Consider the following 230,686-nt stretch of genomic DNA (forward strand, 5'->3'; position numbering starts at 1 on the left):
CCCGAAGAAAAACACAGAAACAGCCATAGGCAAGCCTTCCAGCTACAAACTTTTTCCAAACGAACCCTCGGGATACTGCACTTCCATCAAACATAAACCCTGCGGCGGCACCGCAAAATCCGCCAGCGTACAATCCCTGCTTTCTATCGCAACCCTGAACTCATCCAGCGAAATCCGCTCCCGGCCCACACGCAGCATCGTCCCCACCATCCCGCGGACCATCCCGCGAAGAAAACGGTTCGCACTCACGTTATAGACTATACGCTCGCCCTCCTGCTTCCATACAGACTCACGGATCGTGCAATTGAACGTTTTCACCTGGGTATTCCGCTTCGAAAACGTAGTAAAATCACGGTATTCCATCAATACCGCCGCCGCTTCCTGCAACAAATCCATGTTCAGCCGATATGGGAAGAAATAGCCACGATCGCGCAGGAACGGGTCTTTCGAAGTATATAACGTGTATTCGTAAGAACGCCCCGTGGCCGCAAAGCGGCTGTGGAGCTCGTCCCCCACCGGGTACACCCCTTTCACCACGATATCCGGCGGCAAAATCGCGTTCATCTTATATACGAACTGCGGATGGAGCGGCTGCTCCATATCGAAATGCAGGAAATTCTGCCGGGCATGCACACCCGCATCCGTACGGCTGGAACCCGTTGTTTCCACCCGCTCGCGCATGAGCACGCTGATGCCGTGGTCGATTTCCGACTGCACCGTCAAGGTGTTTTCCTGCACCTGGAACCCGCTGAAACGGGCGCCCATATAAGCAACTTCGATAAAATACCTGGCCATGATGCGCGAAAGTAGGCATTTTTAAAACGACAAATGGTGAACGGACGCATCCATTCACCATTTGACATTCGCTTTTTTATCGTTACCGTTTCAGCATCGCCTTGAAACGATTCTTGTAGTAATTATCGCTCAGCAGATCGGACAATTTGGAGAAATTGTCGGAATCGTACGTCCGCGCATAAGCCGCATCCATCAGCTGGTAGCGGTTTTCGTCGGACGAGATGAGCTGTGCGAGCGCCCTCACCTGCTCGGTACTTACGCAGGTGTTGCGGGTGCCTTTCCGGAAGGCATCGACCATGTCCGCGTCCGTTTTCCGGCTGTTCATCGTGCGCAGCAGTTTGCGGAAGGCCTCTGTTTCCAGGACTTTCGGGCAATCACTGTTCACCATTTTCAGATCGGATTTCTTATCCTTCGATTCCGGCGCAGCATCGTGCCAGCCTACGTTTGCGAGGCTGTCGCGCGAGAGGGCTTCCCGGTCGGCGGCTTCACGGGCCGCTTTCTTTTGCTGGCGGCGGGCTTCGCGGGCGTCTTTCGCGCTGGTTTCCTCCTCCTCAGCAGGTACCGATTTCGGTTCCGGCGCAGTGGCGGCGGGCGTAGCAGCAGGCGTAGCAGCGGGCGCTTCACCGAAATCTATGAATTCCGGCTCGGAGCCTTCTTTCTTCTTTTTCGCTTTTTTCGGCTTTTCTTCCGGCGCTTTTTCTTCTACCGGCTGTTCTTTGGGTGCTTCTTTGGGCGACTCTTTCGCGGATTCTCCGGTGGCGGCGGCCTCTGCTTCCTTAAGGGCTTCGTCGGCCGCGGCGCGTTTTTCCTCTTCCATTACGGTGCCGAGCAATTCCTTTTCTTCTTCGGTCAGGGGGTCGCGCTGGCCCTTTTTCCGCTTTTTGGCTGGCTTTTCGGGCTCGGCAGCAGGGGCCGATACGTCTACAGGTGCTTCAGTAGCGGCGGCTGGCTTGGGTTTGGGGAGATTCATCTCAGCGGGACGATCATCCGTCACAACCTTATCCAACGATTCAGCAAAGCTGTTTTTCTTTTTCGGATCGGCCTTCGGAGCGGTTTGCGCAACAACGGGGGTTGTATCGGCGGGCATTTCCGCCTTCGGGGCCGGAGTTTCTTCCACGGGCTGTTCTCCGGCGGCCTTTTCTTCCGCTTTCTTTTTCGCCAAAGCGGCCTCAACATCGGCCTGCACGTTATTGATCAGCTCCTTCTGTTCGGGCGTTGCGCTATCGCTGGAAATGCGGGTTACGGCCACGGCCTCCGATTCAGCGGGCTTTTCGGCGGGTTGAGCGCCGCCGGCACCGGCAGATTTGAGGGAAGCGAAGGTTTGAAGGTCGTACAGCGCCCATTCCTGGTCGCCGCTATTTTTAAGCAGGTATCCGTAATCGCGGTTACCGGCGAGGCGGATGGTGAATTGCTGTTCGGGGGCTTCTCCTTTGGGGAAACCGATGGTTACCGGCACTTTGCCGGCTTCCATTTTGGGAAGGATCACGTACCCTTTCACGGACGAGCTGAGCAGCTTCCCGTCGAGTTTGACGTAGAAAGGCTGCTGCTTTTCGTGCTGTATATATACAAAATACGACGCATCCTGCGCGGCCAGGCCCGTTGCGATGAACAGGCAGCACGCCAGATACAACAGTTTTAGTTTGATTGATTGCATAATGATGACTGATACAAATATTATTCCAGCACGATGAGCACTTCGCCTTTTTCGACGGCCTTCCGCTCAGTGACCCTGATCTCTTTCACCACCGCGTCTGCAGTGGATTTGAATACATTTTCCATCTTCATGGCCTCCAGGATGAGTACCGGATCGCCTTTTTTGATGGTTTGCCCCGGCTCCACGAGTATTTTCAGCACCATGCCGGGCATAGGCGCCTTGATATCATTCACCTTCCTGGCGGCAGCCTGGGTAAGCCCCATGGATGCCAGGAGGCGGTCCATCGGCCCTTCGAGCCCCACTTCGTATACGGATTGGCCGATGCGAAGGGTGACGGTTTTCTCCGACCGGTCCGTCCCCACTACTTCGGCAACGAAGCTCTTCCCGTCTACCAGCAAGCTAAACCCACCTGAAGGCAGGTGCTCGGCAGACCAGGATACGGGCTTCCCGTCGCACTCCGGCCCGCCATCGGCGCCGGAAAGATTTATTTCATACGGCTTGCGGCCGTTTACGGTAGCTTTGATCATATAAATAACATGTCCTATCTGTACAAAAATAACAATTTTAACCGCTTGCGTCGTTTTTGGGCCATTTGTTTAAATTTGACCCCTGCCCTCCCCGAGGGCGCTTATTTTTGAACAAATCGTTTTGCATGTATTTACCAACTAAGAACATTCCGGCTCTCCTGATGGCCGGGGTAGCCATGCTGGGCATCTACGCTCCTGCTTTCGCGCAAAGCGCGGCGGAAAAAGAGGATCCTCAGCTCAGCATCTACCGGGCGTCCCCCACCAAAATCAACAATGTAGTCCACACGAAACTCGACGTACGTTTCGACTACGCCAAGCGCCACCTGATCGGCAAGGCCTGGCTGACCCTTAAACCCCACTTTTACCCGACCGACAGCCTGACACTGGATGCCAAAGGTATGGACATCCGCTCCGTAACCCTCGTTCAGCCGGCAGGCGCATCCGTCGCGAAATTCCCTTCCGACGGGCTTCTCAAAACCGCGCGCAGCACGCCGCTTCAGTATGTATACGACGGAAAGGAGATCCGCGTCAAACTGAACAAAACATACAGCAGCAACGATTCCTATATTGTTTATATCGATTACACCGCCAAGCCCGACGAACTGAAAGTCGAAGGCAGCGAGGCGATCACCGACGCCAAGGGGCTTTATTTCATCAACCCCGACGGCACCGAGCCCAACAAACCCACGCAGATCTGGACACAGGGCGAAACCGAAGCCTCTTCCGCGTGGTTCCCCACCATCGACAAAACCAACCAGCGCACCACTTCGGAGATTTCCATGACGGTCGACAAAAAGTACGTCACCCTCTCCAACGGTAAACTGGTAAGCCAGAAGCCCAACGCCAACGGTACCCGCACTGACACCTGGCGCATGGAGCTTCCTCACGCCCCTTACCTCTTCATGATGGCGGTAGGCGACTTCGCCGTTATAAAAGACAGCTGGCGCGGGAAAGAGGTGAACTACTACGTGGAAAAGGAATACGCTCCCCACGCCAAGGCTATTTTCGGCAACACGCCCGAAATGATGACCTTCTTCTCGAAACTCGTAGGGTACGACTATCCCTGGGTGAAATACAGCCAGGTGGTAGTGCGCGACTATGTGTCCGGCGCCATGGAGAACACCACGGCTACCGTTCACGGCGATTTCGTGCAGAAAACCGACCGCGAACTGCTGGACGATGACGATCGCCTCGGCGAATCCGTGATCGCGCACGAGCTGTTCCACCACTGGTTCGGCGACCTCGCCACCTGCGAATCATGGAGCAACCTCACCATGAACGAATCTTTTGCCGACTACAGCGAATACCTCTGGTTCGAGCACAAATTCGGCAAAGACGCGGCAGATGAACACGGGTATGCGGCCATGCATAATTACATGGAATCCGCACAATACCGTGGCGACCGTCACCTCGTTCGCTTCCATTATCACAGCCAGGAAGACATGTTCGACGCCGTTACTTACCAGAAAGGCGGTCGCATCCTCCATATGCTGCGCAATTACATGGGCGACGACGCATTCTTCAAAGCGATGGGCCTTTACCTGAAGACCAACGCTTTCAAGGCAACAGAAGCCCATCACTTCCGCCTCGCAGCGGAAGAGGTGACCGGGCAGGACCTCAACTGGTTCTTTAACCAGTGGTATTTCGGCCAGGGTTACCCCACGCTCGATATCTCCTACGACTACAGCAAGCCCGGCTCTGCGGGCGTAACCATCGAGCAGAAAGGCGAGAAGATCTTCGACCTGCCCATCGCGATCGACGTATACGAAGGCGGTAAGAAGACACGGCATAACGTGCGCATCACCGAAAAAACGAGCAATTTCAGCTTCCCGGTGAGTGGCAAACCTGATTTCGTGAATGTGGACGGCGACAAAATCCTCATTCTCGAGAAGACCGACCGCCGCAATCTGGCTACATACGTGTTCCAGTATAAAAACGCTACTACCTACCGCGACCGCCGCGAAGCGATCGAAGAGTGCCTGAAACAACAGACCGGCAACGCAGACGCACGCGCCATCGTTATAGCCGCCCTGCGCGATAAATACGAAGGCCTGCGTGCCCTCACCATTTCCGGCCTGAAGATGGACAACAACGACGTAAAAACCGCTGCCATCCCGGTACTGACCGATCTCGCGAAAAACGATCCCGCAGCTCCGGTCCGCGCCGCTTCGCTGAAGCAGCTCAGCAAACTGAAGGACCCGCAATACGCTACCCTCTTCGAAAACGCGCTGAAAGACCGCTCCTACCTCGTGGAAGGCGCCGGCCTCGTGGGCCTCGCCGATCTCGACGTAAAGAAAGCCTACGCCCTTGCCAAAACCATGGAAAAGTCCGCCCGCGGCGGACTGGGCACTGCTATCGCGAACGTGTACGCACAGAACGGCAGCGAGGCAGACGTGCCCTACTTCGCAACCAATCTCGCGAACAGCACCGGCCAGGACAAGATCGGCGCAGCCATCCTGTACCTTGGCATCCTCGGCCAGATCGACAATACCGCCCTTGTCAACAAAGGCGTGACCGATGTGTACGATGCCATCACGCAATTCAACAACAGCTGGGTGAACAACTACATCATCAACCTGATGCAGCCGCTCGCCAAGAAAAAACAGGAAAAGGCCGCCGCCGCTACTACCGGCGAGCTTCGCAACGAGCTCAGCAAGCAGGCGACCCACATCCTGCAGACCGTTCAGAAAATAAAAGAACAGACGAAGGAAGAGTAATGACGGTAGCCAACGGGCGTTCCCCGATTGGACGCCGTTGTACCGCTCATTCCTATTCCAATATCCTTTTCAGCAGCTCTCCCACCGCGGGGAGCTGCTTTTTTTATGGTATTTATAAACCGGCTTTGCTATCTTCAGGGGAATAAATTCCACTGTCCATGCTATCGCCCTTATTGCTCGTCGTACTGTCCATTCTCCTATTGATCGCACTGATCATGTGGGTCAAGCTCGATACTTTCATCTCTTTTATCATCGTCAGCATTTTCCTCGCGCTGGCTTGCGGGCTCAACGGGCCTGCCATCGGGAAGTCGATCACCGGCGGTATCGGCTCCACGCTGGGCTCGCTGGTTACCATCCTGGGATTCGGCGCCATGCTGGGCAAACTGGTGGCCGACAGCGGCGCGGCGCAGCGGATTACCTCCTCGATGGTCCGGATTTTCGGTATCCGGCATATCCAGTGGGGCATGGCGCTGGCAGGGCTGCTGGTGGGCATCCCCATGTTTTATACGGCGGGCTTCGTGATCGTGGTGCCGCTGATCTTTGCCACGGGGCTTTCCACACGGCTGCCGCTGCTCTACATCGGCATCCCCATGATCTCGGCGCTTTCTACCGCGCACGGCTTTTTGCCACCGCATCCTTCTCCCACGGCGATCAGCCAGCAACTGGGGGCCGACCTGGGCAAAACCCTCGTGTACGGCCTGATCATCGCCATACCAACCATCGCGATTGCCGGCCCCCTTTTCGGCAGGACCCTCCGTAAAATGGAGGTAACGCCCGAACAGGGACTGATCCAGATCGAGCAGCGGCCGGACGATGCGCTTCCAGGCCTTGGCATCAGTCTTTTTACAGCGCTGCTCCCCCTCATCCTTCTCACCATTACCACGGCGATGGATCCTTTCCTGGCGGCGAACAGTGTGCTTCGCCCGGCGGTGTCGCTCATCGGCGATCCGAATATCGCGATGCTGCTTTCCCTGCTGGCGGCTATTTATTTACTGGGCCTCCGGCGCGGCACGCCCATGAAAGCGCTCATGAAATCGCTTGAGACTGCGTTCAAGGATGTGGCGCCGATCATGCTCATCATTGCGGGCAGCGGGGTTTTCATGCAGGTAATCAAGGATGGCGGCATCAATACTTACATCGGGCAGTCGATGCAAGGGATTTCCGTATCCCCGCTGGTGCTGGGTTGGCTCATTGCCGCGGCGATCCGCGTTTGCGTAGGATCGGCTACGGTGGCGGGCCTGACCACCGTCGGCATTCTCCTCCCCATTATACAGCAACAGCAGGTGCATCCGGAGCTGATGGTGCTTTCCATCGGGGCGGGCAGCCTCATGTTCAGCCACGTGAACGATGGCGGGTTCTGGCTCTTCAAGGAATATTTCAACCTGACCCTCAAACAAACCTTCGCCACCTGGTCGGTCATGGAAACGATCGTGTCTGTGTGCGGGCTCATCGGTGTGCTGGTTTTGCAACAATTCCTGTAAGCCCCGGGAAGGCTGCAAGTATAAGCAGGAAATGCTTTGCCATATTGTTCAGTTTTTATTGCAGGTATAGATACCTCCGAAAAATGGATAAAAATGAATGATATCGGTCATTCCGCGTAGCCGGAAGATTGCGTAATTTCCATTGGGCTAAAATCACAAGCTGATAATTCAGCAAGATGTGAATGGTTTAACCGGTTAAAATACTATTCATCTTAAAACAATAGTCATAGCTGCAAAGGCGTGTTCCGATGGGGACGCGCAAATGATTGAGGATGCCTCCTATTTAGGTTACCCATAAGATGCAACGGCGTATTCCTCCTTAGGGACGCGCAAATGATTGAAGACGCCACCGGCTTAGGTTACGCATAAGATGCAACGGCGTACTACCATGGGAGACGCGCAAAAGATTGAGGATACCTTCGGCACAGGTAACCCATAGTCACCACACGGAACCCCATAAAAGTTCCGTCGGAAGTTAATCTTGAAACGCGAAACCAATATAAAATTCCAGGGCCCGGCCCCGGCATTTTGCCAAAACTGCAACTAAACCATGGCTCGCTAGCAGACAATTCTGCAAATACTGCAAATGTTTCTATTGGAATTGCAAAAAATATTCGTTTAACTTTAAACAAATTTCGTGATGACCGCAGCCGACAACTTCGCCGCACTGGGCCTCGTGCTTCCGCCGCCACCCGCGCCCAAAGGGGTTTACAGGCCCCTGCTGATCGTCGATAAGTTCGTTTACGTTTCCGGCCACGGGCCCGTATTGCCCGACGGCTCGCTCCTTCGCGGCAAAGCCGGCCTGGAACTGAACGCAGACGGCGCCAAGCTCGCCGCGCAGCAAGTAGGCCTCACCATCCTCTCCACCCTGGTTTCCCAACTCGGCTCCCTGAACCGTATCAAAAGGGTAATCAAAATACTGGGGATGGTCAACGCCACCCCGGAATTCAGCACCCATCCGCATGTGCTCAACGGCTGCAGCGAACTGTTCGCCAAAATCTGGGGACCGGAAAACGGCGTAGGCGTGAGAAGCGCCGTGGGCATGGGCTCACTGCCGGATAACATCACCGTCGAGATCGAAGCTATTTTTGAATTATCAGACTGAACCATTCATGCAAACTGACGCACAGCCACCCGTCGCGCTTCCGGGAAGCCTCCCCTCGCCCGCGCTCCTCGTTTTTCCCGATCGCATCGCCGAAAACATCGACCGCATGATCGCCATGGCTGGCGGCCCGGAAAAGCTCATGCCGCATGTCAAGACCCACAAAATGGGCCCCGTTGTCCGCATGCAGCTGGAAAAAGGTATCCGCCGCTTCAAATGCGCCACCATTGCCGAAGCCCGCATGCTGGCAGAAGCCGGCGCTCCCGATATCCTGCTCGCCTATCAGCTCAACGCCCCCATGGCAAAGGCTTTCGTCGACCTCCAGCGCCAATTCCCCGCTTCCCGCTTCGCTTCGCTGGCAGATAACATCGCATCCGCCCGGCTGATGAACGACCTTCACGCAGCTTTCGGCTCAAAAGCCCGCCTGTACATAGATATAGACGACGGCATGCACCGCACCGGCATCTCCCCCGAAAAAGCGGCCGACCTCTGGCGCGGCATGCTGCAACTCGGGAACATAGACCCCGCGGGCCTGCACGTCTACGACGGCCACATCCGCAACCCCGACCTCGCCGAACGTACCCGGGAATGCGACGCCGCCTTCCAACCCGTGGAACGCCTCGCCGCAGACATCCAGCCACCGGAAATCATCGCCGGCGGAACGCCCACCTTCCCCGTTCACGCACGCCGGGGAACCGTCGTTTGCAGCCCCGGCACCTGCCTGCTGTGGGACGAAGGGTATGGTACCGGCTTGCCCGACCAGCCATTCCTCGTAGCGGCCCAGCTGCTCACCCGCGTCATTTCGAAACCACAGGAAGGCTTCGTGACGCTGGACCTGGGGCACAAAGCCGTTTCCGCCGAAAACCCCATCACCCGCCGCGTTTTCTTCCATCAACTGAAGGAATATGAAGTGATATCCCAAAGCGAAGAGCACCTGGTCGTGAAAACGCCCGAAGCCGCCACGCTGCAGGTGGGCGACGTACTTTACGGAACGCCCTGGCACATATGCCCCACCGTGGCGCTGTACAACGAAGCGATCGTGATCGAAAACGGGAACCATTCCGATACCTGGACGATCGCGCGGGGAAGGTTAATATAACTATGAATCATTCAACCAGAATATATCTATGCAATCAATGATCTTTGACGCGCACCTGGACCTGAGCATGAACGCCATGGAGTGGAACCGCGACCTTACCAAATCCGTGCAGGCCATTCGTGACCGGGAGAAAGGCCTTACCGATAAACCCGACCGCGAGCGCGGCACCGTGTCCCTTCCCGAAATGCGCAAAGGCCGCGTGGGACTTTGCGTGGCTACGCAGATCGCACGGTACGTGGGGCTCGATAATCCCCTGCCCGGCTGGCATTCGCAGGAACAGGCCTGGGCGCAGACGCAGGGCCAACTGGCCTGGTACCAGACGATGGTGAAACGGGGCGAGATGAAACAGATCACCAATGCTGACGAGCTTTCCGACCATCTCAAACTTTGGGAAACGGCGGAAGACACCAGCTCCCTGCCCGTCGGGTTCATCCTCAGTCTCGAAGGCGCCGATTCGTTCTATGAACTGGCCTGCGTCGAAAAAGCCTGGGCTTACGGACTCCGCGCCATCGGCCCTGCGCACTACGGCCCCGGCGTGTACGCCTACGGCACCGATTCCACCGGTGGCCTCGGCACCAAAGGCCGCGCGCTCCTCAAGGAAATGGACCGCCTCGGCTTCATCCTCGACGCAACCCACTTGTGCGACGAAAGCTTTTCCGAAGCCATGGACCTCTATACCGGCCCGGTTTGGGCCAGCCATCATAACAGTCGCGCCCTGGTGCCGCACAACCGCCAGTTCAGCGACGAACAATTCTCCCTGCTGATCCAGCGGGGCGCCGTGATCGGCACGGCATTCGACGCCTGGATGCTCATCCCCGGCTGGGAACGCGGCAAAAGCACGCCCGAAAACACCGGTGTTTCGCTGGAGCACGTGGCCAATCACATCGATCATATCTGTCAACTCGCAGGCAATTCCCAACATGCCGCCATCGGCTCCGACCTCGACGGAGCATTCGGCACCGAGCAATCGCCGGGCGACCTCGGCACGATCGCCGGATTGCAGAAAGTACCTGACATCCTCCGTCAGCGCGGCTATAAGAGTAACGACATCGACAATATCATGTACAAAAACTGGATCCGTTTTTTGCTGGATGCCTGGAAATAAATTGCATCTTACTCCTGAAAGGTTACTTACAACAGTACCTTTCAGGAGTCGAAATACATAACATTTTCACTTAATACGGAAACTAAAAATCAACCCAGCCTTCGGTAAATTTCAATTTTAACATACATTTAATTTAATCCTATGAATTAAAAATCAATCACTTGACTTTTATAAATCAAAGAAAATCTGAATTGATATTTGTTTGTAGGAACTTCTGTTTGTAGCAAGTAACATTGCATGTAAAGCAAATTCTATGAATGGAAATAAATCCAAACAAAAGATATTAATTGAATTATATAACGAGTTCAAAGAAGGGGAAAGAAAAACACAGAGAGGTTATGAGGTTACCGAATTGGGCAGGAGCATTAAAAACAATGAGCTTCACGAGAGGACCAATATAAGCCTGCAAAATGTGAACAAGTATTGTGATTCATTGGTTCATGACGAGTTCATTCGATTGTATTCACATGATCCTGATTCCAGCACAAAATGGTATCTAATAACGGAAAAAGGCATTGCTGCGATCTCCGACAAGCACTTTCAAAAAGAGGATAACAACTTTTTATTTGGCCGGGTAAAAGATTCGGCTTTAGTGGTAATTGCTCTTGCAAGCTTGGTTTTAAACTACGTGCTTTTTCAAACCAATCGAAATACGCAAACCATCTTCCAATATCAACTAAAAAAATTGGAAGAACGAATTGACAAATTTGAGCAAAAAGTACCCCGTTAAACATCCTCCTCATAGATAGCAAAAAAGGGCCGATAAAAATCAGCCCTTTTCTTTGGGGTTTTGTTCCTGTTTTTCGAGAAACCGGTGTGTCTTTTAACGGCCTCATGCCGTATGCGTTTTCTTGCCGGCCGGCAGTGGATGCGCTGCCGGGCCGCCGTTGTGTCACTCACTTGAGCGGCGGGGTGGCTATCATCGCCGCTCTTTTTCGGATGCTTTCCAGTTTATCATTCGTCACACGGCCAGTTTCACCGATCCGGAACCGGATTTGTTGTAGCCTCCGGTCGTCTTCTATTATTAATAAGTCAGTTCGATCTGCCCGCGAATTTCGCCGCCGGGGTGGGCCGCCGTATGGATGTTCACGTACCATTTCCCGGCGAGGAGGTCTTCTTCCTTCTGGGTGGTCCCGTTCAGAGTGAAGCTGGTGGAGAAGTTGCCGCTTTCCGTTTTCGGGATGATGGTGGTGAAATTTTCCAGAACGCCGGCGTTTACGCCTTTATCGGCAGGGCCGTGAATGTGCGACAGGGTTACTGGTCCACTGAGGCCTTGCCAGCGCACGGTGATGTTGAGCATTTTGGAATCGCGGTTGTAGGTGATGTCGAAACTGCCGGTAGCCGTTGTGGTGACGGCCGGAAATTCCTGAGCGCCGGTCATGGCGGTGTTTTTCGCGGAATAGATGTTATTGTTGTTGTCTTTGTCCTTTTTGCAGGAAACCGCCGGCAGGCAGCACACCAGAATCAGGCCTAAAGCCCAGGCTCGCATGTTTTTCATATCGGTTTTTTGATGAATACGGAGCGCCGGGGCAAAGGGTTGCCTGCATCATTATTTCACTTTCCGCAAGGTTGTTTGTGTCGGGGGATTTTCTATTTTTTCACCACTTTCCCTTCGCGGTTGCTCCAGCGCCAGGGCGTTCCTCCCAGCGGGATGCCGCCCAGCCAGGCATTGGATACCGGCGCAAAGGCCAGGTAGTCCTGCTCACCGCGAAGCACTTCACGGCCGAGGTCCGTCAGCCGCACCATTTCGCTGTCGTGCTGCACCACGCCCGCGTCTGCCATACGCTGCAGGGTGGCGCGCAACTGGAAGTCCCCGAACCCGAAAATCTTCTTTTCGTCCCAAAAAATGGAGAAGAGCGCGCGTTCGGAGAGCGGCGCCAGGGTGATTTGTTCCATAAAGAACCTTTCAATGCTATTGAGCCCGTTCTCTTCCGACGGGAGCCTTTGCAGGTGGGCCAGCAGGGCGCCGCCGAGGAACGGCAGGTTGGGGGCCGACTGGGTGGTGAGGGCTGCTATGGCGAGGGGATCGTTGCCGGTATAGGCCTCCCAGGCCGAGGATGCCAGCTGCCAGTCGCCCGCTTCGAGGTACCTGCGGCTTTCGAAAAGGGGTGGAAAGTGTTCCGGTTTCAGCATGCCAAGCCCCCGGAAATCGGGCACCTCGGGGTGACTGCCCGGTTGTACCACGCTGACGCGGGGCATGGGCGTATTCAGGCGAAGGAGGTAATTGATAAGGAAGATCAGGTTCACCTGGCAGAACAGGTCGAATTCGGACCACAGTACGATCTCTTCGAACTGGGAGGCCTGCTGGAGTATTTTGCGGGTGTTGCCGATGTCTGAAATGTATGCTTCCCGGTTTATGCCGTACACATCGTGCAGGTAAGCGCCCCTTTTCTCGAAAAACAGGCCGAGGTCACAGCCTGCGGGGGTCTTGCCTTCGCTGAGCATTTCGCGCCAAACGAGGGGGCGGCCGGGTACGCCGCTTTTTTCGAATATTTCCAGGGTTGCGTCGCCGTTCAGGATGTGGAGTAACATAAAAAAACGGATTTTCAGTCAGGTAGCGAATGTAACGATTTCTTCCGCAATGCGCTGACTGAAAATCCGTTGCAGGGAACGGTACGGTTGTTACCAGCTGCCGCTGGCGCCACCTCCGCCTCCGGAGCCGCCGCCAAAGCCGCCGAAACCTCCACCGCCGAAGCCACCGCCTCCGCCGCCGCCCCATCCGCCGCCACGGCTGCCTCCACCGAGGCTGCTGCCGATCATGCCGCCGAGGATACCGCCGAAGATACTGTCGCCGCGCCGGCTGATCACCCGTCCGCCACCGCCGCCTCCGCCGCGGGAGCCGAAAATGACGATCAGGATAATAATAAGGATGATGAGGCCGAAAATGCCGCCGCCTCCGCCGCCGTCTTTCGAGCTGCGGGGAACGCCGGTATATTCACCGGCCGCTGCGGCGATGATTTTGTCGGTCGCTTCATCGAGCCCCTGGTAATAATGTCCCTGTTGGAACGTGGGCTTGATAATTTTATTAATGATCCCGAAGGCGACTGCGTCGGGGATCGAGCCTTCCATGCCGTAGCCGGTTTCTATGCGGATCTTGCGATCGTCCATAGCGGCGAGGATGAGAATGCCATTGTTTTTTTTGCCACCGATCCCCCATTCGCGGAGGATTTTCAGGCCGTATTCGGAGATATCGTAATCGCCGGTGGTTTTGATGATGACGATGGCGATCTGGGTGGAAGTGCTATCGTCGTATGCCACGAGTTTCCTTTCCAGCTCGTTGACTTCCGATTGCACGAGGATGCCTGCGAAATCGTTGACGAGCCGGGGTGGTACGGGTTTGGCGGGGATGTTCTGGGCAAAGGCGCCCAGTCCGAACCAAACCAGTCCCATGGCGAGGAACCAGCGAAAGAATGTCTTGTTTGTTAGCTTGTGCATCATTTACCTGGTCTACTTTCCAAAAACAATATCGTCCGGCAGTTCGTTGGCGTCGCCGGATTCGTAGGGGAAGTGCTGCAGGAGCGATTCCCCGATTTCCTTCACGCAAACTTCGATGCCTTCTACGATGCGCTGGCCTGAAAAGTGGTGGCGGAGGATGTCGGCTTCGTGTTTCCAGAAGTCGTCGCCCACTTTATCATGAATGCCCTGATCGCCGAGGATAGCGAACTGGTGATCGCGGAGGGCGATGTAGAGGAGGACGCCGTTGCGTTGTTTAGTTTTTTCCATACCGAGGGAGAGGAATGCTTCGCGGGCGCGGTCCATGGGGTCCACATACTCGCAATGGCTTTCCACGAACAGGCGGATTTCGCCGGAGGTGAGCCTTTCGGCGTGGCGGATGGCCTGAACGAGGCGGGATTTCTCGTCTTCGGTAAAGAATTCTTTTTCCTGAAGGGGAACAGTTTCATTGGGAAACGTATGTTGGGCATCCTGTAAAAGACGGCCGGGGGCAGTGTTTCGCTGCCCCCGGGCCGCCTTCTGCGGAGGCGTTTGGATTAGAATTGCACTTTAGGCGCCTTGTCGGAGCCTTCGGCCGCCTTGAAGTAACCTTTCTCCTTGAACCCGCCGATGCCGGCGATGACGTTGCTGGGGAAGGTGCGGATGCTGCTGTTGAAGTCGTTAACAGCGGTATTGAAGTCGTTCCTGGCTACCGCGATCCGGTTTTCCGTGCCTTCGAGCTGGGCCATGAGGGTTTGGAACTGTTCGGTGGTGCGGAGTTGAGGGTATTGTTCAACCGTAACGAGCAAACGGCTGAGCGCGCCGCCCAGTTCGCTTTGCGCCTGCTGGAATTTCGCGATGTTCTCGGGGGTGAGATCGTCTGCGTTTACCTGAACGGAAGACGCTTTGGAGCGGGCTTCGATCACTTTGGTAAGGGTTTCCTGTTCGAAATTGGCGGAGCCTTTCACGGTGCTTACCAGGTTATCGATCAGATCGGCCCGGCGCTGGTACTGGGTTTCTACGTTACCCCAGGCCTTTTTCACCGTTTCGTCGCTCTTTACCATTCCATTGTACTTGCTGCAACCAAAAAAGCCCAGCAATACCAGGAGAATGATCACAATGATTCCAGTTTTCATATTGATTCTATTTTTAATGAAAATAACGGGTATGCTCAAACCTACAAACAATAACGGAAAGCACAAAAATAGGTTTGATCTTGAAAGCGGTTACCAGCCAACTTCCAGCGGTTACCAATCCATTAACGGCGGTCGTCAGAAAGTTGAAAACGGGATACCAAAAAATATCTATGTTTGGATCGGATTTCCCGCCCACACCGCCAAACGGGGGCGGCCGCGGGAAACGCCCGGGAATGCCGATCCTTTCACAGTTTTGACACCCACGTAACATTTCATTGTTCGCTAACTCGCTTATTTTTATTAACTTACTTAAAGTCTACTGCGTACATAATGAGTGCACAACATATTCACATCCTCTATATAGATGATGAGATTCACAATCTGAATGCTTTTAAAGCCTCTTTCAGAAGAATTTATACGGTGCAGACCGCAGAATCAGCCGAAGAGGCTTACAAGTTGCTGGAAGACCACGAGTTTCACATTATCATTTCGGACCAGAGAATGCCCAAAATGACGGGGATCGAATTTTTCGAATCCATTCTCAACAAATACCCCGAGCCCATCCGGGTCTTGCTCACGGGGTACGCGGATATCAATGCCGTGATCGACGCGATCAACAAGGGACAGGTATATAAATACTTCTCCAAGCCCTGGAACGAGGACGAGCTTCGCCACAACATCGAGAAGGCATATGAAGTGTACGCCCTCCGTAAAGAGAACCGGGAATTGACGGAGAAACTCCTGAGCGTCAACGAGCAACTCGAGTTTTTGCTGCGGCAAAAGCTCATTTCCTGAGAAAGCAAACCGTTCGTTATACTCCAAGAAGGAAGGGTACGCCCTTCCTTTTTTTATGCCCTTTCCGCCCGGAAGCAATGCCGAACAGCCTTTCAGCCGCACAAGGGAGTGACACAACGGCGGCCCGGCCAGCGGGCCCCAGACCGGCCGGCCATCATTTTTCGTCCTCCGGAAACGGGCCGAGTGCCAAATTCCACTAAATTGCGTCCATTGTGAACGTTTAATAGCTCAAAAATGCAAGTTTGGAAAGATTACCAGGCCCAGCACAAAGACCGTTTCCTGAACGAGTTGCTGGAACTGTTGAGGATCCCCTCCGTCAGCGCGGACTCCCGCCACAATGAAGACACGAAAAACTGCGCCGAAGCGGTAAAGCAAAGGCTGGTGGAAGCAGGTGCTGACAAAGTGGAGGTGTGCCCGACTGCCGGTCATCCGATTGTTTACGGCGAAAAGATCATCGACCCGAAACTCCCTACCGTACTCGTTTACGGCCACTACGACGTGCAGCCGCCCGACCCGCTGAACCTGTGGGACAGCCCGCCGTTCGAGCCCGTGATCAAAGACGGCAAGATTTTCGCGCGCGGATCGGCAGACGATAAAGGCCAGTTTTACATGCATGTGAAGGCGTTCGAGACCATGTTCAACACCAATACCCTCCCCTGCAACGTGAAATTCATGATCGAAGGCGAGGAGGAAGTGGGCTCCGGCAACCTCGGCAAATTCCTTTCTGAAAATAAAGACCGCCTGAAAGCGGACGTGGTACTGATTTCCGACACGGCCATGATCAGCCTCGACACGCCTTCCCTGGACACGGGGCTTCGTGGCCTGGCGTACATGGAAGTGGAAGTGACCGGCCCGAACCGCGACCTTCACTCCGGCGTATACGGCGGCGCGGTGGCCAACCCGGCTACCATCCTGGCGAAAATGATCGCTTCGCTGCACGACGAAAACAACCACATCACTATCCCTGGTTTTTACGACGGCGTGGTGGAACTGACCGACGAAGAGCGCAAAGCCCTCAACAGCGCGCCTTTCGACGAGGCAGACTATAAAAAGGACCTGGGCGTGGACGAGCTCTGGGGCGAGAAAGGCTATTCTACTTTCGAGCGCACCGGCACCCGGCCTACCTGCGAAGTGAACGGTATCTGGGGCGGTTACACCGGCGAAGGCGCCAAAACCGTATTGCCTTCCCAGGCGTTCGCGAAGATTTCCATGCGCCTGGTGCCCGGCCAGGACTGGGAAAAGATCTCCGACCTGTTTGCCAAACACTTCGTGGCCATCGCTCCGAAGTCCGTTAGAGTGAAGGTAACGCCCCACCATGGCGGCGCTCCCTACGTTACGCCCACGGATTCCATCGCTTTCAAAGCGGCGAGCGAGGCCATCAACGCCACTTTCGGCAAGCAGCCCATCCCCGTTCGCGGCGGCGGCTCCATTCCCATCGTGGCCCTGTTCGAGAAGATCCTCGGGCTGAAAACGGTGCTCATGGGCTTCGGGCTCGACAGCGACAACCTGCACTCCCCCAACGAGAAGTACGGGCTCGACAACTATTATAAAGGCATCGAAACCATCCCTTATTTCCACAAGTATTTTGCGGAACTGAGCGGTAAATAATGACCGTTTTTAACGGAAAAGCCCGGCTGGTACGACCAGGCCGGGCTTTTTTATTATGGTATTAATACCTTCTTACTTTCTAACCGCCGCGATGCCGGGGAGCACCTTGCCTTCGAAGAATTCGAGCATGGCGCCGCCGCCGGTGGATACGTAGCTTACTTTGTCGGCCAGGCCGAACTGGTTGACCGCCGCTACGGAGTCGCCGCCGCCTACGAGGGTGAACGCGCCGTTTTCGGTCGCTTTCACGATGGCTTCTGCCACGGCTTTGGTGCCGCCCTGGAAGGCGGGCATTTCGAACACGCCCATGGGCCCGTTCCAGAGGATGGTTTTGCTGGCAGCGATCACTTCGCTGAATTTCGCGATGGATTTTTTGCCGATATCGAGGCCCATCCAGCCGGCGGGGATATTGTCGTTGGAGACTTCCTGGGTGTTGGCGTCTGCCGCAAACTTGTCTGCCGCGATGGAATCTTCGGGGATGAGGAGTTGTACGCCGAGGGATTTTGCTTTGGCGAGCAGTTCGTTGGCGAGGTCGAGTTTATCGTTTTCCACGAGGGAGTTGCCGATTTCCTTGCCCTGGGCTTTGAGGAAAGTGTATGCCATGCCGCCGCCGATGATGATGTTATTGGCTTTGGACATGAGGTTCTCGATGATGAGGATTTTGTCGGACACCTTGGCGCCGCCGAGGATGGCGGTGAAGGGTTTTTCCGCGCTGTGGAGCACTTTTTCGGCGCTGGCGGTTTCGGCTTCCATGAGGAGGCCGAACATTTTCTTCTCTTTCGGGAAGAATTCGGCGATCACGGCCGTGGAGGCGTGGGCGCGGTGGGCGGTACCGAATGCGTCGTTCACGTACACATCGCCCAGTTTGGCCAGTTTTTCGGCAAAACCCTTGTCGCCTTTCTCTTCTTCCTTGTGGAAACGGAGGTTTTCGAGGAGGAGGACTTCACCCATCTGGAGGTTATCCGCGGCTTTTTCGGCGGCTTCGCCGATGCAGTCTTCCGCGAATTTCACGGTAGCGCCATCGAGCAGTTTGATGAGGTGGTTTACCAGGTGGCGGAGGGAATATTTATCGGTGGGGCCGTCTTTCGGGCGGCCGAGGTGGCTCATGAGGATGACGGCGCCGCCGTCTGCGAGGATTTTCTTGACGGTGGGCGCGGCGGCCTGCATGCGGGTGTCGTCCGTGATTTCGAGCTTATCGTTGAGGGGCACGTTGAAATCCACGCGCACTACGGCTTTCTGGCCTTTGAAATTATGCTGGGAGAATTGGCTCATTGTTGGGTGAGTTTTAGGAAAGTAAGACAAAAAACCCTCCGCACGGCTGGGTTTCAGCTGGATGCGGAGGGTTGGCGATATGATCGGCGGGCTTGATTATTTGGAGATCAGGCCTGCGAAGTGCTTCACGGTGCGTACGAGCTGGGAAACGTAGGACATTTCGTTATCGTACCAGGAAACGGTTTTCACCATTTGAACGTCGCCCTGCGTCATCACTTTGGTCTGTGTTGCGTCGAACAGGGATCCGAAGTGGATGCCGATGATGTCGGAGCTTACGATTTCGTCTTCGGTGTAGCCGAAAGATTCGTTAGCGGCGGCTTTCATGGCTGCGTTCACTTCTTCTGCCGTTACCTTTTTGGAGAGGATGGTGGTCAGTTCGGTGAGGGATCCGGTGATGGTGGGAACGCGTTGGGCGTTACCGTCCAGTTTACCCTTCAGCTCGGGCAGTACGAGGCCGATGGCTTTAGCGGCGCCGGTGCTGTTGGGCACGATGTTGGCGGCTGCGGCGCGGGCGCGGCGGAGGTCGCCTTTCGGGTGCGGAGCGTCGAGGGTGTTCTGGTCGTTGGTGTAGGCGTGGATGGTGGTCATGAGGCCGGTAACGATGCCGAATTTATCGTTCATTACTTTTGCCATGGGGGCGAGACAGTTGGTGGTGCAGGAAGCGCAGGAGATAACTGTTTCGGAGCCATCCAGGATATCGTGGTTTACGTTGAATACAACGGTTTTGAGGTCGCCGGTGGCGGGGGCGGAGATAACCACGCGTTTAGCGCCGGCGGTGATGTGCGCTTCGGCTTTGGCTTTGTCGGTGAAGAAGCCGGTGCACTCGATTACCACGTCGATATCGTGGTTTTTCCAGGGAATCTGGGAGGGATCTTTCTGGGCATATATCTTCACTTCCTCGCCGTTTACAACGATAGCGTTGTCGGTGTGCTTCACGTCCTGTCCAAATCTACCTTGTGCAGAGTCATATTTCAGCAAATGTGCCAAAACCGCGGGGCTGGTCAGGTCGTTAATCGCTACCACGTCGATGCCGGGCATGTTGTAAATCTGGCGGAAGACCAGGCGGCCGATGCGACCGAAACCATTAATACCAATTTTAAGAGAAGTTCCCATTTTACACTGTAGTTTGTAGATGAAAAATTGAGTAGCGAAATTACAAGGTTAGCGGGGATTAATCAATAACTATTTACTTAACTGAAATTTTTTTTGGAAATTTCGAAATGGATATTACCTTTGCAATCCCAAACGGGAAATGCCGCGTTGGTCAATCGGCTAAGACGCCTCCCTTTCACGGAGGAATGACGGGTTCGACTCCCGTACGCGGTACGAAATCTTAAACGGGCTGTTCTTTACGAACAGCCCGTTTTGTTTTGGGGTAAGCTTCAAAACCCCAGATTTATCCAATAGCGATCTAGGCTACACTATTAGTTTTTCCTATATTTATTACGTTAACCAGCCAATTTGGCTGCATTTTTAACCCTGACAACTGCTATTTATGAAACCCATTTTAGTTATGACAATTGTCTGTGTATCCTTCTTTTTGAAAACCAATATTACTAATGCACAATCCAATTGTGATGATGTAAAAAAAGAGAACGAATACCTGAAAAAAGCATTGCATATCTCAACCCCCACAAAAACCGTCACCACAGCCAACATAGATTTCAATATCATAAAACTGGAAGGGAATACAAAAGATCAGTCCGTTACACTACACATGACATTTGTAAATCACAATGCAAATGAAGCTATCCAGTATTATGAAATCAGGGCGATCGACGTAGAAGGCAATGAGTATAAGGGGGAAAACCGTTCCATAGGAAGTTCAGGTAGCAGGAATACACTGTACACCGATACACCGGTCAAATCCACTGTTACTTTCCACAAAGTATTGCCATCCGTGAAAATGATGAAGTTGATACATATCGAATTTCTGTATGAAAAACCTTCAAACGTGGAAATTGAATTTAAGGACTTGCCCATCACCTGGAAATAATCTCCGCAAACTCCCGATCACGGTACAAAATCTTAAACGGGCTGTTCTTTACGAGCAGCCCGTTTTGTTTTTTATATCTTCCTCCCCACCCAACTTCTTCACCCTCTTCCAAAATTCCAGCATCTCTTCACATTGTTTGGGTAATTCCAATTCTTTAATTCATCATTCTCTTTCGCAAGCATGGCTTTAAAGGTTAAAATCGATTTGGAAAATCATTATAAGATTAATGATGTCAGTAAGGATTTAAGTTCTTTTACGTTTTCAAGCCAACTCAAAGACATTACTTAATTTTAAGGTTATGAATAAGAAACTAATCCGGGAAATAGCCGCCTTGAAGAAAAAAGCCAAAGAAAATAGTGGCCGGATAGAAAAATTCAAAATTGCCCAGCCGCATACTTCCTCTTTGCATGCAGTGATTAAAACACGCGAGCAGGCAGATACTTTTATGGCAATTTTGAAGAGCCTCTGATTTCTCATTTTTTTCCCTTCAACTCCCACTTCCGTTTCAACGTCTGCAATACTTCCGCATTCCTTTCGCATCGCCTCTCCCAGGCAGAAAGATAAAGGCACGATCCCTCGTGCCCCTATCCCCTGAACCCAGCAGTAAACTCCCTACCGCAACGTCTTCATCAACGCGGAAATGCGCTCCTGTCCGAATCCCGCGCCCTGCGCCTTTCGGAACATCTGCTGCGCGAACCCGGCAAACCCGCCGTCGATTTTGTTCTCGGCCGACAGCCGCACCATCAGCTCGAACGTCCCGGCGCAAATATCGATCGAACTTTGCGGCTCGGCATAGCGCTGCTCCTGGATATCGTCGCCGGTATCCTTGATCATCTGCCCGAGCACCGGCGAAATATCCCGCACCATCTGGCCAAGGTCCGCCACCGACATACCTTCCGACTCCATGATCCCAGCGCCGTTCAAAAATCCGATCATCATCCCGAACATGCTCGACAACGCAGCGAGGTCCCAGGCGGAAGCAGCACCCGGCGCCTCACCCATGTATTTCAGTCCGCCACCGAGGATCCGCAACGCAGGCTCCGCGTGCTTCCAGGCCGCCGAGCTGCCCGACAAAAAGATCGGCGTTTCCGCCGCGCCCATTTGCGAAGGTGTAGCCAGTATAGCGCCATCCAGGTATGCAGCACCCCGCTCCGTGAACGACGCCGCCATGGAACGGGCGTCCTGCGGCGTGCCGGTACTGAGCTGGACAACCGTTTTCCCCTCCAGCGATACACCCGTCAATACCTGTTCCGTTGCAGGATAATCGAGCAGACAAATCAATATGATATCGCTGTCCGCGACCGCGCGATGAATATCCGCGGTAAAAGTAGCGCCGGCTTCCACCAGTTTACCCGCCTTCGCCTCCGAACGGTTCCAAACGGTTACGTGTTTTCCCTGCTCCAGGAGCAAACGCGCCAATACGCTTCCCATAGCGCCTAATCCGATCATTAATATCTTTTCTTTCATCTTGTTTTCTTTTTAAATGTTGAATATGGCTGGATCGCAAGAAAGGCAGCGCCGCGGGTCCGCCAGCCCTTCTTCGCTTTCACAACACAAAGAAACGGCAAGCGGAAACGGCTGACAATACGGGAAAGAATAGTCAGGTAGGGATAATTTTATCCCTGTCCGCCGAAACCCTTAATTTCGGGGATGTAAAACCCAGGCGATATGTATGAGAAAAAGATCCCGAAAGATTTCAGTTGCGGCATGGCCGTTTTGATGGAAATTATCGGAGGAAAGTGGAAATCTTATTTATTGTTTCTCATCAGCAATGGCATCCGGCGGCCGAGTGAGCTGCACCGGCAGATCCCGACTGCAACGGCACGGGTGTTGAATCTGCAATTAAAGGAGCTGGAGTTTCATGGCATTATCCAAAAGGAGATTTACCCGGAACTTCCACCGCGCTCGGAATATTCGCTCACAGCCCTGGGACAGTCGCTCATGCCCGTCATTAACGCCATGGACGCCTGGGGAAGCGGGCATGTCGGGGAGTTCCGGCTATTGATGGAGCGCAAAAGCGGATCGTTATTTCCATCCGGGGAGTAACAAACGCCGAATGCACTTTCTTCACAACTTTATCTTCAACCCCAATTCCCGCTTCATCGTCAACAATGCTTCCGCATTCCCTTTCGCATCGTCTACCGGGTGATGCGTGTGCTTCGTCTGGCGAAGGTGCTTGAAGTTTTTGAACATATCTTTCTCCATGCCCTTATACAAACTTCCGAGGTTTTGCGAACTGTGGCCAAAGGGATTGGAACCGGTAAAATGGTGAAAATACCAGCAGACGAACATCCAGTCGAAACCGTTATTGTCGCTGATGAAAACGGGCCTGTCCTTACAGTTCGCCCTCAACCAATCCGCGAAGGATTCCATGACGGCCCTCGGATCATCGAATCCAAGGGTTTCTTCCCGGGTATGGCCGGAAACCGCCAATGCTTCGGGATTGTACTTTTCTGAAACCGGCCTTAACCTGCCGTAAAACGTGGTGTCGAGCCATTCGTTCACCAACACCGCCCCGAAAGAAATCATGGAAAAGTCGCCAGGTATAGGGCCGTCGGTTTCCACATCAACCATGATGTATGCCATGTGATCAGTTTATCATGGAAGATATATTTTTTATCGCCCAGGGAATTTCAAGGCTATTCCCCGCCATAACCAGCATAAAAAAAACGCCCGGACCTCTCAGCCCGGGCGCCCCTATCAAGTCCTAAAAATCATCAATCTTTCAAAATCCACATCACCCCGTTGGTATTGTCGCCACCGGGAAACTGACGCTTCACAGCATCGTCCATATTCGTGTTGTTGTAGGTCAGCTCGTTGGACGGGTACAGCCAGCGCACGGGAAACGCAGTGCTGGGCGTGTTCAGGTTGGAGTTGGCATTGAGCTTGAAGACCGGGTACCCCGTTCTCCGGTTCTCGAACCAGGCATTGTAATTCGCGCCCTGCAGGAACCCGGCGATGTATTTCTGCGTGATGATCTGTTGGAGCTGCTGCGCCGTAGACCCGGTGAGCGCGTTGGTTGTGATATAATTCTGGATATATCCGGCGTCGATTTTCATGTTGTGGTGATAGTCGATGTTATCGGGCGTGTAATCTGCCGTAAACCGCATCGCCTCGCCGATACCCGCAGCGTAATACGTTTGGGCGGGCGAATTGGCGATCCATCCGCGGAGCGCGGCTTCCGCCAATACGAACTGCTGGTCCCAATACCCGAACACGCTCACCGGCTCCGCATTCACCAACTGCACATAGCGGTTGTTCAGGTCGGCGTAGTCTTTAGACACACGCTTGTCTTGCAGCACCGGGAAAGGATCGGACGGCTCCGCTCCGGGATAGGCGTCCCATTCGGAAGGGAGCTTCCCTGCGGCGATCTGCACGGGCGAAGGTTTCGCGAAATAGAAAAGACGGCGGTCGCCGAGGGCTTTCAGCGGATCGAGGAAAGTGGACGTGAGCATCGTGTAGTTCGATTTCACGAAAGAGTTCCCCGAACCGGCCGGCACGTCTGACCAGGGATAGTTCTGCCCCTGCGTATTGTTGTAAGCCAGCGCGAAGTTGTCGTTGTAATTGCGCATCAGCGGACGGTTGTTCACGATGTCCTGGAAACGCTGGATTACCTTGAGGTCCGTATCCGCCGTTTTGCGATACAGTTGCATGAGCACATGCAATTCAAATCCGTTCACCACCCGGCGCCAGTTGTCGACCTTACCGTTGAAGATAGGATCGCCGTCGAAGTTGGAACCGCGGGACAGCAGCGCGTTGGCACTGTCAAGCTCGCGGAGGATGCCCAGGAAAACGGTTTTCTGGTTGTCGTACTTCGGTTGTACCACACCGTCGGATTCTCCTTTAATGGCGTCGGTATACGGAATATCGCCTACCTGCATGGTGGTTTGGTAAAACTGCCAGGCGCGGATGAACGCCGCAAGGCCGGAATACGAATTCCGCTGTGCGTCGTCCAGCGCAGCAGCCACCATGGGCGACACGTTGCGCAATACCGCCAGCCGCTCGAAGCTGGCCCGGTTGAGGCGGTTGAACTGGAAGTTTTCCTGGTTCTCGCCCCAGGTGATGTATTTGCCCAGCATATAAGGCTGCATAAATCCCTTGGTAGAGGCAATAGTACTGCGCGTAACGCTGAGGAGCATGCTGGTGGCCAGCATACCGGAGTTTACCTTGTCGGTCTTATCCGGGTTGGTGTTGATCTTTTCGAAGTTGGAACAGCCCGCCAGAACGGTTGCTCCCAGTATGATCGTATAAAGTTGCTTTTGTTTCATGTGTCGATGTTTTGATGGATGAATGACCCGATCAGAAATTTACCCGCAGGTTCATGCCCAGCATCCGCGCCGAAGGCGAATTCAGGTTTTCCGTGTCAACGTCCGGATCGGAGAAGCGGAATTTGGTGAACAGGAACAGGTTCTGCGCGGTTACCGCTACGGAAGCGTTGCGGATACCGTAACGGTGCAGGAACCCGGAAGGAAGGCGGTAACCCAGCGACATCTCCCGCACTTTCACGAAAGATTTCTTCTGTACGCCATAATCGCCGGCCCTGAATTTCTGGGTGTAGTCCTGGTAGGAAACGGCCACGTCGTTCGGCGCATATTTACGCGTATCGGTGAGGATGTTGCCATAGTTGTCGTACGTCACATCGCCCGACACTACTTTCACGCCCTGGCCCACGTAGTTCGTTTTGTTGTTCACCACTTCATCGTACCGCCAGTTATTATCCGTATCGGGATGGGTGCCGGTATCGAACATCTTGTCGTTCACGTAATTGTACATCACGCCTCCGATACGCCCGTCCACATTCAAGCCCACCGTAAAATCGCCGATGCGGAAGGTGTTGATGAGGCCGAAGCTGAACTTGGGATCGGTGTACCCGTAATTCATGTCATAATCGCTCAGCACGGGCATCCCGCTATTGTGGATCACGTTGCCCTGCGGATCGCGGAGCCAGTAATTGTCGAGATAAACGTCTTTCCGTTTACCAGCGGCAGCCCAGGGGTTCTTCGGAGAATAGATACTATCCAGCGAGGCATAATACCTGTGATTCACCGTATAGTTGATGGTGGATTGCCATTCGAAATTCGCTCTTTTGATCACGCTGCCGGAAACGGTGATCTCGAATCCTTTGCGCAGTTCGTTTTCGTTGAAGTTGATGATGGTGGAAGTGAACCCGGAAGATTGCGGGATCTGGGGATTGAATTTCCGGTTATAAAACAGTTTGTTGAAAAAGGCGATGTCCACATTCAGGCGGTTGCGCCAAAAATAGGCGGCGGTACCGATTTCCCAGGTCCGGATGGAAGTCGGCAGCACGCTGAGCGGCAGCAGATTGCTGGGATAATTGGCCGAGTTCAGATTGTTCCAGGCCTGCGGCGTGGTGGAATACAACCGGTTGATCTCGTAAACGTCCGCGGGCGTTTTATAGTTCGCCCAAGATCCGCGGATTTTCCACATATCCGTGAACTTCGGCATGTTGAACAGTTCAGACAGCACTACGCTCGAGCCGATGGAAGGATAAAAATAATCGCGGTGCTCCTTCGGTTGCGCCGAGTTCCAGTCGTTACGCCCTGTTGCTTCCACGAACACGGCATTCTTCCAGCCGAACGCTGCCCGGCCGTACAAGCTGTTTACCTGGCGCGCGCCATGCATCTGCGTAATCGCCGCCGGGCCTACCGATCCTGCGATGGAAAAATAGCGGGGAGACGACAGCCCGTTGCGCGTTGCGGCGGAAACGGTATCGTTCGTATAATAATAGATCGTTCCGCCGGCCATGAGGTCGATCGTGAAATCTTTCACTTTCTTTTTATAGGAAAGCATGATATCGTCGTTCATGCTCCAGCCTTTCGAGGCGATGTTGCGGTAATACCCTTTCGCATCCCAGCCACCGCGGGTGGAGAAAATGTTGGCGGTGGGGTTCTGATAAGTTTCTTCGTTGCTGTAGTTATCAAATCCGATCCGCACCAGCAGGTTCAGGTCTGGCGTGAAGCGGTAATTGGCAGTCAGGCTGGCGTTGACGGTATTCTGTTGGATACCGTTGAGTTTTTCGTTGGCGATGAGGTAAGGGTTATCGTACCAGTTGGTGTACATCCAGTTCTGGGTTTTATTGGGCACTTTCCAGTAATCCTTGTACTGGCGGATGTCATATTCCGGGCCGGTCCACATGGTGAGCTGGTAAATATATCCCTGGTTGCCGTATCCCGAGCCCCAGACCTGCGGCGCCATCCTTTTGCTGATGCCGGTATGCGCCTCGAGGGTAAATTTATCGGTCGCTTTCAGTTCGCCTCCCATGGTGAAGTTGAACATGTTCGCGCGGGCGTTGGGGAATTGTCCTTTATTATATATATGATTGAGCGATGCCCGGAAGCTGCCGTTCTGCCCGCTTTGCGACACGCTGATATTATTATTGGTCACAACGCCCGTTTCCATGAAGTTTTGCAGGTTGTTTTTCCCGATGGAGCGGAGCGGACGGTTGTCTTCGAACTGTTTGGTTTCGGGGTTCCAGTCTGTGGCGGTGTTGCCGATATCGAGCTTGGGGCCCCAAACGTAGTCGTTATCGATTTGTCCGTTTTGACCGCGGCCGTAGGAGCCCTGCACTTTCGGGATGGCAAGGAATCCGGTTTGCAGCATGGTGTTGCTGTTGACGGAAACGGAGAGCCCTCCGCCGGAGGCTTTCTTCGTGGTAATGAGGATCACACCGCCAGACGCGCGCGAGCCGTAGAGCGAAGAAGCCGTGGGCCCCTTCAGCACGTCGATGCTTTCGATATCGTCAGACGGTACGTCGCGGAGGGTGAGGTTGCCGTACGGCACGCCGTCTACCACCAGCAGGGCGCCTTCGCCCCGCAGTTCGATCGTCGGTTTGGCGAAAAATTCGGTGGAGTTTTTCACGACAAGGCCAGACACCTGGCCGGTCAGTGAAGTGGCCATATCCACGCCTTTCACCGTCTGCAAGGCTTCACCTTTTACTTTTTGCACGGCGTAGCCGAGGGCTTTTTCCGAGCGCCGGATCCCCAGGGCCGTTACCACCAGCTGGTCCAGCGCGATGGCAGACACATGCAGTGTGATGCGGACGTTCTCTTCCGCACCCACGGTATATTCCTGCGGATTATACCCCACGAGTGAAAACACGAGCACATCGCCGGCTTTGAGGCCGGCTAAAGTGAACGCGCCGTTGCCGTCGGTGATCGTTCCGCGGGAAGCGCCTTTCAACCTTACCACCACACCCGGCATGGGCGCGCCGGTGGAGTCGGCCACGGAGCCGCGGAGGGTGATTTCCTGCGCGGTGAGGCTGCCGGATTGGGTAACAGCGCTTTGGGCGGGCGTTTCGGCCCGTACCACGTACAGTTTGCCGCCGATCTTCCGGCAAACGAGGCCCAGCGGGGCGATGTAGCGGTTCAGCTCGGCTTCGATGTTGTCTTTGCGGAACCCGGTTTTATCGGGCGAAGCGATTTTCTTTCCCTTAAGTAAAGTGGCGTTGTAGTTGAACCTGACATCGAACCGGTGTTCCATGTCGTTCATAACGGAAATGAGCGAAACCTGTTCCGGGGTGGCTGTTTCGCGCCCCGGTTGCGCGCTCGTGACGGGGAGATTGCATAGCAATAGTGCAACCATGATCAGCCCGGAGCTGATGGTTTTGATTCTGTTCATAGCGAGGATGTGTTAGTTTTGGCTGAAACGCTATTGTTTGTTCACATGTAGTCGTCTGTTCCCGATACTGATTTTGATAGAGAATGTTTGTTCCAGCGTAAGGATCGATTGCTGCAGGTCGCTGGTAGACAGGTAGCCGGTAAAGACGAGATTTTCCGTCTCCGGCCCGTCGAACGTAACGGCATAACCGAATTGTGCCTGCAGGAAGCCCATCACTTCTTTGAGCGGGCGTTCGCGGAAAGGTAACAGTTCGTTTTTCCAGGACGTGTGCATGAGCGTGTCCGCCTGTTGGGTAGATACCTGATGCGCTTTTGCGTCGTACACCGCCATTTCGCCCGGTTGCAGGATCACTGCTTTCCCGCCGTCTCCCACCTTCACCTTACCCGTATTGAGCACCACTTCCGTGGCCTGTTCACCGGATTTTACGTTGAAGGAAGTGCCCAGCACGGTGATATCCAGCTGCTGGCGGGTGTGGACGATAAAGGGTTTGGACGCATGGCCGGCGATGGTGAAGAACGCCTCCCCTTCCAGCCAGGCCTCGCGGTTGGCGCCGCCGCGGAACGTGAGGCGGGCGTTGCGGTTGAGGCTGACTTCGGAGCCGTCTTCGAGCCGGATGACCTGTACCGATCGCGCATTGTTGACATAGAGCTGGCTGTCGGCGGACCGGTCCCACAGCAGCCAGGTACTTAATCCAACAACGGGCAGCAATACTGCAGCGGCTTTCCACCACCCGATCCTGCGGACGCGCGCCGGCGCGGCGGGGCTGGCTTCAGACAGGATGCGCATCCTGATCTGTTCTCCGGCATCCTCCGGCATTCGCGGCCAGTTTCCGGTCAGCGGGAGCTCATCGGCCAGCGGCAGGGCTTCCGGGAGGGGCGATCCCTCCAGGTAATCCAGCAGCTCCTTCCGCTCATCGGGCGTGGAGGTGCCATCCGCCAGTTTGACGAACAATTGCCTGATCCTTTGCTGTTTGTCCTCCATCACAAGTAATACGATCGAAAAATGGGGAAAGACGATCCCCGTCGAAAAAAATTTTAACCCTGCTGCGCGGCGTATACCGCGGCGAGCAACATGGCGATGTCCGCATTCCGTAAAAGGTAAACCCGGACGAAACGGGACGCCTTCACGAGCTGATCGCGGACGGTGTTGATGGAAATGCCCAGCCTGTCGGCGATCTCCTTGTTACTGTACCCGTCTACCTTGCTCATGGTGTAAATCAGCTGGCGCTGGGCAGGTAGCCGGGATACGGCATTGTGTTTGAGCGTTTCGAGCTGTTTGGAATACAGCAGATGATCGGAGGAAGCCGTCCCTTCTTCGAACGCGTGCATGAAATATTGCCGGAATGCCTGCTGATGCACGGCTTTCTTCAGATAGTCGAGCACATAGTTCCGGGCGGAACGGAAGAGATAGGACTTAATGGAACGGGCGGGGTCCAGGGCTTCGGCGCGCAGCCAAAGATGCATGAACACCTCCTGCACAGCATCCAGCGCCACGTCCTGCGAACCGCAGAGTTTCAGAACGTAACCATATAGTTGGTGGCGGTACCGGTCGTACAGCACATTAAAAGCAGCGGCATCACCCAACCGAACCTGGCCGCACAACGCTTCATCTGTTGCTTCCAACATCGCGAATTAGATTTGATACAAAATAAGAAAAACTTTAACAGACTAAAATCGTCTTTCCGCCGGCCGGTCATTATTTTTTCATAATCCACTGAAAACAAATCAATTACCGAAGAAACAACTGCCGGTGGTTTTCATTTATCCTTTTGATTATCAGTATTATATATACCTTTCGATTGTGGGCCCGCAATCATCGTTTCCTTGGGGAAACTACTGTTGGTTGTCGAAAAACAACGGATAGTGGCGGTTTCACAACCAAATGTGGTGGCTTTAATTTGATCCGGAAAAGGGAAGGGATCAATTTTGTGGCGTCACTAAAAACCGACATCGTTATGCTAAATTCCAGAACCATCGGCAACAAAATCGCCGAAGCCCGCAAGAAACTGAATATCTCCCAGGCCCAGCTGGCGCAATCCCTGTTTATCAGTTCGCAGGCAGTGGGGAAATGGGAGCGTGGAGAATCCATGCCGGATATCGTTACGTTCAACCGCCTCGCGGAAATATTGCAGGTAGACCTGAACTACTTTTCGGATGGCTTCCCTTCCACCGAAAAATCGGAAACGATCTTCACGGCCTTCCCGCCCGCGGCGCAAACGGCGGCGCCACCAGATAAAAAACCGGTCTGGGACATGTCTGGCGGCAGTTGGGTGGACGCGGATTTCTCCGGGCTGAAAAACCTCCACGAAAAATTCAGCGGCTCCAATCTCCAACGCTGCAAATTCATCGGCTCAGACATGCAAGGCCTGCTGCTGAAAGGCAATATGATCGAGGGGTGTGATTTTTCGGGGTCGGACATGAACGGCAGCCAGCTCGAAAAATCGTACGTCACCCACGATAAATTTACCGACTGCTCCCTCCGCAACGCCAAATTCACCTGGAGTCACTTCAAGGACTGTGATTTTACCGGTTCCGACCTGTCTCGCGCGGAATTCGAACACAGCAGCGTACACAAAAGCAGTCTGGCGGGCGCTATTGTACAGGGTACGGTTTTCCGCGAATCGGATTTTTCGGAAGTGATTTTCGAAGGAACGGTGGAAGACGGGTATTTCGACAATTGTGCGTTTTCCAAAGTTACTTTTCAGAACACACGGCTGATCAACACCTTTTTCAAATGCAGCACCCGGAGCCTGAAGCACCTGAAATTCGTCAATTGCCAGGCCGACCGGCTGACGATGGAAATGCTGAAAAGCGGGAAGGCGGATGTGAGCGGGATTACGTTGATACCCTCTTAAACACAGCACCCGCAAGCCTTTGGGCCGCTCTTCCACGGGCAGCCCTTTTGGCGTTGGGAATTATTCCTTCGCCGCCATCTCCCCGCGGTGCAAATGCCTGGACAGCACCTCCTGCGCCCGGGCGGGCTTCCCGGCCTTGAGCCAGCGCACGATTTCGCGGTGCTCGCGGTCGGTTTCTTCGTAATCGTCCATTTGTGAAGCCTGTGGCCCGCGCTTCAGGTGGAACAGCGGAATGTTGCTGAGCTCGTACAACAACCTGAGCTTCGAGTTGCGGGAAATGCCGATGAGCGTTTCGTGGAAACGGATATCCGCCTCACAGGCGCCCGACCAATACCCATTGGCCACCATGGCGCTGAAATCTTCACAAAGCACTTCCAGGCTGGCGATGTCTTCGGCCGTAAGCCGGCTCCCCGCGAGGCGGAGGGCGCCGATCTCCAGCAGTTCCCGCACTTCACGGACTTCCCGCAACCGGTCTTCCGTCATCGATTTCACGAAATATCCACCCCTGGCGCCCTTCTCCAGCAAACCCTCGCCCAGCAAACGGTTCAGCGCCTCGCGTACCGATACGCGGCTCACCTCCGCCCGCGCCGCCCAATCATCTTCCTTGAGCCGCGATCCGGGGATCACCTGGTTCGCGAGGATTTTGCTTCGCAGCACTTCATATACTTTCCCCGATTGAGATTCGGCTTTCATACTTTTGGATTATTCTACGTCTTTCGCGTGGTAAGCCCTGGTTGGGGTCACGCGGTATTTCCCTGCACCGGCGGTAAAGTGAACGGTATTGTTACCGGCCACCACATCCATATTGACGTCCATTCCACCGCCTTCCTGCCGGATATTCCAGAATCCCGGCTTCAGGCCGGCGAGCACCACCTGCCATTGCGCACCAGCTGGAACTTCCAAAGTGAAAGGTTTTTCCACATCGGCGGCGCCTGCGCTCATGCATACCACCCTGTCGGCAACGATCAATTGATACATACCGTCTTTTTCCGCAAACTGAACGGGCAGCGGTTTTGCGTCGCCTTCGGCCATCTGGAAAACGGTGAGGAAGCGGTCGCGGGATTGCGATGCAGCGGGCGACACCAACATGCGGAAAGCACTGGCTTCCGGCTTGGTGGATTTCACTTCGAAACGGTTACCGAAAGTACTGTTGGCATCGGGGCCGCCGAGCACATCCAGCTTACGGTCTGCCGCAGCGGGGAGGAGCATTTGCACGTGGGTTTTGCCTTCGGCGCCGTTCAGCGCGTTGTGCAATACCCAGGTATCGCCATCGGTCTGCGGCTGGTGCAGCGTATTGATCTGCCAGTATTTTTTGAACGAAGGATCGGCCGTGCTCATATCATCGGTCAGGATGATGACGGCGGGCACGTCTTCGCGGAAGAGGTTCAGGAACAGGAACCCGCGGGCGTACTGCGCGATCTTCGAGGAATACGCCCCGGTAAGATCGGCTTTGAAATAGCTGAAGGCGGGCTTTTGCGCGGAGGGCCCAAACGCGGCAGACATCACTTTCCCGTTATCGAACCAGGGATCGGTGGTGGTTTCTTCCGGCGATTGCGGGAACCGCTGGTTGAAGCGCGCGCCGCCGTCCTGCAGCTTTGTGCGGAAACGGAGTTTTTCCTGCGGGTCCATGGCCAGCATCATGCTATGCGCGATCGATCTTTTATTGAAATTGAAATCGTACGGTGTTCCGTAGGAAAGGTACAAACCGATATCGCCCACCTGGATGCCGTGATGATAAATCTGCAGCGCACCGGCGTCTGCATGCTGGTGATTGGCGAAATGGTAACCACCGCCTTTGATTTCTGCGATCACATCGTTGCTTTCGGGTTTGTTGTTCCATCCCGTCCGCGCCACCACGCCACCGAGCACTTTCCCGAAATCCTTCGTCAGCGGGAGTTTCGTCAAATCATGGTCCGCTTTCAATGCGGGATCGTTCACCAGCAGGAACAAAACCGGGTTGTCAGGCAAACCGCCCTGCCGCTGGAACTCCGCTTTCAACAGGGGGTCGTTGGCGTAGGCATAACCGAGCAACATGGCCATGGGCTGCTTCCAGTACAGGGGCGCGTTGCCGCCGCCTTTCACGGAAAACATATCGCCATCGCGGAGCATGTATCCGTCGGGCAGGCGCATGTAGAGCCAATAGTACGGGAGATGTTTGATGTTGTCGTCGAATACGGGGTGGCCCGTCATCCGATAAAACAGCCAAACGGCGTGCATTTCCCACATGAGGCGGTATGCGCCGTAATCCACGCCCTGGTTGTGGCGCGGCGATTCGTACTCGAATTTGCGCATGGGCACCAGTTCTTCGAGCACGGTGTAGGAAGTGTATTTATAGGGAAGGGGATCTTCGTCGTACAGGGCGATAGACATGGCCAGCAGGTCGCGGCTGATCTGGGCCTCGTTGCCATGGCCGTTGATGATGCTATCCATGAACGGCGGCCATCCGATTTCCATGTCGCGCGCGAGGCGGAGCATGTGGAAGCGGAGGTTTTCCAGTTCGGATTTGCCCAACAGGTCGAAACACCAGTCGTACACCAGTGCGGTCACATAAATCGACCGGCCGATCTCGCGGGTGATGTCGCCATAGGTCACGTTCCCGAATTCGAGGACAGACAGGTAATCCTGCATGAGTTTCGCTGCTTCGCGGCCCACGGCTTTATCGCCGGTCATGAGGTAATAGAAGGCTTTCGTTTCCACTGCTTTCTCCACATCTTCCCGGTAAAAAATCTCTTCCTGCGGATCGAATTCGAACGGGAAGGGAGAAATGGCGGCGGCACGTACTTTTTCCCACGCGGCTTTGTTTTCGCCCTGGGTGAGGCGCTCTTTGATGACGGGCAGCTGTTGCGCCGTTGTCCAGATGCGCGGATGCCCGGCGGGCGGTGTGATGCGGGGCTCGTAGCGTTGTGCTTTCTCCGGGATGGCGGGATCGTTGGCGTTTTTCCATTCGATCCAGGCGAGGCGCACGCCGTCGGGCAGCCAGATTTTTATGGATTGTTCGCCAGCTTCCATCTCGAATTTCCCGGAAACCTGGCGGTTGCCGTGGTAGGCGTCGAACAAAATGCGCTTTGTGGGCCGGTGGCTTCCGATCTGTATTTTGACGTGGGCGGCTATTGCCGGCGCGCCTTCCAGTTCGGGAACGGCGAAGGTCGACAGTTCGTACCACCCTTTCGCCGGGATTTTTACGTTGAAGGTGAGGGTTGCCGGGCCGGAGGGGTCTGCCTTCACGCCACTCTTCAATCCCACTACCTTTCCGTTTTCGCCGGCATTCACTACCACGGCCGATTTTCCGTTCAGTTTCGCCAGGCGGGCGGGCAGACGGTTCACGTACTTATCCCCCACTACCGCCGGGTACTGCTGGGCAAACACGGTCACCGAAACGAAGCTCAGCAAGGCCCAGATCATCCAGCCAGATTTCACTTTCATATTCATAAACTATTCCATCTCATGATCATTGATAAAAACCGGATTCCCCGGAGCTTTCGCCCCCGGGGAACCGGTACAAACTACAGCGGTATCTTAGTACCCGGGATTCTTCGCCATATTCGGATTGGCCGCCAGTTCCGTTTCGGGAATGGGCTGCACTCTCCTGAAGTCGGTCGTTTTTACTTCCACGTAAGCCGAATGCGCTTTCGCGCCCATGTCGGGCCGGTTAAAGGTAGCATTCTGGCGGTAGAGGTCAAACAGCCGCAACCCTTCGAAAGCCAGCTCCTTCCGGCGCTCCACGATCACCGCATTCACCAGCGCGGCGCCGGTCAACGTATAGGCCACCTGGTCGGGGTCGCGGTTTTGCGCAACCATGTTCAGGTATTTCTGTCCTTCGGTGTTGTTATTGAGCCGCGCTTCCGATTCGGCGAGGATGAGCAGCACTTCCGCATAACGGAGCAGCTTGATCTCGTCGCGGTCGGTATTGGTGACGTTCTGGTATTTGTTCACGTAATGAACAGTCTGCGTGCTGCGCGCACCGTCCACGATGAGGCTGCGGCGGCGGTCGGTGGCGGAATAGAGATCGTACAGCTCATCGGTAGCCAGCATGTCGCCGAGGCTTTTGGAGGAATAGATCGCGTCCAGCCCTTCCACGCCCGCATTGGCGGTGGCGTTGTTGTTCAGTTCGAAAAGTGTTTCCTGCTTATCCGTCCGCGCTGCGTTCGACGCCCAGAAAGCCGTGAAAGCCGCTTCTGTGGCTGCGAGCGAATACCCACCTTCATCCACCACTTTTTTAGCCGCATCGCGGGCTTTGGCGTATTCGCCCATATAGAGGTAAGCGCGGGCCTGGAGGGCTTTTGCGGCGTATTTGGACAGGAAGTTCGTATTGTAAGGGTGCACATTCATGCCGGTGGCAGGCATGAGGTCGAACGCCTTGTCGAGATCGGAAACGATCTGTGCATAGACTTCCTTCACCTTGTTGCGTGCGGGTTTGATGAGCGATCCGCCGACGCTGGTAGGCAATATCACCACCGGAACGCCGTCTGCCTCGGGGTTTTCCGCGTAAGGTTTGGCGAAGAGGTTCACGAGATAGAAATAGTTCAGCGCCCTCAACGCATAAGCCTCGCCCAGCATGTGGTTCACGTTATTGGTGGCGGCCAGGTCGGCATAAATGACGCGGTTCGCCTGTTGAATGACGTAATAGGCCGACGACCATATATTGGCCGCTTCGGCGGAAGAGCCCACGAACGTATAGTTGTTCATGGGGATCAGCCGGCCGGAATTGGAGCTGGACAGGTACACGTTGTCTGCCAGCAGATCGCCGAACAGGGGCACGTTCCGGCCGAAATACAAGGAACCGGTCATGTTGCGGTACGCGCCGTTCATGGCTTCCAGCATGCTGCCTTCGGAGATGATGGCGTTGCCGACCGACACGCTGGTGGAGGGCTCTTCGTCCAGGAAGTTCTTCCCGCAAGACGCTGCCGTGAAGCTGGCGGCAGTCAGTATGGCGATATATGCATGTCTTTTCTTCATGTGTCTGGTTTTTTAAAGGCCCACGTTAATGCCGATGGTGAACGTTTTGTACTGGAACATATCCTGCGAGTCGAGCCCGCTGTAGGACACTTCCGGATCGAAGGGTAGGCGCTTGTCGAACGTTTTGGTGAAGAGGTTGGTAGCCCTTCCGTACAGCGCCAGTTTGGAAACGCCCAGTCTTTTCACGAATGCCAGGTTGTTGAAATCATATCCCAGCTGGATGTTTTTCAAGCGGATATGATCGCCTTTGTACAAGCGGTAAGTGCTCACCGTGAGGTCGGACTTCGTCGTGAACTTCGGCACATCGGTGATCTGGCCCGGCGTGGTCCAGCGGTTGTCGTAAATGTACTGGTACTTGTTATTGATGTAATAGTTGCCCAGCGTGAAGTAAACGTCCTGCGCACTGAGGATGGAATAACCCAAAGCATAACTGAAGTCTACGCCCAGCGAAACGCCCTTGTACGTGAACATGTTATTGAAGCCGCCGGTCGCTTTGGGGACAGACATCCGGTCCAGCGGGATCATTTTCGCATCGCCCGGTTTGTTGGTAGTGGCGGAATGGGACTCGTCGGTATAAAACAGCGGATCGCCGGTTTGCGGGTCTACACCGGCATATTCCCGCATGTAGAACGTATTGAAGTTGTAGCCTTCCTTCAGGTAGAAGTTACCGTTCTGCACGGGCGTATTGGCCGGCAGTTTGGTGATTTCGTTCCGGTTGAAAGCGGCGTTGAAATTACTGTTCCAGGTGAAGTCTTTGCTGCGGATGATATCTCCACGGAGCATGAATTCCCAGCCTTTGTTGGCCATGGCGCCCACGTTCTGTAATACGGACGGGAAGCCGGTGGTGAGGAAGTAGGCACGCTGCGGATGAGCCCGTCGATATTATTATAATAGTAATCCACCGACAGCATGAACCGGTTCTTCGCGAACCCGAAATCGGCGCCCACATCGAACTTGCGGGAAGTTTCCCAGGTAAGGTCGATGTTGCCGATCACGTTGTATGCCTGCCCGATGACGCCTGCGTAGGAAGATCCCAGGCCATAGCTCACTTGCGGCAGCCATTGGTAATTGCCGAGGCTCGCGTTGCCGGTGGTACCGTAAGAAGAACGGAGCTTCAGCGCGGAGAAGATGCCTTGCTTTTCGAAAAACGCCTCTTCATGGAGGTTCCAGGTGCCGCCTACCGACCAGAACGTCGCGAAACGGTTGTTGGACGCGAAGCGGGAAGAACCATCGCGGCGGAGCGACGCATTCAGCGCGTATTTATTCTGATAGTTCACGCTGGCGTTACCGTACGTGGATACGAAAGAATAATTGCTGTAATCGCCATACACGCTTTGCGGCGTTCCAGCGTTGCCCAGGGCCGTCAGCCCGGAGTGCGACGACGGGAAGCCGATCCCGTCCGCCGACATTTTATATTCCTTCGAACGCTGCGCTTCGTAGCCCACGGAAGCCGTGGCGTAAAAATCTTTGGCCGCGTCGATGTCGTACCGGTAATCGAGCTGGTTGCGGGTGAGCCAGTTGAAGAAACGGGAGTAATAATTGCGGCTGCGGCCTTTCAGCGTGCCACCACCATCGCCCATCACGGGGTTGAGGTAGGTGGTTTCTTCCAGCGTATTGTAATCGGCGCTCACGTAGGAGGTGAAAAACAGCTTGTCCCAGATATTGTACCGCAGCTTGGCGTTACCGAGCGTTTTGAACATGGACAGGAAGCGTTTGTCGTTCTCCGTTGTCCACAGCGGGTTGTAAATCCCCGGGAAGTTGGTATTGCCGGAAGTGGAATTATTGATGGAACCGTCGTCGTTATACGCAAGCTGGAACGGCCGGAGGCCGCGTGCGGCCCAGATGGGGTTCGACGAGAAGTTGGTGGTGGTGGGCGTGTTCTGCCCGATGTTCGAGATATTGAGGCCCAGCGACAGTTGCAGGCGTTTGTTGATCTGGTGGTCGAGATTCACGAGCCCCGAGATCCGTTTCAGGTCGGCGCCGATGGTGGTGGCTTCCTGCCCGAAATATCCTGCCGACGCGAAGAATTTCGTTTTTTCGCCGCCGCCATTGAGGCTGACATTGTATTGTTGCTGTTTGCCGGTGCGGGTGATGAGGTCGTACCAATCGTTGCTTTTGCCGCTATTGAGGCCGTAGCTGTTGGCGAGGTCTTCGATCTGCGCGGGCGTGCTGCCGCCGTTGGCGAGTGCTTCGCGGAACATGATCGCGTATTGTTCTGCGTTCAGCATTTTCCCGGCTTTCGGCAAAGGAATTTCGCTGGAAACGCCGCCTTCCGCATCAACCCTTACCTGCGTTTTCCCCGATTTACCGCGTTTGGTGGTAATGAGGATCACGCCGGCTGCGCCGCGGGAGCCGTACACAGCCGTGGCGGCTGCGTCTTTCAGCACGTCGATGCGATCGATATCGTTCTGGTTGAGGCCGGCGAGGGCGTTGGAAGTGGTGGAATAGGAAGTGAGCTGGCCGGAGTTCACGATCATCCCGTCGATAACGATGAGCGGGTTATTGCTCAGTTGCAGGGAGCTGACGCCGCGGATGCGGATGTCCATATTGGCGCCGGGCTGGCCGCTGGTGATGGGGGCCGTAAGACCGGCCACCTGGCCCTGGAGCGACTGTGCGAAGTTGGCGAAGGGTTTGTTTTCGAGGGAGCTGCCGTTGACGGTGTTGATGGAACCGGTGGAGGTAGCGGAGGTGAAATTCCGGTAACCGTCGGTGATCACTACTTCGCCGAGGGTTTTAATGTCTTTTTCCAGTTTGATGTTGATGACGGATTGGTTGGCCGGCACCTGGCGGGTTACGTAACCTACCATTTTAAAGGTAAGGGTGGCGCCTTCGGGCACGTCTTTGAGTGTGTAGAAGCCGTTTCCGTCGGTAATCACGGCTTTAGAGGTGCCGGTGATGGCGACTACAACGCCCGGCATGGGGGCGCCTTCGTCGTCGGTAACGTTACCGGAAATCTGGCTGAGAATGATGCGTTCGCTGGCGGTAACCAATACGGGCCTTGCGTTGGCCGTGCCCGGCAAAACGCCTGCGCTCATCACCGCGATGCAAAGCGCTGTGGCCTTTACCGCCGCCGATTTGCGGACGGCCGACAACCGTGCATTTTTCCCGATATGAATTGTACGATCCATACTTCAGTGAAATAGAAGATTAAAGAATTGAATAATTACCGTTGTGCTCCTGAGTAAAAAGCCATATCGGGCATACGGAGAAATATGCCGCGGCGGTGCTTCATGTCTGCATGTATCGTCATAGGCAAAATGTGCAAAACCAACCTTTGGCCGGCGATAAAAAATACACCCCTCTCCGACCCGACGGCCGGAATGATCGCTGTATTAAAATGGAAAAAATGAGATGCGTATCCGTCTCCCCGATGACGCCTCTGGTGGAATTTGCGCTTACTTTGGTTGAATGACTATGTAAACAAATGTAGTGCTTTTATGTAAACATTTATCCCTTTCAGCAGTTTTCTTTCAAAAAATATTTGGATGATGGTAATTTATTGTTTCTCAATTGTATTAAACGAATGTAGGGTTTATTTGTATACAATAATGGAATTAATCGGTAAACGTAGCGTAAGAATCTTTGCCTGGAACGCGGGCATTCCTTCGGGAATCCTGCGGGTAAAACAAGGGGATTTTATGAGTATAAATAAGGAGCCAACAGTAGATTAAAGGCTTTGCGGATCGTTTAAAAAGATAGCAGACCTCCATCGGTGCGCAATTAATAGGAACTGACCATTACTTATTGATCTGTAAATGTGGCGCAAGAATCTTTGCTTGAAATGCGGACATTCCTTCGGAAATCCTGCGGGAAAAACGAGGGTATTTCATGGGTATAAAATGGAACTAACAATAAATCGCAGGCTTTGCGGATCGCTTAAAAAGATAGCAGGCTTCCATCAGGCACGCAAATAAAAAAGGGACTGACCATTTTTTTAGTCAGCCCCAATATAAATATGTAATCGATCCTTCCGTTTTCCTGATTCATCATCAGGATATCCGTTTTTCAGCTATTTGATGGGTGGAATTCGCAGCACCTCCGCCCTATCTGGCAAATAGCCAATCCTTCCCCAAACACATTAAATAATCAATCTTTTTCTTTCTTCATATCCCGCAACAACCCGCGCACCACCAGCGCCAAAACCCCTATCACCACAACGATCCCTAACCATATCCACCAACGCGAAGTGAAAACGCTTGCAGCTGCCGGCACCGGCTGCGGACGATCGATCGTAACGGGCGCTTCAGGCACCAGGTCCCGGCCAGCCTGCTCATGATACGCAAACCTGAAAAACTCGGCATCGTATTTCGGCGCACGCATACCAGCCGCACCGCCACGCAAAGTATAATTCCCGGGCTCGAGTTTCGTGATCAGCATATACGCATCCTGCCAGATCCCGGCGCTTCCCGGCACCAACGGAAGATTATCCCCGTTCTCCACTTTCAGTACCAGGCTATCGAACACCGTATTGGGCCCCATTTCGATGACGTTCACCGAATCTTCGGAGTACAGCACCGCTGTAGTGAGCAAATGCTCCGCGCCGTTCTCGATCGACAGCAATTGCACATCCCTCCGATACATCGCCGGCTGCGATATGGGGATCGTCACTTCCCGCACCGGCAAAGCGGCCGGCAGTGTTAGGAGGAAACGGTCGGTACGACGGTCTTTCCCATCCATCAACACCAGCTCCACATCCGCCGCTTTTATTTTTTCCTCCACCAGTTGCGGCTTGTTCCTGAAGCCGACGCAATTGAAATGCAGCGGCGCGCTGGCGGAATCGTTGATCACCAGTTTGAAATACCGGTAACCGGAAACCGGCATGCCGATCGTTTGTTCCACGATCGTTTCCTTGCCTTTTACAGGAATGGCGGTAGCGGGCGACAACAGGAACTCCGGACGAATGGCATACCATTGCACACCGTCGTTGCTTCCCGTCAGCACCGCCGTTTTCTCCACATCGGTATTGGAATACCGCAGGCCGAACGATTTAAGCGACATCTGCGGTTTGGGCTCGAATACGATCACCGTTTCCTTTCCGGGCACGGATTCCAGCTTCGGTGTGGCATAAGCGATGAAATTGCCTTCCGAGATCACGCGGTATTTGCGTTCCAGCAAATAAGGCACCTCACCCGCATCACCAAAAATCCGGATGTCCCATTCTCCGCCACGAAAGGCTTTGGCACTGAGGGCCGGCGTTATCGGAATACGGTAAAAAAAGAAGCTGTCTACCTTCGGCAGTTTCGCTTCCCAGGTAAATCTGGCGCTGTCCTGCGCGGAGGCGCTCATCGCGCAGCCAAGCAGGAACAGGTTAATCCGGCAACTTTTCTTCAACAGGTTGATCATCTGTCAGGATTATTTTCTTTAACCGCTGATACATGAACGATATCAGCAACAATAATATACCCAGCGAAATAAACGCCGCGATTTTTCCGCCTTCGCCCAATCCGCGAAGGTCGAACGCAAAGAGCTTCACGAGCGTAATTCCGAATACGGTGATGGCCACGATCCGCAAGTCGCGGGATTTGCGGCGCAGACCGATGAACATCAGCACAAAAGCGAACAATCCCCACAGCAGCGCATATCCCGTTCCATGCACCGTTCCCAGGGTAGCGGCGGCCGACACCGGTGCGCGAAGCACCACCACGAGATGGTCCAGCTCCGCACTCAGCAGGTACAACGCCATGAACGACAGGAACCAGTTGAACCCGGTTTCCAGCTGGGGAATGCGGAATTGCGGGATGGTTTTCTTCATTTCCACCAGCAGCCACACCAGCAATCCGGTCTGTAAATAATGGAACAAGAAAACCCACATCGGGGTTTCGCCGGCGAGCACTTCCGTTCTTACCCGGATCACGGACAAATTGAAGTAGCCCAGCATGGCGAGTGCCGCGAAGAGCGAAAGGAACATCAGTACCACCGCCCCTTTATCGTTCCGCCGGCGTGTCAGCAGCAAAAGCACAGACAGGTAGCCGAAATTGAAGCAACCGGTGGCCAACGCGGTAAGCGAAGGCTGATGGCTGTTTACCTGGTGCACGATCTCGAGAAGGAAAACAACATATATCAATATCACGAGAATCGTTTGCAACACGCGCGAGACGCCGCCTGCGCTCATTACAGGGAACAGGGGAACGGAAGGCTCGTCCTGCGCCACCTGCCTGCGCAGCAGGTACACCGCCGCGATGGCGGCGATCCCCGTCACGAAGGCTTTATTGATCACCGGCCGCAACTCGGGCCCCGGGAAATACAGTTGCGACCAATCCATCATCAAACTGATCAGCATCAACACCAGCACCGCCATAGACGCGTACTTCATCTGCACGATCCCCGATTTCCGGAACAGCCAGAAAATCAATACCGATTCCGCCGCCCAGAAAAGGGTGATATAATTTCCGTTCAGCTGCACCGGCGCAGCGAGGCTCATGAACGTAAGCACCAAACCGATGAGCAGGTACACCATCGTTCGGTCTGCCTTGCTGTTGCGGAAGAGGAAATATGCGAACACACAGTTGAAAACGGCCATCAGCGCGGTGAACAGCCCCTGCCAATCCTGCCAGCCGCATTTCTCCATGAACAACATGCCCGCGCTGTAATAAAACAATGTGTTACTGAGCAATATCCCGATCTCCAGCGCGCGGAAACGCGTACCGTTGCGCACGTTGTTGATCACGTTCATGAGGAAGAACACCACATAAAACGCCGTCGCGAAAACGAAAGCCGTCCGCACGTCGCCGAGGACGATCCTGTCGCCCTCCAGCGCACCGGAACCCATCCATCCCCCGAAAATCAACCAGGTGAGGGCGTAGCAGATAATATTGACGAGGTTCCATTTTTTGAAATACGCCAATACCAGCATCCCGACGTTCAGGATAAGCATCCAGGAGAAGAAGGCGATGAGGTTGGCATGACCGGTAGACACCATGAACGGCGCCCCGAACCCACCGAGGATCGCCAGCACCGCCAGCTCTTTCCGGTCGTAGGAAATGGAAAGGAACACCGTAAACGCCGTGATGGCCACCGTAAGCAGGAAAGCCGTCGTTTGCCCCACCAGCGCATATTGATGGAACGCAATGGCCACGGTAAAATATAATACCGCCACGCCGCCGCCGACCAGTACGGAACTGAATGCAGCAAACGATTTCCGCATGCGGTGCGCCAATCCGATGAGCGCCGCGCCGCATAAGAACCCGATGAACGTCCGGCCGATTTCGTTGATCCAGTTTTTATCGATAGCGAACTTGAGGAAAAACCCGATCCCGATCACCAGCACCGCGATCCCGATTTTGTTGAACAGGTTCTCGCCGATGAATTTCTCGATGTCGGGATTCTTTTCCATAAACTTCTCCCAGAACGAGGGTTGCGGCTCCGGCTCCACATATATTGCTTCCGGCCCGCGTTTCATTTCCGCCGCCTGGAAAGCCGCGCGCATTTCTTCCTTTTCTTCGGGTTCGGGCACCTCTTCCACGAACTGCGGTACCGGGGGCTCCTGGTGCAGGGGAACGGGCGCTGGCAGCGCAACGGGCTCCGGCGCAATTGGCGCCTCGACCACCGTCCCAGAATCGGGGGAAATTTCCGGGGAAGCCGGGCGCCCGGGGGCCGGGGATATTTCCCGCTTTTCCAGCTCCTTGCTCAGCTTATCCAACCGGTACAATATTTCCGACATCCTTTCGGCATTCCGGTTCTGGGCCATCACCACCAACACCAACAAAACGATCAGCAACAGGATAACAAGTGTAATTGACATAGGAATTGGGGATTATAGCGGTAAATATAAGAAAAGCCGCCCCAAATGGAGCGGCCTTTCATTATAGGACAACAGGAATCACCGGAGTTTGGTAGCCTCTTCCCCTTCAATATCCACCAACTGCGACTCGGTCGTCAGTTTGGTATTGATCTGGATCCTCGCTTTCATCCAGCGGCCCAGGGCAGGACTATACTCCCCGCCCAGCTTGATGAACACGCCCGCCACATAGCTCACGCTCAGGGTATTGGTGCCGGAGCGGAAGAAAGGTTGCGATGCCAGGGAAATAGGATTGATCACGTCGTACCAGTCGGTATTGGTGATGCGGTACCCGATCTGGTTGGCGCCTTCGGAAAGGATCTGGCCGTTCTGGCCCACCATCACCACATCCACCGGCCGCGATTCCTTCGTGACCACCGTTCCTTCGAACACCGCCATACCGGAAGCGTTGCCGCTGTTGGCCAGCAGGTTGCCCGTTTTCTGGCCGAAGTCGTCGCCCGCCGTACTGCCGTAGTTGAAAGAACGGATCCATTTGGCGTTGCTGATGCTCGTAGAACCGGTACCGTTAATGAGCTTGGTGGAACAGCCCACGTAAAAGAACTCGCCCTTGCTGACGGTACCCGATGTCAGGTTGAACTTGTACGTCCGCAGGCCGCCTGTAGCCCACCCGTTTTGCGGGATGCCCGTAGGCGTGGAGGCGCCGGCGTTATTGGTCGTCACCAGCGAATATTTCGTTACGGCAAAGTCGATATCGCGGGTAGCCATCAGCTGGATGTACTCGTAGTTATTGTCCGTACTCCCCGCAGGATCGGCCAGGAACCCGGTGATGACGATCGGCGCGATCTCCACGGTGGAGCTCAGCGTCGTGATATCATCGGCCTTGCGGACGCGCAGCTCCGGCACAAAATCCCCGCCTGTTCCCGGTTTCATCCAGATGAGGCTGCGGAAATTAGCCAGCACGGGCATTTGCACATTCGCCAGGTCCGATTCCGGATCGGTCAGCAAAGGAATATCCCCGAACCCGTCGTTCAGCAATTTATTCCCGGAAAGCACATCCCCCGGGCCCGGCAGCGGATCGAACCCACCTTTCACGATCATGCACAGCGTGCTTTGGTACACTTCGGGATTCGCGATGATCTTGTTGGTCGTTACCCGGTTGATGGGCAGCGGATTATTTTTGGAGATCACCTGTATCCCCGCGGCACTCACGCCCGCGAGCTGGAAAATCCCATCGCGCTTGGTGAGCGTTGCCCCGGAAACGGGAATGACCACCGAATCACCGGCTTCGTATTGCGCGGCCGCGGCGCCAACCGGGATGGCGATACCGCGCTGCGCCAGGCGACTGGAATCCTGCACTACCAGCATGCCATCGGGCATATTGCCGGCACGGTGGTCAGACACAACGAGGCACCGGAGCGAATGGGCGCCGAACATATTTTCGGCATTCAATTGAAGGTCTTGCCCCTTGTACATAGCCCGGATATCATAAATAGCGATGTAGGGACTGAGTTTCGCGCCGGGATAGGTGTCGTCTTTCACACATCCCCAGAAACCGGCCGCGATCAGCATCATCGTATATAAAGCGATTTTTTTCATGTTGCGTTTTTTAGTACTGTATCAGCATTACGGTTTCTGCCACCAAACTTCCGTCGAAATAACGTCTGATCCCTGGCGGGAAACGGCCTGTTTGTAATTGGTCGGGTTGGTGGATTGAACATACACCGGGTAGTTCATCCGCGCCGGCATAACGCCGTTGTTGCGCAGGCCGGGGCCTTTCGGGAGAACGGGGTGCCCGGTGCGGCGGTACTCGAACCATTGCTGCATGTCCATGAGGAACATCGCATAATATTTCTGGATGTGGATGGCTTCCATCTTTTCATCTTCCGATCCGCTATCGTTCCAGTGCAGGTCGGCTTTGTCGATATAGTCTGTTACCTCGTCCCACGCCGGGATCCATTGTTTGATGGTGTATTTGATGCCTCTTGTATAATAGGCTTCCGCGCTGCCGGCGATCCATCCTTTCACCACCGCTTCCGCCAGCATGAACTGTACTTCCGCGGCGTTGAGCATCTGCCCGGTAAGGGCGTCTGTCTGCAGATTAAACAGCGTAGTGGTGGTTTGCGAGTAGAAATACGACCTGCGGACGGGCGCCTGGCCCATCTGGTAACCGCTCGGCACGCCGCTGTAACCGCCCTGGTAGGGCGCGATGCGCCAGCGGTTCACGCTGTTGTTGCCCTTGGAAGGGTCGATGAGCGGATTGTTCCAGTTCACGAGGTTGTTGATGAAAAACTCCCCGACGCCAGGCCCCCTGAAATCCTGCTCGCGCACACCCAGGAACGGAGACACCAGCGGCCCGGCGCCCGTCCACCGGAGGATGGCCGACTGTTCGGTGGTATCGATGATCGGGTAGCTCGATTTCTTCGTTTCCGCTACTTCCTTGAATTTGGCGATGGCCACATCCGCCACTTCCGCTTTCCCGGAAATGCGCATCAGCAGCCGCAGGTAGAGCGAGTTGCCGAAGCGGCGCCATTTGGTGATATCGCCGTTGAACACGGGATCGCTGTTGGCATTGATACCGTAAGTGGTATTGTTGAGATACACGTTGGCGGTATCCAGCTTGTTGAAAATATCGAAATAGATATCCTTCTGCGTATCGAACGGCGGCTCGAAAACCGCGGAATCGCGGGCGAGGTTGGATTTGAAATAGGGAATATCGCCGTAGGTATCGGTCAGCATGGAAAACACCCAGGCCTGGCAGATCAGCGAAATGCCAATGTAGGAGCGGTTGTACGACTTGGGATCGCGGGCCACTTTCTCCATGTCCTTGAAGTTGGTCAGTTCCGAGTACCAGGCATTATACAGGTAATCTGCCCAGGTGGCGCGGAAATCGTAGCGGAACACCTTGCCGTCGGATTCGGAAATATCCACAGTCACCTGCATCAGTTCGTTATTGAAATTCCGGTTGCGGATCATATTGGCCGACAGCGTATTCACCAGCGCCGGCGCCATGAGCGCGTGCGCCGTAGCCACCTTCGTTTCGTTCGGGTTCGTATTGATTTCGGTAAAGTCTTTGGTGCACGACTGCGTCGCCATTCCGAAAAGCACCAATGCACCGATTATTGTGTGTTTCATCTTCTGCATGTTGAAAAATTTAGAAGCCAATGACCAGGTTTACACCGAAGGTTCTGGTAGACGGGAATTGCCCCACTTCAAAACCCTGCACGATATCCGTACCGCTCAGCGTTCCGAATTCGGGATCGAACGCCGGCCAGTCCGACCAGATCGCCAGGTTACGGCCATACACACCCACCGTAGCTTTCTGCATGCGCAGTCTTTTGGTAAGGCTGCCGGGCAGCGAATAATCGAGGCGCGCTTCGCGGAACTTGATGAAATCGGTGCTGAAGGTGCTGCCTTCGGCGTTATCCTGACCGTAATGCGAGCGGTAATATTCGTCGATGTCGGTAGCGATCACGTCGTTCGGCCGGAACTTTCCGTCAGCCATCTGGATCACGCCGTTACCGATGATGCCGTTGTAGCGCCCGGGCAAGGTGTTCTTCGTTTTTCCCTGTTCGGCCAGTTTGTAATGCGTGAGCGAATGTGCCACGGCGCCCCACTGCCCGTCGAACAGCAGGTGCAGGCGGAACTGTCCGTACGAGAACTCGTTCGTCCAGCCCAATTTCCATTTCGGAATGGTATTGCCGAGATAGATCACTTCTTCCGTCAGCTTGGCCCAGCCAGTTTTATCGTCGTAAATGATCTGTCCGTCGGGAGAACGCTGGTAGCCACGGCCGTACACCGCGCCCATGCTGCCGCCGGGCTTGGCCACGATCTGACCGCCGCCAACTGGGCCGGTCACGAGCACCACCGAACTATCGTCCAGCTCGCGGATGGTATTGGTATTGGAAGAATACACCACGCTGGTGCTCCAGGAGAATTTACCGCGTTTGTAAGGCGTTCCGTTCAGCGCCACTTCTATCCCTTTATTATTTACCCGTCCGGCATTGATCATCGCGCGCGACCAACCGGTAGAACGGTCGATGATGCGGGACAGGATCTGGTCTTTGGTGAATCCGGAATACATCGCCAGATCGAGGCCCAGCCGGCCTTTGAACATCTTCATGGCCACACCGCCTTCATAGGTGATGGTGCGCAGCGGGCGAAGATCGGAATTGGCGAGGATGGAAGGGTTCCGCAAACCGCCGGCGTACAGGCTGCCCGCGGAAGGATAGGTGAATTCGGTGAGGTAAGGCGTGGTACCGCCGCTGCCAACGCTCGCGAGCGAGAACCGCAGCTTGGCGAAATCGATCGCTTTCGGCAGATCGATCACTTCATTGGCCACGAAGCTCAGGTTCACGGACGGGTAGAAGAAACCGGAATTGGCGATACGGCTCTGCGTGGCCAGCACGCTGTTCCAGTCTTGCCGCCCCGTGATGTCGGCGAACAGGAAGTTTTTATACGACGCGGAAATCAATCCATAGAGGGAATTGATCTGGTACGAAGTACGGAAAGGCATGGTAACGAGGGGGCCGAGATTGTTGGCCAGGGAATACACGCCGGGGTACGCCAGCGAATCCGCCCGCACCTCGTCGCGGATGTACCGGTTGCGCAACGCAGCACCGCCGGCCGTGACATTCAGCTCGAAATCGCGCCCCACTTTGGTGTTGTAGCGCAACAGGAAATCGGAGTTGAACTCCTGCGACATGATGTTCTGCGTCCGGAAACTGCCGTACGGGAATTTGGCGCCCGCATCGTAAGGTCGTTGCTGGGAGCGGTCTTCGTACCCGAAGTCCATCGCCGTGCGCACCTGCAGGCTGAGCTTTTTGGTAATGTTATACGTGGCCGACACGTTGCCGGTAATGCCGTGGCGGTTGGATTTGTTGAGATATTCGTACGCCACCGCGTAAGGGTTGCTGGGGAACGAACTGAAAGGGAACATGATCTTCAGCTGATCCTGCCCCAGTTCCCAGTAATTCTTCAGCCAGTCGATGTCGGCGCTGGGCTGCCAGAAAATGTACCAGTACATGATCGACTGGTTGCCGTAACCCGCGCCGGGCAGGTTATCGGAATATTTGTTGGTATAGTTCACTTTCGACGAAATCTGCAACCGGTCGTTGATTTTCGAGTTGACGGACAGCGCCACGGTATTACGGTCGTACCCGGTGTTGGGCAGGATCCAGGTATTGTGGACGTTGGTCACGGAGAAACGGGCCGTCGTTTTGTCTGTTCCGCCGTCCAGCGAAATGGTGTTGGTGAAGGTTTTGCCGTCGTCGAAGTAGGAATTGACTTTGTTGGGATAGGGTTGCCACAGCGTCCTTTCCGTTCCCTGTTTCTGCGTAACGGGGTCGAACTGGTGAAACATCTGCCCGTCGAACCGGGGCCCGTAAGCCGAACTGGTGCCGCTGGTGGAACCACCGTCCGGACCGGCGCCGTAGGAATAATACGCGGCGCCGTCGAGGCCCTGGCCGTATTCGAACTGGAGATCGGGCCAGCGGTTCACCTGTTCGATAGACGCATTGGAGTTGAGGGAAACGCCGATGCCTTTGCGTTTGCTGCTACCCGATTTTGTGGTGATGATGATGGCGCCATTGGCTCCGCGGCCGCCGTAAAGCGCCGCGGCGCCGGGGCCTTTGAGCACGGTGAGCGACTCGATGTCTTCCGGGTTGATATCGTTCAGGCCGCTGCCGTAGTCGGCCGGCATGTTATCGCTCCCGGTGCCATACGTGGCTTCACCGCCCACGGCGGTCCTGCGGCCGCTGCCCTGGTTGATCACGACGCCGTCTACCACGATGAGGGCTTCGTTTTCGCCGGTGAGGTTGTTTTCTCCGCGGAGGATGATTTTATTGGAACCGGTGGGGCCGCTGTTGGAGCGGACGAGGTTCACGCCGGCAACTTTGCCCGACAGCGCGTCTGTCCAGTTACCGGAAATGGCTTCGGTCAGTTGTTCGCCTTTTACGACGGTGGCTGCATAGCCGAGGGCTTTTTCTTCCCGTTTGATGCCGAGCGCCGTTACCAGCACTTCGTTGAGGCTTTTGGGATCGGCGGCGAGCTGCACGTTGAGCTGCTGCGTTTTCTGCACGGTGATTTCACGGGTGATGTAACCCACGTACGAGAATACCAGCACCTTATTGGCCGAGGTGGTGGAAACGAAGAAAGCGCCCGTGGCGTCTGAAGTAGCGCCTTTGGGAGTGCCTTTCACTTTGATGTTGACCCCGATGAGCGGGTCGCCGTTAACGTCGGTCACGCGTCCGCGAACAACGATCGCCGAATCCTGGAAAGGATGCGGCCTGGCGGGTGTTTTGTCGTAAATGCCCGGCCGGAAGACGGCGGGTTTCCGCGATACGTCCTCCGTGGCTGCGTGAGCGAAAGCCCCGATCTGCAAGCCGGTCATGAGAAGGAAAAAATGTTTCATTCAACAAGTTTTATAATGTAATGATTCCCCTTGTGGCAATGTGGGAGCGCAGCCCGGGGATGTTCCGGGAACCTGCGCCGGCGGTACTTTCCGGGAAAAACATCCCCGGGCGGGATGTGCATCCAGCCAGTACCTGTTCAAGTAAGCGTATATTGGTAACCGTTATTCCTCCTGCCGGAAGACCGCGCAGCGGAACGGATAAGTGGAAAGATGTTTCTTCATACTGTGGATGATTTTGGTTTCATTCAATACTTACGCAGCCTTTCATTCAAGACAAAAATTCTTCGTGCCGGTACGTAACCGGCAATAACCTGGATGATCGTTCCCGGTGGCGCCACCGGGTATTTTTCCCGAAAAACCTTGCGATTGATACAGCCGGATTTACACCGGATGATCGTGGAACTTACACTTCATCTAAGGGACATTCGCTAAAGTAGAACAAAAGTAAAATTAAACAAAAAATAATTACCTGTAATTATTTAGAACTAGATATGAAATATAATGAAAGGATGAATAGATTCAGGTTGATCAATTTGATTATCAATGCATTAAATCAAAATACAAAAAGAAAGGAGGATGGATCGGCCATAAACGGGCGCTCCATCCTCCTTTTATTTGAAACATTCCGCAATCAGCTCGCCTTCACCGCCTGCATCCGGCAGTTGCGATGCCGCTGGCCCCAATCGCTCAACTGTTTCCACACCGGGATCAGTTCTTTGGCCACATGCGCCAGTTCATATTCTACCCGCGGCGGCACTTCCGCGTATACGGTCCGGCGGACCAATCCGTCGCGCTCGAGTTCTTTCAACTGCAAGGTCAACATCCTTTCGGTGATGTTGGGAATGGAACGGCGCAGCTCGCTGAATCGCATCGCTCCTTCTTCCAGCCTGCAAAGGATCAGTAATTTCCAGCGGCCGCCCACCAGGCAGATCGCGTAGGTGAGATCACATTCGATGATATAATCGCGGTTAATGCTGTTCGACGAATTTTCCTTACGCTTGCTCATTACTTACAAATTTGTTAGTACCATACAACGAGTTGTATGCATACAAAGGTAAGGGTAACCCCTCTACATTTGCTGTATCAAATTTTTATTTACGTGAAAAACACAACCATGCTTGCCCTGGGAGCCCTCCTGCTCACGCAGCCCGTTTTCTCCCAACAGCCCGCCCCCACTACATTTCAGGAAGCCCGAATAGACTCCCTCGCGCAAAGGCTCGTCCGCACCGGCAAAGTCCAGGGCGTAAACCTGCTCTTCTCCCAAAACGGGAAAATCATCTACCGCAAAGCCTTCGGAAAAGCGGATGAAAACCGTCCGCTGCAAACAGGCGATATCTTCCGCATAGCGTCACAAACCAAAGCTATTACCAGTCTTGCCGTGATGATGCTTTGGGAAGAAGGGCGCTTTTTGCTGGACGAGCCCGTGTCGAACTACATTCCCGCGTTCGCCAACCTACGTGTCATCAAAGACTTCAACGCCGCAGATACGACGTACACTTCCGTAGCGCCCAACAGGCCCGTAACCGTGCGCGATCTGCTGCGGCACACGTCCGGCATTTCGTACCCCCTCATCACCGGCGACCCGCGTTTCCAGGCCATTTTCGCGAAGCATAAAGTGCCCACCGGCATCGGCAGCCCCGGCAACCTGAAAAACTTTGTAGACCAGATCGCACTGCAACCGTTGGTCCATAATCCCGGAGAAGCATTCACTTATGGCCTGAACATCGACGTGCTGGGAAGGCTCGTTGAGATCTGGAGCGGCCAGCCACTCGAGGTTTTCTTCCGGGAACGGATTTTCCGTCCGCTGGAGATGAACGACACTTATTTCCGCGTACCCGACGATAAAGCAAAGCGCCTCGTGCCCGTGTTCTCCGCCACCGGCGGACGTTTACACCGCCAAACCGCGCCGATCTACGAAGGCAACGATGCCGGCTATCCGCTGCAGGACGGCATTATCGTTTCCGGCGGCGCCGGTCTCAGTTCCACTACCGCCGATTACGCGAAGTTCCTGCAACTGCTGCTGGACGGCGGCGTATATAAAGGAAAGCGGATCATCGGCAACGCCGCTATCCGCCTGATGACGACCCCGCAAATCCCGCAAGGCGCCACCGCGAAGTGGGACTGGCCCGATTTCTCGTTCGGATTGGGCTTCAGTCTCGTAACGCCGCAAAACCAGGCTGCCGGGCCTGTTCCGGAGGGATCGTTCTTTTGGGGCGGCGCGTTCAACACCCATTATTGGGCCGATCCGGCGAACGATATCGTCGGCATCGTGTTCACCCAGGAATATGCACCTGCGTCGTACTGGGATTTAGGCACGCTGTTCAAAAATGTTTTCTACACCGCATTGGAAAAATCAAAATGAAAAAGACCGCATACATCGGATGCCTCGGACTGATAGGCATCATTACCACAGAATTCGGCGTGATCGGCATATTGCCGCAGATCGCCGAACATTACCAAATCCCCATTGAAAAAGCGGGTTGGCTGCTGAGTGCGTTCGCCATGGTGATCGCGCTGGGCGGCCCGGCGATGACGCTGCTTTTCTCCCGCGTGAACCGCAAGCTCATTATGAGCCTTGCCATCGGCATGTTCATCATCACCGGCGTCGTATCCGCGCTTGCGCCGCCTTTCTGGCTGTTGCTCACGGTGCGCGTATTGCCCGCCATCCTGCACCCTGTCTTCGTTTCCACCGCCATCGCCGCGGCCATCCAGGCGGCGCCACCGAAAGAGGCGACGCGGATGATGGGCATCGTACTGGGCGGGATCGCCATCGCTATGGTGACTACCGTTCCGTTCGCTACCTGGCTCGCGGGGCGCATCAACTGGAAGGCGGCGTTCTGGGCGCAATCGGCCATCAGTTTGACGGCACTGCTGGCGATCCTCATCGGGCTGCCGCAAATCCCGAAAGGCGAGAAGGAAAGCCTGGGCAGCCAGGCCGCCATCCTCCGCGATCCTGTGTTCGTGACCAGCAGCATCGTGAATGTGTTGCTCATTGCTGCGTGGTTTTGCACGTATAGTTACTTCGCGGATTTTTTGGGGAAGGTGAAAGGGATGGATGAGGAACGGATCAGTTATATGCTGATGGTGTTTGGCCTGGCGGGGATCCCCGCCAACTGGATCGCCGGGAGATGGCTCGGGAAGCAGCTTTCGCTGACAACGGCGGTGTTTCTCGCAGGTGCGTTGTTCATACCGTTCATGAGCATCGCCGTGGGTGGAGGGATCGTGGTGAATGCGGTGGTGCTGGCGCTGTGGGGATTTTTCTATGCACCCTGCTATCTTACCGCAGCGGCGTATTTGACCTCCGCAGCACCGGGGGCCGTGGCTTTCGCCAATACGCTTGCGATATCGTATGGTAATTTGGGAATTACGGTGGGGACGACGGTCAGCGGATGGGTGATCGCGCAGTACGGGATCGCGGCCGCGCCCTGGGCGGGCGCTGCTTTCGGGATCGCCGCGCTCGTTGCCATGGCGCTGCGGTCACAACTTGTTGCCCGCCGCGAAATACGCCGCTCCTGCATCGCACCATGATGATGATTGAAAAAAAAATTCCCTGCAGACCGTCTACCGGAAACCCGGTAGACGGTTTTATCCTTATCCCCGGCTCACAGATCCGTTTCCCCTGAAACTCAATATCTACGCACCTGTCCCCACTTCCATCGATGCAAAGTCAACCCATTTGCCCTTCATTCTACTAGATAAATTTTTTTCCGGCGTTACAACTTTTATTTAAAAACTTGAATTATATTGCGACCAGTTAACATGCAGGCACAGAAAAAAATTCATCCAATGCCAGCTAAGCGGAAATAGAAATCTAAATCAAGCGTAACCAGAATCTAACGTAACAGCTTCATCCTTTCACTTCGCCATCTAAATCGAAAGACTGTAGATTCCTGTTTGCCAAATTTTTGTGTATAACGTCTTGAAACGGTCAGCAGTAGGCCTTTTCAGGGAAATCATATATTTTTTTACAACTGATTTCTCCCGATATCCGGGGAGTAGCATTGCAGCATATTCGCGCCGGCCTTACCGCCGCGCAGCGGAAGCTTTGTGTCATGATGGACCATAACTAAAATCTAAATGATGTGACTATGAAAAAATCACAGCCCGACATTTATTGATGACTTAACCAGGATACAGGCAACCCGACTGTAGCCGTCAGCAGCATATGATATTGGCCTGAAAGCCGCTTCCCGCGGTCTTCCTGGCCATGCCATGCCATGCCTGTTACGGACCAACGGCCCTTTTCCTCCAGCAATACATTATACCGCTTCATCAATTCAAATCTAAACCGACATCGAGTATGAACACACGATTGCTCCTGATCCCGCTCATGGCTGTATGCGTAACTAACGCTTACGCACAAACGCAGCAAGCGACCGGGCGGGTGACCGACGCCAGAGACGGCACTCCCCTTCCCGGCGTAACCGTTCGCATCAAGGGTTCCACCACCGGCACCATCACCGATGCCAACGGCAGTTTCAAGCTGAATGCTCCTTCGGGCGCCGTTCTCATCTGCTCCTTCACCGGCTACTACAACAAGGAAGCCATCGTAGGCGCAGGCCCGCTGCACGTTGCGCTCAGCGCCGACCAGAAATCGCTGGACGAAGTAGTGGTTGTGGGTTACGGTACCCAGGACCGCCGCGACGTGACCGGCTCCGTGGGCACCGTAAAGGGAGACAACCTGAAAACCATCGCCGCGCCCAGCTTTGAAAAAGCGATGGCTGGCTCTATCACCGGCGTACAGGTGAACACCACCAGCGGCATCCTCGGCGAGCCCGCCCGCATCCGCATCCGCGGCGTCAACTCTATTTCCAGCAGCTCCGACCCGCTGTATGTAGTAGACGGCGTTCCGTACATCTCCGGCGACCAGAGCGGCTCCCAATCCGTTCCCTACAACCCGCTCGGCGACATCAATCCCGCCGATATCGAAAGCGTGGAAGTCCTGAAAGACGGTTCCGCCACCGCCATTTACGGTTCTCGCGCTTCCGCGGGCGTAGTGCTCATCACCACCAAAAAAGGCAAGCTCGGCAAGCCCCGCCTCAGTTACGACGGTTGGATTGGGATGGCACAGGCTTCCAAAAAATTCGACCTCATGAACGCGGCCGAATTCATGGAAGTGACCAACGAAAAACTCACCAATGCCGGCGCTGCAGCAGCCGCCAAACAGCCGGCAGACAAATATTACGACACCGACTGGCAAGACCTCGTGCTGCGCAACGCCGTACAGCATAGCCACGCCCTTTCGCTCAGCGGCGCCACCGAAAGCACCAACTATTACTTCTCCCTCGGCTATTCCGACTTCGAAGGCATTGCCGTCGCCAACGACCAGAAGAAATACAACGTGCGCGCCAGGGTGGAACAAAAAGCGTTCGACCGCCTGAAGATCGGCATCAACATGGCCGCCACGCACACCACAGACAATGGCCTCAATTACGGCACCAACGCGCTTTCCGGCAACATCGCCGGCGCCATCCGCGCACTGCCCAACGTTCCGGCGAAGTGGGAAGACGGCAGCTATAACCTCAGCGCCGACAAACAGCGCCTGGGCCGCGCCGGCAACGGCCGCGAGATAGACGATAACTACACGAATATCCTCTTCGTCCTGGAAAACAACATCTACAAAAACCAGAGCCTCAACCTCACCGGCAACACGTTTGCGGAGCTGGAGATCATCCCCGGCCTTACCGCGAAAACACAGGTGGGCATCAACTACCTGAACGGCGAATATTACCGCTATTGGAGCCCCGTTCACGGCGACGGTCGCGGTGTGAACGGTTCCACCGCCCAGTACAATCTTCCGCAGTTCCGGTACAACTGGCAGAACACACTGAACTTCAACCGTACTTTCGGCGATCACAAAGTGGGTGCCATCGCGGGTTTGGAATGGCAGAAGACGCGCAGTCGTTATTTCTACGCCAGCGGCACCAACATTTCGTCCGAGTTTTTCGGCGGGCAGAACATTATCACCGATGCCTGGGGCGCCAGGTCGCTGGGCGGGTATGTAGCGGAGAAGGCCTTCCAGTCGGTGTTTGGCCGCGCGAATTATGGATATAAAGACAGGTACCTCATCGCCGCCACGCTGCGGTACGACAAAATCTCCGACCTGCCCTGGGGCAACCAGGGCGCAACGTTGCCCGGCGTTTCAGTTGGGTGGCGTGTTTCGGAAGAGGCGTTTTTCAAGCGGTCAAATTCCCTCAACTTCATCAGCAACCTGAAGCTGCGAGGCGGTTTCGCGAAAGTAGGGAACGTGGAACTGGGGTCCGATTATCCGTATGCAGGCACCTTCAGTCCATATCTCTACGGCGAGATCATGGCGATGGCTTACAGCCAGATCAGCAATAACAACCTCCGTTTCGAAACGGCCAATAAAATCAATATCGGGCTGGACGCGGGACTGTTCGAAAACCGGGTGAATTTCACCGCCGAGTATTTCAGCAACAACGTGGATAATATGATCCTGGCGGCGCCGCTGGCACCTTCGCTGGGCGTTCCCTACAACAATATCAAAATGAATATCGGGGAAATGACCAACAAGGGATGGGAATTCTCCGTGAACGCCGAAGCCATAGCCACCCGCGATTTCCGGTGGAATACGGCGGTGAACCTCACGCTTACCAAAAACAAGGTGACGCAGTTGTATAACGGGGCAGACATCATCGGCACTTATCACATCATCCGCGAAGGGCAGCCGGTGGGCATGTTCTACGGATTCGAGTACGCCGGCGTGAACCCTGCCAACGGCAATCCGCTCTGGGTGAAGGCAGACGGCTCCATCGTGCAGGGCGTGATCAGCCGGCAGGGCTACGCGAAATACGATCCCGCCAAACCGGACGATGTTTCCGTATCCGCCCCCGCGCTGAACACCAACGATAAGAAGATCCTCGGCAACTCGAACCCCACCTGGTTCGGAGGGTTCAGCAATACTTTGTCCTACAAACGGTTCGACCTCGGCATCAACCTCGTGTTCTCCGGCGGCAACAAAGTGTTCAGCGCCACCCGCCAGGAAACCCTCGCCAACATGAAGTTCCAGAATGCCGGCCGCGAGCTGCTCGACCGCTGGACCACGCCCGGCCAGGTGACCGATGTTCCCAAACTCATGTACGGCAGCAACCCCGGCAACTTCATCAACCAGAACGGCAATACCAACAGCCGCTTCCTGGAAGACGGTTCGTACCTCCGCGCCCAAAACATCACGCTGGGCTTCAACGCGCCTTCCGCATGGCTGAACCGTTTCAAGGTGAACAGCCTCCGCGTGTACGCACAGGTGCAAAACGCATTCGTGATCACCAACTATTCCGGCCTCGATCCCGAACTGACCATCGTTGGCACCAACAATGCCGCCCGCAACTGGCAGGCCGGCCTGGACTACAACAGCAATCCGCTCCCGCGCACTTACACGCTGGGCGTAAACCTGGGATTATAAAAACATGACCATGAAAAAAGTAACATCCAGATCATATAATTTCCGTCGCGCGGCGGTAGCAGCGATGCTGCTTGCGGCCGGCACCTCGATCGTTTCCTGCAAAGATTTCACGGAGCTGGCGCCCATCAGCCTTGCTTCGGAAGAATCCGCCTTTGCATCGCCGGGAAATATCAAGCTCGCCATGATGGGCGTGTACGAATCTGCCGCCATCGGCACTTATCAAAACCTGAAAAGCTCCGCGCGCGGGTATCCTTTCGGTGCGGCGGCGATAGAACAAGGAGAAATGAGGGGCGAAGACATGCTGAACATCGATCAGTTCTACGCCATCACCTACGAAGGCGGCGCCAACCCTACATCGCTCAACAACGTTACGATGTGGCATACGCTCTACGCGCTCATCAACCAGGCCAACATCCTCATCGAAGGTGTGCAGAAAGCCGGCGCCAAAGGCGTGATCACCGATGCCGAAGCCAAAGCCTATGAAGGCGAGGCACGTTTCATGCGCGCCCTTTCCCATCATGAGCTGCTCGTACATTTCAGCTTCCCGTATGCGGATGCGGCGGGCGGCAAATGGGGCGTTCCCTATCGCACCAAAGCCATCACTTCCCTGGCCGCATATGAAGAAGGACTGAAAATGGACCGGGGAACAGTGAAGGATTGTTATACCAAACTGATCGCAGATCTCGATTTCGCGGAAGCCAACCTGCCCGACAAGCAGCCGGACGGCGCGCAGCGCGCCACCAAAGGCGCCGCCATCGCCCTGAAAGCGCGCATCAAACAACATATGGGCGACTGGGACGGCGTGATCGCGGAAAGCAACAAGCTCATCCCCGCAGCGGCTCCCTACAAAAGCCCCATCGGCGCCTTCCAGCTCACGGCAGAGCCAGACGGGCCGTTCACCAGCTATAAAAACAATACCGAGTCCATCTTCTCCATCGCCAACGGCCCCAACGCCAATGGCGGCAGTAACGGCGCGCTTCCGGCGATGTTCGGCCCGGCTTCGCTCAACGGCCGCGGACTGGTGGCTACGAGCCCCATCCTGTATAACGCTTCGTTCTGGAAAGCGACCGACAAGCGCCGTGCCCTGCTGCAGGTGTACCAACCTACTACCGGATCGCGCTATTATTTCAATTACAAATACCGCGATTATACCACCCGTGCCGACTGGGCCCCGATGCTCCGCTATGCGGAAGTGCTGCTCACGGCCGCCGAGGCCCATGCCCGCAAAGGTGAGAACGATCGTGCGCTGGCGCTGCTGAACGCGGTGCGCAACCGCTCCGTGGAAGTTGGCGACCAATTCACCACGCCTCCCGCCGACCTCGTACTGGCCATCCTTCAGGAGCGCCGCATCGAGCTGGCGGGCGAAGGGCGCCGCTGGGCAGACATCCACCGCCTTGCGCTCGATGCCGTTTACGGATTCCGCGGCATTCCCGCCAAAATGAAGAAGGAACAAATGAAGCTCGACGGCACCGATTACAATGCCGTAACGCCTCCCACGTTCCCCACCACCGGCGGCGTTCCTTCGTATGCGTACGAAAGCTTCCGCTTCCTCTGGCCCATCCCGGCGGAGGAAACCGCAGCCAACCCGACGCTACGGGCGCAGCAGAACAAACTGTCCGACTAACCTTTTTCTTTGGATATGTATTAATTTTTCATCTATCGTACTAACCAATAGCGCCGCAGATCCCCGCGGCGCTTTTTTATTTGCATTCCGGGCGATGGCGGTGTATTTTTAATGGATTCCTGCCATATGAAAAAGATCCTTACCCTGATGGCCATTTGCTACATAGCGACGGCCTGCGTGCGGACCGATAACGCCATTCCATAAAAAAGTCAGTAGTTTTAAGATATGAAACGCGCCACCCGTGCCGATAAAGCCCTCGTAGCGGGCATCCTCGCCCGCTCCTTCGCGCAGAACCGCAGCGTGCTCGCCGCCGTGCGCAGGCACGGGGATGCGGAACGGAATATCCGTGGATTGATGGAATACGCATTCGATGTCTGCATCCGGTATGGCGATGTGCTGCTGTCTGACGATGGAAACGGTTGCGCCCTGGTCCTGTACCCGGACCGGAAGCCGGAAAACCTCTTCACCCGCTGGCTCGATCTGCGGCTCGTCTGGCGCTCGATCGGATGGAAACATTTACCGAATGTGAAAGCCCGCAGGAAGCTGGTACAGTCCGTCAGGCCGGAAGTGCCCATGGCCTACCTCTGGTTCATCGGCGTAAACCCGGATTCCCGGCGCAGGGGCGCCGGCCGGCAATTGCTCAACGACGTGCTCGAACTGGCGAGGTCGGCAGACAGGCCCGTTTACCTGGAAACGTCTGCCCCGGAAAACGTGTCGTGGTACAACAAAGCCGGCTTCCGGACGTACGCCGTTACAGACGTGGGGTACACGCTGTATTACCTGACCACGTCTCCCCAGGCCATCCCCTGGCTGCAGCAACAATGACGCGGCCGGTGTTGTTATTATCTGTAACTTGACGATATGAAAGAAGAATACATTGGGCTTCCGTTGGTGAAGAATGAAACGGACCACCAGTTCGAACTGACGGTGGAAGGGCATACCGCCATTATCGTATATAAGGAAAGCGGGAAGAAGATCTGGCTCATCCATACCGAAGCGCCCGCCGAGCTCGAAGGCAAAGGCGTAGCCACGGCGCTGATCGAAAAAACGCTCGCGTACCTGGAAGAAAACCACTATACGCTGGTACCGCTTTGTCCGCTGGTGGTAGCCTACCTGAAGCGCCATCCCGAATGGAAACGCATCGTAGACCCATCCGTCACCAATCTCTGACCCGCCATCATGGAACCCGCGCAATACGCCGTCATCAACAACGAAGCCAGCCAGCAGCTGGAAGTCTGGATAGCCGGTGAAGCCGCCACGCTCACTTATCGCTATTACAAGAAAGACATCGCGTTCATGCATACCACCGTGCCGGCCGCCATGGAAGGCAAAGGCGTGGCCACCGCATTGGCGAAGGAAGCTTTCCGGCTGGCCGCGTCCCTGAAAAAGCCGGTGATGGTGTATTGCCCGTTTGTAGCGGGGTTCGTGGAGCGCCATCCGGAATACCGCTCCCAGCTCGATCCGCAGTATTACGGGAAACGGTGATTCAATCCGCCAACTCCAGCACCGATCCCTTCAAAAATCGCAGCTTTTCAAAAGCCGCCGTTTCTTTCCAGCCGGCGTTCAGCCAAACGTTTTTGTGCTGCGGGTTCGCATACAGCACCTTGATCTTCCGGGGGCGGCGGGCCCGGCTTTCCTTCACCCGTTCCACAAAATCCACCATCGCTTCTTCATTGAAAGGGTTGAACAGAAAAATGACGCCCGTTCGGTCGGAGACCTCCATCCGCCGCGCATCTTCACATAATACTTCATATTTCCCCGGCTTCACGGATTTGCATAATCCGGGCGACAGCTCGATCCCGGTAATATCATCGAACCCATAAAATTCCGCCATGGCCAGCACGCGCCCCATCCCGCAGCCTACGTCGAGAAAACCGGTTTTCTTTTCGGCATCGGTCACATGGTTCAGCAGCCATTCGGCGGAATAATAATTGATGGGCTCGTATTGCGTGGCCTGCGCTTTGGCCGAGTCCGAAATGGCGTCTCCCAGGTAATGCGTGCCGATGGTGCGCAAGCCGTACTTCCGCTCGCCGGCAATTTCCCGGCGGATGACGAACAAAGCCATTTCAAGGTCCCAATGCCAGGCGAGGTACAAAAAGTAACGGATAAAGCGCATCCGCCCAAGTTACAAAAAACCCCGGCCCAAAAGAGCCGGGGTAGTTGCATTTGCATGATTTCCGTATCAAGGTGTTAATGCCATTTGTAGTTGGACGCGGAGGCGAGACTCCACTTCCGCTCCTTCGAATCCTATATTGGCAAATCGTATCCGCCCGTTTTTGTCGATGACGTACGTGGCGGGAATGATATTGAAATTGAATTTTTCGCCGATGTTGGGATCGGTGTTGTAATACACGGGGAAAGAATACGTTTTGTTCCCTTTCCAGTTCTGCGCATCCTGCAATGTGTTTTTCGCGCCGCTGTTGACGATCATGAAAACCACGTCCGGGTTGCTTTTGAACTCATCGTAGAGTTTCTGCACGAAGGGCATTTCCTGCATGCAGGGCACGCACCAGGTGGCCCAGAAATCGATGAGCACCACTTTCCCGCGGAGGCTTTCCGGGGTTACGGGATTGCCTTTCAGGTCTACGAACGACGAAAGCTCCGGTGCGGGTTTGTCGATCATTTGCCGGGCCACGGCGGCTTTCAGTTCCCCGAGGCGCAGCGCGCCGATTTCCGCCAGGGCCGTTTCGCGGCCGGTCTGTTTGTAGAAGCGGCTTACGTTTTCGAGGGTTTCGTGGTCGTGCGAGGCGGCGATCGCGGCACGCATGTGCGCTTCGCCGTCACCGTCTTTCCCTTCCAGCATATCGATGAGGCCGAGCATCGACAGGAGGTTCCCCTTTGCCTGGGCGGTTACCGCCCGGCGGGTGCTGTCGTCTACCAGCGGGATGATATGCCCCGTTTCCGGGAAATACCGGATGAGCCCGGCGGGCCAGCGGTCGGCCATGGCCAGCGCCATGTTGGTGTATTGGCGCGCCAGCGGCAGGGCCACCGCATTTTCGATGAGTGTTTCGGCCATGCTTTTGTAGAAGCGCGGGAGATGGGGGCTTTCCATGTCGTGGCGCACTTTCCCTGCATGGAATACCGTTTTTGCGGAGTCTTTGGCACGGGCGTACAGTTCGAACAATTGTTCATGGAATGGCGAGAAATCCGCTTCGGTCTGTTCCGTTTCTTTGTCCAGCGCCAGTTCCAGCAGGGCGATGCGGCGGGCGGAATCTTTTTCCCGGCTGATGAAATCCGCATGCAGGCTCCGGCCCAGCGCGGTTTCCGGGTAGCGGACGCCCACTTGTTTCCGGATGGAATCCAGGCGCGAGGGTTCCCCGATGATGAGATAACCCATCGTTACCCGGTTGAGGTTCCCGCGGTCGGAAGGCGCTTCATTCCACTTGGCTTCGATGACGTCGTGCATCCGGCGACGGATGGCTTTCTTTTCGGAAGCCAGTTTCGCCACCTGCTCCTGGTATACCAGCAGCCGCAATTTAGCTTCGTAGTTGTCGGGGAACGCTTTCAATTCCTGTTCGTACAAAGCCGCGGAAGCCGCCGCGGTACCGGGTGCTTTGCCCATTTGCGCGGCCATGCTGCCACCACGGTACAACAAGGCATGGCGGACGGGCAGGCCCTTTTTATATACCATCACTTCGAAAAGCCGGTCGGCCGCGGGCCGTTCGATCGCGTTGCCGCTGGTAAGCTGGAACGTGGCGAAGGCCGCGTAGGGCGCCAACCGGAAGCTGGCGGTCCATTTCCCGTTGGTTTTCACCATCGGGATGCGGATGGGCAGGTCGTAGAAGTTGGAGGTGACGAACTGTACCGTTACGGCGGTGGCGCCGGCCGGGATGGGGCCTGTGGCCACGGAGGGGTCGAGCGTAACGGTGACGGTTTCCCCGGCCTCCGGTTTCGCCGGCGCAATCACCACACGCTCCTGCAGAGCGCGCGGTGAGGCCGGTGGTTATGAGGAGGAGGATTACAAAAAGTATTTTATTTCTTATAGCCTTCATTCTGCGTCAGGTTAATGTTGGTGCTGATGGCATAGGCGGGGATCGGGTACAGCGTATCGGTCGGCTGCCAGTTGGCGCCTTTGATGGGGCCCAGTACATCGGTGGCGCGTTGGGTACGTTTCAGATCGAACCAACGGTGGCCCCATTCCGCGAACAGTTCGAATTTCCGTTCATGCTCCACAGCCAGGATCAATTGCGGCTGCGTGAGGGCGGTATTCAGTTTCTGCAGGTTGGCGCGCTCGCGCACCGCATCCAGGTCTTTACGGCCATCGTCCAGTTTATTTTGGCGGATGCGCGCTTCAGCCCTGATGAGGTATTGTTCCGCCACACGCATCACCATGGTATGCTCCTGTACCGGAGTTGCGTTACGCACTTTGTATTTGGCAGGCCAAAAATAGGTAGCGCCCGTTGCCAACGTCCTGTTACCCGTCCAGTTGGCGAGGCGCGCGTCCCCAGCTTCGAACTTCCGGATCAGATTAAGCGTATCCAGCCGGAACAGCGGGCCGGAAGTAGCGTTTGCCGGAATGGCCACCTGTGCTTCCCAGGTGTTCCGTCCTCCCCCTACATTCACCGACTGCAGTTGGAAAATAGCTTCGCGGCTGTTGGCGAGGAACACGGTGTTCAGGTCTTTCAACAGTTCATAATTACCGTTCCCGATCACGGCATTGGACTCCGTTTCGGCCAGCGCCCAATCGTGACGGTATAGGTACACCCGCGCCAGCAGCGCAGATGCGGCCGTTTTGTTGGGACGTACGCGGTTGCCATTGGGGTAATTATCGCCCAGCAAACGTTTGGCTGTCTGCAGGTCCGCTACCACCTGGTCGTATACTTTTTCCGTTTTCTCGCGGGGCAGTTTCTCGGAAATGCGGTAATCCGTCGTCAACACCAGCGGCACGTCGCCATACATATTCACGAGGTAGAAATAAAAGTAGGCGCGCATGAAGTAGGATTCGCCCAGCAACTGATCTTTCAGCGCCGGCGTCAGCTTCGTGGAAGCCGTCAATCCTTCAATGCAGGCGTTGGCGGAATAGACGTAACTATAAACAGCGTTCCAGAACCGCTCCACATAAGTACTGTTGGGCAGCAGGCGCGTTTGTTTGAACACGTCGTAATCTTCAAAATTGCTGGCATAATACACATCATCGGCATGGATCCCGGCGAGGAAGTTCATCATCACGTTCCCCCAGAGGTAATTGAGGCTGTTCATGCTGATGTAAATGCCGGTAACGGCGGATGTGGCGGTTTTATCGTCGGCGAACACCTTTTCGTCCCCCACTTCCGTTTTCGGCGTGGGCGTGTCGAGGTATTTGTTGCAGGACGCGGAAAGCGTGGCTGCGAATATGATAAGAAGCGAAAATCGTTTCATCTTGATGCTTTTGGATGATTGTTAGAAACTCAGCTGGATACCTGCGGTAATGGTTTTAACGGGCGGCAGGCGGATGCCTTGCGTTTCCGGGTCCATTCCCTTATAGTTCGTGAACGTCAGCAGATTTTGCGCGTTCATATACACCGAAGCACTGTTCAGCTTGATTTTACGTGCGTATTCAGACAGGTCGTACCGCAGCGAAACGTTCTTCAGGCGGATGAAGCTGGCGTTGCCCCACACCGCGCTGGATAACCGGTAAACGTCGAACAGGGTGTTGGCGGGGTTGGTGGTGGCACGGGGAACATCGGTCACATCACCCGGTTTCTGCCACCTGTCCAGCGCCTCCCGGCCCTGGTTGAAACGCGTTCCGTAAGCGTTCGCCAGCCGTCCGTAGTTATATTCGCCACCTTCCTGCTCCACGAACTGGAAGAGGAAATCCAGCGATACTTTTTTATACCGCAGCGTATTCTGCAAACCGCCATAGTATTCGGCCATCGCGTTACCGAGGATCACGAAATCCGTGAATTCCACCGGCCGGCCGCCGCTGCCGTCTTTCGTCCAGAAAACGGGCACACCGGTAGCCGGGTCCACATATTCGTACTGGTAACCTTTCACGATGGTAAGCGGCTCGCCTACCACGTATTTGTCGCGGTAAACGGTTTTCTCGATGCCGTCGAATTTCTTCAGCTTGTTTTTCGGAATGGTAATGTTGAACGAAGACGTCCAGGAGAAATGATCACGGCGGATATTATCTGTTGTGATGTCCATTTCCCAACCGGAGTTCTGTACCACTGCATCGAAGTTGTCGCGCAGGCTGGAGAAGCCTACCTGCGGCGTGAGCGAAAGATCGATGAGCTGGTTATCGGTGAGACTGTAATAATAACCGGCATTGACAAGGATGCGATTTTTCAGGAAACCCAGCTCGATCCCGCCTTCCGATTTACGCGATTCTTCCCAGCGATATTCCGGATTGGCGATGCGGGAAGGTGTGAGACCGGTGCTGCCGTCGTACACGTACGCGCTGTTGGAAGCGGCCCAACTGGCGAGGTAATCGTAATATCCGATGTTATCACTTCCCACGGAACCATAACTTCCGCGCAGCTTACCGTGCGACAACCACGGTAATTTCTTTGCCCAGGACTCTTCCGAGAAAATCCACGCGGCGCCCACAGAGCCAAAATTGCCCCAGCGGTTATCCGGCCCGAACCGGGTGGAACCGTCGCGACGGAACGTGGCGTTCAGGACATACTTGCCATCCCAGTTATACGTAGCGCGACCAAAAATGGAATTATAGCGGTACATATAATAATTGAGGTTCTCGTTGCGGACGCCGGCGGAATCCAGGATGTGCATGAACTCTTCGCCGGAGAACCTGCTGGCATCGGTACGTTTCCCGTCGCGGACGCTCTCCTGCCAACTGGTGCCCACGAAAACGGAAAGGTCGCCCTTGCCGATGGCGCGTTTATATTCCAGTTGCGGCTCCACCACGTAAGAATGCGCTTTCACATCGCCGAAATACGTAAAGGCGTTGGCGGCGTTCTGCGCGTTCAGGCTCGACGGCGGTGTGATCTGCATCTGGTCCATGGAGTTGTGCGTGTACCCACCGGTTACCCTTGCCGTAAGGCCGGGCAATACCGTGTAGCGGATTTCGCCGCTGGTGATGAGGTTCCGGGATTTGGAAGCATACGTGCGGGAAAGCGGCGCGATGGGATTCTGATCGCTGCTGAACCAATAGAATTTCCCGTCGCTGTCATACACCGGGAAGTTCGGCGAGAGGTTATATACGTAAGACATGTCGCTGGGCAGCGAATTGCTTTTATCGCCGCTGTAGCTGGCGGAAACTTTGAACCCGAAGCGATTGTCTTTGCTGTTATGATCGAGGCTGAAGCGGCCCGTTCCCCGTTTGTACGCAAGATCGTTGGGCAGTACGGTGGATTCCTTTCTCCAGGTGCCGCTCAGTAAATACCGCGTTTGCTGCGTACCCCCAGACATCGAAAGCTGCGCTTCCGTTTGGTTGGCCGTGTTGCCGATGAGGCGTTTCTGCCAGTCGTTCGTTTCGGTCTGGCTCCATTCCAGCAGATCCGGTGCATTATCAGTCGAAGGTGTAAGATTATCATTGGCGAATGCTTCCTTCCGCATGGTAATATATTCGGAAGTGTTCAGCATCGGCATGCGGTTCACCACTTTGCTGCCGCCGCTGTAAACGTTGGCATTTACGGAAAACTTGCCGCTGCGGCCTTTCTTGGTGGTGATCATCACCACACCGTTGCCCGCGCGCGAGCCGTAGATCGCCGTTGCGTCTGCATCTTTCAGCACATCGATCCGCTCGATATCGGCGGGGTTCAGCGCCGCGAGGGGGCTTTGGTTGCCGCCGGCTACGGGGATGGTCGTGTTCATGGGTTCGTCCAGATACGGTACCCCGTCAATGACGTACAACGGCCCGTTGGCCTTCAGCAGCGAGTTCTGGCCGCGGATGGTGACGTTGAACGAGGCGCCCGGCAAGCCGCTGTTCGAGGAAATGAACAGGCCGGGCACGCGGCCCTGCATGGCGGCGAGCGGGTCAGTTACCGGGCTGTTGGCAATGTCTTTGCTTCTCACGGAAGACACGGAGCCGGTGAGGCTTTTCCGCACGGCGGAGCCATAACCGATGACCACGGCTTCGTCGAGCGCGCTGATGTTCGGTTTGAGGCGGATGCTGAGGGCGCTGGCGCCTACGGTCACTTCCTGCGGTTCGAAGCCGATGTAAGAAATTACCAGCACATCACCGGGCTCGGCGCTCAGTTTGAATTTCCCGTCGGCATCGGAGGTGGCGCCCGTCTGGGAACCTTTGATGCGGATGGTGACCCCGGGCAGCGGGGTGCCGTCCGTTCCGGTAACGGTACCCGTCACTTCCTGTCTGGCTGCTTTGGCGGAAGGAGCGGCGGGAGCAACTGGTTTCGGTTTGATGAAAATGGTCTTGTCCTTCACGGAATAATCCAGCGGCTGGTCTTTAAAAACCGCCAGCAGGAAAGATTCCAGCGGTTGATTGCTGGCCTCTACCGTCACTTTTTCAGCACCGCGCAACAGGTCCCGGTCGTAAAAGAACAGGTACCCGGTCTGGCGCTTCACGGCAGCAAACACTTCTTCCAGCGAAGCGTTTTGCAGCTTCACGGTCACCCGTTGGGCATAGGTAGTGGCGGAAACGTTGAGGCAGGCCGCCAGGATAAGAAATGCTGTCCATCTCATGATACGTCTGAGTTTGGTTGAAAGCAGCCCCTTTCCAAAACAGGGGCCGGCATGATCGGTCAATTGCATAGATTTGCATTGTCTGGTTAATAGTAATTCAAGTTCGTTGCTAAGATGCCTGACATTCGCCGGGGGTGGGTCCAATCACCTCCGGTTTCTGTTTTTTTATAATGGTTGTATGATGATCTTCGATCCTTCGATGGTGAACGAGATGCCCGAAACCCGCAGTCCATCGAGCACATCCTGCAGCGGCAGGTCCCGTTGAATTTCGCCGTCGAACCGGCGGTCGGGCACATTTCCGCGATATTCCACTTCCACGTCGTACCACCGTTGCAGTTGCCGCATAACGGCTTTCACGTCTGCGTTTCTGAAATAGAAAACGGCGTTCCTCCAGGCCAGGGCTTCTTCCACATCCGGCCGCGCATCCACCACCGGGGCGCCGCCGCTGATCGCCGCCTGTTGCCCGGGCGCCAGTTTCCGCGTTTGCCCGGCCGCCGTCACGGCCACCGAGCCTTTCACCAGCGTGGCGCGGATCGCAGGCTCGTCGGCATAGGCGTTGATGTTGAATTCCGTTCCCAGCACCGCCACTTCGGCCTTCCCGTCTACCGCCACCGTAAATGGTTTCGCGGCGTCGGGGCGCACCTCGAAATACGCTTCGCCCGTCAGCTCCACTTTCCTCGCTCCCGGCCCGAACGCCACGGGGAACCGCAGCGATGATCCGGCGTTCAGCCACACCTGCGACCCGTCGGGCAAAGCGATGCGGAACTGTCCGCCGCGCGGCGTGCGCAGGGTATTGTATTGCAACGCCCCTTCCTTTCCGCCGGGCTGGTACACGAGCGATCCGCCGTGCTGGCTGGCCGTGGCGCCCTGCTGCGCGAAGGTCTGGTTGCCGGCGCTGTCCAGCGGAATGGTGGTCCCGTCTGCCAGGGTGAGCACGGCTTTGCTGGTGGCCGGCAGGATGGTTCGCTGGACCGCGGCCACGGGGGCTTTGGTGGCTTCCTGCCCCGGCTTCCAGAGCCAGATACCGGCTGCGGCAGCTACGATAACGGCCGCAGCGGCCCACCAGCGGTAATCCATGCGCTTCACTTTCTCCCCTTCGCTATCCGCCGGGGCGGGAAAGTGTTTTTCGGCAAACCGTTGCCAGGCGGCGCCTTCGTCGGGCACACCAAATTTCTGCAGCCGGCTTTGCAGGCCGGGCGCGCTGGTCATCCGTTCGTAAAACGCACGATGTTCCGCATCGGCGGCCAGCCAATCCTGCAGTTCGCGGGCCTCGGCTTCCGTCTGTTCGCCGCGCAGTTCCTTCAGGATCAGTTCGGCAGGTCGTTGTATCAGTTGTGGGTCCAACATCAATATTTTTATGGATTACTATAGAAACAACGGGTTTGTTATTTCGATGACAAGGTTTGATGGATTTTTTTGAAGATTTTTTAGACCGGCTCAAATTTCAATGGCTTTGTTCGCCCGGAAATTATCCTTCCGCAACAAAATTTTCCTTCCTCCCCAAAATATTTCCCTTTTTCGATCGTCAACTTAAACAACCGCGGGATGCGGCCGATCTATCCATGAAGAGATTATATAAAATACTGAAATACATGATGTTAGTACTGCTCGTACTGGTAATGCTGCTGACCGTCACTACTTATTTTTATATGAAGCGCCCCCAGTTCGGGGCCTTACCGGAAGGCAAAAGGTGGGAATCCATACAAAAGTCGCCGCACTTCAAAGAGGGCCGCTTCCGCAATCTCGTGGAAATGCCCGTGATCGCTGAAGGGTATTCCATGCCGGGGGAAATTTTCAAAACCCTCTTCAAAAAATTCCCCAACCGCGAGCCGGTAGATTCCCTCCCGTCGGTTAAAACCGACCTCCGCAACGCCCCGCGCGACAGCGACATGATCGTCTGGTTCGGGCATTCGTCGTTCTTTTTGCAGCTGGATGGCGTGCGTTTCCTCGTAGACCCCGTGTTCAGCGGCAAAGCCTCGCCCCTGCCGGGCGGCGTGAAGGCCTACAAAGGCAGCGATGTCTACACCGCCGCCGATATGCCCGATATCGATTACATGCTCCTTTCCCACGACCATTACGACCACCTCGATTTCGAAACGGCCGTGGCCTTGAAAGACCGGGTAAAATTCGTGATCTGCGGGCTGGGCGCGGGCGCGCACTACGAAAAATGGGGATACCGGCCGGAGCAGATCATCGAAAAAGATTGGTACGATCAACAGGAGATCAAACCGGGATTTACCATCTTCACCGAATCCACCCATCATGATTCGGGCAGGGGATTCACCCGCGGCCAAAGCCTCTGGCTGAGTTTCTACATCCGCTCGCCCCGGGGGAGCGTCTATTATAGTGGAGACGGTGGATACGACGGCCGGTTCCAGGAGATTTTCCGTAAACATGGCGCGCCCGATTGGGCGATCATGGAATGCGGCCAGTACAACGAAGCCTGGCACTCCGTGCACGAACTGCCGGAAGAAGTAGCGAAAGCGACGGAAGAACTGCATGCCGGGAACCTGCTGACGGTCCACCACTCCAAATTCACCTTGGCGAACCACCCGTGGAACGAGCCACTGGAGAAGATTTCAGCATATTCACAAAACAAGCCTTACCGGCTGGTAACGCCCATGATCGGGGAACCTGTCCGGCTACACGATCACGCACAACAATTTGAACAATGGTGGAAAAAGATACAGTAACCCTGCTAATGGAAGTGCCGGGTAAACGCCAGCCAGGCGTAGAATACGGGCAGGAGATCGCGTTTGAGAAGAGCCGCGCGGATGAGTTTCAGGGCGCGGAGCTTCTGGGTACGGACGGTGTTGTAGGAAATGGACAGCTCCCCGGCGATCTCCTCGTTTTTCTTCCCTTCCAGGTAACTCATCTTGAAGATACGCCGGCATTGAGTGGGCAACTCATCGATCTCCCGGTACAGACTGGCGATGATCTCGGTCTCGGCCAGCCGCGGGTCGAAAGCGCCCGTGTCGGGAAGAGCGTCGCCGGCAAGGTAAGCATAGTCTCTATCGCGCGATTGCTGCCTTTCCTTTAGTTTGAGATGATTGAGGCATGCGTTGCGGACAGACACGTACAGCCAGGAGCGGAGCGCGGCGGCGTTGGGGAACACCGGCCTTTTATCCCACAGCCGGGAAAACACTTCCTGTATAAGGTCTTCCGCTTCCTGCCAGTCGTCCACGATAGTGCCGGCATAATAGCAAAGCGCCTTATAATGCTGCTGAAAAACTAATCTGAAAGCTTCCTGATCTCCCAGGGCTATCCGCTCCAGCCATTCCTGTTCCGTATTTCGATGCGCAGGCAATAAAGTCCTCCCGGTTGTTTTGTTGGTTTCGATTCGAAGCTTTAAAAATACCAAAAATCAGCCGTTTTCCCATCTTGTCCGCTTTTGAAACGGCGTGTCCGGTTTCGTAAACTGTCGTTCCGCGCGCACCGGTCGTCATAGAGCCGCTCCTTCCGGTTTTTCCGCCCATCGTTGCCCATCCATCGTCAAACCAATGCCCAGCCGATGTTTTCCGCCACCGCCCGAAAGCGGACAACGGCGCCTCCCATCCTCCACCCTTCCCATTTCACTTGCCGTCCGCCATTTCCGGTACTAATTTTACACCGCAGTTAGTTTAACAGAATTTTAGTCAGTTGCGCATGAAGGTTAGACCATACGCCGCTGTGGGCATACGGTGCAGAACGTATGTTCCGTTTGTTCTCCTCAAAAAAAGGGCAGCCATTTCTGGCCGCCCTTTCCTTATTCCAATTGGTACGAACTTTTACTTTTTGATGATCTTGTCCAGCGTTTCCTGCGCCAGCGGATGATAGTTACCGCGGTATTTACCGTAAATGGAACGCGCCATGGCCGTACCTTCCGGCGACTTCATCATCTCCGAATACAGCGGCGTGAGGAATTTGCGGCGCCCCACCTCGCTGAGGAACTTTTCCATATTCCCGAAAGCCGGCTTATACCCCGCCGCAACCGACATGATGAACCACTGGTTCGCCACCTCACTGTTGCCGGTTTGGGTGAACCGGAATGCCCCGTCCAACTGCTGCATCTGCGCCAGCTGCAAAGGTTTCGGCATTTTGCGGAGGAAATGCAGCCATTCGTGGGACGTCCAGCCCTTCGTTTGCAATCCACCCGCGGCATCGCCTTTGAGGAATTTCTCCCTTTCCGCATCCACCTTCCCGAACCGGGCTTGCGGCACGCGCGGGCAATTATCCGGGATCCCCGGGCCATAGACCCAGTCCTTCACCCGGATCTTACTCACCAGCGCCGTATCCCCTTTCATCAGTTCTGCGTTGAAATATTCGAGGAATTGCTCGGTAGACATGGTTTTGAACGCATGCGAATTGAAATATTTATACAGGAACGAATCGATTTTCTGCCTTCCCACTTCTTCTTCGACACGGCGGAGGAAATGCGCGCCTTTTTCATATGCAACGTCCGTGAGCCCGTCTTCCGCGCTGCGCCCTTTCAGGTCGAGCTTCAGCCAGGTGTCGCGGCTGTCTTTGCCGAGGTCGTTCACGGTTTCCTGCATATCCTGGTACCCCAGTTCCCACAACATATCGGCGTAATCGGCGCCCATCATGGCTTCCATGATCCGGCGCTCGAAGTAGACGGTAAACCCTTCGTTGAGCCAGAAATCGTCCCAGGTGGCGTTGGTCACGAGGTTGCCGCTCCAGCTATGCGCCAGTTCATGCGCGATGAGCGACACCAGCGAGCGGTCTCCCGCAATGATCGTAGGCGTTGCGAAGGTGAGGCGCGGGTTTTCCATGCCACCCAGCGGGAAGCCGGGAGGCAGCACCAATACGTCGTATACGCCCCAGCGGTAGGGCCCGTACAGCCCCTCGGCCGTGGTCACCATTTTGCCGACTTCCGCGAATTCGTAATGCGCCCTGTCCAGCATCGCCGGCTCGGTATACACGCCGGTGCGCCCGTCTATGGCGCGATACGCCACATCTCCCACGCCCAGCGCCATGAGGTACGCCGGAACGGGCTGGTCCATCCGGAAATGATACACCCCGCTATCGTTCTTCTGGCGCGGGTTTTCGGCGCTCATGAGGGCCATGAGGTCTTTGGGAACGGTCACGCGCGCGGTGTACGTAAAGCGGATACCGGGGCCGTCGGGGCCGGGAATCCAGGTGCGGGCATAGGTGGGTTCCGACTGCGTATAGAGGAACGGTTGTTTCTTGCCCAGGGTCTGCGCGGGTTCCAGCCATTGCAGCGCCGTGGCCGTGGTGGCGGTTTTGTACCAAATGCGCACGAGCGTATCGGATTTTTCGATGGGCACGTTCAGGCGATGGCCGAGGAACGCAACAGCGGAATCCAGCGTGTGCGGCACTTTGCGGCCGCCGGCGGTCACGCTGTCGATCGTGAGGCCGTCGGTATCGAGGCGGAGCACGGAAAGGCCGTCGGGATTGGCGAAATGCCAGGCCGCCGAACCTTCGATACGGTGCGCGGCAAAATCCACCCGGATGTCGAGGTCGAGGTGGCGGATCCGGATGCTGTCGGCGTTCGACAGGGTATGGAGGTCCCTGGCCGGCGGCGTGTCCGCGGTTTGATCTTTGGTTTCCGGGGATTGGCAGGCGGCGGCGAGGAGCGCCCCTGCCAGCAATGCATATCTCATAATTACAGGTTTGTTTCGGTGTTTTGACGGGTTGCCTTAGCGCAGGGGCTCCGGTGTTTTCTTCGGCGATTCCATCACATACAGCCCCCGTTCTTTCAACAGCGGGATGAATTTCGCCAATCTTTTCTCAAATCCCGCGAAATCCTTTTTCTCCGGAGCCGTCCACGCCGCTTCGGCCATGGCCAGCAAGCGCGGGAAGGTCATGAAATAAAGGCGCTCTTCGGATTGGATGACCTCCGTCCACTGGTTGGCCTGGTAGCCAATGATCTGCCCACGGTTGGCGGCAGTTATGGCCGGATAATCGTTCAGGTTGAAATCGTACACCCGGCGAAGCGGGTTGAACTCCTTGCCCATTCGCCGCCCCACAGTATGGGAACTATCCTGCACGAAATCGAAATAAAACGGCAACCGCGGGCACATCACTACCTTGTACCCCTTATCCAGCGCGTTTTTCAACTGCTCGGGCCTTTCCTGCCGCCACCAGAATACGATGGTTTCGTTCACCGGAAGGTCGGCCGCGGTCACTTCGTCCCAACCCAGCATTTTGCTTTTAATGGCCATGAGCGAGTCAGACATGCGGCGGATGAAGTAATGCTCCACATCCACCAGCGTTTTCATATTCTCGCGCTTCATCAGGCTTTGCACATGCGGATCGGTGTTCCAGCTCGCGGACCCGAAACTCACTTCGTCGCCGCCGATGTGGATCATTTTTGCCGGGAACAGGCCGTTCACTTCCCGGAGGATGTTCGTCAAATATTGATAAGTCCCCTCTTTCCCGGGATTAAAAGTGAATTCGGGATATTTCGCCGTGCCGCCGCCGCTGAATTCGGGATATGCCTTGTTGGCCGCCGTGGCATGGCCGGGCATATCGATCTCGGGGATCACGGTGATGCCCCGCGCCGCCGCGTAGGCAACGATTTCCTTCACGTCTTCCTGCGTATAATAGGCCGCCGGCGCCAGGGTATCCGTTCTGTTGCCGATGCCGCCCACAGTCGCGAGCCGCGGATACTGTTTGATCTCGATGCGCCAGCCGGGCTCGTCGGTCAGGTGCCAGTGGAAACGGTTGAGCTTATACAACGCCATTTCGTCCAGGAGTAATTTGACGGTTTTCTTCCCGAAAAAGTGGCGGGACTCATCCAGCATGAAACCCCTCCAGGCCATGGCCGGGGCATCCTGAATCCGCCAGCAGGGGACGGATATCCCGGCCGCTTTTTTCCCGGAAACCCGCGCCAGCTGGACCAATGTCATGACACCATGAATATAGCCGTCGTCGGAACCGGCTTCTATCTTTATGTGTTGGGGATTGACTTCCAGCTTATACGCATCGCCCTGTTTCAGGACACCGCCGACAACGATCAGGGGCGGGAACGAATCGTCCGGGTTGCCGGCCAGCGATTTGATATATTTTTCCCGGTTAACGGAATGCGCGATTTTCACTTTCACGCCGGTATGTTTCAGGAGCTCCTGCTGCAGGAGGTCTCCCACGGCATTCTGCCAGGGATCGATCACAAAAATTTCCGTGTTGGCGCTTATCGTAAACTGGCCTTTCAGCTTGTCGGCCTGTTGCGGCCTGGGAATAACCGGGCATTCCTGCGCCTGTGCAAAAAGGCTGATGGCAAAGGTCGTAATGAAAAGGAGCGTTCTGAACATGGTCGTTGGTGGAATATTGGTTGAAGTTTTAAAGATAATCATCAATTCCGAACGAACATATTTACTACCTTTCTCCTCCAAACGCGAAAATCATGCTGAACCTTAGCCTCAATTACCCATCGGTACCGAAAGAAATGGAGATTTTCCGGGAATTTACCAGCCGGCTCAACGAGCGCGACCAGTTCGACCTCCTTCATCCGCCCTACGATCCCCTCAACGAATATGCCCTGTCAGTTTTAGGGAGCCATCTCCGCTTCGATCCAGCCGCCGTGGCCGTTACGCCCGTGCCCAGCGCCAACAGCGGGCTTTTCACCATCGCAAAATACCACCGCCCACAGACGGCCGGAGTGGCCATCGAGCCGTTTACTTTCCCGGGCTGGCGCATGATCGCGTCAGACGCGGGTTTTAACCTGCATGTGGTGGAATCCGACGGGGAAGGCATGCTGCCGGAAAAACTGGCGGAATGCCTCGAAAAAAACGACTGTAAACTTATCTACCTCCAACCCACGCTGCATAATCCCACGAACGCCGTCATGAGCCTGGAACGGAGAATGGCTATCGCGGAAGTGGTGCGCAGTTTTCCGGGAACGTATATCGTGGAAGACGACGCCTATCGTTTCCTCCATGCCGATCCGCCGCCGTCGTTCCTGGAACTGGCGCCAGACGTGACGATGCATGTATTCAGCCTGTCGAAGCCGTTCAACCCCATGTTGCGGTCGGGCTATGTGGTGCATCCGGCGGAATTGCTGAAAGGCGCGTCGAATTTCGTCAAAATGACCAGCAGCGGCACTTCCACCCTTTTCAACCAGTTCGGCGTGCAGGTCATGGCCGGCGGATGGCTCGGCAAACTCGCCGACCTGAAGCGCGAAGCCGCCACGGCCGGGCGTGTGCTCATGGAAAGTTATTTCCGCGGGAAGGAATATCTCAGCCACCCGAACAGTTTCCATTACTGGATCCCCTGCCGCGAGCCGGAAAAAGTGACCGCTTTCCTCCTTTCACGGCAGGTAGACGTCAGCAACGGAAAAATGTTTTCGCTGACGGCCGACGATCAATATATCCGCGTGGCCCTCGGCGGCGCGTACGACGCGCCCGAACTGCCGGAAGCCCTGCGCATGATCGCCGAACTGACCTGATTCAGTCCATCTCCTCGATCCGTTTCAACAACCCGTCTTTCAACCGCGTGAGGAAAGACGCCATCTCCTTTTTGCGCATGCGGATGTCGCGGAAATTGCTGTACACATTCCCGAAATCCACGTCCAGCGAGTTTTCCAGCCATTCAAACACCTGTTTGATATCGGCTTCGCCGTTATTGAAACTGCCGTTGAGGTGAAGGGCGTACCCCAGTTCCACGAGGTCGGTTTTGGATTCCGTCCACCGCAGCCGTGGCTTGTACTGGAGGTTCCGGGGCAGGGCGTAGAGGTTTTCCAACCGCGTGATCAGGTATTTGCTGACCCCTTCCAGCGCGATCAGCTCCGCCAGCTTGAAAGAGGTGACGGTGCAGAAACGCGTGTCCAGCATACCGTCGAGGTCAACGGGATATTCGTTGTTGTAGGTGCTGTTGCGCAGGAAATATTGTTCGTCCCGCTCCGTGGCGCCGCCGCGGAAATAGAGGAACAGCGCGTTATGGACTTCAAAAAACATCGTGATGCGCTGCAGTTCCTGGTCGAGGAACTTGTGGTAATCGTCGCGGATGGTCTTGGGCCTGTCGGCCTCGATCCGGAAGAGTTGTGCGTAATAGATTTTTTTGGCGAGGATATGCGGCTGGATGTGTTTGAAGAAAAATATTTCATCGATAGTGCTGTCGAAATGCTGCGGCACGAGGTGTTTGAGCTGGGTTACGGAATCGTCGGCCAATTGCGCGCCGGTTTTGAAACGCTCGAGGAGATTGGGAACTTGGGCTTCCATAGCCATGAGATCTCCTTCCAATTTTGACAGGATTTGCCTGAAATCGGTTTTCATATGCATGTTGTTTTCCGGATAAGTAATGGGTTAGTGATCGGCGCTGGTACGCATCTGCGATTCATAATCGTTGAGCCTGTCGAGGATTTTCCCGATCCATTGTTTGCAGGCGGTGACGGTGGACAGGCTCGGGTTCTGGTACTTCACGCGAAACGCGTCTTCCGCTATGGTATCGGCTTTGCGGAGATGCAGCATGTCGGCCAGGGAAACGAACACCTGTTGCAGCGACGCGGTTTTCACCAGGCCTTCTTCCAGGTATACCCGGGCCATGAGCGCGGCCTGGGGCACGGTGAGGCGGGTGGTCCACGGCGCGCCGTCGGCGTTGCGCGCAACCGGCGCCATGAGGTGGCGGATGAAGATGCGCTCTTCTTCGAGCCAAACGATCAGCTGGTCGCGGATGGGGAAAGATCCCGGGCGGAGGCCTTTTTGCCTGTCGGCCGGCGGAATGCGCTTCACTTCGCGGAGGCACCAGGCGAGCACGCGCATCCGTTCGCGGAAGCTGCGGTACTTTAACATCTCCCGGCGCACGGATTCCACGCAGAACACGAAATAGCCTGCGGCATTGAAGTTGAGGTCTACCAACAGGTGGTGCACGTCAATCATCGCCCTGTCTGCCGTGGTGCTGCCCGGGTAGGTGAAAAAGAGGAGCCGGGTGAGGAGGTCGCGGAGGAAGAAAATTTCGCCGAAGGTGATGCGTTCTTCCGGGCGTTCGAGGAAATTCCAGACCGGCTCGAGCATGAGGCGGCGGAAGGGCGCATCGATGTTGAGGCGCCCCATCCCCCGTTCGGCCTGCAACATTCGCGGGAGCAGAATGGAACGGGCAGACCGGGCGTAGGCGTGAGGAAGGAGGAGATCGGGCGCGAGATCATCGCGGAAATGCTGTTCGAGGCCGGTCATGACCTGGAGCAACTGCTGCGTGGCGGCGGCGTAATGCCGGGTGAAGCCCTGCGTGCCGGGCGTGTCTTCATAACTCCGCAAAACATCGAGCAGGCGGGCGATGGTGCGCTGCCAATACCTGACGGCGGCCATGCGCCGGGAATTGCCGGCGGGGAGGTCAGACAGGCGGAGGAGCAGCGCGGTGACGCGGTTTTTCTCGGATTGCAACTGCTCCAGGCATTGCGGGACTTCCCCGATCATTTCGGTGAGCGCCTGTGGGCAAAGTTGCACGGTTACGATGTGGTTGAGCAAAGTCATTGGCTTACTAAAAAAAGGTGAAGCTGGAATATCGAACGGCCGGCGCGCGATTACACAAACATATTTGTGAGACTGATTGGACCGGTGAGCGATTCGGATCATTGCGACACGAAAATGGTGAAACAATGCGGACCGCTTTCACAGGTGGGAAATATTTTCTCATGTCTGCCGGCTGAGGGGTTAACCGGGGCGAACGCACGAACATTAAGAGTTCCAGGTGGTAAAAAGATTATGCATGAAATGTTTTTCTTCCTTGATCCACTGCAGGAGCTGATCCCGGATGGAGCCTTTGCCGGGGTACAGCGCATACTCGTTGGAGGGCAGGTAGCGTAATTCCTTTTCGTACCAGGACAGGAGGCCTTTTTTTCCTGCAGGGTGCGGAGGCCAACGGCTCTTCTGCGGAGCACTGCGGCGGCATGGCGGAGCAGTTCGGGGCAGTTGAAGTTATGGGCGAAGAGGATGAACAGCGTTCGTTCTTCGGGGTCCATGTAGTAATGATGGTCGGGCTCGCGGAGGTCGCGCATGAGGCGGCGGAAGTATTGTGCGGTGCCGAAGGTGGGTTGTGCGCCATCGCGGCGCAAGGGCGCGAAGATGATCTCCATGAGCCGCGGATCGGCGCCACGGTCCAGCAGTTCCGCTTCCGTTTCCCGCATGCGGGATTCCTGCATGGCGAGGATGTGTTGGGCGTAGGGCCCGGGGAGGAAGAGATCTTTGGCGAGATGTTCGGGGAAATATTGCTCGAGGGCCATGATGAGTTCCATGAAGAGCGTGGTCGCTTCCCGGTAAAACGCCTGCAGCGCGGGGCCGGCCTGTAGCTCGAATAGATGGAGCACATCCGTGATGGCGACGAATTGCAGCTGGTACCTGCGGACCGCCTGTGCGGATTCCGCGGAATCGGGCTGGCTTTCGATCTCCAGCATTTGCGCCGTCATCCGGAGCTTCGCCGCGCGAAGCGCCGCGAGCAGGCCCGGTACGTCTGCGGGATGGGAAGATAGTTGCGCCGGCATCAACCGGGCATATACTAACTGATTTACGCTGTCCATGATTGATAACTTTAATTGGCTGCGATGGGGTTCTCTCAGGCTAATACAATATGTAATTAAAGATGGCCGATGTTCCCGAAAGGGTGAATTAACAACTGTAGATTTTGATGGCCGGAAACATGCCCTGTTAACAAATCCCCGCGCTTCCGCGGCCTGTTTGCGGTGTAAAATTTCCATCCATTAACAAACGAAAAAAATATTCCGGTTTTTTCTTTCCGACGTTCACCCCACATACCTCAAAACTGTATCTATATATTCGGATGGAAAATGAAAATCACATACGCATCCTGCTCAACAAAGAGTTATTCGGAACGATTACTCCCGAAGAGCAGCAAGCGTTGGATGATTTACTGGCTACCAGCGCAAAGGCGCGCGCCATCAGGAGCGAGATGCGGGACCCGGAACGGTATGGCGGGCAGTCGGTTTTTCCGGCGAAGGAATTGGAAGCGGATTATTTCGCCGTGTTGCAACGGCATCGCCGCCGCCGCATGCAGCGGATATGGAACTGGTGGATCGGCGCCGGGCTTACGGCAGGGGCCGCCATCACCGCCCTGCTCATCTGGCCGCGCGATCCTGCACCCGAACCTCCCCAGGCCGTGATCCCTGCTGAAATACAGGAAATCACCCTGCAGTTCGCGAACGGTGAAACGCTCGCTTTCCGGGATGGCGGCCAGCAACGCTACCGCGTGCAATCCACCGGCATCGTTTTCGAAAACGGCACACTGCACTTCGAAAGCGGCACCACGGGCGCCCCGGGATGGAACAGCCTCAACGTTCCCCCCGGCCAGGAAACCCGCCTCCAGCTGGAAGACGGTACAGCAATAGTCCTGAACAGCGCATCGAAGATCCAGTTCCCCTTCCACTTCGGCTCCGGCATCCGTGAAGTGTACCTGGAAGGCGAAGGTTACTTCCGCATCGCGCCCGCCGGTAACCGGCCATTCGTCGTCCACGCCGGCCAGGCAGACATCCGGACGAAAGCAGGCATATGTAACATCAACGCATATACGCCAACAAACGTATCTGCCCAGATCGTGAACGGCATGATGGAAATGGAAGCCGGAGGCGTAAAGGTACCTGTCTCCGCCGGAGAAGAAGCCACCGCCGCCACCGGGAAAACGCTCACCGCCGCACGGATGCAGGACCAGTACAGCCTTTCCTGGCTGAAAGGGGAACAGTTTTTCAGGGATTTGCCCGCCGCAGATGTAAGAGATGTCATCGCCCGGTGGTTCAATACCACGTTATACATCGATTCGCGGGAAGCGGAAAAAAATTATTAAATGGAAGGATTTATCGCAACCAAACGCTTTCCGAATTTGTTGATAACATGAACGCGCAAAACGAAGTGGAGTTTTACTGGAAAAACGGTTTGCTTCACTGCAAATAAAAAAGACTCAAAATAGTTGTGTAGATAAATGATAGCGTCCTCCAAAAGGAGCTTAGACTTTCAAAAAACCGCTCCCGTAAGAGCGGTTTTTTGATCCAGCCAGCAGAAAACATGTGTAGATAAATTGATAGCGTCCTCCTAAACCGAGGCAAACAAGAAAAACCGCTCCAACTGGGGCGGTTTTTTCATGCTGTTAAAGCTGGGGAAGAAAGGTTAAATGTTCGTTCCGCCGTCTACCGTAAATCCGGCACCGGTAATAAATCGACTGTCTGGCCCGGCGAGGAAAGCCACCATCGCAGCGATATCTTCCGGTTTTCCGTAAGTCCCGAGCGCCGTGATAGAACGCTGATAATCGGACCCCGGGCCGTCGGCCGGGTTCATATCCGTATCGATGGGGCCGGGATGGACGATGTTCACATTGATCTTCTTCGGGCCCAGTTCCCGCGCCAAAGCCTTGGTGAGCCCAGTGATGGCGGCTTTGCTCGTGGAATACAGCGCGCATCCGCCGAAGGTGATCCGGTCTACCAGGCAGGTGCCGATATTGACGATGCGCCCACCGTGCTGCATGTGCTGCACCGCTACGCGGGATGCGGCGAATACGGCGCGGACGTTCACCGCCATGGTTTCGTCGAAATCTTCGAGGGAGCATTCTTCCAGGGGTTTGATGTTGCCGATGCCCGCATTGTTGACGAGCACATCGAGCCGGCCGAAATGTGCCGCCGCCTGGTTCACCGCCGCTTCCACGGCATGCGGGTCTTTGCTGTCGGCCGCAATGGCGAGAGCTTCCACGCCGAGGGCTTTCACTTCCGCTACCAATATTTCCGCTTTTTCTTTGGATGATTGATACGTAAACGCCACATTGGCGCCTTCCTGCGCGAGCTTTTTCACGATGGCCGCGCCAATGCCCCGGCTGCCGCCGGTTACGAATGCTGATTGCTGATGTAGATTTTTCATACAGCAAAACTATTTCAAACACTTTACCTTTGCAGGTACTGACGCGATTGTCAAGTACTAACATTAAAGTAAGTATGCGTAAAGCCAACTCTACGAATAGCATCAACGAAACCCGGCTCCATCTGCTCTGCGGCATGTCTCACGCCCTGTCCGTCATCGGCGGCCGCTGGAAAGCATCGATCCTTTTCAGTCTTACCGACGGCTGCAAGCGGTACAGCGAATTGCGGAAAGACATTCCCGGTGTTTCGGAAAGGATGCTCGTGGCGCAGCTCCGCGAACTGGAGGCCGATGGACTGGTAGCGCGTACCGTATTCCCGGAAGTGCCGCCGCGTGTGGAGTATGCGTTGACGGACTTCGGCCGGTCTACCCAGCCGATGTTGCGGGAGATTTCCGCCTGGGGAGCGAAGCACCGGAAAAGCTGACCGGATATTTTTTCAGATATTTTTTGGAATTGTAACGGAATCCCCTACCTTTGCAATCCCAAACGGGAAATGCCGCGTTGGTCAATCGGCTAAGACGCCTCCCTTTCACGGAGGAATGACGGGTTCGACTCCCGTACGCGGTACGAACAAAAGAGATGGTCTAATCAGCCGTCTCTTTTATTTTTTGCACCTTTCCTCTCTCCTCCTTCAAAATCCTTTCAAGTTCAACTTCACTCGGTAGATTGATAAGATACTTTGACACGAATAATTTGTGTGTCAAACCCGCTGTCGCATACCTTACCAATGCTTCATTCTTTCCAGAACAAAGTATGATACCAATAGGCGGATTATCTCCGGAAACGGACTCGTTCTCTCTGTAATAATTTAGATACACGTTCATCTGGCCTGCATCAGCATGTGAAAAATCGCCCAGCTTCAAATCTACCAACACATGACATTTCAGGATACGATGATAAAAAACGAGGTCTATTCGATAGTGCGTATTATCAAAAGTGATGCGTTTTTGCCTTGCTTCAAAACAAAAGCCCTTTCCAAGTTCTAATAGAAATGATTGCAAATGATCAATAATTGCTGCCTCCAGATCACATTCGGTATATTGCGCTTTATCTTCTAACTGAAGAAACTCAAGCAGATAGGGATCCCGAAAAAACTGTTCCGGCACCAGCGCATCAACACTTGTCCGTTCGCAACGAATCTCCCTATGATCGCTCAAACCTGTTCTTTCGAATAAAAGGCTGCTCATTGCACGTTGTAATGCTCGTACAGACCAGCTGTTCCTAAGAATTTCGGCTTCGTAAAAGAAACGACTGGCATCAGAATTGGCCTTAAACAATTCAATAAAATGAGAAAAGGATAGCCGATCCAATAAGTCCCCTGCGGGATGGCAAATTGCTGGTGGCTTGCATGCCGGAGAATCTACAACTATTTGACATCCAATATTTTCAAATTCAACAGACACTGTCTGATGAATCTGTGGATAAAGCAAATAGAACTGTCTGAACAATCTCAGGTTAGTTGCAGACATTCCTTTAATGCCGGCTACCTTTAAATTTTGAGACAACCGCTCAAATAAATGTTGGCCATATGCTGCCCTATCCTCTCCATCCTGCTCATACTCAACTATATAGTAGCCTATTATCCAATTCCTTATAGTATACGCGGCATTTACCTGCTTATATACTTTATTGAGAAAGTAAGTATTCGTTTCATGTATTTTTCCAGCTAGCAGTTGAAGATTTGTAATCATCTAAAGTGAATTTTTCGGGAGGTTAACAATCGCTAATTATCAAATTTTCCTGCATGAAACAGTTAAACTCGTGTTATTAGAAAAAAGGGTGAGGGGTCCTCAAAAAATCCATGCTCGCACATTTTCCAACGGAAGAAGAATTTGTAAAATATACGTACGAATAGGTCACAACGGACAAATAGTAACAAACACATTGCGAATAGCCAACCAGATTTGTATTTTAGGGATTATGATAATATCGTCCCGCCTGTTGCTTTCAGTTATACTCCTGTTTTCCACTGCCGCCTCTTATGGTCAGCACACCGATAAAGGTTTGAAAGACTTTTACGCCAACTACTTCCCCATCGGCGTAGCCATCACGCCCCGCCATTTGCAGGATTCCGCCACCAGCGCTTTCATCGTCAGGCATTTCAATAGCCTTACCGCGGAGAACGTGATGAAAATGGAGCCCATCCACCCGGAAGAAAACCGCTACAACTGGGGCGGCGCCGATGCCATCGTTCAATTTGCCACGGAAAACGGACTGAAAGTAAGGGGCCACACCCTCTGCTGGCACAACCAGGCACCCAAATGGATGTTTTACGACGCAAACGGCAAACTGGTGAGCAAAGACGTGCTGCTCGACAGACTGCGCAAACACATCTACGATGTGGTAGGCCGTTACAAAGGGAAAATCTATGCCTGGGATGTCGTCAATGAAGCCATCTCGGACCAGCCCGGTGAATTTCTCCGCAATTCGCTATGGTACCAGATCTGCGGGGAAGATTTTATTGCAGCGGCATTCCGGTACGCGCACGAAGCCGACCCGGACGCCGTTTTGTTCTATAATGATTATGGCACAGAATTTCCGGGAAAAAGGGACAAGGTCTACCGCTTACTAAAAACCCTGCTCGATGCAAACGTACCGGTGCATGCGGTTGGTTTGCAAGGCCATTGGTCCATCAACGACCCAACAAAGGAATTACTGGTGGCTGCCATCGAGAAATATGCATCGCTGGGGATTAAAATGCAGGTTACGGAGCTGGACGTATCCGTTTACACCAACAATAACATGCCGGAACAACGCAGTTTTACGGCTGAACAAGACCAGCTGCAGCAACAGCAATACGCCATGCTTTTCGAGACGTTCAGGAAATACCGCGACAAAATTACCGGCATTACTTTCTGGAATGTTTCAGACCGCTTTAGCTGGCTGGATAATTTTCCCGTGAGGGGCCGGAAAAACTATCCGTTACTGTTCGATGCAAACCTTCAGCCCAAAAAATCCTTCTGGAAAGTGATCGATTTTTAAGCGGTCCTTCAAATATCGCCTATTTCTTTTTCGACGGCCCTACCCGCTTCGACGATTTAGCCTGATCGTTATATGCCAGGCACAATTCAATCCAGAACACGAAATCCTTCCTGCTTTTATACCCTTCCGGTGCTACATAGCAATAGCCCGGTAACTCCTTCCCCTTCATGATCATGGGAAGAAATCCCGTCCTTTCCGATAACGCCTCCGTTTGATCAGGATCGAACCGGCACATGAGCCTGTCTTTCGACACATTGACGCACATTTTATCCCCGACCATAAAAGCCAAACCGCCAAACATCGGCTTCTCCGTCAATTCCAACACCTTTTTATCATACAAGTATTCCCTGACACGGTCTGCCAGGCTGAGATCATACGCCATGGTGATTCGTTTTATTTGCCTATCCCATCAACCCGATAACGAGCGACATGCTTAACATCAGCACGAGCTGATACCCATTATTTATCCAGGTCAGCTTGGCAGGTTTCAGCTCGAACGCATTATGCGTAGCCAGCGTGGTGGCTGAAAATGCCAGCCATGCCACGAACCCGGTCAACAGCGCAACACCGGCATTCTTCGTTCCGAAAACGATGCTGCCTGCATGTATCAAAATGGCCAGCGCAATTGCGGTGATGAAATTAGCAAATAAAGTAATGACGATCGGCCGCTTACCCGCTGCCTGGGACGCCGCTTCGCCGATACCGGTCAATTTTCTCCAGACCGGCCCGAATGCCGTTTTCCGATACCAGGTTTTTGCACAGATCATTCCGGCGACGGTCGCCAAAACAACAGCAAGCCAATTCACTTTAATGTCCATATAGTCAGGTTTTAAGTTTAATTTGCACTTGCGATTTGCAAGAACTAAAATAAATAAGTTCTTGCAAATTGCAATAACTATTTTCGTTTTTTTTATGGAAAAGAGCAGATCTGACTGTCCGATTAGCTGTGCGCTGGATATTTTCGGCGACAAGTGGTCTTTATTGATTATCAGGGACATTATGTTACGGGGGAAGGTTTCCTACAGTGAATTTCTGGGGTCGGAGGAAAAAATAGCCACCAACATCCTGGCCAACCGGCTGGGCGTGCTGGAGAAGGAAAACATCCTCGTCAAGGAAACATCGCCGGCTAACAAATCGAAGTTCCTTTACAGCCTGACCCAAAAAGGCGCCGATTTACTGCCGATCGTTATCGAGATCATGGATTGGGGAGCGAAATATAACGCCAATTCTCCCCGGCGCGAGCTTGGGAAAAAGATCCAGCAGAATAAAGCTGACGTGATCAGGGAATTGCGTGAGGAATTGAAGAAGAAGGTGAAGTGAAAGACATACTTACGGTAACTTGCTTAAACCGCGCGACCAGGTTTAATTCGATGTATATGCGCAACTTTCCCGCTATGCTGTACTTTCCAAAGATCATATTTCGCTTGCAGGCTCAACCAAAACTGCGCATCAACACCAAAACCTTTCTCTAAACGCAAAGCCATTTCCGCAGTAATTGCTGCGTTCTCATTTACTATTTCCGATAATGTTTTTCGACTTACTTCGAGCCCTTCAGCAGCTTTTGTTATCGTCAAATTCATTTCTTTCAGGATGTCTTCCCGCAATATTGCACCTGGATGACTTGGCTTCATTGCACGTTTCATAAATCAGCGGATTCATTAATGATAATCAGTATAGTCGACATCATAGATATTTTCATGCTCAAATCTGAATACGATACGATAGTTTCCGGTAATCGTTATCGACCAAAACCCTTTTAAGTCTCCCGACAAACTATGCAACTTATACCCCGGGATTTGCCGCAAGGGCTCGAGCGTCTTGATGGTATCCAAAACCGATAATACTCGTCTGATCTTGTCCACTTGCGCCGGCGGCAGTTTTGAAGGATCATTATTTTCCCACAACAACCGCAACTTCTTGTGCGCGATGGTCTGTATCATTTCAAAGTTACAATGTAACCCCAAAGGTTACAAATTAAATTTCACAAAAAGCAAAATCCGTCTTTGGGCCGCGACATGCGTTATAGTTAATGCTATTTATAAAGAGCGCATATCTTATGATGGGGTGAAGCACCGGGGAACAGCACGGCTCGATTCAATTTAACCAGCGATCCCAGATTGAATTTTTTTCAGTTTAATTCAATAATTTTATCAGCGATCTATAATAACCGCATTTTCCAACGCAGATGCTCCACATAGCAGGAATCATCATTTCCATCTTTCTTGCATTCCTACTTTTTGCCAAGAAAGGCAAATCCGCCGCCGATCCCGTGCTCGCCGCCTGGCTCGTCGTGATTTCGTTTCACCTGCTTTGCTATCACCTCCTCATCTCCGGCGCCTACACCGGATTTCCGTACCTCCTCGGCACCGAGATCCCCCTTCCGCTCGTGCATGGCCCATTCCTGTATTTGTACACAGCATTACTCACCGGGCAAACGCAACAACGCATCCCCTGGCCCATACATTTCCTCCCGGCCGCCATCGCCTATCTCCTGCTGTCGAAATTTTATTTACTGCCAATGGCAGACAAAATCGCGGTATACGAAAACCATGGAAAGGGATTCGAAACCATCACCGCCATCATCCGCTACCCCATCGTGCCTTCGGGAATTCTTTATGTGGTATTGTCGCTCATGATGCTGCGGAAACACCGGGTCAATATTTCGAAGCAATTCTCCTATTCCGAAAAAATCGACCTGAACTGGCTGGTCTACCTGGCCCTGGGCATGGCCGCCATCTGGCTGTCCATCATTTTCGGCGGCGATGTTTCCACCTTCATTTTGGTAGATCTCTTCGTTTTGTTCATCGGGTATTTCGGGATCAAACAGGTCGGAATATTTACCAACCGGCCGGAACCCGCCCTCCCGCAAACCCGCGAAACACCGCTTCCGGAAACCATCCTTCCTTCCGAGACCCCGAACCACAGCGCCGAAAAAACCAAATACCGGAAAACGGCCCTGGGAGATGACATGTTGTCAAAAATCCACCAGCAACTCACCGGGCTCATGGAGTCGGAAAAACTTTTCACCGATCCGGAATTGAACCTGGACGACCTCGCCGCCCGACTTTCCGTCAGCAGCAACGCCCTGTCGCAGGTCATCAATTCCCTCGAGCAAAGGAATTTTTACGACTACATCAACGACCTCCGCGTCCGGGAATTCAAACGGCTCGCCGTTCTGCCCGAAAACAGCCGTCTCACGTTGCTGTCGATCGCCTACGAAGCCGGGTTCAATTCCAAAACCTCCTTCAACCGGAACTTCAAAAAAGCCACCGGCATCTCCCCCCGCGAGTTTTGCCAGCAGGAAAAAATCCTTCCCGACCCAGAATAACCCTAGCAAAACGGCCCATTCGCCCCGGCGGCACCTCGAAAAGAGAGACCACCTTACCTTCTGGAACGTTCAATACCCGCAACCACGCTTCCTTTGCCGAAAAAACGCATGGCAAAAAAACTTTCCTGGGGACTAGTGGCGATCCTGTCGATTTTCATCGGGCTGTATCCCGGCCTGTTCCTCACCGGCAATCAAAAAGCCGGCATCCTTAACATCAAACCTGAATCTCTTTTTTCCAATCCTTTCTGGCTGATCAGCTTTTACACACACATCACCCTCGGCGGATTGGCCCTGTTGACCGGGTGGCTACAGTTCAGCCAAAAAGTCAGGGCCGCAAGCATTGTATTGCACCGCACCCTCGGCAAGATATACGTCATTTCCGTGCTGGTGAGCGCGGTGGCGGGGATCAATATTGCCTTTTACGCAACCGGCGGATGGCCCACCGCCCTGGGATTCATGAGCCTGGGCATTACCTGGTTTTACACCACGCTACAGGCTTACCGCTCCATCCGGCAGGGAAACATCCTGGCGCATGGGAACTGGATGATTTATAGCTACGCCTGTACTTTCGCGGCGGTCACCCTCAGACTCTGGATGCCGTTGCTGGTACCGCTGTTCGGGAGTTTCATGACGGCTTATACCGTTGTAGCGTGGTGGTGCTGGCTGCCCAATCTTGCCGTCGCCCATTTCCTGACCAGGCAGCCGAAATCCATGGTTAAAATTCGATAACTTCGTCCACCAACATTCTTTAACCCGTCAACGCCTACAACCATGGCAGTCTATTACATCAACAGTTACGACATCACCGATCCCGAACTGTTCAAAACCTACGGCCCGAAACTCCTCCCCATCCTCCGCAAATACGGCGCGGAAATCCTCGCGTCGGATACGGCAGGGATTGCGGTGGAAGGGAACCCCAGGCTCATGAACGCCGTGGTCAAATTCCCGTCCGAAGAAGCGGCCATGCAATGTTACAACGACCCGGAATACCAGCCCGTAAAGGCGATCAGGCAGCAGGCCACCGCCAATTGCACCATGGTTTTGGTGAAGGAATTCCAGCTACCGGCGAAATAATTGCAAAACTAACGGCATGAACTGGTCGATCCGAAAAGCCTCCCTGCAAGACATCCTCCCGCTGCGGCCGCTGTTCCTCCAGGAAAATAATTTCCAGATCAGGTACAACGCACGGCACGAACGCGGCTGGACGGATAGCTACCTCATTTCCACCGACGGCGGTGCCATCGGTTACGGCGCTGTGGCGGGCAAAAACGATCATGGCGACCGCGATAGCCTGTTCGAGTTTTACCTCATGCCGCCATTCCGGTACCTGGCTACGGAGATTTTCGCGGAACTGCTGCGGGTTTCGGGCGTTACTGAGATTACCTGTCAAACCAATGATCTGTTTTTTTCGTCGCTGTTCTACCGCTTTGCAAAGAACATCCGGGCGGAGGCTTTCCTTTTCAGCGATCAACACACCACTCATTTCAGGAAGGAAAACCGTGTGTTCCGGAAACGGGAGGCGGGCGAAGTGATGGATCGGTACGAAGAAAACCAAATGGGTGGTTATGTGGTGGTAGAGGACGGGAAACCCATTGCCACAGGAGATTTCTACCTGCATTACAACCCGCCGTTCGCGGACTTGTGGATGGAAGTGACAGAAAGTCACCGGCGCAAAGGGATCGGCAGTTTCCTGCTCCAGGAACTGAAAACCGCCTGCTACCTCGCCGGGCGCATCCCCGCGGCCAGGTGCAATATCGATAACGAAGCTTCCAAAGCCAGTTTACTGAAAGCGGGGCTGCAAGTGGCGGGATGTTTGGTGAGCGGAGACGTAAACGGGTGATGATTTTATTTCCCCTATTATTGAACGGCATCGGCGATGAGTTCCAAACCCTTTTCCGCGGCGGTTTTCGTAGCACCGAACACCACGATCGTATGCGCCATACCTGCAAATCGCACGGCGGAAACAGGCACGCCGGCCTGGTGCAACGCTGCGGCGTAGGCTTCGCCCTCATCGCGGAGCGGGTCGTATTCGGAAGTGATGACCAGCGCCGGCGGGAGATCGCGGAGATCGGGAGCGTCTAACGGAGATGCATATACGGAATAAGCGTCGGCCGGTTGGCGGAAGTACCGGGAACTGAAGTAATCCATCGCCACGCGGGAAAGGCCGTAGCCTTCGGCAAACTGATCGATGGACGGGAAATGCCGGACATTGGACAGGCGGGCGTTGAGGAGGATTTGCCGGTAAACGGGCAACTGCAGCTCGTCGCGGTTGCGCAACGCCAGCCCTGCAGCGAGGTTGCCCCCGGCACTGTCTCCCGCGATGGAAATCCGCCGGGGATCGAATTGGAACGCGGAGGCGTTGTTGTGCGCCCAGGCGAGGGCGGCCAGGGCATCGTCGAGGCCTGCGGGGAAAGGGTGTTCCGGCGCCCGGCGGTAATCAACGGCTATCACGGCGGCATTTGCGGCGAAGGCGATGTTTTTCAGGACGCGCAGGTAACTGGAGCTATCGGTCAGCAATCCGCCGCCGCCATGGAGATACACCACCGCGGGCAATACGCCGCAACCGGCCGGCCGCACGATCCGGAGGCCGAGCAGTTGGTTTTGGACCGGGATGTGGAGGTATCTGCAATCGAAATCCCCTTCGTAAAGGCGGGGCGCCATGAACCGGGTGGCAAGGTGCACCATCCCGCGCATAAGCGCCAGCGGCATGTTGGGGTTAAAGCTCCCTTGTCGCCGGAACTGCTTCAACAATTTGGGATCGGGAGGAAGGGAAGCCACGCCCTCGGGCCAGGTGCCCACGCGGAATGATGTTTCCATGATACGGGGTTAAATATGCGCACAAATGTACGCGAATCCGCCGCGTGGAACATACCGCACACCGTACGGCGTCAATTCTGCCGGATGAAATGTATTTTCTGCAACATGAATCGTATCAACCCGCCTCCCAACAAAAGAAAAATCCCGCTGCGAAAGCGGGATTCCGGCTAATTACAATACTATTTATCAAATTCAGGTTAGTGGGTTTAAATTTTATATCCGTATGCCGGATGCAAGGCTCCGTCACCCGGATCCCGGTCTGAAATCCGGATTTCGAAGGATGAACGAAACCTTTTCGCGCCACGACAGGACATTCCATCCCCATCGCGTTTGCGCCGGTTCGTGTTTTATTAATATTTCGTCAATTTGATTGTCTGTCCACCAGGATATCCTGATGGATAGCGTTATCGAGCATAACACTTGCCGCTATGGGCGTGCGGATATGCTTATCATACAATAAAGTCTTCCGAAAATTACTGAATTTATCCGGTGCGGGTAACATTATTTTAGCGGATACGCACCCAAAGTTGACAAAACACCCTTTTTAAGGTTCGTCCGTATATCTTTATGATACCTCCGTGCCCGGCGCGGAGCCAATCTTCCCGTATGAAAAAACTGCTTTTCCTGTTCGCGGCCCTCGCTTTCGGCCCATCCGTTTCGGCACAGAAAACCATCGGTATTTCCTGCATCGGCGACAGTATCATGTTTGGCAACGGCCTCCCCAGCCGGGAGCGCAACAATTTTCCCGCGCAACTGCAAAATATGCTGGGGAAAGGGTATGTGGTTACGATGGACGATGATCCCGGCAAACTGGCCGCACAACTGCAAAACATGTTGGGAAAAGGGTATGTGGTAAAGGTGGATAAGAATTCCCGCGTACCAGACATCGCCGTGATCTGCTTCGCGGACGAAAAACGGATAGACAGTGCGGTATTGGCCAGCAAGGCGAAACGCATCATCATCGCCCTGCCGCCTGTTCTCCCCGGCAGCGACCTGGAGGATCGGGAGCGGCGGATGTCGGCCATTCGCGCGCGGGCGGCGGAACGGATGTGCGAGATCGTGGACCTGGCGCCGGTTGTATCGGCGAAGTCCGAAAATTTCCAGGACCCGGCGCATCTTTCGTCGCTGGGCGCAACGGAGATCGCGCGACGGCTGTATGAAGCCGTGCAATTCCGCGCCGCAGCGCCATTCGATATCGTTCGTCGTTTGGGAGCACAAGCCGGCGTGTCGTTTTTCGGGTTCAGGACTTTCGATGTTTCGGGAGATAACAATCATATTACGGTTATAAGTCCGCATCAGCCGGCGAAAGGGCTCCCCTGGGCGCAGGTTTCCGGTGAAAAATCAGACAGTATCACCCTATTGGGATTGCTGGAACGGGGCGTCCATGTCGTGATCTCCGCCAATACCACACCCGAATCGCAATTGCAAAAGGCAGGACTGGCGACCCGACCCGCGATTGCATCCAACAACAGCTGGACATACGACGGGCAACCACTTGTGCAATTTAATGAGCGGCCGCTGCCGGCGATTTTGCGCGCCCTTGGGCTGCAACCCAATTTTGCGGCCATCGCGGCGCCGGGCAGTGAATACCGTTCGGGCGCAGGATGGTATCCGGGGAAAGATTGGTGGGCGCAACACGCGAACATCGACAGCCTGCTGCGCGCCCCCGGCCAGCTGGACATCGTTTTCCTGGGGAATTCCATTACACAGGGAACGGGCGGCCACCGGACTACCACCACATACAAACCCGGTTTTCCCGCATTCGATTCCGCGTTCGGGATGTACCGATGGGAATCTGCAGGCATCAGCGGCGACCGTACCCAAAACGTGCTTTGGCGCCTTCAAAACGGTGCGTACCGCGAAGCCGCGCCGCGGCTCATCGTGCTGACGATCGGCGTCAACAACTTCCCCGACAACGATCCCGAAGAAGTGGCCGCGGGCATCAAAGAGATCGTGAACTGGATCGGGAAGAACATGCCGAAAACCAAACTGTTGCTGCTCGGCCCGCTTCCTGCAGGGAACCGGCCCGGCGAAATGCGCCGCGTCAAATTCGAAAAAACGCAGACGATCATCCAGGGGCTCGCGGTGCGGGGGCGTTACCTCCCGCTCGCCGGGGCTTTCATTCTCCCCGATGGTTCGCTCGATCCGAAATTATACAGCGGAGACGGGATCCATTTGCAGACAGCGGGGTACCAGGCCTGGGCGAAGGCGCTGAAACCCGTAGTGGATGAGATGTTGCGGTGATCAGGATAATTTGCTGTCATGCATTTGCATGTTCCCCCATTTAATTTCCGTTTTCCATAAATCTTTCTCCCATATAGATAAACACACCGTTCGCATAAGCCCGATTTTTGCGACCCAAAACAATGTGAACGGACCATGCAACTTAACTATCATGCAATATTCCTATCCCTGTTCGGCACAACCTTGCTGACGGGGCTTCCCCGCGCTTTCGCGCAAAATGTTCCCTCCGGCCCAACAGTGCGCGCGGTGATCGCAGACTCCTCGTCCCGGCAGGTACTGCCTTACGTAACGATCGGCGTGGTGAACGAACACGGCTCCCCCGTAGCCGCGGCGTATTCAAAAGAAAACGGCACTTTCAGCCTGCAGCTCCCGGGATCGGGGCACTTCCGCCTCGTGGTGTCTTCCGTAGGCCACCGCCCGCTCCACCTGCCCCTCAATGCCGCGCATGGCGCGCCTGCCCTGCCCGATACCCTCTGGCTCGCCACCAGCTCCCGCCAGCTGGGCGAAGTGCAGGTAGTGGCCCGGAAACAACTCATCGAACAGAAGCCGGGCATGCTCGTGTACAATGCCGGCAACGACATCGGCAACAAGGGCGGCACCGCGGCAGATGTGCTCCGCAAAGCCCCGGCCCTCAATGTAGACCCGCAGGGCAACGTCACCATGCGCGGCAGCGGCACCCTCCGGATTTTGGTAGACGGGAAATACTCCGGCCAGATGGCCCGTTCAGCCGCCGATGCGCTGAACATGATGCCGGCAGACATCATCCAGTCCGTCGAAATCGTCACCACCCCATCGGCCAAATACGATGCGGAAGGCGCCGCCGGTGTCATCAACATCATCACGATAAAAAACGGCAAAAGCTTCAGCGGCGCACTGGAAGTAACCGCCAGCAACTGGGAACAGGCCATCAATCCGCGCGTGTCTTTGTCGCGCGATAAATGGAACATGAGCTTCCACGGCCACTTCCACCGGCTGCAGGATAAATCGGCCGCCATCACCGAACGAACTTCGCTCAAAGACGGCGCGCCAACGCAAACCCTCTTCCAGGAAAAACGCCAGAACAACGTCATGCCCCACACATCGGGCGAACTGACCGTCGGGTTCACGCCGGATTCCGTCAGCGAGCTCAGCCTCAACGTAAACGCATGGCTGGGATCATGGCCCGACGGCAGCCGTCAAACCACCCGCATCCGCCTGCCGAATGGTACTTTCGCGGATGCCTATCTGCAGGACGCCCGTAAAAAAGAGCGTTTCCTAGGGGCAGACATTTCCCTCGGCTACAACCGCAAACTGAAACGCCCCGGACAGGAATTCACCGCCATGGCGCAGGTTTCCCCGACCGGCGGGAACTCGTCTTACGCCAGCACGCAATCTGCCGAAGACGGAAAATTCCGTTCCCGCGAGGAAAACTTCAGCAAGACCCGCAACACGGAATACACGCTGCAGGCGGATTACAGCCATCCGCTTTCCGCAGACGGCGCGTTCATGCTCGAAAGCGGCATCAAATCCATCTTCCGCGATGCCAATAATAATTACGACGTCTGGTACGCCGACGCACCGCCGCCCGCGGCGCTCGATTTCCTGGCCGACCGTTCCGATAAATTCAGCTATTCCCAAACCGTTCTGGCGGGATATGTGTTGATGAAAATGAAATTCAAACATGGATGGTACGCCGAAGCTGGCGCCCGCCTCGAGCATACCGGTATGGAAGGAAAAATGCGCGGCGGGAAAGACGCCTTCAGCAATACGCTCCTCAACTTCGTGCCTACCGCTACCCTTTCCAAAAAACTGACGGACGAGCAAACGCTCAGCCTGAGCTACGCCAAGCGCCTCACCCGTCCTTACATCTGGGACCTCAATCCCAACGCAGACGCCAGCGATCCCAGCAACATCGTGGTGGGCAACCCTTCGCTGCTGCCGGAGATCATGCACCAGGGAGAACTGTCGTACGGGTTTACGCCATCCTCCGGCCTCTTCCTCAACCTTGCTGCATTCTACAAACAAACCGATCAATCCATCTTCGACCTCACCACTACGAACGATAACGGCGTTGCTACCACGCAGAAGCAGAACCTGGCCGGCAACCGCCGCTACGGAATGAACTTCAGCAGCGCCTTTAGCATAACGCCCAAATGGAATATGAACGGGAACTTCAACCTCAACCGCCTCGATTACGAAAGCCGCGCGCTTTTCATCGTGAGCAAGGGTTGGGCTACGGACGTGAACGTGAACACGATGTACAAACTCCCCGGCAACGTGTCCCTACAGGCTTTCGGCGAATACTCCACCCGCCAGGTCACCTTCCAGGGCCACCGAACGCCGTGGTTCTTCTACAGCTTCTCCGCGAAAAAAGAATTGAAAGAAACGAAGATGACCGTTACCATTTCGGCCATCAATCCGTTCAATAACACCCTCAGCCAAACGGAAGTCATCAACACCGCGGCGTTCCGGTCCAGCGTGCTGAACAGGTATTACGACCAGTCGCTCAAGCTGACGCTCAACTGGGAATTCGGGTCGATGTTCGAACAGAAAGCGCGGAAAAAGATCAGTAACGACGATGTGCGGGAAAAGGGCGGAGAATAACCGCAACCTGTAAATAATAAAAAACGCCGTTGATGCATATTCAACGGCGTTTTCTTTTATCAGGCTTCGGCCTGCTGTGGCCGGTTTGCGGGTTTCTTTCGTTTCTGTTTCTTCTTCTTTCCCCACCAGATGATAAACCCCGTGATGGGCAAACTGGCGGCGATGAGCGCGCCAATGAAATAAATGATTTTGGAAGGGATGCCCCATATCAGGCCAACATGCAGGGAATAATTCAGCCGGCGGAGCTTGTCGCCGAGGTTGGCATCGTCGTAAGGCATTACATCCACCCCGGTACCGGCCAGTTTGGCGCCGGTATACTGATCGAAGTAATGGCCCTGGTAATAAGCGCCTTCCATATTGGTGTAAACGTAGATCGATGCGTCCTTTTCATCGTCTTCCGGGATGCCCATGAGCAACGCGGCGCTTTTGGGCGCGGAGTATTCGTTCACCGACCGGCGCCACACATCGTCTACCACCTGCCATTTGGGCAACACATGGGTGTTCGTGGTATCTGACGGCGGCTGATAATATTCGGGCATGGCCTTTCCGCCGGAGGCGAGCCAGTACGAAGGCTTTTGCACCCATCCGAGCCCCATGTACATGCCCGTGTAGGCCATGATGATCGTAACGGGAAGGGTATAAAAACCCAGCACGTTATGGAGATCGTAATTGACGCGTTTGATTTTTGCTTTCCAGTTGATGGAAAAGGCGTTCTTGATGTTGTGGCGGTTCCATTTCTTCGGCCACCATAGCACCAGGCCCGTCAACAACAGGAAGAAAAAGATGAGCGTACTGTACAGCACGATCTTCGTTCCCACTTCATGCGGCAGCCAGAGGTGAACGTGGCCCATTTCCACCCAGGTGATAAAATCGTGCTTGTGCACGATGCCATTCACTTTACCGGTATAGGGATTGACGTACACCACCGAATCGGAATGGAACGTTACTTCGGCGGCGTGCCCCGGCACGTGGTACTGGATGCCATGGACGTGCATCCCCGGCATGGCGGCCTCCGCAGCGGGGATCAGCACCGATGGCGGCAGTTGCTTCGCGCCGGCAGGCGCTTCGGCCCTCCGTTCGGGATAGGCCCAGTCGCGCAGCTCCCATTCAAATACCAGGATGGCCCCGGTAATGGAAACGATGAACACGATGGTGCCGGTCACGATACCTATCCACAGGTGGAACCAGGCGTTGAATTTGGAAAATGCTGATTTCATGGTCGTCGTACATATAAACGACGATTCCCGGCGGTTGCCGGGGAATCGTCCCAACCCGTTTCCAGGCGTGATTATTTCAGTTTGTCTAATCGCAGCAGGTAATCATATCCACCGGCGATTTCGAGGCCGGGCGTTACCGCATCCTTTTCAATATCGTATACCCAGATGTAATCTTTCCCGACTTTGGAATTCACCATGATATAGGCGTTATTCCCTTCCACGGTAATGGTTTGGAGCATTTCGCCCTTGTCCAGCGGCAGTTCGGTGAGCTTGCGGATGAGGGATCCTTTCGCCAGGTCTACCAGCGCATAGGCCATGATGTGTTCCGCGTCGGTACCATCGTCGGGCAGCGCCTTGTATTTCACGAGGGCGCGACCGTTGCCGATGCCATACATCGCCACACCGGAGCCGCCCAGCAGCTGGTCCAGGTTCACGAAGTAGGCGGGGTCGTATTCCGTCGTGCCTTTTTTAATGCAGTAAAGGGCGGATGACATGGTTGCCGACAGCCATCCCGGGTAAGCCAGCATGTAGTAATCGCCTTTGTTATCGACCGCCGTGGCAGACATCCACATGTTGCCGATCCCCGCGCCTACAGACCTTCCGTCTTCCAACTGCTTCACGAGCGTGAGCGTGGGAAAATCGAAAATGGCGACGATGGCTTTGGGATATGCGGGATCGGGCCAGTTGGCGGTATAGGCGAGTGTGAGGTAAAGTTTGCCGTCCACGAAGTCGAGGCTCCGGGCGCCGACGCCCGCATATCCGCCGGGGATCGGGTTTACCGGAAGCTCGGCGTTGCGGGTCGCCAGTGTGTTGGTATTCACCACGGAGCAGAGCAATTTGTTCCGGTCGCCATTGGTGCCCACGAGCACAAGCGTACTGTCGTTCGCGAAGCAGTAGCTCGATATGCCCGACTGGTAAGTAAACGGCACCTGGCGCACGGTGGTGAGCTGGTTATCCTTGAAGGAGAATTTCGACAGTTTGCTATTGTCTGAGCTGGTGCTGGGGTAATAGTAAAACCCGTCTTTGGCGATGATCCCGTAATCCGCTTTGGACGTCACTTCCACCCCGTTCCCTTTCAAACTCACGGCACCTTTCAGCAGCGATTCCGCGCCTACCATGTATTGCGTGGTGTTGGGCCAGGAGCCGAGCTGGATCCAGATGGCGAAGTTTTCGGAACCGTTGCCGGGACCGATGGAGATTTTGTCGTCGTATTTCACACAGGCGCCGAGCGATGCCATCCCCAGTACGAGGGCGGCGGTACGGCTCCATTTTGCTATTGCATGTTGCATATCGGAAAGAAGGTAAGGTTAGTGAATGAAGTAGCGCAGTTTCACGAAGAAGGAACGGCCGGGCTTCTGGAGGCGCCAGTTGTCGTACGCGCGCTGATCCGTGAAGTTGCGGCATTCCGCGGTGATGTTGTACCGCCCGTTTTGCAGGGAGTACGTGAGCCCGAGGTTTTGGATATATTGGTTCGGCACTTTTTCGTTGGAAACGGCGAAGTCTTCCCAGGTCAGGTAAAACCAGTGAACGTATTGCAGGTCCCAATTCAGCTGGATGCGTGTTCCCTTGCCGAGCAGGCCGTTTTTACCGATACTGGCCAGCGCGTTGCCGAAGAGCCAGGGCTGGTTCGGGATTTTGTTGCGGTAGGACGCTTCTTCCGTTTCGTCTTTCCCTTCGCCGCGTTTCGTATTGTTGATGGAATGCTGGTAAGTGGCGTTGAGGGTGAGATGGAAGAGATCGCGGTAATCGTACTGCACTTCCGCTTCCCCGCCGGTCACCCGCACTTTGGAAGTGTTTTCGTAGCGGATCACCTGGGAGTTGGACTGGTAGGTTTTCGGGAAAATGAAATCCACCGCATCGCGGAAGAATCCGCCGCCTTCCGCGTAAAAGCGGCTGTTGCCGCGCTGGGTGCCGTAATAGGCGCCGAGGTTCACGTTGTGGCTCGATTCGGGTTTGAGCAGCGGATTGGCGATCTGATCGTACCCGTTGCCGAATATTTCGCTTACTTCAGGAAGGCGGTAGGCTTTTTCGTAGGATGCTTTCACGCCGAAGTCGGGCATGATCTTGTACCGCGAAGCCACGCCGTAACCGAAAAAGCTTTTGGAATCGTTGCCGGAAATGTATTCGCCGCTGCCGGTGAGGATGGCTGCTTGGGTAAGCTGCATGCCGTAGAACTTGCCGAAGAAGGTGTTGGTCCACCGGGCGTTCAGCAGGTTTTGCTGGTAACCGAAGCCAACGATGTGCTTGGCGATCTTGCCGGGATTGTCGTCTTTATCGCTCACCAGCCCGTTGTATGTTTTGTTCGACATTTCATCGAACGTATAGTTCAGGTTGAAGGAATGCTCCGGGCTCAGGGTGTAGCTGAAATTGGCGCGGGCATAGTTGCGGGGGCGGCTCACATGCGTCAGTACCTTGACGTTGCTCATTTCCGCTGCGTTGAGCGGCACGCGGGAGCCGTCCCAGAAGTAGCGGTAGCCGGTGGTGTCGGTCACCAGGTATTTGTCTTGCGTGTGCGACGCGAAGATGTTCAGGTCGAGCCCTTCGGTGAAGAGGTTGTTCTTTTTATAGCGCAGGGTGGCGTTGAACGCGTCGCCGTTCTGGAGCGCGGCGCCGTACACGCGGTTCTGGTTGGAGCCGGTCTGGATTTCGCGGTCGGTATTGGAATAGCCGGCGCCGAGGAAAAACACGTCGGCCCATTTCTTTTGCACCACGCCGATCTCGCCCTGTACCATGGTGGAGCGGTATTGGTCGTGGAATCGGCGGACGTCGCGCAGTTCGTATTCCTGTTTTTCGTCGTTGAACAGTTCGATGGCTTTCATCTTGTAATCGTTGTCGGAATAGTTGAGGAAAGCGCTCACCCGGCCCACGATCCCTGTTTTCCCGGTTACCTGTCCGGTAACGGCGGCGCGGTGGGTGTTGAAGGAACCGAAGCTGTAGGAGGCGTCGAGGTAATTTTTGATGTTTTGGTTGGTGACGAGGTTGACGGCGCCGCCGAGGGCGTCTGCGCCGAGGGAAACGGGCAGCACGCCTTTATATATTTCCACTCTTTCGGCGAGGTTCACGGGGATGTTGTTGAGCGTCATGGCGCTGCCCATTACTTCCAGGGGGATGCCGTCGATGAAATAGCGGACGGCGCGGCCGGAAAGGCCGTTGATGGAAAACTGGAAATCGGACCCTGTACCGCCGGACTCCCGGATTTTCACGCCGGTGGTGCGGTTGAGGATGGTGTTCATATCGGCGGAAGAGTTGGCGAAGCGGCGGGTATCGATGGCGTTCACTGCGAACCCGCTTTCCTTGAGCTGGCGGCTCTGGCCTTTCCCGGTAACGGTGACGCCTTCGCGGGTTTGGGTGGCTTCGGTGAGGGTGATATCGAGCTGGAGGTCGGAATTGCCGAGCTGGATGGCAAGCTCCTGGCGGGTGAAGCCGAGCATGTTCACGATGAGGGTGTATTTGCCGGGTTTCAGTCCGGGTATGCGGAAGCGCCCGTCGTTTTTCGTGTAGGCGCCGGCATGGGTGCCCTGGATGGTGACCGCCGCATCGGAAAGCGGCTGGCCGGAGGGCGACTTCACCTGGCCGGTGACGGCGGCGGTGGATTGCGCCCTGGCGGTGAGCGCCAGGCAGCTACATACGATCGGGATAATGAAAAGTCTGATAAGCTTGAACATTTGATTCGGTTCTTGATTCGACCGGCAAAGGTCGACCAAGGCGGGGGGCGCTTCATGTCGAAAAGGGAAAAATATTGATCCGATCCGGAAAACCGCTGTTTGAACATGGAATTCCTTTCCCGATCGGGCAGATCACGGAAACGGGTAACGGTATCGGGAAAACGGGCGGCATTCCCGCCGGTGTTGAATTTGAGCTGCCGCGATTAGGCCCGGCCAGCTGCCTTCCGTTGAATTTTCCCGATCGGGCGTGCCGGGCAGACCACGGAAACGGGAAACGGGTAACGGAAACGGGAAACGGGCGATATTCCCGCCGATGTTGAATTTGAGCTGCCGCGATTGCGCCCGGCCAGCGGCCTTCCGCTAAAGCGTGCGACGCAACGGCGGCCCAATAGCGAAAAAATGACCGGCTACACCCATAAAAAAACCCGCGACCTGGTAGCCGCGGGCAATCAATAATTTGTAATTCAATGAATTAGAATAATTTCTCCTGCGGAGGCGTCACGCCGGCGAGGCGAAGGTAAACGGTGGTTTGGCCGCGGTGGTGCGTCTGGTGCTCGAACGATTTGGCCATGGCGGCGCCGCGGGTCATCTCGAATTTATCGAACAGTTTGATTTTCTCGCCCGGCTGCACGGTCGTTTTGCGGATGTTGTCGATCACCCAGTCGTAGCTCGCCATGGTGAGCTTGATGACGTTGGCTTTCGATTTATCGGCCACTTTTTCGGATTCCCCGAAATTCACGGGACTTTGCACCCCCAGCGCGGCCGCTGTGAGGCCGTAATTGGCGTCTGTGATGTGCAGCATCTGTTCGGCGAACGAGCGCATTTCGGGAGTGGGTTTGAGACTGTAGCCGGATTCGGGCATGGCTTCCAGGTATTCGAGCGTATAGGCTTTGGCCCGCTCCCATTCCTTGGCGATGCCTTCTGTGGTGGATTGCGCTTGTGCGAAGCTGCCAGCGCCCAGGGCGATGGCGAGAACGGCCAGGATTCTTTTAATGAACGTCATGACGGATTTTTTTGGTGATTAAAAACGGGGGACCAGGGGATTATTGACAGTATCAAAGGTAATGAGGTATTTTCATTTGCCGTTGATCCACTTTTCAGGGATTTTCCGCTGCGCGATGCGTATTTTGACAAGGTTCACCACAATACTGAATCGATTTAGCAAACCGTTATGAAAAGGAACTGGCTCCTGATTTGCCTTGCAGGCATATTTTCCCTGCCGGCGCTCGACAGCTACGGGCAAAAGGGAAAATTCACGCAATACGTCAACACTTTCCTGGGCACCGAGCCCCTGAACGATTCCGCCATCGTAGGCTACCGGCTGCCGGACGGCTTGCGCTCCTGGGCAGGGCTCACCTTTCCCGGCAGCTCGCTCCCCAATGCCATGGTACAACTGAGCCCCATGACCGAATACGGTTCCGGCGCGGGGTACGAGTACGAAGACTCCCTCATCCTGGGATTCACTCACACCAATAAAGGCCACTGGAACCTTTGCCATGTTCCCGTGTTACCCTTTTCCGGGGAAGCACCGGGCAATGGGTCGCGCTTCTCGCACAAACGAGAATCCGCAGCGCCAGGGTTTTACCAGGTATATCTCGATGACTATAAAATAGATGTGCGCCTCACTTCCACCCTGCGCTGCGGGTTCCACCGGTATGTATACCCGCTTTCCACCGGCCGCCGCATCCTCTTCGATCTGGCCCGGGCCAATAACCGGGTGGGCGACTGGCAGATAGAACAGTCGGGCAGCCGCGCGCTGCAAGGTTTCCAGCAAACCGGCGAACGAATCTATCTTTACGCCGTGCTCAATACGCCGGTGGCGAAACTGGAGAAAACCGAAGAAGGGAAACGCAGCGGTCGCGCCATTGCAATATTGGAAAATGGGAAAGGCCCGGTGGAAATGAAGATCGGTTTCTCTTTCGTAAGCATTCAAAACGCAAAAGAAAATCTGGAAAAAGAGATCGGGGAACGATCGTTCGAAACGGTTCGCGCCGCCGCGAACACATCGTGGGAACAGCTGCTGTCGAAAGTGGAAGTGAAAGGCGGGACGGAAAAACAGCGGACGTTGTTCTACTCCAGTCTTTACCGCTCCTTCCTCTGGCCCGCGCTGCGCAGCGATGTGAACGGCGATTTCACGGGGGCCGACCGGCAGAAGGCGAATACCGGTTTCCGGTATTACACCGAACCGTCGCTCTGGGATACGTACCGGAACAAAGATGTGCTGCTGGGGCTGTTATCGCCCGATGTGGCGCTGGATGTGATCAAGTCGATGAAAGACGTCGGTGATAAAAAAGGCTTCATCCCCACGTTCTTCCACGGCGACCATGGCGCGTCTACCATCGCCGGGGCGTACCTCCGCGGGATCGACGGGTTCGATGTGAAGGGAACGTACGACATCCTCCTGAAAAACGCGAACCTGGAGCCCGGCGCGCGGCCGCATATTAAGGAATACATCGAAAAAGGGTTTATTTCCGATCCCGATATCGAAAAACCGCATGTGGAAACCAAAGCCAAAGCAGGTGTTTCCAAAACACTGGAATATTCGTACGACGATTATTCCCTTGCCCAGCTGGCCCGCGCGCTCGGCGATTCCGCCAACTACCGCACGCTCATGCAACGTTCGAAGAACTACCGCAACATGTTCGACCCTTCGACCCGGTTCATGCGCGGTCGACTGGCGAACGGCGACTGGATCACGCCTTTCGATCCGCAATATCCTTATTACGAATACATGTACCGCGAGGCGAACGCCTGGCAGGTATCGTTTTACGCACCGCACGACATGCCCGGCCTCATTCAGTTGTACGGCGGCGCGGCGGGTTTCGAATCGAAGCTGGACTCGCTGTTCACCGTGCCCTGGAACCCGCGCCACATCGCGCGGAACGTGGAATCGATGATCGGGCAGTACTGTCATGGCAACCAGCCCGACCATGAAGCGCCATTCGCTTATTATTTCATCGGCAAGCCGGAGAAATCGCAACGGATCATCGATACCATTCTCAATCACCTGTACGGCATCGGTGAATTCGGGAACGCGCTCTGCGGGATGGACGATGCCGGTGAAATGTCTGCTTGGTATGTGTTCTGCGCGGCGGGTCTGTATACTTTTTCCGCAACGGACCCAGCGTATCTCGTAACCGTTCCGCTGTTCGATGAAGTAAAATGGAAGGCGGCCAACGGCAAATGGCTGACGTTGCGCAAACAGGGCCGCAGCCGCAGCCTGAAAGGCGTTCGGGTGGATGGGGAACCGCTGGACGGGTGGTTTGTGCCGCACCGTTTGTTCAGGAACGGCGGGGAGGTTTTGGTGGAAACGAAGTAATGGGTGACTTTGAAGTTGAGTTACCGATCAGTGTTTATGAATTAACGGAAGATGAGTACAACGAATGGGAAACTGAGATTCGTGCGGATTGGGAAAACCACGGTACTTGAATCATTCACAACTCCGCTTCCATATAGATCGCGCCTTGCATGGGATTGAACCGGTAAGGCGCGATCCTTTTGAAGCCATGGGCTTCGTAGAGTTTGATGGCGGAGGTCATATCAGGCAGGGTATCCAGCCGAAGCTTTTGGTAGCCGAGGTCTTTGGCGGCCTGAAGGGCACGGAGGAGAAGGGTTTCGCCGAGTTTCATACCGCGGAACCCCGGGAGCACGTACATTCTCTTCAGTTCGGATTCCGTGCCGGATAATTTGCGGACGGCTACGCAGCCGATTACTTCGGAATTGCTGTAAGCAAGGATGAGCGCGCCTTCCGGAGGGCCGTACTGCTGATCGATGTCTTCCAGTTCTTTTTCGAACCCCTGGAATTGCAGATCGAAATCCAGCGAACGGGCGTAGGCGCGGAAGATGGCGCGGGCAGCTTCGTATTGCTGCGGCGTGGCGGCGATGAGGTAAGTGAAGTTCGTTTGCATGGCATTCCAAAACTAATTAATTTAGTTGCTTTTGTCAACTAAATTTGCGATCGCTTACAACTATCTTATTTTCAATAACATAACTTTTATATTTATCCAGTAAACTGTGTGTTTTCAGCAGTTATATTTCGTATATTCAGGATATGAATTGCCAATAAATCCCCCGTTATGCAACACCCCATCCTTATCGCAGCATGCTTCCTGTTCTGCGCCGTTTCGGCCAGCGCGCAAGACGCCGACCACAACGCGCTCCGCAATCACAATGCCGACTGGATCCAGGCGTATCCCGAAAAAGACACCACCGTCATCAAGCGAATTGTGGCAGACGACCTGGTGATGATCACTTCCAACGGAACGCGCCTGAGCAAGAAAGAACTCATCCGCAACGTGGCCAAACCCGCCACACCGATCACTTCCGCAACGATCGACAATGTAGACATCACCGTGAAGGGCAACATCGGGATCGTGGTGGCGCAGGTGGAATTTATTATGGTCGTTAATGGAAAAGAAACAACCGTCAAGAACAATTACATGGACATTTATGAGAAGCGCGACGGCCAATGGGTGGCCATTGCAGCGCATGTGACCCGGCTCGAAGGCAAGTGAATTTCTTCACCCTTTTTTTACCATCCATTGTCTTTTATTAGTTACACCAAAACATATCTCCATGCAAGCTTATCAAAACCTTGGCGGCACTTCGGCCGTGAAGGCCTATGAAATGGACGACCGGTATATCAACGTACATTTCAGTGACGGCACCGCCTATCATTACAATTACGTGGTACCCGGCGCAACCTATGTGGAAAGGATGAAATCCCTCGCCCGGCAGGGCCTCGGGCTGAATACGTTCATTAACCAGTTCGTGAAGGATAAATATGCGGCGCGGTTGAATTGATCGTTGCAGCATGAGATGGTTGTGTTAAAGGTTGCAGCCGTTTTCCAAACATAAACGATCGACAATCCAGCTGGGAGACGATCAGATTGGCGTGTTGAGGGTTACGGCCGCCACCGACACATCGCTTCCCTTCGCGGCGCTTACATGCAAACGGTAAGCCGCCGGGTTGAAAGGGATTTCCACTTTCATGACGGCGCCCTTGCCCAGGCGCTCTTTACGGACGGCTTTCCCTTCCCTGTTGAGCCGCACCAGCACCCATTCAAAAGTAACATCCCCGTCAACGGCGTATCGCCAGTTTCCGTGCTCCATGATGAGTGCACGGTACTCCAGCGTTTTGCCTTCGCTGGCGGTCACCGCCGGGCGCAGAATGTTGACGGGTGGCAGTGATTTTGACGGGAGGGTTGGATGCCAGATAGCGCGGAGCCGGTGCCAGTCGGGCTTATGACGCCCTTCCACATCCAGGAGCCCGTTGAAGGTGACGCGGTTCGTGGCTTCCTCGTCTTGCCAGGCCGCCACGAAAACGCCGGTTTCCTCCGGCCCCGCGGTCGCATACAACTGCACCGGCGTGGCACTGAGGAACCATGGCGCAGCAACGTCTTTCAGCTGAACCAGTCCCTCCCCGCCGGGAGGCAGCACCACGCCGAACGCCGCCGCCTGCGGGATTTCGTCGGTCAGGTACTGGAGCATGCCCGCCAGGTTCCCCTGAGCGTCTACGTCTATCGTAACCGGGCGGCCGGGATCGGTTTCGCGGATCCTTTGCACCAGGCCTCGCAGCCAGGCGGTATAAGCCTTTTGCTGATAGAGATAGGCCGGTTTCACGAACCGGTACTGCAATAATTTGAACGCCGTGTTCGCCAGGCTCCAGGCTTTGATTTCCGGATGATGCTTCATACGGCCGACTTCCGCCACGATCGCATCTGCCTTCTTCTGCATGGTTTCCGCATCCGCCAGGGCATCGCCGACCGGCGGCAACCAGAAGCCGTAATGCAGGCCTATTCCCGTTTCCGCCGCGGCCACCAGCACGTTCCGGTCGTATGCGCCCGGGCCGTAGCGTCGCACGGTATTGACCCCGACGGTCCGCATCTCCCTGAAATCGTTCACCACTTCGGCCCGCGTGAGCGTATGCAGATTGCGGAACCAGTTACCGCCTTTTTGATATTGCATGCCGCGCAAAGTGTCCGTCCACCGGGGGCGGGAAGCCATCTGAACAGGCGGTTGGATGAAATGTAGTTGCTTGAGAGGCGCTACGGCACCGGGTTTCCCGCGGGTCAACCGGAAAAAGTCGCCCCCATCCTGCAGCTGCCAATCGATTTGCGGAACATTAGCACCGGGCGGTACATTTTTATCGAAAGCCGAATTGAACACCACGAACGCCTGTACTTCGCGGAAGCTGCCGGTGATCGATTTCGCGGCGTCTTCCATCCATCTTTTCTGCCGCTCGCCGCGCAGCGATCCGCCTTCTGCCACCATCACCGGCAGGCCCGACCGGAAAATGGATTTCCGGCGGAAGGGCGCGTACAATTCCGCAAACGTGTAATCCTTTCCGTTAGCAGACAGCGTATCGTAGTTCAGCATCGTTACCCCGATCCAGTCTACATACCGCCGCCCTGGAAACCCCGGCTCCACCGCTTCGGGCTTCCAGGGATTCCACACCCACACGGCGTTGTAGGCACGCTCGGCCTGGAAGAGATCATGCACATGGCGCCAGGCGTTTTTCGCTTCCCCGGCCGTGTTCCCGCCTTCGGGCGACCATGGGTAGGCGGGATTGTCGGCCTCATGCGCGAACCGGATAAACACGGGCCGGTTCAACGCCCGCACCTGCCGCGCGAATTTTTTCACGTATCCGTCGAACACGCCTGCCGTGATGCGCGACATTACTTTCCGCTCCCTGGCGAGCTCCGGATCGTTGGCGGAAAAAGCAAACCCCGAGGCCCAGGGCTCCCAGGTGATCATCGGCGCCGATCCGTTCCTGTAAATTTCCTCCGCAAGCGGGAACGGCAGTTCCGACTGCGGCCCGTCGCCCCAGGGGATGTACAGGGAAACGATGTCGGCATGCGTAGCAAACTCCCGCTGGAAGCCTTCCCAACCTTCCCGCCGTGTGATCCCTCCAGGCTCCGAAGGCTGGAAAACGCCGGTGTAAAAGATAGGTTCCCGGGCCTGCGAACCCGGCTCGCCCGATAAATACGCCTGTTGCGTGCTGCCGAACAAGTACAGCGTGGAAATGGCCATCAGCAACATGATCGGGAAGGCGAACTGGCGCAAGCCCGCGTAGATGCCGTGCCGGAAGTTCCAGAAGTATTGCTTCAACGTACGGTAATACGAAAAACTGTTGCGCAGCACGCGGAACTGCGTCCGCATTTCCTGCACGTCCTTTTGCCGGCTGATGGCGATGTTGCAACTCATCACGAGGAAATTGATCCCGGCGATGCCGGCCATGATCCAGGTGTAAGGGTTCCAGTCGATATACAAACCATACACGATGGCCGTCAGTGAACATACGGCCACAATGATGTTAGGCAGGTTGAGTATCCAGTTGTCTTTTTCCTTATCGTCTTTCGGTGTGGGGATGTAAGGCACTTTTTTCCGGATGATCGTGTAAACGAGCCCCACGATATGCACCCACCAGGTGCCGATGAGCAACACGCCTCCCAGCACATGGTTCCCCCGTTCGCCGCGGCCCATCACCCATCGCTGCACGAAATGCCGGATCGCCAGGATGCTCACCAGGAACGGAAGTCCGGCGAGGGCAAACAGTACCAGGTCCATTTTGAACGGGATGATCCCCATCGACAAGGCCAACACCGGTACGATGAAATTCAATCCGAAAATCAGCCCGGATAAGTAATGCAAAGGCGCCGTCCCGTAATGGAGCCGTTGCGCCCAGGTGAATTTCCGGAACAGCTTCGGATAGGTGACGAACAACAATTCCAGGCTTCCGCGCGCCCATTTCAACTGTTGTTTGTAATAGGCCGACAAGGTAGACGGGACGCGCCCTTCCGTGAGCACGGCGGGCAGGTAGGCCGATTTCCAGCCTTTCGCGTGGAGCTGCATGGCCGTGTGCATATCTTCCGCCAAACCGGCCGCATGCCCGCCGATGGAATCCAGCGCCGCCCGCCGGAAGGTACAGTTGGCGCCGATAGCGAGCACCGTGCCGTAGCGGTTCATCGTCATCATCATCGGGCCGTAAAAATGGAACGTCTGCTGCGCCGCACCTTTGGCGATCAGGCTGTCGCCGAGATTATAATACGCCTGCACGATCTGCACATACCCGATATTTTCGTCGTTGAAGAAGGGAACGATGGGATCGAGGAGGTCGGGAGACGGAATATGGTCCGGGTCGAGGATGACGCAAAGCTCGCCCGTGGCGAATTGCAGCGCGTTGTTGATATTCCCGGCTTTCGCGTTGGTGCGGTGGTTGCGGGTTACATGCCGGACGCCCAGTTTGCGGCACACTTCCTTGAGATAGGGATCGTCGGCTTCGTCGCAGAGCCAGGAAGTATGCGGATAAGTAACGGCCTGCATGGCTTCGAGGGTTTGCACGATCATTTCGTAAGGTTCCCCCGGGCAGAAGGTCGTCAGGATATCCACTGAAAACTGCCGGTTACCGGGTTTGGGCTTCGGAACGGAAATGAAGAGATAGTGATACCATTCGTGCAATATCCGCAGACAGGCAAAAACCGTTGCGCTCACGAACATCCAGTACAGCACGGGGTGCCCGATGTGCGTGGGCCGAAGCAGGCAATACAGGAAAAAACACAAGCCCAGCGTGCCGATGGCGATCATCAGCCGCAGAGAGAGCATATCGCTCCGGGTGGGTTGTGGGGCTTGTTTCAGTTCACGCATGGTTTATTCTACTACATAAAAAGGCGTATTGGCGGTGGCGACGTGCCCTTCCCGGTCTGTGACCTGCACGAATATCCGGTAGGGCCCGCCGCGCCGGGGCGTCACAAAAGACAGCTCCAGTCCGTCTTCCGCACGAACGGTGGTGTCGATCATAATATCGGGTTTCTTTGGTCGCCCGGTGCCGTGATACCAGTTTTCCTGCGTCACTTTCCACGCCAGTGTGGCGATGGGCGCGCGATTGGCGGCATCGAGGAAGAGGCTGGCCGTTTGCCGGCTGCCGGGTGTGAGCAGGATGTTGTCGCGGGCGCCTTTGCCGCCGAGGAGCATATATTTTATCTGCGGCCAGGTGGTGTTGGCGGATTTTCGGCCCCAGGATTCGCGGAGCGCCGCTACGGCTTCGGTGGGCTGGCCGGATGTGGAGAAAAGGCTGAACCATGTGCCGGTGGCTTCGTCCCGGTATCCCCAGTAAAATGCGAGGGCGCCCAGGCAGCGGGGGTTTTGCAATGGCAGGTCGGTCACCATTTTGCGTAACTGTTCCGCTTTTTTGCTGCTCGTATTTTCGACGGGCGCTTGCCAGGCGGTGTATTCCGACTCCCAGGGTCCGTATGCGCCCCATTCCGCAACGAGGAACGGCCCGTTCCAGATGCGGGAAAACTGCTCCAGCCGTTCGCCCAGTTCATGCAGCCGCCCGAAGGTATTGAAAGAGATCACATCGAGCCCCGGCACGCATTGCCGGATCATCCAGATCTGCGCGATATTGAAATTGGGAAGCGTAGTGGTGACGGGATGGTCGGGATCGAGCTCGTGGATCGAGGCCAGGAGGCGGTTGTAGGTGGAATAGAACCCCCTGTGCCCGGGCCTCCACGTCATCACCGGCTCATTCCCCAAACACCACATGAGCAGCGCCGGATGATCGCGATAACGCAGCACGGCGGCGCGAACGCCCGCCTCCAGTGAATCGGTCTTGCGTTTGTCCCGGTAAAAAAACTTTTCATAAGGGCTCGAAGGAATGGGCAATCCTGCGATCACGGCGAGGCCCTGGCTTTGCGCTTCGTCGAGGAACGCGCGGAGGTTGGCGGTATCATACGTTCTGACCGTGTTGCCGCCGGCCGCGGCGAGCGAAGCGAGGTCTCCCCGGCCGGAGGCGCCCTGCACAAAAAACGGGCGCCCGTTGCGGTAGAGCGTATATTTCGCGCCATCCTGCCGGATATGCACCTTTCCCTTATTCCGCAACGGCTGCGCCAGCGGCCCGCCACCGTTCAGCAATGGCATACCCCAGGCCGCAACGGCCATCAGGGCGGCAAGCGCCCCCGTCCATGTCAAAATTCTCCGTATCTGCATCCGTCTGTTTGCGGAGGGAAAATTAGCGCATTGGGGGGCCTCAAAAGACTACTCATTCGAGTAATACGGCGGGTATACGACAGATGCCGTGTTACTCGTTTGAATATAGACCGGCGTTGTTCTTCTTCGGTGTTACGCCTTATGATATAGTACGGAGGGGGTTATGCGATGAAATGCATGGATTAACGGTTGACAAAAAATATCGCTTCATTGCCTGCATGCGGAAAAGAAAGAAGGTGTGAGGTATGAGTTTCGAAGTAGCATTGCGTTGTTATGCATTTCGCCAGTGCACATCCCAATCAAATAAAAACGATCTGAAATTCGCCACTGATCTGCATTTCATCACATAAAAAAAGGCGGCCCGAAAGCCGCCTCCCAGGTGGTTACACCTTGTAATATTGTTCCCAACCCTTGCGCGGCGGCGGGCCCACGAGGAGCGCATTGGCCGCTTTGTCGTTGGTGATGATTTTCTTTTCGCGGTCGAACTGGATCTTACGACCTGTCCACTGCGCCACCACGCCGAGGCAGAACACCTGGCTGAGCGGACCGGCGATTTCGAAGGGAGAACGGGTCTTTTCCTCGCCTTTGCAGGCCAGCAGGAAGTTGGCGTAGTGATTGGAAGGGCTCTTTGGCACTTCGGGCAGTTTGCCGGCCATCTCTTTCGCTTTTTCTTCAGGGATGATGGAAAGCGTAGACGCGTGCGAACCGCCTTTGAACGTCAGGTCTTTGCTGTAAATGATCTTGCCCGGATTAAGCTTGGCGGGTTTGATGGTGCCTGTGCTCGGGGGCGGAATGTTCGGATCGAGGCCGGAAACGCCGTAGCCGGCGGGGATCGGCGGAAGGTTGTCTACCCCGTCGTACCACATTACATCCACCGCAGGCATTTGTTTGCGGGCGGGGAATTTAAACGAAAGCGTGGTAGATGTGGGATAGAAGAAATTGTTGTGGCCCGTCAGCTTGATGGGATCTACTTCGTGGGGCAGGCCCAGGTCGAGGAACTGGTGGGCCGTATCGAGGATGTGCGCGCCCCAGTCGCCGAGGGCACCCATTCCGAAGTCGAACCAGCAGCGCCATTGGCCGTTGACGAAGTCCTTATTATAGGTGTGCCCCTGCGTTTGCATCTGCCAAACGTTCCAGTCGAGCGTTTCGGGCGTGGGCTCGGTGGCGGGGAAAGATTTGATATTCGTATCCCATCCGTGCCAGCGGCGGGGCGAGTTCATATGTGCAACGATCTTGTCGACGTCTTTGATGATCCCGGCTTCCTTCCAGGCTTTGAACTGGAAATAGTTGGCTTCGGAATGGCCCTGGTTGCCCATCTGGGTCACTACTTTCGGATGTTTGCGGGCGGCTTTCATCATGAGCTCCACTTCCTGGAAAGTGCGCGCCATGGGCTTTTCGACATACACGTGAATGCCGAGGCCGATGGCCATCATGGTGATGGGGAAATGCGCGAAGTCGGGAACGCCGACGGAAACGGCATCGATCTTTTTGCCCATTTTGTCGAACATCTGCCGGAAATCCTGGAACCGGGGTACGTCCGGGAACAATTTCATGACTTCCAGGGTGTGGGGAGCGCCCATGTCTACGTCGCACAGCGCAACGATGTTGGCCAATCCGGTTTTATGCAGTTCGCGGATGATTTCTCCTCCCCGGTTGCCGATACCGATGCAGGCCAGGTTCACTTTTTCGTTGGCCCCGATCCTGCGGGGCAAGGCGCCGCCGCGGGCCATGAGAATGCCGGGCGTAGCAAGAGCAGCAGAGGCCATCATGGCCTGTTGGAGGAACTTCCTCCGGGAGTATTCGTTATGCATCATACAATTATTTCATTCGATTGCAAAAACAAGATACAGAAATAAAATCCAGTATTCGCACAGTTTTTGCAGGAGTGGAGAAAAAATTATGCGGGCGCGGGGGATTGCGCCTTTCACCACTGAAAAACCGATATAAAATGAAAGCCATATCTGCTGTATTGTATTTTCTGAGCCAGCATCCTGCCTGGTCGTTCTTTATTATCCTCGCCGTTTTTGCGGGGCTCGCGGTATTGTTGCGCCGCCTGTGGCTGCTCGTTCCGGGTTTCCTGCTCGGGATGGCCAATATCTTCTGTGCTTCGTTCCTGAACGCATGGTTCCTCCAGACCTGGGGCACGCCGGGAACGGCCGTCGTCATCCAGGCCACCCAAACCAATTCCACCCTCAACGATCAGTACATCTTCGAGTACGCGGTCATCGCCAAAGCCGGCGGGAAAGATGTGAAAACGAACTTCTCGTCCATGTCCGCCGCCATCTGGCCCATCCGCAACGAAATATTGATCCCACCGCCCGGACAGGTTTTCGTTACCAAATACATCCCGGGGTATGAGGAAAACATCGTGATCATGGCCGACGAATCCACGTACGGCAAAATGCGCATCATCGCCTCAAACCGCGAGGCGGTAGACCGTGCCCGCAATCAACTGGCCGCCAGTCCGTCGAACGAATCTTACCAGGAAGAGTACCGCCAGGCGCTTCAAACCTTCCTGTCAGACCCCGCCAACCGCCTCGATTCCGTGAGCATACGCCAGTTCAGCGACGCCCTCGGCCAGCTGAAAACCGCCGCTCCGTCGCCGTAACACGAAATCACCATAATATTTGCGGGGAATTTGGATAATTTGCGCGCCAATCCCTTTACCTTGAAATCACCATCCACGATGGAAGAATACACGTATACCCCCGAAGCACCCCCCGCAACTTCGGTAACCTGCTCCCACTGCGGCAGTCCGCATGTGGAACATGGCCACGCCTCGGCGTTGTGCCCAGAATGCCGGCAGGCCTTCATCAATTATCCCATTCCGCGGTGGCTCTGGATTTTCGCCGGCGTCGTAGCGATGGTACTGGTCATCAACCTGCTGAAATTACCCGCATCCATCAAACTTGCCGGCCACCTCATCCGCGCAGAACGGGCGGTGGACGAGCATAATTTCCTTACCGCGCAACATGAAGCTGACTCGGTGCTGACCGCTTTCCCGGAACATTTCGAGGCGCATTGTTATCACCTCATCGCATCCGCTTATAATTTCGATTATGATGCGTACGACAGATCGATCAGCTTCCTCGGAGAAAAAACATACATCAAAGAGGGACTGGTAGTGAGTTGTAATGCCGCCACGGATTATCTCAACCGGCATTTCTGTGAAGACACGCTCCTCCTCGCGCAACTGGACCTCATAACGGCCCAACCGCCTCGTGAGCAATTGCGTTTCATCGATTCGCTGGCAGGCAGCAAGCAGACGCATGCGGTGCTGGCTTATTGCGGCGCGCGCATCGGGAGTTACCTGCTGGAACATGAACAGCTTCCCGAAAGCCGGGCCATCCTCGAAAAAACGCTGGATGCCAATCCCGATCATTATTTCGCTTCGATAGATTACGCCACGGTGCTGAGAAAAATGAACGAGCTGGAAAAAGCGGATTCCGTGTGCGACATCCTGCTGGAACGCAACCACCAGGATTCCTACGCCATGTCGGCCAAATCGCGGGTGGTGCTGCGCAAAAAGCAACTACCGGCAGCCGAAGAACTGGCCATGGAAGCTGTCCGCCTCGATCCCCTTTCCTCCCATGCCCTGGCTTCGCTGGCGCTCGTACTGGAGGCCAAAGGCCAGAAAGCCGATAGCCGGCAACTGTTGCAGGCCGTAGTTAAATTATCCGCCGAACGCGAGGATACCGCTTCGGCGCCCCAACTCCGCCGCGTGCTCGACGGCGAAACCGTTTACCAATAAATGCGTTGAACATGTTTATTCCCGGCATCATTATATCCGCCCTTACCTTCCCCGGCGTCATCGTCCACGAGCTGGCGCATCAGCTGTATTGCCGCGCGCTCAAAGTGCCCGTTTTCAAAGTGGTGTATTTCCAGATGGAGAACCCCGTAGGCTACGTGCTGCACGAAAAACCGAAATCCCTCCTGCATTCCGCGCTGATCTGCCTCGGGCCGTTCATGATCAACACACTACTGGGATTCCTCATCGCACTGCCATCGGCCATCCAGTACAACCTGGGCGCCGGTATGAATATCCTCGATTACGCCATGGTGTACCTCGGCGTTTCCATCGCCATGCACGCCTTCCCCAGCACCGGCGACGCCAGCGCGCTGTGGCAGGCCGCGAAGGAAGACGACAGGCCCTGGTTCACAAAAGTGATCGTGTTGCCCATCATCGGCTTCATTTACCTCGGCGCGTTGGGCTCCTTTTTCTGGCTCGACCTGATATATGGTATCGCCATCGCCGTGGGATTGCCCTGGATGGTGTTGCAGTGGGCCGCCTAGCGCATTACCCCGCTGTTTCGCGGAGAATGGCCAGCAGCTGGGAATTCACCGATCCGAAGATCGACACGCCAGCGGCTCCGTTATCTATCGCGAGGCGGATGGCTTTGCGGATATCATCGTTATTACCGTGGAAATCGGGGAGGAAAAGCCCGGCGTAGAGCGGGAATTTCCCTTTCAGCGCATTCACGCCTTCCGCCACCGCATCGCCGATCCATTGCACGTTTTCATTGTAAAAACCGTGGTAAATCATGGGGCAAACGGCGTCCAAAGGCCAGTTCGTCCAGTCTTGCCTTACGATCCGCTTCGCAATTTCAGGTGTGGGGAAAACGGCTGCCGTGATGGGTTTCTTCTTCGCATGGGCTACTTCCGATAAATTCCGGACGATGTTCGTAATACTGTCGTACCGGAACTTGCGCCACGACGGACTTTGGTCTGGATGCGCCATTTCCAGCGGATCCTTTCCATACACGGCCGCATATTTGTCCCGGCAGGTTTTGCAATAGCAGAAATCGTATTCCGGCAATTCTTTCGACTGATCGATATTGTATTTGGCCCAGAGGTTCACGGGGAGGATGACGTCCACGAAGCGGACATAATCCAGGTGCAGCCCGTCGATATAATCTTTGGCGACCTGTTCTTCCGCTATGGATTTGAGGTATTGGAGCGTTCCCGGCTGGTTGGGGCAAAGGAAGCGGTAGTACCCCACATACGGCGGTTTATCCGCGCAGGATTCGCCTTTGCGGTTCACGGAAAAAAGCTCGGGATGTTTTTCACGCAGTTCGGGCTCGTTTCGGTTCATGGTCCAGAACCATCGGTGGGCTTCCATTCCGGCGGATTTGGCGGCGCGGAAATGGCGCTCGCTGTCTTCCTCGAAATAAATCACCCCGATACCGGTGGCGCGGTATTCCGCATAACGTTGTTTCAATTCGGCGTCGGTATCTTTTTCGCTGGGGTTGATCCAGATGCGATGGCGTACCGGTGCTTTGGGCTTTTTCTCCTCATCGCGGTTGCCGGCGATGGAAATTCCGGGTTCCATGAGCGCGAGGCTTCCCAGCCCGAGCGCCTTCAGAAAATGACGTTTATTCATAGCGGTTGAGTTTTCCTTCCTGATCGATAATAATGGTGCGGCGGCCCTGCCGGATGATGGCGGAGAATTGCCGGCTCGTGGATTCCAAATCCACTTCGAACTTTTCCTTATCCAGTTTCAGCTCGCTCATGGTGGATGCGAACTTCCCGTTTTCCCGGCGGAACCGGTGCTGGCGGTAATAAACCTCCCAAAGCAAGGCCTCTGCTTCTACCCAGGCGGGCTCTGCGTAAAGTACCTTTTCTCCCGGTGATTTTGTCGTGAACTGCAGGAAACCCCATCTTTCGGGGGCGTGCATGTCCACGATCCCCTGGGGCGACCACACCCAGTTGTATTCCGGCGTCCCTTTCCGCTTGCGGTAAGTATTCCCTTCCACTTCGTGCTGCCACTGCACACGTGAAAAATTCACGCGCCAGGTGCTGCCGTCCCGCGGCACGATGCGGGTATGATACGCGGCCAGCGCACGGAACGGGATGGCCATCTCCAGCGTCCAGCGGGTGTCTTTGTCCCGGGGATCATTGAGCGTCCCTTTGATGTGGACGGCCGTTTGCAGCCCCTGCACGTCCCAGTTGAGGATCGCGCGGCCGCCGGCGCGGTAGGCGCGGGGCATGAGCAGGTCCATCACGGTGTTGAGGGCATTCACTTCGATCTCGAAATATTCATACGCGTTGCCGTCGGGGTCGAGGAACATTTCGAAATCGTTGTCTGCATATATGATGGTGTCGCGCTGGCGGAGGCTGCCCCAGACATGCGGTTCCTCCATTTCGGCGAACACGTAGAGGTAATTTTCATCCCACAGCATTTTGGCGCGCGTCCGGTGAAGGGGCGCGGGTTTGCGATGGCCTTCGATGTCGATGAAATCATCCGTCCACATTGCCTTTTTCCAAACCTCTTCCCCATCTTTCCCATCGATTTCCATGGATGATGCAATGTGGTGGCAAACGTAATGGCGGGGCGTGTCCGTAAATACACGCAAATGTTCACTGTGTTGTTGCGCGCGCAGGGCAAAGGGGAGCAAGATCATCCCGCCTGCCATCGCTGCAACCAAATTCCGTAAATGCTGCATTATGGTTAAATATAAAGAATGGGGCGGGATGAAGGCGCGCTGTGCTGACATACGGCTGATTTCATATACCGGCGGCATAAAAAAAGCCCGCCGTTTACCGGCGGGCTTGTCACAAAAAGAGTAGCACCTAAGGGTTTTATCAATAATTCGGATTCTGTTTCAGGTTCTTGTTCACATCGATTTCTTTCTGCGGGATGGGCCACAGGTAGTTCTTGGATGCGTCGAACTTGCGGGTTTCCACCACCACGTTGGTCCCCGTGAGGGTGAGCGCGCCGGTGTTGGGATCTACCTTTCCGGGGCGAACGCCGTGGATGGCGCCTTTCCGCACCAGGTCACCGATTTTCCAACGCTGGATATCATACCAGCGCATACCTTCGAGCGCCAGTTCCACCCTTCTTTCGCGGCGTACCAGTTCGCGCATTTTCGCCTGGCCGGTGTAAACCGCCTGATCCACATCGGGCATTCCGGCGCGGTTACGAACGTCGTTGATGGCGTCGTACACGCTCTGGTCGATCTGGCCTTTCTCGATCTTCGCTTCGGCATAAGTGAGCAGCACTTCCGCGTAGCGGATGAAGATCGCGTTCTGACCGGTATTCCACATATCCGCGAAATCGTTCAGGTCGTAAGTGAACTTGCGGAAGAGGTAACCGGTTTTGGCGTTGTTATCTCCCTGGTAGTAATCGCCGGATTCGGGATCGATCGGGTCGTAGAATTTGCCGCCGTATTGCTGGCCGGGCACCACGATGGAAGCCTGGAGGCGGGGATCGCGGTTGGTGTAGGGATTGGCCGCATCGTAGCCGGAACCGGCTTCGGTGATCAGCTTCCCGTTCTTCATTTCATAAGCGTCTACCAGTTCCTGCGTAGGACTGATAGAGCCCCATCCGCCGTAGCCGGACGACGGCATGATGCCGAGCCAACCATTGGAAAGGGTGTTTTCCATGTACTGCAGATCGAGGATCACTTCTGAATTGTTTTCGTGCTGGATCCTGAAAAGGTCGGAATACACGGGGTACAACTGATAGCCGAGCTGCATTACTTTCTGTGCGTCAGCGATGGCGTCGTCGTATTTAGCCATGAACAGTTCGAGGCGCGCACGGAGGGCCAGCGCGGCGCCACGGGTGACACGGCCCTTGTCGGCGGCGGTTACCTCCAGCTGCGGCGCGATGGCGGCCAGCTCGTCGAGAATGAACTGGCGCACCTCGGCCTGAGGGGCTTGTTTGATCGTATTGGCTTCATCCATGGTCACCGTTTTGGTAACCAGCGGAACATCGCCGTATAGCTGTGTCAGTGTAAAATACTTATACGCGCGCAGGAAGCGGGCTTCGGCCTTCATGCGGTTCTTTTTGGCATCGTCCATTTTCACCTGGTCCACATTCTCCAGGAAGTTGTTGCATTTCTGGATGGTGGTATAGGTGAAGCGGTTTTTAGCGTCCGGGTCAGAAGGCGTGGCATCGCCGTTGCCGTGTGCGGTGAACCCTTCCCAGAAATACTGGTTGTAGGCGTTATCAGACACGCAATCCATGTAGATAAGGTTTTCCGCGTCTTCCCAATCTTTATAGCAGCCATTGAGCGCTGCCAGGGCGTCGGATTCCGTTTTCCAGAGCACGTTGTTGCTGTAAGCATCCAGCGGCGTGCGTTCCAGGAAATCTTTATTACATGCCGAGAGAAGGGCTCCGGCAGATATTGCAGTTAATATGATGAAGTTCTTCCTTTTCATTTGTCAGTTTTTTTAAATGATACCTTCCGTTAGAATGTTACGTTCAGGCCCAGCGTATTCACTTTCACCTGCGGATAGTAGTAGATGCTGGAAGAGCTCGGTGCTTCGGGATCTACCCATTTGTACAGACCGCTGAAGGTCAGGATATTCTGGCCGCTGTAGTAAACCCTTGCACGCTTGATGCCGATACGGCGGAGCATGTTTTCAGGCAAGGTGTACCCGAGCTGCAGGTTTTTCAGGCGGAGGTAAGAAGCGTCTTTCACCCAGAAGGAAGAAGGCATGCTGGATTGGTCGTTCTGCTTCCAGGTGTATAGGATCCTGGGAAGGGAAGCGCCCGGGTTCTCGGGAGACCAGGTATCGAGGAGGGCTGAAGTGGGCTTGCCGGCCGAAGTGCTGACGTTACCCAGTTTACCACCGTCGATGTAGGTTTTAACACCTGCAGCGCCCTGGAAGAACACCGTCAGGTCGAAACTTTTCCAACCACCGTTGAGCGTAAGGCCGTAGGTAGCTTTCGGATAATAGTTGCCGATATAGGTTTTGTCTTTGGTATCGATGACGTTATCGCCGTTGAGATCGCGGTAACGGATATCGCCTGCATTGGTATTGCCGTTCTGCTTGGCGTGGGCGTCCACTTCAGCTTTCGACTGGAAGATGCCGTCGGCGATGTAACCCCAGAATGCATTGATGGGCAACCCTTCCTGTTTGATCGTATAGCCGGAGGGGCCGCTCGAAATGAATTTCTCGATGTTGTTGCGGATAAACGATACGTTACCGTTGGCGCCCCAGTTGAAGTCGCCCTTGCTGTCGCTATACCCTACCGTGAATTCCCAACCTTTGTTCACCACGATACCGGCGTTCTGCGCAGGCGGTTTGAGGCCGTACACGGCGCTCACGGGCACTTCGATGAGGATGTCGCGGGTACGTTTCTTGAACCAGTCTACCGTCAGGTTCACCTTGCCGCCCAGGATCGATGCGTCCAGGCCAACGTTGGTTTCTGCCGTGGTTTCCCAAACGATGTCGGCATTGGCGCCGCGGAGCAGGGAAATCCCCGGAGCGATCGCGCCACCGAAACCGTAGTTCTGGCTGCCGAAGTACATCGGGATGTAAGGATAGAACGGCGCTGCGGGGTTATCCGCATCGTCTGCGAGCGTCTGGTTGCCCAGTTCGCCCCAGGAAGCACGCAGCTTCATGGCCGATACATATTGTTTCACACCCTGGAAGAAGTTTTCACGATCGATGTTCCAACCTGCGGAGAACGAGGGGAACGTGCCCCAGCGGTTCTTCTTCGCAAAACGGCTCGAACCGTCGCGGCGGATGTTGGCTTCGAAGAGATATTTACCGTCGTAGTCGTAGTTGATACGGCCGAAGAGCGACTGCAAAGCGGACTCATATGCATAGCCGCCCGTGGTCTGCCCGTCTGCCGAACCGAGGTTGAGCTGGCTGAGGTTGTTGTTCAGGAAGTTTTTCCGGAAACCTTCGTTGAAGGTGTATTTGGTATACTCCTGGAAATAACCGGCAAGGGCTTTCAGGTTGTGTTTGCCGAAGCTGGTGCCGTATTCGAGGAGGTCCTGGTGGGTCACTACCATGTTGGTCTGACTGCCGTCTTTCAGCGAGTTGGGACCGGGGTACATGGTCGGATTACCGTTTTTGTCGTAATACTGGATGTCGGAGATGAAGGATTTGGTCTGTACCGTACGCTGGGTATACGCCAGCGAAGGCTTGAAGTGCAGGCCTTTTATGATTTCCAGGTCGGCAGACACGTTGCCGAGCAGGTCGGAAGTATTATCGTTCCGGAAGCTGGGCGATTCCAGCCATGCAGCCGGGCTGCCGTCGGCGATGTAACCGTAGTGTCCATTGGCGAACTTGTACGGCACCGTCGGCGAAATACGGTTGAACTGGCGGATGATCTGCGTGAAATCGGGTACGCCGGGGTAGCTCGACTGCGGTTCTTTCACCGGGTTGTACGTGTAGGCCAGGTTACCGGAAACGCGCAGGCGCTGGCTCAGTTGCTGGCTGATGTTGAAGCGGGTGGTGTAGCGTTTGGCGTTGGTTTTCTCTACGAGACCAGCCTGGTCGAACATCCCGAGCGACAGCGAGTATTGCCCTGTTTCGCTACCTCCGCTGAGGCCGAGGTAATAGTTTTGCTGGATACCGGAGCCCTGGTAGGCGAGGTCGAGCCAATCGGTGTTCGGGTAGTTGAAGGGATCGGATCCGTCTTTGAATTTCTGGATCTCTTCCGGTTTATAGTAAGCCGCATTGCCCTGGTTGGTCTGGGCCTGGTTGTACAGCGAAGCCGATTGCCAGGAGGGCAGGAAGTCGGGCAGCGCGGTGGCTTTTTGCTTGCCTACATAAGTATTGAATACGATCTGGGGCGCGCCTTTCTTTCCTTTCTTGGTGGTGATGAGGATCACGCCGTTGGCCGCGCGGGAACCGTAGATGGATGCGGAGGCGGCGTCTTTCAGTACGGAAATGGATTCGATATCGTCGGGGTTCACATTGTTCATACTGGAGATCACACCGTCTACTACCACCATGGCGCTGGAATTGTTCAGCGTGCCGATACCGCGAACGCGGATGACGCCACCGTCTTTACCGGGCTGGCCGCTGTTGGCTGCCGTTACGGCCACACCGGCCATGGTACCCTGCAAGGCGCTGGCTACGTTGGTTACGGGGCGGTCGGCCAATTGCTTGGAAGTTACGGCGGCTACTGAGCCGGTGAGGTTCACTTTCTTCTGGGTGCCGTAACCCACTACAACTACGGCTTCCAGGTCGGATTGCTTCGGCTTGAGGACCACCTTCATGTTTTCTGTCGCGGGCAATTCCAGGGTTTCGAAACCCATTTGGGAAACCAGGAGAACAGCGCCGGCGTCGGCCTGCAGCTGGAAGTTCCCTTCGCCGTCGGTAACGGTACCGCGTTGGGTGCCTTTGATTTGAATGGTAGCGCCGGGAAGCGGTTCACCCTTTTCGTCGGTTACCTTGCCTTTAATTTGCATGAGCGGTTTGGCATCGGGAATTTCCGAACGGGGTGCTGCGGAAGCAGCTTTTTCTTTCACGATCACCACATCGTCCAACAGCGTAAATACCAGCGGCTGGTTCCGGAAGCAGGCTTCCAGCACCTCGCTGATATGACGGTTTTTCACGGAGAGCGTTACCGGTGCGGCCTTTTCGAGTTGCTTGGCCGTGTACACGAAAGAAAAGCCGGTCTGGCGCTTGATCTCCCGGAACACCTTTTCCAGGGGAGCGTTCTTCTCCGAAATAGTTACCTGTTGACTGAGCGTTTTGGCGCTCACGCACATACATGCAGACAACAGGAACAAAGCGGTGAGTTTCATGATCCGCAATTTTTTGTTAATACCCTCCGGCAGGAAGGCATAAAGGAGCTTTAAATGCATAGATTTGCATAGTTTGAGTGATTCAATAAACTTTCTATCAGAGTGGACTGTTTTAAGTACTCAGACCTTCAGCGCCCTGCGGACCAGGCAGGGCGTTTTCTATGTCCGGTACCTGCGTACGTGGTGTTTTACTTCATAACGACGATTTTTTTGCCTTCTATTTTAAATTTGACTTTGCCTGTTAATTCGAGTGCCTTCAGCACATCGGAGAGTTTTTTGCTGCGGGGCAGGTCGAGGTAGAAGCGATCGTCTACCTGCTCGATGTCCCCCACTTCCACATCGTACCAGCGGGAAAGCTGGTTCATGACGCGGGCGATGGGCTCCCCTTCAAACACGAACCGCCCGTTCTTCCATCCCATCACCTGGTCCAGATTTACGTGCTGATGCACATCCAGCCGGCCGTTGCCGGCCTGCGCCTGCTCGCCCGGGGCGATGGTGCGGGAACCTGCTGCGGTGGAGACTTTCACTTTCCCTTCCAGCAGCGTGGTGCGCACGGCGCCGTCTTCAGGATATGCGCTTACGTTGAAATGCGTGCCCAATACGGCAATATCTACCCCGTTGGCTTTTACCGTGAAGGGCATCTTCTCGTCTTTCGCCACCTCGAGATATACCTCACCCGTTATCGTCACGCTGCGCGAGGCGCCCGCGAACGCGGTGGGGAAAGTGATGGAGGAAGCGGAATTGAGCCAGGCTTTCGTGCCATCGGGCAATGTGAGGCGGTATTGGCCGCCGCGGGGCGTGGTCATCGTATTATATACGATTTCCCCTTCCCGATTGTCTTCGCCGTCATAAACAAGCTGGCCGTTGGATAGTTTATTGACGGAAGTGCCGCCCTGTTGCGCCAGGAGCCCGTCTGCCGCGCTATCCAGCACGATCTGCCGGCCGTTGGAGAGGGTGAGCACGGCTTTTTCGCCGCCGGGCATTACATCGTTGGTAACTTCTTCCTGTACGTTTGCGAGGGGCTCCTGCGCCGATCTTGTGCCCTTCCAGATGCCAAGGCCCGCCAGGAACAGCACAGCGGCCGCAGCGGCGGGTTTCCACCAGGCGATGCGCATCCGCGTACGGTCCGTTTCCTCGGAAATCCGGGTATATACACGCTCCATGGCGGCTTCGCCACGTTGCCGGTCGGCCGCCGATGGCTCGTAATTGCGCCAGGCTTCTTCCAGCACCGATTGCAATGCCGCGTCGGATGCAGACCGGTTTACCCAGTCGGCCAACTCCTGCCGTTCGTCTTCCGAACTGGCGCCCTCAAAAAAGCGGTTGACGAGATATTGGATCCTTGCGTTAGACATATGGTTGAAAATTAAGATAACGTGAGCCCGCCCGTAGCGTTGCTACAGATAAAGACAACCGCCGGAAGCGATAGGCATAGTGGTCAGGAAAAAAATTTAACAAAATGGAAACACGAGGCAGGGCAACAGGAGGATTTCGAGGGAATGGGGGTGCCGGCTGAGCGTTTCGCGGAGGGTGCGCAGCGCCTGGATCATATGGTTTTTCACCGTACCGGTGGTGATTTGCAGCCTCCGGGCGATTTCTTCGTGCTTGACGCCCTCTTCGCGGCTGAGGAGGTAAATGGCTTTTTGCCGGGGCGGCAATTGCTGGATGGCCCGGTGCAACAGCTCCCGGGTCTCTTTCAGGGAAATATGGGATTGGGGGCTGCTGTGTGCCGGCGCTTCGTCCGTTTGCAACTGGCGGATAACGTTCTCTTCCCGCGCCATTTTCCGGAAACCGTTGATGGCGTGGTTTTGCGCCATGCGGAAGAGATAACTGCCGAAGGAATCCACGTCGCGGAGCGACTTCCGGTCTTTCCAGAGCTTCAGGAATACGTCTTGCACCACATCCTCCGCCGTGGCCGGCGAACCGGTCAGCTTGCTGATGAAGCCGTACAGCTTGAACTTGTATGCATGAAAAAGATGCGTAAACGCTAGCTCATCCCCATCTGCAGCCATTTTCAGCCATTCCTCCTCGTATTGAATAGACGTAGACAACGTGTTTAATCCCCTTTGAAATTGGTCTCGACAAATTTATCGACATTTCAATAATTGCCGCAGAACTTTTTTAGCGGGAATCTGCATGGATATCTGACTGAGAATCAAGCGATATAATTTTCATATCCCGATACATGACAATTCCTGCCGGTTGATACGGCCTAAAATTGCGGGACCGTTCCCAATTTTTGGCGAGCATCCCTCCAAAAAACGAAAGCGCCCCCGGCCGGGGGCGCCCTCTTATCGCTACAGGCTACAACGCGATCATTTCTCAGATTCGAACCGCCACTTTCCCGGCCCCACCAAAAACCGCACATATCCCCCTTCCGTCCCGAAGGGCTTCGCCGCGCCCGGTTTTGTGAAATTCCCGTTGGCAAACACCACTTTCCCGTTCATTTTGATCTTTTTAGCCGACGGTACCGCGATCACCGTGGTGGTGCCGCCGGGCGTTTCCGCATCAAGGGAGAATCGGCCGTTGCGGTTCACGAATGCGGTACGGATGGGGCCTTTGACGGAAGGTACCGTGGCGGCCGCTTCTTCCATCTTCCCGGGCCGGGGCATGATGCGGAGCGTGTCGTACCCCGGGCTCAGGGGCTCCACGCCGCAAAGGAACTGTCCCAGCACCGTGAGCCCGCCGCCGCTCCAGGCGTGGTTCACCGTTCCGCCACCGAAACCCTTCGGCCCGATGCCCCATCCTTCGAACAGGGTCGTGAACCGCGGATCGTTCACCATTTCGGAAAAACGCTCCTTGTGGCGGGCCAGCGCCTCGTCTGGCCGGCCCATCCGGAACATCGCTTCGAATACATATTTTTCCATATACGGGCTGGCATGCCTTTCCGCTGCAAATACCTGCATGATGGCCGGGTATTTCTCCGGCCCGGCAATCCCCGACACCACGGCCAGCGCCTGTGTCCGGTCGTCGGTTTTACCTTTGTAGGCGGGGTCGCGGTACGATTTCCCGTTCCAGAATCGCGCATTGAAAGCGGGATGGAATCTGGCGCGGGCGGCGGCGAACATGGCGGCGTCTGCCGGTTTGCCGAGCTCGCGGGCCATGCGCTCCATCCCGTCGAGCGCGATGTAATACCAAAGGTTGTACATGCAAAGCATATCGCGGTTATCGCCCCAATCGCCCCAGGTCCAGTCTCCCCGACGGAACTGCATCAGCCCCTGGCCGTCGGGCTCCCAGAGCTGCAGGTATTTTTTGGCGCCGTCATACAAATCCGCGATGGTGGTTTTGTCGCCGGTATTGAGGTAATACGTCCAGATGCCGTAATATCCCAGCGTGGCGAGCACCTGGCAGGGCAGTTCATCGAACCAGTTGCCGGCCGGAACGGGCGCGTAAATCTTGCCATCGGGCTGCTGCCAGGCAATGATTTCATGCAGCCATTTACGGATGAGCAGATGCGCGGAGGGCGACATCGCATAAAAAACCTCGCCGGCTTCATTGACCGCATCGCCCGTCCACTGGCCTCTTTCACGTTCCGGGCAATCCATGAAATTATCGCGCATCGTTACGTACAGGGTACGCAAAGCTTTGTCGCGGAGTTTGTTGAAAAAGGGATCGGAGCAACTGAAACTCCCCGAAAACTGCGTATCGTAGCCGGTTTCGCGGAATTTCAGGGATTTGATCTTCGTGCCTTTCGGGAACACGTAATATACTTTATGGCCGTTCATCCAGAGCAGGTGCTCATAAGCCTGCGGCCCTTCCTTCGTCAGGTATTCGGCGCGCAGGTTGGCTTCGCCGCCGCTGAAGGAAAGATAATTATCGGTGAAGATGGAAATATGCCCGCCGGCCGCGGCCTCGATGTCGAAATACGGCGTCACCTGGGCGTTGTAGGGCAGATCGCAGACGATGGTGTCGCCCGTGGCAACGATGGAAGTTTTGGGAAACTCCTTCAAGCCGTAATCTTTCCATTGCGGGATGGGCCGCGTTATAAGGGCATTCCAGGGTAAGCGCCGGCGGCCCCCAGTTCGGACGCGCCTCCCATCCACCGATCGTCTGCCGAAGGCTGCTCCCATCCTGCCCTTTCCTTCCGCGCATCGTACAACACGCTGGATTCGGACAGCCGGAAATTGGGCAGGGGCTCTCCCGCCGTCCCGAAAGCGGGCATGAGCGCGGCTTTCCATTGACGGTTACTGCGGATGGGCGTTTTCCCGGCCATGCAATCGAAATACAATCCGGCGCGGCCGCTGCTTTTGTGCGAAAATCCATCTTTCCCGAAATAGCACAACAAAATCGCGATGGTATTGCTGCCTTTTTTGAGGAAGGGCGCGATGTCTACCTTGTCTGCATACGTATCGAGCGGATTGGGGCCGCGTTTAAGACCGCCTTCGAAGACGACGGCCCGGCCATTGACCCACATCCAGTATTTGCTGTCGGCCGCGATAGTAGCGAGTGCCGTGGCGGGCACGTCTTCGAGCTGCACGGATTTTCTGAAAGCGATCCAGGTGTTGGTGGCGCTCTGGCTGCGCATGGTGGAAATCCATTGCGCCTCCTGTGCCCGGGCGCCCAGCACCATTGCCAGCATGGCCAGTATAGAGATGATAGTTTTCATAATGTGGAATTCTGCGCGCCCAATATGGGAAAAGAATCCGATAACACTATCCCGTACTGTCCGGTAGCTGCATGACATCTGCGACGAAATTTTCCCGTGCCGGCAGGATTCGGTACCTTGCCGTTGACCAGCTTTATCGGCAGCATGCAACAGTTCACCCACATCCGGGATCTCTACAAACCCGTCCAGCCCGCGGTTTCCGCGGCAGACGAGGCGGTTTCGTATGTGGAGATGCTTCCCTGTCCTGCCCTGCAGCCTTATATTTATTGTTACTGGCAGCTGAAAACGAATATGGCGGCTCTGGAACCGTTTCCGTACCGGGTGGTGGCCGATGGCTGTATGGATATTTTCTTCGTGCCGGGGAACGCTGCCGAAACCTGGTTGATGGGCATCTCGGACGCCTATACGGAGTTTCCGCTGACGGGGGATTTTCATTTCGCCGGTATTCGTTTCCTTCCCGGTATCTTTCCCCAACTCTATCACGTTCCGGCCGACGCATTTACCGGGAAAACGGAAAACCTCGCCGCCATCGATCCGGAATTGACCCGCCAACTGGCCGACCGCTGCGCCGGTATCCAACAACCGGAAGCCCTGGCGCTGGTGCTCGACGAGCTCCTGCTCGGCCTCATCGGCGGCAAAACGTTCAGTCCCGACGGGCGCTTCTACGAAGCCCTCGATCTCATCCTGCGCCACAACGGCACCATTCAACTGGAAAAGGAAATCCAGACGGGGATCAGCCCGCGGCAACTGCGCCGCATGTTCGGGCAATACGTCGGCGATACGCCCAAAGCCTTCAGCAGTATCGTCCGCTTCCAGCGGATATTGCAGGCCAAGCCTTCGTCGCGGAGCCTGCGGGAAGACAAACTTTTCTTCGACGCCGGTTATTATGACCAATCCCATTTCATCCGCGAATTCAGGCGGTTTTACGGCCTTACGCCCGGCCAGGCATGGGGTCGGTAGCATTATGTCCGTTTTGTACTATGATCCCCGACGGTACCGGCCGACCTTTGTACCGTCATCATCAAACAACCGCACATCATGCAAAAACATACCTTACTGGCGGCCATGCTGCTTTTCTCCTTACCGCTATTCGCACAAAAAAACACAAAACCTCCGACCATGAAAATGAACGCCGGGATCATCACGCCCAAACTTGCGGAAACAAAAAAATTCTACACCGAAACACTGGGTTTCGGCGTAACGTTCGAAAACGAATTCTACCTGCTCATGCACACACCGGGCCATGCGGCGGAAATCAGCTTCCTGCTGCCGAAACATCCGTCGCAGCAACCGCTGTTCCATCCGGCGTTCGGCGGCCAGGGCGTATACCTGACGATAGAGGTGGAAGACGTCGATAAAATGTATAAGGAATTGACATCCAAAGGCGTTGCGATCCGGATTGAATTGCGCAACGAGCCCTGGGGCGATCGCCACTTCGCCATCGAAGACCCCAACGGCGTCGGGATCGACATCGTGACTTACGCCCCGCCTGCACAATAAATCTGTATCCGGCCAGTTCCCCACGGAGCTGGCCGTTTCCGCTTTGCTGTTTTTAGCGATGCGCTTCGTCTATCCGGAAAGAAACCTTGCAAATACAGCCGAACGTAGTGATCTGACCGTCTTTCACATGCACCTTGATATCCTTCACGTACACGGAATCCACGTTATGAATGGTTTTGCTCACTTCCGTAACAGCATTACGGATCGCATCTTCCAGGCTTTTTTCTGACGACGCGATGATCTCGATGACTTTTACGATAGGCATAATGCAGATTTAAATGGTGATGAATGGAATTGATATAACACATCATCCCAAATAAGTGTTGACCTGCCGCCCCAATCCACGCTGAATTCAATGGACGGGTTTGTCAATTCGCTGAGGCGATGTATCCGGCGAATGCTTATTTTTAACCATGATTTCCGGCTTCCCTTCTACCTTACAGTTCTCCGAAAACGGCTTTGCCATCACGCAGCCGCTGTTCTCCGACGATCAGATCGCAGCGATCGTTCAGGCCATCGATACAACAGACCATTCCCATCCCGCTTTCCGCAAATCGGCCGATCTGTTTGCCGTGCGGCGCTTCCTGCACGAAGTGCCCGCCGTTCAGCCGCTCGTGCTCACCGACGCCTTGTTGCAACTCGTGGAAACTTTTGCGGGAAGCGGTTATCGCCCCGTTAAATCCATCTATTTCGACAAGCCCCCGGAATCGAACTGGTTCGTGTCTTACCACCAGGACCTCACCATTTCGGTCGATAAAAAATCCGACGCGGAAGGCTATGGCCCCTGGACGGTGAAGCCCGGCCAGTTCGCCGTACAACCGCCGCTTCCCATTCTTGAAAACAACCTGACGCTCCGCATCCATCTCGACGATACCGACGAGCACAACGGCGCGCTGCGCGTGGTGCCCGGCTCCCACCGCAAAGGCGTCTACCGCCCTGAAACGATCGACTGGCAGCGGGAAACGGATGTTTCCTGCGCCGTGCCCCGCGGCGGCGTGATGCTCATGCGCCCTTTGCTGCTGCACGCTTCCGGCCGCACCACCAATAACCGCCGCCGGCGCGTCATCCACATCGAATTCAGCAACAGCGTGCTGCCGGAAGGGATGCAGTGGTCGGAATTGCTGTCGGGAACTTTCGCATAAAAAAAGGGGACCTCCGCCCGGAGGTCCCCCTGTCGATTCCAAGGCGTATTTATTTACCGGACTTTTTCCGTATCTGTCAGGAATACGCGGGTGCTCACCGTGTAAGGATCACCGTTTTCCTGGCTGTATTTCAGGTCTACGTAAAATGCCTGGTAACCCGTTGCCGGCAGCGCGCGCGACACCGAAACGTTCGACGTCGCGGAAATCCCCAGGCTGGTAGACGTCCATTTGTCGTTGCGGAAATCCAGGTCGGGCGAAGTGGCCGTCCAAACCACCACGTCTTCCAGTTTATCGGAAGTAGCCTTGATGTTGAGAGTCACTTCCTTGCCTTTCTTCTTCACGGTATAGCTGCATTCGGGGTAGTGCTGTCCGTTGAAAGTGATGCCGAAAAAGGCGCTCAGCCCGTTCATCACCTGCTTTCCGTCGCCCATGTTGTGCCCGGCGTTGGGAACGTAATTGAGGAGGTATTTTCCGGGGATGTCATTGATATAATTCTTCACGTTGTCTACCACCCAGTATTCATCGTTCGTGCCCATGAACAGCATTTTCGGCATGTCCAGCTGTTTGCGGTAGCTGTATGGGTCCACCATCGCGGTGATAGCTTTTCCTTCCGCCGTGCCCGTCTGTTGCGGGATACCGAGTTTTACATAATCCTCGATCTGGATGCTGTATTCTTTCCAGGTCTCGATCTGGTAGTCGAGGCTTTTGGGCATGTTCAGGATATCGATCACCATCGGGGCGATGGCTTTCACGCGGCCGTCGCTGGCGCCGGTCAGCCAGGTGGTCCACCCGCGCTTGGAAGCGCCCGCCACCACAAACTTTTCTACGGGTTTGGAGGCGCGGCTGCGGGAAAGTTCCTGTACGGCGTCCATCGCGCGAACGGCGCTTTTCACCATCGGGAACAGCAGCGGCCATGTGTAATCTTTCGATTGTTTGAAGTTGTGCAGGGTGTAGGAAATCAGCGCATCTTCGGTGAGATCGTTGTACAGCGGCTGATTGGGCGTTTGCCGCAGCACCGCCGTAATGGCCTGCCGGTCGTGCGCGATCTGGCCGATGGCCTGGTACAATTTATCGTTGGCGCCCGTCCACCGCGGCTCCCCGTCTTTCAACGAACCGCCGGTAATGAACAGCAAAGCACCGTTATGTTTCACCGTTTTCGGGACAAAAACCATCAGCTGGTGTTTCCAGGTATGCTCGCGCCATTGTTGCGACGTGAGGGCTACGGAATAAGCGGTGATGTCGGCAACTTCGAATGAGTCGCGGACGGTCCATTGGAACGATTTGTCGTCGTTATTGAGGTACGACCGGAGGGCAGTTTCGGGCGTCACCTGTGCGCGGGCGGCGCCTGCCGCCAGAAGGGCTACCAGGAAAATGTGAAGTGTTTTCAACATGCTGTATCTCATAATGCATCGGAATTTTCGGGTTTCTTACCAGGGTTTGCCAGTGCCGCTGATGACCCAAGGTTTTGACCAGGGGCTGTTCTGCGGACCGTTGGCGCCGAAGGCGGAATAGGTGGTTATCTCCAGCTTCGCCGCGGCGGCCATGATATTGGTGTTGTTCAGGTTTCTTTCGTCGAGCATATAGTAAAAACGGACGGGTACCACAGGCCCTTTCGCATTGGGACCGGCAGTCAGCACCGGGAAACCGGTGCGTTTATAATCTGCCCAGGCTTCGGTGGCGTTCGTCCATGCCGCGATCCATTTCTGTTCGATGATCTGCCGCTGCGTTCCCTGGAAAGTTCCGGCCGGGCCGGCCAGATAGGCCGCCAATTTCGCCGTCACGCCCCAGGTCGTAAAAGACGCTTCGATCCCTTTGCGGTAATGCGTTTCCGCATCGCCCGCGGCCCAACCTTTCAGCGCGGCTTCGGCCAGGATGAAATGTACTTCCGCCGCGGAAATGAATCGTGCTTTCAACAAGGGGCCTTTCGCCTCCTTGTAAATATCGTTCAGCCACGACACATGCGCGTTGGTGGATGCCTGCGCCGCATCGTTGCTCATGTTGTACACTGCCGGGCCGGCCAGCGCGGGCGGAAGCCCCACGTAATCCACGTCCTGATCGATGTCTGCCGGCGTGAGCCCCCGGGAAGCCAGCACATCGGGCGAGATGTAGCGCACCTTGCGCGGTTCGCCGTTCACGATGGTATCCCGCGGTTGATAGATGTTCCCTGTGCCGGCGGGCTTCGTGTCATCCACCAAAAGAAAACATTCCACTTTCCTGCCCCAGACGCCCAGGCGCGGATCGCCGAGCGATTGCAGCATATTCACGAATGTACTGCACATTTTGATGCGGCGGTAGCGGCTGCCGGCTTCGCGGTCGTACGTGGCGTTAACAGGCCAGGAATCCGCGTCGCTCGTGCCGATGAACGCCATGGTAGCGTCGTCTGAAGCATTGAGGATCAATGGGTACTGATCCGGCGCCCCTACGATTTTTTCGATGCCCGGTCTGGCCACGGCGGGCAATTTTTCAGCAAGGCGCATGTAATAGCGGAGCGCGAGGGAATTGGCCATTTTCCGCCATTTGGCGGGGTCGCCCTGATAGTAGACATCTACGAGATCGATGGGTGCGGCGTATTGGTTTTTAGGTTTGGACAGGAGTTGATTGGCGCGGTCGAGGTCTTGCAGGATGCCGGTGTAGACCTGCTGCTGGGGGTCGCAGGCGGGAGCGGCGTTGCCGGAGCCTTCCTGGTCGCCGCGGAGCGCCTGGCTGTAGGGGACGTCTCCGTAGAGATCGGTCAACAGACCGAACAGCATGGCTTTCATCACCAGCGCCACGCCTTCGTGCAGCTCAAAACCCGCTGCCCTGGCCTTTTCGAGCACCAACTGGTTGTTGCGGAGGATGTCGTAATAGGCCGTCCAGCTGTTGCTGCCGCCCCAGTCGTATTCGTTGTGCGTGCCTACCCATCCGTCTTTCTGCGTATGCTGCATCACGCCGGCGAGGTCCTGGAACCCGAGGTTCACGTAATTCTTCCCCGTTTCGGTAAGCACGGTAGACAGTACGAAGCTGGGATTGGTTTTGTCGGGATTGGCGCCGTTGGGATTCTCGTTGAGCGACATGAGGTGCTTCCGGCACGATGGGCCCGCAAGCATCAGGAGGCAACATACGATGAGGGTCTGTTTGCTTTTCATGTCGAATATTTTAAAATGTCAGGTTAAGTTTGAAACCGATCGGGATCGACCAGGGCGTTACATTATACCGTTCTATGCCCTGCTTGAACTGAATCCCCGATCCCTGCACGCCCGAAGCCGGCTGGTATGCCTGTTCGGGGTCCACGCCGATCTTGGCCGCCGTCCACAAAATAATATTGCGGCTGTACACGGAAAATCCCGCGCTCCTCGCCCCGATGCGCTTCACGATGTTGCCGGGGATGTCGTAAGACAACGCCACTTCCCGCAATTTCAGGTACGACGCGGGAAACAGGAACGCACGGGTGAAAGACCAGGTGGTACTGCCTGCATACGGCAGGGTCAGCGTTCCCGGTCCGCCGAGATTTTCGGCGTAGCCGGTCGGATTGCCCTGCGGATCGAACCCGGTTGGCCGCACCCCGGGAATGAACACGCCGCCATACGGTAATGTGTACGGGCCATATGTGAAGGGATACCCGTTATATTCCGGCGTGGGCCCGCCCACCAGCGGAAAATAGTTCCCGTTGACGCGGATCAGCCTGTCCTGGTTGGCTTTCAGGTAATTGGCCAGATCTTCTCCACGCATGTTGCCCGGGTTGATCAGCTTGTCGAGGAAACGCTGCGAATTGCCGTGCTCTTCCCCGTAACGATAGGTTTGCGACACGAAATCGCCGCCGTTCCGCCAGTCAAAAGTCATCGCCAGCGAAAAACGTTTATAACTGATCGTGGTTTGGCCGCCGAGAATGAAATCAGGATTGAAGTTACCGATCTTGTTGCGGGTATTTTGCGCGTCGATCGCCTGCCATTTGCCGACCGCATCGAGGATGGGATACCCGAAATACGGCGATTTTTCGTCCTTCACCGTCACTAGTTCCGCATCGTAAATATCGCCGATGTCTTCGCCGACATACGTCCAGGCGCCGCCACGTCCTTCTTCCCACAACACGTAATACGGCATATCCTCGGTAAGACTGGCGATCCGGGTGCGGTTGCGCGTGAGGTTGAGGTTTACGTCCCACCGGAAATCCTTTTTCAGCACCGGCGTTCCGCCCAGTGTCACTTCCACGCCGCGGCTGCGCAGCAATCCGGCGTTGATGTTCTTGCTCGAATACCCCGACGACGGCGGGATTTTGGTACTGAAAATCTGGTTTTTATTTTCCACGACATAATACGTGAAGTTGAACCGGAACCGGTCTTTGAAAAGTACCACATCCGTTCCCACTTCGTACGATGTCGCGATTTCCGGTTTAAGATAAGGATTGAGCAGCGTGCCCGATGTGCCGAGCCGCGGTATATTCCCCCAGGCGCCGGCATTGTTCAGCACCGCCTGAAGTTGATAGGGCGATGCGTCGTTGCCCACTTTCGCGATGCCCGCCCGCAGTTTGATCATGTTCACGTTGCGATGGTCCCATCCCGCCAGTTTATCGGCCAGCACGCTCAGCGAAGCGCTGGGATAGAAATACGGCGCTGCGTCCGGCAGTGTGCTCGACCAGTCTGTTCTGCCCGTTATGTCGAGATAAACGCGGTCGCGGTAGCCGACGTTGGCGGTACCGTACACGCTGTGCACGCCTTTTTCGTAGCGGCTCGTCCAGGCATCGAGGTTTTCGGGAAGGATGTTTTGCAGGGTAAACACGCCGGGAACGATGAGCCCGGTGCCGGGTTTATTCGTATTGCTGACGGTTTTGCCCGTTTGATAGCGCAGGTTGCCGCCGGCGGACACGGAAAAATCGAATTGTCCCGCGCGTTGTTTGTAAGTCAGCAACGCATCGGTATTCCGCTCCATATGACTGATCCCGATGACGCCGTAAGCGCCGTTGCGGGAATCGAGGTAACTGCTGGCGATCTTCGTTTCGCGTTCTTCCCGGTACGTATCCAGCGCATAGCGGACCATGAGGCTCAGGTGCGGCGTGATCTGCCAGTCGGCATGGATGTTCCCGAAAACACGGTCGCGCACGAAGCCGTTCTGCACTTCGTACGCAAGGAACCAGGGATTATTGAAAACGCCGTTCGATTGCGTTCGCTGCTGAATCCCCTCCTGCCCCGGCATCCAGTAATCGCGCAGGTCGTTGATATTGATGTGTGGACTGAGGCTGTAAAGCCATTGCAGGGGATTGGTACCGCGGTCGCCGGCGGGGCGGTTATTGGAATTGCTCCGGCTGTAATCGACGTTTGCGCTCACGCTCAGCTTCTGGTTGAGGCGCATCGTGGCGTTCAGGTTGAGTGCGTTGCGGAAAAGGTCGGTATTGGGGATGATGCCTTTGTTCGTCATATTCGCGTACGACATCCGGTAGGCGATCAGGTCGTTATTGTTGGCGATAGATAGATTGGAAGCGGATGTGATGCCCGTGTTCACGAAATCCTTCGCATTGTCGGGGTAAGATACCAGCGGCTTGGCGACCTTTTTCCCGTTGGCATCCAGCGGGCTGTTCCACTGCACTTCCTCATAACCCATATCGAGTTGTGCGCCATAAGTGGCGTCGATGTTTTCAGAGACGAGGGAGCCGAAGGGGTTAGTGAGCATGTTGCCGCTCCGCGAAACCGGGATGCCGGAAAATTGTCCCGACCCAAATTTGGTTTGCCATTGGAGATATTTGTAAGGGATGTCGAAAACGACGTTCTGCGCGGCGTTGACCGTTAGCCGGTCTACTTTCCGGCCGGTTTTGGTGGTGATGATGACAACGCCGTTGCCCGCGCGGGAGCCGTAAAGTGCCGCGGCGCTGGGGCCTTTGAGCACGGTCACGCTTTCGATATTGTCCATATTGATATCGGAGATCGCGTTGCCGTAGTCAACTTTGTTGTTACTGCCGATCTCGCTGATATTGTTGAGGGTATTGGCGACCGGTACGCCGTCTATCACGAACAGCGGCTGATTGTCGCTGCTGAGCGATGTGGCGCCGCGGATGACCATATTTACCGAAGACCCTGTTCCGCCGGTGCTGCTGATGGTGACGCCGGCCATTTTCCCGGACATGGCGTTGAGGAAATTTTCCTGTGTTACTCGGTTGAATTCGCGGGAGCTGAGCTCTTCCACCGAGTACCCCAGTGAGCGGGTGGCCCTTCTGATGCCGAGGGCGGTGACGGTGACGGCGCCCAGTTCGCGGCTTTTCTCTTTCAGTATCACGGAAAGCGTGGCCCTTGCGGCATCCTGGATGGTGTAGTTGCGCAAGGTGTCGCGCATGTAGGCTACGTGCGAGAACACAAAATAATACGGGCCGCCGGGCGGGACTTTCGTCATAACGAAAACGCCTTTGTCGTTGGTGACGGCTTGCCCGAGTGCGCGGGCCGATTCGTTGAACAATTCAACGGCGACGCCTTCTACCGGCTGCATGGCTTCGTTCCGGACGATGCCGGTTACGGATGGGATGGCGGTGGTTTGTGCGGAGGTGGTGAAGTTCCGGCACAGCAACAGCAAGAGGAAGGCCTTTCCCGAAATAGAGCGTAAACGTGGTCTCATATCGGTAATGATTTTAAGAGTATAGGATGCGCCCTGAGCAGTGGTGCTGCCGGGAGCGGGTACGGGTGATGTTTAGGGGGAGATCAGCAAGCTGTCGCCCGAGCGGCGTATCTGCAGGTTATTCAGCACGGCGATCGTCTGCAGGAAATTGTCCAGGGATTCTTTACCGCTGTTGAACGATCCGGTGAAATACCTGTCGCGCAGCAGTGCCGGGTCGTACAGCACTTGCAGGTTTTCGCGGGATTCCAGTTGCCGGAAGAGTGTTGTGAGCGGTGTATTGTCGAAATGTATGATGGCGGTTGTAGGGATAATTTCTTTGGGGGATGGGATGGCGGCGAGGGCGGGGCTTTTGCGGGCGGGGGGCGCTGGCCGGGAGACTTGAACGGTGTGGAGGTGCGCGTCGTACCGGAGAAGTTCTCCGGGGCGGAGGATGATATCTTTTTCGTTGCCTGCCTGCACTTTTACTTTTCCGCTGATGAGGAGCACGGTGGTGGGTTTACCGGGGACCGAGTTGATTTCGAAGACGGTGCCCAGGGCGGTGGTGTTTGTTTTGCCGGCGGAGACGGTGAATGGTGCGGGGTTCCGGGCTACGTCGAACCGGGCTTTCCCGGAAAGGGTGATATTTCTTTGATGGGTTGGGAATGGATTTTTGTACCGGAGGGATGCGCCTGGTTGGAGGAGAACGCCGGAGCCGTCGGGGAGCCGGTGCGTGAGGGGTTTGCCGGTGGTGTTTTCCAGGAATCCGGCGGGCGCTTCGGCATCTTGGTTCGTTGCCACGACGGGTTTTGTGGCGGGCCGGGTTAAATACCAGGTGGCCACGGCTGCCGCGAGCATGGCCGCTACGGCAGGGAGGCGCCATCCCGGGTTCCAGCGGCTCCTGGGGCGGGGAACTTCGTTACTGCGTTCTCCGCCGATGGAATTCGATATCCATTCTTCTGATGAGACATCTGCTGTGGTGCTCCGGCTATCATTTGATGTGTTCCTCGGTTCATTGCTCAGTCCTGCGGCAAGCTCGCCTCTTGCTTTAGTATGCTGTCCATCGCAGGATGGGTTCCCTTTGTTGTTGCTTCTGCGATCATCTGATGCATTCCTCGGTTCATTGTTCAGATCTGTAACAAGTTCGCCTCTTGCTTTTGTATGCTGTCCATCGCAGGATGGGTTCCCTTTGTTGTTGCTTCTGCGATCATCTGATGCATTCCTCGGTTCATTGTTCAGATCTGTAACAAGTTCGCCTCTTGCTTTAGTATGCTGTCCATCGCAGGATGGGTTCCCTTTGTTGTTGCTTCTGCGATCATCTGATGCATTCCTCGGTTCATTGTTCAGATCTGTAACAAGTTCGCCTCTTGCTTTAGTATGCTGTCCATCGCAGGATGGGTTCCCTGCGTTATTGTTCCTGCTATCATCTGATGTATTCATTGCTGCTTTGCTCCATTCATCACCGGATGCGAACCCAGCTTCATTGCTTATTCCGTCATCAAATACACACTTGCTTATACCATCATCAAATGCAGTCATTGTTTCTTTATTCCACCCATCACCGGATGCTTCGATATGTGCTTCGATCTGCCCGTACATCGATGCGGACACACCCTCGGGCAAACGGCCCTCCGGATGAAATTGTTCCCATTGCTCTTCGGTAAGGTAGTGCTCCAGCTCGTCAGGATGCTGCAACAACCACGCCCTTACCGTAGCGGTTTCCGCTTCCGTACATTCGTTCCGGAAGTAACGCTGGATCATATGGGATGTAATTTCGGTCATCTGTACTTTGAATGTCTGATTGCTGAGGTGGGACCTATGCCAGAAGTGCCCTCCCCTAGTATTAAGTTAACTGCATCACCATGTTTAAATTTCGTACGGCTTCATTTTCCATCGAACTTCCATTCATCTTCCACACATCTTTCCATTCATATTTTCATCCTTCTTCCAACCATCTCCTACACATCTTTCCATTGTCCACATATCCCCCATTCAACTTCCATTCACCTTCAATTCATTTTCCATCCAACCTCCATCCACCTCCCACACATCTCCGATCCACACATCCCACAATCCCCTATCACAACAACGCCTTCCGCAACTGGCTCACCGCCCGCAACACATGATTCTCCACCGTACGCGGAGAAATCGACAAAGCCTCCGCGATCTGTTGGTACGTCCACCCCTCCAAACGGCTCATCCGGAATACATGACGCCGCACCGGCGACAAATGCTCCAAATAAAAATACACCCGCTCCAATTCCTCCTTACCCTCCAGATCAAACGCAGGAGACTCCCGCTCCTGCCCCTCGGAAAACACCCCCATATGCCGGTCCCGCACATACTCCTTCCGCAACAAATCAATCATAATACTCTTCGCGATCCGGAATAATTGCTGCGATATCGAAACTTCCGGCGATAAAGACTCCCGACGCTCCCACATCCGGATAAACGTCAATTGCACCGTCTCCTCCGCAACATATGCAGATTGCACATGCCGCAGCGTGAAGTAATACAACTTCTGATGATATAATTGATATACCATCCGGAAGGCATCCTTATTTCCTAGCCTGATATCCTGCGCGGTGTATCGCATATAATTCAATAATATCAATCGTATTCAGGTCACGACTTTTCGAGTATCAGCGTCAACGGAACCGTCGCTACATTCGGAATGACTGCTGTAATGGAAATTTTCAGGGTTTTATCCGTCAATTCGTCTATCCAGTGCGGGTCCGGATCGCCCTGCGCAGATTTGAGCAGCAGCACGGCATCATAGATATCCAGGGACCAGGTTCCGTCATTCCCCGTAACAGGGAATAAAAGCTCCGTACAACCCGCCACCTTCATGGTATTGTCCTTATTAAAACTATATGTATTGTTCTTCGTACAGGTAATCAGCGCCCCTCCAGGCCCCAGCAGCGGCGCTAACACCATCATGCTCGTTCCCGCAGGAATATTCTGACCTCCCAATTTCACGCTCACCGCAATCACAAGGTCCTTCTGCTTCCAGGAACCTTCCACCATCTCCCTCCGCCCCGATGACGGAGGCGCCGCGTCGTCTTTCTTACGACATCCGGAAAATAACGTGAATAGTAAACATATCAGGGCTACGTAAACAGGCTTCATAAAATGATAACACTATTAAGTTAATGAAATCACCCGTATCTGCATAGTATTCGTTTGCCGTGGCAAAAGCCCTCACTGGGACCGAAAAAATTTTCAGCCGCCCGCATCCAGCAAAAACCGGCAATTCAACACCTTCTCCAGCAAATCTTCTCCCGTATAGAAATAATGATTGGACGCCTCAAAACCCAACGTCGAATTCCCCCGCTGCAACACCAACATCCGCCGCGCCAGCCGCAGCTCATCTTCCAGCAACGCCGCCCGCCGCGCCTTTCCCGCCGCATCACCCCGCAACGCGATATATTCGCACTGGTTCGCCGCACTGCGAAAATGCACCGCCACCGCTTCCGCCACCTCCTGCTCAAACACCAATTTTTCCGCCTCGCCCGCCGGCAATCGCAGCCCCCCGGTCTCCTTCTTCAGCGTCTCCAATCCCTCCGCAAAACCATCCGCCACCTTCCGCAACTGCCCTACATACACTTCCTGCGGATAATGCCCCCGCCAACGCGCAAGATCGTCGTACGGAAAACCCACCATCGTAGCCTGGTACCCCGTCCCCACATTCCACATCAAATTCGCCGGCCCCGTTTGCATGGGCGAAAAATACAAGCCTCCCCCAAAAGGGAATTCGCTGAATGCCTTACTGAACACCTCCCAGGCCTGCGTCACCGCTTCGCCCGCAGCGCCATACCGCGCCGCCGCCACCCTTGCCATCGCTTCTTCCGGCCGCAAATCTTTTTCCTTCATCATCAACGCCACCACGGCCAGGTTGGGAGACGGATACCCGCCCAGCGTCCAGCCCAGCATAAGCCCGTCCACCTTTTCCGCACGCAACGCCGCCGCATGCTCCGCCACGTTCCGCAACGCCGGGATATACGGCACCGCCGCCATCTCCCAGGTATTGCCCGCCTGTATCTTGGCCATGGTCCTGATCCCTGCAAACCGCGCCGCGTCCCAATGCGCCCTGGCACGCGGCCCCGGCCCGATCGCCGATATGGAATATTCTCCTATACTGCTTTTCACGCCTCCACGCTCAATTGTCACATCCCATTCAGACACGCTCATCAACAACACTTCTTTCGGCAACGCCGGAATGATCTGTTTCCCCCAACCCGCCGGCCAGCCCCAATCCCACACGATCAGCTCCGGCACCGGCCCGTCTTCCCGCTTCTCCATTCCCTTCCGGATGCCCTCCGCGTAATTATGGTTCAGCTCCGCGATCACCGCCGGCCCGCCGCGCGGCCCGCATCTCGGGCAACCCGCGCCCTGGCCGTGCGACCAGCAATTGGTCCGGTTTTCGGAAGCCGTGATGGAAAAGAACCCGCCCAGGTCAGGCACCCCGCGGGTAATGGCGGCGATGCCGTTGCGCAGGTACGCCTGCACATGCGGGTGGCTCGTACAAAGACTGATCACGCCACCGGCTTCCGCGCCCTTCAGCCGCGGATACTTCTCGAAAAAAGACGCGGGCCAGGTCCGCGGTTCATTGAGGTATAAAAATATTTTGACGTTGTGTTTGGCGGCGCGGTCCACCAGTTTCCGGAGATTCTTCAGCCGCGTTTCATGGCCTTCGCTTTGGGAGGCATCCCAGGGAAACGGGACCAGTTTATGCAGCACGATGTGGATCCAGACGCTGTCCATCCCGCTGGCGGCCAACCGGGCGAGGTACGCATCCGGATAGGGGTCCGAAGCCGCGTCCAGCAAGGGATCGCCATACAGCGCGAAATAGGAATAGCCGAGCCTTGGCGAAAATCCGGCCGAAGGAATGCCGGGCAGGGAATTTTTCGGGTCGCTCAGCTCGCGGATGAAATGGAACAGCGGTTCCCGGCTTTTGGGGAGCCCTTCGGGGAATTCCCGCTTCATCACTTCCCCGATCGCGGCGGTAGCGGCGGACGGCGGTTGATATTGCACCGGCGCGCAGGAAGGCTTGAAGCTTCCCAGTTTTTCGTAGAGGAAATCGTCTTCGTGCAGCGTGAATTCGAACCGCTTTTCATCCCATCCCAACAAGTCCGTCAACTGCGTCCGCGGCAACAGATGCCAGTTTCGGCGGATGATGGTGATGTAGCTCCGCTCCCACGCCAGCTTTGCAACCGGCGCCGGCTTTTCGAGGCCCATGGCCAGGCCGGTGGAAAGGATATTTTGCGCAGAAGTGCCTGCCACGCGTGCCAGGGTATCGTGCGGCACCAGCGACCAGTTTCGCCAGACGAATGCGTGGTAAGTATCCGGAAAATGCGGCAGCACGAGGGCGGCCTTTTCGGTTAGCGGAGGCATGGCTGCAAAGGAGCGGCGCCAGTTCAGCAAAAAGCCGGCAGTGGCCAGCGACAGATTTCCGAGGAATTTCCTTCGGGCAATAAGGTGCGACATAGTAGGGAACGTGGAATATTACCCCATGATACAAAAAACCATGCGATAATCATAGCGCGCCCATTGTTTTACCCGATCGGATGCGGGAGCGGTGCCCCCTTCAGCCCTGCGATGATATTTTCCGCCGCCATACGCGCCATTCCGCCGCGCGCTTCTTCCGTAGCCGAACCAATATGTGGCAGCACGGCCACATTGGGCATTTGCAGCAACAGGTTGTTCCGGTCCATGGGCTCGGGATTGGTGACATCGAGGCCCGCGCCCCATATACGGTGTGTCCGCAAGGCATCCAGCAAATCGTTTTCCTGGTGCATCGATCCGCGGGCGGCATTCACGAAAATAGCCGTGGGCTTCATTTTCCCGAAGGCTGTGGCGTTGAATATCCCTTCCGTTTGCGGTGTGAGCGCGGCATGAACGCTCAGCACGTCGCTTTGGGACAGCAGTTCGTCGAAGCTCACGTATCGCGCGCCCAGTTCCTTTTCCGCGGCTTCGTTCCGGCTGCGGTTGTGGTAGATCACTTCCATATCGAACGCACCGCGGCACTTCCGCGCCAGCGCAGTGCCGATGCTACCCAGCCCGAAAACGCCCAGCGTCCGGCCGTTGAGCTCTATCCCAAGATTGGCCGTGGGGTCGAAGAATCCCCATTCGCCCTTTTCGATCCGTTTATGCATGTAAAACGCCTTGCGCGAAACGGCCAACATCAACAGGAAAGCCGTATCAGCCGTGGCATTGCTCAAAACTCCGGGCGTATTCCCCACCGGGATCCCCAGTGCCTTTGCGGTTGCCACGTCCAGGTTGTCGTACCCGGCAGACATGAGCGCGATCACTTTCAAATGCCGGCACGCCTGCAAAAAATCCGCGTCCAGCTTGTTCCCGCCCACGCTCAGCAATGCATCATGCGCCTTGCACGCCGCCACCAGCTCTTCCGGTGCGAGGTTCCGCTTTTCCGTATGCTCCGTGAATTCGATACCTGCGTCGCGCAGCAGTCGTATCCCCGCTTCGGGAATCTGCCGGGTGATGAATACTTTCATGTGAACGGATTTGATATGTGTGTAAACATTTTTCCTGCAATTTAAGTTTTAGCTTTATGACCCTTAAAAATCATGCGCATGGATAAAAGAACTTTGGGAAATACCGGTCTCACCATTGCTCCGCTGATGTTCGGCGGGAACGTGCTGGGCTGGACGGCCGACGAGCAAATGTCTTTCCGCCTGCTCGACGCCTTTACCGACGCGGGATTCAACGCCATCGACACGGCTGATACCTATTCCCGCTGGGCCCCGGGCAACAGCCCCGGCACTTCCGAAAGGGTGATCGGCAAATGGCTCAAAGCTTCCGGGAAGCGCGGTAAAATCGTGCTGGCCACCAAAGTAGGCGGGGTGATTTCGGAGGAAAAGAAAGGCCTGCGCAAAGCGTACATCCTGACTGCCGTAGAAGATTCCCTCCGCCGCCTGCAAACCGATTACATCGATCTCTACCAGTCGCATTACGACGATCCGGAAACGCCGATCGAAGAAACCCTCGAAGCCTACGCCACCCTCATTTCCGCCGGAAAAGTCCGCCACATCGGCACCAGCAACATGACGCTGCCCCGCATCGTGGCTTCCGCCGCCATCAGCAAAGACAAAGGATGGCCGTCTTACCAAACCCTCCAGCCCGAATACAACCTGTTCGACCGCGAAAAATACGAAACCGGGTACGCCGCCTACGCATCGGAACATCACCTCGGCGTGATCCCGTATTTTTCCCTCGCCAGCGGCTTCCTCACCGGCAAATACCGTTCCGCAGCCGACATTGCCAACAGCCCGCGTGCCAAATTCCTCGGAAAATATTTCAACGAACGCGGCACCCGCATCCTGGAAGCGCTCGATTCCGTAGCGGCCAAACATCAGTCCAAACCCGGCATGGTAGCCATTTCGTGGGTGAAAGACCGTCCCACCGTGACCGCGCCCATCGCCAGCGCCACCAACCTCCGGCAGCTCGACGAGCTCATCCGCGCCGTTTCGCTGCAGCTGGATTCCGACGATATGGAACTGCTCAATACCGCCAGCGCGTTCTGATTTACTGTTATTCCAAAAAACGAACGGCCCGAAGCAAACGCTCCGGGCCGTTCCGTTCGTATTATTCTTCTATCGGGTCTGCGATGCGTTTTTCAATCGATCCAGCTCTTCCGCCATGGCTTTCACCTTGTCGGGATGCTGCGCGGCGAGGTTCTGTTTTTCACCGACGTCCGCACGAAGATCATACAGCTGCGGAACTTCGTCGTTGCCGGACTCGATGTTCACTTCTTTCATGAGCTTCGCGCCTTTCGACGGCGTGATGTATTTCCAGTTACCCTGAACGAGCGACAAAGATCCGCCCTGCAACACGAGCCAGGAGCGGCCTTCCGGCTTTTTGCCCAGGAATGCTGGCAACATGTCGTGACTATCCGGCGCGGCATTTTCGGGCAACTTTTGTCCGGTCAGCTTCGCGAAAGTGGCGTAAAGATCGACCTGGCTGATCAGCGCGTCTGACGTACCGCCGGCCTTCACAGTGCCGGGCCAGCTTACGATCCAGGGCACGCGGGTGCCGCCTTCGAAAGCGCTGTATTTGCCGCCGCGCAGCGGGCCTGCGGGCTGGTGGCCGTTTTGCTGGGTAACTGCGCCATCAACGTAGCCATCGTCGAGCACGGGGCCGTTATCGCTGGAAAAGAGCACGATCGTGTTTTTCTCCAGGCCGAGCTGGCGGAGCTTGTCCATGATGCGGCCCACGCTCCAATCCATCTGCAGGATCGCGTCTCCGCGGTAGCCCAGTTTGCTTTTGCCTTTGAAGGCGGTGGCGGGCATGCGGGGCACGTGGATATCGCTCAGGTTGAAGCACAGCAGGAAAGGTTTTTTGCGGTTGGCTTCCATGAATTCGATGGCCTTGTCGGTAAACGCGTAGGCGACCTCTTCGTCTGTCCACCTCGCGCGGGAACCGCCTTTCATCCAGCCGATCCTGCCGATGCCGTTCACGATGGTATTGTTATGGCCCTGGCCGGGTGATGACTGGATTTTGAGCAGTTCAGGGTTTTCCTTGCCGGTGGGCTCGTTGCCGACTTTCGCCTGGTAATTGACTTCGATGGGATCGTCAGGGTCGGCGCCGATGATGGAGCCGTTTTCCACGAAAACGGTCGGCACGCGGTCAGCCGTGGCGGGGAAGAAGAAGGCGTAATTGAATCCGACTTCGTTGGGGCCGGGTTTGATGGCGGTGTTCCAGTTGATGGGGGAACCGTCTCCCAATCCCAGGTGCCATTTCCCGACGAGGGCGGTCTGGTACCCGGCCTGTTGCATCATGGACGCGAGCGTGGGGGAACCTGGCGGGATGATCATGGCCGCGTTGCCGGGGAGCACGCCCGTTCCTTTCTTGCGCCAAGGATACTGGCCGGTGAGCAGGGCGTAGCGCGACGGTGTGCAGGTAGCGGATGTGGTATGGCCGTTGGTGAAGCGGATGCCGCTTTTGGCCAGGGCGTCGAGGTTGGGCGTTTGCACCTGGGTGGCGCCGTAGCAGCTCAGATCGCCGTATCCCACATCGTCTGCGTAAATGATAATCACGTTCGGCCGCTGCTGGGCAATCGCATCTCCCGCCAGCGTGCCGCATAAAAACATAAAGAGTAACCGTTTCATGCGGATAAAATTGTTCCGCGCAATCTTACTCAATATTTCCGCATAATTCAACTTAAAATGATTAATTTGATAGGGATATGCGGCGGGCGATAAACAAATGCATTTATTTCCTCATGCGAGTTTTTGGCCTTTGTAATCGTGCAATCTATGACAACTGCTGTACCCAATCTTTTATTGATCGACGATGATGCGGACGACCAGGAGATATTTTTGTCTGCGCTGGCGTTCATTGACAATTCCATCCGCTGTTCCCTGGCATCGAACGGGCAGGAAGGCATTTCGCACCTGGGTGCATCGGAATCGTTGCCAGACCTCATTTTCCTCGATCTCAACATGCCGGTAATGAATGGCATGCAGTTTTTACAGGAATTGAAAACCAGCCAGCGGACCAAACACATCCCCGTCATCATTTATTCCACGGCATCCGACCAGCAAACGATCCGGCAGGCGCTGGAGCTGGGCGCATTCCAGTTTTACACGAAACCGGAAAAATTCTCGGAACTGGTGAGCATGCTCCACAGCCTGCTGTACCCCGCCACACGATAGCATCCATTCCCGAAATACCCGCCATCAGCCTGACTACATGCGACCTGGGCAAGCAACCGCCCGAACGGATTTTCCGTATCCCGAACAATACCTTTGCATGAAGCACCTGTCGCTCCTGATGCTGATCATGGCCTTTTCTGCCGGCCTGCGCGCGGACCATATTACCGGCGGGGAAATGTATTATACCGTACTCTCCCGCGCGAATGGCAGCACCACTTACCAGGTGACGCTCAAGCAGTTCCGCAGTTGCGGCACTTTGAACCGTTCCTTCTACAATCCTATTTACATCGGCGTATATAACCGGGCTTCCAACGCGGAAATCTTCATGCTGTCTGTCCCCCTCAACCGGGAAGAACAGCTCAGCCACACGAGCAACGACCCCTGCATCACCCGTCCACCCACGATCTGCTACTACGTCGGGTACTGGCATTTCAATGTTACGCTACAAGATTCCCCGGATGGATATATCATCACTTCGCAGGTAACCAACCGCGTAAACCAGATCAGCAACCTGGAACCGGGATACGACCGCATCGGCGCCACCTACACCGCTGAAATCCCCGGCACGGCGCAATTGGCCACCGCCACCAACAACCGCAGCGCGCGGTTCACCGGCTCCGACCTCGTTACTGTTTGCGCCGACAACCCGTTCCAATACAGCTTTGCGGCCGAAGACCCTGACAACGACGAGCTTCGCTATTACTTTTGCGAGGCCTACCAGACCATCGGTTACTCCAGCGGCAACCCCGGCACCGGAGGCGGAGGCGCCACCAGCCAGCCCACCGTGCCGCCGCCCTACGTTAGCGTGCCGTATGGCACGGGATACAGCCAGGATGCGCCCCTCGGCGTCCGTGTTTCCATCGATCCCGTCACGGGCCTTATCACCGGCATCGCGCCGGAAGTGGGGATTTACGTGGTTACCGTCTGCGTACAGGAACTGCGGAACGGTATCGTCATCGCCACGCAACGGAAAGACCTGCAGCTCAACATCACGGGCTGCACCCTCGCGGCTGCCACGCTCCTTCCGGAATACATGCTCTGCGGCAATTCGCAGCAGCTCGTGGTCGCCAACCGGTCTACCAGCCCATTGATCGCCCGGTGGAACTGGGAGTTCCGCAACGCCGCCGGCCAGCTCGTGTATTCCTCCGCCAATCCTGTCGCGGATTTCACATTCGCGCTGCCGGGTACCTATTCAGTGAAGCTCACGACCAACCGCGGCCTGCAATGCCCGGATTCCACGGAAGCCCTCGCGCTGGTATACCCCGGCTTCAACCCTGCCTTCACTTCCGCCGGATCCTGCATCGCCAAACCCGTTTCCTTCACAGACCAAACCACCACGGCCTTCGGAACGGTGAATTACTGGAACTGGGATTTCGGCCAGGCCATCACTATGACCGACCGTTCGGAAGATCAAAACCCGGACTGGACGTACCCTTCCACCGGCCGCTACACCGTTACGCTCATCGCACATAATTCCGTGGGCTGCAAGGATACGGTGCAGCAAGCGATCGATATTCTCGATAAACCACCCATTGGACTGGCGTTCAGGGATACGCTGATTTGTCCGCCGGACCCGCTTACGCTCCGCGCATCCGGGTCGGGCAATTTTACCTGGTCGCCCGCCGTGAACATGACCGGCTCGCAAACCGCCACGCCTAATGTGAACGTTACTTCCGACACGAAATATTACGTAGACCTCGACCAGAACGGCTGTCTGAACCGCGACTCCGTCGTCATCCGCACTACCCCCCAGGTGACGCTGCAGATGCCGGCAGATACGCTGATCTGCCAGGGAGATACCATCCGTTTGCGGCCGCAATCCAACGGGCTGATCTACAATTGGGCGGCCGCCCCGGGATTGTTGCAGGCGGCGGCGCCCGCGCCACTGGTGAGCCCGCCGGGAGATACGCGTTATTTCGTGACGGCCAGCGTGAGCGCCTGCACGGCCAGCGGCAGTGTTTGGGTGCGCACGGTGCCTTACCCGCTCGCGCGGGCAGGGAACGATACGGTCATCTGTTTCGGAACGGAAGCGCAATTGCACGCCGCTACCGACGGCAGCGGGTTTGCGTGGTCGCCCGCATTGCCGGGAACGCTCGACCCGGTGGTAAGGCCTACGGGGAGCACGGCTTACGTTTTCACGGCCACGGATACACGCGGATGCCCCAAACCTTCGCGGGATACGGTGCTGGTGACGGTTTTGCCCAAAGTGCAGGCTTACGCCGGGCGCGATACGGCGGTGGTGGTGGGGCAACCGCTGCGATTGCACGCTTCGGGCGGAACGCGGTATGAATGGTCGCCGGCGGCGGGGCTTTCCGATCCCGGCAATCCCGATCCCATTGCCGTGTACCGCAGTGCCAATAAGGGATTGCGGCTGAAGGTGCTCGTGCAGGACCAGGCGGGCTGTGCGGATTCGGCGTTCCTTACGGTGAAAGTCTACAACACGCTGCCGCAGGTGTTTGTGCCCACTGCGTTCACCCCCAACGGCGACGGCGTCAACGATTGGTTGCGGCCCATTGGCGCGGGGATCAGCGAGATCCGGTACTTCAGGGTGTACAACCGCTGGGGACGGCTCGTGTACAGCGGAAATGAAAATAACCGCGGATGGGACGGCCGTACGAAGGGCGAATTGCAGGATAACGGAACGTACGTCTGGCAGGTGAGCGCCGTGGATTATTTCGGGGCCGACTTCTTCCTCAGCGGCACGGCCACGCTGTTGCGATAACGCTTATATTCGCGTATGGCTTCGAATCAGCACCTGCCCGTTATCCGCATACAGGACATCTGCACACCGCTCAAGGCGGAGGTGTTCAGCATATTCCGGCATGAGGAACAGGGCCGGGCGAGCCTTCCGCAGCCCCACAAGCACGATTTCTACATGCTGCTGGTCGTGACTGCCGGCAGCGGTACCCATACGATCGATTTTTCGCCCTACCCCGTTACCCCGGGCTCGGTGTATTTCCTGGCGCCGGGGCAGCCGCACGACTGGGAATTGCATCCGGAGACGAAAGGTTTCCAATTGATGTTCGGCAGGGATTTTTTGACGGGAGACACGCTCCAGTGGCCGTTTTTCTCTTTCTCCGCCAATCCGCACCTGCTGTTGGAAGAAGCGCCCTTCAACGCGGTGGTCCGGGAACTGGAAAGCATCCTCGAAGAATATGCCCTGGCAGATTACCTCACCGTGCGCATCATCACTTACCGCCTGCTTTCCCTGCTCACGATGCTCGAGCGCCGGTACGACGAAGCCCATCCCACCACCAACCAGCCGCCCGTTCAGCGCCTCGTGAAGCAGTTCCTCGCCATGCTCGAAAAAAGTTACCGGGAAAACGCAACCGTCGAGCATTACGCCGCGCAACTCCATGTTACGCCACAATACCTCAACATCGTCTGCCGCAAGGAAACCGGCATCACGGCGGGCAATCTCATCCGCCGGCGGCTGCTGCTGGAAGCCCGGCGGTTACTGTCACTCACCACCCAGGACGTGAAAGAGATCGCGTATGAACTGGGATTCTCCGACACTTCTTACTTTTCCCGCTTCTTCCGCCGGTATACGGGTCAAACGCCCCTGGAATTCCGCCAGCAGGTTCAGAAAGTACCCTGATCCACACGTTTTTCCCCTTTCCTTCCATTTGATTACGGGTAATTTTGGTAAACGACACCAGATGATGAAAACCATGTTACTGGCGCTGGTATTGGGCATAACCATGCCCGCCTGCGCACAGCACGAAAAGCAGATGAGCCAGATGGATAACAGTGCAAATAAAAGACTACAGGCCGCCGCAGCTGCGGGCGACACCGCCGCCATCGGCGACGCGCTGCGCACCGGCGCGCAACTCGAATCGCGGGACGCGGAAGGCCGCACCCCGCTGATGACGGCCGTATACAAACATCATGCATCCGCCGCACAGGCGCTGATCGATGCGGGAGCGAACGTGAACGCGCAGGACAAAATCCTGAATTCACCCTTCCTCTACGCCGGCGCCGAAGGGATGACCGACATTGTTCGGATGTGCATGAAAGCCGGTGCAGACTATACCGTATACAACCGGTACGGCGGCTCCGCCCTCATCCCCGCCTGCGAGCGCGGGCATGTGGAAACGGTGATCGCCCTGCTGGAAGACAAAAAATTCCCCATCAACCACATCAACCGGCTCGGATGGACCGGTTTGCTGGAAGCGGTGATCCTCGGCGACGGGGGACCGCGGCATATCCGCATCGTGCAACTGCTCATAGACGCAGGCGCCGATCTCAATATCGCTGATAAAGATGGAGTTACGACGCTGCAACATGCCCGGCAGAAAAAACAGACCGAAATCGCCAGCCTCCTCGAAAAGGCCGGCGCCAAATAACGACTGAGTGTGATAGGCGAGGAAAGAAGAGAAAAGGCTTCCCGGATGGGGAGCCTTTTTGGTATTTACACAAACGAATTGGCGTGGATATTAAGTTTTTGCCTGCACGGATGGATTGATTACATTTGAAACGAGCCGGAAAAACAGATCCGGAAGCCCCTGAACGTTATGGATTCTTGTTCCTGAAATTTACCCGGAAGACATGAATATCATCGCCCCGATAACCCGACTGCTGGACACCGGTTGCACACGCTTTCCGGAGGAAAAGCGTTGCCAGGTGCGGATCATCAATTCCCTTTCATTAGCGATCGGGAGCAGTCTTTTCATGCTCGGGGTCGTGTATTATTTCATCAGCCGGGCGCCCATCGTTTTCTTCGGCAATACCCTGGCGCTGGTGTGTTTCTGCATCCCGGTGATTTTCAATCGTTATGGCAAACTGAAGACCGCCACGCTGCTGCTGGTCGCCTTCCAATCTTTGTGGGCGGTTTATTTCGATTGGCTCCTGGGGCCGGGGGTACTTTTCATCATCGCCTGCATGTCGATGATCAGCCTCACTTACCTGACGATAGAAAAACAATCCTGGCAAATCATCGCCGTGGCTACGCTCAGCATCTCCATCGTGTTCATGGAATGGCATTTGCTGAACGGCAACCCGCCGTACCTGCAACAACCTGAGCCCGTGATCCGCTCCTTGCGGTGGATCAACATCGCATGGCACGTTTTCATTCCCCTGCTTTGCATTTACCACTATAAAAAATCATATAACGACCTGCTGAAGGAATTGCTGGCTAAACGGGACGAGCTGGAAAAATCCAACAAGTCGAGAAAACTATTCCTGCAGGAAACCAGCCACGAAATCCGTAATCCGCTCAATGCCATCTTCGGCATCGTGCAGCTCATGCGCATGGATTTGCAGAACGGCCGGCCGCCGGAAACGATGGGCAGTTTGGTAGACCATCTGTACGTGGCGAGCTTCAACGTGAAAGACATTATCAACAACGTGCTGGAGCTTTCGCGCATCGAATCCGGGCAGCGCGACGAAGCGCATCCGGCCGAAGTGCGCACGCATTCATTCCTCCACAACATCGTCCGCATCTACGAACTGCTGGCACTCACCAAATCCGTCACCATCCGCCTCAGCATTTCGCCGCGCATGTTGCCCGTGGTGACGACCGATGAAGTGAAGCTGTCGCAGATCCTCAATAACCTTATGACCAACGCCATCAAGTTTTCCCCCGGCAACAGCGAAATCCTCGTGGAATGCGGCGTGGCAGGAAAGGAATGGCACATCAGCGTGACGGACCAGGGCGGCGGCATCCCGGAAGACAAGCAGAAAGTTATTTTCGAGCCGTTCGTGACCGTTAAAAAATCATTCGTGGAAGGGACCGGGCTGGGCCTGCACATCTCCAAATATTTTGCGGAATTGCTCGGCGGCCGCATCGAGGTAAATTGTGTGGACGGGGTGAGCACCACTTTCACCATCTCCTTCCCCATCCCAGACGGCGCCACGATCCCCGAACTGAAGGATGAAACGCCCGGCAGGACGAGCTTCGCGGGCAGCACAGTGCTGGTGGTGGAAGACGACCGGATGAGCCAGATCATCCTGCGCAACTTCCTCCGCGCGAAAGGCATCCATGTGCTGGCGGCGGATAACGGGAACGAGGGGTTGACGATCGCCCGCGAACAATCGCCCAACCTCATTATCCTCGATTCGCAAATGCCCAACATGAACGGCAGCGAAATGCTCGAACACCTGAAAAGCGATCCCCGGCTCCAGCACATCCCCGTGGTGATCGCCAGTGGCGACGCCTACTCCGAATCGGCCGATAAATTCCGGCTCCAGGGCGCCTGCGATTATGTCGTGAAACCCATCGAACTGACCGCCCTCGGCCATGTTTTGGAGAAACATCTCCAGCATCTGTAACCTTTCTTTTACAACATTCCGGTTTTCTGTTATACAATTTTGGTAATAGCCAATACTGGCAAGGCATTTGAACATTCATCCCGCAAACTTGTTTTCCATTCAAACCACCGTACCATGAGCCCTAACGATCCGCACGAGCATCATCACGAGCATCACCATCATCCGGAACCGCATTCCCATCCGCCGCAAGACCACACGCACGTCCACCACAACCATCCGCAACCCGCTCCCATGGCCGACCACAGCCAGCACGCAGATCACGGGATGCATGCAGACCATGGAGGGCACGGCGGCCATGATCACCACGGCATGATCGCCGATTTCAAGAAAAGGTTCTATGTGACATTGGTGCTCACGGTGCCTGTTTTGCTGCTGTCGTCCATGATCCAGCACTGGCTCGGCCTGCCATGGCAGTTCCCCGGTTCCGGCAAAATACTTTTCGGGCTGTCGACCCTAATTTTCGTTTACGGCGGCTGGCCTTTCCTCAAAGGCTGGTTCACCGAAATGAAATCCCGCAACCCCGGCATGATGACGCTGATCGGGTTCGCCATCACCGTGGCTTACGTCTACAGCACCGCCACCGTGTTCGGACTGGAAGGCATGGACTTCTTCTGGGAACTGGCGACGCTGATCCTCATCATGCTGCTGGGTCATTGGATCGAGATGACGTCGGTGGCGGGCGCTTCGCGCGAACTGGAAGCCCTCGTCAAACTGATGCCTTCCTCCGCCCACATCATCAAAAACGATACGATCTCCGAAATACCGACCGACCAGCTCCAAAAGGGCGACCTCATTCTCGTGAAACCCGGTGAAAAGATCGCTGCAGACGGTGTCATCACCGAAGGCGAAAGCGCCGTCAACGAATCCATGCTCACGGGAGAATCCAAACCGGCGGAAAAGAACCCGGGCGATAAAGTGATCGCCGGTTCCATCAACGGCAACGGCGCCCTTCGCATCGAAGTCACCCATGGCAGCAAGGAATCGTACCTGCAACAGGTGATCCAATTGGTGAACGAAGCGCAGCAAGACAAATCGCGCACGCAGCTGCTGGCCGACAAAGCCGCGCGCTGGCTCACCGCCATCGCCATCGTGGCGGGGCTCGCTACGTTTTTCGCGTGGTACCTCACGGGGAGCACGCTGGCGTTCGCCATGGAGCGGATGGTGACGGTGATCGTGATCTGTTGTCCGCATGCGCTGGGGCTCGCCATTCCGCTGGTGGTGGCCAAATCCACCGCGCTGGCGGCGCGCAACGGGCTGCTTATCCGCAACCGTACCGCTTTCGAAAACGCGCGAAAGATCACCACGCTGGTTTTCGATAAAACGGGAACGCTCACGGTTGGCCAATTCGCCGTGGCCCGGTTCGAAGCATTGATCGGCGATGTCACGAAAGAAGAAGTGCTTCGCCTCGCTTATGCGCTCGAGCAAAGTTCAGAGCATCCCATCGCCACGGGGATCGTGGCGAAAGCGAAAGAGCTGGGCATCAGCGCGGAGCAGGCCGGCAAGATCACGGCTATCACCGGCAAAGGGATCACGGCGGAACTGAACGGCACCACGATTTCAGTGGTAAGCCCCAACGCGCCGCAAAACCCGCCGGAAAAAATCCGCGCCGGCGAAACGCTGGTGTACGTACTCCGTAACGAAACACCCATCGGTTTCATCGCGCTTTCCGACCAGATCCGCCCCGAATCCGCCGAAGCCATCCGCACGCTGCACGAACAAAATATCAAAACGGTACTGCTCACCGGCGACAATAAAGTAGTGGCGGAAGACGTAGCGCGCACCCTCGGTATGGACCAGTTCTTCGCCGAAGTGCTGCCGCACGAAAAACTGGAAAAGATCGCGCAGCTCCAGCAATCCGGCGAGTTCGTTGCCATGACGGGAGACGGTGTGAACGACGCACCCGCCCTCGCCAAGGCAGACGTAGGTATCGCCGTGGGCTCCGGCAGCGATGTGGCCGCCGAAACGGCAGACATCATTCTCGTGAACAGCAACCCGAAAGACGTGGCCAGCCTCGTACTTTTCGGCAAGGCCACTTACCGGAAAATGGTGCAGAACCTCGCCTGGGCAACGGGTTACAACGTGATCGCCATGCCCCTGGCCGCAGGGGTACTTTCCGGCGCGGGGATATTGCTCAGTCCCGCCGCGGGCGCCGTGCTCATGAGCATCAGTACCGTGGTGGTAGCCATCAATGCTGGCATGCTGAAGATCAAATCATAACATCCCACCATTATAAAAACAAAAATCCCCCTCGCTGCGAGGGGGATTTTTGTTTTTATTTTTCACGCAGGATTACGAACATTCCGTTTATTTATCCGCCACCCACCAGCGGTTCACGGTATTTTCCTTCCCTTCCAGCACCACTTTATAAAACTTCGACGGCAGCTCCTTCACATTCACCACCGCATGCCCCTGCGCCGCGGGAACTTCGGCCAGCAACTTGTACTCGTCCGTTCCGCCGGTTTTGTAATTATTGGTGGTGGTCACCCAGATTTTCACATTGCCGCCCGGGTCGGGGTTTATCCAGGAAATATCCAGCACGTCCTGGAAATAATTCACGTTAGCGCGGGCCACGGAAATTTTGCCCGTCAGTGCCACACCGTCCGATTCGCGGGCCACATGCTGCGGCAGCGGCAGCCCCAGGAACCGCGCGATGGTCGGCATAATGTCTACCACACCGGGGTACGACGTTTTCGCATATACGTTCGGTTGTTTGATGTTGGACACGATCCACCCGGAACGCTGGCGGAATGTTTGCCCGCCGTGATGCTTGCCCGATGGCTCGTCGCGGCCATGATCGGTCGTGATAACGATCATCCATTGTTCCTTGAACTGCTTTTGGCGATATTGCACCGCTTCCCAGATCTTGCCGATCTTTTCGTCCATTTTCCGGATGGCGGAAGAAAATTCCGGGCTGTCGCCGTACATATGGCCCATATCGTCGGTATATTCGAGGTACACCCAGCTGAGGTCGGGGGCTTGCTGGCGGATGGATTTCGCCGCTTCTTCGGCCACATGCGCATCTATCCGCTCCATGTACGCCTTTTTACGGTCGTGCGGGAAACGGACGGTATCCAGCTCGAAGCCGTCGTGCCGGATATCGATCGCGAGGTTGCCGGTGGCGGGCAGGCGGTCGCCCACGAGCTTGGTCCGGTTATCCTCCCAACTGCTGTAAATGGCAGTTTTCCTTTGGGGGAAGTGGGATTTGAACGTCCGGAAGATGGTCCAATATTGATAATTGGGCTCCTTGATATCGTTGTCCCACACATTATGCTTGTTCACCCAGGTACCCGTGAGCACGCTGTTGTAGCCCACTGCGGAGATGGTCGGGGTTTGGGAATAGCCGCCTTTTTCGCCGCCGACGAAGGCGCGGAGGTAGCTGCCCGACTGGATAATGTGTTTGAAATGAGGGAGTTCGGCACGTTCGAAGACGTCTGCCGGGATGCCGTCCACAATAATGAAAACGGCTTTGCGGGACTGCGCCTGTACCGCAGCGGATAAGAGTAGCGCGAAGGTAATAGTCAGGTATTGTTTCATAGTCGATAAAAATACATTTATTAAATTTAAACCCTAATCACTACGTGTTATGAAAATGAAATATGCCATCCTTAGTCTTTTCCTCGCCGGCGCGCCCTGCGTGGCCGCCCTGGCACAGAAAGCCACGCTGACGAAGCTCTGGTCTACCGACACCACGCTGAAAGTACCCGAATCGGTATATTTCGACGGTAAACGCAACGTGCTCTATGTCACCAATATCGACGGCGAGCCCTGGGGGGCAGACGGACAGGGGTTCGTATCCAAAGTATCTCCCAAAACCGGGAAGATCGAGAACCTCCGCTGGGTAGAGGGGCTGAACGCCCCCAAAGGCATGGGCGTCCATAAAAACCGCCTGTACGTCGCCGACCTCGACGCCGTCGTAGTCATCGATATCGATAAAGGCGCGATCGAAAAACGGATCCCCATCGCTGGCGCCACCGGTCTCAACGACGTTACCGTGGCACCCAACGGCTACGTGTTCGTCACCGATTCCAAACAGAAAACCGTCCATCTCGTAGTACCCACGATCTCCGACGCCTACGTTTCCAAAGGCCTCAAAGGCCCCAACGGCATCCTGGCCAGCCCCGCAGGGCTCCTCGTGCTCGACGATAATTCCGTAAACCTCGTCCAGGCCGATAAATCCCTCAAGAAAGTAGCCCCCGCTTCTTCCGGCGCAGACGGCATCGAACATGTGAAAGGCGACGAATACATCGTTTCCTGCTGGAAAGGCGATGTGTATTACGTTAACATCAAAGACAACACCGCCGACAAAATCCTCGACACCCAGGCCGAAAAACTCCAGACCGCAGATATCGGGTACGACGCGAGAAAGAAAATCGTTTACATCCCCACCTTCTTCGGCAACCACGTCACCGCCTATCAACTCACCATCAACTAATCCATACACTGCCGGAAAGTAAACAACCGCTTTCCGGCAGTTATTTCACCTGCATGAAGTATCTGTACCTGCTCGCACTCCTGATCTCCGTCTACACCGTTAAAGCACAGTCTTCGCGGCAGGCCTACGTCTTCTCCCATCTTTCCATCCAGAACGGCCTCACCGGCAACCACGTTTCCGCAGTGCTGCAGGATAAAAAAGGGTTCATCTGGATCGCCAGCAACGCACTCCAGCGGTTCGACGGCGAAAACTACATTACCATCACCCAGTTCGACCGGCTGCCCGGTTCCATTTTCTACGACGACATCGCGCTGTACGAAGACCGCCAGGGCCGCATCTGGATCGGCGCGCCAGACAATATCCGGATTTACGATCCCGTTACTTCCCGCATTTCCACCGTTCCCATCGAAGCCGGCCTCACGCCCGGTTCGGAAATCGGATGCTATACTTTTCTGCAAGACCATAAAGGACGGCTGTGGATGACGGCCGATGCGGGACTACTGCAATACGACGCTGCGCTCCACCGCTTCCGCCGGCCCACCGAAATCCCCGACAGTATCAGTAAAAAAATGCATTCCGGCATCATGGAAGACGCATATGGAAGGCTCTGGGTCAGCGGAACCAAAGAAATGTACATGGTGTCCCAGGACCGCCGCCAGGTTTTCAGTTCCTACAACAATCCGCACCACTATCCCCTGCTCGATATCCAGACGAGCGTGAAAGAAATGCTGGAAGACAACCGCGGGCGCATCTGGGCCGCTACGCGCGGTACCAACGAACTGCTGTGCTGGCCGCCCGACAGCAGCGGCATGCGGCGCTTCCAGTTCCATTATGGCGGTACCGAGCCCGACCAGGTGTACGAGCTCGCGGAAGACCATCACGGTAATATCTGGGCGGGCATGAAAACCAACGGCCTGTTCCGGTACACCGATGCGCAGGGGAAGTTCTCCCTGCACATCGCGCCCTCGAAATCGCCGCTGGGCCTGCATCTCAACTATGAAACCAATTGCCTGCTTCCCGACCGCGACGGCCATCTGTGGGTCGGGACAGACGTGGGCGTCAATATATTAAGCCTTCATAACGAAGGTTTCACCCGCATCGATCCGCCGGCGCCACAAATTTCCGGCGCGGAAATGACGGGATTGCTGAAGGGGAAGAACGGAGATGTGTACATGGCTTACTGGGGCGCGGGGTTCTCCCATCTGCGGCCCGACCTCACGCCCGTGAAACACTACACCCACGGCCCCGGCGGCATCCCGGAAGACAGGAACCTCGTCTGGAGCCTCGCCGAGCTCCCCTCCGGGAAAGTGCTCATAGGCCAGGAAAATGGGATGGTCTCAGAATACGATCCGCAAACGCAGCGGTTCAAACATCATCGTCCCCCGCAATTGCACGACCAGACCGTGCTCACGATGTGGCCCGAAAACGATACCACCGTCTGGACAGGCCTCTACAAATTCGGTTTGGCCAAATGGGACCCGCGATCCGGGAAAGTCACCAATTACCCGCAGCTCATGGGTTTCATCCATCGGAATACGGCGATAACGGCCATCGTTCCCGGTGGCGACAGCCTCCTGTGGCTGGGGTCCAGCCGCGGCGGGGTTTTGCGCTTCCGGAAATCGGACGGGCAGGTTACGTCTGCGGTGATGTTCATGCGCGGAACGGATACCGTCCGCAACGTAACGGCGCTGCAACGGGTCAACGATACTACCTTGCTGGCAGGTACCGATCATGGCGTTTATTTCTATTTTCCCGCTTCCGGGCGATGGGAAACCCTGGTGATCAACAACCGCCAGTTCGACGAATGGATCCTGTCCATAGCGCCGGCCGGCAACGACCGGTTCTGGCTCACCACGCCCGCCGGGTTCTACCGGCTGAACAGTCCTACCCGAACGATTTCCACGTTCGAGCAAAACAACGACATCATCACCGATCCCCGGAAAGTGCGGCGCTGCATCATTAACCTGGCAGACGGGCGGCTGCTTGTGGGCGCATCCGATCATGCCGTGGCGTTCCTTCCCGAAAACCTGGAAGTACGGCCACCGCCTTCCGACGTGACGATCGTGGGGTTCCGGGTGCTGAATCAGGCGATCATCGTCGATTCCGCGCTGTTTTTCAACAAGCCGGTGTATTTGAAGCATCATGAAAATTTCCTGGGGATCGATTTCAAATCGCTGCAATACCATGGGGAAAAACTGCAATATTTTTACCAGCTGGAAGGGTTGGACAAAGATTGGGTGCCGGCGGAAAACGTACTGTCTGCCCGATATACCAAACTGCCGCCGGGCGAGTACACTTTCCGGGTGAAGAGCATGAACACGGCCGGGATTTTCTCGCGCAATACCACTTCCCTGAAGATCGTGATCAGGCCGGCGTTCTGGCAAACGGGATGGTTCCGGACCTTGCTGATCCTGCTGGCTGCCGGTTTGGTGTATGGATATTTCCGGTTCAGGATGTATTTGGTGAAGAAGGAAGCCCGTAGCAGGGCGGCTTTCCGGGAGGAGTTGTCGCAGCTGGAAATGAAGGCGCTCCGCGCGCAAATGAACCCGCATTTCATCTTCAACGCCCTCAACTCGATCCAGACATTCATGCTGAAAAACGAGACAGACACGGCGCTGGCGTACCTCAGCCGCTTCGCAAAGCTCATCCGCAATGTGCTCGACCACTCGCAGTTGAACAACATTTCCATCACGCGGGAAACGGAAATGCTGGAAAATTATCTGGAACTGGAGCGCCTCCGCCTCGACGGGCGCTTCGATTACACCATCACGATCGATCCCGACCTCGAGCCCGACTTCGCCGAGATCCCCGCCATGGTGCTGCAACCTTTCGTCGAAAATGCTATCTGGCACGGGCTCCAACATAAAGACGAACACGGCCACCTCCACATCCGCTTCACCCGCGAAGGCCAGCAGGTACATTGCGTGATCGAAGACGACGGTATCGGCCGCGAAGCCGCCACGGCACTGAAGCAACACACCCATCCCGCACACGTCTCGCGGGGCCTCCAGATAACAAAAGACCGGCTGCAGATTTACAACAGCCGGTACAATATGGATGCGTCTTTCGACATCGATGATCTGAAAAATGAGAACGGACAACCTGCCGGAACGCGGGTGAACCTCTGGTTCCCGCTCACGGAAGATTAACCCAGCCCAATCTCGAAATGCCGCGTGGGGATTTCAATATCCTGGAACCCTTTCTTCAGCAGCCAGTCGCGGAACACGGTTTGCACTTCGTATTCGCCGTGCACGAGGAAGAGTTTCTTTACATCGCGCGGGTTCTGGCAGGCGAGCCACTGGCTCATGTCTTCGTAATCGCCATGCGCGCTCATGGCGCGGATGATGCCTACTTCAGCTTTCACTTCATATCTGTCGCCGTAGATGGAAACTTCCTTGGCGCCGCGCATGAGCCGTCCGCCGAGGGATTGTGGTTCGCAATACCCAACGATCAGGATGGTATTTTTCCACTGCTCGATGTTGTTGGCGATGTGGTGCTTCACACGACCGGCTTCCGCCATGCCGGATGCGGAAATGATGACGCAAGGCTCCTTGCGGAAGTTGAGCATCTTCGATTCCTCAACCGTTTTAATATAGCGGAGACCGGGGAAGCTGAACACGTCTTCGTCCACTTCCAGCATTTTGGCGACTTTTTTATTGAAGCATTCCGGGTGCATGCGCGTTACCTGCGTGGCTTCGAGCGACAGCGGGCTGTCTACGAAAAGGTCTACGGGCGGGAGTTTCCCGGCCAGTTGCGCGCGGTTGAGGGCGTAAAGGATTTCCTGCGTACGGCCAACGCTGAACGCGGGAATGATCAGTTTCCCTTTCTTCATGACGCAGGTTTCGTGGATGAAACGCAACAGCTCTTCGTCTGCCGGCGCGATGTGCGGGTGAAGGGTGCTGCCGTAGGTGGATTCCATGATGATGTAATCCGCCTGCGGGAATTCTTCGGGAGATTTGAGGATGGGATCGCCGTAACGGCCGATGTCGCCGCTGAAAGTGATGTGCTCCGTCTTCCCGCCTTCCTGGACCCGCAAATGCACGCAGGCACTGCCGATGATGTGGCCGGCGTCCGTGAACATCACTTCCACGTCTTCGTCGATCTTGAACCATACGCCGTATTTGACGGGAACGAGCTGGTCAATGGCGCGCTTGGCGTCTTCGAGTTTGTACAGCGGCTCGATGTAAGGTTTGCCTTCGCGGGCGTTCTTTTTGTTCACGTATTTGATATCGTCTTCCTGGATCTCCGCGGAATCCAGGAGGAGGATCTCGGTGAGGTCTCTTGTGGCGGGCGTGCAATAAATCTTGCCGCTGTAGCCCATTTTGCTGAGGCGCGGCACGAGGCCGGAGTGGTCGATGTGCGCGTGCGACAATACCATAATATCTATTTCTTCGGGGTTGAACCCGAAGTCGAGGTTGAGCGGGGTGGTTTCTCGCCCCATGCCCTGGTACATGCCGCAGTCGAGTAGAATCTTCAGTCCTTTCTTCAGGGTGATGAGGTGCTTGGACCCCGTCACTGTGCGTGCTGCTCCGTGAAATGCGATTTTCATGATGATGCTTTTTTAAAACTCCACGTAATCCTGAACCGTGCGATCTCCGTTGCGTCTTTGCTTTTGCCCGTCACTTCCACGGTGAGGGCTACGGGCTCGCCGGTTGCTACCGTCTGCGCGATGGCGTCGCGGATGCTGGCGCCATCGTTACAGGTGAAATATGTTTTCGATTTTGCTTTTTTGAGGAAGATGCCTTCCATGCCCGTCACCAGCATAGATACTTTTGCGGGCGCTGCATATACGTGCCCCATGGCCAGGATGCCGCTGCTCATTTCCGCGGCCATGGCCAGACAGGCGAAATACGTGCTGCGGAAGGGGTTCTGCGAAAGCCAGCGGTAAGGCACCGATGTAGTGCACGATTCTTCCGACGCCGCGCCCGCCCGCACACCGGAAATCCAGGCGCTGGGGAGCTTGTAAAGGAGGAACAGGGAAAAACCGAACCGGTTGTTGACCCTGTTGAAGAATGTTGCAGTGCTTCGGGTTATTGCCATACCGAGGGTTTTACAGTTGCCGGACGTATGCATATGTATCCCGCTGGGCGTTCACTTCGGCGGCTCCCGCTTCGCGGGGCACCGGCAGGTTGCGGGCGTCGGCCCCCAATATTACGGCATTTGTGTTATCCGTCAGCTGCAAATGGATAATATCTTTCAGCTGCCGGCGGTACACGGGGTCGTATATAGGGAAGCACACTTCGATGCGGCGGTGCAGGTTGCGGTTCATCCAGTCGGCCGATCCCAGGTATACCTGTTCTTCGCCGCCGTTATGGAAAATAAAGACCCGCGCATGTTCCAGGAACCTGTCCACGATCCTGCGCACCCGGATGCCTTCGCGGGGCACCAGGCAACAGATGCTCCTGACGATCAGATCGATCTCCACACCCGCGTCTGCCGCGGCATACAGCTCGGCGATCATGCTTTTTTCCTGCAGGTTGTTCAGCTTGATCGTGATGCGCGCGGGCTTCCCGGCCCTTGCCGCTTCCGCCTCAGCACGGATCAGGGAGGTAAACTGGTCTACCAGGTTGAACTGCGCCACCAGCAAATGTTCGAAATGCATGAAATTGAACTTCCCCGGCGCAATACCGGTCTGCATGTAGATGAACAGCAGCTCCAGTTCCTGCGTGATGCCCTGGTGGCGGGTAAACAGGATATGGTCGGCGTAAAAACGCGCCGTGCTTTCGTTGAAGTTGCCCGTGGCCAAAAGCGCCGTATGGTCCCAAGAAAAACCGCGCTTGCGCTTCACGAGGGCTACTTTCGCATGGACTTTCAGCCCGGGGATACTATATAATATCCTGACGCCCGCGGCTTTCATCCGCTTGGCCCACCGGAGGTTGTTGGCCTCGTCGAACCGGGCTTTCAGTTCCACCATCACCGTTACCTTCTTCCCGTTCTTCGCCGCGCTCATGAGCGCATGCACGATGCGGGAAGTAGACGCCACGCGGTACAGCGTTACGTAAATCTCGCGCACATCGGGGTCGGTGGCGGCTTCGTTGAAATATCTTAAAATGTAGTCGTACGATTGATAGGGGACATGCAGCATTTTATCGCCCGCCTGTATCTGGTCGAGCAGGGGCTTGTCCAGATCGATGGCGTGGCAATGTGCGGGAGGCATTTTCGGATATTCGAGGGATGGAGCGGCCGGCAACGGCAGATCGGAAAGGTCGCGGAGATTATGGTATCGCCCGCCGGGCACCATTTCCAGTGCCGCGATCCGGAAATATTCGCCCAGCTGGTCGCGCAGGGCATCCGGCATGGCGGCGTCGAAGAGGAATCTCGTGGGAACGCCCATCTGGCGCTGCACGAGCATGTCTTCCACTTTCTGGAGGAGATGGCCGCTGAATTCGTCCACGTCGATCTCCGCATCCCGCGTCACCTTAATGCTGTACGCTGCTGTAATGCCCACATGCGGGAACAGGAACCCCAGATGCTGGCGGATCACGTCATCCATAAATATCACATCGTTGCCAGACAGCCGTAAAAAACGCGGCAGATGGTCGGACGGGATGTTGACGACGCCCGTGCCGCCGTCTTCCAGGCAAACCACGAGGTACAGGGCGTTATTCTCAAGGAACAGTTCCATCGGCTGGCCGAACTGGATGCGCACGGGCTGAAGATAGGCCAGCACCGTGTTGTAGAAGTAATCGCGGATAGAAGGGAGGTGCTCCGGCGCGGGGGATTCCCCGTAATACACCCGGATCCCTTTCTCCCGCAATTCCGGCAATACCGACTGCGTGAAAATCTTCCCGTATTCGTTCAACTGGCGCGCAATTTCCTGCTGCGCGGCGGCGAGCGCCCCTTTCTCCCCTTCGCGCAAATGGTGCAGCGCCAGGAGCGCCGGCATGCGGACGCGGAAAAACTCGTCGAGGTTCGAAGAGAAAATAGACAGGAATTTAACCCGTTCGTACAAGGGCACCGACGCCTCCCCAGCCATGGAAAGCACGCGGTAATTGAAATACAGCCAGCTCAGGTCGCGGTCGTTCAAGGGTATCGTTTGCTGCTCCAATGCTTAACCTTTTACCGGGAAAAATATAGCCGCCACCGTGAATGCGATCACGGAAGCCACGAGCCCGAACATGAAAGTATTGTACGCCAGGCGCAGCAGGCGGTATTTCCGGCCCAGCACCACGCCCAGGTTGTAGATATCGTGGATCATGTTGCTGTAGAGATAATCGGTATTCTTGATGATGGTATCCATGCCAGCTTCGTACTCCTGGTACGACATCTGGTGGAAATTCCCGAAAAACAGGAGGTTCGATTTCTTGTTTTTGATATCTTCTTCCGTGAAGCGACCACTCGTGACATTAGGCCGCGTGGCCAGCACCGCGAACACGATCGTGGTGACGCAGGTGGAGAGGAAAAGGACGGCGGGGAAGATGAAATTGGGATAATCTTCCAGTTTGCGCAGGAGCACAGACAACAATACGGAAATGATGATGGAGTTTACCGAGATCATGATGTTGGCCTTGGAATCGGCCATGGAGCTCAGGCGGATGTGATTGGTGCCCGTGGTCCGGAACATCGTTTCCACGCCGGGTTTCTTCTTTTCGTCCTTATCCTTGTCTTTATCTTTATCTTTTTCCGCTTTCTTCTTATCCGGTGCGATGCCGATGCTTTCTTCCATCGCTTCCCGTTGTTTTTCTTCCAGCTTTATTTTCAGCTTTTCGATATTATCTTCTTTCTGCGGATTGAGGAGCGTTCTGGCGTATGCGGTGTGATACTGGTGGGATTCGAGAAACTGGATGCTGGTGCGCGTCCATTCGGCGCTGCTGATTTTTTTACCGGCGGAAAGTTCGGCTTCGGTGCGCAGGAGTTTGTTCCTTTTGGAGAATTCCTTGCTGCCGAGATGGAAAAGGTCGGCATCGCACACGATCTGCTCCAGGAGGTTTTTCGGCTGCTGGGGGATTTTGGTGGCGAGCACGCAATCTGCCGCCGCGCGGCCCGTGGCTTCGGGGAGGCCCTGTTCCTTCGCGAAAGCGATCACTGCATCAGCTCCGGCCGATTCGTGGGCAGCGCGCTCCCCTTCCAGGTAGCCCATGTCATGGAACCAGGCCGCCAGCATTACGATGAGGTGGTCGGTATCCGAAAGCCGGTAATAGGCCGCTATCTGGTCGGCCGCCTGCACTACCTGGCTGGTATGCATGAGGTTATGGTATACCAGCACCGGGTCCGGGTGCGATTCGTACTGCCGGGACACATAGGCTTGCGCGGCTGCTATCACTGAACTAATTTCCATCTGGTGGTGTATTTACTATATTCCAAATTACGGCATTTTTTGCGTTAATTTTATCCTATAAAGAATGGCTTATGAAGATGTTAACTTGCCTGTTGCCGGTTATTTTGTTACTGTCCTGCCAATCGGCCGGCCAGAACGATGCCCGTAAACAGACTTCCCCCGAAGGCTACCGGCTCGAACAGTTCGAACGATTCAGGGTGCGCGAATCGCTCCAGGAGATCTCCGGTCTCGTGTTCCACCGCGATGAAGCACATTTCATCGCCAATAACGACGAACAGGGCAAACTCTTCCAGGTAGACCTCCGCGCCACCGCCCCCTACCCTTCCTGGAAGTTCGGCAAAAGCGGCGATTACGAAGAAACCGTGTTCACGGGGAAAGACTGGTTCGTCCTCAAAAGCAATGGCAGCATGAACCGGGTAGACGGCATGTTCTCCGACTCCGTTTCCTCCACCATCGCGCATTTCCCCCACAACTGGAAACGTGAGTTCGAAGCGGCGTATTACGACCGTGGTACCGACCGGATCGTCGCCATCTGCAAAAACTGCGAAGCCGATAAAGGTCAACGGCAAACGAGCGCCTTCAGCTTCCGGCCCGATTCCATGACCTGGAGCCCCGAGCCCGTGTTCCGCGTTGCGTACGACAGTATCCACGGCCTGAAGGAAGGCCCCGCCAAACACTTCCGCCCCTCCGGCGCCGCTGTGCATCCTATAGAAAACAGGGTATATATCGTGGCTTCCGTCAACGAATTGCTCGTAATTACCGACCTTCAGGGCAACGTCCTCGAAACACACCGCCTCCCGCGGAAACATTTCTCCCAGCCCGAAGGCATCACCTTCGCGCCGAACGGCGATATGTACATCTCCAACGAAGGCGACGAAGACCATACGGCCGATATTCTCAAATTCAAATACCATCCGAAAAATTGAAATACCTCGCACTCCTATTCCTCGCCTGCTTCTCCTTACGCGCCACAGCGCAGGAAGACAGCATCCAGCAACGGATCATCCTCATCGGCGACGCCGGCGAAATGCGCAACGGCATCAACCCCGTCGTGGATGCGGTCAGGCGCAACTTCAAGCTCAACGAGGGCCGGCACACCGTGCTCTTCCTGGGAGATAACGTATATCCGCTCGGGTTACCAAGCCCCTGGCGAAGAATTTCCCCGAAGCCCGCGCCATCCTCGATTACCAGGTGAATCTGGTGCGGGGCACCGAAGCGAAAGGGATCTTCGTCCCCGGGAACCACGACTGGTCCAAACACCGGCCCGACGGATGGCGCCAGATCCGCAACCAGCAGCAATACATCGATTCGCTGAATCTGCCCAACGTCGATTTCCTCCCGAAAGACGGATGCCCCGGCCCGCTGGCCGTTCCGTTGGGAGACGACGTCATGCTCATCGTCATGGACAGCGAATGGTGGCTTTACCCCGGCGCCAAACCCGGCCTGGAATCTTCCTGCGATCAGAAAACGGAAGACGAAGTGCTGGCGGAAATCAAAGACATCGCCGCCGCCAATCCCGGTAAACTGCTCGTTTTCGCTGCACACCACCCGCTGCGCAGCCACGGCATCCATGGCGGATATTATACCATCAAGCAGCATATTTTCCCGTTGACGGACGCCAAACCATATCTCTACGTGCCCATGCCCGTCATAGGCAGCGTTTATCCGCTGGTGCGGGGCGTGTTCGGCACGCGCGAAGACCTGCCGCACCCCTTATATAAAAGATTGATCCGCGGGATCGAAGGCGCCATTCCGGCCGATGCGCCCACCGTATTCGTGGCAGGCCATGAACATACGTTACAGCTCATCAACGAAGGCCACCGGTATTTTCTCGTGAGCGGCGCCGGCGCAAAAGACAGCCGCGTGAAACAGGGGCCCGGTTCCCTGTTTGCCAGTAAATTCTACGGTTACAGCGTGATCACGGTGATGAAGAACGGAAAGGTGAAAGTGGATTTTTATAATGAAAACGATGCCACGCCCATCTTCTCCCACTCCCTTTTCGACCTGAACGAATATCGCCGCAAACTGGCGCAGGAAGCCGCGAAGCCCACACCGTCGTCGGTAACGATGGCCGCCGATCCGCGGTATGAAAAGGTGAACGGTTTCCACCGTTTCATGCTCGGCGAAAACTACCGCAAAGTCTGGAACACGCCGCTGAACTTCCCCGTGATCGACATCGATACCGTCAAAGGCGGGCTCAAAGTGACCAAGCGCGGCGGCGGCATGCAGACGCGCTCCCTCCGGCTGGAAGACAGTTCGGGCAGAGAATGGGTATTGCGGTCGCTGGTGAAAAACCCCACGTCAGCCGTTCCCGAACCGCTGCGGGAGACCTTCGCGCGGGAGATCGTCCAGGATCAGATTTCAGCATCCAATCCGTACGCGCCGCTCGTAGTGTCGTCGCTCGCCGAAAAAGCCGGCGTTCCCCATACCAACCCTGCTTTCGTGTATTTGCCGGACGATACGGCGCTTGGCATCTTCCGCCAGGATTTCGCCAACGGCGTTTATCTTTTCGAAGAACGCGAGCCCGTTACGGCCAGTAAAACCTACAACACGCTGAAAGTGCTCGAGAAACTGCTCGAAGACAATGATAATTCGGTGGACCAGACAGCTGTGCTCCAGGCGCGCCTGCTCGATTTTTTCATCGGCGACTGGGACCGGCACGACGATCAGTGGCGCTGGTGGGCGGAAACCAAAAAGAAGCGGAAAATCTTCAACCCCATCCCCCGCGACCGCGACCAGGCGTTTTTCGTCAACGAAGGCCTGATCCCGCGGATGGCGAGCCGCGCCTGGCTCATGCCCAATATCCAGGGCTTCCGGAAAAACATTCCCAACATCAACGGCCTCAATTTCAACCCGCGCTACTTCGATCGCAACTTCCTCACAAACCTGTCGGAAGAACAATGGTCGAAGCAATCGGTGGAATTCTCGAAACTGATGACCGATGATGTGATCGAAACAGCCATTCGGCAACTTCCCGATTCCATCCGCCAACTGACCGGGCCCATGATGCTGGAAAGGCTGAAGGCAAGACGGGAAATCCTCCAGCAGGAAGCCCTCAAATATTACCGCTTCCTCGCAAAAGGCGTTGATGTAACCGGTTCGCAGAAAAACGAACAGTTCACCATCGATCGCCTGGAAGACGGGAAAGTCCGCGTGACATCGCGGAAGATCAGCAAGTCGGGCGATATCGAGCAAAAGCTTTTCGACCGCACCTTCGATCCCAGGCATACCCGCGAAGTGGCGATTTACGGCCTGGGCGGCGAAGACCGGTTCATCCTTACCGGCGACGGCAATCCCCGCATCCGTGTGCGTTTGATCGGCGGGCCGGAAAAGGATACGTATATCGACAGCGTGCCCCGCGGCGGCGGCAAAAAAGCATTGATTTACGATCTCAGGCAGAAAGGAGACTCCTTCGCCGTGGGCGCCCGTACCGGCATGCGCCTTTCCTCCCACCCAGACGTGATCCGCTACAACCGGATGGCCTTTAAATACAACAAACTCATGCCGCTCGTTACCGGCGGTTTCAACCTCGACGACGGGCTGCTCCTCGGTCTGGGCATGGAATATACCGGCCAGGGATTCCGGAAAGATTCCTTCGCCGTCCGCCACCGGCTCACCGGCATGCACGCCCTGGCCACGGAGGCCTGGCAATTCCGGTACGAAGGCCAGTTCAACGACGTCGTCGGCAAATCCGACCTGCTGCTGCATGGCCTGGCGAGGGCGCCGCACAATACCGTGAACTTTTTCGGGTTCGGCAACGAAACGGAATACGACAAAAGTAAATCCGACCCGGCGATCCGGTATTACAGGAGCCGGTTCGATTTCTATTCTGCCGAAGTGATGCTGCGCACCAGGCTCGCGCAAAACATCACCTTCGCGGTGGGGCCTTCCATTACCGCGGCTACGCTGGAACCGGAGAACAATTACGGCCGCTTCCTCGACGATTTCGACAAAGCCGATTCCGCGCGGCTTTTCGCCAATAAAAGCTACGCCGGCCTGCGCGGCACATTCAGCATAGACACGCGCGACAATAAGCTCGTAGCCACCCGCGGCCTGCTCTGGAACACGAGCGTGCTCGGCAGCAAGGGCCTTACCGGCGCCAGCAACAACATGCTGCAGGTGCGGTCGGACATGAGCATTTACGCCAGCCTCGGCCTGCCGCCCAACGTGGTGCTGGTAACGCGGCTCGGCGGCGGTTATACCTGGGGCAACCCGGAATTCTTCCAGGCGCTTTCGCTGGGGGGAACGGCGAACCTCCGCGGCTTCCGCAACAACCGCTTCTCCGGCCACGGGATGTTCTACAATAACATGGAGCTGCGCATCAAACTGTTCGACTTCACGTCCTACATCCTTCCCGGATCGGTGGGCATGATCGCGTTCAACGATGTGGGCCGCGTCTGGCTGCGGGGCGAAGACTCCGGCCAATGGCACAACGGCTTCGGCGGCGGGCTTTACTTTTCCCCGGTTAACCTGGTGGTGGTAACGGCCGTGCTGGGCCATTCGTCTGAAGGCACGTTGCCTTACGTGACGTTCGGGTTTAAATTCTGATCGTTTTTATCCGATATGGGAAGAAGGCGCCTCAGCAACGGGGCGCCTTTCTTCATGCCAGATCCGAATTTATCATGCCAATGATTCCGTCATACAAATGTTCAATATTCGTTATATTACTAACCGTTTAAACCCAATCCCAATTTGTATGATGAGAAAAAACTGTTTCCCCTCGCGGCGATACTGTTTATCGCCGCAGCATGTTCGAAAGACAATGCAGCACTGAACAATGAAAAGCTGAAACCCAATGTGAACGCACTTTCCAATGTCTCAAACTATGAGTATCTGGGCCAGGGCACCGCTTACGGTTACGTCAATCTCAAAACCCTCGCCACTTCCGGCGGCAACGTGTACATCCAATACGATTACACCGTACTTGGAGAATGCAGCCGCGTGAAAGCGAATGGATTGATGCAGCCGGATGTGAACAATCTCTCGATCAGCGGCGCCATCACCCATTGGCAGGCCACGACCGACACCGCCTGGATTTTCGACGTTACCGCTTCGATCACAAGCGTTACCGTACAAAAGGCTTATCCGATCGGGTTGAGTTACACCGGCCAGGTTACCGGCAACATGTCTGTCACGAAACGGCCGAAAATCCCCGGGAGCACATCTTCCGAATTCGTGGGGAATTACCCGTTCTCGAAAACTTTCAGCGGTGCTGTCATTCCTCCTCCGCCGCCGGAAGAATAGGCACAAACGACAAGGGCTGACCAAAGCGGTCAGCCCTTTTTTCGTATTATGGCAATCTTTAATTGACGTTTTCTGACGGGGCCGGCGACGGCAAAGCGCGGCCCATGTTCACCGTGAGCCGGATAGCCTTGAGGCCGCTTACGCCCTGAAGCTCTTCCAGATCGAGCATTTCCACATCGCGGAGCAGCACGTCTTTGTCGATGAGGAAGTCGATGAATTTACGATATTCTTCCGCTTCGCGGGTATAAGAATATACGATGGCGATCTTGCCGGGCTGTGTGAGGCGCTCGTTGGTATCTTTGATCCGCACCTTGTCGATCCGTTTCTTCATGATTTCATACCGCATATTGTACGCCCCTTCCACATCGAACCGCCGTTCGTCTTTCCGGAAACTGATGGCGATGGGGTTGGAATGCGCGAGGATCAATTGCGTGGTTTGCAGCGGCAACGTGAGCGAAGGCGCCAGGTCGTGCGTGAGCCGCGCGATCTTCGCCATCGATGAAAGCTGCCACAGCCGAAGGTTCCGGAGGTACATCATGTCGAATTTGCGCTCTGGTGCTATCGACTGCCCGATGTAAATATTATACTCCACGCCATCTGTCCGGTATTTTTCGAAGTAGCAGGGATAGGATTGCTGCAATTCGTCTTTTTCCTTTTCCAGGAAGTTATTGATGACGGAATTGATTTCGCGCAGGCTTTCCTCGTACTCCCTCCGGTGATGGTAGATGTGGCCCGTATGCTTGTCGATTTTCGTGAAGTATTCGTTGAGCAAGGGTTTGAGGGCATCCTCGCTATCGTACAGGTGCCGGAAGGTGGGAGCGATCTCGTGGTCGAGGAATTCGTTGATCTTCACTTCGTCTTCCGCGAACAGCGTGTCGTGCATGCCGCTGAGCATCCGGTTGTTCTTGTATTGCAGTTCTTCCAGCAGCGGCAAGTGCAAACTGCCGTTGATGCTTTTGAACGTTTTCTGGATGAGCTGCAGTTGCTCGCGAAGGTCGTCGCGGATGGCCGTTCCCCTTTCCACCGAACTGTTCCGGATATCTACGGCGCCATACAGCGGGTACACGTCTTCGAACAGGATGTTACCGATATCTTTCTGTTTCACGCCTTTCGGTGTGTGGAGATACTCCCAGGCCGCATCGGTGAACTTCCATTCCACCGCGGGTTGCAGGGCGGTGAACTGGTCTTTGATCACTTCGTTGATCCGCTCGTTGGCCAGCTCCACGCTGCGGCGGAGCAACATGGAGCCCAACGCGTAGACGGGCTGCAGGTTGGCGAGAATTTCGAAATCCAGCGGCGTAGATTCGGAAGTGGCCAGCTCGAGCATGCCAAGCAGGTTATTTTCATGCTGGATCGGGAAGAGGATGAAACTCTTGATGCCGTGCAGCGGTAAATATTTGAGGAAAGGATACAGCTCCACCGACTGCCGCGTCACTTCAGGAAGCACCAGCGGCAAGGGGTTGGCCTTGAGGAAGGTCATGAGCTGATCGTTGAGCGACAACCGCTCCTGTTCGCTTCTCGCGCTGCTGAAAATGATGCTCTGCGAAACGTACGTTGTTTCGAGGACGCTGCGGTTGTTGACTTTCAGGAACGGAACGAGATGAACGTTCAGGTCTACCCGGCCCGCCAGTGTTTTGAGGTACTCACGCGCCTGGGTGTAGGTTTTCAGCTCATTGTCTTTCCGGATGTTGAGGATGAGGCTCTTCAGGCCGTTCACCACATAATCCCGCGTCACGTCCTGGATCGTCCAGATCACGAACCCTTCCAGCGCAAATGCGTCCAGCGGAACGAGCTGCTGCAGCACGGAAAGGTCTTGCGCCCGGAAGTCGCCCGCGCAGATGTTCCCGCAATCCAGCTTCGGCAATTCACCTTTCAGCCTTACGTCCACGAACCGCGGATCGATATTCACTTTTATATATTGCGTGAGCCCTTCGCCGTTAAAGGAAATGGGATGCACGATGTCTGTATCGTAATTGATCTGGAGGTTGTACCAGCGTTCCAGGATCAGTTTGTAGAGCCAGGAAAGCTTGTCGCGGCGGATCTTTTCGGGAGACATCCCTTTGGGCATGGCCAGCAGTTCTTTTCCATCGTCCGAAAAAATCTGCTGGAACTTGTCCGAATAATAAAATATGGCGAAGCGATACGGCACGCCGATGCCGAAAATATCGCGGGTATCGTCTATGGTGACGGGAAACACGGTGGCGGTCACGAGGTCCAGGTATTCCTGGTATTTGGCAACGTCCACATCGCTGGCGAGGGGCTGGCCCAGTTCGGGATTGCTTTCGAAATGCCTTACGATCTCGGAGAAGAATGCAGCCCTGGCCCCCTTGGCCTTTTGCGCCTTGTCTTTCATGAAGCGCACGAAAGGGACGAAAGAGATATGGCTCTCAATCAGGTGTTCCTCTATCAGCTGATCCCGGTTTGCGGTAAGTATCTTCATAATTTTCTAAACCTTTATGGCTAACAGCGACAGTGCAGGATAACAGAATGTCTGGGGGGAATAGTTGCTAGGGCAAAGTTACGTAAAAATACGAAATCCGGGCATCGGCGTCGTCGAAGGTGAGGGGCTGCTGTTTCCGGAAGCGGTGCATATAGCCGCAAAGCCCGAAATCGCCCATGCAGCAGATGGTATGGAAAACGTACATCCCGGTGAAAAAAGCCCGCCAATCCGGGGGCGCCAGCCAGGCAGCCACGCCCATGGCGGCGGAAAGGATGACGAAAGGCCCCAAAGCTACCACGAGGAACTGCCGGTAATTCACGGCAAAATTGTGGGCCACGGCGTAAAACATGAGCTTTTTCCAGACCACGCCATACCGCACATCGCGGGCGCCGAACAGCCGGAACAATAGCCCGTGGATCAGTTCATGGATGGGAATGAGGAGGAAAACGGCCGCTATGCCAAGGGTCAGCCGGCCGAGGAATCCCCCGCGCGACAGCTCGCCCGCCTCGCGGGAAAGGATATAGGCGGCCACGATCCCAATGCCGCCCAGCACGGAGGCGGCCATGAGGAGCCAGTAGAAAAGGGAACCCCTGCGCATGCCGTCCTTCACGGGCACCAGCAGCTCGCTTATCCGGAAAGCGGCCAGCTCCGTGTAGCCTCGGGCCTGAAGTTCGTCGCGCAGGGGTGATTGCATATTATTTACAGGGAGATTTCCACCTGGTTCTTCAGCAGGTCGTCGATCGTATCGCGCCGGCGGATGAGGTGGGCCTTCCCGTCTTTCACCAGCACTTCGGCGGGTTTCAGGCGGGAGTTAAAGTTGCTGGACATCTCGAAACCATAGGCGCCGGCGTTGTAAAACACCAGGAAATCGCCTTCGCGCACTTCGGCGATCTTGCGGTCCCAGCCGAAAGTGTCCGTTTCGCAGATATTGCCCACAACGGTATAGATACGCTCCGTGCCTTTCGGGTTGGAGATATTTTTGATGAGGTGGAAAGAGTCGTAGAACATGGGGCGGATCAGGTGGTTGAAGCCGCTGTTCACGCCTGCGAACACGGTGGCCGTGGTCTGTTTGATCACATTGGCCTTTACGACGAAGTAACCGCACTGGCTCACGAGGAATTTCCCCGGTTCGAACCAGAGCTGCAGGGGCCGTTTGTACGACTTGGCGAACTTGTTGAAAGCCTCGCTCAGCTTGCGTCCGAGCAGATCGATGTCCGTTTCCGGATCGCCCTGCTGGTAAGCCACTTTGAACCCGCTGCCGAGGTCAATGAACTCCAGGTCGGGGAAATGCTCGGTCATTTCGAACATGATCTCCACACCGCGCAGGAACACGTCTACGTCCTTGATCTCGGAGCCCGTGTGCATGTGGAGGCCCGTCACCTTCAGTTTCGTGCTTTTCACTGATCCGCTCGATGTGGCGCATCTGGTGGATCGAAATGCCGAACTTGCTGTCTACGTGCCCGGTCGATATCTTGAAGTTGCCGCCCGCCATGATGTGCGGGTTCAGCCGGATGCAGATGGGATAGCTGTCGCCGAACTGGTTGCCGAACTGCTCCAGGATGGAAATGTTGTCGATATTGAGGTTCACGCCCAGTTCCTTGGCCGCGATGATCTCGCTGAGATCCACGCAGTTGGGCGTAAAAATGATGTTTTTCGGATCGAAACCGGCTTTCAGCCCCAACTGCACTTCCTGGATGCTCACGGTGTCGAGCCCGCAGCCGATGGAGTTGATGTAACGAAGCACGTTGATGTTCGTCAGCGCCTTGCAGGCGTAGAAAAAGCGCGCATCGGCCTTGCTGAAGGCGGTCTTCAGCTTTTCATACTGGGTTTTGATCTTCTCGGCGTGATAGATATACACCGGGGTGCCGAATTCCTGCGCTGTTTTTACGAGAAAGTCCGCGCTGAGTACGTCGCTTTGTTTAGCCATTGTATCGGGTAAATTGAATGTGCGAAAATAATAAGAAATTAATCTTCCTGCATAAAATCGTCGAGGTCGCGGCGTTCTTTCTTCGTGGGGCGCCCGATTTTGCTCTGCCGTTTGCCGGTATCGAAGCTGGAAACCACGCGCTTGTTGGGGTCCAGGTCTTCTTCCGGGGTGAGGTCGATGTAATATTTGATCGCTTCCGAATACGCCTGGCGGTTGGCGAGCAAGCCCGTCACCTTCACTTTCCATTTGCGCGCGTCTCCACGCACCTCGAATTCATCGCCGATATTCACGGCCCTGGCGGCTTTGATGGATACGCCATTCAGTTTCACCCTGCCCGCATCGCACGCTGCGGCGGCGGCCGAGCGGGTTTTGAACACCCTGATCGACCAGAGATATTTGTCTACACGCAGTTTTTCAGCTGTCATCCTGCAAAAATACGAAACGCGCGTTTTCCTTCACAACGCTGTTTGACGTATGCCGGTCGTCCGGGAATTGCGGCGTTCATCCATCACAATCCAATCATAACCAGTCGTTTATCATCTGTCAAACATTTTTCATCCGAGTGGCGGAGGGTGTGGAAGCCGGCAGTTGTCCGCCGCCGGTCCGCCGTTGCGTCGCACACTTCCGCTGCTGGACCGCTGGCCGGCATCGCTTCCCCGCAAAAAACCGCCCATTTCAGCCAATCCGGAACAGCCAGGGCTGCAGCCTGTCAAATTCCCCGGAAACCAGTTTACCCGCCAAAGAACATCCGGCCCGCCGGTCCATCGCCGGAAAAGGCCGGCAGGTCAGACTTAACGTGCATATTTCTGAACGGTTTTGTATCTTGTCAACCTCAAAAAGTATCGCCTCCATGCAAAAACGGCACCTGCTTTACCCCATTATCATCGGAATTTTCGGTGTGATGATCTGGTTCATCATTTCGCGCGGCCAGCATCTCCCGCATGCAACCAACATAACAACGCCCATTCTGCAACCGGTCCCTCCCGCTGCAGCCCCCGCGTCTGCGAACGGAAGCCTCGTAACCGACCTGCTACATCACGTCCAGCATCCGTTGAGCATGCTCCTGCTGCAAATCATCGTCATTCTTTGCGCCACCCGCGCGTTCGGGTTCATGGCGCGGAAAATCGGGCAGCCGGCCGTTGTCGGTGAAATTATCGCCGGTATTGTGCTGGGTCCTTCGCTGTTCGGGCTCCTGGCCCCAGACGCCATGGCCGCCCTCTTCCCCAAATCCTCGCTGCCGCCGCTACAGTTCCTCAGCCAGATCGGCCTCGCCTTTTTCATGTTCATCGTGGGCATGGAACTGGATATTAATAAAATCCGCCAAAAAGCGCACGACGCCGTCATGATCAGCCACGCCAGCATCGTGATCCCCTTCTTCCTGGGCGTTTGCCTGGCTTACTTTACGTTCAGCCAGTTCGCGCCGGCCAATGTTGGGTTTCTCAGCTTCGCGCTGTTCATGGGTATCGCCATGAGCGTTACCGCCTTCCCCGTGCTGGCGCGCATCGTGCAGGAGCGCAACCTCACGGGAACGCCACTGGGCGCCATGGCCATTACCTGCGCTGCGGCAGACGATATCACGGCCTGGTGCATCCTGGCCATCGTGGTAGCCATCGCCAAAGCCGGCGGCATCGCCAGCGCTTTGGTTACCATCGCCCTGGCCATCGTTTTCGTATTTGGTATGCTGTACCTCGTGCGCCCCTGGCTCAAACGCCGGATGAGCACGCTGCAGGGCAACAAAACCAAAGTGGCGCTGGGTTTCTTCGTGCTGCTCATCGCCGGTTATATCGCCGAAGTGATCGGCATCCACCTGCTGTTCGGCGCCTTCCTCGCCGGGGTGATCATGCCGGCCGGATCCAATATCAAACAAGTGCTGACCGATAAACTGGAAGACGTGAGCCTGGTGATCCTGCTGCCCATCTTCTTCGCCTTTACCGGCCTGCGCACCCAAATCGGGTTGCTGAACGAAGGCGCGCTCTGGGGCGTGTTCGGCGTCATCATGCTCGTGGCCGTTGCCGGCAAATTCGCCGGATCGGCTTTCACCGCCAAACTCATGGGCCAAACCTGGGAAGAATCCCTCTCCATCGGCGCCCTCATGAACACCCGCGGGCTCATGGAACTGGTGGTGCTCAACATCGGCTACGATCTCGGCATCCTCACGCCACAGGTCTTTGCGATGCTGGTGCTCATGGCCCTCGCCACCACATTCATGACCGGCCCTCTGCTCGACTATTTCGGATGGTATTTCCACGGCCGCAAAGCCAAAGCCATTTCCTGATAACAAAAACTACCACGAAAAAGGCCCCTTCCAACAGAAGGGGCCTTTGGTATTTCGAAAGGGTATATCAACCTTTGATCCGCAACACCTCGAACTTCCCTTCACTGATACTGACTACCGCCGTTCCGTTCACCTCCTTCGCCTGGCCGGAAAACGTGCCCTGCACCAGTTCTCCTTCCTGCCCGAATTTTGTGATCTTTACCTGCATCGTTTGGGAAGTATAGGTTTTCCCGTTCAGTTGCATGGTCAATACACTTTCCTCGAAAGTACCTGCAGCTTCGGCTTCGACGCGCAGGGAAAGTTGCTGGTTGCCGGCAACCATGGTGCACAGGATCTCGTGGCTATGCACGTCGTACATGCCGAGCGCCACGAACGTCTCCCCGGCCTTTCCGCCGATCTGCACCGTCTGCTGGTTGTAGCCCCCGCCATTGATCTTGAATTGCGCCGGCTTCAACTGGTCTTTCGCACAAACTTTTACATCCCCCAATTCCTTCCCGGAATCATCAGCAGGGATGGCTACGGTCTGTTCCGAACTGCCGCCTACCATGTCGAACGCTTTGAGCACGATCGTTTTGCCTTTCGGGCCGAAGATCAGGAAGCGCGACTGGTCGTCTGTATACGCGCTGCCGAGGAGCTCACCGTTGAGGTACATGCTCACGAACCCGACCCATGGCTTGCCTTCGCAGTTGGTAATGCGGCCGGTGAGCTGCGGCCCGCAAGGGAAGGAGATGTGTTGGGTAACGGAGCCGCCTGCGGCCATCGGTGCGATTTCTTTTGTGGCCCCTCTGCCGTTGTTGAGTTTGGGGTCCAGTTTCATAGTGATGGCCATGCCCGCGGGCACGCGGGCTTTGAATTTGCCGTCTTTATCGGTCTGCACGGTTATCTGCCCGATCGTAACGTTGGCGCCGGGCACTTTCGGGGAACCCGATTGGCAGGGGTCGGCCACAAATCCTTCCACCATGGCCGAAATTTTAGGATCGTCTACGTTCCAGGTGGAAAAATGGCCGACCGTGCCCACGTAGCGGTTGCCTTGCCGGGTGGCGATTCCATCTTCCTTCCAGACGCCGGAAGCCTCATCGAAGTGCCAAAGCGGAATGGTAGCGGGGGCCGTTGCTTGCTGAAAGGCCGGTATGGGGAAGGAAAGCAGGGATGTTTTCCCGGATTTGAGTTGCAGCTTTTCACCGGCCGTTGTTGTCATGTCTACGTCGATCATACCGTAGGAATATAGCACCACGACCGACTTGTCCGTCCGTTCGGCGGCGAGGTCGCCACCGGGTATTTTGACGCTGAATTGAGGATCGGCGGGGTCGAGGTGCGTTATCGCGAGGTCCACCGCTCCGTTGTATGTGCTGCCGTCCGGTTTAACGAGCGCGCCGGCAGGTATCTGAACGGATGCGCCGCGGGGCAGGGTAAGGGTGCCTCCAGCCGCGGCGTTGAGCGTGTGGGTGGTGGTCCTGTTTTGGAGGGTGATCCGTACGCCGGCGCTGTTGCCGCCGGTAGCAGTGAAGTGGCGCGTCTGGCTGTGGTAACCGTTTTTGGAGCAATACACGACCAGCGCGCTACCGACCGGTTTCACACCACCCAGCTTGAAATTTCCGGTTGCGTTCGTAGTGGTTTGCAGGGCATCCGATTTGATCGCGGCACCGGCAACGGGCACACCGTTTTCGTCTACGACCGTTCCATTCAATTCAACGATGCCACCGCTGTTACCATCGGGGCCTCCGCCGGATTCGTTGCTTTTCTTGCATGCGGAAAAGAGCGCGGCACAAAGTAGCGCCGGGAAGAGCATTCGGCGCATAGGTTTTAACATTTTGGGATTGATGAGCATTTTACTGATGATGAAGGGTAAAAGCGCGAAAAAACTAAACAGGGGCAACAAAATACCTTCATCCGCCGTCAACTGCCATTTTCCTCCATCCAACAATCCCATCAACCCGCTGAAATGAACACAAAATTTATCTAGTCTCCCCTTTTTATCATCAACGGATGCCGTTCCAGACCTGTAAAATCATGGATAAACAGCAAAATCCTACCCTTCAAACGACGAACCATTTCCAGCCCTGTACAGACCCGCGATCCAAGAGGCTGAGTGGTATTGCAATTACCCCGTCAAAGCACATCCACTTATCCACATCATATGTGTAAGACAAACGATACATTTTATAAAGCTTCCTGATTAAAGCAGCCCTATCGGTAAATTCCGTCATAGAAACTTCATTATCCACATTTCCATGCGTTTTAGGGCGATAGTCAAGCATATACGATAATTGGCCGCGTAATCGATCCAAACAAAAGCCCCCGGGAATTCGGGGGCTTTTGTTTGGGGAAAGGAAACGAGATAATCTTTAACCCAATATCCGCCGTACAATGAATTTCCTGCTCTTGATCTCCACTTTTTCGGTGCCACCGGAAAGCGTCAATTCGCCGGAGAATGTGCCTTCCACCAGTTCTCCCATCACTCCGTACTTCGTAACGGTGATTTGTATTTTATCAGAAATATAGGTTTTGCCGTTCAGGTTCAGTACTACCAGGCTGTTCTGGTACACCCCGGTTGCAACGCCCCCGAATTTCAGCGAAAGTGTCGTCTGGCCGGCCGATATCGAACAATCGGTCGTGGATGCGGAATTTACGGACTGCGCCCTTCCGCCTTCCAGTTTTAAGGGCGTTTCCTGGGTCCCCTGTTTTACGGTGAATTCGGTGGCCGCCACCGGCGTCGGTGCGCACAGTTCGATTTGTCCCAGGTCGGTAACGGTATTGCTGTTCGGCATTACCACCATTCTTGTCGCCACCGCGCCATCGGGGCCAAATGCGGTGAGGTTCACCGTTTGTCCCTGCGGCGCAAACACCCTGAAGCGATTTTGCGCGTCGGAGAATACGGCCGCGATGACTTTATTGTCTTTCTCCAGGCGAATGTGAGACAGCTGCGTGGCGGCAGAACATAAGGTGAAGCGGCCTTCCAGCGTTGGTGCGCAGGCGAAGCTGACGTCCTGGGTAGAAGTAGTGCCTTCGTTTAAGGCGGGCACATTCCTGGAAAAAGTTCTGCCATCGCTGAACCTGCCGCCGATGCTCAGCTCGAACGCCATGCCGGCCACCACGCGCGCGGTGTAATTGCCCTCGTCATCGGTCACCGCAGCGGTTTGACCTAAATAAACCATCATCCCTTTTACCGGTGCGTTGTTCGCGCAGGCATCCGTTACCTTTCCTTTTACGGTGGCCATTTTCGCCGGTACATCCACGTTCCATGTCGAGAAATGGCTCACGCTGGCTTCGTAGACCGTGCCGTTGAGCGTGGCGGAGCCTTCCTCTTTCCAGATACCTTTGGCTTCGTCGAAATGCCACATGGGAATGGAAGCGGGCGCGCCGGTGCGTTGACTGTTCGCGACCGGGAAACGGAGCTGGGCTTGTTTGCCGGTTTTAAGTTTCAGTGGCTGCCCGTCTGCGGTGGTCATCTCCACGTCGAGCATGCCGTAGGAATACAGGGTAACGGTAGAATTATCCGTCCGAACGGCGCTCAGGTCGCCCCCGGGGATTTTGAGGCTGAACTCGGGGTCTGCGGGGTCGATATGCGCGGCCGACAGGTGCACGTCACCGGAGTATGCGCTGCCGTCTGCCGGGGTAGAATGACGGTAAAAACCAAACATCCCATGGAGCATTAACATAGCTAACGGATTGCTGATTCCCGGGTTGACAATCGAAATGAAAGTGCGGGCCAGAAAAACAATCTAAGAAGCAAACTCCCCAATCGCAGACGTACATGCTGCGCAAAAAAAGCGCCATGTTGCCATGGCGCTTTTACAATATCGAAATGTATTTATTTTTTCCGGGTAGTGGTCCGTTTTTTAGCCGGTGCTTTTTTGGCAACGACGGGCTTTTTAACGGGTGCTTTAACCTCAGGCTTTTTCACCGGTGCAGGGAACCTGCTTCTGTCTACGGTGGCGGCCTTGTCGTCCAGCGTCATTTGGAGGGATTCTTTGAGGATCTCTTCTTTTTCGGCCTGGAAGAGTTTCATTTTCTCTTTCGGAACGCGGAGGTCGTAGCTGTTGGATTCTCCAGCGAGGGCTTGAGAGAAACCGGGGTTGAGCCTTTCCAGTTCGTCGGTTTCCATCGCGAGTTTTTTGGCGATGGCTTCGAGCCGGTATTTGCCGGAGATGTTGAACTCAACGGTGTTGAACATATCTTCTTCGGTGAGGGGAGCCGCTTTTCTGAATTCGGCGGCGGTGCTCATTCTGGCGTTGGGCAAAGGCACGTTGGCCGTGTAATTGCTGCCTACGCCGAAGAAGGTGTTGAACCTGTCGAGGATATAACCGGTGGCGATGAATTTATATACATGGGAGCGGGACTCTGCGGGCAGGAAATACTGGATGCCCCAGAAATCGCTCCGGCCGCTGATCCTTTGTGCACGCTGAACGCCGCCGGCGCCGCAATTGTATGCGGCAACTACCAGCAACCAGTCGTCGAACTGATCATAGAGCTCATTGAGGTATTTGGCGGCAGCCACGGTGGATTTATAAATATCCTTCCGTTCGTCCACTTTTTTACCGACGTTGAGCCCGAAGATGCGGGCGGTGCCGCTCATGAACTGCCACATGCCCACGGCGCCTACGCGGGAGCGGGCGTTGTGCAGGAGGCTGGATTCGATCACGGCGAGGTATTTCATTTCCTCGGGAATGCCGTGGTCAAGGAATACCTTTTCGATCATCACGAAATATGGCGCAGACCGTTCTACCATCACCGCGAGGTGTTGGGAATAACGGGTGGCATAATCGTTGATATAATTCTTTACGAAATTATTGTTCATCTGTTCGTACACCTTCGGAGTACTGATAACAGACGGAAGAGCCTGGGCAGCTCTTTTTACCGAAACGCTGGCAGGAGCCCCGTGCACCGAAGTGTCTTTCGGCAGGTGCGCGGACTTTTTTAAGGTAACGGAGGTATCGGCGGATGCATCCTGGATCGGATACACCATCTCCTTATTCACCTCAACGCTGGCGGCAACCACACTGGTACTCCCCACTAAAGCCGGCAATGATAGAAGTAAAAAGACTTTCGTCATACGCGTTGGTTTGTTTTAAACTGTATCTACTTGTTGCATCTGCAACATGGTTTGTGCAATTTCTAACAAGTTCTGCTCGTCTAATTCTCTCGTTATGATCTGTAGGCCATATGGCATCCCGTTGGAATGCCTGGTTAAAGGAACGGAAATCGCCGGAACCCCTGTGAGGTTGGCCAGCACCGTATAAATATCGGCAAGGTACATCGCGATCGGGTCATCCATTTTCTCCCCGATCCTGAACGCGGTCGTTGGTACTGTCGGCAACAGGATGGCATCGTAACGCTGCAAAATCGCCTGCATTTTTTCCACCACCAGCCTTCGTACCTGCTGTGCTTTCGTGAAATAAGCGTCGTAATATCCGGCGCTCAGCACGAAGGTTCCCAGCAATATACGTTTTTTTACCTCCTTCCCGAAGCCTTCAGACCGGCTTTTTCGATAAAAATCGGTCAGATCGATGCCCTTTTCCGGCGTCCGGTGGCCATATTTGACCCCGTCGTACCGGCTCAGGTTACTCGATGCTTCGGCGGTAGTAAGCACATAATATGCTGCTACCACGAAATCAAGGTATTCAAAATCAACCGGTTCTACGGTATGACCTTCCGCCTTTAACTGTTCAAAGAAACTTTCAAATCCTCCCCTCATTTCCGGGTCCAGGCCCTCGTGATGGAGGGCATCCCTTAGATACGCGAATTTGCGCTTTTTATTGTGCAGATCGGTACTTAATTGATATTCAGGCACATCACTTTGTGAGGCCGTGCTATCATAGGCATCGGGACCGGCTATGACTTGCAAAACTCTGGCAACGTCTGCAATATTCGAGCCAAAAATGCCAATTTGGTCGAACGATGAAGCATAGGCCAGGAGCCCATGCCGGCTTACGCGGCCATAGCTGGGCTTGAGGCCCACGATGCCGCAGAAATCGGCCGGCTGGCGCACGGAGCCCCCGGTATCGGAACCAAGGCTCACATGGCATAAACCCGCCTGTACCGCCACCGCCGAACCACCCGAGGAGCCCCCGGGAACGCGCGTCTCGTCGAGCGCATTGAGCGTAGGCCCGTATGCGGAATTCTCGTTGGTAGACCCCATCGCGAACTCGTCGCAATTCAGCCTGCCAATGATAATAGCCCCTGCTTCCAGGAGCCTTTCCACGGCCGTGGCGTTGTAGAGGGACTCAAAACCCTCCAGAATCCGGCTCGCCGCACTCACGGCGTGCCCCTTATAACAAATAACGTCCTTGATGCCAACGACAACGCCCGCCAGCAAACCGGGCCGCTCCCCTTTCCGGATCTTTTCATCCAGGGAACGCGCCTGCCGGAGGGCGTCTTCCGTAAAAACTTCCAGGTATGCGTTTAAATGACGGGTTTGCTCAATGCGGTCAAGGTACATCCGTACCGTTTCCTCGCAGTTCGCTCTCCCGGCATACAACGCCTCCTGAAAAGACGATATACTGCTGTATTCAGTCAAACCCAAACCAGTTTAAATCTTACAATGGTAGATCTCTGCAAAAATCGGCTCTGCACCTGCTATTTAGTCGCGGGAGCTTGGATTAAGCCTGTTTTTTAACGTCGGATTCACGCATCCCTTCTTCCACTTCGCGGCGCACATTATCTTTTGCATCCTTGAACTCACGGATACCTTTACCAAGGCCACGCATCAGTTCGGGAATTTTTTTGCCACCAAAAAGCAGCAATACCACTGCGGCGATGAGGATCAGTTCAGTCATACCGAGTTCCTGGAAAAGTAAAAAAGGTGATTTAACGAAAATAGCAGTCATTTCTCAGTTTTTTATAAATGTTCAGCTAACAAAGATAACGTTTATTTGGGCTTTCGCAACCCTTATCCCCCACTTTAATCGAGTTTTAAGGTCTCCTTCACAACTCATCATAACGGCCTGTCTATCAACAAAAAAAGCGGGAATCCTTCCGGATCCCCGCATACTAATTTCCCTGTATAAAATACTAAACCCTTTTTTCTTTGATACGGGCAGCTTTACCCTGACGCTCGCGCAGGAAGTACAGTTTAGCCCTTCTTACCTTACCAACTTTGTTCAGCACAATGCCGTCGATGTTGGGAGAATACAGCGGGAAGAGCCTTTCAACACCCACCCCGTCAGAAATCTTACGAACAGTGAAAGTAGCCGTGAAACCAGTACCCTGGATCTTTACCACATCACCTTTGAAGGATTGGATACGCTCCTTGTTTCCTTCAACGATCTTATAGTTAACGGTAACGTTGTCACCGGCTTTAAACTTCGGAAATTGCTTATTAGCAGTCAACTGCTCGTGAACAAAAGAAATCGCGTTCATCTTTCAATTATTATTAGGACGGCAAAGGTAAGGAAGAATATCCAATAACCAACACCTTTTCCCGGTTTTTTAAAATTTATTTGATTCAGTCATGGTCCAACAAGTCCGGCCGGCGGGCTTTTGTCCGCTTCAACGCCTCGTCGTGCCGCCACTCGTCTATCTTCCTGTGATCCCCGCTCATGAGGACCGCAGGTACTTTCCAGCCCCGGAACTCTTCCGGACGGGTATACACCGGCGGCGCCAGCATATTGTCCTGGAACGAGTCGAAAAGGGCCGAAGTTTCGTCGTTCAGCACCCCGGGCAACAGCCGCCCGATCGCGTCCACCACCACCGCTGCGGCCAGTTCGCCGCCCGACAGCACGAAATCGCCGATCGAGATCTCCATCGTCACGAAATGCTCCCGCACCCGCTCGTCGATCCCCTTGTAATGCCCGCAGATGATCAGCAGATTCCCTTTGAGCGACAGCCGGTTGGCCGTTTTCTGGTTGAATTGCTGCCCGTCGGGCGTCATATAGATGATCTCGTCGTAGGTCACTTCCTTTTGCAACGATTCGATCGCGGTCACCAGCGGCTCGATCATCATCACCATCCCTGCCCCGCCGCCGAACTGGTAGTCGTCGGTCTGGCTGTTCTTCAGGGTAGAAAAATCGCGCAATTGATGGATGTTTACCTCCAGCAGGCCCTTTGTTTTCGCCCTTTTCATGATCGAGTGGGAGAACGGGCTCTCCAGCAGATCGGGCTGTACGGTAATGATGTCTATCCGCATAACGTATTTCTGTTACCCTAAATAAATGTCCAGCAGGCCGGCCGGCAGTTCGAGATGGAGCACCTTGCCCTTGCGATCTACCTTCAACATGGTCTGTTCGTTCAGCGGCAGCAGCATTTCCTTTTCCTTGTAGGTGACGCGGGCCAGCAGCTGGTGCGGCATTTCGATGATCTCGTCCACCGTTCCCAGCACCCCATGCTCCGCGTCCTGCGCCGTAAAGCCCAGGAGGCTCAGGGGCGCCTGGCCGGAAGCCTGCGCCTGGAAATCTTCTTCCTGGAGATACACGCCTTTCTGCAAATAGGCCCTTGCGGCCTCGCGGGTGTCTATCCCTTCCAGTTTGACGTAGATATGCTCCGCATCCTTGGCTTTGGCTTTCTGCACGAAATAAGGCAGGAAACTGTTTTTCCGCTCTTCGATGAAAATAGCGGCCACGTCTTTAAGGGAAGACCGTTTGCCGAGACTGTGCTTCAGCAGGAATTCCCCGTCGGTGCCGTGAACGGCGGCCAGTTTGCCGATATTGAAATAGTTCGCCATGAACAGGTGTGATAAAAAAGCAAAAAGGGAATCTTTGCGAGCAAATCTTCCCTTTTTGAAATGTGTTATACAGCGGATTATGCTTCTGCCGGTGCTTCGCCTTCTTCAGCGGCGGGAGCGGCCGGAGCTGCGTCCTCAACTTTACGAACTACCGGAGTGGCAGCGCGTACTACTCTTTTCTGGCTTTCGCGGCGGGCGGTCACTTTTTCTTCGTGATCAGCCTGCCACTGCTCGAATTTGGTGTAAGCGGTAGGTTCGTCGAACAAACCGAGTTTCACACCACGGAGCAGGTGTTTCAGGTACAGAACGCCTTTGAAGGACAGGATCCTACGAACAGTGTCGGTGGGTTGAGCACCTTTCTGCAGCCAGCGGAGCGCTTTCTGCGTGTCAATGTTGATAGAAGCCGGTACGGTCAGCGGGTTGTAGGTACCGATTTTCTGAATGAATTTACCATCACGGGGCGCGCGGGCATCAGCCACTACGATAAAGTAAAAAGGTCTTTTCTTGGCGCCGTGTCTCTGTAATCTGATCTTAACTGGCATAAATAAGTCGAATTATTTTTTGCGAGTGGTGAAAAAAATTGTTTCTATTGGGGCAGCAAATGTATAGCTAAAAATGAATTTTACAAAATAAAAGTTCACTTTTCACTTTTGCCGCTATTTTACTTATTTCATTTTCAGCCCTTTGGCTCCTCCAGGCATCTTATTCATCATTTTCATCATCTGACGCATTTGTTCAAATTGCTTCATGAACTGGTTGACGTCGGCGATTTCCTTCCCTGCGCCCTTGGCGATGCGGCGGCGGCGGCTCCCGTCGATAAGGTCGGGATTGGCGCGCTCTGCGGGCGTCATGGAGTTGATCATGGCTTCGATGCCTTTGAACGCATCGTCGCTGATATCGAGGTCTTTCACGGCTTTGCCTACGCCGGGGATCATCCCGAGCAAATCCTTGATGGAGCCCATTTTCTTGATCTGCTGCAGCTGTTCCTTGAAGTCGTCGAAATCGAACTGGTTCTGGCGGATCTTCTTTTCGAGCTTTTTGGCCTGTTCTTCGTTGAACTGGGCCTGTGCGCGCTCCACGAGGGTGGTAATGTCTCCCATGCCGAGGATACGCTGCGCCATACGTTCGGGGTAGAAAACGTCGAGCGTGTCGAGCTTTTCGCCCATAGACACGAACTTGATCGGTTTCTGCACCGTGTAGGTGATGGTGAGGGCCGCACCGCCGCGGGTGTCGCCATCGAGCTTGGTAAGCACGATACCGGAGAAATCGAGCTTTTCGTTGAAGGCCTTGGCGGTGTTCACCGCATCCTGGCCGGTCATGGAATCCACCACGAAGAGGATTTCCTGGGGCTGGACGGCCTTTTTCACGTTGCTCACCTCGGTCATCATCACTTCATCGACCGCGAGGCGGCCGGCGGTATCGATGATCACGACGTTGTTGCCGTTGGCTTTCGCCTGTTTGATGGCGTTTTCCGCGATCTGAACGGCGTTTTTGTTTTCGGGCTCGCTATATACTTCCACCCCGATCTGGCCGCCGAGCACCTGCAGCTGGTCGATCGCCGCAGGACGGTAGATATCCGCTGCAACGAGCAGGGGCTTTTTGTTCTTTTTGGATTTGAGGAAATTGGCCAGTTTACCGGAGAAAGTGGTTTTACCGGAACCCTGCAGGCCGGCGATGAGGATCACGGTGGGGTTGGCTTTGAGCTCCAGTTCCACTTCGGTGTTGCCCATCAGTTCCACCAGTTCGTCTTTCACGATCTTCACCATGAGCTGGCCGGGAGAAATGGCGGTGATCACCTTTTCGCCGAGGGCTTTGTCTTTTACTTTATCGGTAAAGTCTTTGGCGATCTTGTAGTTCACGTCCGCGTCCACCAGGGCGCGGCGTATCTCTTTCACGGTAGTGGCGATATTGATTTCCGAGATACGACCTTCGCCCTTTAGTTGTTTAAAGGCCGACTCGAGCCGCTCTGATAATGATTCAAACATATTGGTAAACTGGTATGATCTTTAAAAATGCAAAATGGTGAATATTTCGAATATTCACCATTTGGACTGCAAAAATAAGTTTTTGTTGCGTTCGCGGGAAAAAAATCAGCCACCGAGATAATTCCGCAGCAGTTTGCTTCTGGAGGTGGTGCGGAGTTTGGTGATGGCTTTGTCTTTTATCTGGCGTACGCGTTCTCGGGTAAGACCGAATTTTTCGCCGATGTCTTCGAGGCTCATGGGATGTTCCACGCCGATGCCGAAATAGAGCATGATCACGTCTTTCTGGCGGTCGGTGAGGGTGGAAAGGGAGCGTTCGATCTCGCGGCGGAGGGAATCGTGGTGATCGAGCTCCTCGTCTGCACTAACGGCATTGGGATTCTCGAGCACGTCGAGCAGGGAATTGTCTTCGCCGTCGATGAACGGAGCGTCCATAGACACGTGGCGGGCGGCAACGCCGAGGGTGGCTTCCACTTCTTCGGTGTTGATTTCGAGGATGGTGGCGAGCTCGTCGGGCGAGGGCTCACGTTCGAATTCCTGTTCGAGCTGGGAGTAGGCTTTGCTGATTTTGTTGGACAGGCCTACTTTATTGAGCGGGAGGCGCACGATGCGCGACTGCTCTGCGAGTGCCTGGAGGATGGATTGACGGATCCACCAAACGGCGTATGATATGAATTTGAAACCGCGGGTTTCATCGAACCGCTGGGCGGCTTTGATGAGGCCGAGGTTGCCTTCGTTGATAAGGTCAGAAAGGGAAAGGCCCTGGTTCTGGTACTGTTTGGCTACAGACACCACGAAGCGGAGGTTGGCTTTGGTAAGCTTTTCCAACGCGCGCTGGTCGCCCTGCTTGATGCGGATGGCCAGGTTCACTTCTTCTTCCGGCGTGATGAGATCCACTTTGCCGATCTCCTGCAAATACTTTTCTAGCGACTGGGACTCACGATTCGTGATGGACTTCGTGATTTTTAGTTGGCGCATTGACATAGCACGGGAACAGTTACAGGTTATTAATAAGTTAATTTAGAAGAATGCCCAACAAAAATAACTTTTTTTAGATACGACCCAAAAAAATTACTAACCATTGAATCCTTTTCAAGCAAAATCGATTGTTGGTAATAATCTGTTCGTGTTATACCGCATTAACCGGCACTGATACTGGATTCACCTATGATGGTCAGGGTGTGGAAAACGGGGTTGGTTTAACCGTTTCTTCAATCGCAAAATACATAATTAAATATTTTTATATTCCATTTTGTTATAAATCGTGAAAATGAGAGCTTTAGGCGGGAAAATGTTTTTCAAAATTTATTTTGATAGAATAAATAATTTTCTATAATTGCAGGCAGATGATTTTGATTTCTATAATAATACAGTGCGATGTCAAAGAAAGTGCAATATGAGTTAGAATATCCGGTGCGGTGCTCCCCAAGTATTCTTTATGAATTTTTGTCGACCCCTGCTGGTTTGCAGGAGTGGTTTGCCGACAAGGTGGATTTCCGGGATAATGTTTTTTCGTTTTCCTGGAATGGATCCGCGGAGGAAGCAGAAGTGCTGGAACAGGAAGAAGACGAGTTTATCCGCTTACATTGGACACATGCTCCCAAAAACGAGTATTTCGAATTCAGGATTCGGATCTCCGAAGTAACGAACATGACTATCCTGGTAATCAAGGATTTCGCAGAGAAAAAAGAAGTGGCGGACCAAAGCCAGCTCTGGGATTACCAGATCAAGGACCTTTTCCACCGTATCGGCAACTAACTATCTGAGGAACCTCCCAACCAGCCCAGCAGCGATGCATATTCTACCGCCGCAACGGGCAGGATATTTTCCCAATCTGTCAACTTACACTGTTTTGCTATTTTAACGAAGGGCTGTTGCAGGATGCCTTTCCATTGCTCCTCCGTGAGCGTGGAAGCTGCGCGGTAGTTGTCTTCGCCGAAATGATGCTGCCAGGGGTCGTCGTTCACACAAACGTGCCACCCCGCGGATGCGAGCCGTTCGTGCATGCCCGTTAGCGCGCCGCGCCGGCGCTCCAGCTCCTCCCCCGCCAGGTGCAGCGTGAGACTGAAATAGCGCCCCCACCAGAAAAACGTCCGGCAGGCGAATATGCTGTTCCGTGAGAAAGCACGGGGATAGTCGAGCATGACGTACGGGAGGCCCAGGTATTGCTCCCCCGCGAGATCTTCGGCGGCTGCGCCCCCTCAAGCTCCCATCCCCCGATCGTCATATCCGCCTCCATGGCCGATTGCAGCGATCCGAACATCGCATATACCTTTTCGATCACCCGGTTTTTCGTGAGAATGATCTCCGCATCTGCCGCCAGTGCCATTTCACTTTCCGTAAGCCTGTAGTCTTCCATGCCGAAAATATTAACCAATTTTTGGGCGGGCCGCTGTTCCTCCTGTCGGGATTCGTATTAACTTTGTGCGGCCGCTTTTCAAAAATAAGCTGAAAACCAGGCCTTTTTACATTTTACCGTTTTATTTTTCATTCGCCGATTCGTGAAGAAACTCGATAAACTGATCATCAAAACCTTCGTGGGCCCATTCATCGCCACATTTTTCGTGACGCTGTTCGTGCTTATCATGCAGTTCGTCTGGAAGTATATCGACGACCTCGTGGGCAAAGGGCTGGACACGCCGGTGATCATGGAGCTGCTCATCTATACCAGCGCCAGCCTCGTTCCGCTTGCGCTTCCGCTGGCCGTGCTCCTTTCTTCCATCATGACCTTCGGCAACCTTGGCGAAAGCTTCGAGCTGGTGGCCATCAAATCGGCGGGCATTTCCCTGCTGCGGTTCATCCGCCCCCTGCTCTTCCTTTCCATCGGCATCGGCATCTGCGCCTTCCTTTTCGCCAACTACATCATCCCCATCGCCAACCTCCGCGCCAAATCGCTCCTCTACGATATCACCAATTCCAAACCCGCCTTCAACATCAAACAGGGCGTGTTTTACGGCGATATCCCGGGGTACACCATCAAAGTAGCGAAGAAAGAAGCGGATAACAAGACCATCCACCAGGTGATGATCTACGAAAACTCCCTGGGCGATAAAAACCCGCGCATCATCCTCGCCGAAAAAGGCACCATGGAATTGTCGGCCGATAAACGCTTCCTCCTTTTCACGCTCTATAACGGCTGGCGATATGAAGAACGCGGCAATACCCGCGCCCAGCAAGGCAATGAGCTGATCAGGCTCGGGTTCAAGAAATACATCAAACCGTTCGACCTCCAGACGTTCGCGTTCGACCGTCTGCCGATGGACCTTTTCGCCAGCAACCAGCAGATGCTGAACGTCCGCCAGCTGGATTACGGCATCGATTCGCTCCGCCGCATCGATTCCTCCATCGTCCGCACCGTCAACGCCTATGTGACCACCCGGTATCCGTTCTACAAGTGGAAAGACACGGGCTGGGCGGCCAATGTGAAGCCCCTGGCTACAGACACCTTTTTCAATTCGATCCCTGAAGCCAGCCGCAGGTACGTGATCGAGCGGGTGGAATCGAACCTCCGGGAATCGGAGTCGAGCCTTTCCACTTCTTCCAAAGATTACGTCGACAATAAAGAAAAAATATCGCTTTTCAAGGTGGAATGGCAGCGCAAATTCTCACTGGCCGCGGCCTGCGTGGTGCTTTTCCTCATCGGTGCGCCGCTGGGCTCCATCATCCGGAAAGGCGGGCTGGGAACGCCGCTCGTGTTTGCGGTGATCTTCTTCGTCATCTTCAACATCTTCTTCATGACCGGCGAAAAAATGGCCCGACGGGAAGTGATGGCTTCCTGGAGCGGCATGTGGCTCGCCAATATCGTATTGTTGCCCATTTCGGCTTTCCTGGTGTACAAGGCCATGAACGACAGCCAGCTTTTCAACAAGGAATTCTACTACCGCTTCTTCCAGCGCGTGAAAAAGGAGTGGCAAAAACGCTTCAAAAAACAGCCCGCCTGAGTTTGCGGCACGGTTGATGCGGTAACAGCTTTTTCCGGCCGGGGCACTACCGGCGGGAAAATGGCGTTATTACCGTTGAACGGCCTGAGAGACCGGCAAACCATATCGACTGATGAAGCAAATCCTGACAGTTCTGGCGGCAGCACTGCTGTTCCTTCCTTTTCCTATTTTATTCCGGACAGGCCTTGCGCCTGGAGCGGACGCACCGCTGTACGGCTGGCTACAATCCGCCGCGGAAGCGGTTTTCGGCCATGGGCCTTTTGCTGCGCGCGTCCCCAATGCGCTGGCGGGCATTTTGACCGTGCTCACCTGTTTCCAGCTCGGGAAGCGGCGCGACGATGAGCGTTTCGGGATGTGGTGGGCCCTGGTCCTGGTGGGCTCCTGGCTGCCGCAACTGTTGTTCAGGAGCGATGCGCCGATGATCTGGGGCAATTATTTCCTTTTTCTTTCCATTTACCTGGCTTACCGCCTGTCGTGGAGCACTTTCCCTGGCGCGCGGCGGCTTTATCGGGCGTGGGTTTGGGGATCGCGACCTTGTCTGCCGGGCTCGTGGCGCCTGTCATCTGGGCGTTGACGGGGCTGGTGTACTGGACCTGGAAGCGGTTCCATACCGGTTTGAAGTGGCCACAGCTGTTGTTTATCGTCATGATCGCCGCGGTGTCTGCCGGCTGGTATTATGCCTGGCTGGGCTGGCGCGGCGGGCTGGCGGGGCTTCGCATCCAGCCGTATGCTTCGGCCGGCAATTCATTTTCGCTTCACTGGCTGGCCATGGTGGCCTGTTTCCCGGTGCTGGCGTTTGCGCTGACCTGGTTGCAGACGGCACGCACGCGGTCTATTTACCTGGCGCAGCCGGCGGAAAACAGGGATATGTCGTGGTGGATGTGGGCGATGTTCTGGACGGGACTGCTGGTGCTTTCCGTGATGCGCGCTCCGCTGGAAAGCGCGTCGTTGCTGCATTTGCCGTTGGCGTACCTGGCGGCGGTGCAGGTGCACCGCGTGGTGGAGGGACGGCTCCGGCTGCGGCCCTGGAACCATGCGCTGCTGCTCATTTTGGGCATTGGCGGAGGGCTGATGCTGGCGTTGCTGCCGCTGGCGGGCAAATATCACCCGGAGCTGCTGCCGACATGCTTCCGGCCGGATGCGGACTGGCATATCGCGGAGATGGCGTATGGCATTTTGTATATGATCTTCACGGCCGTGGGCGCGGCTTTGGTGGCGAAGAAGCGGGCGCAGGAGGGGTTGATGCTGCTGCTTTTCGGTGGAATGCTGCTGATTACGCTGGCGGCGGTGAGTTTCGGGGATAAGGTGCAATTGGCGCCGCAGGGCACGGCTGTCGAAACGAAAAAGTGATCCCCAGTAATATAATTGAAAGGCTTGTACCCTCTTTCCGGTGCAGGCCTTTTTACATGAGTTCGGGTACACCTGAAGTTCCGCATAACGGTTACACCGGAGTGGCGGGTAGGCGATAAATCCACTTGCATTTGCCGGTAAACGCGCATAAAAAAGCGACCGTTGCACGGGGCAACGGTCGCGGGCATATGTTGGGCCGGGGGCCTTATTTCTTCAGTGCTTCTTCGTAGAGCGCGCTCACTTTTTCCCAGTTTACCACGTTCCAGAAGGCCGCGATATAGTCGGGGCGCTTGTTCTGGTGTTTGAGGTAATAGGCGTGCTCCCACACGTCGAGGCCCAGGATGGGTGTTCCGGGTTCTTTGGCGAGGTGGGTCATGAGGGGATTGTCCTGGTTGGGGGTGGAAGTGATGGCGAGTTGGCCGCCTTTTTTCACGATGAGCCAGGCCCATCCGGAGCCGAATACGCCTTTGGCGGCGTCGCCGAACTTCTGACGGAAGGCTTCATCTGACCCGAAAGCCGCGGTGATAGCGGATTTCAGTTTAGCGGAGGGTTCCGTTTTGGTGGGCGACAGCAGGCTCCAGAAAAGGGAGTGATTGTAATGGCCGCCGCCGTTGTTGCGGATGGCGGGCTCTGCCGCGGTAACGGCGGACAGGATCTGACCGAGGGATTTGGCGGCGAGGGGGCTCGACTTCAGGGCATCGTTCAGGTTTTTCACATAAGCGGCGTGGTGTTTCCCGTGATGGATTTCCATGGTAAGCTGGTCGATATTCGGCTCCAGCGCGCCGGCGGCATACGGAAGGGGCGGCAGTTCGAACGGGGCCTTGGCGGCGAGGAGGTCTTTATTCTGCTCCCCTGCGGCAAAAAGCCCAGACGGATTGGCTATCGCAGCCACGCCGGCCAGTCCGGCCAGTTTTATGAATTCTCTCTTATTCATAATGAACATATTATTATTACAAATCTATTATTTCCACCGTAAAACCATGCAAATATTACACCAATGACGGGCGTTTTATTAATTTGCGGCTACGGAGGCCATTATTTTGCGGTTACTGCAAAATAATGCTATCGTTTCTCGTTTAATTTGAAATTAATTGCTATTTTACTTTTATATTCATGTGTAAGCTGTAGTGTACTTAATCATTTTGAAAAGATGAAGCCATTTATCCCTGGAGCCAGGATCAGTCCCCGACGGTACGAAAGGTATGCCGCAGGCGAGCCTGACTGCCAAATCCGGCGAAATCCGGGCATCGTCCATCTCCCCTTAAAAGTCAAATCAAGCGCCATTCTTTTCCATTCAAGTTCATTAGTTAATACCCCTGTTTCCTGAAAAAGGGAAAGGTGACACAGGATTCCCGACCGTTGGGCTTATGCAAACGGTTGAATGCAATAAATTAAACCGGCCGGCAGCCGAAACGAAGCCGGGCGGTATTTGATTTTTGGATATAAGTATCAGAGCACAGGCTATTAATCATTAAAAGAAAATCGAGCGTAGCGGCAGTATGACACTAAAGGAACGCATACAAGAGACACAATCGGCGCCTATCACCTACACCCCGGTATTTTTCTACCCGGACCGGGCTGCAGATCAGGCAGCACTGCAGCAATTGCTGGAGGCGCAACCGTATATAAGGGTATATGATGAGCTGGCCGGTCAGCTCCGGGAACTGGTGAAAATCCAGCACCCGACGCGCCGGCTGTCGGAAGCGGAAACGGTTACGGCCGTGGAAGCGCATCTGAACGGCGTTCCGCAAGACCAGTACGGCGTTTGGGTATTTTACCCGTGGACGGCCAAGCTGGTGCACCTGCTCGGGAAGGAAGAATTCATCGCGCTCCGCACATCGCGGAACATGCACAAGATCACGGCGGCGGAAAGAGACGCGCTGCAGGAAAAGAAAATAGGCGTCATCGGTCTTTCCGTAGGCCAGACCATCGCCCTCACACTGGCTATGGAGCGGGTTTGCGGGGAATTGCGGCTGGCGGATTTCGACGATGTGGAACTGACGAATATGAACCGCCTGCGCACGACCGTCGACAACCTGGGGATGCCCAAAGTGATCGTGGCGGCGCGGGAGATCGTGGAAATGGACCCTTACATCCAGGTGAAAGTTTACCTGGACGGGGCTACGGAAGCGAACCTCGACGATTTTCTCACCGGCGGCGGCAAGCTCGACATCCTGGTGGAAGAGTGCGACGGGGTGGATGTGAAGATCCTCAGTCGCCAGAAAGCCCGCAAACACCGCATCCCCGTGGTTATGGACACCAACGACCGTGGAATGCTGGACATCGAGCGGTTCGACCTCGACCCGGAATACCCCCTGTTGCACGGGCTCATCCCTCCTATCGAAGACCTGGGCATGTTGAAACATCTGAGCAACGAGGAAAAGATTCCCATCCTGGGGCCGATGGCGGGTATGGCAGACATGAGCCCCCGCATGAAATATTCGCTGGGAGAGATCGGCAAAACCATCACCACCTGGCCGCAACTGGCCTCCTCCGTTATGCTGGGCGGGGCGTTGGTGACAGACACCTGCCGGAGGATATTGCTGGACCAGCTGAAAAGCTCCGGCAGATACTATGTGGATTTCGATCAACTCATTCAATAACGCCCAAATTAACTAAACGAAGCAATCAATGAGCGCACCGATCAACGTTAGGGCATTTTTCGCACCAGACGACCCGGAAGCAGCCATGCGATTTTACGAAGGCCATAGTAAGCTGTTACAGATTTACTTCGGTATTCACAAAATCACATCCGGCAATGTGGACTGGATCAGCCACCGGAATACGGTGGTGGTGATCGTGGAAGACGAAACAGGCACCAAAACCTACGGTGGCGCCCGGGTCCAGATTGCAGACGGCGTACTGCCCCTCCCCATTGAAATGGCGGTGGGCAAGTACGATCCGAAAGTATATACGGACGTGGTGCCCGGCAGCGCGGAAATCTGCGGGCTGTGGAACTCCAAGGAGGTGGCGGGCATGGGCATCGGGAGCCTCATCCTCAGCAGGGTTTGCGTGGCGCTCACCACCCAGCTGCCCGTGGGCAACGTACACGTACTTTGCGCACCGGTAACAGTGAGAGGCGCCAAGCGTGTAGGCGCGGTCATCGACACTTCTCTGGGGAACGAAGGGGTGTTTTATTACCCGAAAGACGACCTGGTGGCAACGGCGATGATCATCCGCGACAACCACGAGCTGGCCAGCGCAGACCCCTCGGAGCAGGCGCTCATCGCCGATCTGCGGAGCAATCCCAACCAGGTGCGCACGGAAACCGGGCCCAAAGGGACCTTCGAAGTCAATTACATGTTGGGCCTCCCACAAATGGTTCCTTAAAATCAGTATGTTTGCTGCGGCATTCGCCGCCTGACTATATAACAATCGTGAACTAAAATGTCTATACGTTTATTCGCCCTGATCCTGCTTACCCTTGCTGCCCAATTGACGACCCGCGCACAGTCGCCCGTCGTATTCCGCGACAGCGCCCAGCTTTTACAGGTAGGCGAATACCTGGACCTTTACATCGACAGTTCCAACGAGCTTACCATCGACCAGGTGCGCAAGCAGGAATTCCGGCGCTCCGGCAGCAGGGTCCCCAATCTCCAGATCACGCCCTTCACCAGCTGGGCCCGCATCCACGTCACCAACGCCACGCCCATCACCCGGCTCCTTCTCGAAGTGGAATACCCTACGATCGACGAGATCTCGCTTTATGAAGTGCTCCCCGGCGGAGGGTACAAAGTGACCGAACTGGGCCAGTACCAGCCTTTTAAGATCCGCCCCATCAACCATCAGAACTACATCTTCCCCCTCGATATCCAGCAGGGGCAGACCCGTGAATATTTCCTGAAGATCCGCGCCGGCGAACAGGCCCAGCTGCCCATGTACCTCGGCGCCGAGTCGACGCTCTTCGCCAAGAACACCGAGCGTAACTTCATCTTCGGGCTGTATGCCGGCATCATCCTCGTGATGGCGCTGTACAACTTCTTCATCTGGCTCACGGTGCGCGACAACAGCTACCTCATTTACGTGAGCTATATCATCTGCGTGGGCCTTACGCAGGCTTCGCAGCAAGGGTATACATTCCGCTTCCTGTGGCCGAACAGCCCGTGGCTGGCGATGCACGACACGCTGCTCATCCCGGTCTTCAACGGGATCACGGCGGCGCTGTTCATCCAATCGTTCCTGCATACCCGTGAAAAGTACAAACTGGGGCATAAACTCCTCACCGGCGTGGTGGTCGCCTATTCGCTGGCGCTCGTTCCCACGTTGATGGACAACCACTTCGTGGCCAACATGATGACGCAGATCATCGCCATGACGGCTTCGCTGCTGGCGATTTTCGTGGGTTTCAAGGTGTGGCGGAAAGGGTACGGGCCGGCGGCTTACTTCCTCGTGGCCTGGGGGATATTCCTGGCGAGCGTGTGTATTTTCGTGTTGCGGAATTTCAATATCCTGCCGTATAACGACTTCACGTATTACGCCCTGCAGGTGGGCTCCGCGGCGGAGGTAACCTTGCTTTCCTTCGCGCTGGCCAACAAGATCAATATTTACCGGAAGGAGAAGGAGGAATCCCAGGCGGTGGCGCTCCGTATTTCGCAGGAAAACGAGCAGCTGGTGCGCGAACAGAACGTGATATTGGAAGCGAAAGTGGCAGAACGCACCGAGGCGCTGCAAACCTCCAACGGCGAACTGAACAAGGCGCTCACCAACCTGAAAAGCGCCCAGACGCAACTGGTGGAATCGGAGAAGATGGCCTCGCTCGGTCAGCTCACCGCCGGCATCGCCCACGAAATCAACAACCCCATCAACTTCGTAACGTCCAACATCAAGCCGCTGAAGCTCGATTTCGAGGATATCCGCTCCCTGCTGCGAAAATACGACACCATCCGTCCGGGAGAAGACGTGGCCGGGCAACTGGCGGAGATCGAACGGTTCAAGCAGCAGATCGATATCGGGTATTTGCATGAGGAGATAGACACCCTCATCAAAGGGATCGAAGACGGCGCCAACCGTACCGCAGAGATCGTGAAAGGCCTCCGGACGTTCAGCCGCCTCGACGAAAGCGACCTCAAATCGGTAGACATCCATGAAGGCCTCAACTCCACCATGGTACTGCTCCGCAACAATATCCCCAAGAACGTGACGGTACATTACGATTACGGCGAACTGCCGAAAATCGAATGCTTCGCCGGCAAGCTCAACCAGGTGTTCCTCAATATCATCAACAACGCGCTGAACGCCATTAAGATGAAGCCGGACCAGGGAGACGAGCGGCTGACGATCAAGACGCGGCTGGAAGCCGACCAGATGGTGAGCATCAGTATCAAAGACAGTGGCATCGGCATGTCTGACAAGGTAAAGGAAAAGATTTTCGAGCCGTTCTTCACAACAAAAGACGTCGGCGAAGGCACGGGCCTCGGGCTATCCATCGTATTTAGCATCATCGAGAAGCACCACGGAAGGATCGTGGTAAATTCCGAACCCGGAAACGGAGCGGAATTTATCATATATTTACCCCAGAATGTGCCTATCGCTCAGAGTCATGCGTAAATAAAAGCAGAAAGAACCCTACATGAAAAATAACCGTATCAGGATTTTGTACATCGACGACGAAGTACATAACCTTAATGCATTCCGCGCGAATTTCCGCAGAACTTACGAGATCTATACCGCCAGTTCTGCCGCCGAAGGCATGCAGGTACTGAAAGGAATCGAAGTACATATCATCATCGCAGACCAGAAGATGCCCACTACCACCGGTGTGGAATTCTTCAACGAGATTAAGGACCTGCTGCCAGACCCCATCCGCATCCTCCTCACCGGTTATACCGACGTGGAAGATATCATCGACGCCATCAACAAGGGGCACATCTTCTCCTACATCAAAAAACCCTGGGACGAGCACGAGCTGTTCAAAACCATCAATAACGCATACGAGATCTATTCCGCCCGCAAGCAGCTGAAGGAAAAAGTGGCCGAACTGGAAAAGACGAACGACGAACTGAACCGGTTCATCTATTCCACCTCGCACGACCTCCGCGCGCCGCTCATGAGCGTGCAGGGCATCATCAACCTCAGCCGCCTCGATAATACGATGACCGACCCGCAGGGGTATATGGGGATGATCGAAGTGTGCATCACGCGGCTGGACAGTTTCATCCAGAAGATCATCGAATACTACCGGAATTCGCGGCTGGACCTGGAGTATGAGAAAATCGACTTCCAGGCGCTGATGAGCGATTGTATCGATACGTTCAAGCATCAGAATACCAATATCGGTTTCAATGTGAATGTAGACCAGCCGGTACCTTTCAAGGGCGATTTCTTCCGGATCAGCGTTATCCTGAACAATCTGATCAGCAATGCCGTTAAATATCAGAAGCCGGACGAGACCTCCCCGCAGGTGAGCCTCTCCGTGAAGGTAGAGCCGCATAAAGCCACGATCAGGATAGAAGATAACGGGATAGGGATACTCAGCGAGCACCTGAGCAACATTTTCAAGATGTTCTTCCGCTCCAAGAACAACAACAAACCCGGAAGCGGTATTGGCCTGTATATTGTAAAAGAAGCCCTCAACAAGATCGGGGGCACCATCGGCGTAGATTCCCGTTACGGAGAAGGCACGCAATTTGAAATTACCATTCCGAACAGAAATGAATTCGATACCTGATCTGCGCGTAATATTAATCGACGATAACGATATCGATCTGCTACTGCATGAACGGCTCATATCCATTCAGCAGATCAGCCGGACGATCCTTTCCTTCAGCAACGCCAACAAGGCGCTGGAATTCCTTTCCAGCAACATTACCCTCCCACACATCCCGCCCACCGTCATCCTCCTCGATATCCAGATGCCGGAAATGGACGGGTTCGAGTTCCTCCGTTCCTTCGATTCCTACCCGCAGAAGATCAAGAACCAGTGTTACATCATCATGGTTTCCTCTTCCCTCGACTTCGGCGATATTTCCCGCACCAACGCCAACCCGATGGTGATCCGCCTGCTCAAGAAGCCCTTGCAGCCCAAGGAGCTGAAAGACGTCATAGAGGGCATTTTCCGCGATCAGTAAATAAAAAAAGGCTTCTTCATGCGAGATGAAGAAGCCATATATGTTCCCCGGGCAACGGGCCCGGAAAACGGACCCCTGGTTACAATTCCTTCCTAGTTTTCATTGATACCGTAATAATAAGCTTTTCCACTGCCGGGATATGTACCCTCGATCTGGTAATTGCCGTTCTGACGCGCCAGGGCCGCTTTCAGCTCGTCTACCGTGCGCACGGTGATGCCGCCCACCCGGGTAATTACAAATCCTTCCTTCATGTTCGTCTGCTGGTCGAGCAGGCCGCCTTCTTCGATGGATTTCACCTGCACGCCGCCTGCAACGCCCAATTTGGCTGCATCCTGGCGTGAAAGCGCTGCAAAATCAGCCCCCAGTGCGCTCACCGAAGCGCCATTGCCTGCGGCCATATTGCCGAGCTTTCCTTTCAATGTTGCGCTCAATTCCTGTTCACTGCCATTGCGCTGCAGTGTGATCGCCACTTTATCGCCGGGCTTGAGCCTTGCGATCTGTTCAGACAGTTCCGAACCGGAATTCACTGCCGCGCCGTTCACTTTCGTGATCACGTCTCCCTTCTTCACACCTGCTGCTGCCGCTGCGCCGGAAGGATCGGTATCCATCACGTACACACCGTCTGTATTGCTGGAAGTAATGCCAAGCTGTTTTTTCTGCGAATCGTCGAGGTTCTCGGGCGCCATGGAGATGCCGAGGTAACCGCGCTGCACGCTGCCGAACTGTTTGATGTCGTTGATCACCTTTTTCATGAGGTTAGACGGGATGGAGTAAGCGTATCCCGCGTAAGAGCCCGTGGGCGAAGCGATGGCGGAGTTGATGCCCACCAGTTCCCCGTTCGTGTTCACGAGCGCGCCGCCGCTGCTGCCGGGGTTCACCGCCGCGTCTGTTTGCAGGAAGGCTTCCACCGGGGCGGAACCCTGGCGGTTGATGCCGATGCTGCGCGATTTGGCGGAGATGATGCCCTGCGTTACGGTAACGTCGAGGTTGAGGGGATAGCCGATGGCCAGCACCCATTGGCCCAGGCGAACGTCGTCAGAATTGCCGACCGGGATGGCGGGCAGGTTCTTCGCGTCGATCTTGATGAGGGCCAGGTCGGTATTGGGATCGGTACCGATCACCGTTGCCTTGTAGTTTTTACGGTCGGTCAGTGTGACCGCGATCTCGGATGCACCGTTTACCACGTGGTTATTGGTGACGATGTAACCGTCTTCGCTGATGATCACGCCCGATCCGGAAGCCCGCTGTTCGGGCGCGTTGAATTGCCGGCGGCCGCCACCTTCGCCGAAGAACCGGCGGAAAATGTCGTCATCCATCCCTTCGAACGGATCCTGCTGTGCTACCTGCCTGCTTTTCACGACCGTGCGGATATGCACGACGGAGGGCACCGCGTTCCCTGCCGCCTTTTCAAAATCAGTAGGCTGGGCCGAAGCCGGGCCTGTATATGCTGTTTGAATGAGGGGTTCAGGGTTTCCGAAGCCGATACCGTCCGAAATTCTGCCGGATTTGCCGCTGAGGACGAATCCGCCGGCTACCACGGCCCCACCGATGAGGAGGCCTGCAATGAGTTTCTTATTGATCATAGTATCCAGAGTTTTATGGTGTAAAACTGCCGTGGCATTCTGAATACTTTCTGAATATCAGGGAAGCGGAGTACGATTTTAACTTTTCATTATCACCTGGAAGTTGTGCATGCCTTTCTCCCAGCTGTATTTCACTTCGAAACCGTAGAGATCGCAGATTTTGCGGACGATCTCCAGGCCCAGGCCCAAAGACTCCGCATCCTTGCTGTTTTTGGCGAAGCGCTGATAGATACGGTCTTCCTGCAGCGGGTACGCCTGGCCGGTGTTGCTGACGGTCAGCACGCCGTTGGCGCCCTTCACCACGATCTTCCCGCCGGGCAGATTGTGCCGGATGGCGTTAGACAGCAGGTTGCCCAGCAGCACTTCCAGGAGGTTGGGGCTCATGTTCACCGGCAATTCATCCAGCCAGTCTTCTTCCACCTGCAACCCTTTCTGTGCGATCTGCGGCTCGTATTGCGCGAGCAGATGCCGTGCCGTTTCGCGGACGAACACGGCCGCCGTGTCGGGGAATTGTCCGTTCTGGATGCGCGTGAGCAGCAGCAGCCCCTTGTTCAGCCGCGTCATCCGGTGGCTGGCGTCTGCCAGTTCGCTGATAAGTGCAGCCTGTTCTTCAGACAGCGGCGTGGTTTGCATGAGCATCTCCAGCTTCCCCTGGAAAACCGCCAGCGGCGTCCGCAATTCGTGGGACGCGTTTTCCGCGAATTCTTTCTGGGAAAGATAGGACTGGCGGCTTCTTTCCGCCAGCTGCTCCACCGCCGAATTCAGTTCCCCGAACTCGCTGATGCCCGAAGGCGCCAGTTGCAGCGGCGCCGGATCGTCGACCTTATACGCCCGCAACTTGCGAAGCGTCTGGTAAAAGGGCTTCCAGATGCGCTTCGCCAGCGACTGGTTGATGAGCAACAATCCCGTTAACAGCAATATCAGCAGTACGGATTGTAAAATAATGATACTCCCGATCAGCCGCTGATGGTCTGCCAGCGACGATTTGATCTGCAGCCGGTACGTTTCCTGGTTAATGACGAGGTAAGACGTGAGCAGGCGGTATTTATCGGTCGTGTACAGCGAATCGCTTTCAGGCCGGCGGGGCGCTTTTTCGAGCGTAACGCCATCGTCTAGCCCGGGCTGCAGCGCTTCCGGCTCAATTTCCATGACCCGGAGCCGCGGGATGAGCTGCGTTTTGGTGGCAACGAGACTGGCGTCGATATTAGACAGCACGATGCGTTGCAGCACGTAATAAAAAACCGGGATCGCGACCATGAGGAGCACGATCGACAGCCAGAAATAATATTGGAGGGTTTTGTTGAGCAACTTCATCGGTGAAACTTTTTAACGTGTCAGGGCGCTTCGAGTTTGTACCCCATGCCATAAACCGCTTTGATATGATCGGTCCAGCCGGCCTGGATGAGCTTCTTCTTGAGGTTTTTCATATGGGCGTAGATGAAATCGTAATTATCGAACAGACTTTCCCCATCGCCCGACAAATGCTCTGCTATCGCGTGTTTGGACACTACGCGGTTGCGGTTGGTGAGCAGGTAGAGGAGCAGGTCGTATTCCGAGCGGGTGAGGTCTGCGGGTTGATTCCCGACGCGGACCGTCCGTGCGGCGGTATCTACGGTGAGGCCGGCGGCTTCGAGGATGGAAGTACCGGAGAAGCGCCTGCGGCGGATGACGGCGGCGATGCGGGCGCTCAGTTCGGACAGGTGGAATGGTTTGACGAGGTAATCGTCTGCCCCGAGCTGGAGGCCATGGATGCGGTCTTCGATACCGTCGCGCGCGGAAATGATGATGACACCGTCTGTCTTGTTGTTTTCGCGGAGGGCTTTGAGCACCTGGAGTCCGTTCCCGTCTGGCAGGGAAATATCGAGGAGGATGCAGTCGTAGTCGAACGATTCGATGCGCTGCAGGGCGGAGTGTTTATCGGCGACCAGCTCACAGGTGTACGCTTCCGCCTGGAGGTAGTCGGAGATGCTTTGGCCGAGGGCTTTTTCGTCTTCGATGATGAGGATCTTCATAATTCCGGGATGAAAATACGGAATTTCGGTGGTGGGGGGATGGGCGATGTTGTGGCCTTGTTTTGGGGGAGGGATGCGCGGCGGGAATGAAAAAAGCCCCGCGGCTGCGGGGCTTCCGGTAAAGTTGCGGGGTTAGCTTATTTGGCCGGATTGCGTTCGAAATCGAAGGAAGGATCCGGGTTGTAGGGGTCGGGGCCGTATTTGTTTTCCGACTGATCGCCCTGCGTAACCGCGAGGATGAGCCCGTAAATGGGGATGAGCATGTACCATCCGCTTTTGTTCACATCGTGCGCGCGGCGGATCATAACGGCCACACCGGGCAGGATGAACACCAGCGTAACGACGAGGCTGACGATAGAGAGCAAAGCCGCCGGAAGCACGAACGCCCCTGCGAAAGAGATCCCCCAGGAAACAATGAGGTTGAAAAGGAAGAACCACCAGAACTCGGCACGACTGGCGCGACCATTGAAGTCGGTGGATTTTTTGAATACGGTGATTACGTGTTGTTTCATAGTTGCAGGATTGGTTTTACAATTATCCGGGGCAAAATACCGGTGGCCGCACCTGCTAATGAAGGGAAATCCGCGGAAGCGGGGATTTGGATCGCTGGAGGTCAATATTCCCGGTATGAAAAACAGCCGGGAGCGCGAAGAAAATCGGCGGCCCGAAAAATTGCAAAAGATTTTTTTGAATTTTGAAAAAAGCCCCTATTTTTGCACTCCATTCTACGGGGGGCTAGCTCAGTTGGTAGAGCGCTTGCATGGCATGCAAGAGGTCAGGGGTTCGACTCCCCTGTCCTCCACAAAAGATTCAAAACCTGCCACCATGGCGGGTTTTGCTATTTCAAGGAAATAATTGTTCCGCTAAAAAAGCCTTACAGTATTGCTGTAAGGCTTTTTTTATGCGTTCAAAGGCAACTCATACAGCTCGCCGTACCGGGCTTCCATATACCTGCGACGCTTTATTGGCCTTCTCCAGGCGCTGACGACAGGTTTCGTATTTATCCCTGCCCGCAGGCGATCCCCCTTTCGCTTCCGGTTTTTCTTCGGGAGAATTTTCCTGCAGGGAAATGAAGGGGTATACTACCATTTTGTTACTGATCATTTCAGACAACATCGCTTCCAGGGTCAATTCCGGATTGAACGCCTCATCGAGAATGGCCTGGAATGCGGAATGATAGATCACTATGAAACGGGAACCGGTCACCTGGTCTGTCCAGAAACCGTCATCGGCAAGCGGGAGCACCTGCGAAAAACCGTTGATGCTTCCACAAAGCAACCCGCCTCCGTACTGATATGCCCGGATCACCTGACGAACGAAAGTATGTGCCGAGTAAGCGGGCGTGAAACGATGATCGTCGTAGCAAACCACGATTACGTCCTCTTCCTTTTCCACAGCCATCCTTACGATACTGCAAAGCCGGCCCCAATCTGCGGTATTATCGCACGCTGACCATTCGTGTGTTGCGATGGTGAATTCCCTCCGCCCTTCGAATTCCTTCAAAATCTGCCCCTCCTTATCTGCCGCTCCAGGAGTTGACAGGATGTATACCGGCAGCACAACCGTTGCCAGATCTATCGTTCCGGCCACCTCCGGCTGCACGGCCGCATTCCTGAAAAAACCGGCCACCGTATCCAGGATATTAACTTTCGCGATGGCATTCACATAGAGCTCGTCTACCCGCCCGGGCGTATCGTTCCTCGATGTAACGTCCGAATACCCGAATGATTGCTGGACCGACACAAACGGCGCGATAAAGAATTTGGCATCTGTTAGCCGGGAAATAAACAGATCGGCCACATTTCCGGTGCCGAAATCTGCTTCGAGAATTTGCGGGATGAATTTCCGGAAAACGACGACAAACTGAAAGCCGGTGAACTTCTCCACCCAAAACAAGTTATCCGAAGCATGAAAAGCATTCTCGAACCAGCTCGGCCCGCCGACCAGGATATCCGCCTGCCGTTCCCTTGCTTCTATGATACAGGTATGCAGCAGTTCCGGCGAATAGTTTTCGGTAAACAAGTGATCGTCTTCACAAATCAGCACATATTCCGATGCCTGTTCCGCCCGGCTGGAAAGGATTTCGAGGATCGTATCCCAAAGTCCGACGGCGCCGGAAGCGTGTTCCCGGGCTTCTACGATAACGGGGGTAAACTCCGGCTTGCCTGCGAATTGCGCCAATGCGTGTTGCCGGCGGTCGTCTCTTTTCTTCAGGTTGATGATGAAAGCGGGAATTGGGGGAAACGGGGTTTTCACGTCCTGGTTCATTGCATTGAATTAAATGATTTGGTGAAATTATCGGCGAATCTTTCCAGCAACCTCAAGTTGCGGGTAATGATCCTTGCTTTGACCCTGAGGCCGTTTTTATAGGGCAGTTGCTGATTCCGGTTGGTCAGCAATCCCTGTTCCAGCCGTATACTGGCAAGAAACCCACTGTCTGACGGCACGCTTGAAATATAGGAAACCCTCCCGGGCACATGTCCGAATTCATGAAAGGGATAGGCCTGGAATTGCAACAACACCTGCATGCCGGTATCGATCTTGCCGAAATTCTCCTGCGCCAGATTCACTTCGATGTATTGCGTATTTCCGGCAGGACTAACATACCCCAATACTTTCCCCTGTGTCACATATTGGTTTTCCTGTAGCGGCATTACAAACGCGATTTCGCCTTCAACCGGCGCGATGATAGTGTACCGCTTCCGCCAATCTTCGATCTTGCTGCCCAGCACTTCCAGCAAATGCAGGTACGCGCTTGCGTTCCGTTCCAAATCCTGGGCAAGCGCATCCACCTCCTGTCGTTTTTCACTAAGCCGTGTTTCGGCCGACAGTATAGACAGATCGTACTGATTAGCGGCGATTTCTTTGGAGAGATAATTGCTGTGATGATTCCTGAATTCATCGTTGGAAGTAACTTTTTCCTTCAGCAGTTTTTCCTGTACCTGATATCTTTCCCGGGCGATGGTGAGGTCTTGTTGTGAAATGAGCTGCTGTTTCCGGATGGTAGCCAGCTCCAGCTGCAATCTTTCCATATCTCTTTTGAGGACGGCATTCTTCCGCATATAGAAACCCTCGTTCAGGTATCCCCTATACTGTTGAACGGTCTGCATCAGTTCCCGATAATTCTGTTGCAGTTCGCCGAGATGCTCCATGCCAGTGGGGATCGCACGCAGCGAAGATTCCCCGTTCCCGGCCATTGCCAGTTCCGTGCTCTTTTGGACGATTTCCCGCAACCGCAGCACAGTGGCATGATCTGCCGTGGATTGCAGCCAGGCGATGGTGGCGCCCGCCGGTACCCGGCTGTTGTTTTGCGCAAACAGCCGGATGATCCGTCCGCTTTCGTAGGGCAGTAGTTCTTTCGGTGCATTGTAAGCGGTCAACGTTCCGCTGGCGTCGATGATATCCGGATACCGGATGAACCATGCAGTAACGAGGATCGCGGCCAGGATACCAGTGTAAAACCACAGGGCGCGCCTTTCCATCCATCCCGGCTTGCTGGAAAAAATCTCCTCCATGGCGTCTGATCGCATGAACTTATGGGGCACTTGGGGTGAAACGGCGATCTGCTCCGGACCAGGAACGATGGGCTCCTGGCCGGTATCTTTTTCGGTGGCGGATGGATGGGGTTGCGTATTCATTACCTGGCAAGTTCCAGCTGGTTTTTCACCAGCTCATAATAGTGATTTTTCAATTCGATCAGTTCGAAGTGGGTTCCCTCTTCAATGATCTTTCCTTGTTTCAGTACGATGATCTTATCTGCATTCTTCACCGTGCTCAGCCTGTGGGCCACGACCAACACCGTTCGCCCCCTGAAAAACCGGTCGAGGTTTTCCACGATCGTTTTTTCGTTGTTGGCGTCGAGCGCGTTGGTAGCTTCGTCGAAGAAAAGGAAAGCCGGATCCTTGTACACCGCCCGGGCGATGAACAGCCGCTGCCGCTGCCCCTGGCTCATCCCCACGCCTTCCGCGCCCAGTTTTGTATTAAAACCATTCGGCAGCGATTCGATAAAGGGAAGGATATTGGAAACCCGGCAGCTGTATGCCAGCCGCTCCTCGTCAATCACTTCTTCTCCCAACGCGATATTCCGGGCGATGGTATCATTAAAGATGAAACTGTCCTGCAACACGGCGCCGCACTGCCGCCGCCAGAAGGCTGGACTGATATTCTGCAGATCATGGTTCCCTATGGTAATATTGCCCTGGTATTCCTGGTAAATCCGCAACAGGAGCTTGATGATCGTGGTTTTGCCGGAGCCGCTGTCTCCCACGATGGCAGTAACTTTCCCCTGCGGGATTTCCAGTGAAACATTGTTCAGCACAACAGGGTTGCCGGCGCCGGGGTAGGTAAAATTCACATGCTGCAACCGGATCTGGCAAGGTACGGGTAGTTGCGTGACGAACGATTTGCCGTCCGGTTCCTCATCATCGAGCAAATTGATTTCGTTCAACCGCTCCAGGCTGATTTTCGCATCCTGGTATTGCTGGAACAAACCTACGAATTGCTGCACCGGTGCGCTCAGTTGCCCGAGTATATATTGAATGGAAAGCATGGCCCCGAAAGTTAGCTGCCCGTCTACCACCAGTTTGGCGACACTGAAAGTGAGCAGGATGTCTTTGCTTTGATTGATCAGCAATGCCCCGGCCGACTGCAGCTGGTTGTACCCGAGGTTCCTGAAGTTGAGCCGGAACATTTTCGATTGTATGTTTTCCCACTCCCACCGCTTCAGCTGTTCCGCATTTCCCAGCCTGATTTCCTGTACGCCCTGGATCATTTCGAGTGAAGCGGATTTCTCCCGGGCCGAAGCGGCGAACTGTTCTTCGTTGATCTTCCTGCGCAACTTCATGAACAGCCTTATCCACGTGAAATACAAGACACTGCCGATGAGGAAAATGACGAAAAGACCAGGGCTGTACAGCATCAGGATGGCTGCATAAATAACAAAGGAGATGAGCGAAAAAATGGTATTGATGGTCTGCCCGGTGAGAAAGGCCTGGATCTGCCGGTTATCGCTGAGCCGCTGTAGCGTATCTCCCGTTTGCCGGGTATCGAAATAGGAAAGCGGAAGCCGGTTCAGCTTGATCCAGAAATCGGACAGCAGCGCGATATTGATCCTGCCTGTGACGCGCAACTGCAACCGGTTCCGGATGAAATTGATCAACGTGGTGCTGAACACGAGCATGAGCTGCGCGATGAGAACGAGCGTGATATAATTGAGGTTATTTGCATTGATACCATTGTCTACCATGCTTTGTGAAAGGAAAGGCATGACGGTTTGCAATATCAATCCAATCCCCAGCGAAATGAATATCTGGATGAGCGGGCCGCGAGCACCTCTCAGGTAATTGAACAGGAATCCCCAATTCAGTTTATGTTCCTTCTCGTCTTCCGCCTGGAAGAATTCAGGTTTCGGCTCGAGCAACAATGCGGTGCCAACAGACCGGTCGTCTGCATTGATGTTGGTCGTCCATCTACGCATGAACTCCTCTTTCTTATAGGAGATGATACCGCTGGCAGGGTCCGCGATCTTCACGTTTCTTTTTCCCGCATCGATCATAACTACGAAATGATTATGGTTCCAATGCAGGATGGCGGGAACGGGAACCTGTTGCAATTTCTCATAATCGATTTGCACACCGCGGGTACGGAATCCCATTTTTTCGGCGGATTCGCCGATGCTAAGCATGGAGACGCCTTGCTTACCAAGCCCTGTCTGGCGGCGGATTGTATCAACATTGTAATGCTTCCCATGCGAACGTGCCACCATCCGCAAACAGGTGGGGCCACAATCCATCGCATTCAATTGACGATAAAAATGAAAAGACATGAAACTGGGAAAATAGGATTTCGAGATCGGGTTAAATAAACATTTCGTTGATATTAAAGTTAATGCTTTCGAAAAATAATCGGAACGATTTTTTTTATTTTTTTCTTCACTTTAAAAAACTAAATGCATATATTTGAAATGTGTGAAAAACGAATAGAACGCGACTAAGGCAAAAAACTGAAAATTCCCGCGTCCCTTGCCCCCCGTGAATTGCAATTTTCAGGTTAACCTTTGAAACCCGATAAACCCGAATTTGAAATAATTAACATTTAATGTAACCCGATTTCCCAACGCCACGTGTTATGGTAATGTAAATGCGAAACCACCGTTTCGGAATGCACCGATCCCATGCATGGCATTTGACACAATTGCATTATGTTCCGGAAACTATCTGAACCCACGCCCAACGGGCCAATGGCAGCGCATGCCCTATGCTCGCTATTGGATGTCCCGGTAACGGCCTCCACGCTGAAACGTGAAACGGAAGACCATCCTTCCTATCCCAGCCTCCTCAGTATCAGTGAAGTATTGACGATGCATGGCGTAGAAAACATTTGTGCCAGCTTCCCCCAGGAACAACTGGCAGACATACCGCCTCCGTACATCGCACAGATCAAAGACGAAAAACATCCCGGCGATTATTTCACCGTCGTAAAATCCTGCAACAACCGGCAAGTAATTTACCTGGACCCACACAGCGGAAAATGGGTTACCGTGCAGGCAAACCGCTTCACCCGCCTGTTCACTGGAGTAATACTGCTGGCCGAAGCCTTGCCGAATGCCGGAGAAGCGCAATACAACCTGAAACGGCGCGAAGAACGCTGGAACAGCATAAAGACTTACCTGCCCGCCATCGCTCTCACGCTCATCACCATTGCCGTGGCTGCCCGTGCCGCTGTGCAATTGGGAACAGGCGCCTTATTGCCCGTTATGTTCACACTGCTATCGTTGCTGGGCTGCGGCGTCGGCACCATCCTCATGTGGTTCGATCTCGACCGCTTCAACCCCGCCGTACAACAGTTCTGCCGCCGGAGCAATAAGGTGAACTGCAATGCCGTACTGCAATCGGATCGTGCCCGGTTCGCCGGATTTTCATGGAGCGAAATCGGCATCTCCTATTTTTCCGGTCAGTTACTTTTCCTGCTGACGCAGGGAATTTCTTCTCTCCCGGTGATCGCCGCAGCCGGCTGGATCAGCCTCGCTGCCCTGCCTTACGTATTTTACTCGATCTTTGTACAGGCGCGTGTTCTCAAGCAATGGTGCCTCCTGTGCCTGATGGTCCAGGGCATTCTCCTTGCGCAGGGAGCGGCGGCACTCACGCTGATCCTGCCGGTAAACACCATGCCTCCAATGCTGCCGATGGGCATCCTGGCAGCTTTCACGGCGTCCGCGTTCTTATTGGTACAGCTCGTCAAACCCATGCTGAAACAAAACAAACAATACCGGCATGTAAGAAGGCAATATACAAGGCTCCGGTTCCAGCCCGAAGTGTTCCAGTCTATATTGCAACGGCAACGGCAGGTAACGCATGACCCCGCCGGCCTCGGCCTCGTCATGGGTAATCCGGAAGCAAAACATACGGTGGTGAAAGTATGCAATCCGTATTGCGGCCCTTGCGCAACGGCACATGTGCCACTACATGAATTGGCGGAGCTGAACGAAAACGTCAACATACGGATCATTTTCACAACTTCCGAAAACCCTGAAGATCCGCGCCGCTTACCGGTTAGTCATCTTATGGCCATCGCCGAAGAATATGACCCCGCCACCACCAAATCTGCGCTGGATAGCTGGTATACCGCGAAAGAAAAAGATTACGCGGCCTTTGCCGCCAGGTTCCCCGTAAAGGCCGACCTCCAGCAGAAAAACACGAAGATCGCCGCTATGGCGGAATGGTGCACAAAAGTCGGCATAGAACACACACCCACACTTTTCGTCGATAATTACGAACTACCTGAATCCTATTCCGTACATGATTTACGCAATTTCCTGACAACATAACATTTAAAAATCCTCCACATCACCCTTTCGCGATCCGCTAACCTCGCGATACCGGGCGAGTTGTGCGAAAAATAACTGGTAATCCGCCAGCAGTGCGCGCCTGCCGGAAGAGGACCATCATGGCCGCAGGCCGACATGTAAAAACGGCCGCACATTTTTTTAACCCTTTTATTTTTTACCATGAAAAAACTCCAATTAAAAGCCCTTGAACTGGGAGCCCGGGAATTGCTTTCCCGCGAACAATTAAAGAACGTTCTCGGCGGAAATGGATCAGGATCCGACGATTCCGGCGGGTCTGCCGGCGCCAAATGCACCGCGAAATGCGGCGACTCTTCCGTGTCCATTACATGCAAAGGCAGCTGTTCCGCGACAGATAACGTTGGCGTTGAATGCACCGAAGGAAGCACCACAACCAGCAAATCTTGCATGGGCGCAAGCTGATCCCGATAATTTCACCCTTATTCATTCCTTACGATGAATAGCCCCAATTGGCAGCCCTACAGCCAGAACTAAGGAACTGCTCAACAGGGAACAATTGAAATCCCTGCATGGCAGAAACGGCTCAGGCTGCCAGTAACACTTCAATTCAACTTCTTTTTTAACCCGATTACTTACATTATGAAAAAACTACAATTAAAAGCACTCGATTTAGGCGCAAAAGAAATCCTCTCCAGAGAACAACTGAGAAATGTTCTGGGCGGCAATGGCAGCGATGGCGGATCCGACGCCGGATCTTTCTCCACCTGTTCCACTACCTGCACCGGCTCGAAGGACATTAAGATCGACAATTGCAAAGGTACCTGCTCAGCTTATGCCAATTCAAGCGTAACCTGCTCGGACCCCGACAAAACGGTGAACTGCCCCGTGCTGTAATACCCGCATCGAGATTCATCAATACTGAAAGCTGCCTGGCCGGAATCAACCGGCCGGGCGGCCTTTACAAATCGCATCGCCATTTTTTAACTTTTCGTTGTCACCAAAAGTCAATAATTTAAATACAAAAAGATGGTCAAGCCCTGTTTGCTGTTATTGCTTTTCCCTATCACATTAACCCTGTCAGCCCAGGACCTTCCCGTCCAACCCACTAAGCTGCTGGCATTCGAAAATGGTGTACCGGGAAGAAAAGGTATCATGAAACGGGAATTCCTCACCGAGCAACTCTCCGGCGATAGCGGCTTCGTTAATATGCCGGATTGCGAACATCATACTATCCGGCGTTTCCATCTAAAAAAAGACCAGGACGTTTTCGAAAGATACGCACAGGGAAAAATCGAGCCTTCCCGCTTCCTGCAATTCATCCAGCAATACCAAATCGATACGAACCTCCTTTCCCGATCGCCCCAACCCGCCAATAGTTTCCATGCTTTCGTAGGATTGGACAGCCGGGGACGGAAGATAGTGATAGTAGATGTCAACCAGGACCGCAATTTCGGCAACGACAGCACCTGGCTTTTCGACACGAGCTATTTCGGGAAACCAGATAAAGATTGTCCGCCCCTCCCCGAAATTGCGCTTCCCGGCCCGAACGGCCCCGCCAAGATCAAGCTCAATCCTTACCAGGCGTATTTCGGAAAAGACGGATATAGCACGCCCGAAGACAGGCTGCTCGAACTGGTAATTTCAGTTGACGCTTATTGGATCGCCAGCCTGGAAGCCGGCGGGAAGAAACAGAAAATCTTTGCGTGGGACCAGGGTATCAACTTGCTGCAAGATCCCCGATCAAAAAATATCGTACTGAAGCTGGAAGAAGATAGTACCAGCAAGTATGTTTACCGTAAAGGTGAAAAAATCAAAACAGGAAATGCAGTGCTTGCCTGGACCGACACTTCGGCGTCCGTACTCCGGCAATACCCGGTAATCGCCTTCCGGCAAGTAAGCAGTACGCAACATTTCGAAGCGGATAAAGGAAGCTATGTGCCGGATTTTGAAACGAAAGATCTCATTACCGGCAAAACCGTTTCGATCTCCGGCTTCAAGGGGAAATACGTAATCCTCGACTTTTGGGGCACATGGTGCAACCCATGCGTGGCCATGATCCCGGAAATGCGCACCGAACACGAGCAGCTGAAAGGCAAACCCGTGGTATTTATCAGCGTGGCACTGGACCGTACCGCCGACGAAAAAAAATTGCGCCGGTTGATCGATACAGAAAAAATGGACTGGGTCCAACTATGGCAGAAATGGGAAAATAAATCGGAAGATGACAGCCTCACGAAACTGTTTAAAGTAATCGTTTTCCCCACATCCATTCTTATTAGTCCATCAGGTGAAATCCTCCACAGGGGAACTGCCGCAGACGGTTTCCAGAAAACGGTCGAAATCTTAAAAACCAGGCTGAAAGGTTAACTACCGACACGCGTTCCCTTATACCCGATCAATAAAACCCATTCCCGTTTTTAACCCAATGAAAACCCATCGTATGTTCAAATACGGCCTCATCACCGCCGCCGGGCATGGATCCCGGCTAGATCCACTCACGCAGTATCTTCCCAAGGCACTGGTAGAAGTAAACGGCGCGCCCATGATCAGGAGCCTCCTGGACCAGATCAATCCGCTCGTACCTCATGTGTCAGTCACCATCGGCTACAAGGCGGAAATGCTCGCATCCCGGCTCGCCCAAAGCATCAGCGCCATGTACAATACATCGGGAAAAGGCAATGGCTGGTGGATTTTCAATACTCCACTTCGATTCGTAAATGCCCCCGTACTCGTTGTGGCCTGCGACATTGTCGCCGACCTTGACCTTCATTTTATATATGACCAATACCTTAAAAACGGACACCCTCCCTGCATGCTCGTACCAATCCATGCCACATCCGATGTGGAAGGAGATTTCATCGAATATAAAGACGGGAGGGTTACTGCACTGAGCCGGACTATAGAAACCCCTATGATGGGCTCCGGCATCTACGTTATCAACCCCGCCGTTGTAAATGCCCGTATGGCCGAGATGCAGGATGTGACAGATGTCTGGAAGCATTTTCTTCCTGCCGGAGATTTGGGCTGTACGCCCATTTATCCAAAATTCTGGGCCACCGTCAATAACCTGGAACAGCTATACCGTTGCCAGCAGGCACTCACTGTAAACTTGTGAACCATGCAGAAATACATGCTTTCTATTCAAAAAAATAACGGCATCCTCGTGGCATTGGAAAAGAACGGTCAGCGAACCATTATCGACCGTCCCGTGGAGCCCCTTATAGCCGTCGACGAAAAATATCAGGATGAAGAATGGGGTGTCGGGCTGAGCGATTTTGAAATCGAATATTTTCGTGCCAACTGGCAGGCTATATCACATTTTCTATTGCAAAAGGAAAAGAAATGGTGCATAATAGTGGAGGATGGAGTAGCAGTCAATTGCAGCGACGATATGCTGGAAGATATCGCTTCACAGATTCCTGATGAAGTAGATGTCTTTTTTCCCTTCGGCCGCAAACCCGAAGAAGCACAACTGAAAGTACATCCCTCCATCATGGGTTACTTCTGGGGAAGCCAGATTTATTTCATCAGCAAAGGAGGTGCAAAAAAACTGATGCAGCTTTGCCCTCTCATCAGACAGCCATTTGACGAGGAATTACTCAACCTTTCCATCGACAACAAATTATCTATCAGCTACGATGAAATAGACATCTTCACTTACAATTACAGCCTGTCGCCCAGCTATCTTGCCCGCCGACAGGTTGTCCATAACAAGCTTTTCAACTACCCGGCCTGGACTGCCGACACTAAACAAATGGCCCGCGACCTGTTGCGAAAGACTTGTCTGGAAGCTGACGAAGCCGCCGTCAAACTCGTCTTGCACGGAGGTACGCTACTGGGCGCCATCCGGCATGACGCCATCATGCCGTGGGACGATGATATCGATCTTGGCATCCATCACCACGACATTGAAAAACTATTAGCTCAGCTTGATAAATCAGGAACACTGAAACATAAGCTGATTCATGCGAACTTCCGCGGTAACCCTTCCATTTTCTATAAAATCTGGGACGAAAATGGGATCAACATCGAAGGCTATGACTACAAATTCCCATTTATCGATATTTGGCTGTATTTCGAAGATGGAAAAGCCATGTATTACAAAGAATGGCCGTCATTCAACCCCGACCTGTATTTTCCCTTGAAAAAAACTGAGTTCGAAGGCAGCGATTTATGGATGCCGGTAAACCCCACCGGATTCCTCGATTTTCTTTTCCGGGATTGGAGGGAGATGATCGTAGTATATCCTTTCTGTCATTCGAAAGAACGCTATGCCTTCAAACCACTATCATATGCTATCCAGGTGGATGAACTTGGCAAGCTGATCGAGTATTGATCACGCCTCACGCAAAAAGAAAAGAAATGCCCGGAAAGTTGGACATTTATCATGACAGCAACCTCCGGGCAAAAAGAAAGCGCCCCACCAGGAGGCGCTTCCGGACTTTTGGGGATTTGTATAACTCAAGGTTGTGCTAACTTCACCAGCGTTTCCTGCACGCGCTTCAGCTCGCCGCTTACAGGGTCTTTATAGGTATAGTCCAACAGGAAAGTTTTCGTGTCCGGCAGATATTTGTTGACACCCGTTGCGGTAATCTCCATGGCGGAAGTCAGCGTCACTGACCGGTCGGCCGCAAGCGTCAACAGGATGTTGTATTTCGCATTCACCGTATCTTCAAACACCTTGTCTGCATACATTTCCAGCGAATTTTCGGACATCGCGCGCAGGGTTTTCTCTTTCCCGATGCTTTCCGAACCGAGAAGGCCGGTCATGCTGTAAGCGCCGGAAAACTGGTTATTGAACACCAGGTGATACAGCACCCATTTCTTATCCTGGACGATCTCAAATTCCGACGACCGCGCGATGCTGACCGGCAACACATAATCCTTCTTGGCATCGAGGCCATTGGTCGTGATGGTGAATGGAAGACGGGCGTATTCCTCACCCGATTTCACGGTAACCGACATGTTGCTGATCTTGTAATTGGCCGCAGGCAACGGCGTATACAGCGTGGTGCCGGTAGTTGCGATGTCGTTGAGGCTATCCACGATGCGGGGCACCACTTCCACCCCCACGTTCACATCACGGTCGTTAGGCGCCACGCCGCTTACGTACACGCTCACGAAGGCCGGGTTTTCGGCGCCGAACATGACATCCGCGCTCAGCACGCCGCTCCGCACCATGTACACCTGCTTTTTGTATAATTCTCCCTGCGTGGCGTCTTTCTCGCAGGCCGACATCAGGATGGCGGCAGCGGCCAGGCAGGACCAGTATGATTTTCTCATGCGAATCATTTCAAATTGAATTAATGCGTCACCATCCCGGATTCTGGACGAGCGACTGGTTCTTGTTGATATCGGGTTTCGGAATGGGCCAGAGGTATTGTTTGAGGGAAAACTTCCGTACGGCTTCCTTCGCGATGGTGCGCACAAAGAACTGGTCTTTGTTGGCTTTCGTGATCTCGGTGTTCATGCCGGTAACGGGCTTCGCATCCTCGAGCGGGGCAATTTTCCAGCGGCGGGTATCGAAGTACCGGCGGCCTTCAAACGCCAGCTCGATCTGCCTTTCCCGACGGATGGCCGTGCGCAGCGATGCGGCGGAACCCAGCTCTTCGGGGCTCAATCCCGGCAGGCCCGCCCTGAAACGGATGCGGTTAAAATACTTCGCGATCTCTGCCAGGTCGCGCTTGTATTCCTTGCCATTCACCATATGCGCGGCGCTTAGCTCGTTGAGGGCCTCCACGTAATTGAGATACACTTCGCCCATGCGGAACAGCATGAAAACTTTCCGCGACCGGGATGCACCTTCCCAGGTGTAGCTGTCTTCCGGGTGGATGTATTTCTGGATCGAATAGCCCGTCAACGGATAATCTCCGCCGGCCTTTCCTTCGTTCCCGTCGCGGTAATATTCCACTACGAAATTTTTGCGCCAGTCTTTCGCCGCGCTCGTCCCTTTCCAGAAAAATCCGGTGAAGCCGATAGATGCGTAGAAACGGGGCTCGCGGTTGGCATACATTTTAAACACGCCCGACCGGGTGAACTCGTCTGCCGTAGCGGTGTACCCGTTTTCGCTGTAGGGATAGTCCACGCTGGCGTTGTCTTTCGTACGGCCATCGCGCATGTAGTAAGCGTCTACGAGCTTCTGCGTGGCGCCGCCGCCATTCCAGCTGTCGGTCTGGCGCGGCATGCAAAACTGGATGGTGTTGTTGAGGGAATTGACGGAGCGGACGAAGATGGCTTCGCGGTTCTTGCTGGCCAACACGTCTCCACCGGCAAACATATCGCGGTAAGACAGGAACGGATCGATATCTCCCGCGCCGTCCGGATAGCTGCCCGCAGGCACATTCGCAGGCAGCTTCGCCGTTTCAGGCACTTTGGGCGTGGTATACAGCTCATACTGGTTGAGATCGATCACGGCTTTGGCGGCCGCGGCGGCCTGTGCCCATTTGCCGTCGTCGAACTGCTGGCTGATAAACGGAACACCTTTGGCCGTGCGGAACCCGCCGTACTCCGTGTTCCCGTTGAACAACGGGCTGGCGGCATACAGCATCAGGCGCGATTTCACCGCCAGGGCAGCTCCTTTCGTCGGTTGCCCGATGGTAGTCGGCGATGTGCTCAAAGGCAGCAGTTCCGCCACTTCCGTGAGCTCTTTCGCTACATAATTCACGCAGGAGTCGTAGGTGGAACGGGCCAGCATCAGCTCTTCTATCGGCTGGCTGAACTCCAGCGGCTTTTCCGGCGCAATGATCACCGGGCCGTATTGCTGGATCAGGCAGAAATAGAAGTAGGCGCGCAGAAACCTCGCCTGTGCTTTCTTGTCCTGCTTCTCCCCTTGCGACATATCCTTCACCTCATCTACCCGGTGAATGAAAATATTGGCCGAGCGGATCCCGCGGTACAGGTTCGTCCAGAAGTTGTAATACCCCGTGGTAGCATCGTATTCGCCGGCTGCGATGTAGGATGCTGGCAGATCCGCGCGTTTCCATACCTGCACGGCTTCGTCAGACGCGGGCACCCAGGGCGTTCCGGATACTCGGAAGAAGTCGGATTCGTCGGGGATGTAATTGTAAATGTCGTAGAGGTAAGACGTGGCGTAAGAAGATTTGGCGAACACGGTGTCCATGTTCATCAGATCGTTCAGGTACGGGCGAACGTCCAGGAATTTTTTGCAGGCCGTCATTTGCGATACCGCCAGCATGGCTGCGGATACGAAAAGGAGGCGGAAAAATGGCTTCATAAACTAAAAATTCAGCTTCAACAATCGGTTATCAGAATCGCAGGTCTATCCCAAAAGAGACGGTTTTCTGGATGGGATAGGCAAGCCCGCCGCTGCCGGCCAGCTCGGGGTCCCAGAGCTTGACGTTGTCCCAGACGAGCAGGTTGAACCCGGTGGCGTACACGCGGAGGGTTTTCACTTTCAGCCGGCGCAGCCAGGACGGGGGAACGGTGTACCCGATCTGCATTTCCTTGAGGCGGATGTATTTGGCATTGGCCAGCCAGAAAGTGGAAGCCTGGCTGTTGTTGGTGCTGTTGCCGTAGGTCATGCGGGGGAACCTTGCGTCGGGGTTCTCGGTGCTCGGGCTTCCCTTGCCGCCGCCGGAATACCAGTCGGGCGTCCAGCGGTTGGCGGGATCGTTGACGATATCGAGCACATTGCCGGTTTCACCGCCCACGAAGGGGAACATCCCATATCCCGCGTAGAAGAAATCAGATTTGGAAGCGCCCTGGAACCGGAAAGCCAGGTCGAAATCGCCGTACCGTACTTCCGCACCAAAGCCATACACGACCTGCGGAACGGTGGAGGTGCCGATGGGCACTTTATCATCGTCGTTGATGAGGCCATCGCCGTTTACGTCGCGGTACTTGATATCGCCGGGGCGCACTTCGCCGAAAGTCTGCACGGGGCTGCTCATGATATCCGCGGAATCTTTAAAGAGGCCCAATGCCTTGTATCCTTTCAGCTGGCCGTACGGGAAGCCTTTGAGGCCCTGGTAGGGGAACCGCGGCTTCGGCTCGTCGTACTCCAGGATTTCGTTGTGGGTATAGGTGAAGTTACCGCGCAGGGTAACGATGGTTTTGTTGAACTGATGGGTATAGCTGGCACTCATATCGAAACCCGCGTTCTTCATCGCGCCCACGTTGCCCCAGGGCGCGGTGGTGTTGCCCACTACGTCGGGCAGGGTGGTGCGCAGCATGAAGATGCCGGTACGCTTGCTGCGGAACAGGTCTGCCTGAACGGTAACCCGGTCTGCCCAGTTGAAATCCACGCCGAAGTTCAGCTTGTGGTCTACTTCCCAGCCCAGGTTGTCGGCCCCCAGCTCGCCTTCGCGGATGCCGGGGAAATAGTTGTTGCCATAATCGCCGAAGCTGTAGCCCGGTGCGCCCGTATTCACGAACGTCATGTAAGGGAAGCGTTTCCCGCCGCCGATCTGATCGTTGCCTACAAGCCCGTATGATGCCCGCAGCTTCAGCTGGCGCAGATCCGGGAGGATTTTTTTGATGAAGGGCTCTTCAGACAGCACCCATCCCGCGGCGATCGACGGGAAGAAGCCGTACTGGTTGCCGATCTCGAAATTCTCGGAGCCGTTGTACCCGAAGTTCGCTTCCATGAGGTACCGCGATTTGTAACCGTACGTCACGCGGCCGCTGGTGCCCATCGCGCGGTAAGGGATCGAGGTAACGTCGGTAACCGCCTGGTTGTCTACCTTATCCCGCCGGTTGAACAGCAACAGGCCGGATACCGAATGGTCTTTATTGAAAACCCGGTAATAGTTCAACGCTGCCTCCAGGTACTGGGAACGGGTGCCGTAGGCCAGTTTGGAGAAGCTCATCGGGGTAGATTCAGTTTTCTTCTGCAGCATGAGCGCGCCGGTTTCCGGATCTCGCTGGCGTTGGGCCAGGTACAGTTCAGGGAATTTTACGCGGTTGATGTTGTGCACATTGTAGGAGTCGAACGAATAAAGGATGTGCACTTTCAGGCCCGGCGTAATGAAAGGCAGCTCCTGCGTGAGCTTCAGGCTGCTTTCGATGGTATTCTGCCAATCTGTGATGAAACCGGTTTTCGTTAACAGCACATAAGGGTTGGCCTGGTTGTTCATTCCGTAAGACGCCATTTGCCCCGAGGAATATTGCAGCGGAACGGTGAGCGGCGTGAGCGTGCCCATCGATCCCCAGATAAAATCGGATGCAATGCCGGGCCGGTTCTGCTGCGCGATGTTGCCGCCCACGCCGATGTTGATCAGCATCGTGGGCGTAACATCTACGTCTACGTTCGAGCGGAAAGTATATTTCTTGTAATTGACGTTGCTGTTGTAGTTGTTGAGGTTATCGAATTTATAGAGGCCTTCTTCATTGTAATATGATCCCGACAGGTAATACCGCGCCGTGTTGCCGCCGCCGCCGATGCTGGCGCGGGCCATGAGGTTGCTGGTGTGGTCTTTGATGGTGAGGGCGCGCCAGTCTACGTCTGGATAGATATCCGGATCGAGTCCGTATTTGATGATCTCCATCTCTTCCCTGTTGTACACGGGGTTCATGCCGCGCACTTCACGGGCTTCGTTGGCAAGGCGGGCATAATCGTAGGCGCCTACATAGTTTTGCAGCCGCGAAGGTTGAAGGGTGCCGCGCTCTACGCGGAAGTTGATGGAAGGCTTGCCGGCCTTTCCGCGCTTGGTGTTAATGAGCACAACGCCGTTGGCGCCTCTCACCCCGTAAACCGCCGTAGCGGAAGCGTCTTTGAGGATGGAAAAGGACTCGATATCGTCCGGGTCGATTTCGTTGATGCTTCCCCGTTCGATACCGTCTACCAGCACCAGCGCGCTTTGGTTGGCACCGAAAGTCCCGATACCGCGGATCCAGAATTGCGAAGCGTTGCGCCCCGGCTCGCCGGTGCGCTGCATGGCGATCACGCCTGCCGCGTTGCCCGCCAGCCCGTTAACGAGCGATGCGGTGGGCGTCCGGAGCGCAGACACGGGAACGGTGGTTACCGCACCCACCATCGTCGCTTTTTTCTGGGTCGCATATCCCACCACTACCACTTCATCCACATCCGATAATTTCTGCGACAGTTTGATAAGGACCCTCCCGCCGCCGGTTATCCGGTATTCCTTTTCCGCAAATCCCATCGCCGTCACGAGGATGATATCGTATTTGGCTACAGACAGTTTGAACTGGCCTTTCCCGTCTGTCACCGTTCCGAGGCTGGGCATATTTTTCACCACCACGGTGGCGCCGGGAAAAGGCTCATTGCTGGCACTGTCGAGCACCTGCCCCTCCACGGTGAATTTCTCCTGGGCGTAGAGCCCCGCGCTGCATGCGAGCATACAGCAAAAAACGAACAGTATTTTCTTAAACATACGTTCCTTGTTAAATGGGTTGAATTGTGTTGCTTACTCCACCGTTACTGCGCGGATGCGGTGATTGTTCATGTCGGTTACGTACAGCACATCGTTTTTATCGACCGCCACACCATTGGGGAAATTGAATTTGGATTTCAGCGGAAGGCCGTCCTCGTATCCCGCGGCTTCTTCCGGCATTCCGGCGTAAGTGGTAACAAGGCCGGTGGGCGTTACTTTCCGGATACAGTTGTTCCGGGAGTCGGCTACATACATATTATTCTGGCTATCGAAAACCATGTCTTCCGGCGCATTGAATTTCGCGTTGGCACCGGGCCCGTTGAGGAAACCCGCGCCGCCGTCGGTACCGGCAAAAATAGTGGTGTTGCCGGTTGCGGGGTCTACTTTGAAAATGCAATGGCGCGCGCGGCTGGAGGCGTAGATCACGCCGTTATTGTCTACCGCCACACGGCCGAACCCGTTGAAGTTGAATTGCGTGACCACCTTTTCCTCTTTCGTGGCGGGATTCACATAATTCAGCCGGCCGGCCAGCCAGTTGTAGACATAGAGCTTTCCCGAAGTATTATCGTAAGCGCCCGCCAGCGGATAATCTCCCGCGCCGAAAACGGGCGAACCTGCCGTGGTGGCGTAAAACGCTTTCGGTTGCCAGCTGTTGAGCGGCGCCAGCCCGGTCAGGATAACGGGGTACTGGTTATCCCGCTGAATGGCGATCACCTGGTTGTCGGATTTGCGGATGGTAATTCCGTACGGAGATCCGGCGGGGATGCGCGTTACCTTGTTTTGTGAAATGGAAACCTGCCGCAGCCCGCGGAAATCGGTGCCGTCGTATTGCAATACCATCAGGTTGCCCTCATCGTCTGCGGTGATATACTGCGGGAAGCTGAATTGCGCCTCGGCCAGGGGGCCGTCTGCCGTAACGCCTTTGCCATCCGGCCCTACTTTCCCGGAGATGGTGCTTACGGATTGAGTAATGATGTACCTGAATCGTTTCTGGGCACTCACTTCGCGGTCATGCACCTTCAATTGAAGATCTACGTCGCCACTGAGTTTCCGTGGCACCAGCGCATAGATTTTGTTATTCTTCACGCCTACCACCACCGCTTTCTTTCCGCCCACGCTCAGCCTGATATGCGCTGTATCGTTCCCGAAATTATCGCCGGTGATGACGAGTTGCGTGGCCTTTCCGCCCGAATCCGGGGAAAAATGGGAGATGGTGATAGGTTTGCCCGGGTCATAGGGGTCTGCTTCCTTTCCGCCATCGTTGTCTTTCGAACAGGCGGCCGTTAAAAACAGGACCGTTAGGGGGATAAGAAACCCGGGCGATTTGATGTTACTCATAAATCGCATGTGCTTATGTTTAGACAATAAAATAGCGGCATCAGGGCGCTACCGTAAAAACGTGGTTAGAATGTATGCCTTGGAATTTTGGCCCTTCCGCAGGGCCATCGGAGTCTTCACTTTCATTTTGGTCGATCACAAAAGACGGGCGTACGCATCTACGTCCTGCTACAAAAATAGCATATCGTCCAAGCGGGGGATTAAGGATATTAGCAGTAATTATAACGATTTTAGCGACTGGGGCTTTCTTTGCGCGCTATTGTTGCGGAAAGGTGAAATGCAGCAGGGGATATGGCTTCCCCATGCCATCCGTTTCCGACCGCCCTGTTTCCACGAACCCCATTTTCCGGTAGAAGCCCACGGCCTGGAGGTTTTGTTCGTTTACGTCCACCTTCGTTACGCCCAGTTCCGACAGTGCGAAACGGACGAGCTGCTGCCCGATCCCCTGCCCTCTCGATGCCGCATCGATGAACAGCATTTCCAGGTTTTCGCCGGAAACGCCCAGCACGCCCGTTAGCCGTGCATCGTCGCCGGTCACGTACAGGTCGAGCGCAGGCAGGAATTGTTCCGGGATGATCTTTTTGAACAAATCGAAATCGGATTTCTGGAGGAAATGGTGGGTGGCCAGCACGGAAGATTCCCAAACCTGCATGATGGCGGGGTAATCGGCGGCGGTCGCTTTTCGGATGAACATGTTCGCAAATTAGGGATTTCCGCGTCAGAACAGCGTTCCGGAAGCGATCACCACGGCGCCGATGGCGCCGAATCCCTTCAATTCTTCCCGCATGAGGCCCAGCGATCGGGTCATGTGTTTTTCCACGGCTTTTACGGAAATCCCCAGTTTCTCGGCGATCTCTTTATAGCTGAGATGGTCGCGGCGGGAAAGGAGGAATATCTCCCGGCTGCGCTCCGTCAGTTTGTCGAGCGCCGCCGCGAAGGCTTTTTCCAGCTCGCGCAGGTCGTAATTGATATGCAGGTCGGCCGTTTGCCCGGAAGGCATTTGCTGGTGATGCTGTTCGTGGAGGAGGGAGTTCCGCAGTTCGTTGAAGATCCGGTTGCGGAGGGCGTTGTATAAATAGGAAGGTACGTTCTCGATATGGGCCAGCTCCGTCCGCCGGCGGTAAAAATTGGTAAAAACCTCCTGCAGCAGGTCTTCCACGATCGCCGGAACGGGCACTTTCCGGAAGGCATAGGCATACATCGCCCCGGCATGCCGCTGGTACAGCGTCTCGAACGCGCGCGCATCGTTTCCGGCCAGCAACGTCACCAGTTCCCTATCAGACAGTGCGGTATATCCCATGATCGGCGGTAAAAATAGGAGAAAATTCAGGATTTTGGCAGGAAGGGGGTAGGGTCGGGCCCCGATACCGTGTCTTATCCTCACACAAGCCCACGTAATGAACGACCAACATCTGTTGCAACTGCTGGATAAATACCTCCGGAACACTTGTTCCCCGGAGGAAAAACAAGCCCTGGAAACCTGGCTCGAGCGGTACGAATCCCCGTTCCGGGATGCCGCCCCCGACCCTGCGCCCAGGCTCGCCGCAGTATACGACAGCATTTCGGCCCGGCTGAAAGCCGAAGGCGAAATGCCCGAAGCCCCCGCCACGCCCGTTCGCCACATCCGCGCCCGCTGGTGGAAAGTTGCCGCCGCGGCAGCCGTCCTCATCACAGGCGCTGCCACTACCTGGACCATCTTACAAAAGCCCGTCATGCTCCTGGCCTCCGCCCCCGCCGGCGAAAGTACCTTCGTGGAGCTGCCCGATGGCAGCCGCGTGTGGCTCAACGCCAGCAGCAGCCTGGAATACCCCGGCAACATGGCCCGCAACGGCCGCACCGTGCGCCTGAAAGGCGAAGGATATTTCGAAGTGGCCCCCGACCAGCAACAACCGTTCGTGGTCCAGACGCAAGACCTGTCTGTCCAGGTACTGGGCACCTCCTTCAACCTCAAAGCCTACAACGAAGACGCCGCGCTGGAAACCGCGCTCATCGAAGGCAAGGTCGCCGTTTCGCTGCTGAGCGCCCCTGCGCGCCGGCAGCTCCTGGCCCCCGGCCAGAAACTCCTCCTCACCCGGAAAAATACCCCGGGCGCCGGCGGGGAAGACTGGGGAAACTTCTACGCACAAGTCCAAAACAATACCAAAACAAAAGATACGATCGCCACAGAAACGCTCTGGCGCAAAGGGCGCCTCCAGTTCCGCGACCAGTCGTTCGCCGAACTGGCCAAAATCATGGAACGGTGGTACGACAAACGCATCATCATCGCCGATCCTGCGCTGAACGACAACCGGTTTTCGGGGGAATTCCGCAAGGAAGGGATCAAAGACGCGCTCAATGCCCTGCAGCTGATCGCAAATTTCACGTACGACATGAGAGGGGATACCGTCATCATCAAGCAATAGTCAACCAACAAAAACAGCTATGGAACGATTCACACCTTGCATTACATCAGACTAGGCGCTCTCCGGCCGCCATCAAATTAAAAAAAGGATAGTGCTGGCACACTACCCTTTAAGCTAAACATGGAATGAAACAAGTTTTCCGTGCGGGAAGGTTTTTGTTTCAAATTGTTCAACACTCAATCCAAATTTATGAAAAAAACGCTGCGTTCAAAACCAGCATTACCCAAGCATTTCTTGCGAAAAACATTATTGTTTATGAAGCTATGCCTGATTCTCATGACTGTGACCGTTCTGCAACTGCAGGCAGCCGTGGGATATTCGCAGAACCGGTTTTCCATCGAAAGCCGGCAGATCGAGCTGAAAAAGCTGCTGGAGTGGATCGAAACGAAAAGTTCCTATCGCTTCCTGTACAATATCAAGACCTTCCCCGCAGCGGATAAGGTGGACGTCAAGTTCGACAATGCCACCCTGCCATCCGTGCTCGACCGCATCCTGCAAGGCCGGGCCCTCACTTACCGTATCCTCGACGACGGGCTGGTGGTCATTTCTCCCCGCCAGGACGAAAAGATCACCGTAAAGGGAAAGGTACTTTCCGCCGAACAGACCGAACTGATCGGGGTGAGCATCCAGCTGAAGGGCACCAGCACCGGAACGGCCACCGACGAGCAGGGCAATTTCAGCCTCAGCGTGCCGCCCAACGGCGTGCTCCTCGTCTCCTACATCGGGTACGAACCGCAGGAAGTGCCGGTGAACGGGCGCGCGCAGCTCCCCAACATCGTGCTGAAATCTTCCAGCTCCGGCCTGAACGAAGTGGTGGTACTGGGTTACGGACAGAAACAGGTGCGCCAGAGCGTTACCGGCGCGATCAGCAGCATCCAGACCAAAGAGCTGAAGCAAAGCCCGGTCGCCAACCTGACCAACGCCCTCGCCGGCCGACTCCCCGGCCTCATCACGGTGCAGCGCAGCGGACGGCCGGGCGCCGACTATTCGCAGCTGTTCATCCGCGGTATTAATACCACAGGCTCCACGAACCCGCTCATCGTGATCGACGGTCTTCCCCGCGGGAACGCCGACCTCGGCCAGCTCGACGCCAACGAGATCGAGTCCGTCTCCATCCTGAAAGACGCCTCCGCCACCGCGCTCTACGGTATCCAGGGCGCCAACGGCATCGTGCTGGTAACAACCCGCCGCGGCCAGGAAGGGCCTCCCAACATCCAGATCAACGCGCAAACCGCACTGCAACAGCCCGTTACCTTCCCCCGGTTCCTCGACTCCTACCGCTCCGGCCTCCTCCAGAACGAAGCGGCCAAAAACGACGGGATGGCACCCCGCTGGAGCGAACAGGAACTGGAATATTTCCGCACCGGCCTCAAACCCTACGATTATCCCAATACCGACTGGTACACGGAAATGGTGCGCGACTATTCCCCGCAGAAAACCGTGAACGTGAACATCAACGGCGGTTCCAAATATGTCCGCTACTTCGTTTCCGGATCGTACCTGCGCCAGGAGCCCCTCTACAAACACGGCAATGAGAACATTTACGGTATCAAATACAAATACGACCGCTTCAACTTCCGCTCCAACATCGACATCACGCTCGACAAAAACACCGACCTGCAGGTAGACCTGGCTTCCCGCCTGGAAAACCGTACCAGTCCCTCGCTCGACCGCGCAGGCGGCGAAATGTTCTGGGTATTGCTGTCGCAAATGACCAATCACCTCACGCCCGTGAAAAACCCCGATGGCAGCATCTCTTCCGGGAACATGCGGGAAGATTTCTATAACCTCTACGGCGTGCTCACGCAAAACGGCTACCTCGATGCTTACTGGCATAGCACGAGCGGCTCCGTGGCACTCACCCGCAAGCTGGATTTCATCACGCCTGGCCTGAAAGTGAAAGGATTGTTCACGTTCGAGAATTTTGGCGATATCAATACCGCATTCGACCAGGAGTTCGATTCCTACCGGTACAAATCGAAGCCCGGCACGTTCAACGGCGAATATTTCCAGCATCGCACCGCTACCAGCCTCCAGCGTTCCGGCGCCACCAGCGGGCAGCGCTATTACTATTACGACCTGAAACTGATGTACGACCGGGATTTCGGGAAACATTCGCTGGGCGGGCTGTTCCTCTTCAACCGCAACCTCCGCACACAGGCCGGCGATCTGCCCCGCGTGTATGAAGGATATGTGGGCCGCGTGACGTACAACTACGATAAAAAATATTACCTCGAATTCAACGCAGGGTACAACGGGTCGGAGAACTTCCCGGTGGGCAAGCGTTATGGCTTCTTCCCCGCATTTTCCGCCGCGTGGATGATCAGCAACGAAGATTTCATGCCGAAAGACGGCGCGCTCAGCTTCCTGAAAGCCCGCTTCTCGCACGGGTATGTGGGTAACGACCAGATCGGCGGCGGGCGCTGGCTGTACATGTCCGACTTCTCCCGCACCGACGGGTTCACCTTCGGCAGCGTAGCCACCGGCAACGGCGGTTATTATGAAAGCAGGATCGGCAACACCGCCATCACCTGGGAAAAGGCGTCGAAAACCAACCTCGGTTTCGAAACCGGATTTTTGAAAGACAGGATCAAGTTCAACGTAGACATCTTCCGCGAGCTGCGCAAAGACATCCTCACCTACGCCGGTACCATCCCCTCCTACCTCGGCATCACGGCAGACATCAACCGCAACCGCGGCCGCATCGTGAACCGCGGCATCGAAGGCGACCTGCATGTGAACATGGACGTGGGCCGCGTGGGGATCTTCACCAAGATCAACTACCAGTTCGTGAAGAATAAAATCCTGGAAATGGACGAGCCCAAGCTGGAATATGCGCACCAGAGCGTGGTGGGCCTGCCCATCGGGTACGGGCTCGGATATCTGGCGGAAGGGTTGTTCCAGTCGAGGGACGAAATTTCCAAACACGCGAAGCAGAACTTTGCGCCGCTCATTCCCGGAGACATCAAGTACAAAGACGTTGTGGAAGACGGTGTGATCAATGAAGCCGACCGGGTGATGATGCCCATGCTCAACGTGCCCACTAGCTATTTCGGCGCCACTTTCGGCATCGATTACAAGGGGCTCGACGTCAGCGCCCTCTTCCAGGGCGCCCTCGGAGGCCGGCAGATCTATTCCGCACAGCTGGTATGGAACTACCGCGAAAGCTACCGCCCCATCCACGAAGGCCGCTGGACGCCGGAAAACGCCGCCAACGCCACGTTCCCCGCGCTGCACTACAGCGAAAGCAACATGGGCAACAACTTCATCAATTCCAGCTACTGGGTCCGCAAAACCGATTACGTAAAACTGAAAAACGTGGAGATCGGGTACCGCCTGCCGAAACATTGGATGAACCGCGTAAAAATCAAAAACGCGCGCATTTTCGTGAACGGCATGAACCTCCTCAGCTGGGACAACGTCCGCGAGCTGGGCATCGATCCGGAATCCAATACCGGCGACCGCTGGGGCTGGCAACCTTATCCGCTCATGCGCGTCTACAACGCAGGCATCACCATCAACCTCTAAACCAGCACCATGAAAATAACAAGCATTACGAAGCGATTCATCTGGCTGTTGCTGCCCCTTTGCTGCGCATGCAACAAGAATTTCCTGGACCGGAAGCCCAGCGATAAAATCACCGAAAGGGAAGTGTTCAAGAACATCGAGAATGCTGAAAAGTTCGTGAACGTGATCTATCAGAGCCTTCCGAATATGTTCAAACCCGGCGGCGCCTGGATCCTCGGCAGCGCAACCGACGAAACCAACCAGTCTATCGACGCATCGGCCTCCTACCCGGACGCCGGCAGTTTCAATAATTCGTCCATGAGCCCTTCCGCATTCCCCATGCAGGGCCAGTGGGCGGAATTTTTCGGGAAGATCCGTTCCTGCAACCTCTTCCTGTCCAATTACGACATCATCCCCAACGATCCGAATTATCCCGATCGCAAAACGCGCCTCCGCGGCGAAGTGCTCCTGCTGCGCGGCTACTACTACTTCCAGCTGATGATCCGCTGGGGGAAAGTGCCCCTGCTCACGGACGTGCAAAACCCGTTCGATAACCCGGAGGATATTTACTACAAACGGAATTCCATCGACGAAGTCGTAGCCCAGATCGCCAGCGACCTCGACGCTTCCGCGGCGCTGCTGCCCGCAGGTTACGACCAGCGCCCCAACAACTGGGGCCGCGCCAGCAAAACCATCGCCCTGGCACTGAAAGGCAGGCTGCTGCTGTATTACGCCAGTCCGCTCTACAACCCCACCAACGCCGGTCCGCGCTGGGCTGCGGCCGTAACGGCCTGCCGCGCTGCGCTGGATACCGCGCTGAACAACGGGTACATCCTGAATGCAAAATACAGCGACGCGTTCACGCAATATTTCAGCCGCGAAGTGATCTGGAGCCGCCCGGCCCCGGGGGCTTACCGCGACGGCGGGCTCGACCAGGAAATGAACCCGCGCGGTGCCGGCGGTTACGGCAACATCAACCCCTTGCAGGAATTGGTGGATGCTTATGAAATGAAAGCCACCGGCCTTCCCATCACCGACCCCGCATCCGGGTACAACCCGCTGGAGCCGTATAAAGGCCGTGATAAACGTTTCGAAGAAACCATCCTGTTCCCCGGCGCCATGTGGAAAGGCCGTGCGCTCGATCCCAATGGCGCAGACGCGCCGCGGCCCGGCCAGGTCATCTCCAACTACTGGCCCCGCAAATACCTCCTCGAAAACGTGAACCTCTTCAACCTCACCGGCGCTACCGACCGCAAGTGGGTACTGATCCGCCTCGCCGAACTGTACCTCAACTATGCCGAAGCGCTGAACGAAGCGAATGGCCCCGTGGGAGACGTGAACGCAGCGATTAACGCCGTGCGTAGCCGTGTGGACATGCCCAACTACAATGGAACGGACCGTGATAAGATCCGTGAAAAGATCCGTAATGAAAGAAGGGTGGAACTGGCGCTGGAAGACCACCGCTTCTGGGACGTCCGCCGCTGGAACATCGCCCATATCGTCGACAACCGCGAGGTGCATGGCGTGAAAGTGATCGGCCAGGGGAACGTGACATATGAATATCCCGTGGTGGAAAAGCGCATTTTCAACAACAACCAGAACCGCGATTACTGGCTGCCCGTTCCGCAAAACGAGATCGACAAGGTAGCCGGCCGCAATTCGGAATTCAAGCAAAACACCGGATGGTAAAACCTATCAAACCGACATCAATGATGAAACATATCGCATTCCCCCTCATAGCCGCGCTGGCGCTGTTCGCAACTGCCGGCTGCAAGAAAGAAAAAGGTTTCGAGCACGATCCCAATGCGCCCGTGGTGATCGAGAAATTTACGCCGGAAGTAGGCGGCGCTGGCGTGGAAGTGCTCATCTACGGCAGCAATTTCACCAAAGATACCAGCGGCGTTTCCGTAACCGTGAACGGTGTTCCCGCGTTCGTGGCCGGTGTGGTGGAAGACCGCATCCTTATCGCCATCCCTCCCAAAGCCGGGACGGGCAAAATCGAAGTGAACATCCGCGGCCATAAGGGATCGAGCACAGACGACTTCGGATACAAACCCTCCACCGTCGTAACCACCTTCGCCGGCAGCGGAAATTCCAGTTACGTAGACGGGAAAGGCACCGCCGCATCGTTCAACATCGGCAACCGCTGCGGTATCGATATCGACGAAAACGGCAACCTCTACGTTCCCGAAGCCGGCAACCTCCGCGTGCGCAAGATCGCGCCCGACGGAACGGTGACCACGCTCACGGGGAACGGGAACAGCGGCTACAAGGAAGGCGCCGCATCCGAAGC

General features: G+C 55.2%; 179 protein-coding genes and 3 tRNA genes (1 of these 182 only partly in view). 76 read left to right on the forward strand and 106 right to left on the reverse strand.

What is annotated here, in order from left to right; genetic code table 11:
* Positions 1 to 42: 42 nt before the first annotated feature.
* The 3 genes from truA to WJU22_RS00730 form a co-directional block, all read right to left on the reverse strand.
* Entirely contained in the window at positions 43 to 795 is a 753-nt protein-coding gene (gene truA / locus WJU22_RS00720) for a tRNA pseudouridine(38-40) synthase TruA (protein WP_341841393.1), read from the reverse strand.
* Positions 796 to 877: 82 nt separating this feature from the next.
* Positions 878 to 2,449: a DUF4476 domain-containing protein gene (locus WJU22_RS00725; RefSeq protein ID WP_341841394.1), complete on the reverse strand. Its 1,572-nt coding sequence runs from the start codon at positions 2,447 to 2,449 to the stop codon at positions 878 to 880.
* A gap of 20 nt (positions 2,450 to 2,469) precedes the next feature.
* Complete coding sequence (locus WJU22_RS00730) at positions 2,470 to 2,976, reverse strand: biotin/lipoyl-containing protein (protein ID WP_341841395.1); 507 nt, start codon at positions 2,974 to 2,976, stop codon at positions 2,470 to 2,472.
* 125 nt (positions 2,977 to 3,101) lie between these two features.
* Between WJU22_RS00730 and WJU22_RS00735 the strand changes: the two genes are divergently transcribed.
* The 6 genes from WJU22_RS00735 to WJU22_RS00760 all read left to right on the forward strand — a co-directional run bounded on the left by WJU22_RS00735 (position 3,102) and on the right by WJU22_RS00760 (position 11,210).
* Positions 3,102 to 5,693 (forward strand): M1 family aminopeptidase, encoded by a 2,592-nt coding sequence (locus WJU22_RS00735; protein WP_341841396.1) that lies wholly within the window; start codon positions 3,102 to 3,104, stop codon positions 5,691 to 5,693.
* Between the two features lie 158 nt (positions 5,694 to 5,851).
* Complete coding sequence (locus WJU22_RS00740; protein WP_341841397.1) at positions 5,852 to 7,174, forward strand: gluconate:H+ symporter; 1,323 nt, start codon at positions 5,852 to 5,854, stop codon at positions 7,172 to 7,174.
* Positions 7,175 to 7,814: 640 nt separating this feature from the next.
* Positions 7,815 to 8,279, forward strand: coding sequence for a RidA family protein (locus tag WJU22_RS00745; RefSeq protein WP_341841398.1), 465 nt, complete (start codon positions 7,815 to 7,817; stop codon positions 8,277 to 8,279).
* Between the two features lie 7 nt (positions 8,280 to 8,286).
* Positions 8,287 to 9,375, forward strand: a complete 1,089-nt coding sequence (locus tag WJU22_RS00750; protein WP_341841399.1) for a D-TA family PLP-dependent enzyme — start codon at positions 8,287 to 8,289, stop codon at positions 9,373 to 9,375.
* Positions 9,376 to 9,403: 28 nt separating this feature from the next.
* Positions 9,404 to 10,480: a dipeptidase gene (locus WJU22_RS00755; protein WP_341841400.1), complete on the forward strand. Its 1,077-nt coding sequence runs from the start codon at positions 9,404 to 9,406 to the stop codon at positions 10,478 to 10,480.
* Positions 10,481 to 10,733: 253 nt separating this feature from the next.
* Positions 10,734 to 11,210: a hypothetical protein gene (locus WJU22_RS00760; RefSeq protein WP_341841401.1), complete on the forward strand. Its 477-nt coding sequence runs from the start codon at positions 10,734 to 10,736 to the stop codon at positions 11,208 to 11,210.
* 294 nt (positions 11,211 to 11,504) lie between these two features.
* Here the strand turns inward: WJU22_RS00760 and WJU22_RS00765 are convergent, their stop codons facing one another.
* The 4 genes from WJU22_RS00765 to WJU22_RS00780 all read right to left on the reverse strand — a co-directional run bounded on the left by WJU22_RS00765 (position 11,505) and on the right by WJU22_RS00780 (position 14,314).
* Positions 11,505 to 11,978, reverse strand: coding sequence for a CHRD domain-containing protein (locus tag WJU22_RS00765; protein WP_341841402.1), 474 nt, complete (start codon positions 11,976 to 11,978; stop codon positions 11,505 to 11,507).
* 92 nt (positions 11,979 to 12,070) lie between these two features.
* Positions 12,071 to 13,012 carry a hypothetical protein gene (locus WJU22_RS00770; RefSeq protein ID WP_341841403.1) on the reverse strand — a complete coding sequence of 314 codons (942 nt, stop codon included), beginning with the start codon at positions 13,010 to 13,012 and terminating at the stop codon, positions 12,071 to 12,073.
* Positions 13,013 to 13,102: 90 nt separating this feature from the next.
* Positions 13,103 to 13,915 (reverse strand): TPM domain-containing protein, encoded by an 813-nt coding sequence (locus WJU22_RS00775; RefSeq protein ID WP_126243989.1) that lies wholly within the window; start codon positions 13,913 to 13,915, stop codon positions 13,103 to 13,105.
* A gap of 12 nt (positions 13,916 to 13,927) precedes the next feature.
* Entirely contained in the window at positions 13,928 to 14,314 is a 387-nt protein-coding gene (locus tag WJU22_RS00780; RefSeq protein ID WP_341843748.1) for a TPM domain-containing protein, read from the reverse strand.
* Here WJU22_RS00780 and WJU22_RS00785 point away from each other — a divergent pair.
* Entirely contained in the window at positions 14,258 to 14,410 is a 153-nt protein-coding gene (locus WJU22_RS00785) for a hypothetical protein (RefSeq protein WP_341841404.1), read from the forward strand. The two genes, WJU22_RS00780 and WJU22_RS00785, sit on opposite strands and share 57 nt — an antisense overlap.
* 59 nt (positions 14,411 to 14,469) lie before the next feature.
* On the opposite strand, the gene WJU22_RS00790 is transcribed toward WJU22_RS00785, so the two are convergent.
* Positions 14,470 to 15,048 (reverse strand): LemA family protein, encoded by a 579-nt coding sequence (locus tag WJU22_RS00790; RefSeq protein WP_341841405.1) that lies wholly within the window; start codon positions 15,046 to 15,048, stop codon positions 14,470 to 14,472.
* Positions 15,049 to 15,378: 330 nt separating this feature from the next.
* On the opposite strand from WJU22_RS00790, the gene WJU22_RS00795 reads away from it, so the two are divergent.
* Complete coding sequence (locus tag WJU22_RS00795; protein ID WP_126243993.1) at positions 15,379 to 15,843, forward strand: response regulator; 465 nt, start codon at positions 15,379 to 15,381, stop codon at positions 15,841 to 15,843.
* A gap of 234 nt (positions 15,844 to 16,077) precedes the next feature.
* Positions 16,078 to 17,451 (forward strand): dipeptidase, encoded by a 1,374-nt coding sequence (locus WJU22_RS00800; RefSeq protein WP_341841406.1) that lies wholly within the window; start codon positions 16,078 to 16,080, stop codon positions 17,449 to 17,451.
* Positions 17,452 to 17,523: 72 nt separating this feature from the next.
* Here the strand turns inward: WJU22_RS00800 and WJU22_RS00805 are convergent, their stop codons facing one another.
* A complete protein-coding gene (locus WJU22_RS00805) occupies positions 17,524 to 18,720 on the reverse strand; it encodes a phosphoglycerate kinase (RefSeq protein ID WP_341841407.1) in 1,197 nt (398 codons plus the stop codon).
* Between the two features lie 96 nt (positions 18,721 to 18,816).
* Positions 18,817 to 19,833, reverse strand: coding sequence for a type I glyceraldehyde-3-phosphate dehydrogenase (gene gap / locus WJU22_RS00810; protein WP_126243996.1), 1,017 nt, complete (start codon positions 19,831 to 19,833; stop codon positions 18,817 to 18,819).
* Between the two features lie 141 nt (positions 19,834 to 19,974).
* Between gap and WJU22_RS00815 the strand changes: the two genes are divergently transcribed.
* The 3 genes from WJU22_RS00815 to WJU22_RS00825 all read left to right on the forward strand — a co-directional run bounded on the left by WJU22_RS00815 (position 19,975) and on the right by WJU22_RS00825 (position 21,185).
* Positions 19,975 to 20,046, forward strand: a tRNA-Glu gene (locus WJU22_RS00815).
* A 169-nt stretch (positions 20,047 to 20,215) separates the two neighbouring features.
* Positions 20,216 to 20,716: a hypothetical protein gene (locus WJU22_RS00820; RefSeq protein WP_341841408.1), complete on the forward strand. Its 501-nt coding sequence runs from the start codon at positions 20,216 to 20,218 to the stop codon at positions 20,714 to 20,716.
* Between the two features lie 298 nt (positions 20,717 to 21,014).
* The gene (locus WJU22_RS00825) at positions 21,015 to 21,185 is read left to right on the forward strand and encodes a hypothetical protein (protein ID WP_341841409.1); all 171 of its coding nucleotides are present in this window, start codon (positions 21,015 to 21,017) and stop codon (positions 21,183 to 21,185) included.
* A gap of 143 nt (positions 21,186 to 21,328) precedes the next feature.
* On the opposite strand, the gene WJU22_RS00830 is transcribed toward WJU22_RS00825, so the two are convergent.
* The gene (locus WJU22_RS00830; protein ID WP_341841410.1) at positions 21,329 to 22,183 is read right to left on the reverse strand and encodes an NAD(P)-dependent oxidoreductase; all 855 of its coding nucleotides are present in this window, start codon (positions 22,181 to 22,183) and stop codon (positions 21,329 to 21,331) included.
* A gap of 201 nt (positions 22,184 to 22,384) precedes the next feature.
* Between WJU22_RS00830 and WJU22_RS00835 the strand changes: the two genes are divergently transcribed.
* Positions 22,385 to 22,762, forward strand: a complete 378-nt coding sequence (locus WJU22_RS00835; protein ID WP_341841411.1) for a helix-turn-helix domain-containing protein — start codon at positions 22,385 to 22,387, stop codon at positions 22,760 to 22,762.
* A gap of 21 nt (positions 22,763 to 22,783) precedes the next feature.
* On the opposite strand, the gene WJU22_RS00840 is transcribed toward WJU22_RS00835, so the two are convergent.
* From WJU22_RS00840 to WJU22_RS00860, 5 genes are all read right to left on the reverse strand, one after another.
* Positions 22,784 to 23,302, reverse strand: a complete 519-nt coding sequence (locus WJU22_RS00840; RefSeq protein ID WP_341841412.1) for a 3'-5' exoribonuclease domain-containing protein — start codon at positions 23,300 to 23,302, stop codon at positions 22,784 to 22,786.
* 131 nt (positions 23,303 to 23,433) lie between these two features.
* Positions 23,434 to 24,984 carry a SusD/RagB family nutrient-binding outer membrane lipoprotein gene (locus WJU22_RS00845; RefSeq protein WP_341841413.1) on the reverse strand — a complete coding sequence of 517 codons (1,551 nt, stop codon included), beginning with the start codon at positions 24,982 to 24,984 and terminating at the stop codon, positions 23,434 to 23,436.
* A gap of 31 nt (positions 24,985 to 25,015) precedes the next feature.
* Positions 25,016 to 28,354: a SusC/RagA family TonB-linked outer membrane protein gene (locus tag WJU22_RS00850; protein WP_341841414.1), complete on the reverse strand. Its 3,339-nt coding sequence runs from the start codon at positions 28,352 to 28,354 to the stop codon at positions 25,016 to 25,018.
* 30 nt (positions 28,355 to 28,384) lie between these two features.
* A complete protein-coding gene (locus tag WJU22_RS00855) occupies positions 28,385 to 29,335 on the reverse strand; it encodes a FecR family protein (protein ID WP_341841415.1) in 951 nt (316 codons plus the stop codon).
* A gap of 53 nt (positions 29,336 to 29,388) precedes the next feature.
* A complete protein-coding gene (locus tag WJU22_RS00860) occupies positions 29,389 to 29,979 on the reverse strand; it encodes an RNA polymerase sigma-70 factor (protein WP_341841416.1) in 591 nt (196 codons plus the stop codon).
* A 329-nt stretch (positions 29,980 to 30,308) separates the two neighbouring features.
* On the opposite strand from WJU22_RS00860, the gene WJU22_RS00865 reads away from it, so the two are divergent.
* A complete protein-coding gene (locus tag WJU22_RS00865) occupies positions 30,309 to 31,208 on the forward strand; it encodes a pentapeptide repeat-containing protein (protein WP_341841417.1) in 900 nt (299 codons plus the stop codon).
* A 60-nt stretch (positions 31,209 to 31,268) separates the two neighbouring features.
* Here WJU22_RS00865 and WJU22_RS00870 read toward each other — a convergent pair whose 3' ends face one another.
* The 10 genes from WJU22_RS00870 to WJU22_RS00915 form a co-directional block, all read right to left on the reverse strand.
* Positions 31,269 to 31,901, reverse strand: coding sequence for a GntR family transcriptional regulator (locus tag WJU22_RS00870; protein WP_341841418.1), 633 nt, complete (start codon positions 31,899 to 31,901; stop codon positions 31,269 to 31,271).
* Positions 31,902 to 31,910: 9 nt separating this feature from the next.
* On the reverse strand, positions 31,911 to 34,631 hold the full coding sequence (locus tag WJU22_RS00875; protein WP_341841419.1) for a hypothetical protein: 2,721 nt from the start codon (positions 34,629 to 34,631) through the stop codon (positions 31,911 to 31,913).
* A 93-nt stretch (positions 34,632 to 34,724) separates the two neighbouring features.
* Entirely contained in the window at positions 34,725 to 36,164 is a 1,440-nt protein-coding gene (locus WJU22_RS00880; protein WP_341841420.1) for a RagB/SusD family nutrient uptake outer membrane protein, read from the reverse strand.
* 653 nt (positions 36,165 to 36,817) lie between these two features.
* Entirely contained in the window at positions 36,818 to 39,292 is a 2,475-nt protein-coding gene (locus WJU22_RS00885; protein WP_341841421.1) for a SusC/RagA family TonB-linked outer membrane protein, read from the reverse strand.
* A gap of 958 nt (positions 39,293 to 40,250) precedes the next feature.
* Positions 40,251 to 41,507, reverse strand: coding sequence for a hypothetical protein (locus WJU22_RS00890; RefSeq protein WP_341841422.1), 1,257 nt, complete (start codon positions 41,505 to 41,507; stop codon positions 40,251 to 40,253).
* Positions 41,473 to 43,905, reverse strand: coding sequence for a DUF2339 domain-containing protein (locus tag WJU22_RS00895; protein ID WP_341841423.1), 2,433 nt, complete (start codon positions 43,903 to 43,905; stop codon positions 41,473 to 41,475). Before WJU22_RS00895 ends, WJU22_RS00890 begins: the two co-directional genes overlap by 35 nt.
* A gap of 78 nt (positions 43,906 to 43,983) precedes the next feature.
* Positions 43,984 to 45,498 carry a DUF5689 domain-containing protein gene (locus WJU22_RS00900; RefSeq protein ID WP_341841424.1) on the reverse strand — a complete coding sequence of 505 codons (1,515 nt, stop codon included), beginning with the start codon at positions 45,496 to 45,498 and terminating at the stop codon, positions 43,984 to 43,986.
* A gap of 27 nt (positions 45,499 to 45,525) precedes the next feature.
* Positions 45,526 to 47,034: a SusD/RagB family nutrient-binding outer membrane lipoprotein gene (locus tag WJU22_RS00905; protein ID WP_341841425.1), complete on the reverse strand. Its 1,509-nt coding sequence runs from the start codon at positions 47,032 to 47,034 to the stop codon at positions 45,526 to 45,528.
* A 19-nt stretch (positions 47,035 to 47,053) separates the two neighbouring features.
* A complete protein-coding gene (locus tag WJU22_RS00910) occupies positions 47,054 to 50,311 on the reverse strand; it encodes a SusC/RagA family TonB-linked outer membrane protein (protein ID WP_341841426.1) in 3,258 nt (1,085 codons plus the stop codon).
* 631 nt (positions 50,312 to 50,942) lie between these two features.
* Positions 50,943 to 51,317 carry a winged helix-turn-helix transcriptional regulator gene (locus WJU22_RS00915; RefSeq protein ID WP_126244010.1) on the reverse strand — a complete coding sequence of 125 codons (375 nt, stop codon included), beginning with the start codon at positions 51,315 to 51,317 and terminating at the stop codon, positions 50,943 to 50,945.
* A 93-nt stretch (positions 51,318 to 51,410) separates the two neighbouring features.
* Here WJU22_RS00915 and WJU22_RS00920 point away from each other — a divergent pair, with 93 nt between their 5' ends.
* From WJU22_RS00920 to WJU22_RS00950, 7 genes are all read left to right on the forward strand, one after another.
* The gene (locus WJU22_RS00920; RefSeq protein WP_341841427.1) at positions 51,411 to 52,673 is read left to right on the forward strand and encodes a serine hydrolase domain-containing protein; all 1,263 of its coding nucleotides are present in this window, start codon (positions 51,411 to 51,413) and stop codon (positions 52,671 to 52,673) included.
* Positions 52,670 to 53,839 (forward strand): MFS transporter, encoded by a 1,170-nt coding sequence (locus WJU22_RS00925; RefSeq protein WP_341841428.1) that lies wholly within the window; start codon positions 52,670 to 52,672, stop codon positions 53,837 to 53,839. Before WJU22_RS00920 ends, WJU22_RS00925 begins: the two co-directional genes overlap by 4 nt.
* Before the next feature lie 772 nt (positions 53,840 to 54,611).
* Entirely contained in the window at positions 54,612 to 57,734 is a 3,123-nt protein-coding gene (locus tag WJU22_RS00930) for a TonB-dependent receptor (RefSeq protein WP_341841429.1), read from the forward strand.
* Between the two features lie 10 nt (positions 57,735 to 57,744).
* Complete coding sequence (locus WJU22_RS00935; RefSeq protein ID WP_341841430.1) at positions 57,745 to 59,358, forward strand: RagB/SusD family nutrient uptake outer membrane protein; 1,614 nt, start codon at positions 57,745 to 57,747, stop codon at positions 59,356 to 59,358.
* A 225-nt stretch (positions 59,359 to 59,583) separates the two neighbouring features.
* Positions 59,584 to 60,183: a GNAT family N-acetyltransferase gene (locus tag WJU22_RS00940; RefSeq protein WP_341841431.1), complete on the forward strand. Its 600-nt coding sequence runs from the start codon at positions 59,584 to 59,586 to the stop codon at positions 60,181 to 60,183.
* Positions 60,184 to 60,219: 36 nt separating this feature from the next.
* Positions 60,220 to 60,528 carry a GNAT family N-acetyltransferase gene (locus WJU22_RS00945; protein ID WP_341841432.1) on the forward strand — a complete coding sequence of 103 codons (309 nt, stop codon included), beginning with the start codon at positions 60,220 to 60,222 and terminating at the stop codon, positions 60,526 to 60,528.
* Between the two features lie 9 nt (positions 60,529 to 60,537).
* The gene (locus WJU22_RS00950; RefSeq protein ID WP_341841433.1) at positions 60,538 to 60,843 is read left to right on the forward strand and encodes a GNAT family N-acetyltransferase; all 306 of its coding nucleotides are present in this window, start codon (positions 60,538 to 60,540) and stop codon (positions 60,841 to 60,843) included.
* A gap of 1 nt (position 60,844) precedes the next feature.
* Here the strand turns inward: WJU22_RS00950 and WJU22_RS00955 are convergent, their stop codons facing one another.
* From WJU22_RS00955 to WJU22_RS00975, 5 genes are all read right to left on the reverse strand, one after another.
* Positions 60,845 to 61,474, reverse strand: a complete 630-nt coding sequence (locus WJU22_RS00955) for a class I SAM-dependent methyltransferase (protein ID WP_341841434.1) — start codon at positions 61,472 to 61,474, stop codon at positions 60,845 to 60,847.
* A 66-nt stretch (positions 61,475 to 61,540) separates the two neighbouring features.
* Entirely contained in the window at positions 61,541 to 63,268 is a 1,728-nt protein-coding gene (locus tag WJU22_RS00960; protein ID WP_341841435.1) for a TlpA disulfide reductase family protein, read from the reverse strand.
* A gap of 62 nt (positions 63,269 to 63,330) precedes the next feature.
* On the reverse strand, positions 63,331 to 64,716 hold the full coding sequence (locus WJU22_RS00965) for a RagB/SusD family nutrient uptake outer membrane protein (protein ID WP_341841436.1): 1,386 nt from the start codon (positions 64,714 to 64,716) through the stop codon (positions 63,331 to 63,333).
* Positions 64,717 to 64,737: 21 nt separating this feature from the next.
* Positions 64,738 to 67,941 (reverse strand): TonB-dependent receptor, encoded by a 3,204-nt coding sequence (locus tag WJU22_RS00970; RefSeq protein ID WP_341841437.1) that lies wholly within the window; start codon positions 67,939 to 67,941, stop codon positions 64,738 to 64,740.
* 165 nt (positions 67,942 to 68,106) lie between these two features.
* On the reverse strand, positions 68,107 to 69,288 hold the full coding sequence (locus tag WJU22_RS00975) for a FecR family protein (protein WP_341841438.1): 1,182 nt from the start codon (positions 69,286 to 69,288) through the stop codon (positions 68,107 to 68,109).
* Between the two features lie 245 nt (positions 69,289 to 69,533).
* Between WJU22_RS00975 and WJU22_RS00980 the strand changes: the two genes are divergently transcribed.
* Positions 69,534 to 70,634, forward strand: a complete 1,101-nt coding sequence (locus WJU22_RS00980; protein WP_341841439.1) for an MBL fold metallo-hydrolase — start codon at positions 69,534 to 69,536, stop codon at positions 70,632 to 70,634.
* A 5-nt stretch (positions 70,635 to 70,639) separates the two neighbouring features.
* Here the strand turns inward: WJU22_RS00980 and WJU22_RS00985 are convergent, their stop codons facing one another.
* The 3 genes from WJU22_RS00985 to WJU22_RS00995 form a co-directional block, all read right to left on the reverse strand.
* On the reverse strand, positions 70,640 to 71,248 hold the full coding sequence (locus WJU22_RS00985) for an RNA polymerase sigma-70 factor (protein WP_341841440.1): 609 nt from the start codon (positions 71,246 to 71,248) through the stop codon (positions 70,640 to 70,642).
* A gap of 460 nt (positions 71,249 to 71,708) precedes the next feature.
* Positions 71,709 to 73,562 (reverse strand): M1 family metallopeptidase, encoded by a 1,854-nt coding sequence (locus WJU22_RS00990; RefSeq protein ID WP_341841441.1) that lies wholly within the window; start codon positions 73,560 to 73,562, stop codon positions 71,709 to 71,711.
* Between the two features lie 36 nt (positions 73,563 to 73,598).
* Positions 73,599 to 75,212, reverse strand: a complete 1,614-nt coding sequence (locus WJU22_RS00995; protein WP_341841442.1) for a beta-N-acetylhexosaminidase — start codon at positions 75,210 to 75,212, stop codon at positions 73,599 to 73,601.
* 92 nt (positions 75,213 to 75,304) lie between these two features.
* Here WJU22_RS00995 and WJU22_RS01000 point away from each other — a divergent pair, with 92 nt between their 5' ends.
* On the forward strand, positions 75,305 to 76,345 hold the full coding sequence (locus tag WJU22_RS01000; RefSeq protein ID WP_341841443.1) for an aminotransferase class I/II-fold pyridoxal phosphate-dependent enzyme: 1,041 nt from the start codon (positions 75,305 to 75,307) through the stop codon (positions 76,343 to 76,345).
* Position 76,346: 1 nt separating this feature from the next.
* Here WJU22_RS01000 and WJU22_RS01005 read toward each other — a convergent pair whose 3' ends face one another.
* The 3 genes from WJU22_RS01005 to WJU22_RS01015 all read right to left on the reverse strand — a co-directional run bounded on the left by WJU22_RS01005 (position 76,347) and on the right by WJU22_RS01015 (position 79,408).
* Positions 76,347 to 77,117, reverse strand: a complete 771-nt coding sequence (locus tag WJU22_RS01005) for an RteC domain-containing protein (RefSeq protein ID WP_341841444.1) — start codon at positions 77,115 to 77,117, stop codon at positions 76,347 to 76,349.
* An 84-nt stretch (positions 77,118 to 77,201) separates the two neighbouring features.
* Positions 77,202 to 78,365, reverse strand: coding sequence for a hypothetical protein (locus WJU22_RS01010; protein WP_341841445.1), 1,164 nt, complete (start codon positions 78,363 to 78,365; stop codon positions 77,202 to 77,204).
* Between the two features lie 98 nt (positions 78,366 to 78,463).
* Positions 78,464 to 79,408 carry a hypothetical protein gene (locus tag WJU22_RS01015; protein WP_341841446.1) on the reverse strand — a complete coding sequence of 315 codons (945 nt, stop codon included), beginning with the start codon at positions 79,406 to 79,408 and terminating at the stop codon, positions 78,464 to 78,466.
* Between the two features lie 260 nt (positions 79,409 to 79,668).
* Here WJU22_RS01015 and WJU22_RS01020 point away from each other — a divergent pair, with 260 nt between their 5' ends.
* Positions 79,669 to 80,685, forward strand: a complete 1,017-nt coding sequence (locus WJU22_RS01020; RefSeq protein ID WP_341841447.1) for a FecR family protein — start codon at positions 79,669 to 79,671, stop codon at positions 80,683 to 80,685.
* A 320-nt stretch (positions 80,686 to 81,005) separates the two neighbouring features.
* On the opposite strand, the gene WJU22_RS01025 is transcribed toward WJU22_RS01020, so the two are convergent.
* Positions 81,006 to 81,746, reverse strand: coding sequence for a 3-oxoacyl-ACP reductase family protein (locus WJU22_RS01025; protein WP_341841448.1), 741 nt, complete (start codon positions 81,744 to 81,746; stop codon positions 81,006 to 81,008).
* A 74-nt stretch (positions 81,747 to 81,820) separates the two neighbouring features.
* Between WJU22_RS01025 and WJU22_RS01030 the strand changes: the two genes are divergently transcribed.
* Entirely contained in the window at positions 81,821 to 82,168 is a 348-nt protein-coding gene (locus WJU22_RS01030) for a winged helix-turn-helix transcriptional regulator (protein WP_341841449.1), read from the forward strand.
* A 71-nt stretch (positions 82,169 to 82,239) separates the two neighbouring features.
* Positions 82,240 to 82,311 (forward strand) — tRNA-Glu (locus tag WJU22_RS01035).
* Positions 82,312 to 82,328: 17 nt separating this feature from the next.
* On the opposite strand, the gene WJU22_RS01040 is transcribed toward WJU22_RS01035, so the two are convergent.
* Positions 82,329 to 83,435 carry a PDDEXK nuclease domain-containing protein gene (locus WJU22_RS01040; protein ID WP_341841450.1) on the reverse strand — a complete coding sequence of 369 codons (1,107 nt, stop codon included), beginning with the start codon at positions 83,433 to 83,435 and terminating at the stop codon, positions 82,329 to 82,331.
* Positions 83,436 to 83,685: 250 nt separating this feature from the next.
* Here WJU22_RS01040 and WJU22_RS01045 point away from each other — a divergent pair, with 250 nt between their 5' ends.
* On the forward strand, positions 83,686 to 84,726 hold the full coding sequence (locus WJU22_RS01045; RefSeq protein WP_341841451.1) for an endo-1,4-beta-xylanase: 1,041 nt from the start codon (positions 83,686 to 83,688) through the stop codon (positions 84,724 to 84,726).
* Between the two features lie 19 nt (positions 84,727 to 84,745).
* Here WJU22_RS01045 and WJU22_RS01050 read toward each other — a convergent pair whose 3' ends face one another.
* Together WJU22_RS01050 and WJU22_RS01055 are read right to left on the reverse strand one after the other, a co-directional pair.
* On the reverse strand, positions 84,746 to 85,108 hold the full coding sequence (locus WJU22_RS01050; RefSeq protein WP_341841452.1) for a TfoX/Sxy family protein: 363 nt from the start codon (positions 85,106 to 85,108) through the stop codon (positions 84,746 to 84,748).
* 19 nt (positions 85,109 to 85,127) lie between these two features.
* Positions 85,128 to 85,544, reverse strand: a complete 417-nt coding sequence (locus WJU22_RS01055; RefSeq protein ID WP_341841453.1) for a DUF1761 domain-containing protein — start codon at positions 85,542 to 85,544, stop codon at positions 85,128 to 85,130.
* A 181-nt stretch (positions 85,545 to 85,725) separates the two neighbouring features.
* On the opposite strand from WJU22_RS01055, the gene WJU22_RS01060 reads away from it, so the two are divergent.
* On the forward strand, positions 85,726 to 86,046 hold the full coding sequence (locus WJU22_RS01060; protein WP_341841454.1) for a helix-turn-helix domain-containing protein: 321 nt from the start codon (positions 85,726 to 85,728) through the stop codon (positions 86,044 to 86,046).
* Between the two features lie 23 nt (positions 86,047 to 86,069).
* Here the strand turns inward: WJU22_RS01060 and WJU22_RS01065 are convergent, their stop codons facing one another.
* Together WJU22_RS01065 and WJU22_RS27225 are read right to left on the reverse strand one after the other, a co-directional pair.
* Complete coding sequence (locus WJU22_RS01065) at positions 86,070 to 86,369, reverse strand: HigA family addiction module antitoxin (protein ID WP_341841455.1); 300 nt, start codon at positions 86,367 to 86,369, stop codon at positions 86,070 to 86,072.
* Positions 86,370 to 86,384: 15 nt separating this feature from the next.
* Positions 86,385 to 86,666, reverse strand: a complete 282-nt coding sequence (locus tag WJU22_RS27225) for a type II toxin-antitoxin system RelE/ParE family toxin (RefSeq protein WP_423737361.1) — start codon at positions 86,664 to 86,666, stop codon at positions 86,385 to 86,387.
* Positions 86,667 to 86,911: 245 nt separating this feature from the next.
* On the opposite strand from WJU22_RS27225, the gene WJU22_RS01070 reads away from it, so the two are divergent.
* From WJU22_RS01070 to WJU22_RS01085, 4 genes are all read left to right on the forward strand, one after another.
* Positions 86,912 to 88,054, forward strand: a complete 1,143-nt coding sequence (locus tag WJU22_RS01070; protein ID WP_341841456.1) for a helix-turn-helix domain-containing protein — start codon at positions 86,912 to 86,914, stop codon at positions 88,052 to 88,054.
* A 108-nt stretch (positions 88,055 to 88,162) separates the two neighbouring features.
* Complete coding sequence (locus WJU22_RS01075) at positions 88,163 to 88,783, forward strand: DUF2306 domain-containing protein (protein WP_341841457.1); 621 nt, start codon at positions 88,163 to 88,165, stop codon at positions 88,781 to 88,783.
* Between the two features lie 42 nt (positions 88,784 to 88,825).
* Positions 88,826 to 89,128, forward strand: coding sequence for a DUF1330 domain-containing protein (locus WJU22_RS01080; RefSeq protein WP_341841458.1), 303 nt, complete (start codon positions 88,826 to 88,828; stop codon positions 89,126 to 89,128).
* 16 nt (positions 89,129 to 89,144) lie between these two features.
* Complete coding sequence (locus WJU22_RS01085; protein ID WP_341841459.1) at positions 89,145 to 89,894, forward strand: GNAT family N-acetyltransferase; 750 nt, start codon at positions 89,145 to 89,147, stop codon at positions 89,892 to 89,894.
* Positions 89,895 to 89,911: 17 nt separating this feature from the next.
* On the opposite strand, the gene WJU22_RS01090 is transcribed toward WJU22_RS01085, so the two are convergent.
* Complete coding sequence (locus tag WJU22_RS01090) at positions 89,912 to 90,871, reverse strand: alpha/beta hydrolase (RefSeq protein WP_341841460.1); 960 nt, start codon at positions 90,869 to 90,871, stop codon at positions 89,912 to 89,914.
* A 606-nt stretch (positions 90,872 to 91,477) separates the two neighbouring features.
* Between WJU22_RS01090 and WJU22_RS01095 the strand changes: the two genes are divergently transcribed.
* Together WJU22_RS01095 and WJU22_RS01100 are read left to right on the forward strand one after the other, a co-directional pair.
* A complete protein-coding gene (locus tag WJU22_RS01095; RefSeq protein WP_341841461.1) occupies positions 91,478 to 93,115 on the forward strand; it encodes a GDSL-type esterase/lipase family protein in 1,638 nt (545 codons plus the stop codon).
* 135 nt (positions 93,116 to 93,250) lie between these two features.
* Positions 93,251 to 95,698: a TonB-dependent receptor domain-containing protein gene (locus WJU22_RS01100; RefSeq protein WP_341841462.1), complete on the forward strand. Its 2,448-nt coding sequence runs from the start codon at positions 93,251 to 93,253 to the stop codon at positions 95,696 to 95,698.
* Between the two features lie 59 nt (positions 95,699 to 95,757).
* Here the strand turns inward: WJU22_RS01100 and WJU22_RS01105 are convergent, their stop codons facing one another.
* From WJU22_RS01105 to WJU22_RS01120, 4 genes are all read right to left on the reverse strand, one after another.
* Complete coding sequence (locus tag WJU22_RS01105; protein WP_341841463.1) at positions 95,758 to 96,915, reverse strand: PepSY-associated TM helix domain-containing protein; 1,158 nt, start codon at positions 96,913 to 96,915, stop codon at positions 95,758 to 95,760.
* 71 nt (positions 96,916 to 96,986) lie between these two features.
* Positions 96,987 to 98,204 carry a hypothetical protein gene (locus WJU22_RS01110; RefSeq protein ID WP_341841464.1) on the reverse strand — a complete coding sequence of 406 codons (1,218 nt, stop codon included), beginning with the start codon at positions 98,202 to 98,204 and terminating at the stop codon, positions 96,987 to 96,989.
* Positions 98,205 to 98,222: 18 nt separating this feature from the next.
* Positions 98,223 to 100,580: a TonB-dependent receptor gene (locus tag WJU22_RS01115; protein WP_341841465.1), complete on the reverse strand. Its 2,358-nt coding sequence runs from the start codon at positions 100,578 to 100,580 to the stop codon at positions 98,223 to 98,225.
* Between the two features lie 472 nt (positions 100,581 to 101,052).
* Positions 101,053 to 101,583, reverse strand: coding sequence for a DinB family protein (locus WJU22_RS01120; RefSeq protein ID WP_341841466.1), 531 nt, complete (start codon positions 101,581 to 101,583; stop codon positions 101,053 to 101,055).
* A 168-nt stretch (positions 101,584 to 101,751) separates the two neighbouring features.
* On the opposite strand from WJU22_RS01120, the gene WJU22_RS01125 reads away from it, so the two are divergent.
* Complete coding sequence (locus WJU22_RS01125; protein ID WP_341841467.1) at positions 101,752 to 103,899, forward strand: GH92 family glycosyl hydrolase; 2,148 nt, start codon at positions 101,752 to 101,754, stop codon at positions 103,897 to 103,899.
* 115 nt (positions 103,900 to 104,014) lie between these two features.
* Here the strand turns inward: WJU22_RS01125 and WJU22_RS01130 are convergent, their stop codons facing one another.
* Complete coding sequence (locus tag WJU22_RS01130) at positions 104,015 to 104,488, reverse strand: GNAT family N-acetyltransferase (protein ID WP_341841468.1); 474 nt, start codon at positions 104,486 to 104,488, stop codon at positions 104,015 to 104,017.
* A 168-nt stretch (positions 104,489 to 104,656) separates the two neighbouring features.
* On the opposite strand from WJU22_RS01130, the gene WJU22_RS01135 reads away from it, so the two are divergent.
* Together WJU22_RS01135 and WJU22_RS01140 are read left to right on the forward strand one after the other, a co-directional pair.
* Positions 104,657 to 105,094: a nuclear transport factor 2 family protein gene (locus tag WJU22_RS01135; RefSeq protein ID WP_341841469.1), complete on the forward strand. Its 438-nt coding sequence runs from the start codon at positions 104,657 to 104,659 to the stop codon at positions 105,092 to 105,094.
* Between the two features lie 61 nt (positions 105,095 to 105,155).
* The gene (locus tag WJU22_RS01140) at positions 105,156 to 105,383 is read left to right on the forward strand and encodes a hypothetical protein (protein ID WP_341841470.1); all 228 of its coding nucleotides are present in this window, start codon (positions 105,156 to 105,158) and stop codon (positions 105,381 to 105,383) included.
* Positions 105,384 to 105,464: 81 nt separating this feature from the next.
* On the opposite strand, the gene WJU22_RS01145 is transcribed toward WJU22_RS01140, so the two are convergent.
* The 3 genes from WJU22_RS01145 to WJU22_RS01155 all read right to left on the reverse strand — a co-directional run bounded on the left by WJU22_RS01145 (position 105,465) and on the right by WJU22_RS01155 (position 112,381).
* Positions 105,465 to 109,226 carry a glycosyltransferase family 2 protein gene (locus WJU22_RS01145; RefSeq protein WP_341841471.1) on the reverse strand — a complete coding sequence of 1,254 codons (3,762 nt, stop codon included), beginning with the start codon at positions 109,224 to 109,226 and terminating at the stop codon, positions 105,465 to 105,467.
* A gap of 3 nt (positions 109,227 to 109,229) precedes the next feature.
* A complete protein-coding gene (locus WJU22_RS01150; RefSeq protein WP_341841472.1) occupies positions 109,230 to 110,567 on the reverse strand; it encodes a glycoside hydrolase family 2 TIM barrel-domain containing protein in 1,338 nt (445 codons plus the stop codon).
* Between the two features lie 383 nt (positions 110,568 to 110,950).
* Positions 110,951 to 112,381 (reverse strand): Gfo/Idh/MocA family oxidoreductase, encoded by a 1,431-nt coding sequence (locus WJU22_RS01155; RefSeq protein ID WP_341841473.1) that lies wholly within the window; start codon positions 112,379 to 112,381, stop codon positions 110,951 to 110,953.
* A gap of 134 nt (positions 112,382 to 112,515) precedes the next feature.
* On the opposite strand from WJU22_RS01155, the gene WJU22_RS01160 reads away from it, so the two are divergent.
* From WJU22_RS01160 to WJU22_RS01170, 3 genes are read left to right on the forward strand one after another with little or no spacing between them, the layout of a single operon-like run.
* On the forward strand, positions 112,516 to 113,175 hold the full coding sequence (locus WJU22_RS01160) for a hypothetical protein (RefSeq protein WP_341841474.1): 660 nt from the start codon (positions 112,516 to 112,518) through the stop codon (positions 113,173 to 113,175).
* Positions 113,176 to 113,235: 60 nt separating this feature from the next.
* The gene (locus WJU22_RS01165; protein ID WP_341841475.1) at positions 113,236 to 114,318 is read left to right on the forward strand and encodes a tetratricopeptide repeat protein; all 1,083 of its coding nucleotides are present in this window, start codon (positions 113,236 to 113,238) and stop codon (positions 114,316 to 114,318) included.
* Between the two features lie 11 nt (positions 114,319 to 114,329).
* Entirely contained in the window at positions 114,330 to 114,860 is a 531-nt protein-coding gene (locus WJU22_RS01170; RefSeq protein ID WP_341841476.1) for a metalloprotease family protein, read from the forward strand.
* 4 nt (positions 114,861 to 114,864) lie between these two features.
* Here WJU22_RS01170 and WJU22_RS01175 read toward each other — a convergent pair whose 3' ends face one another.
* From WJU22_RS01175 to WJU22_RS01210, 8 genes are all read right to left on the reverse strand, one after another.
* Complete coding sequence (locus tag WJU22_RS01175; RefSeq protein WP_341841477.1) at positions 114,865 to 115,947, reverse strand: family 10 glycosylhydrolase; 1,083 nt, start codon at positions 115,945 to 115,947, stop codon at positions 114,865 to 114,867.
* Positions 115,940 to 116,920, reverse strand: coding sequence for a carbohydrate-binding family 9-like protein (locus tag WJU22_RS01180; RefSeq protein WP_341841478.1), 981 nt, complete (start codon positions 116,918 to 116,920; stop codon positions 115,940 to 115,942). The genes WJU22_RS01175 and WJU22_RS01180 overlap by 8 nt, the downstream gene beginning before the upstream one ends.
* 229 nt (positions 116,921 to 117,149) lie before the next feature.
* The gene (locus WJU22_RS01185) at positions 117,150 to 118,727 is read right to left on the reverse strand and encodes a RagB/SusD family nutrient uptake outer membrane protein (protein ID WP_341841479.1); all 1,578 of its coding nucleotides are present in this window, start codon (positions 118,725 to 118,727) and stop codon (positions 117,150 to 117,152) included.
* Positions 118,728 to 118,756: 29 nt separating this feature from the next.
* Positions 118,757 to 122,059, reverse strand: coding sequence for a TonB-dependent receptor (locus WJU22_RS01190; RefSeq protein WP_341841480.1), 3,303 nt, complete (start codon positions 122,057 to 122,059; stop codon positions 118,757 to 118,759).
* 188 nt (positions 122,060 to 122,247) lie between these two features.
* Positions 122,248 to 123,411, reverse strand: coding sequence for a FecR family protein (locus WJU22_RS01195; protein ID WP_341841481.1), 1,164 nt, complete (start codon positions 123,409 to 123,411; stop codon positions 122,248 to 122,250).
* 96 nt (positions 123,412 to 123,507) lie between these two features.
* Positions 123,508 to 124,107, reverse strand: a complete 600-nt coding sequence (locus WJU22_RS01200; protein WP_341841482.1) for an RNA polymerase sigma-70 factor — start codon at positions 124,105 to 124,107, stop codon at positions 123,508 to 123,510.
* 264 nt (positions 124,108 to 124,371) lie between these two features.
* Complete coding sequence (locus WJU22_RS01205; protein WP_341841483.1) at positions 124,372 to 126,006, reverse strand: alpha-L-rhamnosidase C-terminal domain-containing protein; 1,635 nt, start codon at positions 126,004 to 126,006, stop codon at positions 124,372 to 124,374.
* Positions 126,007 to 126,038: 32 nt separating this feature from the next.
* Positions 126,039 to 126,662 (reverse strand): hypothetical protein, encoded by a 624-nt coding sequence (locus WJU22_RS01210; protein WP_341841484.1) that lies wholly within the window; start codon positions 126,660 to 126,662, stop codon positions 126,039 to 126,041.
* Between the two features lie 144 nt (positions 126,663 to 126,806).
* Here WJU22_RS01210 and WJU22_RS01215 point away from each other — a divergent pair, with 144 nt between their 5' ends.
* Together WJU22_RS01215 and WJU22_RS01220 are read left to right on the forward strand one after the other, a co-directional pair.
* Complete coding sequence (locus WJU22_RS01215) at positions 126,807 to 127,622, forward strand: helix-turn-helix domain-containing protein (protein WP_341841485.1); 816 nt, start codon at positions 126,807 to 126,809, stop codon at positions 127,620 to 127,622.
* A 159-nt stretch (positions 127,623 to 127,781) separates the two neighbouring features.
* Positions 127,782 to 128,162 carry a VOC family protein gene (locus tag WJU22_RS01220; RefSeq protein WP_341841486.1) on the forward strand — a complete coding sequence of 127 codons (381 nt, stop codon included), beginning with the start codon at positions 127,782 to 127,784 and terminating at the stop codon, positions 128,160 to 128,162.
* 52 nt (positions 128,163 to 128,214) lie between these two features.
* Here the strand turns inward: WJU22_RS01220 and WJU22_RS01225 are convergent, their stop codons facing one another.
* Entirely contained in the window at positions 128,215 to 128,427 is a 213-nt protein-coding gene (locus tag WJU22_RS01225) for a dodecin family protein (RefSeq protein ID WP_341841487.1), read from the reverse strand.
* A 148-nt stretch (positions 128,428 to 128,575) separates the two neighbouring features.
* On the opposite strand from WJU22_RS01225, the gene WJU22_RS01230 reads away from it, so the two are divergent.
* Entirely contained in the window at positions 128,576 to 129,304 is a 729-nt protein-coding gene (locus tag WJU22_RS01230; protein ID WP_341841488.1) for a phytanoyl-CoA dioxygenase family protein, read from the forward strand.
* A gap of 53 nt (positions 129,305 to 129,357) precedes the next feature.
* Here WJU22_RS01230 and WJU22_RS01235 read toward each other — a convergent pair whose 3' ends face one another.
* The 8 genes from WJU22_RS01235 to WJU22_RS01270 all read right to left on the reverse strand — a co-directional run bounded on the left by WJU22_RS01235 (position 129,358) and on the right by WJU22_RS01270 (position 142,371).
* On the reverse strand, positions 129,358 to 130,707 hold the full coding sequence (locus tag WJU22_RS01235; protein WP_341841489.1) for a PhoPQ-activated pathogenicity-related family protein: 1,350 nt from the start codon (positions 130,705 to 130,707) through the stop codon (positions 129,358 to 129,360).
* Positions 130,708 to 130,731: 24 nt separating this feature from the next.
* Positions 130,732 to 132,429 carry a SusD/RagB family nutrient-binding outer membrane lipoprotein gene (locus WJU22_RS01240; protein WP_341841490.1) on the reverse strand — a complete coding sequence of 566 codons (1,698 nt, stop codon included), beginning with the start codon at positions 132,427 to 132,429 and terminating at the stop codon, positions 130,732 to 130,734.
* 10 nt (positions 132,430 to 132,439) lie between these two features.
* Positions 132,440 to 135,880 carry a SusC/RagA family TonB-linked outer membrane protein gene (locus WJU22_RS01245; RefSeq protein ID WP_341841491.1) on the reverse strand — a complete coding sequence of 1,147 codons (3,441 nt, stop codon included), beginning with the start codon at positions 135,878 to 135,880 and terminating at the stop codon, positions 132,440 to 132,442.
* A gap of 72 nt (positions 135,881 to 135,952) precedes the next feature.
* Positions 135,953 to 136,657 (reverse strand): FecR family protein, encoded by a 705-nt coding sequence (locus tag WJU22_RS01250; protein ID WP_341841492.1) that lies wholly within the window; start codon positions 136,655 to 136,657, stop codon positions 135,953 to 135,955.
* A gap of 1,279 nt (positions 136,658 to 137,936) precedes the next feature.
* Positions 137,937 to 138,452, reverse strand: a complete 516-nt coding sequence (locus WJU22_RS01255; RefSeq protein WP_341841493.1) for an RNA polymerase sigma-70 factor — start codon at positions 138,450 to 138,452, stop codon at positions 137,937 to 137,939.
* 29 nt (positions 138,453 to 138,481) lie between these two features.
* A complete protein-coding gene (locus WJU22_RS01260) occupies positions 138,482 to 138,985 on the reverse strand; it encodes a lipocalin family protein (RefSeq protein WP_341841494.1) in 504 nt (167 codons plus the stop codon).
* Positions 138,986 to 139,078: 93 nt separating this feature from the next.
* Positions 139,079 to 141,343: a hypothetical protein gene (locus WJU22_RS01265; protein WP_341841495.1), complete on the reverse strand. Its 2,265-nt coding sequence runs from the start codon at positions 141,341 to 141,343 to the stop codon at positions 139,079 to 139,081.
* Positions 141,344 to 141,411: 68 nt separating this feature from the next.
* A complete protein-coding gene (locus tag WJU22_RS01270) occupies positions 141,412 to 142,371 on the reverse strand; it encodes a D-glycerate dehydrogenase (protein ID WP_341841496.1) in 960 nt (319 codons plus the stop codon).
* A gap of 78 nt (positions 142,372 to 142,449) precedes the next feature.
* On the opposite strand from WJU22_RS01270, the gene WJU22_RS01275 reads away from it, so the two are divergent.
* A complete protein-coding gene (locus WJU22_RS01275) occupies positions 142,450 to 143,400 on the forward strand; it encodes an aldo/keto reductase (protein WP_341841497.1) in 951 nt (316 codons plus the stop codon).
* A 69-nt stretch (positions 143,401 to 143,469) separates the two neighbouring features.
* On the opposite strand, the gene WJU22_RS01280 is transcribed toward WJU22_RS01275, so the two are convergent.
* The gene (locus WJU22_RS01280; RefSeq protein WP_341841498.1) at positions 143,470 to 144,984 is read right to left on the reverse strand and encodes an arylsulfatase; all 1,515 of its coding nucleotides are present in this window, start codon (positions 144,982 to 144,984) and stop codon (positions 143,470 to 143,472) included.
* Positions 144,985 to 145,131: 147 nt separating this feature from the next.
* On the opposite strand from WJU22_RS01280, the gene WJU22_RS01285 reads away from it, so the two are divergent.
* From WJU22_RS01285 to WJU22_RS01310, 6 genes are all read left to right on the forward strand, one after another.
* The gene (locus tag WJU22_RS01285) at positions 145,132 to 145,530 is read left to right on the forward strand and encodes a response regulator (RefSeq protein WP_341841499.1); all 399 of its coding nucleotides are present in this window, start codon (positions 145,132 to 145,134) and stop codon (positions 145,528 to 145,530) included.
* A gap of 97 nt (positions 145,531 to 145,627) precedes the next feature.
* A complete protein-coding gene (locus WJU22_RS01290) occupies positions 145,628 to 148,252 on the forward strand; it encodes a gliding motility-associated C-terminal domain-containing protein (protein WP_341841500.1) in 2,625 nt (874 codons plus the stop codon).
* A 15-nt stretch (positions 148,253 to 148,267) separates the two neighbouring features.
* Positions 148,268 to 149,128, forward strand: a complete 861-nt coding sequence (locus WJU22_RS01295) for a helix-turn-helix domain-containing protein (protein WP_341841501.1) — start codon at positions 148,268 to 148,270, stop codon at positions 149,126 to 149,128.
* Between the two features lie 61 nt (positions 149,129 to 149,189).
* A complete protein-coding gene (locus WJU22_RS01300) occupies positions 149,190 to 149,876 on the forward strand; it encodes an ankyrin repeat domain-containing protein (protein WP_341841502.1) in 687 nt (228 codons plus the stop codon).
* A gap of 202 nt (positions 149,877 to 150,078) precedes the next feature.
* Entirely contained in the window at positions 150,079 to 151,800 is a 1,722-nt protein-coding gene (locus tag WJU22_RS01305; protein ID WP_341841503.1) for a hybrid sensor histidine kinase/response regulator, read from the forward strand.
* A gap of 114 nt (positions 151,801 to 151,914) precedes the next feature.
* The gene (locus WJU22_RS01310; RefSeq protein WP_341841504.1) at positions 151,915 to 154,017 is read left to right on the forward strand and encodes a copper-translocating P-type ATPase; all 2,103 of its coding nucleotides are present in this window, start codon (positions 151,915 to 151,917) and stop codon (positions 154,015 to 154,017) included.
* 87 nt (positions 154,018 to 154,104) lie between these two features.
* Here WJU22_RS01310 and WJU22_RS01315 read toward each other — a convergent pair whose 3' ends face one another.
* Positions 154,105 to 155,334 (reverse strand): alkaline phosphatase family protein, encoded by a 1,230-nt coding sequence (locus WJU22_RS01315; RefSeq protein ID WP_341841505.1) that lies wholly within the window; start codon positions 155,332 to 155,334, stop codon positions 154,105 to 154,107.
* Between the two features lie 49 nt (positions 155,335 to 155,383).
* On the opposite strand from WJU22_RS01315, the gene WJU22_RS01320 reads away from it, so the two are divergent.
* Complete coding sequence (locus WJU22_RS01320; protein WP_341841506.1) at positions 155,384 to 156,232, forward strand: ATP/GTP-binding protein; 849 nt, start codon at positions 155,384 to 155,386, stop codon at positions 156,230 to 156,232.
* 53 nt (positions 156,233 to 156,285) lie between these two features.
* On the forward strand, positions 156,286 to 159,381 hold the full coding sequence (locus WJU22_RS01325; protein ID WP_341841507.1) for a ligand-binding sensor domain-containing protein: 3,096 nt from the start codon (positions 156,286 to 156,288) through the stop codon (positions 159,379 to 159,381).
* On the opposite strand, the gene WJU22_RS01330 is transcribed toward WJU22_RS01325, so the two are convergent.
* Genes WJU22_RS01330 through WJU22_RS01345 form a run of 4 tightly spaced genes read right to left on the reverse strand, consistent with a single transcriptional unit; the run spans position 159,378 to position 164,510 of the window.
* Positions 159,378 to 160,781, reverse strand: coding sequence for an MBL fold metallo-hydrolase (locus WJU22_RS01330; protein ID WP_341841508.1), 1,404 nt, complete (start codon positions 160,779 to 160,781; stop codon positions 159,378 to 159,380). The genes WJU22_RS01325 and WJU22_RS01330 overlap by 4 nt on opposite strands.
* Entirely contained in the window at positions 160,778 to 161,272 is a 495-nt protein-coding gene (locus tag WJU22_RS01335) for a DUF4442 domain-containing protein (RefSeq protein WP_341841509.1), read from the reverse strand. Before WJU22_RS01335 ends, WJU22_RS01330 begins: the two co-directional genes overlap by 4 nt.
* Before the next feature lie 10 nt (positions 161,273 to 161,282).
* Positions 161,283 to 163,280: a polyphosphate kinase 1 gene (ppk1, locus tag WJU22_RS01340; RefSeq protein ID WP_341841510.1), complete on the reverse strand. Its 1,998-nt coding sequence runs from the start codon at positions 163,278 to 163,280 to the stop codon at positions 161,283 to 161,285.
* Between the two features lie 3 nt (positions 163,281 to 163,283).
* Positions 163,284 to 164,510 carry a Pycsar system effector family protein gene (locus WJU22_RS01345; protein ID WP_341841511.1) on the reverse strand — a complete coding sequence of 409 codons (1,227 nt, stop codon included), beginning with the start codon at positions 164,508 to 164,510 and terminating at the stop codon, positions 163,284 to 163,286.
* A 71-nt stretch (positions 164,511 to 164,581) separates the two neighbouring features.
* Here WJU22_RS01345 and WJU22_RS01350 point away from each other — a divergent pair, with 71 nt between their 5' ends.
* The 4 genes from WJU22_RS01350 to WJU22_RS01365 all read left to right on the forward strand — a co-directional run bounded on the left by WJU22_RS01350 (position 164,582) and on the right by WJU22_RS01365 (position 169,754).
* Positions 164,582 to 165,436 carry a hypothetical protein gene (locus tag WJU22_RS01350; protein WP_341841512.1) on the forward strand — a complete coding sequence of 285 codons (855 nt, stop codon included), beginning with the start codon at positions 164,582 to 164,584 and terminating at the stop codon, positions 165,434 to 165,436.
* Positions 165,433 to 165,705 (forward strand): hypothetical protein, encoded by a 273-nt coding sequence (locus WJU22_RS01355; RefSeq protein WP_341841513.1) that lies wholly within the window; start codon positions 165,433 to 165,435, stop codon positions 165,703 to 165,705. The genes WJU22_RS01350 and WJU22_RS01355 overlap by 4 nt, the downstream gene beginning before the upstream one ends.
* On the forward strand, positions 165,702 to 169,058 hold the full coding sequence (locus WJU22_RS01360) for a BamA/TamA family outer membrane protein (protein ID WP_341841514.1): 3,357 nt from the start codon (positions 165,702 to 165,704) through the stop codon (positions 169,056 to 169,058). Before WJU22_RS01355 ends, WJU22_RS01360 begins: the two co-directional genes overlap by 4 nt.
* Positions 169,059 to 169,202: 144 nt before the next feature.
* A complete protein-coding gene (locus WJU22_RS01365; protein ID WP_341841515.1) occupies positions 169,203 to 169,754 on the forward strand; it encodes a hypothetical protein in 552 nt (183 codons plus the stop codon).
* A gap of 58 nt (positions 169,755 to 169,812) precedes the next feature.
* On the opposite strand, the gene WJU22_RS01370 is transcribed toward WJU22_RS01365, so the two are convergent.
* The 5 genes from WJU22_RS01370 to WJU22_RS01390 form a co-directional block, all read right to left on the reverse strand.
* Positions 169,813 to 172,194, reverse strand: coding sequence for a hypothetical protein (locus WJU22_RS01370; RefSeq protein WP_341841516.1), 2,382 nt, complete (start codon positions 172,192 to 172,194; stop codon positions 169,813 to 169,815).
* A 67-nt stretch (positions 172,195 to 172,261) separates the two neighbouring features.
* A complete protein-coding gene (locus WJU22_RS01375; RefSeq protein WP_341841517.1) occupies positions 172,262 to 172,888 on the reverse strand; it encodes a DUF3267 domain-containing protein in 627 nt (208 codons plus the stop codon).
* A 5-nt stretch (positions 172,889 to 172,893) separates the two neighbouring features.
* The gene (locus WJU22_RS01380; RefSeq protein WP_341843749.1) at positions 172,894 to 173,559 is read right to left on the reverse strand and encodes a hypothetical protein; all 666 of its coding nucleotides are present in this window, start codon (positions 173,557 to 173,559) and stop codon (positions 172,894 to 172,896) included.
* Complete coding sequence (locus WJU22_RS01385; RefSeq protein WP_341841518.1) at positions 173,459 to 174,121, reverse strand: hypothetical protein; 663 nt, start codon at positions 174,119 to 174,121, stop codon at positions 173,459 to 173,461. The genes WJU22_RS01380 and WJU22_RS01385 overlap by 101 nt, the downstream gene beginning before the upstream one ends.
* Positions 174,122 to 174,159: 38 nt before the next feature.
* Complete coding sequence (locus WJU22_RS01390; protein WP_341841519.1) at positions 174,160 to 174,546, reverse strand: RNA-binding S4 domain-containing protein; 387 nt, start codon at positions 174,544 to 174,546, stop codon at positions 174,160 to 174,162.
* A 425-nt stretch (positions 174,547 to 174,971) separates the two neighbouring features.
* Between WJU22_RS01390 and WJU22_RS01395 the strand changes: the two genes are divergently transcribed.
* Positions 174,972 to 176,396 carry a cation:proton antiporter gene (locus WJU22_RS01395; protein WP_341841520.1) on the forward strand — a complete coding sequence of 475 codons (1,425 nt, stop codon included), beginning with the start codon at positions 174,972 to 174,974 and terminating at the stop codon, positions 176,394 to 176,396.
* 67 nt (positions 176,397 to 176,463) lie between these two features.
* On the opposite strand, the gene WJU22_RS01400 is transcribed toward WJU22_RS01395, so the two are convergent.
* The 11 genes from WJU22_RS01400 to WJU22_RS01450 all read right to left on the reverse strand — a co-directional run bounded on the left by WJU22_RS01400 (position 176,464) and on the right by WJU22_RS01450 (position 188,021).
* Entirely contained in the window at positions 176,464 to 178,194 is a 1,731-nt protein-coding gene (locus tag WJU22_RS01400) for a carboxypeptidase-like regulatory domain-containing protein (RefSeq protein WP_341841521.1), read from the reverse strand.
* Between the two features lie 547 nt (positions 178,195 to 178,741).
* Entirely contained in the window at positions 178,742 to 180,055 is a 1,314-nt protein-coding gene (locus tag WJU22_RS01405) for a carboxypeptidase-like regulatory domain-containing protein (RefSeq protein WP_341841522.1), read from the reverse strand.
* Between the two features lie 152 nt (positions 180,056 to 180,207).
* Positions 180,208 to 181,449: a lytic transglycosylase domain-containing protein gene (locus WJU22_RS01410; RefSeq protein ID WP_341841523.1), complete on the reverse strand. Its 1,242-nt coding sequence runs from the start codon at positions 181,447 to 181,449 to the stop codon at positions 180,208 to 180,210.
* 15 nt (positions 181,450 to 181,464) lie between these two features.
* Positions 181,465 to 182,913, reverse strand: coding sequence for an Asp-tRNA(Asn)/Glu-tRNA(Gln) amidotransferase subunit GatA (gene gatA, locus WJU22_RS01415; RefSeq protein ID WP_341841524.1), 1,449 nt, complete (start codon positions 182,911 to 182,913; stop codon positions 181,465 to 181,467).
* Positions 182,914 to 182,995: 82 nt separating this feature from the next.
* Positions 182,996 to 183,223 (reverse strand): Sec-independent protein translocase subunit TatA/TatB, encoded by a 228-nt coding sequence (locus WJU22_RS01420; RefSeq protein WP_126244090.1) that lies wholly within the window; start codon positions 183,221 to 183,223, stop codon positions 182,996 to 182,998.
* A gap of 184 nt (positions 183,224 to 183,407) precedes the next feature.
* A complete protein-coding gene (rplS, locus tag WJU22_RS01425) occupies positions 183,408 to 183,755 on the reverse strand; it encodes a 50S ribosomal protein L19 (protein ID WP_126244091.1) in 348 nt (115 codons plus the stop codon).
* Between the two features lie 85 nt (positions 183,756 to 183,840).
* Entirely contained in the window at positions 183,841 to 184,521 is a 681-nt protein-coding gene (gene trmD / locus WJU22_RS01430; protein ID WP_126244092.1) for a tRNA (guanosine(37)-N1)-methyltransferase TrmD, read from the reverse strand.
* A 12-nt stretch (positions 184,522 to 184,533) separates the two neighbouring features.
* Positions 184,534 to 185,055 (reverse strand): ribosome maturation factor RimM, encoded by a 522-nt coding sequence (rimM, locus tag WJU22_RS01435; RefSeq protein WP_341841525.1) that lies wholly within the window; start codon positions 185,053 to 185,055, stop codon positions 184,534 to 184,536.
* A 77-nt stretch (positions 185,056 to 185,132) separates the two neighbouring features.
* Entirely contained in the window at positions 185,133 to 185,534 is a 402-nt protein-coding gene (gene rpsP / locus WJU22_RS27230) for a 30S ribosomal protein S16 (protein WP_423737310.1), read from the reverse strand.
* Positions 185,535 to 185,720: 186 nt separating this feature from the next.
* Entirely contained in the window at positions 185,721 to 187,040 is a 1,320-nt protein-coding gene (gene ffh, locus WJU22_RS01445; RefSeq protein ID WP_126244095.1) for a signal recognition particle protein, read from the reverse strand.
* 105 nt (positions 187,041 to 187,145) lie between these two features.
* Positions 187,146 to 188,021: a sigma-70 family RNA polymerase sigma factor gene (locus WJU22_RS01450; RefSeq protein ID WP_206614510.1), complete on the reverse strand. Its 876-nt coding sequence runs from the start codon at positions 188,019 to 188,021 to the stop codon at positions 187,146 to 187,148.
* 393 nt (positions 188,022 to 188,414) lie between these two features.
* Between WJU22_RS01450 and WJU22_RS01455 the strand changes: the two genes are divergently transcribed.
* The gene (locus WJU22_RS01455) at positions 188,415 to 188,795 is read left to right on the forward strand and encodes an START-like domain-containing protein (protein WP_126244096.1); all 381 of its coding nucleotides are present in this window, start codon (positions 188,415 to 188,417) and stop codon (positions 188,793 to 188,795) included.
* Here the strand turns inward: WJU22_RS01455 and WJU22_RS01460 are convergent.
* The gene (locus WJU22_RS01460) at positions 188,792 to 189,181 is read right to left on the reverse strand and encodes a hypothetical protein (RefSeq protein WP_341841526.1); all 390 of its coding nucleotides are present in this window, start codon (positions 189,179 to 189,181) and stop codon (positions 188,792 to 188,794) included. The two genes, WJU22_RS01455 and WJU22_RS01460, sit on opposite strands and share 4 nt — an antisense overlap.
* A 357-nt stretch (positions 189,182 to 189,538) precedes the next feature.
* Between WJU22_RS01460 and WJU22_RS01465 the strand changes: the two genes are divergently transcribed.
* From WJU22_RS01465 to WJU22_RS01475, 3 genes are all read left to right on the forward strand, one after another.
* The gene (locus WJU22_RS01465; protein WP_341841527.1) at positions 189,539 to 190,978 is read left to right on the forward strand and encodes an LptF/LptG family permease; all 1,440 of its coding nucleotides are present in this window, start codon (positions 189,539 to 189,541) and stop codon (positions 190,976 to 190,978) included.
* A gap of 112 nt (positions 190,979 to 191,090) precedes the next feature.
* The gene (locus WJU22_RS01470; protein WP_341841528.1) at positions 191,091 to 191,552 is read left to right on the forward strand and encodes a glycosyltransferase family 39 protein; all 462 of its coding nucleotides are present in this window, start codon (positions 191,091 to 191,093) and stop codon (positions 191,550 to 191,552) included.
* Complete coding sequence (locus WJU22_RS01475; RefSeq protein ID WP_341841529.1) at positions 191,453 to 192,328, forward strand: hypothetical protein; 876 nt, start codon at positions 191,453 to 191,455, stop codon at positions 192,326 to 192,328. The genes WJU22_RS01470 and WJU22_RS01475 overlap by 100 nt, the downstream gene beginning before the upstream one ends.
* Positions 192,329 to 192,533: 205 nt before the next feature.
* Here the strand turns inward: WJU22_RS01475 and WJU22_RS01480 are convergent, their stop codons facing one another.
* Entirely contained in the window at positions 192,534 to 193,262 is a 729-nt protein-coding gene (locus WJU22_RS01480; RefSeq protein ID WP_341841530.1) for a superoxide dismutase, read from the reverse strand.
* Between the two features lie 565 nt (positions 193,263 to 193,827).
* Between WJU22_RS01480 and WJU22_RS01485 the strand changes: the two genes are divergently transcribed.
* From WJU22_RS01485 to WJU22_RS01505, 5 genes are read left to right on the forward strand one after another with little or no spacing between them, the layout of a single operon-like run.
* Positions 193,828 to 194,931 (forward strand): ThiF family adenylyltransferase, encoded by a 1,104-nt coding sequence (locus WJU22_RS01485; RefSeq protein WP_341841531.1) that lies wholly within the window; start codon positions 193,828 to 193,830, stop codon positions 194,929 to 194,931.
* Between the two features lie 28 nt (positions 194,932 to 194,959).
* On the forward strand, positions 194,960 to 195,658 hold the full coding sequence (locus WJU22_RS01490; protein WP_126244102.1) for a hypothetical protein: 699 nt from the start codon (positions 194,960 to 194,962) through the stop codon (positions 195,656 to 195,658).
* A 57-nt stretch (positions 195,659 to 195,715) separates the two neighbouring features.
* The gene (locus tag WJU22_RS01495; RefSeq protein WP_341841532.1) at positions 195,716 to 197,875 is read left to right on the forward strand and encodes a sensor histidine kinase; all 2,160 of its coding nucleotides are present in this window, start codon (positions 195,716 to 195,718) and stop codon (positions 197,873 to 197,875) included.
* Positions 197,876 to 197,897: 22 nt separating this feature from the next.
* Entirely contained in the window at positions 197,898 to 198,995 is a 1,098-nt protein-coding gene (locus WJU22_RS01500; protein ID WP_341841533.1) for a hybrid sensor histidine kinase/response regulator, read from the forward strand.
* Positions 198,979 to 199,395, forward strand: a complete 417-nt coding sequence (locus WJU22_RS01505; RefSeq protein ID WP_126244105.1) for a response regulator — start codon at positions 198,979 to 198,981, stop codon at positions 199,393 to 199,395. Before WJU22_RS01500 ends, WJU22_RS01505 begins: the two co-directional genes overlap by 17 nt.
* A 92-nt stretch (positions 199,396 to 199,487) precedes the next feature.
* Here WJU22_RS01505 and WJU22_RS01510 read toward each other — a convergent pair whose 3' ends face one another.
* The 4 genes from WJU22_RS01510 to WJU22_RS01525 form a co-directional block, all read right to left on the reverse strand.
* Complete coding sequence (locus tag WJU22_RS01510; protein WP_341841534.1) at positions 199,488 to 200,978, reverse strand: trypsin-like peptidase domain-containing protein; 1,491 nt, start codon at positions 200,976 to 200,978, stop codon at positions 199,488 to 199,490.
* Between the two features lie 78 nt (positions 200,979 to 201,056).
* Positions 201,057 to 202,292: a HAMP domain-containing sensor histidine kinase gene (locus WJU22_RS01515; protein ID WP_341841535.1), complete on the reverse strand. Its 1,236-nt coding sequence runs from the start codon at positions 202,290 to 202,292 to the stop codon at positions 201,057 to 201,059.
* Positions 202,293 to 202,312: 20 nt separating this feature from the next.
* Positions 202,313 to 202,990 (reverse strand): response regulator transcription factor, encoded by a 678-nt coding sequence (locus WJU22_RS01520; protein WP_341841536.1) that lies wholly within the window; start codon positions 202,988 to 202,990, stop codon positions 202,313 to 202,315.
* 137 nt (positions 202,991 to 203,127) lie between these two features.
* Positions 203,128 to 203,502, reverse strand: coding sequence for a DUF805 domain-containing protein (locus tag WJU22_RS01525; RefSeq protein ID WP_341841537.1), 375 nt, complete (start codon positions 203,500 to 203,502; stop codon positions 203,128 to 203,130).
* A gap of 217 nt (positions 203,503 to 203,719) precedes the next feature.
* Between WJU22_RS01525 and WJU22_RS01530 the strand changes: the two genes are divergently transcribed.
* Positions 203,720 to 203,792: transfer RNA gene (locus WJU22_RS01530), tRNA-Ala, on the forward strand.
* Positions 203,793 to 203,908: 116 nt separating this feature from the next.
* Here WJU22_RS01530 and WJU22_RS01535 read toward each other — a convergent pair.
* The 3 genes from WJU22_RS01535 to WJU22_RS01545 are packed head-to-tail and all read right to left on the reverse strand — an operon-like array spanning position 203,909 to position 208,814.
* Complete coding sequence (locus tag WJU22_RS01535) at positions 203,909 to 205,258, reverse strand: hypothetical protein (RefSeq protein ID WP_341841538.1); 1,350 nt, start codon at positions 205,256 to 205,258, stop codon at positions 203,909 to 203,911.
* On the reverse strand, positions 205,255 to 206,628 hold the full coding sequence (locus WJU22_RS01540) for an HlyD family secretion protein (RefSeq protein WP_341841539.1): 1,374 nt from the start codon (positions 206,626 to 206,628) through the stop codon (positions 205,255 to 205,257). The genes WJU22_RS01535 and WJU22_RS01540 overlap by 4 nt, the downstream gene beginning before the upstream one ends.
* Positions 206,628 to 208,814 carry a peptidase domain-containing ABC transporter gene (locus tag WJU22_RS01545; protein WP_341841540.1) on the reverse strand — a complete coding sequence of 729 codons (2,187 nt, stop codon included), beginning with the start codon at positions 208,812 to 208,814 and terminating at the stop codon, positions 206,628 to 206,630. The genes WJU22_RS01540 and WJU22_RS01545 overlap by 1 nt, the downstream gene beginning before the upstream one ends.
* A gap of 414 nt (positions 208,815 to 209,228) precedes the next feature.
* On the opposite strand from WJU22_RS01545, the gene WJU22_RS01550 reads away from it, so the two are divergent.
* The 5 genes from WJU22_RS01550 to WJU22_RS01570 all read left to right on the forward strand — a co-directional run bounded on the left by WJU22_RS01550 (position 209,229) and on the right by WJU22_RS01570 (position 215,130).
* Positions 209,229 to 210,815, forward strand: a complete 1,587-nt coding sequence (locus WJU22_RS01550; protein ID WP_341841541.1) for a vitamin K epoxide reductase family protein — start codon at positions 209,229 to 209,231, stop codon at positions 210,813 to 210,815.
* A 618-nt stretch (positions 210,816 to 211,433) separates the two neighbouring features.
* Entirely contained in the window at positions 211,434 to 211,688 is a 255-nt protein-coding gene (locus tag WJU22_RS01555; RefSeq protein WP_341841542.1) for a hypothetical protein, read from the forward strand.
* A 258-nt stretch (positions 211,689 to 211,946) separates the two neighbouring features.
* Positions 211,947 to 213,161 (forward strand): TlpA disulfide reductase family protein, encoded by a 1,215-nt coding sequence (locus WJU22_RS01560; protein ID WP_341841543.1) that lies wholly within the window; start codon positions 211,947 to 211,949, stop codon positions 213,159 to 213,161.
* 58 nt (positions 213,162 to 213,219) lie between these two features.
* A complete protein-coding gene (locus WJU22_RS01565; RefSeq protein WP_341841544.1) occupies positions 213,220 to 213,909 on the forward strand; it encodes a nucleotidyltransferase family protein in 690 nt (229 codons plus the stop codon).
* Between the two features lie 3 nt (positions 213,910 to 213,912).
* Entirely contained in the window at positions 213,913 to 215,130 is a 1,218-nt protein-coding gene (locus WJU22_RS01570) for a LicD family protein (RefSeq protein WP_341841545.1), read from the forward strand.
* 125 nt (positions 215,131 to 215,255) lie between these two features.
* Here WJU22_RS01570 and WJU22_RS01575 read toward each other — a convergent pair whose 3' ends face one another.
* From WJU22_RS01575 to WJU22_RS01600, 6 genes are all read right to left on the reverse strand, one after another.
* Entirely contained in the window at positions 215,256 to 216,077 is an 822-nt protein-coding gene (locus tag WJU22_RS01575; protein ID WP_341841546.1) for a BT_3044 domain-containing protein, read from the reverse strand.
* Between the two features lie 28 nt (positions 216,078 to 216,105).
* Entirely contained in the window at positions 216,106 to 218,028 is a 1,923-nt protein-coding gene (locus WJU22_RS01580) for a RagB/SusD family nutrient uptake outer membrane protein (RefSeq protein WP_341841547.1), read from the reverse strand.
* Between the two features lie 31 nt (positions 218,029 to 218,059).
* Positions 218,060 to 221,146: a TonB-dependent receptor gene (locus tag WJU22_RS01585; protein ID WP_341841548.1), complete on the reverse strand. Its 3,087-nt coding sequence runs from the start codon at positions 221,144 to 221,146 to the stop codon at positions 218,060 to 218,062.
* A gap of 33 nt (positions 221,147 to 221,179) precedes the next feature.
* The gene (locus WJU22_RS01590) at positions 221,180 to 222,493 is read right to left on the reverse strand and encodes an IPT/TIG domain-containing protein (RefSeq protein WP_341841549.1); all 1,314 of its coding nucleotides are present in this window, start codon (positions 222,491 to 222,493) and stop codon (positions 221,180 to 221,182) included.
* A 247-nt stretch (positions 222,494 to 222,740) separates the two neighbouring features.
* Positions 222,741 to 223,178: an acetyltransferase gene (locus WJU22_RS01595; RefSeq protein ID WP_341841550.1), complete on the reverse strand. Its 438-nt coding sequence runs from the start codon at positions 223,176 to 223,178 to the stop codon at positions 222,741 to 222,743.
* Positions 223,179 to 223,202: 24 nt separating this feature from the next.
* A complete protein-coding gene (locus WJU22_RS01600) occupies positions 223,203 to 223,784 on the reverse strand; it encodes an RNA polymerase sigma-70 factor (protein WP_341841551.1) in 582 nt (193 codons plus the stop codon).
* A 97-nt stretch (positions 223,785 to 223,881) separates the two neighbouring features.
* Between WJU22_RS01600 and WJU22_RS01605 the strand changes: the two genes are divergently transcribed.
* The 4 genes from WJU22_RS01605 to WJU22_RS01620 all read left to right on the forward strand — a co-directional run.
* Positions 223,882 to 224,886: a FecR family protein gene (locus WJU22_RS01605; RefSeq protein WP_341841552.1), complete on the forward strand. Its 1,005-nt coding sequence runs from the start codon at positions 223,882 to 223,884 to the stop codon at positions 224,884 to 224,886.
* 255 nt (positions 224,887 to 225,141) lie between these two features.
* A complete protein-coding gene (locus tag WJU22_RS01610; RefSeq protein WP_341841553.1) occupies positions 225,142 to 228,414 on the forward strand; it encodes a TonB-dependent receptor in 3,273 nt (1,090 codons plus the stop codon).
* Between the two features lie 9 nt (positions 228,415 to 228,423).
* On the forward strand, positions 228,424 to 230,082 hold the full coding sequence (locus tag WJU22_RS01615; RefSeq protein ID WP_341841554.1) for a RagB/SusD family nutrient uptake outer membrane protein: 1,659 nt from the start codon (positions 228,424 to 228,426) through the stop codon (positions 230,080 to 230,082).
* 20 nt (positions 230,083 to 230,102) lie between these two features.
* On the forward strand, positions 230,103 to 230,686 hold the 5' portion of the coding sequence (locus WJU22_RS01620) for an IPT/TIG domain-containing protein (RefSeq protein WP_341841555.1). The gene runs 703 nt beyond the window's last position; only the first 584 of its 1,287 coding nucleotides appear in the window; its start codon is at positions 230,103 to 230,105; its stop codon lies beyond the right edge, outside the window.

This window comes from Chitinophaga caseinilytica (genome assembly GCF_038396765.1).
In the GTDB taxonomy this organism is placed as follows: Bacteria; Bacteroidota; Bacteroidia; order Chitinophagales; family Chitinophagaceae; genus Chitinophaga; species Chitinophaga caseinilytica.

Bases quoted from the DNA above. Each gene is read 5' to 3' on its own strand.
- WJU22_RS01275 (WP_341841497.1), top strand. From the start codon at position 142,450: ATGGATAAAAGAACTTTGGGAAATACCGGTCTCACCATTGCTCCGCTG.
- WJU22_RS01585 (WP_341841548.1), bottom strand. From the start codon at position 221,146: ATGTTTAAGAAAATACTGTTCGTTTTTTGCTGTATGCTCGCATGCAGC.
- WJU22_RS01140 (WP_341841470.1), top strand. From the start codon at position 105,156: ATGCAAGCTTATCAAAACCTTGGCGGCACTTCGGCCGTGAAGGCCTAT.
- WJU22_RS01335 (WP_341841509.1), bottom strand. From the start codon at position 161,272: ATGGCAATAACCCGAAGCACTGCAACATTCTTCAACAGGGTCAACAAC.
- WJU22_RS01095 (WP_341841461.1), top strand. From the start codon at position 91,478: ATGAAAAAACTGCTTTTCCTGTTCGCGGCCCTCGCTTTCGGCCCATCC.
- WJU22_RS01285 (WP_341841499.1), top strand. From the start codon at position 145,132: ATGACAACTGCTGTACCCAATCTTTTATTGATCGACGATGATGCGGAC.
- WJU22_RS00950 (WP_341841433.1), top strand. From the start codon at position 60,538: ATGGAACCCGCGCAATACGCCGTCATCAACAACGAAGCCAGCCAGCAG.
- WJU22_RS01325 (WP_341841507.1), top strand. From the start codon at position 156,286: ATGAAGTATCTGTACCTGCTCGCACTCCTGATCTCCGTCTACACCGTT.
- WJU22_RS01270 (WP_341841496.1), bottom strand. From the start codon at position 142,371: ATGAAAGTATTCATCACCCGGCAGATTCCCGAAGCGGGGATACGACTG.
- WJU22_RS01255 (WP_341841493.1), bottom strand. From the start codon at position 138,452: ATGCGATACACCGCGCAGGATATCAGGCTAGGAAATAAGGATGCCTTC.
- WJU22_RS01055 (WP_341841453.1), bottom strand. From the start codon at position 85,544: ATGGACATTAAAGTGAATTGGCTTGCTGTTGTTTTGGCGACCGTCGCC.
- WJU22_RS00840 (WP_341841412.1), bottom strand. From the start codon at position 23,302: ATGGCATACATCATGGTTGATGTGGAAACCGACGGCCCTATACCTGGC.
- WJU22_RS00885 (WP_341841421.1), bottom strand. From the start codon at position 39,292: ATGGATCGTACAATTCATATCGGGAAAAATGCACGGTTGTCGGCCGTC.
- WJU22_RS00955 (WP_341841434.1), bottom strand. From the start codon at position 61,474: ATGCGCTTTATCCGTTACTTTTTGTACCTCGCCTGGCATTGGGACCTT.
- WJU22_RS00905 (WP_341841425.1), bottom strand. From the start codon at position 47,034: ATGAAACACACAATAATCGGTGCATTGGTGCTTTTCGGAATGGCGACG.
- WJU22_RS01400 (WP_341841521.1), bottom strand. From the start codon at position 178,194: ATGCGCCGAATGCTCTTCCCGGCGCTACTTTGTGCCGCGCTCTTTTCC.
- WJU22_RS00890 (WP_341841422.1), bottom strand. From the start codon at position 41,507: ATGATCAACCTGTTGAAGAAAAGTTGCCGGATTAACCTGTTCCTGCTT.
- WJU22_RS01235 (WP_341841489.1), bottom strand. From the start codon at position 130,707: ATGAGATACAGCATGTTGAAAACACTTCACATTTTCCTGGTAGCCCTT.
- WJU22_RS01145 (WP_341841471.1), bottom strand. From the start codon at position 109,226: ATGCGTGAACTGAAACAAGCCCCACAACCCACCCGGAGCGATATGCTC.
- WJU22_RS01060 (WP_341841454.1), top strand. From the start codon at position 85,726: ATGTTACGGGGGAAGGTTTCCTACAGTGAATTTCTGGGGTCGGAGGAA.
- WJU22_RS01590 (WP_341841549.1), bottom strand. From the start codon at position 222,493: ATGCGATTTATGAGTAACATCAAATCGCCCGGGTTTCTTATCCCCCTA.
- WJU22_RS00900 (WP_341841424.1), bottom strand. From the start codon at position 45,498: ATGAAAAAAATCGCTTTATATACGATGATGCTGATCGCGGCCGGTTTC.
- WJU22_RS01375 (WP_341841517.1), bottom strand. From the start codon at position 172,888: ATGCAATCACCCCTGCGCGACGAACTTCAGGCCCGAGGCTACACGGAG.
- WJU22_RS01125 (WP_341841467.1), top strand. From the start codon at position 101,752: ATGAAAAGGAACTGGCTCCTGATTTGCCTTGCAGGCATATTTTCCCTG.
- WJU22_RS00925 (WP_341841428.1), top strand. From the start codon at position 52,670: ATGAAAAAGACCGCATACATCGGATGCCTCGGACTGATAGGCATCATT.
- WJU22_RS01315 (WP_341841505.1), bottom strand. From the start codon at position 155,334: ATGAAACAATACCTGACTATTACCTTCGCGCTACTCTTATCCGCTGCG.
- WJU22_RS01450 (WP_206614510.1), bottom strand. From the start codon at position 188,021: ATGTCAATGCGCCAACTAAAAATCACGAAGTCCATCACGAATCGTGAG.
- WJU22_RS01565 (WP_341841544.1), top strand. From the start codon at position 213,220: ATGAAAACCCATCGTATGTTCAAATACGGCCTCATCACCGCCGCCGGG.
- WJU22_RS00765 (WP_341841402.1), bottom strand. From the start codon at position 11,978: ATGAAAAACATGCGAGCCTGGGCTTTAGGCCTGATTCTGGTGTGCTGC.
- WJU22_RS00750 (WP_341841399.1), top strand. From the start codon at position 8,287: ATGCAAACTGACGCACAGCCACCCGTCGCGCTTCCGGGAAGCCTCCCC.
- WJU22_RS01090 (WP_341841460.1), bottom strand. From the start codon at position 90,871: ATGGAAACATCATTCCGCGTGGGCACCTGGCCCGAGGGCGTGGCTTCC.
- WJU22_RS27225 (WP_423737361.1), bottom strand. From the start codon at position 86,666: ATGATACAGACCATCGCGCACAAGAAGTTGCGGTTGTTGTGGGAAAAT.
- WJU22_RS01215 (WP_341841485.1), top strand. From the start codon at position 126,807: ATGCAACAGTTCACCCACATCCGGGATCTCTACAAACCCGTCCAGCCC.
- WJU22_RS01540 (WP_341841539.1), bottom strand. From the start codon at position 206,628: ATGAATACGCAACCCCATCCATCCGCCACCGAAAAAGATACCGGCCAG.
- WJU22_RS01160 (WP_341841474.1), top strand. From the start codon at position 112,516: ATGAAAGCCATATCTGCTGTATTGTATTTTCTGAGCCAGCATCCTGCC.
- WJU22_RS01330 (WP_341841508.1), bottom strand. From the start codon at position 160,781: ATGAAAATCGCATTTCACGGAGCAGCACGCACAGTGACGGGGTCCAAG.
- WJU22_RS01210 (WP_341841484.1), bottom strand. From the start codon at position 126,662: ATGAAAACTATCATCTCTATACTGGCCATGCTGGCAATGGTGCTGGGC.
- WJU22_RS00725 (WP_341841394.1), bottom strand. From the start codon at position 2,449: ATGCAATCAATCAAACTAAAACTGTTGTATCTGGCGTGCTGCCTGTTC.
- trmD (WP_126244092.1), bottom strand. From the start codon at position 184,521: ATGCGGATAGACATCATTACCGTACAGCCCGATCTGCTGGAGAGCCCG.
- WJU22_RS00870 (WP_341841418.1), bottom strand. From the start codon at position 31,901: ATGAAAGCCGAATCTCAATCGGGGAAAGTATATGAAGTGCTGCGAAGC.
- WJU22_RS01155 (WP_341841473.1), bottom strand. From the start codon at position 112,381: ATGATGCATAACGAATACTCCCGGAGGAAGTTCCTCCAACAGGCCATG.
- WJU22_RS00830 (WP_341841410.1), bottom strand. From the start codon at position 22,183: ATGAAAGAAAAGATATTAATGATCGGATTAGGCGCTATGGGAAGCGTA.
- WJU22_RS01135 (WP_341841469.1), top strand. From the start codon at position 104,657: ATGCAACACCCCATCCTTATCGCAGCATGCTTCCTGTTCTGCGCCGTT.
- WJU22_RS01065 (WP_341841455.1), bottom strand. From the start codon at position 86,369: ATGAAACGTGCAATGAAGCCAAGTCATCCAGGTGCAATATTGCGGGAA.
- WJU22_RS01185 (WP_341841479.1), bottom strand. From the start codon at position 118,727: ATGAAAAGGAAGAACTTCATCATATTAACTGCAATATCTGCCGGAGCC.
- WJU22_RS01300 (WP_341841502.1), top strand. From the start codon at position 149,190: ATGATGAAAACCATGTTACTGGCGCTGGTATTGGGCATAACCATGCCC.
- WJU22_RS01350 (WP_341841512.1), top strand. From the start codon at position 164,582: ATGAAGATGTTAACTTGCCTGTTGCCGGTTATTTTGTTACTGTCCTGC.
- WJU22_RS00910 (WP_341841426.1), bottom strand. From the start codon at position 50,311: ATGAAACATTTTTTCCTTCTCATGACCGGCTTGCAGATCGGGGCTTTC.
- WJU22_RS00800 (WP_341841406.1), top strand. From the start codon at position 16,078: ATGCAAGTTTGGAAAGATTACCAGGCCCAGCACAAAGACCGTTTCCTG.
- WJU22_RS01175 (WP_341841477.1), bottom strand. From the start codon at position 115,947: ATGAATAAACGTCATTTTCTGAAGGCGCTCGGGCTGGGAAGCCTCGCG.
- WJU22_RS01520 (WP_341841536.1), bottom strand. From the start codon at position 202,990: ATGAAGATCCTCATCATCGAAGACGAAAAAGCCCTCGGCCAAAGCATC.
- WJU22_RS01510 (WP_341841534.1), bottom strand. From the start codon at position 200,978: ATGATCAATAAGAAACTCATTGCAGGCCTCCTCATCGGTGGGGCCGTG.
- WJU22_RS00755 (WP_341841400.1), top strand. From the start codon at position 9,404: ATGCAATCAATGATCTTTGACGCGCACCTGGACCTGAGCATGAACGCC.
- WJU22_RS01295 (WP_341841501.1), top strand. From the start codon at position 148,268: ATGGCTTCGAATCAGCACCTGCCCGTTATCCGCATACAGGACATCTGC.
- WJU22_RS00730 (WP_341841395.1), bottom strand. From the start codon at position 2,976: ATGATCAAAGCTACCGTAAACGGCCGCAAGCCGTATGAAATAAATCTT.
- WJU22_RS01580 (WP_341841547.1), bottom strand. From the start codon at position 218,028: ATGAAGCCATTTTTCCGCCTCCTTTTCGTATCCGCAGCCATGCTGGCG.
- rplS (WP_126244091.1), bottom strand. From the start codon at position 183,755: ATGAACGCGATTTCTTTTGTTCACGAGCAGTTGACTGCTAATAAGCAA.
- WJU22_RS01615 (WP_341841554.1), top strand. From the start codon at position 228,424: ATGAAAATAACAAGCATTACGAAGCGATTCATCTGGCTGTTGCTGCCC.
- gap (WP_126243996.1), bottom strand. From the start codon at position 19,833: ATGGGAACTTCTCTTAAAATTGGTATTAATGGTTTCGGTCGCATCGGC.
- WJU22_RS00965 (WP_341841436.1), bottom strand. From the start codon at position 64,716: ATGAAACGATTTTCGCTTCTTATCATATTCGCAGCCACGCTTTCCGCG.
- WJU22_RS01370 (WP_341841516.1), bottom strand. From the start codon at position 172,194: ATGAAGATACTTACCGCAAACCGGGATCAGCTGATAGAGGAACACCTG.
- truA (WP_341841393.1), bottom strand. From the start codon at position 795: ATGGCCAGGTATTTTATCGAAGTTGCTTATATGGGCGCCCGTTTCAGC.
- WJU22_RS01495 (WP_341841532.1), top strand. From the start codon at position 195,716: ATGTCTATACGTTTATTCGCCCTGATCCTGCTTACCCTTGCTGCCCAA.
- WJU22_RS01220 (WP_341841486.1), top strand. From the start codon at position 127,782: ATGAAAATGAACGCCGGGATCATCACGCCCAAACTTGCGGAAACAAAA.
- WJU22_RS01460 (WP_341841526.1), bottom strand. From the start codon at position 189,181: ATGCTCGACTATCCCCGTGCTTTCTCACGGAACAGCATATTCGCCTGC.
- rimM (WP_341841525.1), bottom strand. From the start codon at position 185,055: ATGGCGAACTATTTCAATATCGGCAAACTGGCCGCCGTTCACGGCACC.
- WJU22_RS00805 (WP_341841407.1), bottom strand. From the start codon at position 18,720: ATGAGCCAATTCTCCCAGCATAATTTCAAAGGCCAGAAAGCCGTAGTG.
- WJU22_RS00735 (WP_341841396.1), top strand. From the start codon at position 3,102: ATGTATTTACCAACTAAGAACATTCCGGCTCTCCTGATGGCCGGGGTA.
- WJU22_RS01020 (WP_341841447.1), top strand. From the start codon at position 79,669: ATGGAAAATGAAAATCACATACGCATCCTGCTCAACAAAGAGTTATTC.
- WJU22_RS01610 (WP_341841553.1), top strand. From the start codon at position 225,142: ATGAAGCTATGCCTGATTCTCATGACTGTGACCGTTCTGCAACTGCAG.
- WJU22_RS01105 (WP_341841463.1), bottom strand. From the start codon at position 96,915: ATGAAATCAGCATTTTCCAAATTCAACGCCTGGTTCCACCTGTGGATA.
- WJU22_RS01000 (WP_341841443.1), top strand. From the start codon at position 75,305: ATGCTGAACCTTAGCCTCAATTACCCATCGGTACCGAAAGAAATGGAG.
- WJU22_RS01025 (WP_341841448.1), bottom strand. From the start codon at position 81,746: ATGAAAAATCTACATCAGCAATCAGCATTCGTAACCGGCGGCAGCCGG.
- WJU22_RS01245 (WP_341841491.1), bottom strand. From the start codon at position 135,880: ATGAGACCACGTTTACGCTCTATTTCGGGAAAGGCCTTCCTCTTGCTG.
- WJU22_RS00845 (WP_341841413.1), bottom strand. From the start codon at position 24,984: ATGAAACAAAAGCAACTTTATACGATCATACTGGGAGCAACCGTTCTG.
- WJU22_RS01290 (WP_341841500.1), top strand. From the start codon at position 145,628: ATGAAGCACCTGTCGCTCCTGATGCTGATCATGGCCTTTTCTGCCGGC.
- WJU22_RS01010 (WP_341841445.1), bottom strand. From the start codon at position 78,365: ATGACTTTGCTCAACCACATCGTAACCGTGCAACTTTGCCCACAGGCG.
- WJU22_RS00895 (WP_341841423.1), bottom strand. From the start codon at position 43,905: ATGTCAATTACACTTGTTATCCTGTTGCTGATCGTTTTGTTGGTGTTG.
- WJU22_RS00970 (WP_341841437.1), bottom strand. From the start codon at position 67,941: ATGAGATGGACAGCATTTCTTATCCTGGCGGCCTGCCTCAACGTTTCC.
- WJU22_RS01110 (WP_341841464.1), bottom strand. From the start codon at position 98,204: ATGCAACATGCAATAGCAAAATGGAGCCGTACCGCCGCCCTCGTACTG.
- WJU22_RS00880 (WP_341841420.1), bottom strand. From the start codon at position 36,164: ATGAAGAAAAGACATGCATATATCGCCATACTGACTGCCGCCAGCTTC.
- WJU22_RS00915 (WP_126244010.1), bottom strand. From the start codon at position 51,317: ATGAGCAAGCGTAAGGAAAATTCGTCGAACAGCATTAACCGCGATTAT.
- WJU22_RS01030 (WP_341841449.1), top strand. From the start codon at position 81,821: ATGCGTAAAGCCAACTCTACGAATAGCATCAACGAAACCCGGCTCCAT.
- WJU22_RS01525 (WP_341841537.1), bottom strand. From the start codon at position 203,502: ATGAAACAACACGTAATCACCGTATTCAAAAAATCCACCGACTTCAAT.
- WJU22_RS00875 (WP_341841419.1), bottom strand. From the start codon at position 34,631: ATGAAAGTGAAATCTGGCTGGATGATCTGGGCCTTGCTGAGCTTCGTT.
- WJU22_RS00980 (WP_341841439.1), top strand. From the start codon at position 69,534: ATGATGTTAGTACTGCTCGTACTGGTAATGCTGCTGACCGTCACTACT.
- WJU22_RS01240 (WP_341841490.1), bottom strand. From the start codon at position 132,429: ATGAAAAGCAAACAGACCCTCATCGTATGTTGCCTCCTGATGCTTGCG.
- WJU22_RS01080 (WP_341841458.1), top strand. From the start codon at position 88,826: ATGGCAGTCTATTACATCAACAGTTACGACATCACCGATCCCGAACTG.
- WJU22_RS00820 (WP_341841408.1), top strand. From the start codon at position 20,216: ATGAAACCCATTTTAGTTATGACAATTGTCTGTGTATCCTTCTTTTTG.
- WJU22_RS01490 (WP_126244102.1), top strand. From the start codon at position 194,960: ATGAGCGCACCGATCAACGTTAGGGCATTTTTCGCACCAGACGACCCG.
- WJU22_RS01575 (WP_341841546.1), bottom strand. From the start codon at position 216,077: ATGAGAAAATCATACTGGTCCTGCCTGGCCGCTGCCGCCATCCTGATG.
- WJU22_RS01550 (WP_341841541.1), top strand. From the start codon at position 209,229: ATGGCAGCGCATGCCCTATGCTCGCTATTGGATGTCCCGGTAACGGCC.
- WJU22_RS01410 (WP_341841523.1), bottom strand. From the start codon at position 181,449: ATGACGAAAGTCTTTTTACTTCTATCATTGCCGGCTTTAGTGGGGAGT.
- WJU22_RS01505 (WP_126244105.1), top strand. From the start codon at position 198,979: ATGAATTCGATACCTGATCTGCGCGTAATATTAATCGACGATAACGAT.
- WJU22_RS01260 (WP_341841494.1), bottom strand. From the start codon at position 138,985: ATGAAGCCTGTTTACGTAGCCCTGATATGTTTACTATTCACGTTATTT.
- WJU22_RS00745 (WP_341841398.1), top strand. From the start codon at position 7,815: ATGACCGCAGCCGACAACTTCGCCGCACTGGGCCTCGTGCTTCCGCCG.
- WJU22_RS00940 (WP_341841431.1), top strand. From the start codon at position 59,584: ATGAAACGCGCCACCCGTGCCGATAAAGCCCTCGTAGCGGGCATCCTC.
- WJU22_RS01040 (WP_341841450.1), bottom strand. From the start codon at position 83,435: ATGATTACAAATCTTCAACTGCTAGCTGGAAAAATACATGAAACGAAT.
- WJU22_RS01570 (WP_341841545.1), top strand. From the start codon at position 213,913: ATGCAGAAATACATGCTTTCTATTCAAAAAAATAACGGCATCCTCGTG.
- WJU22_RS01130 (WP_341841468.1), bottom strand. From the start codon at position 104,488: ATGCAAACGAACTTCACTTACCTCATCGCCGCCACGCCGCAGCAATAC.
- WJU22_RS01015 (WP_341841446.1), bottom strand. From the start codon at position 79,408: ATGGACAGCGTAAATCAGTTAGTATATGCCCGGTTGATGCCGGCGCAA.
- WJU22_RS01170 (WP_341841476.1), top strand. From the start codon at position 114,330: ATGTTTATTCCCGGCATCATTATATCCGCCCTTACCTTCCCCGGCGTC.
- WJU22_RS01390 (WP_341841519.1), bottom strand. From the start codon at position 174,546: ATGACAGCTGAAAAACTGCGTGTAGACAAATATCTCTGGTCGATCAGG.
- WJU22_RS01485 (WP_341841531.1), top strand. From the start codon at position 193,828: ATGACACTAAAGGAACGCATACAAGAGACACAATCGGCGCCTATCACC.
- WJU22_RS00975 (WP_341841438.1), bottom strand. From the start codon at position 69,288: ATGTTGGACCCACAACTGATACAACGACCTGCCGAACTGATCCTGAAG.
- WJU22_RS01050 (WP_341841452.1), bottom strand. From the start codon at position 85,108: ATGGCGTATGATCTCAGCCTGGCAGACCGTGTCAGGGAATACTTGTAT.
- WJU22_RS01595 (WP_341841550.1), bottom strand. From the start codon at position 223,178: ATGTTCATCCGAAAAGCGACCGCCGCCGATTACCCCGCCATCATGCAG.
- WJU22_RS00935 (WP_341841430.1), top strand. From the start codon at position 57,745: ATGAAAAAAGTAACATCCAGATCATATAATTTCCGTCGCGCGGCGGTA.
- WJU22_RS01005 (WP_341841444.1), bottom strand. From the start codon at position 77,117: ATGGAAGCCCAAGTTCCCAATCTCCTCGAGCGTTTCAAAACCGGCGCG.
- WJU22_RS01230 (WP_341841488.1), top strand. From the start codon at position 128,576: ATGATTTCCGGCTTCCCTTCTACCTTACAGTTCTCCGAAAACGGCTTT.
- WJU22_RS01115 (WP_341841465.1), bottom strand. From the start codon at position 100,580: ATGTTCAAGCTTATCAGACTTTTCATTATCCCGATCGTATGTAGCTGC.
- WJU22_RS01380 (WP_341843749.1), bottom strand. From the start codon at position 173,559: ATGCACACGGGCTCCGAGATCAAGGACGTAGACGTGTTCCTGCGCGGT.
- WJU22_RS00790 (WP_341841405.1), bottom strand. From the start codon at position 15,048: ATGAAAACTGGAATCATTGTGATCATTCTCCTGGTATTGCTGGGCTTT.
- WJU22_RS01605 (WP_341841552.1), top strand. From the start codon at position 223,882: ATGAACGACCAACATCTGTTGCAACTGCTGGATAAATACCTCCGGAAC.
- WJU22_RS00770 (WP_341841403.1), bottom strand. From the start codon at position 13,012: ATGTTACTCCACATCCTGAACGGCGACGCAACCCTGGAAATATTCGAA.
- WJU22_RS00835 (WP_341841411.1), top strand. From the start codon at position 22,385: ATGTATGAGAAAAAGATCCCGAAAGATTTCAGTTGCGGCATGGCCGTT.
- WJU22_RS00930 (WP_341841429.1), top strand. From the start codon at position 54,612: ATGAACACACGATTGCTCCTGATCCCGCTCATGGCTGTATGCGTAACT.
- WJU22_RS00785 (WP_341841404.1), top strand. From the start codon at position 14,258: ATGGCTTTCCACGAACAGGCGGATTTCGCCGGAGGTGAGCCTTTCGGC.
- WJU22_RS01120 (WP_341841466.1), bottom strand. From the start codon at position 101,583: ATGACGTTCATTAAAAGAATCCTGGCCGTTCTCGCCATCGCCCTGGGC.
- WJU22_RS01470 (WP_341841528.1), top strand. From the start codon at position 191,091: ATGAAGCAAATCCTGACAGTTCTGGCGGCAGCACTGCTGTTCCTTCCT.
- WJU22_RS01600 (WP_341841551.1), bottom strand. From the start codon at position 223,784: ATGGGATATACCGCACTGTCTGATAGGGAACTGGTGACGTTGCTGGCC.
- WJU22_RS00995 (WP_341841442.1), bottom strand. From the start codon at position 75,212: ATGTTCAGAACGCTCCTTTTCATTACGACCTTTGCCATCAGCCTTTTT.
- WJU22_RS01480 (WP_341841530.1), bottom strand. From the start codon at position 193,262: ATGAATAAGAGAGAATTCATAAAACTGGCCGGACTGGCCGGCGTGGCT.
- WJU22_RS00825 (WP_341841409.1), top strand. From the start codon at position 21,015: ATGAATAAGAAACTAATCCGGGAAATAGCCGCCTTGAAGAAAAAAGCC.
- WJU22_RS00855 (WP_341841415.1), bottom strand. From the start codon at position 29,335: ATGGAGGACAAACAGCAAAGGATCAGGCAATTGTTCGTCAAACTGGCG.
- ffh (WP_126244095.1), bottom strand. From the start codon at position 187,040: ATGTTTGAATCATTATCAGAGCGGCTCGAGTCGGCCTTTAAACAACTA.
- WJU22_RS01535 (WP_341841538.1), bottom strand. From the start codon at position 205,258: ATGAACCAGGACGTGAAAACCCCGTTTCCCCCAATTCCCGCTTTCATC.
- WJU22_RS01515 (WP_341841535.1), bottom strand. From the start codon at position 202,292: ATGAAGTTGCTCAACAAAACCCTCCAATATTATTTCTGGCTGTCGATC.
- WJU22_RS00740 (WP_341841397.1), top strand. From the start codon at position 5,852: ATGCTATCGCCCTTATTGCTCGTCGTACTGTCCATTCTCCTATTGATC.
- WJU22_RS00795 (WP_126243993.1), top strand. From the start codon at position 15,379: ATGAGTGCACAACATATTCACATCCTCTATATAGATGATGAGATTCAC.
- WJU22_RS00850 (WP_341841414.1), bottom strand. From the start codon at position 28,354: ATGAACAGAATCAAAACCATCAGCTCCGGGCTGATCATGGTTGCACTA.
- WJU22_RS00865 (WP_341841417.1), top strand. From the start codon at position 30,309: ATGCTAAATTCCAGAACCATCGGCAACAAAATCGCCGAAGCCCGCAAG.
- WJU22_RS00860 (WP_341841416.1), bottom strand. From the start codon at position 29,979: ATGTTGGAAGCAACAGATGAAGCGTTGTGCGGCCAGGTTCGGTTGGGT.
- WJU22_RS01545 (WP_341841540.1), bottom strand. From the start codon at position 208,814: ATGTCTTTTCATTTTTATCGTCAATTGAATGCGATGGATTGTGGCCCC.
- WJU22_RS01265 (WP_341841495.1), bottom strand. From the start codon at position 141,343: ATGTCGCACCTTATTGCCCGAAGGAAATTCCTCGGAAATCTGTCGCTG.
- WJU22_RS01085 (WP_341841459.1), top strand. From the start codon at position 89,145: ATGAACTGGTCGATCCGAAAAGCCTCCCTGCAAGACATCCTCCCGCTG.
- WJU22_RS01500 (WP_341841533.1), top strand. From the start codon at position 197,898: ATGAAAAATAACCGTATCAGGATTTTGTACATCGACGACGAAGTACAT.
- WJU22_RS01100 (WP_341841462.1), top strand. From the start codon at position 93,251: ATGCAACTTAACTATCATGCAATATTCCTATCCCTGTTCGGCACAACC.
- WJU22_RS01455 (WP_126244096.1), top strand. From the start codon at position 188,415: ATGTCAAAGAAAGTGCAATATGAGTTAGAATATCCGGTGCGGTGCTCC.
- WJU22_RS01310 (WP_341841504.1), top strand. From the start codon at position 151,915: ATGAGCCCTAACGATCCGCACGAGCATCATCACGAGCATCACCATCAT.
- WJU22_RS01320 (WP_341841506.1), top strand. From the start codon at position 155,384: ATGAAAATGAAATATGCCATCCTTAGTCTTTTCCTCGCCGGCGCGCCC.
- WJU22_RS00945 (WP_341841432.1), top strand. From the start codon at position 60,220: ATGAAAGAAGAATACATTGGGCTTCCGTTGGTGAAGAATGAAACGGAC.
- WJU22_RS00760 (WP_341841401.1), top strand. From the start codon at position 10,734: ATGAATGGAAATAAATCCAAACAAAAGATATTAATTGAATTATATAAC.
- WJU22_RS01560 (WP_341841543.1), top strand. From the start codon at position 211,947: ATGAAACGGGAATTCCTCACCGAGCAACTCTCCGGCGATAGCGGCTTC.
- WJU22_RS01420 (WP_126244090.1), bottom strand. From the start codon at position 183,223: ATGACTGCTATTTTCGTTAAATCACCTTTTTTACTTTTCCAGGAACTC.
- WJU22_RS00775 (WP_126243989.1), bottom strand. From the start codon at position 13,915: ATGCACAAGCTAACAAACAAGACATTCTTTCGCTGGTTCCTCGCCATG.
- WJU22_RS01405 (WP_341841522.1), bottom strand. From the start codon at position 180,055: ATGTTAATGCTCCATGGGATGTTTGGTTTTTACCGTCATTCTACCCCG.
- WJU22_RS01385 (WP_341841518.1), bottom strand. From the start codon at position 174,121: ATGGCTAAACAAAGCGACGTACTCAGCGCGGACTTTCTCGTAAAAACA.
- WJU22_RS01190 (WP_341841480.1), bottom strand. From the start codon at position 122,059: ATGAAACTCACCGCTTTGTTCCTGTTGTCTGCATGTATGTGCGTGAGC.
- WJU22_RS01280 (WP_341841498.1), bottom strand. From the start codon at position 144,984: ATGAAACGGTTACTCTTTATGTTTTTATGCGGCACGCTGGCGGGAGAT.
- WJU22_RS01345 (WP_341841511.1), bottom strand. From the start codon at position 164,510: ATGGAAATTAGTTCAGTGATAGCAGCCGCGCAAGCCTATGTGTCCCGG.
- WJU22_RS01195 (WP_341841481.1), bottom strand. From the start codon at position 123,411: ATGTCTAACGCAAGGATCCAATATCTCGTCAACCGCTTTTTTGAGGGC.
- WJU22_RS01150 (WP_341841472.1), bottom strand. From the start codon at position 110,567: ATGCAGATACGGAGAATTTTGACATGGACGGGGGCGCTTGCCGCCCTG.
- WJU22_RS01555 (WP_341841542.1), top strand. From the start codon at position 211,434: ATGAAAAAACTACAATTAAAAGCACTCGATTTAGGCGCAAAAGAAATC.
- WJU22_RS01070 (WP_341841456.1), top strand. From the start codon at position 86,912: ATGCTCCACATAGCAGGAATCATCATTTCCATCTTTCTTGCATTCCTA.
- WJU22_RS01075 (WP_341841457.1), top strand. From the start codon at position 88,163: ATGGCAAAAAAACTTTCCTGGGGACTAGTGGCGATCCTGTCGATTTTC.
- WJU22_RS00990 (WP_341841441.1), bottom strand. From the start codon at position 73,562: ATGAGATATGCATTGCTGGCAGGGGCGCTCCTCGCCGCCGCCTGCCAA.
- WJU22_RS01395 (WP_341841520.1), top strand. From the start codon at position 174,972: ATGCAAAAACGGCACCTGCTTTACCCCATTATCATCGGAATTTTCGGT.
- WJU22_RS01305 (WP_341841503.1), top strand. From the start codon at position 150,079: ATGAATATCATCGCCCCGATAACCCGACTGCTGGACACCGGTTGCACA.
- WJU22_RS01225 (WP_341841487.1), bottom strand. From the start codon at position 128,427: ATGCCTATCGTAAAAGTCATCGAGATCATCGCGTCGTCAGAAAAAAGC.